Origin of the sequence: Pseudomonas sp. LLC-1 (assembly GCF_002992185.1) — a bacterium.
Lineage (GTDB): Bacteria > Pseudomonadota > Gammaproteobacteria > Pseudomonadales > Pseudomonadaceae > Aquipseudomonas > Aquipseudomonas monteilii.
Map to the genome: position 1 here is coordinate 225,332 of NZ_LUVY01000015.1, position 168,532 is coordinate 393,863.

General features: G+C 63.1%; 154 protein-coding genes, 1 other RNA gene and 1 pseudogene (1 of these 156 only partly in view). 97 read left to right on the forward strand and 59 right to left on the reverse strand.

Annotated elements, in window-relative coordinates; translation table 11 throughout:
• Positions 1-1,151, reverse strand: the 5' portion of a protein-coding gene (coaBC, locus tag A0O30_RS16185; protein ID WP_016712699.1) for a bifunctional phosphopantothenoylcysteine decarboxylase/phosphopantothenate--cysteine ligase CoaBC. The gene continues 61 nt to the left of window position 1, outside the view; the window shows 1,151 of its 1,212 coding nt (coding positions 1-1,151); the start codon lies at positions 1,149-1,151; its stop codon lies off the left edge, out of view.
• 128 nt (positions 1,152-1,279) lie between these two features.
• Between coaBC and radC the strand changes: the two genes are divergently transcribed.
• Complete coding sequence (gene radC, locus A0O30_RS16190; protein ID WP_105947161.1) at positions 1,280-1,960, forward strand: DNA repair protein RadC; 681 nt, start codon at positions 1,280-1,282, stop codon at positions 1,958-1,960.
• Between the two features lie 123 nt (positions 1,961-2,083).
• On the opposite strand, the gene A0O30_RS16200 is transcribed toward radC, so the two are convergent.
• Positions 2,084-3,691: an ABC transporter substrate-binding protein gene (locus A0O30_RS16200; RefSeq protein WP_105947162.1), complete on the reverse strand. Its 1,608-nt coding sequence runs from the start codon at positions 3,689-3,691 to the stop codon at positions 2,084-2,086.
• A 361-nt stretch (positions 3,692-4,052) separates the two neighbouring features.
• Between A0O30_RS16200 and rpmB the strand changes: the two genes are divergently transcribed.
• Together rpmB and rpmG are read left to right on the forward strand one after the other, a co-directional pair.
• Entirely contained in the window at positions 4,053-4,289 is a 237-nt protein-coding gene (rpmB, locus tag A0O30_RS16205) for a 50S ribosomal protein L28 (protein ID WP_003253504.1), read from the forward strand.
• An 11-nt stretch (positions 4,290-4,300) separates the two neighbouring features.
• Positions 4,301-4,456 carry a 50S ribosomal protein L33 gene (gene rpmG, locus A0O30_RS16210; RefSeq protein ID WP_003253507.1) on the forward strand — a complete coding sequence of 52 codons (156 nt, stop codon included), beginning with the start codon at positions 4,301-4,303 and terminating at the stop codon, positions 4,454-4,456.
• A gap of 66 nt (positions 4,457-4,522) precedes the next feature.
• Here rpmG and A0O30_RS16215 read toward each other — a convergent pair whose 3' ends face one another.
• Positions 4,523-4,726, reverse strand: coding sequence for a hypothetical protein (locus A0O30_RS16215; protein WP_105947163.1), 204 nt, complete (start codon positions 4,724-4,726; stop codon positions 4,523-4,525).
• A gap of 83 nt (positions 4,727-4,809) precedes the next feature.
• Complete coding sequence (locus tag A0O30_RS16220) at positions 4,810-5,169, reverse strand: cupin domain-containing protein (protein ID WP_105947164.1); 360 nt, start codon at positions 5,167-5,169, stop codon at positions 4,810-4,812.
• Positions 5,170-5,365: 196 nt separating this feature from the next.
• On the opposite strand from A0O30_RS16220, the gene A0O30_RS16225 reads away from it, so the two are divergent.
• Both A0O30_RS16225 and A0O30_RS16230 read left to right on the forward strand, forming a co-directional pair.
• Positions 5,366-6,859, forward strand: coding sequence for an aldehyde dehydrogenase (locus A0O30_RS16225; RefSeq protein ID WP_105947165.1), 1,494 nt, complete (start codon positions 5,366-5,368; stop codon positions 6,857-6,859).
• A gap of 201 nt (positions 6,860-7,060) precedes the next feature.
• Positions 7,061-8,200, forward strand: coding sequence for an MFS transporter (locus A0O30_RS16230; protein ID WP_105947166.1), 1,140 nt, complete (start codon positions 7,061-7,063; stop codon positions 8,198-8,200).
• A 38-nt stretch (positions 8,201-8,238) separates the two neighbouring features.
• On the opposite strand, the gene A0O30_RS16235 is transcribed toward A0O30_RS16230, so the two are convergent.
• Positions 8,239-9,795, reverse strand: coding sequence for a phospholipase D family protein (locus tag A0O30_RS16235; protein WP_105947167.1), 1,557 nt, complete (start codon positions 9,793-9,795; stop codon positions 8,239-8,241).
• Positions 9,796-9,856: 61 nt separating this feature from the next.
• Positions 9,857-11,287 (reverse strand): PLP-dependent aminotransferase family protein, encoded by a 1,431-nt coding sequence (locus tag A0O30_RS16240; RefSeq protein WP_161775521.1) that lies wholly within the window; start codon positions 11,285-11,287, stop codon positions 9,857-9,859.
• 178 nt (positions 11,288-11,465) lie between these two features.
• Here A0O30_RS16240 and A0O30_RS16245 point away from each other — a divergent pair, with 178 nt between their 5' ends.
• On the forward strand, positions 11,466-11,696 hold the full coding sequence (locus A0O30_RS16245; RefSeq protein WP_105947168.1) for a DUF1127 domain-containing protein: 231 nt from the start codon (positions 11,466-11,468) through the stop codon (positions 11,694-11,696).
• Between the two features lie 4 nt (positions 11,697-11,700).
• On the opposite strand, the gene A0O30_RS16250 is transcribed toward A0O30_RS16245, so the two are convergent.
• Positions 11,701-12,993, reverse strand: a complete 1,293-nt coding sequence (locus tag A0O30_RS16250; protein ID WP_105947169.1) for an FAD-binding oxidoreductase — start codon at positions 12,991-12,993, stop codon at positions 11,701-11,703.
• Positions 12,994-13,200: 207 nt separating this feature from the next.
• Here A0O30_RS16250 and A0O30_RS16255 point away from each other — a divergent pair, with 207 nt between their 5' ends.
• On the forward strand, positions 13,201-13,554 hold the full coding sequence (locus tag A0O30_RS16255) for a YkgJ family cysteine cluster protein (protein WP_003253518.1): 354 nt from the start codon (positions 13,201-13,203) through the stop codon (positions 13,552-13,554).
• A 2-nt stretch (positions 13,555-13,556) separates the two neighbouring features.
• On the opposite strand, the gene dadR is transcribed toward A0O30_RS16255, so the two are convergent.
• Positions 13,557-14,045: a transcriptional regulator DadR gene (dadR, locus tag A0O30_RS16260; RefSeq protein ID WP_003258963.1), complete on the reverse strand. Its 489-nt coding sequence runs from the start codon at positions 14,043-14,045 to the stop codon at positions 13,557-13,559.
• Between the two features lie 156 nt (positions 14,046-14,201).
• Here dadR and dadA point away from each other — a divergent pair, with 156 nt between their 5' ends.
• From dadA to A0O30_RS16290, 5 genes are all read left to right on the forward strand, one after another.
• A complete protein-coding gene (gene dadA / locus A0O30_RS16265; protein ID WP_016712682.1) occupies positions 14,202-15,506 on the forward strand; it encodes a D-amino acid dehydrogenase in 1,305 nt (434 codons plus the stop codon).
• Positions 15,507-15,650: 144 nt separating this feature from the next.
• Positions 15,651-16,724, forward strand: a complete 1,074-nt coding sequence (alr, locus tag A0O30_RS16275; RefSeq protein ID WP_105947171.1) for an alanine racemase — start codon at positions 15,651-15,653, stop codon at positions 16,722-16,724.
• Positions 16,725-16,833: 109 nt separating this feature from the next.
• Positions 16,834-17,382 (forward strand): cupin domain-containing protein, encoded by a 549-nt coding sequence (locus A0O30_RS16280; RefSeq protein ID WP_012274808.1) that lies wholly within the window; start codon positions 16,834-16,836, stop codon positions 17,380-17,382.
• A 154-nt stretch (positions 17,383-17,536) separates the two neighbouring features.
• Positions 17,537-17,941 carry a cytochrome c5 family protein gene (locus A0O30_RS16285; RefSeq protein ID WP_033693936.1) on the forward strand — a complete coding sequence of 135 codons (405 nt, stop codon included), beginning with the start codon at positions 17,537-17,539 and terminating at the stop codon, positions 17,939-17,941.
• A gap of 224 nt (positions 17,942-18,165) precedes the next feature.
• A complete protein-coding gene (locus tag A0O30_RS16290) occupies positions 18,166-20,022 on the forward strand; it encodes an acetyl-CoA hydrolase/transferase C-terminal domain-containing protein (RefSeq protein ID WP_105947172.1) in 1,857 nt (618 codons plus the stop codon).
• A 123-nt stretch (positions 20,023-20,145) separates the two neighbouring features.
• Here the strand turns inward: A0O30_RS16290 and A0O30_RS16295 are convergent, their stop codons facing one another.
• Together A0O30_RS16295 and rep are read right to left on the reverse strand one after the other, a co-directional pair.
• The gene (locus A0O30_RS16295) at positions 20,146-20,718 is read right to left on the reverse strand and encodes a xanthine phosphoribosyltransferase (RefSeq protein WP_003253535.1); all 573 of its coding nucleotides are present in this window, start codon (positions 20,716-20,718) and stop codon (positions 20,146-20,148) included.
• Positions 20,719-20,782: 64 nt separating this feature from the next.
• The gene (gene rep, locus A0O30_RS16300; protein ID WP_105947259.1) at positions 20,783-22,792 is read right to left on the reverse strand and encodes a DNA helicase Rep; all 2,010 of its coding nucleotides are present in this window, start codon (positions 22,790-22,792) and stop codon (positions 20,783-20,785) included.
• A 295-nt stretch (positions 22,793-23,087) separates the two neighbouring features.
• Between rep and A0O30_RS16305 the strand changes: the two genes are divergently transcribed.
• Complete coding sequence (locus tag A0O30_RS16305) at positions 23,088-24,752, forward strand: bifunctional diguanylate cyclase/phosphodiesterase (protein ID WP_105947173.1); 1,665 nt, start codon at positions 23,088-23,090, stop codon at positions 24,750-24,752.
• 121 nt (positions 24,753-24,873) lie between these two features.
• Here the strand turns inward: A0O30_RS16305 and A0O30_RS16310 are convergent, their stop codons facing one another.
• A complete protein-coding gene (locus A0O30_RS16310; protein ID WP_105947174.1) occupies positions 24,874-26,262 on the reverse strand; it encodes a NorM family multidrug efflux MATE transporter in 1,389 nt (462 codons plus the stop codon).
• Between the two features lie 157 nt (positions 26,263-26,419).
• Between A0O30_RS16310 and A0O30_RS16315 the strand changes: the two genes are divergently transcribed.
• Positions 26,420-27,349, forward strand: coding sequence for a LysR substrate-binding domain-containing protein (locus A0O30_RS16315; RefSeq protein WP_105947175.1), 930 nt, complete (start codon positions 26,420-26,422; stop codon positions 27,347-27,349).
• 39 nt (positions 27,350-27,388) lie between these two features.
• Here the strand turns inward: A0O30_RS16315 and A0O30_RS16320 are convergent, their stop codons facing one another.
• Positions 27,389-28,783: a VOC family protein gene (locus A0O30_RS16320; RefSeq protein WP_105947176.1), complete on the reverse strand. Its 1,395-nt coding sequence runs from the start codon at positions 28,781-28,783 to the stop codon at positions 27,389-27,391.
• Between the two features lie 140 nt (positions 28,784-28,923).
• Complete coding sequence (locus A0O30_RS16325) at positions 28,924-29,814, reverse strand: LysR family transcriptional regulator (RefSeq protein ID WP_105947177.1); 891 nt, start codon at positions 29,812-29,814, stop codon at positions 28,924-28,926.
• Positions 29,815-29,950: 136 nt separating this feature from the next.
• Here A0O30_RS16325 and A0O30_RS16330 point away from each other — a divergent pair, with 136 nt between their 5' ends.
• Positions 29,951-31,441 (forward strand): aldehyde dehydrogenase family protein, encoded by a 1,491-nt coding sequence (locus A0O30_RS16330; protein ID WP_016712672.1) that lies wholly within the window; start codon positions 29,951-29,953, stop codon positions 31,439-31,441.
• Between the two features lie 166 nt (positions 31,442-31,607).
• Complete coding sequence (locus A0O30_RS16335) at positions 31,608-32,894, forward strand: FAD-binding oxidoreductase (RefSeq protein WP_105947178.1); 1,287 nt, start codon at positions 31,608-31,610, stop codon at positions 32,892-32,894.
• A gap of 46 nt (positions 32,895-32,940) precedes the next feature.
• On the opposite strand, the gene A0O30_RS16340 is transcribed toward A0O30_RS16335, so the two are convergent.
• Entirely contained in the window at positions 32,941-34,368 is a 1,428-nt protein-coding gene (locus tag A0O30_RS16340; RefSeq protein ID WP_105947260.1) for a mechanosensitive ion channel family protein, read from the reverse strand.
• Positions 34,369-34,570: 202 nt separating this feature from the next.
• Between A0O30_RS16340 and ycaC (A0O30_RS16345) the strand changes: the two genes are divergently transcribed.
• The 4 genes from ycaC (A0O30_RS16345) (at position 34,571) to A0O30_RS16360 (ending at position 38,906) form a co-directional block, all read left to right on the forward strand.
• Positions 34,571-35,200 carry an isochorismate family cysteine hydrolase YcaC gene (ycaC, locus tag A0O30_RS16345; RefSeq protein WP_105947179.1) on the forward strand — a complete coding sequence of 210 codons (630 nt, stop codon included), beginning with the start codon at positions 34,571-34,573 and terminating at the stop codon, positions 35,198-35,200.
• Positions 35,201-35,317: 117 nt separating this feature from the next.
• The gene (locus A0O30_RS16350) at positions 35,318-35,884 is read left to right on the forward strand and encodes an antibiotic biosynthesis monooxygenase (RefSeq protein WP_105947180.1); all 567 of its coding nucleotides are present in this window, start codon (positions 35,318-35,320) and stop codon (positions 35,882-35,884) included.
• Between the two features lie 39 nt (positions 35,885-35,923).
• The gene (locus A0O30_RS16355) at positions 35,924-36,742 is read left to right on the forward strand and encodes an alpha/beta fold hydrolase (RefSeq protein ID WP_105947181.1); all 819 of its coding nucleotides are present in this window, start codon (positions 35,924-35,926) and stop codon (positions 36,740-36,742) included.
• A 322-nt stretch (positions 36,743-37,064) separates the two neighbouring features.
• The gene (locus tag A0O30_RS16360) at positions 37,065-38,906 is read left to right on the forward strand and encodes an amidohydrolase (protein ID WP_177410287.1); all 1,842 of its coding nucleotides are present in this window, start codon (positions 37,065-37,067) and stop codon (positions 38,904-38,906) included.
• Between the two features lie 164 nt (positions 38,907-39,070).
• Here the strand turns inward: A0O30_RS16360 and A0O30_RS16365 are convergent, their stop codons facing one another.
• The 3 genes from A0O30_RS16365 to A0O30_RS16375 all read right to left on the reverse strand — a co-directional run bounded on the left by A0O30_RS16365 (position 39,071) and on the right by A0O30_RS16375 (position 43,048).
• Positions 39,071-40,669, reverse strand: coding sequence for an MFS transporter (locus A0O30_RS16365; protein WP_105947183.1), 1,599 nt, complete (start codon positions 40,667-40,669; stop codon positions 39,071-39,073).
• A 1-nt stretch (position 40,670) separates the two neighbouring features.
• A complete protein-coding gene (locus A0O30_RS16370) occupies positions 40,671-41,933 on the reverse strand; it encodes an OprD family porin (protein ID WP_105947184.1) in 1,263 nt (420 codons plus the stop codon).
• A 203-nt stretch (positions 41,934-42,136) separates the two neighbouring features.
• Positions 42,137-43,048 carry a LysR substrate-binding domain-containing protein gene (locus A0O30_RS16375; RefSeq protein ID WP_105947185.1) on the reverse strand — a complete coding sequence of 304 codons (912 nt, stop codon included), beginning with the start codon at positions 43,046-43,048 and terminating at the stop codon, positions 42,137-42,139.
• A gap of 135 nt (positions 43,049-43,183) precedes the next feature.
• Here A0O30_RS16375 and ycaC (A0O30_RS16380) point away from each other — a divergent pair, with 135 nt between their 5' ends.
• The 3 genes from ycaC (A0O30_RS16380) (at position 43,184) to A0O30_RS16390 (ending at position 44,882) form a co-directional block, all read left to right on the forward strand.
• Positions 43,184-43,813 carry an isochorismate family cysteine hydrolase YcaC gene (gene ycaC / locus A0O30_RS16380; protein WP_019096456.1) on the forward strand — a complete coding sequence of 210 codons (630 nt, stop codon included), beginning with the start codon at positions 43,184-43,186 and terminating at the stop codon, positions 43,811-43,813.
• A 493-nt stretch (positions 43,814-44,306) separates the two neighbouring features.
• On the forward strand, positions 44,307-44,585 hold the full coding sequence (locus tag A0O30_RS16385; RefSeq protein WP_105947186.1) for a type II toxin-antitoxin system RelE/ParE family toxin: 279 nt from the start codon (positions 44,307-44,309) through the stop codon (positions 44,583-44,585).
• Between the two features lie 12 nt (positions 44,586-44,597).
• The gene (locus A0O30_RS16390) at positions 44,598-44,882 is read left to right on the forward strand and encodes a HigA family addiction module antitoxin (protein ID WP_105947187.1); all 285 of its coding nucleotides are present in this window, start codon (positions 44,598-44,600) and stop codon (positions 44,880-44,882) included.
• 4 nt (positions 44,883-44,886) lie between these two features.
• Here the strand turns inward: A0O30_RS16390 and A0O30_RS16395 are convergent, their stop codons facing one another.
• Both A0O30_RS16395 and A0O30_RS16400 read right to left on the reverse strand, forming a co-directional pair.
• Positions 44,887-46,674 (reverse strand): monovalent cation:proton antiporter-2 (CPA2) family protein, encoded by a 1,788-nt coding sequence (locus A0O30_RS16395; RefSeq protein WP_105947188.1) that lies wholly within the window; start codon positions 46,672-46,674, stop codon positions 44,887-44,889.
• A gap of 269 nt (positions 46,675-46,943) precedes the next feature.
• Entirely contained in the window at positions 46,944-47,915 is a 972-nt protein-coding gene (locus A0O30_RS16400) for a GlxA family transcriptional regulator (RefSeq protein ID WP_105947189.1), read from the reverse strand.
• Between the two features lie 137 nt (positions 47,916-48,052).
• Here A0O30_RS16400 and A0O30_RS16405 point away from each other — a divergent pair, with 137 nt between their 5' ends.
• Together A0O30_RS16405 and ycaC (A0O30_RS16410) are read left to right on the forward strand one after the other, a co-directional pair.
• Positions 48,053-48,415, forward strand: coding sequence for an AraC family transcriptional regulator (locus A0O30_RS16405; RefSeq protein WP_105947190.1), 363 nt, complete (start codon positions 48,053-48,055; stop codon positions 48,413-48,415).
• A gap of 72 nt (positions 48,416-48,487) precedes the next feature.
• The gene (ycaC, locus tag A0O30_RS16410; RefSeq protein WP_060498171.1) at positions 48,488-49,114 is read left to right on the forward strand and encodes an isochorismate family cysteine hydrolase YcaC; all 627 of its coding nucleotides are present in this window, start codon (positions 48,488-48,490) and stop codon (positions 49,112-49,114) included.
• 54 nt (positions 49,115-49,168) lie between these two features.
• On the opposite strand, the gene A0O30_RS16415 is transcribed toward ycaC (A0O30_RS16410), so the two are convergent.
• Positions 49,169-54,217, reverse strand: coding sequence for an ATP-binding sensor histidine kinase (locus A0O30_RS16415; RefSeq protein ID WP_105947191.1), 5,049 nt, complete (start codon positions 54,215-54,217; stop codon positions 49,169-49,171).
• A gap of 240 nt (positions 54,218-54,457) precedes the next feature.
• On the opposite strand from A0O30_RS16415, the gene A0O30_RS16420 reads away from it, so the two are divergent.
• The 3 genes from A0O30_RS16420 to A0O30_RS16430 all read left to right on the forward strand — a co-directional run bounded on the left by A0O30_RS16420 (position 54,458) and on the right by A0O30_RS16430 (position 56,395).
• Positions 54,458-55,450, forward strand: coding sequence for a response regulator (locus A0O30_RS16420; RefSeq protein ID WP_105947192.1), 993 nt, complete (start codon positions 54,458-54,460; stop codon positions 55,448-55,450).
• Positions 55,447-55,815, forward strand: coding sequence for a response regulator transcription factor (locus A0O30_RS16425; RefSeq protein WP_177410282.1), 369 nt, complete (start codon positions 55,447-55,449; stop codon positions 55,813-55,815). Before A0O30_RS16420 ends, A0O30_RS16425 begins: the two co-directional genes overlap by 4 nt.
• Before the next feature lie 142 nt (positions 55,816-55,957).
• Positions 55,958-56,395 carry a DoxX family protein gene (locus A0O30_RS16430; protein WP_105947194.1) on the forward strand — a complete coding sequence of 146 codons (438 nt, stop codon included), beginning with the start codon at positions 55,958-55,960 and terminating at the stop codon, positions 56,393-56,395.
• Here the strand turns inward: A0O30_RS16430 and A0O30_RS16435 are convergent.
• The gene (locus tag A0O30_RS16435) at positions 56,392-57,882 is read right to left on the reverse strand and encodes a YifB family Mg chelatase-like AAA ATPase (RefSeq protein ID WP_105947195.1); all 1,491 of its coding nucleotides are present in this window, start codon (positions 57,880-57,882) and stop codon (positions 56,392-56,394) included. The two genes, A0O30_RS16430 and A0O30_RS16435, sit on opposite strands and share 4 nt — an antisense overlap.
• A gap of 257 nt (positions 57,883-58,139) precedes the next feature.
• On the opposite strand from A0O30_RS16435, the gene A0O30_RS16440 reads away from it, so the two are divergent.
• Positions 58,140-60,134: a DUF4034 domain-containing protein gene (locus tag A0O30_RS16440; RefSeq protein WP_105947196.1), complete on the forward strand. Its 1,995-nt coding sequence runs from the start codon at positions 58,140-58,142 to the stop codon at positions 60,132-60,134.
• A gap of 120 nt (positions 60,135-60,254) precedes the next feature.
• On the opposite strand, the gene A0O30_RS16445 is transcribed toward A0O30_RS16440, so the two are convergent.
• From A0O30_RS16445 to A0O30_RS16455, 3 genes are read right to left on the reverse strand one after another with little or no spacing between them, the layout of a single operon-like run.
• Positions 60,255-60,683, reverse strand: a complete 429-nt coding sequence (locus A0O30_RS16445) for a molybdopterin-binding protein (RefSeq protein WP_105947197.1) — start codon at positions 60,681-60,683, stop codon at positions 60,255-60,257.
• A gap of 38 nt (positions 60,684-60,721) precedes the next feature.
• A complete protein-coding gene (locus A0O30_RS16450; protein ID WP_060498165.1) occupies positions 60,722-61,075 on the reverse strand; it encodes a gamma-glutamylcyclotransferase family protein in 354 nt (117 codons plus the stop codon).
• A complete protein-coding gene (locus A0O30_RS16455; RefSeq protein ID WP_105947198.1) occupies positions 61,076-61,342 on the reverse strand; it encodes an accessory factor UbiK family protein in 267 nt (88 codons plus the stop codon). It abuts the gene before it with no gap.
• Positions 61,343-61,713: 371 nt separating this feature from the next.
• Here A0O30_RS16455 and glnK point away from each other — a divergent pair, with 371 nt between their 5' ends.
• From glnK to sutA, 3 genes are all read left to right on the forward strand, one after another.
• Positions 61,714-62,052 (forward strand): P-II family nitrogen regulator, encoded by a 339-nt coding sequence (gene glnK, locus A0O30_RS16460; RefSeq protein WP_002555808.1) that lies wholly within the window; start codon positions 61,714-61,716, stop codon positions 62,050-62,052.
• Positions 62,053-62,098: 46 nt separating this feature from the next.
• Positions 62,099-63,430 carry an ammonium transporter gene (locus A0O30_RS16465; RefSeq protein ID WP_019096449.1) on the forward strand — a complete coding sequence of 444 codons (1,332 nt, stop codon included), beginning with the start codon at positions 62,099-62,101 and terminating at the stop codon, positions 63,428-63,430.
• A 429-nt stretch (positions 63,431-63,859) separates the two neighbouring features.
• The gene (sutA, locus tag A0O30_RS16470) at positions 63,860-64,189 is read left to right on the forward strand and encodes a transcriptional regulator SutA (RefSeq protein ID WP_105947199.1); all 330 of its coding nucleotides are present in this window, start codon (positions 63,860-63,862) and stop codon (positions 64,187-64,189) included.
• Between the two features lie 99 nt (positions 64,190-64,288).
• On the opposite strand, the gene A0O30_RS16475 is transcribed toward sutA, so the two are convergent.
• From A0O30_RS16475 to A0O30_RS16500, 6 genes are read right to left on the reverse strand one after another with little or no spacing between them, the layout of a single operon-like run.
• A complete protein-coding gene (locus A0O30_RS16475) occupies positions 64,289-64,984 on the reverse strand; it encodes an HAD family hydrolase (RefSeq protein WP_105947200.1) in 696 nt (231 codons plus the stop codon).
• Positions 64,981-65,880 carry a tyrosine recombinase XerC gene (xerC, locus tag A0O30_RS16480; RefSeq protein WP_105947201.1) on the reverse strand — a complete coding sequence of 300 codons (900 nt, stop codon included), beginning with the start codon at positions 65,878-65,880 and terminating at the stop codon, positions 64,981-64,983. Before xerC ends, A0O30_RS16475 begins: the two co-directional genes overlap by 4 nt.
• On the reverse strand, positions 65,880-66,590 hold the full coding sequence (locus A0O30_RS16485) for a DUF484 family protein (protein ID WP_016712636.1): 711 nt from the start codon (positions 66,588-66,590) through the stop codon (positions 65,880-65,882). The genes xerC and A0O30_RS16485 overlap by 1 nt, the downstream gene beginning before the upstream one ends.
• Positions 66,591-66,603: 13 nt before the next feature.
• A complete protein-coding gene (gene dapF / locus A0O30_RS16490) occupies positions 66,604-67,434 on the reverse strand; it encodes a diaminopimelate epimerase (protein ID WP_105947202.1) in 831 nt (276 codons plus the stop codon).
• A gap of 4 nt (positions 67,435-67,438) precedes the next feature.
• The gene (lysA, locus tag A0O30_RS16495) at positions 67,439-68,686 is read right to left on the reverse strand and encodes a diaminopimelate decarboxylase (protein WP_105947203.1); all 1,248 of its coding nucleotides are present in this window, start codon (positions 68,684-68,686) and stop codon (positions 67,439-67,441) included.
• Positions 68,687-68,695: 9 nt separating this feature from the next.
• Positions 68,696-68,908: a lipoprotein gene (locus A0O30_RS16500; RefSeq protein WP_016712633.1), complete on the reverse strand. Its 213-nt coding sequence runs from the start codon at positions 68,906-68,908 to the stop codon at positions 68,696-68,698.
• A gap of 190 nt (positions 68,909-69,098) precedes the next feature.
• Between A0O30_RS16500 and cyaY the strand changes: the two genes are divergently transcribed.
• The 3 genes from cyaY to rnk all read left to right on the forward strand — a co-directional run bounded on the left by cyaY (position 69,099) and on the right by rnk (position 70,214).
• On the forward strand, positions 69,099-69,431 hold the full coding sequence (gene cyaY, locus A0O30_RS16510; RefSeq protein WP_016712632.1) for an iron donor protein CyaY: 333 nt from the start codon (positions 69,099-69,101) through the stop codon (positions 69,429-69,431).
• Position 69,432: 1 nt separating this feature from the next.
• Positions 69,433-69,657, forward strand: a complete 225-nt coding sequence (locus A0O30_RS16515; protein ID WP_003253651.1) for a DUF1289 domain-containing protein — start codon at positions 69,433-69,435, stop codon at positions 69,655-69,657.
• A gap of 146 nt (positions 69,658-69,803) precedes the next feature.
• Positions 69,804-70,214 carry a nucleoside diphosphate kinase regulator gene (rnk, locus tag A0O30_RS16520; RefSeq protein WP_016712630.1) on the forward strand — a complete coding sequence of 137 codons (411 nt, stop codon included), beginning with the start codon at positions 69,804-69,806 and terminating at the stop codon, positions 70,212-70,214.
• A 32-nt stretch (positions 70,215-70,246) separates the two neighbouring features.
• Here rnk and A0O30_RS16525 read toward each other — a convergent pair whose 3' ends face one another.
• A complete protein-coding gene (locus A0O30_RS16525; protein ID WP_105947204.1) occupies positions 70,247-73,102 on the reverse strand; it encodes a class I adenylate cyclase in 2,856 nt (951 codons plus the stop codon).
• A 169-nt stretch (positions 73,103-73,271) separates the two neighbouring features.
• Between A0O30_RS16525 and A0O30_RS16530 the strand changes: the two genes are divergently transcribed.
• The gene (locus tag A0O30_RS16530; RefSeq protein ID WP_105947205.1) at positions 73,272-73,724 is read left to right on the forward strand and encodes a YaiI/YqxD family protein; all 453 of its coding nucleotides are present in this window, start codon (positions 73,272-73,274) and stop codon (positions 73,722-73,724) included.
• Between the two features lie 173 nt (positions 73,725-73,897).
• Here the strand turns inward: A0O30_RS16530 and elbB are convergent, their stop codons facing one another.
• Positions 73,898-74,557, reverse strand: a complete 660-nt coding sequence (gene elbB, locus A0O30_RS16535) for an isoprenoid biosynthesis glyoxalase ElbB (RefSeq protein ID WP_105947206.1) — start codon at positions 74,555-74,557, stop codon at positions 73,898-73,900.
• A 112-nt stretch (positions 74,558-74,669) separates the two neighbouring features.
• On the opposite strand from elbB, the pseudogene A0O30_RS28020 reads away from it, so the two are divergent.
• A pseudogene (locus A0O30_RS28020) lies at positions 74,670-75,296 on the forward strand (sterol desaturase family protein); the annotation flags it as partial.
• A 501-nt stretch (positions 75,297-75,797) separates the two neighbouring features.
• Here the strand turns inward: A0O30_RS28020 and A0O30_RS16545 are convergent.
• Entirely contained in the window at positions 75,798-76,442 is a 645-nt protein-coding gene (locus tag A0O30_RS16545; RefSeq protein WP_177410283.1) for a DedA family protein, read from the reverse strand.
• A 213-nt stretch (positions 76,443-76,655) separates the two neighbouring features.
• Between A0O30_RS16545 and ppk1 the strand changes: the two genes are divergently transcribed.
• Positions 76,656-78,905, forward strand: coding sequence for a polyphosphate kinase 1 (gene ppk1, locus A0O30_RS16550; RefSeq protein ID WP_105947208.1), 2,250 nt, complete (start codon positions 76,656-76,658; stop codon positions 78,903-78,905).
• On the opposite strand, the gene ppx is transcribed toward ppk1, so the two are convergent.
• A complete protein-coding gene (gene ppx, locus A0O30_RS16555; RefSeq protein ID WP_105947209.1) occupies positions 78,892-80,394 on the reverse strand; it encodes an exopolyphosphatase in 1,503 nt (500 codons plus the stop codon). The two genes, ppk1 and ppx, sit on opposite strands and share 14 nt — an antisense overlap.
• Before the next feature lie 256 nt (positions 80,395-80,650).
• On the opposite strand from ppx, the gene trxA reads away from it, so the two are divergent.
• The 7 genes from trxA (at position 80,651) to A0O30_RS16590 (ending at position 86,743) form a co-directional block, all read left to right on the forward strand.
• Positions 80,651-80,977, forward strand: coding sequence for a thioredoxin TrxA (gene trxA / locus A0O30_RS16560; protein ID WP_016712622.1), 327 nt, complete (start codon positions 80,651-80,653; stop codon positions 80,975-80,977).
• Between the two features lie 227 nt (positions 80,978-81,204).
• Positions 81,205-82,464, forward strand: coding sequence for a transcription termination factor Rho (gene rho, locus A0O30_RS16565; protein WP_003253661.1), 1,260 nt, complete (start codon positions 81,205-81,207; stop codon positions 82,462-82,464).
• Positions 82,465-82,669: 205 nt separating this feature from the next.
• Complete coding sequence (locus A0O30_RS16570; RefSeq protein WP_105947210.1) at positions 82,670-82,990, forward strand: type II toxin-antitoxin system RelE/ParE family toxin; 321 nt, start codon at positions 82,670-82,672, stop codon at positions 82,988-82,990.
• Complete coding sequence (locus A0O30_RS16575) at positions 82,987-83,301, forward strand: addiction module antidote protein (RefSeq protein ID WP_105947211.1); 315 nt, start codon at positions 82,987-82,989, stop codon at positions 83,299-83,301. Before A0O30_RS16570 ends, A0O30_RS16575 begins: the two co-directional genes overlap by 4 nt.
• Before the next feature lie 110 nt (positions 83,302-83,411).
• The gene (gene ubiD / locus A0O30_RS16580) at positions 83,412-84,878 is read left to right on the forward strand and encodes a 4-hydroxy-3-polyprenylbenzoate decarboxylase (protein WP_016489755.1); all 1,467 of its coding nucleotides are present in this window, start codon (positions 83,412-83,414) and stop codon (positions 84,876-84,878) included.
• Entirely contained in the window at positions 84,878-85,846 is a 969-nt protein-coding gene (locus A0O30_RS16585; protein ID WP_060498152.1) for a CDP-6-deoxy-delta-3,4-glucoseen reductase, read from the forward strand. Before ubiD ends, A0O30_RS16585 begins: the two co-directional genes overlap by 1 nt.
• Before the next feature lie 246 nt (positions 85,847-86,092).
• A complete protein-coding gene (locus A0O30_RS16590; protein WP_016712620.1) occupies positions 86,093-86,743 on the forward strand; it encodes a gamma-glutamylcyclotransferase in 651 nt (216 codons plus the stop codon).
• A 52-nt stretch (positions 86,744-86,795) separates the two neighbouring features.
• On the opposite strand, the gene A0O30_RS16595 is transcribed toward A0O30_RS16590, so the two are convergent.
• Complete coding sequence (locus tag A0O30_RS16595; RefSeq protein WP_105947212.1) at positions 86,796-87,773, reverse strand: NADPH:quinone oxidoreductase family protein; 978 nt, start codon at positions 87,771-87,773, stop codon at positions 86,796-86,798.
• A 169-nt stretch (positions 87,774-87,942) separates the two neighbouring features.
• Here A0O30_RS16595 and A0O30_RS16600 point away from each other — a divergent pair, with 169 nt between their 5' ends.
• Positions 87,943-88,347 carry a flagellar basal body-associated protein FliL gene (locus tag A0O30_RS16600; protein WP_016712618.1) on the forward strand — a complete coding sequence of 135 codons (405 nt, stop codon included), beginning with the start codon at positions 87,943-87,945 and terminating at the stop codon, positions 88,345-88,347.
• A gap of 57 nt (positions 88,348-88,404) precedes the next feature.
• Here the strand turns inward: A0O30_RS16600 and A0O30_RS16605 are convergent, their stop codons facing one another.
• From A0O30_RS16605 to A0O30_RS16620, 4 genes are all read right to left on the reverse strand, one after another.
• Positions 88,405-89,517 (reverse strand): ABC transporter permease, encoded by a 1,113-nt coding sequence (locus A0O30_RS16605; RefSeq protein ID WP_105947213.1) that lies wholly within the window; start codon positions 89,515-89,517, stop codon positions 88,405-88,407.
• 1 nt (position 89,518) lies between these two features.
• Positions 89,519-92,239: a ribosome-associated ATPase/putative transporter RbbA gene (gene rbbA / locus A0O30_RS16610; RefSeq protein WP_105947214.1), complete on the reverse strand. Its 2,721-nt coding sequence runs from the start codon at positions 92,237-92,239 to the stop codon at positions 89,519-89,521.
• Complete coding sequence (locus A0O30_RS16615; RefSeq protein WP_060498148.1) at positions 92,236-93,195, reverse strand: HlyD family secretion protein; 960 nt, start codon at positions 93,193-93,195, stop codon at positions 92,236-92,238. Before A0O30_RS16615 ends, rbbA begins: the two co-directional genes overlap by 4 nt.
• Positions 93,196-93,290: 95 nt before the next feature.
• Positions 93,291-93,740 (reverse strand): EVE domain-containing protein, encoded by a 450-nt coding sequence (locus tag A0O30_RS16620; RefSeq protein WP_025752145.1) that lies wholly within the window; start codon positions 93,738-93,740, stop codon positions 93,291-93,293.
• Between the two features lie 179 nt (positions 93,741-93,919).
• Here A0O30_RS16620 and A0O30_RS27865 point away from each other — a divergent pair, with 179 nt between their 5' ends.
• Positions 93,920-94,075, forward strand: a complete 156-nt coding sequence (locus A0O30_RS27865; protein ID WP_164525190.1) for a hypothetical protein — start codon at positions 93,920-93,922, stop codon at positions 94,073-94,075.
• Positions 94,076-94,093: 18 nt separating this feature from the next.
• On the opposite strand, the gene A0O30_RS16625 is transcribed toward A0O30_RS27865, so the two are convergent.
• The 4 genes from A0O30_RS16625 to A0O30_RS16640 all read right to left on the reverse strand — a co-directional run bounded on the left by A0O30_RS16625 (position 94,094) and on the right by A0O30_RS16640 (position 95,480).
• The gene (locus A0O30_RS16625) at positions 94,094-94,702 is read right to left on the reverse strand and encodes a 5-formyltetrahydrofolate cyclo-ligase (RefSeq protein ID WP_016712613.1); all 609 of its coding nucleotides are present in this window, start codon (positions 94,700-94,702) and stop codon (positions 94,094-94,096) included.
• Between the two features lie 81 nt (positions 94,703-94,783).
• Positions 94,784-94,963, reverse strand: a non-coding RNA gene (gene ssrS / locus A0O30_RS16630) — 6S RNA.
• Positions 94,964-94,980: 17 nt separating this feature from the next.
• Positions 94,981-95,301, reverse strand: coding sequence for a cell division protein ZapA (locus tag A0O30_RS16635; RefSeq protein ID WP_019098106.1), 321 nt, complete (start codon positions 95,299-95,301; stop codon positions 94,981-94,983).
• Complete coding sequence (locus A0O30_RS16640) at positions 95,298-95,480, reverse strand: TIGR02449 family protein (protein ID WP_029886233.1); 183 nt, start codon at positions 95,478-95,480, stop codon at positions 95,298-95,300. Before A0O30_RS16640 ends, A0O30_RS16635 begins: the two co-directional genes overlap by 4 nt.
• Before the next feature lie 181 nt (positions 95,481-95,661).
• On the opposite strand from A0O30_RS16640, the gene A0O30_RS16645 reads away from it, so the two are divergent.
• The 10 genes from A0O30_RS16645 to gcvP all read left to right on the forward strand — a co-directional run bounded on the left by A0O30_RS16645 (position 95,662) and on the right by gcvP (position 108,089).
• Positions 95,662-96,216 (forward strand): YecA family protein, encoded by a 555-nt coding sequence (locus A0O30_RS16645; protein ID WP_060498147.1) that lies wholly within the window; start codon positions 95,662-95,664, stop codon positions 96,214-96,216.
• A 22-nt stretch (positions 96,217-96,238) separates the two neighbouring features.
• On the forward strand, positions 96,239-97,573 hold the full coding sequence (pepP, locus tag A0O30_RS16650; RefSeq protein ID WP_105947215.1) for a Xaa-Pro aminopeptidase: 1,335 nt from the start codon (positions 96,239-96,241) through the stop codon (positions 97,571-97,573).
• On the forward strand, positions 97,570-98,769 hold the full coding sequence (ubiH, locus tag A0O30_RS16655) for a 2-octaprenyl-6-methoxyphenyl hydroxylase (protein WP_105947216.1): 1,200 nt from the start codon (positions 97,570-97,572) through the stop codon (positions 98,767-98,769). The genes pepP and ubiH overlap by 4 nt, the downstream gene beginning before the upstream one ends.
• Complete coding sequence (locus tag A0O30_RS16660) at positions 98,766-99,248, forward strand: DUF4442 domain-containing protein (protein ID WP_060498144.1); 483 nt, start codon at positions 98,766-98,768, stop codon at positions 99,246-99,248. Before ubiH ends, A0O30_RS16660 begins: the two co-directional genes overlap by 4 nt.
• Positions 99,249-99,257: 9 nt before the next feature.
• The gene (locus A0O30_RS16665) at positions 99,258-100,475 is read left to right on the forward strand and encodes a 2-octaprenyl-3-methyl-6-methoxy-1,4-benzoquinol hydroxylase (protein ID WP_177410284.1); all 1,218 of its coding nucleotides are present in this window, start codon (positions 99,258-99,260) and stop codon (positions 100,473-100,475) included.
• Between the two features lie 118 nt (positions 100,476-100,593).
• Positions 100,594-101,595, forward strand: coding sequence for an extracellular solute-binding protein (locus A0O30_RS16670; RefSeq protein ID WP_016712606.1), 1,002 nt, complete (start codon positions 100,594-100,596; stop codon positions 101,593-101,595).
• 162 nt (positions 101,596-101,757) lie between these two features.
• A complete protein-coding gene (locus A0O30_RS16675; protein ID WP_105947261.1) occupies positions 101,758-103,380 on the forward strand; it encodes an iron ABC transporter permease in 1,623 nt (540 codons plus the stop codon).
• A 123-nt stretch (positions 103,381-103,503) separates the two neighbouring features.
• A complete protein-coding gene (gene gcvT, locus A0O30_RS16680) occupies positions 103,504-104,586 on the forward strand; it encodes a glycine cleavage system aminomethyltransferase GcvT (protein ID WP_105947218.1) in 1,083 nt (360 codons plus the stop codon).
• A 51-nt stretch (positions 104,587-104,637) separates the two neighbouring features.
• Complete coding sequence (gene gcvH, locus A0O30_RS16685; protein ID WP_105947219.1) at positions 104,638-105,021, forward strand: glycine cleavage system protein GcvH; 384 nt, start codon at positions 104,638-104,640, stop codon at positions 105,019-105,021.
• 194 nt (positions 105,022-105,215) lie between these two features.
• Positions 105,216-108,089: an aminomethyl-transferring glycine dehydrogenase gene (gene gcvP, locus A0O30_RS16690; RefSeq protein WP_105947220.1), complete on the forward strand. Its 2,874-nt coding sequence runs from the start codon at positions 105,216-105,218 to the stop codon at positions 108,087-108,089.
• Between the two features lie 94 nt (positions 108,090-108,183).
• On the opposite strand, the gene A0O30_RS16695 is transcribed toward gcvP, so the two are convergent.
• The 3 genes from A0O30_RS16695 to A0O30_RS16705 all read right to left on the reverse strand — a co-directional run bounded on the left by A0O30_RS16695 (position 108,184) and on the right by A0O30_RS16705 (position 110,769).
• Positions 108,184-108,498 (reverse strand): DUF2388 domain-containing protein, encoded by a 315-nt coding sequence (locus A0O30_RS16695; protein WP_019098663.1) that lies wholly within the window; start codon positions 108,496-108,498, stop codon positions 108,184-108,186.
• Between the two features lie 88 nt (positions 108,499-108,586).
• The gene (locus A0O30_RS16700) at positions 108,587-110,260 is read right to left on the reverse strand and encodes a GspE/PulE family protein (protein ID WP_105947221.1); all 1,674 of its coding nucleotides are present in this window, start codon (positions 110,258-110,260) and stop codon (positions 108,587-108,589) included.
• 203 nt (positions 110,261-110,463) lie between these two features.
• Positions 110,464-110,769: a hypothetical protein gene (locus tag A0O30_RS16705; RefSeq protein ID WP_060498136.1), complete on the reverse strand. Its 306-nt coding sequence runs from the start codon at positions 110,767-110,769 to the stop codon at positions 110,464-110,466.
• A gap of 126 nt (positions 110,770-110,895) precedes the next feature.
• Here A0O30_RS16705 and A0O30_RS16710 point away from each other — a divergent pair, with 126 nt between their 5' ends.
• Positions 110,896-111,366, forward strand: a complete 471-nt coding sequence (locus A0O30_RS16710; RefSeq protein ID WP_043198918.1) for an Lrp/AsnC family transcriptional regulator — start codon at positions 110,896-110,898, stop codon at positions 111,364-111,366.
• A 39-nt stretch (positions 111,367-111,405) separates the two neighbouring features.
• Here the strand turns inward: A0O30_RS16710 and A0O30_RS16715 are convergent, their stop codons facing one another.
• Positions 111,406-112,773, reverse strand: coding sequence for a CYTH domain-containing protein (locus A0O30_RS16715; protein WP_105947222.1), 1,368 nt, complete (start codon positions 112,771-112,773; stop codon positions 111,406-111,408).
• Between the two features lie 115 nt (positions 112,774-112,888).
• On the opposite strand from A0O30_RS16715, the gene argE reads away from it, so the two are divergent.
• Positions 112,889-114,031, forward strand: coding sequence for an acetylornithine deacetylase (gene argE / locus A0O30_RS16720; protein ID WP_105947223.1), 1,143 nt, complete (start codon positions 112,889-112,891; stop codon positions 114,029-114,031).
• 123 nt (positions 114,032-114,154) lie between these two features.
• Positions 114,155-115,453 carry an amino-acid N-acetyltransferase gene (gene argA / locus A0O30_RS16725; RefSeq protein WP_105947224.1) on the forward strand — a complete coding sequence of 433 codons (1,299 nt, stop codon included), beginning with the start codon at positions 114,155-114,157 and terminating at the stop codon, positions 115,451-115,453.
• Between the two features lie 151 nt (positions 115,454-115,604).
• On the opposite strand, the gene A0O30_RS16730 is transcribed toward argA, so the two are convergent.
• A complete protein-coding gene (locus A0O30_RS16730) occupies positions 115,605-116,981 on the reverse strand; it encodes a glutamine synthetase family protein (protein ID WP_016712594.1) in 1,377 nt (458 codons plus the stop codon).
• A gap of 574 nt (positions 116,982-117,555) precedes the next feature.
• On the opposite strand from A0O30_RS16730, the gene A0O30_RS16740 reads away from it, so the two are divergent.
• The 7 genes from A0O30_RS16740 to A0O30_RS16770 all read left to right on the forward strand — a co-directional run bounded on the left by A0O30_RS16740 (position 117,556) and on the right by A0O30_RS16770 (position 125,865).
• Entirely contained in the window at positions 117,556-118,914 is a 1,359-nt protein-coding gene (locus A0O30_RS16740) for a glutamine synthetase family protein (RefSeq protein ID WP_105947226.1), read from the forward strand.
• A 48-nt stretch (positions 118,915-118,962) separates the two neighbouring features.
• Complete coding sequence (locus tag A0O30_RS16745; RefSeq protein WP_105947227.1) at positions 118,963-120,324, forward strand: aspartate aminotransferase family protein; 1,362 nt, start codon at positions 118,963-118,965, stop codon at positions 120,322-120,324.
• Between the two features lie 170 nt (positions 120,325-120,494).
• Entirely contained in the window at positions 120,495-121,592 is a 1,098-nt protein-coding gene (locus A0O30_RS16750) for a polyamine ABC transporter substrate-binding protein (protein WP_105947228.1), read from the forward strand.
• Between the two features lie 158 nt (positions 121,593-121,750).
• Positions 121,751-122,845, forward strand: coding sequence for a polyamine ABC transporter substrate-binding protein (locus A0O30_RS16755; RefSeq protein WP_105947229.1), 1,095 nt, complete (start codon positions 121,751-121,753; stop codon positions 122,843-122,845).
• Between the two features lie 70 nt (positions 122,846-122,915).
• Positions 122,916-124,058: a polyamine ABC transporter ATP-binding protein gene (gene potA / locus A0O30_RS16760; RefSeq protein WP_016712588.1), complete on the forward strand. Its 1,143-nt coding sequence runs from the start codon at positions 122,916-122,918 to the stop codon at positions 124,056-124,058.
• A 35-nt stretch (positions 124,059-124,093) separates the two neighbouring features.
• A complete protein-coding gene (locus A0O30_RS16765; protein WP_177410288.1) occupies positions 124,094-124,975 on the forward strand; it encodes an ABC transporter permease subunit in 882 nt (293 codons plus the stop codon).
• Positions 124,972-125,865 carry an ABC transporter permease subunit gene (locus A0O30_RS16770; RefSeq protein WP_003258560.1) on the forward strand — a complete coding sequence of 298 codons (894 nt, stop codon included), beginning with the start codon at positions 124,972-124,974 and terminating at the stop codon, positions 125,863-125,865. Before A0O30_RS16765 ends, A0O30_RS16770 begins: the two co-directional genes overlap by 4 nt.
• Positions 125,866-125,961: 96 nt before the next feature.
• On the opposite strand, the gene A0O30_RS16775 is transcribed toward A0O30_RS16770, so the two are convergent.
• Positions 125,962-126,858: an RHS repeat-associated core domain-containing protein gene (locus tag A0O30_RS16775; protein ID WP_256589694.1), complete on the reverse strand. Its 897-nt coding sequence runs from the start codon at positions 126,856-126,858 to the stop codon at positions 125,962-125,964.
• Between the two features lie 272 nt (positions 126,859-127,130).
• Here A0O30_RS16775 and A0O30_RS16780 point away from each other — a divergent pair, with 272 nt between their 5' ends.
• The 14 genes from A0O30_RS16780 to A0O30_RS16845 all read left to right on the forward strand — a co-directional run bounded on the left by A0O30_RS16780 (position 127,131) and on the right by A0O30_RS16845 (position 141,822).
• Positions 127,131-128,219 (forward strand): efflux RND transporter periplasmic adaptor subunit, encoded by a 1,089-nt coding sequence (locus A0O30_RS16780; protein ID WP_105947231.1) that lies wholly within the window; start codon positions 127,131-127,133, stop codon positions 128,217-128,219.
• Positions 128,216-129,283 (forward strand): efflux RND transporter periplasmic adaptor subunit, encoded by a 1,068-nt coding sequence (locus A0O30_RS16785; RefSeq protein ID WP_105947232.1) that lies wholly within the window; start codon positions 128,216-128,218, stop codon positions 129,281-129,283. Before A0O30_RS16780 ends, A0O30_RS16785 begins: the two co-directional genes overlap by 4 nt.
• Positions 129,280-132,342, forward strand: a complete 3,063-nt coding sequence (locus A0O30_RS16790) for an efflux RND transporter permease subunit (RefSeq protein WP_105947233.1) — start codon at positions 129,280-129,282, stop codon at positions 132,340-132,342. Before A0O30_RS16785 ends, A0O30_RS16790 begins: the two co-directional genes overlap by 4 nt.
• A 237-nt stretch (positions 132,343-132,579) precedes the next feature.
• A complete protein-coding gene (gene oscA, locus A0O30_RS16795; RefSeq protein ID WP_016712582.1) occupies positions 132,580-132,762 on the forward strand; it encodes a sulfur starvation response protein OscA in 183 nt (60 codons plus the stop codon).
• Between the two features lie 48 nt (positions 132,763-132,810).
• A complete protein-coding gene (locus tag A0O30_RS16800; protein ID WP_105947234.1) occupies positions 132,811-133,818 on the forward strand; it encodes a sulfate ABC transporter substrate-binding protein in 1,008 nt (335 codons plus the stop codon).
• Between the two features lie 186 nt (positions 133,819-134,004).
• Complete coding sequence (cysT, locus tag A0O30_RS16805) at positions 134,005-134,823, forward strand: sulfate ABC transporter permease subunit CysT (RefSeq protein WP_012274724.1); 819 nt, start codon at positions 134,005-134,007, stop codon at positions 134,821-134,823.
• An 11-nt stretch (positions 134,824-134,834) separates the two neighbouring features.
• Complete coding sequence (gene cysW / locus A0O30_RS16810) at positions 134,835-135,707, forward strand: sulfate ABC transporter permease subunit CysW (RefSeq protein ID WP_004575843.1); 873 nt, start codon at positions 134,835-134,837, stop codon at positions 135,705-135,707.
• 3 nt (positions 135,708-135,710) lie between these two features.
• Positions 135,711-136,700: a sulfate/molybdate ABC transporter ATP-binding protein gene (locus A0O30_RS16815; RefSeq protein WP_019098644.1), complete on the forward strand. Its 990-nt coding sequence runs from the start codon at positions 135,711-135,713 to the stop codon at positions 136,698-136,700.
• Between the two features lie 526 nt (positions 136,701-137,226).
• Positions 137,227-138,027 (forward strand): energy transducer TonB, encoded by an 801-nt coding sequence (locus tag A0O30_RS16820; RefSeq protein ID WP_105947235.1) that lies wholly within the window; start codon positions 137,227-137,229, stop codon positions 138,025-138,027.
• Between the two features lie 30 nt (positions 138,028-138,057).
• A complete protein-coding gene (locus A0O30_RS16825) occupies positions 138,058-138,777 on the forward strand; it encodes a MotA/TolQ/ExbB proton channel family protein (RefSeq protein ID WP_016712577.1) in 720 nt (239 codons plus the stop codon).
• Between the two features lies 1 nt (position 138,778).
• On the forward strand, positions 138,779-139,180 hold the full coding sequence (locus tag A0O30_RS16830) for a biopolymer transporter ExbD (protein ID WP_016712576.1): 402 nt from the start codon (positions 138,779-138,781) through the stop codon (positions 139,178-139,180).
• A 205-nt stretch (positions 139,181-139,385) separates the two neighbouring features.
• Positions 139,386-139,967: an alpha/beta hydrolase gene (locus A0O30_RS16835; protein WP_105947236.1), complete on the forward strand. Its 582-nt coding sequence runs from the start codon at positions 139,386-139,388 to the stop codon at positions 139,965-139,967.
• Positions 139,968-140,031: 64 nt separating this feature from the next.
• Complete coding sequence (locus tag A0O30_RS16840) at positions 140,032-140,862, forward strand: sigma 54-interacting transcriptional regulator (RefSeq protein ID WP_105947237.1); 831 nt, start codon at positions 140,032-140,034, stop codon at positions 140,860-140,862.
• Positions 140,863-141,036: 174 nt separating this feature from the next.
• Positions 141,037-141,822, forward strand: a complete 786-nt coding sequence (locus A0O30_RS16845; protein WP_003248974.1) for a MetQ/NlpA family ABC transporter substrate-binding protein — start codon at positions 141,037-141,039, stop codon at positions 141,820-141,822.
• A gap of 112 nt (positions 141,823-141,934) precedes the next feature.
• Here A0O30_RS16845 and A0O30_RS16855 read toward each other — a convergent pair whose 3' ends face one another.
• Positions 141,935-144,361 carry a penicillin acylase family protein gene (locus tag A0O30_RS16855; RefSeq protein ID WP_256589695.1) on the reverse strand — a complete coding sequence of 809 codons (2,427 nt, stop codon included), beginning with the start codon at positions 144,359-144,361 and terminating at the stop codon, positions 141,935-141,937.
• Between the two features lie 86 nt (positions 144,362-144,447).
• On the opposite strand from A0O30_RS16855, the gene A0O30_RS16860 reads away from it, so the two are divergent.
• On the forward strand, positions 144,448-144,999 hold the full coding sequence (locus A0O30_RS16860) for a sugar O-acetyltransferase (protein WP_105947238.1): 552 nt from the start codon (positions 144,448-144,450) through the stop codon (positions 144,997-144,999).
• Between the two features lie 38 nt (positions 145,000-145,037).
• On the opposite strand, the gene A0O30_RS16865 is transcribed toward A0O30_RS16860, so the two are convergent.
• From A0O30_RS16865 to A0O30_RS16875, 3 genes are all read right to left on the reverse strand, one after another.
• Positions 145,038-145,313 carry a bacteriocin immunity protein gene (locus tag A0O30_RS16865; protein WP_105947239.1) on the reverse strand — a complete coding sequence of 92 codons (276 nt, stop codon included), beginning with the start codon at positions 145,311-145,313 and terminating at the stop codon, positions 145,038-145,040.
• Positions 145,310-147,487 carry an S-type pyocin domain-containing protein gene (locus A0O30_RS16870; RefSeq protein WP_105947240.1) on the reverse strand — a complete coding sequence of 726 codons (2,178 nt, stop codon included), beginning with the start codon at positions 147,485-147,487 and terminating at the stop codon, positions 145,310-145,312. Before A0O30_RS16870 ends, A0O30_RS16865 begins: the two co-directional genes overlap by 4 nt.
• A gap of 85 nt (positions 147,488-147,572) precedes the next feature.
• Positions 147,573-148,136: a DUF6436 domain-containing protein gene (locus A0O30_RS16875; protein WP_105947241.1), complete on the reverse strand. Its 564-nt coding sequence runs from the start codon at positions 148,134-148,136 to the stop codon at positions 147,573-147,575.
• A 235-nt stretch (positions 148,137-148,371) separates the two neighbouring features.
• Here A0O30_RS16875 and A0O30_RS16885 point away from each other — a divergent pair, with 235 nt between their 5' ends.
• A complete protein-coding gene (locus tag A0O30_RS16885) occupies positions 148,372-149,298 on the forward strand; it encodes an alpha/beta hydrolase (RefSeq protein WP_105947243.1) in 927 nt (308 codons plus the stop codon).
• On the opposite strand, the gene A0O30_RS16890 is transcribed toward A0O30_RS16885, so the two are convergent.
• Positions 149,299-150,051 (reverse strand): DUF2059 domain-containing protein, encoded by a 753-nt coding sequence (locus A0O30_RS16890; protein ID WP_105947244.1) that lies wholly within the window; start codon positions 150,049-150,051, stop codon positions 149,299-149,301. It lies immediately after the preceding gene.
• A gap of 113 nt (positions 150,052-150,164) precedes the next feature.
• On the opposite strand from A0O30_RS16890, the gene A0O30_RS16895 reads away from it, so the two are divergent.
• On the forward strand, positions 150,165-150,797 hold the full coding sequence (locus A0O30_RS16895) for a 2OG-Fe(II) oxygenase (RefSeq protein ID WP_105947263.1): 633 nt from the start codon (positions 150,165-150,167) through the stop codon (positions 150,795-150,797).
• A complete protein-coding gene (locus A0O30_RS16900; protein ID WP_105947245.1) occupies positions 150,784-151,287 on the forward strand; it encodes a DUF523 domain-containing protein in 504 nt (167 codons plus the stop codon). Before A0O30_RS16895 ends, A0O30_RS16900 begins: the two co-directional genes overlap by 14 nt.
• 122 nt (positions 151,288-151,409) lie before the next feature.
• On the opposite strand, the gene A0O30_RS16905 is transcribed toward A0O30_RS16900, so the two are convergent.
• The gene (locus A0O30_RS16905; protein ID WP_105947246.1) at positions 151,410-151,898 is read right to left on the reverse strand and encodes an ABC transporter substrate-binding protein; all 489 of its coding nucleotides are present in this window, start codon (positions 151,896-151,898) and stop codon (positions 151,410-151,412) included.
• 223 nt (positions 151,899-152,121) lie between these two features.
• Between A0O30_RS16905 and A0O30_RS16910 the strand changes: the two genes are divergently transcribed.
• A complete protein-coding gene (locus tag A0O30_RS16910; RefSeq protein ID WP_016712565.1) occupies positions 152,122-152,598 on the forward strand; it encodes a DUF4399 domain-containing protein in 477 nt (158 codons plus the stop codon).
• A gap of 46 nt (positions 152,599-152,644) precedes the next feature.
• Here the strand turns inward: A0O30_RS16910 and serA are convergent, their stop codons facing one another.
• Positions 152,645-153,874 (reverse strand): phosphoglycerate dehydrogenase, encoded by a 1,230-nt coding sequence (gene serA, locus A0O30_RS16915; protein WP_016712564.1) that lies wholly within the window; start codon positions 153,872-153,874, stop codon positions 152,645-152,647.
• Positions 153,875-154,045: 171 nt separating this feature from the next.
• Between serA and A0O30_RS16920 the strand changes: the two genes are divergently transcribed.
• The 4 genes from A0O30_RS16920 to A0O30_RS16935 all read left to right on the forward strand — a co-directional run bounded on the left by A0O30_RS16920 (position 154,046) and on the right by A0O30_RS16935 (position 158,226).
• Positions 154,046-155,443 (forward strand): FAD-binding oxidoreductase, encoded by a 1,398-nt coding sequence (locus A0O30_RS16920; protein WP_105947247.1) that lies wholly within the window; start codon positions 154,046-154,048, stop codon positions 155,441-155,443.
• Between the two features lie 25 nt (positions 155,444-155,468).
• Positions 155,469-156,134, forward strand: coding sequence for a fumarylacetoacetate hydrolase family protein (locus A0O30_RS16925; protein WP_105947248.1), 666 nt, complete (start codon positions 155,469-155,471; stop codon positions 156,132-156,134).
• Positions 156,135-156,316: 182 nt separating this feature from the next.
• Positions 156,317-157,234: an SdiA-regulated domain-containing protein gene (locus tag A0O30_RS16930; RefSeq protein ID WP_105947249.1), complete on the forward strand. Its 918-nt coding sequence runs from the start codon at positions 156,317-156,319 to the stop codon at positions 157,232-157,234.
• 89 nt (positions 157,235-157,323) lie between these two features.
• The gene (locus tag A0O30_RS16935; RefSeq protein WP_105947250.1) at positions 157,324-158,226 is read left to right on the forward strand and encodes an SdiA-regulated domain-containing protein; all 903 of its coding nucleotides are present in this window, start codon (positions 157,324-157,326) and stop codon (positions 158,224-158,226) included.
• A 104-nt stretch (positions 158,227-158,330) separates the two neighbouring features.
• On the opposite strand, the gene rpiA is transcribed toward A0O30_RS16935, so the two are convergent.
• Positions 158,331-159,005, reverse strand: coding sequence for a ribose-5-phosphate isomerase RpiA (gene rpiA / locus A0O30_RS16945; RefSeq protein WP_016502110.1), 675 nt, complete (start codon positions 159,003-159,005; stop codon positions 158,331-158,333).
• Positions 159,006-159,140: 135 nt separating this feature from the next.
• On the opposite strand from rpiA, the gene ilvA reads away from it, so the two are divergent.
• Positions 159,141-160,655 carry a threonine ammonia-lyase, biosynthetic gene (gene ilvA, locus A0O30_RS16950; RefSeq protein ID WP_105947251.1) on the forward strand — a complete coding sequence of 505 codons (1,515 nt, stop codon included), beginning with the start codon at positions 159,141-159,143 and terminating at the stop codon, positions 160,653-160,655.
• Between the two features lie 38 nt (positions 160,656-160,693).
• Positions 160,694-161,119, forward strand: coding sequence for a DUF2269 domain-containing protein (locus A0O30_RS16955; protein WP_105947252.1), 426 nt, complete (start codon positions 160,694-160,696; stop codon positions 161,117-161,119).
• 121 nt (positions 161,120-161,240) lie between these two features.
• On the opposite strand, the gene A0O30_RS16960 is transcribed toward A0O30_RS16955, so the two are convergent.
• On the reverse strand, positions 161,241-161,897 hold the full coding sequence (locus A0O30_RS16960; protein WP_105947253.1) for an HAD family phosphatase: 657 nt from the start codon (positions 161,895-161,897) through the stop codon (positions 161,241-161,243).
• 141 nt (positions 161,898-162,038) lie between these two features.
• On the opposite strand from A0O30_RS16960, the gene A0O30_RS16965 reads away from it, so the two are divergent.
• Both A0O30_RS16965 and ptsP read left to right on the forward strand, forming a co-directional pair.
• Positions 162,039-162,518 carry an RNA pyrophosphohydrolase gene (locus A0O30_RS16965; protein ID WP_003249017.1) on the forward strand — a complete coding sequence of 160 codons (480 nt, stop codon included), beginning with the start codon at positions 162,039-162,041 and terminating at the stop codon, positions 162,516-162,518.
• A gap of 22 nt (positions 162,519-162,540) precedes the next feature.
• The gene (ptsP, locus tag A0O30_RS16970; protein ID WP_105947254.1) at positions 162,541-164,820 is read left to right on the forward strand and encodes a phosphoenolpyruvate--protein phosphotransferase; all 2,280 of its coding nucleotides are present in this window, start codon (positions 162,541-162,543) and stop codon (positions 164,818-164,820) included.
• A 117-nt stretch (positions 164,821-164,937) separates the two neighbouring features.
• On the opposite strand, the gene A0O30_RS16975 is transcribed toward ptsP, so the two are convergent.
• Positions 164,938-165,684, reverse strand: a complete 747-nt coding sequence (locus tag A0O30_RS16975; protein WP_105947255.1) for an NRDE family protein — start codon at positions 165,682-165,684, stop codon at positions 164,938-164,940.
• A 129-nt stretch (positions 165,685-165,813) separates the two neighbouring features.
• Here A0O30_RS16975 and A0O30_RS16980 point away from each other — a divergent pair, with 129 nt between their 5' ends.
• The 3 genes from A0O30_RS16980 to A0O30_RS16990 are packed head-to-tail and all read left to right on the forward strand — an operon-like array spanning position 165,814 to position 168,442.
• Entirely contained in the window at positions 165,814-166,596 is a 783-nt protein-coding gene (locus A0O30_RS16980) for a sulfite exporter TauE/SafE family protein (RefSeq protein WP_104833779.1), read from the forward strand.
• 16 nt (positions 166,597-166,612) lie between these two features.
• Entirely contained in the window at positions 166,613-167,419 is an 807-nt protein-coding gene (gene lgt, locus A0O30_RS16985) for a prolipoprotein diacylglyceryl transferase (RefSeq protein ID WP_060498094.1), read from the forward strand.
• 51 nt (positions 167,420-167,470) lie between these two features.
• The gene (locus A0O30_RS16990) at positions 167,471-168,442 is read left to right on the forward strand and encodes a thymidylate synthase (RefSeq protein ID WP_105947256.1); all 972 of its coding nucleotides are present in this window, start codon (positions 167,471-167,473) and stop codon (positions 168,440-168,442) included.
• Positions 168,443-168,532: the final 90 nt, after the last annotated feature.

A 168,532-nucleotide genomic window follows, 5' to 3' on the forward strand; every position in this document is an offset into this window, starting at 1 on the left:
TTGCTGGTCTGCGCGAAGAGGGTCTGGTGCTGCTGGCGGTCGATCACGGTCAAGGCGTTTTCTTCGCTGTTGAAGCCGATGCTGGGGTTGGCCACATCATTGGCGACGATCAGGTCGAGGTTCTTGTCCTTGAGCTTGCGCGTGGCGTAATCGAGCAGGTGTTCGGTTTCGGCGGCGAAGCCGACGCTGAACGGGCGGTCGCTGCGGCCAGCAATGGTGGCAAGGATATCGGGATTGCGCACCATCTGCAGCAGCATGCCGTCGCCGGTCGTAGGATCTTTCTTCAGTTTTTGTGTGGCAACCACTTCCGGGCGGTAGTCCGCGACCGCTGCCGAGGCGATGAACAGGTCGCACGGCATGGCCGCTTCACAGGCCGCGAGCATGTCCCGCGCGCTGACCACGTCGATACGGCTGACCCGGTCGGGGGTTGGCAGGTGCACCGGGCCAGTGACGAGGGTCACCCGAGCCCCGGCTTCGGCAGCCGCTTCGGCCAGGGCGAAGCCCATCTTGCCGGAGCTATGATTGGTGATGTAGCGCACCGGGTCGATGTTTTCCTGGGTCGGCCCGGCGGTGATCAATACGTGTTTGCCGGTGAGTGCCTGGCGCTTGAAGCTTTCTGCGGCGCACCAGGCCAGGTCGGTGGCTTCGAGCATGCGGCCCAGGCCCACGTCACCACAGGCCTGGCTACCGGAGGCCGGGCCGAACACCTGGATGCCACGGCTCTTGAGCAGTTCAAGGTTGGCCTGGGTGGCCGGGTCGCGCCACATGGCCTGGTTCATGGCCGGGGCCACGGCGACGGTGGCATCGGTGGCCAGCACCAGGGTGGTCAGCAGGTCGTCGGCCATGCCTTGGGCCATGCGCGCCATGAGGTCGGCGGTGGCCGGGGCGATCAGCACCAGGTCGGCCCACTTGGCCAGTTCGATATGGCCCATGGCTGCTTCGGCGGCCGGGTCGAGCAGGTCCATGTGCACCGGGTGGCCCGACAGCGCCTGCAGGGTCAGCGGGGTGATGAACTCGGCACCACCGCGGGTCATGACGACGCGCACCTGCGCGCCGTGCTCCAGGAGTCGGCGAATCAGCTCGGCGCTTTTGTAGGCGGCAATGCCGCCACCTACGCCGAGAACGATGCGCTTGCGATACAGCCGCTGCATAGGCTTGCCTTTTTCCAGTGAGAGCGGGCGGCGACGTTCGAAAATGCCTGCGGCAGAACGTCGCATGTACGAGGCGAAATAGATTAACACAGGGTCGAAATGGGCCGCAGCAAGGGCAGGGGGCGGGGATGAATATCAGGGAGTGGCCGGCTGAAGAGCGGCCGAGGGAGAAGTTGTTGCAGCGTGGGGCCGGGAGCCTGACCGATGCAGAATTGCTGGCTGTATTTCTTGGTTCAGGTGTGCGCGGACGCAATGTCGTGGAGTTGTCGCGAGGCCTGCTGGTGAAGTTCGGAAGCTTGCGTCAGCTGCTGGAGGCCGACCGTGAGGCCTTCATGAGCGAGCTTGGGTTGGGCCCGGTGAGGTATGGCCAGTTGCAGGCATTGCTGGAGATCGGACGCAGGCACCTTGCAACTTCGATTGAGCGTGAGTCTGCCATGGACAGCCCGGAAACGGTGCGGCGCTATTTGAAAGCGATGCTGCGGCATGAGGCCAGTGAGGTGTTCGGATGCCTGTTTCTAGACACCAAGCACCGACCATTGGCGTTTGAAATCCTGTTCAGGGGCACGATAGACCGGGCCAGCGTTTACCCGCGGGAAGTGGTGCGGCGGGCATTGCTGCATAACGCTGCGGCGTTGATCCTGTGTCACAACCACCCTTCGGGGAGCAGTGAGCCGAGCCAGGATGACGTGCATTTGACCCTGTCGCTGAAGCGGGGGCTGGGGCTGATCGATGTGCGGGTGCTGGATCACATCATCATCGGTGACGGGGAGCCGTTGTCGATGGTTGAGCAGGGATGGATTGTGGCTTAGGCCATTGTGCTGTCTGTGCTGGCCTCTTCGCGGGCTTGCCCGCTCCCACAGGTATCGCACCCACCTTAAGCGTTGTGCAGTTCCTGTGGGAGCGGGCGAGCCCGCGAAGAGGCCAGTGCAGGCTTATTTGGTCACCGACACCTTGCTGAAATCCAGCCGGCCGAACGGGTTCACCTGGTACCCCTTAACCCCTTGGCGCAGCAGGGTAGCCGCCGTCGGATGCGCCAGTGGCACCCACAACGCCTGCTGCTGGATCAGCGCTTGCGCCTGCTGGTACAGCCGGCTGCGTACGCTCTGATCGTTGGTGGTGCGTCCGGCGCTGATCAACTGGTCCAGGCGGTTGTCGCAGAAACGCGCGAAGTTGGTCCCCGACTCGACCGCCGCACAGGAAAACTGCGGGCTGAGGAAGTTGTCCGGGTCGCCGTTGTCACCCGCCCAGCCCATGAACAGCAGGTCATGCTCACCGGCCTTGGCACGGCGAATCAGCTCGCCCCACTCGATCACGCGGATTTCAGCCTTGATGCCGATTTTGGCCAGGTCAGCCTGCAGCATCTGCGCGCCGAGGCTGGGGTTGGGGTTGAGCAGGCTGCCCGACGGGCGGGTCCAGATCGTGGTGCTGAAGCCTTCACCCAAGCCGGCCTTGGTCAGCAACGCCTTGGCTTTCTTCAGGTCCAGCGGGTAGCCGGGCAGGTCCTTGGCGTAGCTCCAGGTGTTGGGCGGGTAGGGGCCGTTGGCGGCCACCGCGGAATCTTCGAACACGGCCTTGAGATAGGCCTGCTTGTCGAAAGCCAGGTTGATGGCCTGGCGCACTTCCGGTTTGTCCAGCGGCGGGTGCTGGCTGTTGATGGCGACGAAGGCGGTCATGAACGCCGGAGTGCTGGCCACCTTGAGGTTGCTGTCCTTGCCCGCTTCGGCAATGTCCAGTGGCTTGGGTGACAGGGCGACCTGGCACTCGCCGCGCTTGAGCTTCTGCAGGCGCACGTTGGCGTCGGTGGTGATGGCGAAGATCAACGGGTCGACCGCCGGCTTGCCGGCGAAGTAGTCCGGGTTGGCGCGGTAACGTACCACGGCGTCCTTCTGGAAACGCTGGAACACGAAAGGCCCGGTGCCGATCGGCTGGCTGTTGAGCTTCTCCGGCGTGCCGGCCTTCAGCAGCTTGTCGGCATATTCGGCGGAATAGATCGAGGCGAAGCCCATGCTCAGGGTGGCCAGGAAGGTGGCGTCCGGGTGGCTGAGGGTGAAGCGCACGGTGTTCGGCGTCGGTGCCTCGATCGCCTTGATCAGGCTGCCCAGTTGCAGCGACTGGGCATGCGGGTAGCCGCCCGGTGCAGTCTTGTGCCACGCATGGGCCGGGTAGAGCATGCGCTGGAAGCTGAACAGCACGTCGTCGGCATTCAGTTCGCGGCTTGGCTTGAAGTAGGCCGTGCTGTGGAACTTCACGTCATCGCGCAGGGTGAAGTCATACACCAGGCCGTCGGCCGATACCGTCCAGCTGGCCGCCAGGCTCGGCACCACCTTGCCTTGCGCCGCGTCGAACTCCACCAGGCGGTTCATCAGCACGTCAGCCGTGGCGTTGGTGGTGGTCAGCGAGTTGTACTGCACCACGTCGAAGCCTTCGGGGCTGGCCTCGCTGCAAACGCTCAGCGGGGCGGCCTGGGCAGCGCCGGCAGTGAACAGGGCGCCGGCGGCGAACAGAGAGTTGAACAATAAGGAAAGGGCGGCTACACGCATGGTGGCTCCTTGGCTGTCAGTGGCCCATCTGCCAGTGCAGTCTGGAAAAGGCTTACCCTAGTGCGCCCGCCGGCAAATGACCACACCCTTTTTTACAAATCTGGCGACGAGCGGTCGACGGCTGGCGGGGCCTGCCGCTATGCTGGCCCGGCGCGTTCTGGCTTGCGGTAATGTGCATCTACTGTTGTTGCAGCCAAGTCTTTCTGGTATAAAGCAGCGCTCTTTTCTAGGGGCTCGGCCTGTCGCATCAGCGGATCCGGTCGATAAGACCTCCAGAATCACGGCGCCCAGGCGCCAAAGACTGAGAGATTAAGCGGCCAACCCATGCCGGGTTGGGCATGTGGTTTTAGAGGGCTGAGTCATGTCGAGAGTCTGTCAAGTTACTGGTAAGGGTCCAGTAACCGGGAACAACATTTCCCACGCAAACAACAAAACCCGTCGTCGTTTCCTGCCGAACCTGCAGCACCACCGTTTCTGGGTTGAATCCGAGAAGCGTTTCGTGCGTCTGCGCGTTTCCGCCAAAGGCATGCGTATCATCGACAAGCGCGGCATCGACGCCGTTCTGGTTGACATCCGTAAAGCTGGCGCCAAGGTTTAAGGGAGAACATCATGCGTGAATTGATCCGTCTGGTTTCGAGTGCCGGTACCGGCCACTTCTACACCACCGACAAGAACAAGCGCACCACCCCGGACAAAATCGAGATCAAGAAATATGATCCGGTTGTTCGCAAGCACGTGGTGTACAAGGAAGCCAAGATCAAGTAATTGATCGGCGACCTGAAAAAAACCCGCATCCGAAAGGACGCGGGTTTTTTTATGCCTGCATTACGCTCAGTTGAAGTCGAAACCCTGGATCAGCAGGTCGGTGCCGGCCTTGATCTGGATGCGCTCGACGTCGTACTCGCGGGTGCACATCTCGTCGGGGCCGACTACCCGGGTGCGGCCGGTGAGGGAGCAGATGGTGTCTTTGATTGCCGGCGCGTAGGGGGTGCCGACCAGGTGGGCGAGGGTTTTCAGAACGTCTTCATTGGTCATGGTGATCTTCCTGTTGAAGTTGGATGGCCCGACATGGGCAGGACCATCCTCACGCACGCCAGCAGGCTGCCTGCACTACATAGTTACTTCTGTTCGAACATCACATAGATCTTGCGGCACGGTTCCAGCACCTCCCAGGTACCTTTGAAACCGGCCGGAATCACGAACCGATCGCCGGCACGCAGGGTTTTCGCCCCGCCGTCCTGGTCGCGCAGCACCGAAACGCCCTGGACGATTTCGCAGTATTCGTGTTCGGTGTAGTTCACCGTCCACTGGCCCACCTCACCTTCCCACACGCCTGCGGCAAACTGCCCGCACGGGCTGGAATGGTGGTTGTAGACAGCCTGGTCCGGCTCGCCCTTGAGGATTTTTTCCGCCGCCGGGCGGTAGCGTTCGGCCTCGGTGATGACCTGCGCGAAGTCGATGATGCTGTCTATTCTCATGGTGCGGCTCCTGTTGTTGTTTAATAAAATGAACATCAGTAGGCTTTTGAGCCTTGTGTGTCAAATATATTGATAGTTTACACCGGCTGGTTTAGGGTATCGCTTGCCCGTGTGCGCGCGTCGCCCGGCCAGAATTCTGACAACGCCTGCGAGTCCTCAGTGCGGCGTTGCACCTAAACAAGAGGAGGAGTTTCGTATGACCACCCTGACCCGTGCGGACTGGGAACAACGTGCCCAGCAACTGAAGATCGAAGGCCGCGCCTTCATCAACGGCGAATACACCGATGCCGCATCCGGTGAAACCTTCGAGTGCCTGAGCCCGGTCGACGGACGCTTCCTGGCCAAGGTTGCCAGCTGCGACCTGGCCGATGCCAACCGCGCTGTGGAAAACGCCCGCGCCACGTTCAACGCTGGCGTGTGGTCGCAGCTGGCCCCGGCCAAGCGCAAGGCCAAGCTGATCCGCTTCGCCGACCTGCTGCGCAAGAACGTTGAAGAGCTGGCGCTGCTGGAAACCCTGGACATGGGCAAGCCGATCGGCGACTCCTCCAGCATCGACATCCCGGGTGCGGCGCAAGCCATTCACTGGACCGCCGAAGCCATCGACAAGGTCTACGACGAAGTCGCCCCGACCCCGCACGACCAGCTTGGCCTGGTTACCCGTGAGCCAGTGGGTGTGGTCGGTGCCATCGTACCGTGGAACTTCCCGCTGCTGATGGCCTGCTGGAAACTCGGCCCGGCGCTGGCTACCGGTAACTCGGTGGTGCTCAAGCCGTCCGAAAAATCGCCGCTGACCGCCATCCGTATCGCCCAGCTGGCGATCGAAGCCGGTATCCCGGCAGGTGTGCTGAACGTGCTGCCAGGCTACGGCCACACCGTGGGCAAGGCCCTGGCCCTGCACATGGACGTCGACACCCTGGTGTTCACTGGTTCGACCAAGATCGCCAAGCAGCTGATGGTGTACGCGGGCGAATCGAACATGAAGCGCATCTGGCTGGAAGCCGGCGGCAAGAGCCCGAACATCGTCTTCGCCGATGCGCCAGACCTGCAAGCAGCTGCCGAAGCGGCTGCCAGCGCTATCGCCTTCAACCAGGGCGAAGTGTGCACCGCAGGTTCGCGCCTGCTGGTCGAGCGTTCGATCAAGGACAAGTTCCTGCCGATGGTGGTCGAGGCCCTGAAAGGCTGGAAACCAGGCAACCCGCTGGACCCGGCGACCACCGTTGGTGCTCTGGTCGATACCCAGCAGATGAACACCGTGCTGTCGTACATCGAAGCCGGCCACCAGGACGGCGCCAAGCTGCTGGCTGGCGGCAAGCGCACCCTGGAAGAGACGGGCGGCACCTACGTGGAGCCGACCATCTTCGACGGCGTGACCAATGCCATGAAGATTGCCCAGGAAGAAATCTTCGGCCCGGTGCTGTCGGTAATCGCCTTCGACACCGCCGAAGAAGCCATCGCCATTGCCAACGACACGCCATATGGCCTGGCGGCGGGCATCTGGACCTCGGACATTTCCAAAGCCCACAAGACCGCCCGTGCCGTGCGCGCAGGTAGCGTCTGGGTCAACCAGTACGACGGCGGCGACATGACCGCGCCGTTCGGTGGTTTCAAGCAGTCGGGCAACGGCCGTGACAAGTCGCTGCATGCACTGGAGAAATACACCGAACTGAAGGCGACCTGGATCAAGCTGTAATCGCCGGGGCCGCTATGCGGCCCGATCGCCGGCAAGCCAGGCTCCCACAAGTTACTCGCAGCCCTTGAGGCCTGTGCTGTACCTGTGGGAGCTGGCTTGCCGGCGATGGGCTGCACAGCAGCCCCAACAATAGCCGGGTCGGCTCACGCTGCCCCGGCTTCGTCGTTTCTGTTGTTCAAGAATTTTGCCCGGGAGGCTGTAATGCGTTGGGGTACCTACTTCGCCGTACTGGCATCGGTGCTGAGCGTCGGGCTGGCGCTCGGTGTGAGCATGCCGCTGGTATCCCTGCGCCTGGAAGCCTGGGGCTACGGCAGCTTCGCCATCGGCGTGATGGCCGCAATGCCAGCGCTGGGTGTTCTGGCCGGCGCCAGTATCGCCAGCCGCTTGGCCGGCTGGGTCGGCGTGCCTTCGGCCATGCGTTTGTGCCTGTGGGGCGGGGCGCTGTCGATCGGGTTGGTCGCGCTGCTGCCCAGCTACCCGCTGTGGCTGTTGCTGCGGCTGATGATCGGTATGTCCCTCACCGTGGTGTTCATCCTCGGCGAAAGCTGGATCAACCAGTTGGTAGTCGAGCAGTGGCGTGGCCGGCTGGTGGCCTTGTACGGCAGCAGCTATGCCCTGAGCCAGTTGGCCGGGCCGTTGGTGTTGGGTTTCCTCGGCTCGGATGACGACTTCGGCTTCTGGGCCGCGACCGGCCTGCTGCTGGCGGCACCGCTGGTGCTGTTGGGGCGTGGCGGAGCGCCGAGCACGGAGGCCTGCAGCGTTACCTTCCGCGACTTGTTCGCATTCTGCCGGCGCTTGCCTGTGATTGCCTGGGCCATCGCCCTGTTCGCCTCGTTCGAGGCGATGATCCTTACCTTGCTGCCGGTGTATTGCCTGCAGCAAGGCTTTACCACTGAAATCGCCCTGTTCATGGTCAGTACCGTGGTGGTTGGTGATGCAGTGCTGCAGCTGCCTATCGGCGCGCTGGCCGACCATATGTCGCGACGTGCATTGTTCACGGGGTGTGCGGTGACGCTGCTGGTGTCCAGCCTGGCGATTCCACTGCTGCTGCATACCCCGGTTGTGTGGCCGTTGTGGGTGCTGTTCGGGGCCAGTGCTGGTGGCTTGTTCACCCTGTCGCTGGTGCTGATCGGTGAGCGCTACCGCGATGATGAGCTGGTAAGGGCCAATGCCCATGTGGCGCAGCTCTGGGGTATCGGCTGCCTGCTCGGGCCGTTGCTGGCGGGGGCCGGCAGCCAGTGGATCAGCGGGCATGCATTGCTGCTGTTGATGGCGGCCGGGGCTGCCGGGCTGGTGGTGTTGACCCAGCGGCGTGGGGCTTTCGAGGCAGTGTCTGCCTGATGGAATTTGGGGCTGCAAAGCAGCCCCAAAAATTACCGCTACAACATCTTCTCCAAGCCAACGGCCTTGCTGATCCAGGCATTGAACCGCCGCCACATCCCGCCCGGCTCAGAAGTCAGCATATGCCGCTGGCCATTGTCCTCGGTCGCCCATACCAATTTGTCACCCACCAGTTTCACCTGGTAACTCAACGCAGGTGCCATACCTTGCTGGGCCAGTTCGCGGGTGTATTCGGCCAGCTCCGGGCTGTCCACCAGCACGCCTACCTCGGTGTTCCACAGCACTGAACGCGGGTCGAAGTTGAACGAGCCGATGAAGGTCTTGCGCCGGTCGAACACGATCGCCTTGGTGTGCAGGCTCGAATCCGAGCTGCTGCCATGCAGGCTTAGGCGTGTGTGCACCGGCGCTCCCGGCTGGCGGCGCAGCTCGAACAGCTGCACGCCATGCTCAAGCAAGGCCCGCCGATAGGGCGCATAGCCACCATGCACCGCCGGCACGTCGGTGGCTTCCAGCGAGTTGGTCAGCAGCCTCACCGAAGCACCGGCGTCGGCGCGGCCGGTGAGGTAGAGCAGGCCCGGTTCGCCCGGCACGAAGTAGGCCGACATCAGGATCAACTCGCGGTGCACGTTGGCCAGGTCCGGCGCCAGTTGCTGGCTCAGCAACAGCTGTGGGTCGGGTTCGTCATCGGCCAGCACCTTGCTCGGTGCATCCCACAACGCCTGGGCGTGGGCCCAGATCAGCTCGTTGCGCCATACATCCAGGCGCGGCTGCGACTGGTAGGCCATCAGGCGGTCGTACAAGGCCTTGCGCCGGGTTCTGGCTTCGGCCAGCGACACCTCCAGGCGATGGCGGCTGGCGTGCAGGTCATTGGCATCCGGAGCACGCCAGAGGAAGTCGGTAATCGGCCGGCTCAGGGCGCTGTTCCAGTACTGGTCGAAACTGTGCCCAAGCTGTTCAGCCACCGGGCCTACACCCAGCAGGTCTATGTCGGTGAAGTTGAGGTTGGGCTCGGCATCGAAATACTCGTCACCCAGGTTGCGGCCGCCCACGATGGCCATGCTGTTGTCCACCAGGAACAGTTTGTTGTGCATGCGCCGGTGCTGGCGCGACAGGTTGAACAGCCGGCCCACGGCGCGCGTCACGCCCGTACTGCGGCCCAGGTGCAGCGGGTTGAACACGCGAATCTGGATGTTCGGGTGGGCATCCAGGGTGCCCATGATGGTGTCCAGGCCATCGCTGGTGGTGTCGTCCAGCAGGATGCGCACACGCACGCCACGGTCGGCGGCGCGTAGCAGTTCATGCACCAGTGCGCGGGTGCTGAGGCCGTCGTGGACGATGTAGTACTGCAGGTCGATGCTTGCCTGGGCGTTGCGGATCAGTTCGGCACGGGCGCGGAATGCCTCGTTGCTGTTGGGCAGCAGGCGAAAGCCCGAGCGCCCCCCGTAGGGCGCGGCCTGGCGCAGCACCGAGCGGCCGAAGGCCGAGTCGTTGGCGGGTAACGCCTGGCTGGTTTCGCGGGGCACACTGACGCTGGCGCAGCCGGTAAGGCCAAGCGACAGTACCAGCAGCAGAGGCAAGGCTCGCTGGAGTCTCAAGGGTGGATCGTCCTGTGCAGCAAGGGCTTTAGGGGGTTGGACCGTGGCGGGCGGCGCAAAGTTACGCGTCAGCGCTTTCTTCATCCAGTAGACGAAGGGCGGTTTCACCTACCTTGCGCACGGCAGCTTCGATCTGCGGCGTTGGCCGCGCGGCGAAGTTCATGCGCAGGCAGTGGCGGAACTTGCCCGAGGCCGAGAAGATACTGCCGACGGCAACCTGCACGCCCTGCTCCAGTAAAGCCCGGTTCAGGCGCAGCGTATCGAAATGTTCGGGCAATTCTACCCAGAGCATGAAGCCGCCCTGGGGCCGGCTGACCCGGGTGCCTGCCGGGAAGTAGCGGGTCACCCAGTCGCTCATCAGGTCGCGGCCTCGTTGGTACTGGCTGCGCATACGCCGGACGTGGGGTTGATAGTGCCCGGCGGCGATGAAGTCGGCGATGGCCAGTTGGGGCTGGCAGGCGGTGCTGCCGGTGCTGATGTATTTCATGTGCAGCACGCGCTCCAGATAGCGCCCAGGGGCCACCCAACCGACTCGCAGGCCAGGGGCGAGGGTTTTGGAGAACGAACTGCACAGCAGCACGCGGCCATCGTCGTCGAACGACTTGAGGGTGCGCGGGCGCGGGTAGGTGTAGGCCAGGTCGCCGTATACATCATCCTCCAGAATTGCCACGTCGTAGCGTTGGGCCAGGCTCAGCAAGGCCTTCTTGCGTGCCTCGGGCATGATGTAGCCAAGCGGGTTGTTACAGCTGGGGGTGATCTGGATGAGCTTGATCGGCCACTGCTCCAGAGCCAGCTCCAGCGCCTCCAGGCTGATGCCGGTGACCGGGTCGGTGGGGATTTCCAGCGCTTTCATGCCCAGGCCCTTCAGGGTTTGCATGGCGCCGTGGAAGCTGGGGGAGTCGACGGCAACGATGTCGCCAGGCTCGCACACGGCGCGGATGCTGCACGACAGCGCCTCGTGGCAGCCGGTGGTGATCACCAGGTCGGCCGGGCCCAGGCGGCAACCGGAATCGAGCACCAGCCGGGCAACCTGCTCACGCAGGGCCAGGTTGCCGTGGATGTTGTCGTAGTACAGGCCTGGCATGTCCTGCCGTCGGCTCAACTGCGCCAGGCTGCGCAGCAGCGGCTTGAGGGTGGGGCTGTCGATGTCGGGCATGCCGCGGCCGAGCTGGACCACATCCTTGCGTGGGGTGCTGCGCACCAGTTCCAGCACCTGTTCCCACTGCGAGATATCCACCGGGCGTTGGGCCGGGCGGCTGACGGCTGGCAGGGCTGGCAGCAGGCGGTGGTCACTGACGAAGTAGCCGGACTTGGGCCGTGGCGAGACCATGCCGCTGTCTTCGAGCATGCGGTAGGCCTGCTGCACGGTGCTCAGGCTGACGCCATGCTCCACGCTCAGGGCGCGCACCGATGGCAGGCGCTGGCCGGGGCGGTACAGGCCCTGTTCGATGCGGGCGCCGAGCAGTTCGGCGAGGTTCAGGTAGAGGGTCACGGCATACTCCTGCGCTGCATTGGCATAGCGACCGGTACAGTTGGGTTGAAAATACAGCATTCAGTCGATCTTCAGCCAATTCTGTATGGGAATAATAAGGCTGTATTGGATCTGTATTGCCGGTGCTGCCGACGTGCATGCTTTCTCCACGGTATCAACTGAACGGGAGAATGCAGCGATGGGTGGCATGAGCGATGTGCGCTTGCAACTGTTGGCCAAGGAGCTGGAAGTCGGGCAGCAGGCCAAGGTATTCAACGCGCCGGAGGGTTTGGGGCGTTGGGGGCTGATGCTGCATCGCTGGCACACCCGCAGGGCGCTGCTGCAGTTGACGGATGAAGAGCTGCGCGATGTCGGGCTGAGCTGGGAGCAGGCGCGGACAGAAGGGCGTAAGCCCTTCTGGAAAGATTGAGGCCCTAGACCAGTTCTTTAAGCCGGTGCCACAGCATCCCCAACGCCAGCAGCGGCGAGCGCAGGTGCTTGCCGCCAGGGAAGGTGATGTGTGGCACCTTGGCAAACAGGTCGAAACGCCCGCTCTCCTGGCCGCTGATGGCCTCGCCCAGCAGGCGTGCGGCCAGGTGGGTGGCGTTGAGCCCATGGCCTGAATAGGCCTGGGCGTAATACACGTTCGGCTGGCTGGCCAGGCGGCCAACTTGTGGCAGGCGGTTGGCGCCGATGCCGATCATGCCACCCCACTGGTAGTCGATGCGCACGTCAGCCAGTTGCGGGAACACCTTGAGCATCTTGGGTCGCATGTAGGCGGCGATGTCCTTCGGGTCCCGGCCTGAATAGTGACAGGCACCGCCAAACAACAAGCGGTTGTCGGCGGACAGGCGGTAGTAGTCCAGGGCCACGCGCTGGTCACACACCGCCATGTTCTGTGGCAGCAGCGTGCGTGCGCGTTCTTCGCCCAGCGGCTCGGTAGCGATGATGTAGCTGCCCGCAGGCAGTACCTTGCCGCCCAATTCGCGGTTGAGGTCGTTGTGATAGGCATTGCAGCACAGCACCAAGGTCTTGGCGCGCACCCGGCCCTGGGCGGTATGCACCTGCACTTCGGGGCCGTAGTCGATGTGGGTAACCTCGGACTGTTCGAACAGCTTCACGCCCAGGCGGCTGGCCACGGCCGCTTCGCCCAGGGCCAGGTTCAGCGGGTGCAGGTGTCCGGAGCCCATGTCGACAAGCCCGCCCACATAGCAGTCGGCACCGACCACGCTGTGGATATCGTCCTTGCCGACCAGCCGCAGTTCATGCGCGTAGCCCAGGCTGCGCAGTTCTTCGGCGTCCTCGGCAAAGCCCAGCAATTCGGCGGGTTTGTTGGCCAGGTCGCAGTAGCCCCAGGTCAGGTCACAGGCGATGGCATGCTTTTCCACCCGCTCGCGTACGATCTGCACGGCCTCCAGGCCCATCAGCTTCATGCTGCGCACGCCGTCCTCGCCAATTACCGGCAGGAACTGTTCCAGGCCATGACCAACGCCACGGATCAACTGCCCGCCATTGCGCCCACTGGCGCCCCAGCCCAGTTTGCGCGACTCTAGCAGGATGACCGAGAAGCCGCGTTCGGCCAGTTCGATGGCAGTGTTCAGGCCCGAATAGCCCCCGCCGACGATGCACACATCGGCGCTGTGATCGCCTTGCAGGAAGGAGTGGTCAGTGTGCGGCGCGCTGCTGGCGGCGTAGTAGGAGGCGGCGTGCTGCGCGCTGTGGATCATTAGGCAGGTCCTGAGCATTTGGGCTGAAGGGGGAGGATAAGCTGGGGTAGGGTGGTGGGCAACAAGGCGAGGGCTGCGCCCTCGTTCGCGGGTAAACCCGCTCCTACAGGGAAAGCGCAATGCCTGAGGCACGCAAAATCCTGTAGGAGCGGGTTTACCCGCGAATGGGCCTATAATCCAACCTGTCTATCAGCTTTGTATCTGGCCATGTCCTGCAACCGCCACAAGATCCACTTCCTGCGCGAACTCATCCCCTCATTCGAGTGCGAACCCGGCTGCCATGACTGCTGCGGCCCGGTCACCACTTCGGCAGAAGAAATGGCACGCCTCCCGCGCAAGTCCCAGGCTGAACAGGACGCCGCCCTGGAGCGCCTGGATTGTGTGCACCTCGGCCCCAACGGCTGCACGGTGTATGAAGAACGGCCCATGATCTGCCGCCTGTTCGGCACCACGCCGCGCATGGCCTGCCCGCGTGGCCGTGGCCCTGAACCGATGATCGACCCTGCCGCCGAGCAACTGGTCCACCAGTTCATTGCCACCACCCGCCAGGTGCTGGTCTAGCCTCAGTCCGGAATCGGCAGGCAGAGGCTCTCCTTCACCTCTTCCATCACGATGTAGCTCTTCGATTCGCGCACATGCGGCAGTTTCAGCAGGATGTCGCCAAGCAGCTTGCGGTACGACGCCATCTCCGAAATACGCGCTTTCACCAGGTAGTCGAAGTCACCCGACACCAGGTGGCACTCCAATACATGGGGCAGCTTTAACACCGCGCGGCGGAACTCCTCGAAGGTGTCGCCCGACTTGTAGTCCAGGCTGATCTCCACGAATACCAGCAGGCTGCCCTTTAGGTGCTGCGGGTTCAGGCGGGCGTTGTAGCCCATGATGATGCCCTCGCGCTCCAGGCGGCGAACCCGCTCGGTGCAAGGGGTGGTGGAAAGCCCAACTTTCTCGCCCAGTTCGGTGAAGGAAATACGCCCGTCATTCTGCAGGATGCGCAGGATGTTACGGTCGATCTTGTCCAGTTCACGCTTGCTCTGGTGCTGGGTTCTCATAGGGGATGCCCCTCCGTGAAAGGCGATTTTGCCGAGAATTCTCGCCAATAATAGGCTTTTATATAGTGAATTGCACTGGTCTCAAATTCCTATACTGCGCCCATTCATGCCATTTCAATAAAAGTCTGCGGCGTGCCGCGTGTGAGGGATATAACGATGCGAGTTCTGGTACTTGGTAGCGGCGTAATCGGAACCGCCAGTGCCTACTACCTGGCCCGGCAAGGTTTCGAAGTGACGGTGGTCGACCGCCAGCCGGCGGTGGCCATGGAAACCAGTTTTGCCAACGCCGGTCAGATCTCGCCCGGCTATGCCTCGCCCTGGGCCGCACCTGGCGTGCCGCTGAAGGCCATCAAGTGGCTGCTGGAGCGCCACGCCCCCCTGGCCATCAAGCTCACCGGCGATGTCGACCAGTACCTGTGGATGGCACAGATGCTGCGCAACTGCACCGCCAGCCGTTACGCGGTGAACAAAGAGCGCATGGTGCGTCTGTCCGAGTACAGCCGTGACTGCCTCGACGAGCTGCGCGCTGAAACCGGCATCAATTACGAAAACCGCAGCCTGGGCACTACCCAGCTGTTCCGTACCCAGGCCCAGGTAGATGCTGCGGCCAAGGACATTGCCGTGCTCGAACAGTCTGGCGTACCTTACGAATTGCTCGACCGCGACGGCATTGCCCGCGTGGAACCTGCCCTGGCGGGTGTGAAAGACATCCTGGCCGGCGCCCTGCGCCTGCCTAACGACCAGACGGGTGACTGCCAGCTGTTCACCACCAAGCTCGCCGACATGGCGCTGAAGCTGGGCGTGGAGTTCCGCTTCGGCCAGGACATCCAGCGCCTGGACTTCGCTGGCGACCGCATCAACGGTGTGTGGATCGACGGCAAGCTGGAAACCGCCGACCGCTACGTGCTGGCGCTGGGCAGCTACTCGCCGCAGATGCTCAAGCCGCTGGGCATCAAAGCCCCGGTTTATCCGCTGAAAGGCTACTCGCTGACCGTGCCGATCACCAACGGTGACATGGCCCCGACCTCGACCATTCTCGACGAAACCTACAAGGTTGCGATCACCCGTTTCGACAACCGCATCCGCGTGGGTGGCATGGCTGAAATCGCCGGTTTTGACCTGTCGCTGAACCCGCGTCGGCGTGAAACGCTGGAGATGATCGTCAACGACCTTTATCCTCGCGGCGGTGACCTGAGCCAGGCCAGCTTCTGGACCGGCCTGCGCCCGGCGACCCCGGACGGTACGCCGATTGTGGGTGCGACCGCGTTCCGCAACCTGTTCCTGAACACCGGTCACGGTACTTTGGGCTGGACCATGGCGTGCGGCTCCGGTCGTCTGCTGGCCGACCTGATTGCGCGCAAGAAGCCGCAGATCAGTGCCGAAGGCCTGGACATTTCTCGTTATGGCAACAGCCCGGAAGTGGCCAAGCACGGGCAGACTGCGCCGGCTCACCAGCAGTAATTGCCTGCACCGGCCCTTTCGCGGGCTCGCCCGCTCCCACAGGTATTTCACAGGTTTTGAAAGCTGTGCAGTACTTGTGGGAGCGGGCGAGCCCGCGAAGAATCCAACACCGATTTCAACCCGAACCACCATAAGGCAGCCGCCATGCGTCCCGCCCGCGCCCTGATCGACCTCCAGGCCCTGCGCCACAACTACCGTCTGGCCCGTGAACTGACCGGTGCCAAAGCCCTCGCCGTGATCAAGGCCGACGCCTATGGCCATGGCGCCGTGCGTTGCGCCCTGGCCCTGGAGGCCGAAGCCGACGGTTTTGCCGTGGCCTGCATTGAAGAGGCGCTGGAACTGCGCGCCGCCGGTATCAAGGCCCCGGTATTGCTGCTGGAAGGCTTTTTCGAAGCCAGCGAACTGGCGCTGATCGCCGAGCACGACCTGTGGTGTGTGGTGCACTCGCTGTGGCAGCTGGAAGCCATCGAAAAGACCCAGGTCCACAAGCCGCTTACTGTCTGGTTGAAGCTCGACAGTGGCATGCATCGTGTCGGTCTGCACCCCAAGGATTACCACGAGGCTTACCAGCGCCTGCTGGCCAGTGGCAAGGTCTCTCGTATCGTGCTGATGAGCCACTTCGCCCGCGCCGACGAGCTGGATGCCGACGCCACCGCCCAGCAGATTGCCGTGTTCGAGGCTGCCCGCCAGGGCCTGGCCGCCGAATGCAGCCTGCGCAACTCCCCCGGCGTGCTGGGCTGGCCTCAAGCGCCCAGCGACTGGGTACGCCCAGGCCTGATGCTGTACGGCGCCACCCCGTTCGAAGTGGCCCAGGCCCAGGCCGAACGCCTGCAACCGGTCATGACCTTGCAATCGCGGGTCATCAGCGTGCGTGAGCTGCCTGCCGGCGAGCCGGTGGGCTATGGCGCCAAGTTCGTCAGCCCCCGGCCAACCCGGGTTGGCGTGGTTGCCATGGGCTATGCCGACGGCTACCCGCGCCAGGCGCCCAACGGCACCCCGGTACTGGTCGCCGGCCAGCGCACTCAGCTGATTGGCCGTGTATCGATGGACATGCTCAGCATCGACCTGACCGACGTGCCGCAAGCCACTGTCGGTAGCCCGGTCGAACTGTGGGGCAAGCAGGTGCTGGCCAGTGAAGTGGCCGCACACGCGGGCACCATTCCGTACCAGATCTTCTGCAACCTGAAGCGCGTGCCGCGGGACTACATCGGCGAATGACACGCTGAAGCGGACAGGTTGAGGGGCGGTGTGTTGTAAATACTGAACGGCATTGCCATGATATCGTTCACATTCACCCCCCTTTCCACCGTTTCAGGAGGCTCCAGCTTTGGACGTCGGCGAACGACTGCAAGCCATCCGCAAGCTCAAGGGCCTGTCCCAGCGTGAACTCGCCAAGCGTGCCGGCGTGACTAACAGCACCATCTCGATGATCGAGAAGAACAGTGTGAGCCCCTCGATCAGCTCGCTGCGCAAGGTCCTGAGCGGCATCCCCATGTCCATGGTCGAGTTCTTTTCGGTCGAGCTGGAACCTGAAAGCCCCACGCAGATTGTTTACAAGGCCCACGAGCTGATCGACATCTCGGACGGTGCGGTGACCATGAAGCTGGTCGGTAAATCGCACCCCAACCGCGCCATCGCCTTTCTCACCGAGGTGTACCCGCCGGGTGCCGACACCGGTGCCGAAATGCTCACCCACGACGGCGAGGAAACCGGCATCTTGCTGGAAGGCCGCCTGGAACTGGTGGTTGGCAACGAGATCTTCATCCTCGAAGAAGGCGACAGCTATTACTTCGAAAGCACCCGCCCGCACCGTTTTCGCAACCCCTTCGACCAGCCAGCGCGGTTGATCAGTGCAGCGACGCCTTCAAACTTTTGATCCAGCGCAGTGCATTGATTCGGCAATACCCCTTTCCTGTGTAGGGTCGTTTCACGGCCTCTGGGTTCCCGCTATACTTTTCAACGCTCGCCGTTCCGTGGCCGCGAGCGTGATTAGCCACCATGAGGGTGTTCGCGTGAACCAAATCAAGAAGATGCTGGCCGTACCAGCAGCCGTATTCGCCCTCTGGGCAATGAGCGCAACCGCTGCGACCAACGACGACATTGCCAAGCGCCTGGAGCCGGTAGGCCAGGTGTGTGTCCAGGGCCAGGAATGCAAAGGCATGGAAGTGGCTGCAGCGGCGGGGGGCGGGGGCGCCAAAACGCCGGATGACATCATCGCCAAGCACTGCAATGCCTGCCATGGCACCGGTCTGCTCGGCGCGCCGAAAATTGGCGACACCGCCGCGTGGAAAGAACGCGCCGACCACCAGGGCGGGCTGGATGGCATCCTGGCCAAGGCCATTACCGGCATCAACGCCATGCCGCCGAAAGGCACCTGCGCGGATTGCTCGGATGATGACCTGAAAGGGGCGATCAAGAAAATGTCTGGGCTGTAACACAGCTGAATTGCACGAGGCCCGCCGTTTATGGCGGGCTTTGTTTTTGTGGTGGCTGTACCGGCCCTTTCGCGGGCACGCCCGCTCCCACAAGTCCCCCACAGAACCTGAGGATTGTGGTTATCCTGTGGGAGCGGGCGCGTCCGCGAAAGGGCCAGCACAGGCAACCAACCCGCCAGTGCCATGTCCAACCCCTGAACCCATGGATGTCTCAGGAGGCCCCGATGCACCTCTGCGCTATCGACCAGGCTGTCGAGCAGGTCCTGTCCCGGCTGCCAGCCCATATCCATATGGGCCTGCCCTTGGGCCTGGGTAAACCCAACGCTTTCGTGAACGCCCTCTACGCCCGGGTGCGCGAACTGCCCGAGCGACAGCTGACCATTTACACCGCGTTGTCCCTCGGCCGCCCGCCACTGGGTGATGGCCTGCAACGGCGCTTTCTCGAACCCTTCGTCGAGCGCGTTTTCGCCGACTACGAAGACCTCACCTACCTCGCTGACCTGCGCAACGACAACCTGCCGCCGAACATCCGCGTGGAGCAGTTCTTCATGCAGCCCGGCAGCCTGCTGCACAGCGAGGCTGCCCAACAGGACTACATCAGCAGCAACTACAGCCACGCCGCCCGTGACATCAATGCCAAGGGCCTGAACCTGATTGCGCAACTGGTTGCCGCTACCCCGGAAAAGCCTGTCCACTTGAGCCTGGCCTGCAACCCCGACATCACCCTCGACCTGCTGCCGATGATCGCCAAGCGCCGTGCGGCCGGCGAAACCATCCTGATGCTTGGCCAGGTACATACCGAACTGCCGTACATGCCCGGCGATGCGGAACTGCCCAACGATGCGTTCGACCTGCTGATCGATGAAGCCGAGCAGCGCCGGTTGTTCTCCACGCCGAACATGCCGGTCAACACCCAGGACCACTGCATTGGTTTGCACGCCAGCACGCTGGTGCGTGACGGCGGCACCTTGCAGATCGGCATCGGTGCCATGGGCGATGCAGTCGCTGCAGCGTTGCTGGCGCGCCAGGGCGACAACGCGGGCTACCGGGCCTTGCTCGACGAGCTGGACATCGGCCCGTGGCAGGCGCTGATTGAGCGGGAAGGGGGGCTAAAGACTTTTGCCGAAGGCCTGTACGGCTGCAGCGAAATGTTCGTTAACGGCCTGTTGGTGCTGGCCGAAGCGGGCTTGCTACGGCGCTCTGCCAATGAGCAGGGGCCGGTGTTGCATGGTGGCTTTTTCCTCGGGCCTCATGCGTTTTACCAGCGGCTGAGGGAGATGCCGCTTGAGCAGCGCGCACGGTTTGCCATGACCCGTATCAGCTTTATCAACGAGCTGTACGGGCAGGAAGAACTCAAGCGCTACCAGCGGCGCGATGCCCGCTTTATCAACACGGCGTTCGGCATGACGTTGCTCGGCGCCGGGGTGGCCGATCAGCTGGAAGATGGCCGTGTGCTCAGCGGCGTGGGTGGGCAGTACAACTTCGTCGCCCAGGCCCATGCACTGGAAGGCGGGCGCTCGATTTTGCTGCTGCGCAGCTGGCGTGAGTCGGGCGGGGAGGTGACCTCGAACCTGTTCTGGACCTATGGCCACTGCACCATCCCCCGACACCTGCGCGATATCGTGGTGACCGAGTACGGCATTGCCGACCTGCGTGGGCAGACCGACAGCGAGGTGATTGCGCGGTTGTTGGCGGTGTGTGATTCACGGTTCCAGCAGGGGCTGATCGAGCAGGCGAAAGAGGCCGGCAAGTTGCCCGGGGATTTTCAGCTGGATGCACGGTTTACCGACAATACGCCACAGCGGCTGGAGGCGATCCGGGTGCGGCATGCGCGGTTGTTCCCGGAGTACCCGATGGGGACGGATTTTACGGCCGAAGAGCGGGACCTGCTGCGGGCGCTGACCTGGTTGAAGAGCAAGTTCAAGCTGAGCGAGGTACTGGAGCTGGGCAAGGCAGCGCTGGATGCGCCGGCGCCGGAGGGGTATGAAGGGCACCTGAAGCGGATGCAACTGGATCAGCCGCAAGGGCTGAAGGAAGAGCTTTATCAGCGGTTGTTGCTGGCGGGGCTGGCGGCTACCTGAAGATAGCCGGGGCTGCTTCGCAGCCCATCGCCGGCAAGCCAGCTCCCACAGGGATCTCACACAGGCCGAGCCTTGTATAGTCCCTGTGGGAGCTGGCTTGCCGGCGATGGGGCCGGTACAGGCTTACTCGATGAAGCTGACCACACCACCTTCCAGCGACTTCACCCGGGCCAGCGATTCAACGCGGTAGCCCTGGCTGTCCAGCTCGGCACGGCCGCCCTGGAACGACTTCTCGATCACGATACCCAGGCCAGCCACGGTGGCGCCGGCCTGCTTGATGATCGAGATCAGCGCCTGCGACGCCTTGCCGTTGGCCAGGAAGTCGTCAATCACCAGCACGCGGTCGCTGCTGTTGAGGTGGCGCGGCGAGATGGCCACGGTGTTTTCGGTCTGCTTGGTGAAGGAATACACCGAGGCGGTCAGCAGGTTCTCGGTCAGGGTCAGCGACTGGTGCTTGCGGGCAAAAATCACCGGCACGCCCAGCTTCAGGCCCGTCATCACCGCCGGGGCAATGCCCGAGGCTTCGATGGTGACGATCTTGGTCACGCCCGCGTCAGCGAACAGGCGGGCGAACTCGTCACCGATCAGCTGCATCAGCGCCGGATCGATCTGGTGGTTGAGAAACGCGTCGACTTTAAGAACCTGGTCGGAAAGCACGATGCCTTCTTCGCGAATCTTCTGATGCAGTGCTTCCACTTTGTTTTCCTCGATGTAGCAAAGGTGGCCGCAAATAGCGGCAAAGTTTAAGAGTAATGGTTGATCAGCGTTTGAGCATTGCCCGGATATCGGCCAGGGCGTTGTTGCCGCGTGCGGCCTTCACCTCGACCGGCGCATCGTCCAGGCCCTCCCAGGCCAGGTCGTCCGGTGGCAGTTCGTCGAGGAACCGGCTGGGCGTGCAGTCGATGATTTCACCGTACTGCTTGCGCTTGGCAGCGAAGGTGAAGGCCAGGGTCTGGCGTGCGCGGGTGATGCCCACGTAGGCCAGGCGGCGTTCTTCTTCGATGGTGTCGGCCTCGATGCTGGAGCGGTGCGGGAGGATTTCCTCTTCCATGCCCATGATGAACACGTAGGGGAACTCCAGGCCCTTGGAGGCGTGCAGGGTCATCATCTGTACACCTTCGGCGTTTTCTTCCTCTTCCTGCTGGCGCTCAAGCATGTCGCGCAGCACCAGCTTGCCGATGGCGTCCTCGATGGTCATGTCACCCTCTTCATCCTTCTCGAGGGTGTTCTTCAGCGCTTCGACCAGGAACCAGACGTTGCTGATGCGGAACTCGGCAGCCTTGTCACTGGCGGTCTGCTGGCGAATCCAGTTCTCGTAGTCGATGTCGCGGATCATCTCGTGCAGCGCGGCAATCGGGTCTTCCAGGGCAACCTTGTGGCGTACCCCGTCCAGCCAGTGCTTGAAGCGCTGCAAACGCTCGGTGTAGCGGGCATCCAGGTGCTCGCCCAGGCCCAGCTCCTCGCTGGCGGCGTACATCGAAATGCCGCGTTCGGTGGAATAGTTGCCGAGCTTTTCCAGGGTGGTGGAACCGATTTCGCGCCGTGGCACGTTGATGACGCGCAGGTAGGCGTTGTCATCGTCCGGGTTCACCAGCAGGCGCAGGTAAGCCATCAGGTCCTTGACCTCCTGGCGACCGAAGAAGCTGTTGCCGCCCGACAGGCGATACGGCACCTGGTGGTGCTGCAGCTTCAGCTCGATCAGCTTGGCCTGGTAGTTACCGCGGTAGAGGATGGCGAAGTCGCTGTACGGGCGGTTGGTGCGCAGGTGCAAGGTGAGGATTTCCATGGCCACGCGCTCGGCCTCGGCTTCCTCGTTCTTGCAGCGGATCACGCGGATCTCGTCGCCCACGCCCATCTCGCTCCACAGCTGCTTCTCGAACGCGTGCGGGTTGTTGGCGATCAGCACGTTGGCGCAGCGCAGGATGCGGCTGGTGGAGCGGTAGTTCTGCTCCAGCATGACAATTTTCAGGGAGGGGTAGTCCTCCTTGAGCAGCATCAGGTTCTCGGGCCGTGCACCCCGCCAGGCGTAGATCGACTGGTCGTCGTCGCCCACCACGGTGAACTGGTTGCGCATGCCGATCAGCATCTTCACCAGCAGGTACTGGCTGGCGTTGGTGTCCTGATATTCGTCCACCAGCAGGTAGCGCACGCGGTTCTGCCAGCGCTCCAGCACCTCGGGGTGCTCCTGGAACAGCTTGACCGGCTGCAGGATCAGGTCGTCGAAGTCCACCGCGTTGAACGCCTTGAGCGTGCGCTGGTAGTGGGTGTAGACGATGGCGGCGGTCTGCTCGCGCGGGTTGCGCGCCTTTTCCAGGGCTTCGGGCGGCAGGATCAGGTCGTTCTTCCAGGCACCGATCATGTTCTTGATCTCGTCGATGCCGTCGTCGCCGGAGTATTCCTTCTGCATGATGTCCGACAGCAACGCTTTGATGTCGGACTCGTCGAAGATCGAGAAGCCCGGCTTGTAGCCCAGGCGCTCGTGCTCCTTGCGGATGATGTTCAGGCCCAGGTTGTGGAAGGTACACACCGTAAGGCCGCGGCCTTCCCCCGGACGCAGCAAGGTGCCGACACGTTCCTTCATCTCGCGCGCGGCCTTGTTGGTAAAGGTCATCGCCACGATGTACTGGGCACGGATGCCGCAGTTCTGGATTAGGTGGGCAATCTTGCGCGTGATCACGCTGGTCTTGCCCGAACCTGCACCGGCGAGCACCAAAAGAGGGCCGCCGACGTAGTCACGGGCTTCCTGCTGCCGGGGATTGAGTCGGGACATGCTAAAAACCGGGGTCGCCAGAAAATAGCCGCGCATTCTAACAGGCATGGGGCCGTTATGGCGCGACCGTCTGACGTCTGAGTCAGACTTTTGTCCGCCCTACTATTAGCGGGACTAATCCTAGCACCTGAAAAAATCATATTTGCCGGTTTGGCTCGTTTCGAGCAGGATGCACGACAAAATACGTCGGGATGCTACGCCCGTAAAAACATGTATAAAAGTGAAAATCATTTTCATTAAATGCAGTAGCATACCCGCCAGTTATCGTTGCACCGTGAAGCCCTAAGGAGTCCGCTTGTCCACGCCTGTCGAACCTTTGCGTTTGCTGCTGTTGGCTGATGAGCCGGAATGGGCCGCCTTGTTGCACGCTTGCATGCCTGCCCTGAGCGGCAGCGCCGTGCTGCTCACCGCCCCGAACTGGGAATCCGTCGACAGCCTGTTCAGCAATGATCGCCAGGCTGTGGTGCTGGCAACCCCGGCCCTGCAGCCCGTGCCCGGGCGCTGCGACCTGCCGACCATCCTGCTGCTCGACCACGAGCCCGAGGTGGCGCCCACGGCCGTCAGCGACTGGCTGGTACGCGGCCAGCTCAATGCCGATACCTTGCGTCGCTCGCTGCGTCATGTACGTGAGCGTGGAGTGCTGGTGGCCACCTTGCAGCGCCTGGCTGAGCAGGACCCCCTGACCGGCATCGCCAACCGCCAAGGTTTCCAGGCCTTGCTGACTGCACGCCTGGCCGAAAACGAAGGCCGTGGCGTTGCCTTGGGCCACCTGGACCTGGACAACTTCCGCCACGTCAACGATGCCCTCGGCCACCAGAGCGGCGACCGGCTGATTTTGCAGGTGGTGGCGCGGCTGCAAAACCAGCTGGAGGCGGGTGACCAGCTGGCCCGCCTGGGCAGCGACGAGTTTGCCCTGCTGATCGACACCCGCCGCGACGCCAATCGCGCCGAATGGATTGCCGAACGTATCGTCGAAGCCTTGGCCGAACCCTACTTCATCGACGGCGAAAGCCTGCTGCTGGGCTGCAGCCTGGGCCTGGCCCATGCCCGCGCCCAAGCGGGGGCCGACCCTTTGATGTGGCACGCCCACATCGCCATGCGCCAGGCCAAGGGCAGCCAAGGCTGCACCTTCCATGTGTTCAACGAGCGCATCAACCGCAACGCCCGTAGCCTGGCCGACCTGGAAAGCGAGCTACGCCGCGCCCTGCGCCGTGATGAGCTGGAGCTGCACTATCAGCCGAGGCTAGACCTGGCCGATGGCCGAATTGTCGGCCTGGAAGCGCTGGTGCGCTGGCGCCATGCCGAGCGGGGGCTGCTGCCGCCCAGCGAGTTCGTGCCCCTGGCCGAGCAGAGCGGCCTGATCGTGCCGCTGGGCTACTGGGTCATCTCCCGGGCGCTGCGCGACATGCAGGCGCTGTGCGAGCGCGGCCTGGAGCCGCTGCACATGGCAGTCAACCTGAGCTTCCGCCAGTTCCAGGACAGCCAGCTGCTGGCCACCCTGAGCCGCCTGATTATCGAGCATGGTGTGGATGCCCGTTGGCTGGAGTTCGAACTGACCGAAACGGCAGTCATGCGCCGCAACGAGCTGGTGCGCCAGACCATGGACGCCCTTGGCCGCCTGGGTGTGCGCTTCTCGCTCGACGATTTTGGCACCGGGTTCTCTTCGTTCGTGCACCTCAACAGCTTGCCGATCACCTTGCTCAAGGTAGACCGCAGCTTTGTGGCCGAAATGGAAATGCGCGAGGAAAACCGCAAGCTGGTGCATGCCATGATCAACCTGGCGCACAACCTCAACCTGGAGGTGGTGGCCGAGGGGGTGGAGAGTGAAGAGCAGCTGGCATTGTTGCGTGGGTTTGGTTGTGATCAGGTGCAGGGTTTCCTGGTCAGCAAACCACTGCCGGTGGATGAGTTGATCGAATTCTTGCTGGGCTGCACCAAGCCGAAGCTGGTTAGCCTTTGAGATTGTAGGGGAGGGCTTTGCCCTCCATCGCGACACAAGGCCGCTCCCACATTAACGGCGTATACAGGACCATGTGGGAGCGGCCTTGTGTCGCGAAAGGGCTGCAGAGCAGCCCCGGCAATCACACAGACACTGCCGACCTGTCAGCTAAACCAGCCTTCCCCAACAGCCGCTTCATCCGCCACTCAAACCCAAACGTCAGCGCCACCGCCGCACACGCCAGCCCCAGCGCCAGCCCCCACCAGATCCCGACCGCCCCGGCGCCCAGGTTGAACGCAAACAACCAGGCACTCGGCGCCCCCACCAGCCAGTAGCACACCAGCCCGATCAGGAAGGTGGTCTTGGCATCCTTCAGCCCGCGGATCGAGCCCATGGCAATCGTCTGCATGCCATCGAACAGCTCGAACCACGCCGCCACCATCAGCAACTGTACGGCCACCAGGAAGATCGCAGCAAAGGCCGGGTCGTTACGGTCGATAAACAGCCCCACCAGCGCCTCGGGCAGCAGCAGGAACAGCGCGGCGAAGGCAAACATGATCATCGCCCCGAAGCCAATGCCCACGCGCCCGGCGCTGCGCGCCGCCAGCAGGTTGCCAGCGCCGTAATACAAGCCCACCCGCATGGTCACCGCATACGACAGCCCCGTCGGCACCATGAACGCCGTGGACACGATCTGCAGGGCAATCTGGTGCGCGGCCAGTTCGGTACTGCCCAGCACGCCCATGCACAGCGCGGCGAAGGCGAACAGGCCCACTTCCACCATGTAGGTACCGCCAATTGGCAGCCCCAGCCGCCACAGCTCGCGCAGTGCTGGCAGCGACGGGCGCGACAGGCCCTTGCGCAGCGGGTAGGCGGCATAGGCCGAGTGCCAGCGGATATACAGCGCCAGCGCGATAGCCATGCCCATCGACACCACTGCGGTGACCAGGCCGATGCCCATCAGGCCCAGCTTGGGCAGGCCGAACATACCCTCGATCAGCGCCACGTTGAACAGGTAGTTGAGTACCGTGCCGACCAGGCTGATGACCATCACCGGGGTCGAGCGCCCCAGCGCACTGGTGAAACCGCGCAACGCCATGAACGTCAGGTAGCCGGGCAGGGCCAGTGGCAGCAGCGTGAGGAATTCGGCCGCCGAGGCCACGTTCTCGGGCTTTTGCCCGAACAGTAGCAGCACCGGCTCCAGGTTCCACAGCACCAGCGCGGCGAACAGTGCCAGGCCCCAGGCCAGCCACAGGCCGTTCTGCGCCAGTCGGGTTGCACCTTCGATATCGTTGGCGCCCTTGCGAATCGCCACCAGGGTGCCGACTGCGGCGATCACACCCAGGCAGAAGATCGACACGAACGAGTAGCTGGCCGCACCCAGACCGCCACCGGCCAGTGCCTGCGGGCTGATGCGGGCCATCATCAGGGTGTCGGTCAGCACCATGAGCATGTGCGCCAACTGCGAGGCAATCAGCGGCCCGGCCAGGCGCAGCAAAGCCTTGAGTTCTGTGGTGGGCGCGACGTGCATGAGGGCTGTCCTTCTTCCTGAGGTGATGAACGAAGGGCGATTCTGAGGCTTTGGTCAACTTTGCACAAAAGGATAAAAGCGATCATTGGCATGAGTCTGACTCATGTATATATGCTTCTTGGTGATCCGCTCCACAGCCCCGTATGGCAGGTGCCTCATGTCCCGTCAGCTTCCTCCGTTGTATGCCCTTCGCGCATTCGAAGCCGCCGCACGGCTAAGTTCCTTCACCCGTGCCGGTGAGGAACTGTCGATCACTCAGAGCGCGGTCAGCCGGCATATCCGCACGCTGGAGGATCACTTCGCCTGCCGCCTGTTCGTGCGCAGTGGCCGCAACCTGCAACTGACCGAGGCCGCACGGGTATTGCTGCCAGGCGTTCGCGAAGGCTTCGCGGCGCTGGAGCGGGCCTGCGATACCTTGCGCGGTGAAGACGACATCCTGCGCATGAAGGCTCCCTCGACCCTGACCATGCGCTGGTTGCTGGCGTGCTTGAGCCGTTTCCGTCACCTGCAGCCAGGCAATGAAGTACAGCTGACCAGTGCCTGGATGGACGTTGACCATGTGGACTTCAACCAGGAACCGTTCGATTGCGCGGTGTTGCTCAGCGACGGGGTGTTCCCGCCGGACTGGGAAGTGCGCAAGCTGTTCCCGGAGTTGCTGATTCCGGTCGGTGCGCCGGACCTGCTGGATGAAGAGCCGTGGAACGAGCGTCGGCTGGCGTCTATCGAGTTGCTGCACCCAACGGTGGACAAGCGCGACTGGCGTGAATGGCTGGAGCGAATGGGGCTTAGCGATAAGGTTTCGCTCAAGGGCGGGCAGGTGTTTGACACCCTGGAGCTGGGCATGATCGCCGCTGCGCGTGGCTACGGGATTTCCATGGGCGATTTGCTGATGGTGGCCGAAGATGTGGCGCAGGGGCGGTTGAGCCTGCCCTGGCCGACAGCAGTGCCCAGCGGGATGGACTACTACTTGGTATGGCCACGTACCCGGCCGGGTGGCGAGCGGTTGCGGCGGTTGAGTGATTTTCTGGCAGACGAGGTGGCGGCGATGGATTTACCGGATGTGGAAATCCTGCCGCCTATAGTTTGAACCTCTGGGGCTGCGCAGCAGCCCCGGCAATCTAAAGCCTTACATCGAACCCAGGTTCAACGCTTGCGCACAGGCCTGCAGCGAGCGGCGCTCGCTTTGTGCATACAGTGCCAGCTCATCCTGCACCTGCAACCCCAACGCCGTCTCAAAGGCATCGCGGTTGGCATTGCTGCCATATTCGGCCTGCGCATCGTCGCCCAGGTTGGACTGGAAGATGCCCGCCGCGCTCACCGGCAGGAAGTCCTCGTACACCAGCGCCTCGAAGTGCACATGGCCTGCGTCGATCAGCCCTTGCAGGGTAGTCGGGCGGCCTTCCTGGTCACGCGCAGCCAGGCCTTTCTCGGTCGCGAAGTAGCGGAAGTATGCCAGGCCCTGTTCACGCATCTGCGCCAGGTCGTCCGGGAACTCGGCAAAGGTGTCTTTCAGTAGCGCCATGTAGCGCTCGGCATTGGCCTCGGCCGGTGCGCCACCCAGGGCCGCGCGGGTGGCATCGAGCAGCTTGTCGTACAGCTGGCGACCCTTCGGCGTCAGCGCCGCGCCGCGTTGTTCGATCTCGCCGAAACGAGCGGTGTGGCTGCCTTCGCTGCCCTGCTGGTCGCTGAACGCGACCTTTTCCTGCAAGGCCTTGAAGCTGGTCTGGCGCAGCAGGATCGGGTGACGACGGGTAGGCGGGCCTTCGACCACGGCCTTCGGCGGGATGCCTTTGGCCGGCATGCCGACCTGGATCGCATCGATGTCCAGGGTACGTGGGGTCAGGTGGTTGATATGCGGGCCCTTGAAGGCCACCACATCGGCGATCAGGCGGTGCTGGTCGTGCAACTGCTGGTACTGCTCGGCGGTGACGGTGGCGTCATGGTGCCAGCGGAAGGTGTGCAACGCTTCCTGCACGAACGCTTCGGCATCTGCGGCGTTCAGCCCGCCATCGCGCTCGCTCTGGGCGATCAGTTCGAGGGCGCGGTTGGTGAAGATCTGGCGCTTGGCCAGGATGCCCTGTGCCAGCTCGCGCAGTTGCGGGTTGTCGATCAGCTCCAGGCGCAGCAGCGAGGTGAACACACGGAACGGGCTGACATGCAGCGACTGTTCATGCACGGCGCGGAAGGCGGTGGAGTGCACCGGCACGCCAGCAGAGCTCAGGTCGTAGTAGCCGACCGGCTCCATACCCATGACGGCAAACAGGCGGGCGATGGTGGCCAGCTCTTCGGCGGTGCCAACGCGGATGGCGCCATGGCGTTCCTGGTCCAGTCGCTCGATTTCCCCGGTCCAGCGCAGGGCCTCGGCAACCTTGGGCTGCTGGGCCATGACCTGCTGGTTGATTTCGCTCACCAGCTCCAGCAGCGTGCCGTACAGGGGCACTTCCTGTTTGTACATGAGCGACATGGCGGCAGAGAACTGCGCGCGAATGCTGTCTGGGCTGACGAAATCGTGGGCGGGCATCGCTAGCTTCCTGGTTGGGTTCGGACGCTTACATGAAAGCTGGGAATGCACTTGGCTCACAAGCGAAAAAAAGTGAGTGTGTCATTCCTTTTTTGATCGACCTTCAGGGCCCTTTCGCGGGTTCACCCGCGAAGAGGCCCTCAAGCCTGAAGCTGCTCGTGAATCCATTCCACCAATGCCCTGACCTTGGGCACCTCCGCCGCATGCTCGGCATACGCCAGATAATGCGCTCCGGCACTGCGCATCGCATGGTTCCAAGGCACCACCAAACTTCCGTCGGCCAGCTCCTTCGCCGCCAGGTAGCGTGGCACCAGTGCCACCCCGCACCCGGCCTGCGCCGCGCTCAAGGCCATATAGAACGTATCGAAGCGTGGCCCGTGGTAAGCGCTGACGCTCTGCAGGTCCAGCTCAAGGAACCACTCATGCCACGCCTCCGGCCGCGACGTGCTCTGCAACAGCACCAGGTCGGCCAGCTCTGCGGCATCGCCCAATGTGCGCCCGGCCAGTAGCTCCGGCGCGCACACCGGCACCACCTCTTCGCGGAACAGCTCCACGCAGGTGGCCCCCGGCCAAGTGCCCTGGCCGTAGAAAAACACCACGTCCGCCGAGCCCTGCAACAGGGCAAACGGCTCCATCTCGTTGCGGATATCGAGGTGAATATTGCTGTGCCGCTTACCAAAACCCTTCAGGTGCGGGATCAGCCAGCGCACGCCAAAACTCGGTTGAGTGGCTACCTTCAATATCTCGGTCTGCTCGCCGTAGGTGAGTACGTAGCGGCTGGACATGTCCACCTGGGTGAGGATCTTGTTGACCTCGGCCAGGTACAGGCTGCCGGCCGGCGTCAGCTGCAGGCGCCGGCGAATGCGCAGGAACAGGTGGTGGCGCAGCATGTCTTCTAGCTGCGCCACCTGCTTGCTGACCGCGCTTTGGGTCAGGTGCAGCTCTTCGGCGGCACGGGTAAAGCTCAAATGGCGGGCTGCAGCTTCAAAGCACTGCAGGGCGGTCATGGAGGGCACCAGGCGTTTGGACATAGCGGTCTCTGCGGCTCAAATCATTACCTGACGGAATGATATGCGGAATAAAGGTCGTTTGTTGTACCTATGTGATCGGATTAATACTGATCCACATCATTTTTCCACCCCATCACCCGATGTAGGAGAAGCACAAATGGTTGCTGGATTGCTCGAGCGCCTTGGCGTTGCCGCCGAGGCTTACACCCAGGGCGACTACCCTGTTCACACGCCGATCGACGGCAGCCAGATCGCCTCGGTGAAACTGCTCGGCAAGGCCGAGACCATCGCCCGCATCGACCAGGCCCAAAGCGCCTTCGAAGCCTGGCGCACCGTGCCGGCCCCGCGCCGTGGCGAACTGGTGCGCCTGTTCGGCGAAGTGCTGCGTGAGCACAAGGCCGACCTGGGCGAGCTGGTATCGATCGAAGCCGGCAAGATCACCCAGGAAGGCCTGGGCGAAGTGCAGGAAATGATCGACATCTGCGACTTCGCCGTTGGCCTGTCGCGCCAGCTGTACGGCCTGACCATCGCCTCCGAGCGCCCAGGCCACCACATGCGTGAAACCTGGCACCCGCTGGGCGTGGTCGGCGTGATCAGCGCCTTCAACTTCCCGGTTGCCGTCTGGGCCTGGAACACCGCCCTGGCCCTGGTGGCCGGTAACTCGGTGGTGTGGAAGCCTTCTGAGAAAACCCCGCTCACCGCCCTGGCTTGCCAGGCACTGTTCGAAAAAGCCCTGAAAGCCTTCGGCGATGCTCCGGCTGGCCTGGCCCAACTGGTCATCGGCGGCCGTGAAGCCGGCGAAGCCATGGTCGACGACCCGCGCGTGCCGCTGGTCAGCGCCACCGGCAGCACCCGCATGGGCCGTGAAGTGGGCCCACGTGTTGCTGCCCGTTTCGGCCGCAGCATCCTCGAACTGGGCGGCAACAACGCCATGATCCTGGCCCCGAGCGCCGACCTGGACCTGGCCGTGCGCGGCATCCTGTTCTCGGCTGTCGGCACCGCCGGCCAGCGTTGCACCACCCTGCGCCGCCTGATCGTGCACCGCTCGATCAAGGACGAAGTGGTTGCCCGTGTCAAAGCCGCTTACGGCAAAGTGCGCATCGGCGACCCACGCAAGGACAACCTGGTCGGCCCGCTGATCGACAAGCTGTCGTTTGATGCCATGCAGGGCGCGCTGGCCAAGGCCCGCGACGAAGGCGGCCAGGTGTTTGGCGGCGAGCGTCAGCTGGCCGACCAGTACCCGAACGCCTACTACGTGTCGCCTGCCATTGCCGAAATGCCGGCGCAGAGCGACGTGGTGCGCCACGAAACCTTCGCACCGATCCTGTACGTGCTGGCCTACGACGACTTCGAAGAGGCCCTGCGCCTGAACAACGAAGTGCCACAAGGCCTGTCGTCGTGCATCTTCACCACCGACATTCGTGAGGCCGAGCGCTTCCAGAGTGCCTCGGGCAGCGACTGCGGCATCGCCAACGTCAACATCGGCACCAGCGGCGCCGAGATCGGCGGTGCGTTTGGTGGCGAGAAGGAAACCGGCGGTGGTCGTGAGTCGGGTTCGGATGCCTGGAAAGGCTACATGCGTCGTCAGACCAACACCGTGAACTACTCGCGCGAGCTGCCGCTGGCGCAGGGTATCGTGTTTGACTGATCGGTAGGTGCTGCATGGCCGGGGGCATAGCCCCCGGTTCGCGGGTAAACCCGCTCCTACAGGGACTGCACAGATTCTGGAGCCTGTGCGGTCCCTGTAGGAGCGGGTTTACCCGCGAATGGGCCGCCACGCGGCCCCAACAAGAACAAATTGCTGGAGCCGGGCCATGTCCGAACTGCGTCAAGAATGCTTGTGGGAATTCGTCAGCAAACCGACCGTAGCCGCCCAGGCCCTGGCCGGTGAGCACAAGGCCGATGTTTGCGTGATCGGTGGCGGCATTACCGGCCTGTCGGCGGCCATCCACCTGCTCGAACAGGGCAAGTCGGTGATCCTGCTGGAGGCCTGGAAGATCGGCCACGGCGGCTCCGGGCGCAACGTGGGCCTGGTCAACGCCGGCACCTGGATCCGCCCTGACGACGTCGAGGCCACCCTCGGCCAGAAGCAGGGCAGCCGCCTGAACAAGGTGCTGGGCGAAGCCCCAGGCGAAGTGTTCGCCATGATCGAGCGCCTGGGCATCGACTGCCAGGCCCAGCACAAAGGCACGCTGCACATGGCGCACAACGCCACCGGCATCGCCGACCTTGAGGCCCGTCACGAACAATGGCGCCGCCGTGGTGCCGACGTGGAGCTGCTGACCGGCGCTCAGTGCCAGGAAAACTGCGGCACCGACAAAATTTCCGCCGCGCTGCTCGACCGTCGCGCCGGCACCATCAACCCCATGGGTTACACCCAGGGCCTGGCGGCTGCCGTGGCGCGTCTGGGCGGCAAGCTGTTCCAGCAGTCTTCGGTCGAAGGCCTGGAGCGTGACGGCGATGCCTGGCGGGTGAAGACCGCACGTGGCTCGGTGCGCGCCGACAAGGTGGTGATTTCCACCGGTGCCTACACCGAAGGCGACTGGAGCAACCTGCAGAAGCAGTTCTTCCGTGGGTACTACTACCAGGTGGCGTCCAAGCCGTTGCAGGGCGCAGCAGCCGACAAGGTGCTGCCGCATGGTCAAGGCTCGTGGGACACCCGCACTGTGCTCAGCAGCATCCGCCGCGACGACCAGGGCCGTCTGCTGCTCGGCAGCCTGGGCCGGGTCGACAACAAGCCGTCGTGGTTCGTCCGCAGTTGGGCAGACCGGATCCAGAGCCACTACTACCCTGAGCTGGGCAAGGTCGAGTGGGAAATGCACTGGACGGGCTGCATCGACTTCACCCCCGATCACCTGATGCGCCTGTTTGAGCCGGCGCCGGGGCTGGTGGCGGTGACCGGGTATAACGGGCGGGGTAACACCACCGGCACCGTGATTGGCCGGGCGTTTGCCGAGTTCCTGCTGAAGGGGGAGGCGGATAGCCTGCCGATTCCGTTCTCGCCGATGACCGGCGTGAGTGCGCCTGCGCTGCGCACCGCGTTCTATGAGTCCGGGTTCTCGCTGTACCACGCGGGGCAATGCTTGAGAGTTGTGTTGTAAGTTCAGGCCTCTTCGCGGGCGAGCCCGCGAAGAGGCCGACACAGGCTTACTTGTGCAACCAGCTGAGGAAGCCACCTTTCTTGATCAACGCCGGCTTCTGCAGCAACAACGACTCCCGGCTCTGGCGCCGGAATCGCTGCAACTTGCTCAATGCCGTCTGCACCTCGCCACGCTGCTGCAAGCAGCTCTTCACCTGTTCCTTGTCGATCCGGTACAGCACGCAGCTGGTCAGCGTGCGGAACTCGGCCAGCGAATCCTCTTCATCGATGATGCCCTCGATCCCCAGCACCTCACCCGGCCCCATGCGCCCGGCTTCGACCAACTTGTCGCCATCGCGCACCGATGCCGAGATGACCCCGCTGCCAATCACCAACAGGTGATCGGAATGCTCGCCAACGCCCAGGATCACCTGATCCGCCAGGTACTCCACCGCCGTCATGCGCTGGCTCAGCGCATCACGCTCTTCATCGCTTAGCGAGCGGAACACCCTCACCTCGTCCAGTACCTCGCGCTGGCGGCTGCGCGGCGGCAGGGCCAGGTCCACGTTCCACATCACGCCGCTGGCCTCTAGGTGGCGGTGCGCAAGGTCGAACAGCTGGTTGCGTGCGTCGCCCTTGGCGCCTGCGTCGGCTACGAAACCGCTGGCCTCGTACTCCACGGATTCCAGTGTCGAGGCCTTCACCGTCACCTTCGGCTTTGGGGTATCAAGAATGGCACTGACGCCCTGCAGGGCCTTTTCCAGTGCATCGAACACCCGCTTGGGCCGCACCTTGGCCGGCACCACCACGCTGATCGATACCCCATGCACATCGGCCGGGCGGCTGTGGTTGAGCAGCCGGGCCTTGGCCGCCACCGAGTTGGGAATCACCGCCAGGCTGCCGGTGCCGGTCAGCAGGCGCGTGGCGCGCCAGTCGATGTCCAGCACCTTGCCTTCGGTGCCGTCGATGGAAATCGAGTCGCCAATCTGGTAGGGCCGCGTGGTGTTCAGCACGATGCCGCTGAATACGTCGGCCAGGGTGCTTTGCAGCGCCAGGCCGATGACGATGGCCATCACCCCGGAGGTGGCCAGCAGACCTTTCACCGGCAGTTGCATCACATAGCCAGCGGCAGCCACCACGGCGGCCAGGAAGATCAACGCCCCCAGCACATCCTGCAACAACCGCCCGCCATGGCTGCCACGGGCGACCAGCAGCAGGCCGAACACCACCGTGACCGTGCGCGCACCAAACAGCCACCAGCCAATGGCCAATACCGTGGCCATGAGGTTGCGCGAGACATCGTCGGGCCAGGGTGGTGGTTGCAGCGGGCTCATGCCGGCGGCCACCAGCACCGAGCTGAACAGCAGGAATATCACCAAGCGCGTGCCGATGCGCCAGGCGCGGCGCTGGATGGGGATGAGTTGCCAGAGCACGAGATCCAGCAGGAGCAGGGCAGTACCGAGCAACAACGGGGACGACTGGATGAACGCCAGCATGGTGGTCTCAGGGTGGGGGAAGGGCTGTGGGTAGTAATAGAGCAGGTAGCCCAGCAAATCCACTGCCAATTTGTCGTTCCTTAAATAGAACGCTAAAGCCAAAATCAGCTATCTACCGCTCCAAAGGTGATGGTTTTAATCTTCTCCCATCAACGCGAAACACCCCACTTACTGAACATCAAAACCCTTAGGAGCAACGACCATGACCAACTTCAAATACAACCGCCTGAACAAAGACGACGCCGCTGTCCTGCTGGTCGACCACCAGGCTGGCCTGCTGTCCCTGGTCCGCGACATCGAGCCGGACGCGTTCAAGAACAACGTGCTGGCCCTGGCCGACCTGGCCAAGTTCTTCAACCTGCCGACCATCCTCACCACCAGCTTCGAACAAGGCCCCAACGGCCCGCTGGTTCCCGAGCTGAAAGCCCTGTTCCCGGACGCCCCGTACATCGCCCGCCCAGGCCAGATCAACGCCTGGGACAACGAAGACTTCGTCAAGGCCGTGAAGGCCGCCGGCAAGAAGCAACTGATCATCGCCGGCGTGGTGACTGAAGTGTGCGTAGCCTTCCCGGCCCTGTCGGCCCTGGAAGAAGAGTTCGACGTGTTCGTGGTTACCGATGCCTCCGGCACCTTCAACGCCATGACCCGTGACGCCGCCCACGACCGCATGAGCCAGGCCGGTGCCCAGCTGATGACCTGGTTCGGCGTGGCCTGTGAGCTGCACCGCGACTGGCGCAACGACATCGAAGGCCTGGCCGCGCTGTGCTCCAACCACATCCCGGACTACCGCAACCTGATGACCAGCTACAACGCCTTCAACGCCGGCAAGTAAGCCAAACCGCCCCGGGCACCGCCAGTCGGTGCCCGCCAAGGGCAGCACACCCATCCAATCCTCCGCCCGTTCACCGTTGCACAGTGGATGCGGGCAAGCTCATCCCAAGGAACGCCGATGAACACCGCACTCCAAGACAACCGCAACGTGGTGACCCTGGTTATCCAGCACAAGGTCCGCGCCGCCTCACTGGCAGATTACGAAGCGTGGCTCAAGCGCACGGTCAGCACCGCGCGCCGCCAGCCGGGGCACCTGGACGTCAACGTCATCCGTCCCGATGACGGTGGGTTGCACTTCACTACCGTGGTGCGCTTTGCCGATGCCAGCCTGCTGCAGGCCTGGGTCAATTCGGGTGAGCGCCAGGCGTTGGTCAATGAAGTACTGCCACTGCTCGAAGGTGGTGACCACACCCAGGTGCACGACGATCCAGAGTTCTGGTTCACCCCGCCGAGCACTACGGCGGCGCAACCGCCGCGCTGGAAGCAGGCGCTGCTGACCTACCTGGTGATCTGCCCGATGACCATGGTCATTCCGCAACTACTGGCGCCGCTGTTCGCACGCTTCCCGCAGCTGGGCGGCCCGATTACCGGCAACCTCATCGTCAACCTGTTCGTCATCCTGCCCGTGGTGTTCTACATCATGCCTTGGGTAACCCGCCGCTGCGCCAACTGGCTGCGCGGCTGAGCCACGCCTTCACCTCGACACTTTCAAGGAGATACCGTTATGAGCACCTTCGTTACCCGCGATGGCACTTCGATCTATTTCAAGGACTGGGGCAGCGGCAAGCCCGTGCTGTTCAGCCACGGCTGGCCGCTGGATGCCGACATGTGGGATTCGCAGATGGAGTTCCTGGCCAGTCGCGGCTACCGCGCCATCGCCTTCGACCGCCGTGGCTTCGGCCGTTCGAGCCAGCCGTGGAACGGTTACGACTACGACACCTTTGCCGATGACATTGCCCAGCTGATCGAACACCTCGACCTGCGCGACGTCACCCTGGTGGGCTTCTCGATGGGTGGCGGTGATGTCAGCCGCTACATCGCCCGCCACGGCAGCGAGCGGTTGGCCGGGCTGGTGTTGCTGGGGGCTGTGACGCCAGTATTCGGCAAGCGCGACGACAACCCTGAGGGTGTCGACCTGTCGGTGTTCGAGGGTATCCGTGCCGGCCTGCGTGCCGACCGTGCCCAGTTCATCGCCGACTTTGCCACGCCGTTCTATGGCCTGAATCATGGGCAGCAGGTGTCCCAGGGCGTGCAAGCGCAAACCCTGAACATCGCGCTGATGGCCTCGATCAAGGGCACCCTGGATTGCGTGACGGCGTTCTCCGAAACCGACTTCCGCCCGGACATGGCCAAGGTCGATGTGCCGACGCTGGTGATTCATGGTGACGACGACCAGATCGTGCCGTTCGAAACCACCGGCAAGCAGGCGGCAGAGCTGATTCGCGGGGCTGAGCTGAAGGTGTATGCCGGTGCGCCGCACGGGTTTGCGGTGACCCATGCACAGCAGCTGAATGAGGATTTGCTGGCGTTCCTTCAGCAGTAACTGTGGGAGGCATTCGCGGCGGTGCGGCGACCCGACGAGCCCGCGAAGTGGCCAGCCCAGGCAGCACAACGGTTGAACAGGGCTAACCTTCTTCAACCCACCGCACATCCATCCAAGCCCTGACCTTGCACTAACCGGCATGCTTCGCAGTCGCCCCTGCCGGCCCCAGTCGGAGAAGCCCATGTCCCAGGACCGCAACGACAAGACCCGTCGCCAGTTCCTCGCCACCAGCACCGTGCTCGGTGCCGCCGGCGCGCTCTGGTCCGCATTGCCCTTCACCGGCCAAGCCGGTTCCGCTCACGCATCCACCCAAGGAGGTTCCATGACCGCCGACCTGATTCTGTTCAACGGCAAACTGCACACCGTTGACCGCGAAAAGCCTACTGCGACCGCCGTCGCCATCAAGGATGGCCGCTTCATCGCCGTGGGTAACGACGCCGAGGCCATGGCCCACAAGGGCGCCACCACGCAAATCGTCGACCTAAAGCAACGCACGGTCATCCCCGGCCTGAACGACTCGCACCTGCACCTGATCCGCGGTGGCCTGAACTACAACCTGGAACTGCGCTGGGAAGGCGTGCCGTCGGTGGCTGATGCCCTGCGCATGCTCAAGGACCAGGCTGCGCGCACGCCAACCCCGCAGTGGGTGCGTGTGGTGGGTGGCTGGAACGAATTCCAGTTCGCCGAAAAACGCATGCCCACCCTGGAAGAAATCAACCAGGCAGCACCCGATACCCCGGTGTTCCTGCTGCACCTCTACGACCGCGCCTTGCTCAACCGCGCAGCGCTGAAGGCAGTCGGCTACGACAAGAGCACCCCGAACCCGCCGGGTGGCGAGATCCAGCGTGACAAGTTCGGCAACCCGACCGGCATGCTCATCGCCCGCCCCAACGCGATGATCCTCTACGCCACCCTGGCCAAAGGGCCGAAGCTGCCGCTGGAATACCAGGTCAACTCCACCCGCCAGTTCATGCGTGAACTCAACCGCCTGGGCCTGACCAGCGCCATCGACGCTGGCGGCGGCTACCAGAATTTCCCCGACGACTACTCGGTGATCCAGGAGCTGGCCGACAACAACCAGCTGACCGTGCGCATCGCCTACAACCTGTTCACCCAGAAGCCCAAGGAAGAGCTGGACGACTTCAAGAAGTGGACCTCCAGCGTCAAGCTGCACAGCGGCACCGACTTCCTGCGCCATAACGGCGCCGGCGAAATGCTGGTGTTCTCCGCCGCCGACTTCGAGGACTTCCTCGAACCGCGCCCGGACCTGCCGCAAACCATGGAAGAAGAACTGGAACCGGTGGTGCGCCACCTGGTCGAGCAGCGCTGGCCGTTCCGCCTGCACGCCACCTATAACGAATCGATCACGCGCATGCTCGACGTGTTCGAGAAGGTCAACCGCGACATCCCGTTCAACGGCCTGCCGTGGTTCTTCGACCACGCCGAAACCATCACCCCACAGAACATCGAGCGCGTGCGTGCCCTGGGCGGTGGTATCGCCATTCAGGACCGCATGGCCTTCCAGGGTGAATACTTCGTCGACCGTTACGGCGCCAAGGCGGCAGAACAGACCCCGCCGATCAAACGCATGCTCGACATGGGCGTACCGGTAGGTGCCGGTACCGACGCCACCCGCGTGTCCAGCTACAACCCATGGACATCGCTGTACTGGCTGGTCAGCGGCAAGACCGTTGGCGGCATGGAGCTTTACCCGGAAGGCCTGAGCCGCGACACCGCGCTGCAACTGTTCACCCAGGGCAGCGCCTGGTTCTCCAGCGAGCAGGGCAAGAAAGGCCAGATCAAGGTGGGCCAGCTGGCTGACCTGGCGGCGTTGTCGCTGGACTTCTTCAGCGTTGATGAAGAGGCGATCAAGGGCATCGAGTCGGTACTGACCATTGTCGATGGCAAGGTTGTGTACGCTGCCGGCGAATTTGATCGCCTTGGCCCACCGCAGGTGCCAGTGCTGCCAGAGTGGTCGCCAGTAGCCAAGGTGCCAGGGCACTGGCGCGTGGGTACGCCGTCGCTGGCGGCTGCCGTGCATCAGTGCTCGGGGCCGTGCGGGGTACATGCGCACAGTCATGACAAAGCGCGTAAATCGAGTGTGCCGGTCAATGACTTCCAGGGCTTCTGGGGGGCGCTGGGTTGCTCGTGCTTTGCTTTCTAAGCTGAGCTGATGTGAAGAAGGGGCCAGTTTGTGGCCCCTTTTTTATGTTGCCTGTTCTGGCCCTATCGCCGGCAAGCCAGCTCCCACAGGACTGCACAACCCTCAAGGCCTGTGGAGGTCCTGTGGGAGCTGGCTTGCCGGCGATAGGGCCAGGGAGGCTAGCATCAATGGTGAGCCTTGTGCTCAGCCCCCGCCAGCAGATGCCGAATCTTCACTTCAACCCCATCCGTCTGCAGCATCCGCACCCGCGCCTCGATCTTCAGCTCCCCCCGGGTCACCCGATGGTGATGCCGCAAATGCTCCAGCCACGACTCTTCGAAGAAAAACTCCAGCCAAAGCGCCGGGTCTGCACTGTCGCGCATCAATCCCCAGGACAGTGCCCCATTGCGCTTGCGCATGGCTTCCAACTCCCGCGCCGCCAGCTGGAAGGCTTCGGCCTTGGCCGGGTCGATGTGATACTCCACCGTCACCATCACCGGCCCGCTTTCCTTGTCCATGTCATCGTTCAGCACCGGCACTGGCCAGTGCAACGACGGTGTCAGCTCTTCGGCTTCGGTTTCCGGCAGGGTCACCTTGCAGGTCAGCAACGTACCCAGGGCCAGACCACCCGCCGCCAGCAGCAGGCTCAAGGTGATCGACGCATGGCTGGCCAGCGTGCCCCACAGCAACCCGCCACACGCCATGGCACCAAAGAAGATCAGGATGTACACCGACAACGCCCGCGCCCGCACCCAGGCTGGCACCGAGGTTTGCGCCGCCACCTGCAGGTTGGACAGCACCGCGATCCACGCCGCCCCGCTGAGCAGCATCGCCGGCAGCAGCACATAGAAGTTGCGCACAAGCGCCAGCGCCAGCAGGAACAGCGCATACAGCAGGCTGGCGAACAGCACCAGGCGGTCGCGGCTGATGCGTTCGCGCAGGCGCGGCAGCAGGGTGGCGCCGGCCACCGCGCCAATGCCGATGGCCGCCAGCAGCAAGCCGAAGTCGGCAGCAGTGCCTTGCATTTCGCCGCGCACGATCAGCGGCAGCAGCGAGGTGCCGGCGCTGGCGCAGAAGAAGAACGCTACAGCCCGCAACAGCACGGCCTGCAAGGGTTTGGCACTGCGCGCGAAGCGCAGGCCGGTGCGCATGGCGCCCACGAAGCGCTCGGCTGGCAGCAGCGGCTCCTTCACCTCGCGTTTCCACAGGAACAACACCAGGATCACCCCGGCAAACGAAATGGCGTTGAAGGCAAAGGTCAGCCATGGGCCGACCATGCTCACCACCACGCCGGCCAGGGCCGGGCCAATGGCGCGGGACACATTGATGCCCACACTGGAGATGGCCACCGCGTTGGCCAGGTCTTCCTTGCCCACCAGTTCCGGCGTCAGTGCACTCCACGCCGGCATCATCAGTGCCGTGCCGATGCCCAGTGCCAGGGTCAGCACCAGCAGCAAGGTCACGTTCATCAGCCCGAGCAGGGTAAGGGTTGCCAGCACCACGGCCACGGCAGACATCCACAGCTGCACCAGCAACAGGTAGCGGCGCTTGTCGACGATATCCGCCGCCGCGCCCGCTGGCAGGGCCAGGAAGAACATCGGCAGCGAGCCCGCCACCTGGATCAGCGCCACGTGCAGCGGGCTGGCCGACAGCGTGGTCATCAACCAGCCGGCGCCCACCTCGTGCATCCAGGTGCCGATATTGGAGGCGATGGTGGCGATCCACAGCATGCGGAAGGTGGTGTTGCGCAACGGGCTCCAGGCGCCTGAAGGGGATGTGCTCATGTCAGAAGCTGCCTTTGAGTGGGTATTCGATGATCAGGTAGATACGGTCGATGTCATCGCCGGCCTGGGCCTGATTGGCGCGGTGGCTTACATGGGAGAACGACAGGCTCAAGTCTTTGGCGGCGCCCGACTGCACCACGTATTTCAGGTCGATGTCGCGCTCCCAGTGCCTGCCGCCGTCGCCGTACTGGCCAACGTAGGCGCCGCTGGCCGGTGCATGGCTGCCGTCGATGCCACGGCCGCTGACGTAGCGGCCCATCAGGCTCAGGCCGGGGAGGCCGAGGGTGGCGAAGTTGAGGTCGTAGCGCAGTTGCCACGAACGCTCGCCCGGGCCGTTGAAGTCGGCGTACTTGATCGAGTTGGCCAGGTAGATGGAATCGCCGCCGACGAAGTCGAACGGGGTGTCGCCCTCGACCTTCTGGTAGGCCAGGCTCAGCGCCTGGGCGCCGAAGCTGTACTTGGCCAGCAGGCTGTAGGCGAGGGTGTCGATTGCCCCGGCACTGGCATTGCCCGTATCGCGGGTTTTGTAGAGATTGCCGTCCACGCGCCAGTTGCCTTCGGCCAGGTTCAGGTTGAGGTAGGCCTGGCGCCAGGTGTCCTCCAGCTGCCCGGCATACAATGCCGCGCCGAACGGCCCGTCGGGTGCGAAGGCGGCACCGGCCAGGCTGATGGCCCGGTTGTGCGTGGTGGCGCCGTAGCCGCTGAAGTCGTCGTGGGTGGAGCTGTTGTCCTGGTTGTTGAAGGCGGTGAAACGCCCGGCTTGCAGACGCCAGTCGGGCAGGTCGGTGTTCTCCACGAACCAGCCGGTGGCGTACTCCGGGTGCAGGCGCTTGTCGCCGGTGTCGAACACCGGGGTTTCCACGTTCATTTCGCCGTAGCGCAACTGGGTGTTGCCCAGGCGCAGCTTGAGTGCGGCGCCGGCGCTGGAGTAGTCGGATTCGGCGCGGCCATCGCTGTCGCGTGGCAGCAGACCGGTACCGGCATGCCCGCGGCCGCCGTCGAGCTTCAGGCCAAGAAAACCGTGGGCGTCGATGCCCACGCCAACCGTGCCTTCAGTGAAGCCCGAGCGGACCTCGCCGATGAAGCCTTGAGCCCATTCCTGGCGGTAGTTCTGGCCGCTGGCAGAGGGCGAGCGGAAGTCGCTGTGCAGGAAGTAGTTGCGGCTGAGCAACGACCAGCCGGGTTCGTCGGCCTGGCTGAGTGCGGGGCAGAGGGCGAGGGTGGCGAGCAGGGCGCGGCCTGGTCCGTGTGTGGCGCGGATCATGGGGAGCTCCGGGGGATGATCCGGGACTGTGGAGCAAGGATAGGCCGGGGGTCTTGTAAGGGTGTGCTGGGGTTACCTTTCACCTGCTCCGGCCCTATCGCCGGCAAGCCAGCTCCCACAAGTACTCCACAGCTTTCAAGGACTGTGCCGTACCTGTGGGAGCTGGCTTGCCGGCGATAGGGCCAGTGCAGGCAGTAGAAGGCTCAAGCCATGTCGCTAATGGCGAATTCCTCAGCCAGATGGTCGATCAGCGCCCGCACCGAAGGCAGCAACCCGCGCCGCGAAGGGAAGATCGCATGCACGATGCCGCAACGCGGATGCCAGTCGGGTATCAACTCCACCAACCGCCCCGCAGCCAGGTCTTCGCGCACCGCCACTCGCGGCAAGTGCGCAATCCCCACCCCAGCCACCACGAAATGGCGCAGGGCAAACAAATCGTCAGTCACCATGCGCGGCGTATGCGGGATGACAATGCTGCGGCTGCTGTCCTCACCCTGGAACAGCTCCCACTGGTACTCACGTTGTGCGCTGCCCCAATGCAGGCTCGGCAGCGTGCCAAGCAACTGCGGATCGAAGCCCTTGGGCAATTGCTCCAGGTACTGCGGCTGGCCCACCAGGCACTGGGTACTGTTGCTCAGCACCTTCATCACCATGTCGGTGTTCTCCAGCGGTGGAAAGCGCACCCGCAGGGCAATGTCGAAGCCCTCGTGCAGCAGGTCGACGCGGCGGTTGGTGCTTTCGATGAACAGCTCCACCTGCGGGTACTTGAGCATGTAACGGGTCAGCATCGGCCCGACCCAGGAGTTGAGCAGGGTGGTGGGGCAGCTGATACGCACCAGCCCGCGCGGCTCGCTGCGGTTGCGCTCGATGATCTCCGCCGCGCCCTCGGCCTCCACGCGCATGGCCAGGCAGCGGTTGTAGTAGGCCTGGCCGATTTCGGTGAGCGAGCAGTGGCGGCTGGTGCGGTGCAGCAGGCGCACGCCCAGGCGGTCCTCAAGGTCGGCGATGCGCCGGCTGAGCTTTGACTTGGGCATGTCCAGCGCTCGGCCTGCCGGGGCGAAACCACCGTGCTCGACTACCTGGGTGAAGTAGTAGAGGGAATTGAGGTCTTCCAATGATCGTTCTCCAAACGGAACGCTAAGGGCGGTTTTCGCAGTCTAGTGCAGCAAAGGTGATGATTTTAATCTGTGCCCATCAACGCGAAACACCCCGAATAGCTGAAAAATTCATAAACCTTAGGAGCACAGACCATGAGCAAATTCACCTACAACCGCCTGAACAAAGACGACGCTGCCGTACTGCTGGTAGACCACCAGGCGGGCCTGCTGTCGCTGGTGCGCGACATCGAGCCGGACAAGTTCAAGAACAACGTGCTGGCCCTGGCTGACCTGGCCAAGTTCTTCAACCTGCCGACCATCCTCACCACCAGCTTCGAGCAAGGCCCCAACGGCCCGCTGGTGCCAGAGCTGAAAGCACTGTTCCCGGATGCGCCGTACATCGCTCGCCCTGGCCAGATCAATGCCTGGGATAACGAAGACTTCGTGAAGGCGGTGAAGGCCACTGGCAAGAAGCAGCTGATCATTGCCGGTGTGGTGACTGAGGTTTGTGTAGCCTTCCCGGCGCTGGCTGCCCTGGAAGAAGAGTTCGATGTGTTTGTGGTGACCGATGCGTCCGGCACTTTCAACGAAATGACCCGCGATGCTGCCCATGACCGCATGAGCCGGGCGGGTGCACAGCTGATGACCTGGTTTGGCGTGGCCTGTGAGCTGCACCGCGACTGGCGCAACGACATCGAAGGGCTGGCGGCGCTGTGCTCCAACCACATTCCGGATTATCGCAACCTGATGACCAGCTACAACGCGCTGACTGCGGGTAAGTAATTAATCAGTAGCAGTACGCACACAGGCCGGCTCCCTCTGTAGGGAGCCGGCCTTTTTTGTTGCTGTTTGTTCCAGCCATTGACCTGTATTGGCCGTGTTGTTAGCGTTTCACCCGAGCGCGAAGCCAGTTGTCATTCAGCGACAGTAACTGGATCAGGAACCCCATCGATGGCTGAATCATCAGTGTAGGGTGAGACCTCCACACCCTGGCTTGAGGTGTGCGTGTGAATATCAAGCATCTGATAGGGCCACTGGAAACAGTGGCTCTTTTCTGTGGTTGGTACAGACATCCGTATCAGCACGGCCTCCGTGGAAGCCATGGGCTGTAACCCTTTTTGGGAAGTCTCCTACATGAAGGTGCGGACGGCATAACTGCGCCAAATAGGCAGGCCAAGCGCAAACTGAGCACCCGGAAATTCTTCAGGAGTGTCTCAATGTGCCACGCCAATGCTAGCTTGAAAAGTGTAAGGCATGACCTTACACTCAATCACCAATGATCAGAAGTTTCAGGCACAAAGGCCTGAGGCTTCTCCATCAGCAGCGAGACTCGTCTGGAGTGCGTGCAGACCATGTAAATCGCTTGCGGCGTTTACTTGCTTCCCTTGAGGTCGCGCAAACGGCAGCAGACATGAACCGTCCCGGCTACCGCCTTCATCCTCTGCATGGAAAGCTGGATAGCTTTTGGGCAGTGAATGTCTCGGGTAACTGGCGCTTGGTATTTCGCTTCGTTGGTACCGATGTGGAGCTTGTTGACTATCTGGATTACCACTAGGGGGCTTCAGTCATGCCTATGTTCGATCCTCCCCACCCTGGGGAGTCTTTGCGAGAAGATGTGTTGCCCGCAATTGGCATGAACGTCTCTGAATTAGCTCGCCACCTTGGCTATTCACGTGGGCAGTTATCCACTGTGCTCAACGGGCGCGCCGCCATTTCAGCCGATCTTGCTTATCGACTTGAGCTGGCTGGCCTCGGTCCTGCCCGGCAGTACCTTGCCGAACAGGCAGCTTACGATCTTTGGCAAGCCGCCCACCGTGAGCATCCTCAGATAGAGCGATTGGTTTTCGTCTGACTATTCAATCCGCATCCGAATCAAACAACCGCTCCAACTCCACCCGCGCCTCCTTGGCCGTCTGCATCACCTTGGCCCGGTCATCGCGCACCTGCCCCTGGGCCACCAGCACTTCCTCGTCATGCTGGGTAAACCGCGCAATCCGGTCCGCCGCCTGTTCATCGCTCAAGCCCAACCCTACCAATGCCCGGCGGGTCATCTCCAGGCTGGAGTAGAACGTCTCGCGAATCGGCTCTGCACCCACATCCACCAACTTGTGCACATGCTGGCGGTTACGTGCCCGGGCCAGCACTTTCAGGTGCGGGTACAGGCGCTTCACGCGTTCAGCCGTATGAATGGCAGCTTCCGGGTCATCGATGGTGATGATGAAGTACTCCGCCTCACCCACCTTGGCCGCATGCAGCACTTCGGAGCGCAGCGGGTCGCCGTAGAACACCGGCACCTGTTCGAACATGCGGGTCATCTCGATGGTGTCCACCGAGGTTTCCAGGGCAATGAACGGAACTTTCTGCGCCCGCAGGATGCGCGCAACGATCTGGCCCATGCGGCCCATGCCGACGATCACCACCCGTGGCGTATCAGTCTGGATCTGCTTGTACTGCTCAGGCACTTCTCGCACAGGCTGCGGGCGTTTGAGGGCGCGTGCGCAGCCCAGCATCAGCAGCGGGGTGATGGCCATCGACAGGGTGATGGTCATCAACAACAGGTCGTAAGTCTGGGTGTCGAACAGCCCCTGGTCCTTGCCCAGCTTGAACACCACGAAGGCAAACTCGCCGCCGGCAGCCAGCACCATGCCCAAACGCAGGGCGCTGGCGCTGTTCAGGCCACCGGCCAGGCGGCCGACGCCAATCAGCAGCACCAGCTTCACCGCCACCAGCAGCAGGGTCAAACCCAGCAGCACCAGCGGCATTTCCAGCAACAGACGCAGGTTGGCGCCCATGCCGACGCTGATGAAGAACAGCCCCAGCAGCAGGCCCTTGAACGGTTCGATCTGCGATTCCAGCTCGTGGCGGTATTCCGAGTCGGCCAGCAGCAAGCCGGCGAGGAACGCACCCAAAGCCATCGAAACACCGGCTTCCTCCATCAGCCAGGCAGTGCCGATCACCACCAGCAGCGCGGTGGCGGTGGACACTTCCGGCAGGCCGGTGCGGGCCACGGTGCGGAACACCGGGCGCAGCAGGTAGCGGCCGCCGATGATGACCACGGCGATGCTGGCGAATACCTTCAGACCGTGTTGCAGGCTGTCGCCGTGGCTGGTGTCCGGGCCACTGGCGGCCAGCAACGGAACCAGGGCAATCAGCGGGATGGCGGCGATGTCCTGGAACAGCAGGATGGCGAAGGCCAGGCGGCCGTGCGGGGCGTTCAATTGCTTGCTCTCGGCCAGGCTCTGCAGGCCAAGGGCGGTGGACGACAGCGCCAGGCCCAGGCCGAGCACGATGGCCGCCGGCAGCGTCTGGCTGAAGCCGAACAGGGCGATGGCACCGATCAGCGCGCCGGTCAGCAGCACTTGGGCTGTGCCGACGCCGAACACCGATTTGCGCATCAGCCACAGGCGCTTGGGCGACAGTTCAAGGCCGATGATGAACAGCAGCAGCACCACACCCAGTTCGGAAATATGCGCCACGCTTTCGGTGTCGCGGATCAGGCCCAGTGCCTGCGGGCCAATGATAACGCCTGCGAGCAGGTAGCCGAGTACGGCGCCTAGCTGCAGGCGTTTGGCCAGGGGGACGGCGAGGACTGCGGCGAGCAGGAAGATGACGGCGGTTTGCAGCAGGCTGCCTTCGTGTGGCATTGGCTCGTACTCCATGAGCTGCCGGGGCAGCGTTTGAACAGTTTGGCCGACAATTCTGGGGAATGAGGGGGTGGTAGACAATCTGCTTTCAGGGAGAAAGATTGTCCTGGAAAAAATGACAGTTGCTGCAAGCTGCGATCAATTGTGGGAGCGGCCTTGTGTCGCGAAAGGGCTGCGCAGCAGTCCCGGGATTTTGAGGTGGGGCAGAAATTTCTGGGGCTGCTTTGCAGCCCTTTCGCGACACAAGGCCGCTCCCACAGGGCCCGCGCTCATACGCCACCAAACTGCGCCCGATACTGCGCCGGCGTCATCCCGATGCGCTCACAGAACACCTTGCGCATATGCCGGTCACTGCCAAATCCGCACTGCGCCGCCACCACCTTCAATGGCAGGTCGCTGCCTTCGAGCAGTTTGCGCGCCCGGTCGATCCGCGCATTCTGCAGGTACTGCAACGGCGTCACCCCCACCTCGCGCTGGAACGTGCGGGCGAAGTTGCGGCTGCTCATGGCCACCAGGTCGGCCATCTTCTGCACGGTAAACGTCTGCTCGATATGGTCGACGATGTGCGCCTGTACCCGGGCAATCGGCGAATCATCACGCGGCACCGCCGCCAGCAACGGCCCGTACGGGGTCTGCCCGCCTTGGCGATGACGGGCGACCAGCAGCACCTTGGCCACTTCCAGGGCCAGCGCCTTGCCGTGGTCCTCGGCCACCACCGCCAGCGCCAGGTCGATACCCGCAGTGATCCCGCCCGAGGTAATCAGGCAGCGGTCGATCACGTAGATCTGCTCAGTCTCGACCTTGGCCTGAGGAAACGCCCGCGCCAGGCGCTCCACGTAATTCCAGTGGGTGGTGCAGCGGTAGCCGTCCAGCAGCCCCGCCCGGCCCAGCAGGAACACCCCGGTACAAATGGCACCAAAGCGCTTGGCGCTGCGCACCGCCCCTGGCAACCAGCGCTCCAGCGCTGGCACGGCAATGTCATACGCGCCAGGGCCGCCGGGCACCAGCAACAGGTCGACGGCGTCCGGCAAGTCTTCCAGGCGCAGGTCGGCCACCACTTTCAGCCCACAGGAGCCGCGCACCGCTGCTTGCCCTTCGGCCAGGGTGAGCAGCCGGTATTGCCGCTCTGCCGGCAAAAAACGGTTGGCGATGGCGAACGCATCCATGGGCCCGGTCACATCCAGCAAGAGCACATCGTTGAACAGCACCATGGCCACGGTGCGGTGAGCGGTTACCTGCATGCTTCTTCGCTCGATAGCTGAATACAACGTGCATCTTACGGTATACCGCTGCGCACAATTAAGAACAATTCAGGTTTGGCTCAGGACTTTGTCATGTGCCGGGGGCGAGACTTTCTGCATTCAACAGGAGAGTCGCCATGCACCCCGGCACGCCCCAAGAGCCGCTGCAAACCCCCGGCGCACTGACGCCCGCGCGGTTACGCCAGGCCAAGGAACTGATGCTGCGCAGCTCGCTGTCGATCATCGAGATCGCCAGCGTGTGCAACCTCACCCGCAGCCACTTCTCCCGCGCCTTCAAGGTCAACACCGGCCTTTCGCCCCAGGCCTGGCGCCTGCTGGCACGCATGGAAAAGGCCAAGCGCCTGCTCGCCACCGAAGCACCGATAACCCATGTGAGCCTGGAATGCGGCTTTTGCGACCAGGCCCATTTCACCCGCGCCTTCAGCCGCCTGGTTGGCCAGCCGCCCAAGGCCTGGCGGCAGGCGCAGGCCATTTCTTAAGCCGTATCTATCCACCGGTATAGCCCCTTGCGGACAGTACCGGCCCGTATTCCCAACCCAAGGAGTCACCCCATGAGCCAACCCGATTACAAGCGCTTGAACAAAGACGACGCCGTGGTCCTGCTGGTAGACCACCAGACCGGCCTGATCTCGCTGGTGCAGGACTTCTCGCCCAACGAGTTCAAGAACAACGTGCTGGCCCTGGGTGACCTGGCCAAGTTCTTCGGCCTGCCGACCATCCTCACCACCAGCTTCGAGCAAGGCCCGAACGGCCCGCTGGTGCCCGAGCTGAAAGAGATGTTCCCGGATGCGCCGTACATTGCCCGCCCCGGCCAGATCAACGCCTGGGACAACGAAGACTTCGTCAAGGCGATCAAGGCCACTGGCCGCAAGCAGCTGATCATCGCCGGCGTGGTAACCGATGTATGCGTGGCGTTCCCGACCCTGTCGGCGCTGGCCGAAGGCTTTGAGGTGTTTGTGGTGACCGATGCTTCGGGTACCTTCAACGAAACCGTGCAACAGGCAGCGTGGGTACGCATGACCCAGGCGGGCGCGCAGATGATGAACTGGTTCTCGGTGGCGTGTGAGCTGCACCGTGACTGGCGCAACGATATCGAAGGGCTGGGTAACCTGCTGTCGCAGCGTATTCCTAACTACCGAAATCTGATGAACAGCTATGCAGCGTTGACTTCGCGTTGATGTAAACCTGTACCGGCCTCTTCGCGGGTTTACCCGCGAAGAGGCCGGTACAGGCTACAAAGGATTCACAGGCAGGGTGAAGCGAATCCGACACCCACCCAACTCCGACACCAAGGCCTGCAACTGCCCACCATGGGCCTGCACCACCGAACTGCAAATGGCCAACCCCATCCCCATCCCGCTGCGCTTGGTGGTGTAGAACGCCCCGAACACCTGCTCCCGCTCCTCAGGTGCAATCCCCGGCCCATTGTCGTCCACGCAAATCTCCACCGCATCCCCGACGACCGCCGAAGCAATACGCAGCACCCCGTCACCGCGATACCCCGCCAGCGCCTCCAGCCCGTTGTTGATCAGGTTGTACACCAATTGCTGCAACTGCACCGGGTCGGCCATCACACTCACCCCTGCCTGCAAGCGTGTCTGCACGTCCACCGTGCCCTTGGCGGCATCGGCCGAGGTCAGGCGCACGACCTCACGGATCAGCTCATCCAGCTTCACGGCCTTGAGCTGCACCGGCGATTGTTTGGCCAGCGAACGCAGTGCGCGCACGATGTTGGCTGCACGCTCGCTGTCGTTGCGGATGTCCTCCAGGCCGGCAATCGCTTCTTCCAGGTCGGGCTTGGCGCGCTTGAGCCAGCGCAGGCTGGCGGCGGCGTTGGAGGCAATCCCCAGCAACGGCTGGCTGATCTCGTGGGCGATGGACGCCGACAGCTCGTTCATCACCTGCAGGTGCGCACTGCGGGCCAGCTCTGCACGAGAGCGGCGCAGCTCGGCCTCCATCTGCGCGCGGCTCTGGTTGTCTTCGGCCAGGCGGGTATAGAACTTGGCAGTTTGCAGCGACACCGCCGCCTGCGACGCGAGGATTTCCAGCATGGCCAGGCGCTGGCTGCCAAACAGGTTGGGCACCAGGCGGTTTTCCAGGTACACCAGGCCGATCAGCACGCCCTGGATCACCAGCGGCAGGCACAGCACCGAACGGGCGTTGCGTGCCTGCAGCTCGTGGCGGAAGGCTTCGGGGCAATCGCTTTGGGCATCGTTGAGCACCAGTGGCTTGCGGGTGCGCATGGTGGCGTTGATGACTGAAAGCGGTGCCTGGGTCATGAACTTCTGGCAGTTGTCCATGCTCACGTGCAGCCCGGCATCGTCGATGTAGGCGAGGGCAGCCATCTGGAATTCGGCACCGCTAACGATCAGCAGTGCGCCATGGTCGGCACCTGAATGCTGGGTCAGGTGGCCCATCAGGGTTTCGATCAGGCCTTCGAGCAGTACTTCTTCGGACAACGCGCGCGCCGCTTCTATGCCCGCTTCCAGGTCCAGCTTGGCCTGGTGGTCGGTGTGGCAGGCTTCCTGGATCGGCTGGGTGCGCAAGAAGGGGTGCAGTGCCTCCAGCTGATGCACCTTGCCGGTCGCCCCCCAGATATGGAAACAGTCGCGGGCAACGCGCAGGTGCAGGTTGGCACCGGAAATCAGGCCGCTGGGGATACACACCTCGGCCAGCTGTTCATGGGCCAGGGCCTGTTCTTGGATGAAACCGGCAGCGGCGGCGGCGATCTGCGCCTGGTCGAAGCAGCGGATGGCGCTCAGGCCGTCGCCTTCGAGCTTGGCGATCACGCCTTCGATCAGCAACAGCTTGTTGCGGAAGGTGGCCGGGTTGAAACCGGCCCAGCGGCCGAAGCGCTCGCGCAGGGCCTGCAGCTCGCGCAGCTTGTCGGCAATGCTGCCAGCGGCCTCGGGGCTGCCCAGGGCCAGGCCGCGAAACAGGTGAAAGTCGGCCAGGTTGATGTGCGCCGGTACTGCCCAGGTGTTGTCTGCGGCCAGTGCCAGGTTGCGCATGGCCTGCGGGATATTGCCCAGGTAGAAGTCGCACATGCCGGCGAACAGGTACTGGAAGAACCGCGTCGTGGGCGATTTCGAGGCTGTGGCCGAGGCTGGGCAGGGCGTGCCGCTCAAGCGGGTGACGAACGCTTGCTGGGCTAGCAGGATCTGCTCGACGTCGCGGTAACCGTAGCGACGTACGGTGGTCAGGCCTTGCGCTAATTCCTCGACCACGTCTGGCAGGTAACGGCCCATGAACAGCGAGTCGGAAACCAGGTGGTTGCAGGCGTAGCAGCTCATCGCCAAGTCGCCGCTCAGGCGCCCTGAATCGACCGCATCCAGCGCGGTACGGCGGGCGAACTCCATGGGCGAGGTCCAGGCGCTGACCTGGTCCAGGGCCAGCAGCGCGCTGGTCAGGTCCGCGTCGAAGCCGTGCCGTTCAATCAGCTTGAGTGCGGCCAGGCAGCAGGCGTGGCCATCATGGTAAGCGCCGAAACGCTCGGCAATCATCACCCCGTACCAGGCCATGCCATAAGTGCTGCCCGGGGCAGCACCGTGCAGCAGCGACAGCTCCATGAGCTTGGCCAGGTGCAGAAAGCAGATGTCGTCCTTGACGAAAAATGATGACGACAGGGTGGCCAGCAGGCTGATGGCAACCGTCACTTCTTCCGAATCGGTGCGCTGCAGCGACTCCAGACAGTGCCGCCCTTTCTGTTCGATCAAGGCCTGCACATGGGCATGACTCGCCTCGACCTGTTGCCAGTCGATGCCCCGTACCGGGCTTATACCCAACAAGTCCAGGCCGGATATGGCGCTGTCGATGGCTGCCTGATAGTCGCCGCGCAAGGTATGCAGCAGTGCCTGCAGGCGGCACACCCGCGCCTGGTCCAGCGTCGAACGTGCGCGCTGGCGGCATTCGGTGATCCGGGCTTCGGCTGCGATCATTCGCGACAGTTGCATGTCGCACTCCGTCGCCATGCAGGCGATGGCAAAGCCATGTGTGGCGCGGCTTTCCAGCGTGGCACCGTGCTGCAGAAGCTGCTCGGCGGTGTGCAGGTAGCCTGCGCTCTGCTCGAAAGCGCCACCGTCGCGTGCGCGCGTTGCTGCTTCGCGCAAAAGCTGCAGGAACGCTTCGCAGTCATCTGCTGCAAACCCGCATGGGCTGGCGCGTTGCAGCTGGCTGGCGAGCTCGAACAGTGCATCGTGCAGGTGGTGTGGCCAGGCCTGTCGCATGGCCAGGGCAATACGTGCATGCAGTTGGGTACGTTCGCGTATGGGCGTGAGCGCGTACGCGGCTTCCATCACCCGCTCATGGGCAAAGCCCAGGCCGTTCTGGCCCTGTTGCAGGAAACCCGCGCCAATCAAGGCTTTCAACGGTTCGCCAGGCGCCTGGGCAAGAACCTGCTGAAGCAAGCGCTCATCGCAGCGGCTGCCCGCCGCGCTGGCCACCCGCAGCAGGTCGCGTTGCGGCATCGGCAGGCGGGCCAGGCGGTGGATCATCAGGTCGGCGACATTGTCGGAATAGCGGTGGCGGGCCACGGCCTGCAGGCACCATGACCAGCGCATGGCCTGGGTGTCGAAGGTGAACAGCTGGTCCTCGACCATGGCCCGGAGGATCTGATTGATGAAGAACGGGTTGCCCGCCGTCTTGTCGTGCACCAACACGGCCACCGGCAATGCGTCCTCGGGGCCGATGTGGTAGCGCTCGCCGATCAGCTCGGACACCGCGTCCACAGCCAGAGGCCGCAGGTTCAGCGTGGTGCTGCGTACCGTTGCGGGTAGGCTAAGGGGGGCACTGCTGGCTGGCGCATCATTGCGCCGGGCGACGATCAACAGCAGGTTGCCGGGTGCGTGAGCCAGCAGCTGCGTCAACAGTTGCTGGCTGGCGTCGTCGGCCCACTGCAGGTCATCGAAGAACAGCACCAGCGGCTGACCGGGGCGGCTGAACACCTGCAAGAACTCGACGATCGCCCGTAGCTCCTTCTGCAGTGCCAGGCGCGTGGGCTTGGCCGGCAACTCGGGCAAGGGGCCAAGGATCAGTTGCAGGTCTGGGGCCAGCTTGCCGAGCAGCCGGCCATGGCCTTTGATGCGGCGCAGGATCTCGCGGCGCAGGCTGTCGAGGGCCTGGCTGTTCTTGGCCAGCAACTGGGTGGTCAGCGCACCGAGAATGTCGACCCAGGGTGCGTAGGGCACGGTTTGGGCAACGCCGTTGCACTTGCCGATGGCCCAGTAACCCTGGGCGTTGGCTTTGAGTGCTGCCTCGACCAGAGTCGACTTGCCCATGCCGGTGGCGCCGTTGATGAACAGGGCTTGCGGCTTGCTGTCGCGGCGCAGGGCCTTGAGCAGCAGGGCGATGGCCTTCTGTTCGGCGCAGCGGCCATACAGGCGTTCGCGGCCAGGCGTGGCGGGGTCGGCGCAGCCTGGCTCGAAGCCCTGAATGGTCTTGCTGGCGGCCCATTGCCGCTGGCAGTGGGCCAGGTCTACCGCCAGGGCGCGCGCACTCTGATAGCGGGCGTCGGGCTCCTTGGCCAGCGCCTTGGCCAGCACCCGGCTGAGCGGCTGTGGCACGTTGCTGTCCACTTCGCAGGCCGCCCTTGGCTGCACGCCGGCATGCAGCTGGCGCCAGTGCTGAGTGTCGCGCCCTGCCAGCGGCAGTTCACCCAGCAGCAACTGGTACAGGATCGCACCCAGGGCATAGATGTCACTGCGCTGATCGCTGCTGCTGCCGTGCGGGCAGACCTGTTCCGGTGCCAGGTACGACCAGTTGCCGAGCGGGGCGCCTTGTTCGCCAATCAGTTCCGCCAGGTCGGCGCGAAAACAGCCTAGGCGCACTCGCTGGTTGGCGTACAGGCACACGTACTCGGGCTGTAGCGCGCCATGCAGCACATTGCGTGCGTGAGCCTGTGCCAAGGCATTGGCCGCATTTACCGCGATGTCGAGAAATGGCGCCAGGGCTGCGGGGCCTTCGGCGATCAGGTCGGCGATTGAGTAGCCAGCCGGGTACACCAGCAGCGGGCCTTCGGCCGAACGCACGAACGCAGACGGGATCACCGCCCACTGCGGGTCCAGTTGCAGGCGGTAGTCTCTTTCCAGGCGCTGACAGGCGGCCGGGGCCTCGAGCGGCGCGCGTACGGCGATCCAGGCCTGATGGGTGGCCGGGTCGCGCAGGCGAAAGTAGCTGAGCTCGCCTTCCTGTCCCAGCGCGCTGATGTCGCACCGGTTCAGCCAGCCCTCGTCAACCGACTGGTCGTATTCGATGGGCCTGTGGGCAAGGCGTTCATCGAGCATAAAGCACCCCCTGCTAGCGACATCCTGAGGCGCGAGTATACGCAGCGGGCCCAGTAAGGATGCGGCTTGTAGCCTGCCTGGCAGGAACGGGCACGCTGTTGTCCGTTATCGCACCCTGCGGGCAGACGGGCTTTTGTATAGTCCTGAGGGCAACCTATCCCTCGGGATAATTGTGTGAACGCGTACGCTGTCCTAGCCTGCCCGGGGCTGCGTAAACGCCCATGCCCGCGTGAGGACGCCATGATCCGAATAGGCAATGCCCAAGTGTCGCTGGAGCGGCGAGAAGTGTTTCTCGACGGCAAGCCGATCCTGTTGGGTGGCCGCGCATTCGAGGTGTTGGCCACGTTGATCAAGGCCAAGGGCCGGGTGGTCGGCAAGGACGAACTGTTCAGCCAGGTGTGGGCCGGCACGGTGGTCGAGGACAACAACCTGCAGGTGCAGGTGTCTTTGCTGCGCAAGGCCTTTGGCGACCGTGGGCTGATTCAGACCGTACCCCGCCGGGGCTACCGCCTTGCTGCCGAGATAAGCCTTGATGTCCCTTGCCAGGCACCGGGCCACTTGCCGCTGGGTGCCGGTGCCGACATGTTTGAACCCTTGGAAGACAGTGCGAACGTACCGGTGCTGGTGGTGGACGATGACCCCTCGGTGCGTACGGCACTGGGCCGCCTGCTGCGCTCGCAGGATATTCCGCATCATTTGTTCGCCAGTGCCGAGGCGTTGTTCGAAGCCCGTCTGGAAACCCCCTGCGCCTGCCTGCTGCTCGATATGCACCTGCCCGATACCACTGGCCTTGAGGTGCAGCACGCCCTCCGCCAGCTGGGGCTGCCTTGGCCGATCGTGTTCATGACCGGTTTCGGCACCATCCCGATGACGGTGCAGGCCATGCGTGCGGGGGCAGTGGAGTTCCTGACCAAGCCTTTTGATGAAGACCAGTTGCTGACGCTGCTGCAGGCCGTGCGCACCCGGGCTGTGGTCGATGGGCGCAAATGGCACCATGCGCGGCAGGTCGAGGCAAAGTACCAACGCCTGACCCAGCGTGAGCGCCAGGTGTTCTCGCTGGTGGTCGATGGCCTGTCGCACAAGCAGATCGCCAGGCAGATCGGCACCAGCGAAGTGACGACCAAGGTGCACAAGAAAAACATCATGAACAAGATGCAGTCCCGCTCGCTGGTGGAACTGGTGGCCATGCACAACGTCATTGGGGCGCGGGTAGAGGGCCTGGCCGGCGCATGAGCAGATGGGTGTGCATCGTCGACGACGATGCTTCGGTGCGCAAAAGCCTGGCCAACCTGCTGCGTTCGGCCGGATTCGAGAGCCTGGCGTTTGCTGCCGGGGATGTATTCCTGGGTTCGGAGCTGGCGCGGCAGGCGGGCTGTGTGCTGCTCGACCTGAAAATGCCCGGAATGAGCGGGTTGGCCGTGCAGCGCGAGCTGGCCCGGCAGCAGTGGCGGTTGCCAGTGATCTGCATGTCGGCGCATTGGGATGATGACGCGGTGCATGCGGCAATGAGCCTTGGTGCGCTGGCCTGCCTGGGCAAGCCCTTTTCTGAAGAGGTGCTGCTGAGGGTGGTTGAAGAGGCATTGGCTGGCAGGCAGTGATGTGCAGTTAGTACCGGCCTCTTTGCTGGCGTGCTCGCTAAGAGGCCGGTAGCGTTAACATCCATCTCAGCACACCTGCGCAATCAATCTGTTTGCTGCTGGGCAATGCTCGCCGGGTTGACCGATTAGCGAGCCTCTTGCCATGCCCCGCCTGAAAACCTTCCTCGCCCCCCAATCCCCAATCCTGACCGCCGCCGGCCTGCTGTTCATGCGGGTAATGGCCGCCTTGCTACTGCTGTTTATCCATGGGTTACCCAAGCTGCTGAACTGGAGCGGGGAATTGCAGCGTATCGAGGACCCATTCGGGTTGGGCGCACCGCTAACCTTGGGGCTGGCGGTTTTTGCCGAGGTGGTCTGCCCGCTGTTGCTGCTTTTGGGTATTGCCGCGCGCCTGGCTTGCCTGCCTGTGCTGGCAGTGCTGCTGGTGGCGCTGGTGGTGGTGCACCCGGACTGGACGCTGGAGCAGGGGCAATTTGCCTGGTTGCTGGTGGTGCTTTACGGCGGGTTGGCGTTGACTGGGCCTGGAGCGTATTCGGTTTCCGGGTATTTCTGGCGGGGCAAAGCAGCCCCGGTAATCTAACTGCTCCCCGGCCGGTACTGCAGGGCCTCGGCCAGATGAGCCCGGCCAATCGCTTCGCAACCCTCCAGGTCTGCCAATGTTCGTGCCACCTTCAACAAGCGGTGTGCCGCCCGCAGCGATAAGGTCAATCGCTCACAGGCACCCTCCAGCCAGGCCTGGTCTGCTGCCGTCAACTCACAGTGGCGGCGCAACCCCTCAAGGTTGAGAAACGCATTCGCGCACCCTTGGCGCCGGTGCTGCAGTTCTCGTGCTTCAGCCACCCTGACGGCCACATCGGCACTGGTCTCTCCGCAGGGCTGGTTGTTCAGCGTGGTGCTTTCGCGGGCCACGGTCAGGTGCAGGTCGATACGGTCCAGCAGCGGCCCGGACAGCTTGTTGCGATACCGTGCGATCTGCTCGGTGCTGCACCGGCAGCGGCCTGTGGGGTCGCCCAGGTAGCCGCAAGGGCAGGGGTTCATGGCAGCCACCAGCTGAAAGCGTGCCGGGAAGCGCACCTTGTCGCGGGCCCGGGCAATCACGATTTCGCCCGATTCCAGCGGCTCGCGCAGCACTTCCAGCACACGCCGTTCGAACTCTGGCAGCTCATCCAGAAACAGCACGCCATGGTGGGCCAGGGTGATTTCGCCCGGTTGCGGCCGGCTGCTGCCTCCGACCAGTGCCGGGCCGGAGGCGGAGTGATGAGGGTGGCGAAACGGCCGTTGTGGCCAGCTATTCAGCGGTGCATGCCCGCTGACCGACTGAATGGCCGCTACTTCCAGCGCCTCGTGCTCGTCCAGCGGCGGCAGCAGCCCGGGCAGGCGGCTGGCGAGCAAGGTCTTGCCGGTGCCCGGGGGGCCTGTGAACAACAGGTTATGTGCCCCGGCCGCTGCCAGTAGTAAAGCCCGTTTGGCTGCCAGTTGGCCCTGCACTTCGCTCAGGTCCGGGTAGGGGCGTTGATGCAGGATCAGGCCATTGGCAGCGTACGGTGGTAGCGGCACCTGGCCATTCAGGTGGGCGACCAGCTCCAGCAGGTGCCCCACTGCATACACCACCAGTCCACCCGCCAGGCTGGCTTCCTCGGCATTTTCCCGTGGTACCACCAGCGCCCGGCCTGCCTCTCGCGCCGCCAGTGCCGCAGGTAGCACGCCCTGCACCGGGCGCAGCTTGCCCGACAGCGCCAGTTCGCCCAGGCATTCGACCTCGGCGAGGGTGGCAACCGGCACCTGGCCGTCGGCAGCCAGGATGCCCAGGGCAATGGCCAGGTCGTAACGCCCGCCATCCTTGGGCAGGTCGGCAGGGGCGAGGTTCTGGGTAATGCGCCGCTGCGGGTAGTTCAGCCCGGAGTTGACGATGGCGCTGCGCACCCGGTCCTTGCTTTCCTTAACGGTGGTTTCCGGCAAACCGACCAGGGTGAGATGGGGCAGGCCATTGGCCAAGTGGGTTTCGACGCTGACTGCCGGTGCCTGCACACCCACCTGGGCGCGGCTATGGACGAGGGCTAGGGACATGGACGCTCCGTTGTCGCTGGAAAGGGCCGCTTCCTGCGGCTGGGCCAAGGATAGCCAGCGCCGTGCCTGGGCGGCGCAAGAAGTGTGCGTCATGGTTTTTCAGGGCAGGGACTTTCCCTGTATTTTCAGGCAGATTGGCAAGAATGGATCCAATTACCTTTGCGCAGGTGCCCGCGATGGCTTAGTGTTGTTGGGCAACTGCCGTTGCCATGGGATGGCACTGCGGCTTCTTTCAAATGGACTTGAGGTATTGCTCCGTGCAAACGCTCGCCCGCACGCGCCAGGTTATCCGCGAACTGGTGCAGGCCAATTCATTCATAGAGCTCACCCGCTTTTTCGACAGCCTCGAGGCGCAATGGCACCAAGCCCCGCCCGGCGAGTTTCCCGCCTACATGGCGGCCCTCGAGGGGCACATGCTGGTCGACCTGAGTAGCCAGGGCGACAGGGCGCTGAGCCAGGTGCTCAAAGCCTGGATCGATGCCTGCCCCAAGGCCTATCACCCGCAGGTGGTAATGGGCCTGCATTGTTTCCACCGCGCCTGTCAGGTGCAGGGCGGCGGCCAAAGCAACGCGGCGCGCGTGCTGGCCGTGGAGCAGATTTGTGAACGCGCGACGGCGCACTTGCTACGCGCCATGGACCGTTCTGCCCAGCCTGTGGCAGCGGCCATTGGTATGCTGCGCATCTGTGCGCAATTGCGCGAGCCCGGCTGGTTGGTCGAACTGTTCCAGGGGCAGCCCGCCCGCTACAGGCCCAGTACCCATACCGATGTGGAAGTGCAGGAGGCTGCGGCGCCACTGCTGGTGAAGCATGGGCTGCTGCCCCTGGCCGAATTGCCACTGGCATTGCCGGCATGCCTGAGCAGGCGGGTCGATCACGAGAACGAAGCCCCCCGCTATTACTGGCTGCGCCATGCGTTGGTTGCCCGCCCGGGTTGCTTCGAAGCGATCCAGGCCCTTGCCGAATACTTGCTGCCCCGTTGGGGCGCCAGCTTCGATGCGCTGGAGCTATTGGCCAATGGGCCGTTGTGCGAGGCGTGGGGCGAAGCGTTACGTAATGCGTTGCGCTGGATGGCCGTTGAAGACCGGCTGAAACTGCCCCATGGCGACCAGTTGCAGGCCGTCGCGGATTGGCAGGAGCTGTTTGATGCCTGGTTGCAACGCCCGCTAAGGCCCAGGGAGCGCGCTGTGGTGTTGGCTTGGCGAGCCGCGCTGCGCAGCAGTGCCTTGCAGGACCTTGTCGGTGGTATGCGCGACTTTACCGCGAGCTTTGCGTGCAACGCCGATCACGGCGCAATCCGCGCCATGGGCGTGCCGTTTCGCTGTCTGGTCGAGCTGATACTGCGCGATGGCATGGCAGATGAACAACAGCTGTTGCGCACCGCCATCGAGCGCCTGTGTGACGGTCGCTTGCATGCTGGCGCCAGTGCACTGCGCGCTGTCGGGCATCGCTTCGGTCTCTGGGGGATGCCGCGCTCGGCCGAGCAGGCAAGGGTATGGTCGCAGGTGGCAGTGAAACTCCAGCGCGCGGGCCAGGTATCGGGCCTCGAGGTGCTTGGCGCGGCGCGGCTGCTGTGGGCTGCCAACCGGCATGAGCTGGCCTGTTACCTGTATGAGCGCTGTGCCGAGCTGAACCTGCCGGGGGCTGCCCTGGGACTGTACGAACTGCACAGCGGCGGCCTGAGCAACACTCCGGCGCACTATCTGGATGACGAGGCGGCAGAGCACTGGCTGCTGCGTGCGGTGGAAACAGGCAGCCGGCAAGCCAAGTACAACCTGGCCTGCTTGCGCATGGAGGGTGATGAGGACCTCAACGAGCGCAGTGCCATGCTGGCCGTCAGGCGCCTGCTGGTCGACGCGCTGGGCAATGCACAAACCAATGCACGCGCGCGCTTGCACCTGGGGATTCTGTTGCGCCAGTTTGGCGAAACGCAGGAACGGGCCGAAGCGGTCGCCTACCTGTCGAGCCTGGTCGAGCACCCGGACCCGTGGATTGCCGGGCGTGCCAGCGCCGAACTGGGGCTGGCCTGGATGCAGGGGCGCGGCACCCGCAAGCAGAGCCGTTTTGCCGCCATCGAATGGGCCAACCGTGCGGCCGCTTTGCAGCCAGGGGATTCGGCCATCGAGGATATCCAGGCCGAGATACTCAATTCACACAACCGGGTGAAAACCTTGGTTACCCAGTGTGGTGCGGCCCTGTTTCGCGGCACCTTGCATGCCAGCGAGTTGCCGCCGAAACAGCTCTGCGCGAGCTAGCACAGGCTTGCTCGAATCCTTGTGGGAGCGGGCAAGCCCGCGAAGCAGGCGACGCGGTGGATGGCGCCGGCTGTGCCGGTGTTCGCGGGCATGCCCGCGCCCACAGGTTAATCTTCAAGCTCAGGGTTTGGCGCCAAGAATGATGTGCGAAGCCTTGATCAGCGCAGTGGCCTTCACGCCCGGTGCCAAACCCAGTTCCTGCACGGCTTCGCGGGTCACGATGGCATACACCTCGGTACCGCCGGCCAGTTTCAGCACCACCTCGGCATTCACCGCACCATCGCCAACCCGCACCACTTCACCTTCCAGGGCGTTACGGGCCGACAGCTTGTAGCCGCCAGCGTCGGTCAGTAGCACCACCCAAGGCGCCTTGACCAGCGCTACGGCGTCTTTGCCGACGTTGATGCTGAGGTTATGCAGGCTGGCCATGGTGACCACTGCCACCAGCTTTTCACCGCCACCCAGGGTCAGTTCGACTTCGGCATTGACCGCACCGGGCTGAACGTTGGTGACTTTGCCTTCGAAAACATTGCGTGCGCTGACTTTCATGGGGAAACGCTCCGTGTAACAACCCGCGCCCGAGGGATTCAGGCGCGCACATAAACCCAGGCAGTCAGGCCCGAGGCAAGGGTGACGGCGACACGCTTGTAGTCGGCGACTTCATAGCGGTCTGCCGCCGCCAGCTCTTCTTCGCTGATCTGGAAGACCATGCCGGCCACGCTGTCATCGGCCTGGCTGCTGGGGGAAACGATGGGGTGACGGGATTTGCCGCTGGCCGCCAGTACGGCCGGGTCGGTGATCTCGACCCAGTCCTGGCGGTAGCCCGGCATGCGGTCGGCCTGGCCGTTCAGCTCACGGCCGAAGTTGGCCAGTTGCACGGCCTTGTCCTGCAAGGTGCCGTAGGAAAACAGCAATACCGGGTAGGCGCTGGAGGGCTGCATTCACTCATCCTGTGGGGTCGGGTTCAGCCGTGCTTCCAGCTCGGCTACTTGTTTTTCCAGGGCCTCGAGGCGTGCGCGGGTGCGCGCCAGCACGACCATCTGGCTGTCGAATTCATCGCGGCTGACCAGGTCCAGCTTGCTGAAGGCACCTTGCATCAGCACCTTGAACTGGCTTTCCAGCTCTGCGCGGGGCTGGGCGGTATCGCCGCTGAACAGGCGCGCGGCCTGGTCGCTCAGGGCATCGAGAAGGGCTTTTGGCGCGAGCATGGGGCTGTCCACTGAAACTGAGAATGGCCGGCAGTGTAGCACGGGCCATTACGCGGCTTGAGGCCACACGCCTGCACGTTTTTCGCGCAACGCGCCCTGCCGGTGCGCACCGAAATTGTGCATGTTTTCCATGCTGGCGACTGGCCAATCCCGACTGATTTGCATAACCCACTGTTTTCCGGTGCTTTGCCGGAACTGGCAAGGTTTCTGCAAAGACCTGTACGAGCCATGCACTGATGCAGTTCCTTGTGACCAGGCAGTGCGCACGCGGAGCCGGATGCCGACGACGCGTTACAAAGCCAACCGCTGCGCTTAGACTTGAGACGGGTTTGTTTTCCTGGGGCAAGTCCACCAAATCGGGAGAGAGTTTCATGAAGCTAGTCACAGCCATCATCAAGCCGTTCAAGCTGGACGACGTGCGCGAGTCGCTGTCGGAAATCGGCGTGCAGGGCATCACCGTTACCGAAGTCAAAGGTTTCGGTCGCCAGAAGGGCCACACCGAGCTGTATCGCGGTGCTGAATATGTGGTCGATTTCCTGCCCAAGGTGAAGATCGATGTCGCCATCGATGACAAGGACCTTGATCGGGTAATCGAAGCCATCACCAAGGCAGCCAACACCGGCAAGATTGGTGACGGCAAGATTTTCGTGGTGAATCTGGAGCAGGCGATCCGTATCCGTACCGGCGAAACCGATACCGACGCGATCTAAGCAGCAACAAAGCCTCACCAAACCCAAAGCCCCAGGAGAAAACAACATGACTCTGCGTAAGATCGCAGGGCTAGGAGCCCTATTGTCCCTCGTAATGCCCGGGCTTGCCCTGGCAGAGGAAGCTGCCCCAGCGCTGAACTCCGGCGACACCGCCTGGATGCTGACCGCAACGGCGCTGGTGCTGTTCATGACCATTCCGGGCCTGGCCCTGTTCTATGGCGGTATGGTGCGTTCCAAGAACGTGCTGTCGGTGATGATGCAGTGTTTTGCAATCACCGGCCTGATGAGCATTCTCTGGGTCGTCTACGGCTACAGCATGGCCTTCGATACCACCGGTATGGAAAAGGGCGTGCTCAACTTCAACTCCTTCGTCGGCGGCTTCTCCAAGGCCTTCCTCAGTGGAGTCACGCCCGAGAACCTGACGTCGGCCACCGCGCTGTTCCCTGAGGCGGTGTTCATCACCTTCCAGATGACCTTCGCCATCATCACCCCGGCGCTGATCGTGGGTGCCTTCGCCGAGCGCATGAAGTTCTCCGCGATGCTGGTGTTCATGGGCATCTGGTTCACCTTGGTGTACGCGCCGATCGCGCACATGGTGTGGAGCGGTGACGGTGCACTGATGTGGGACTGGGGCGTACTGGACTTCGCGGGCGGCACCGTGGTGCACATCAACGCCGGTATCGCAGGCCTGGTCTGCTGCCTGGTGCTGGGCAAGCGCAAGGGCTACCCGACCACCCCGATGGCCCCGCACAACCTGGGCTACACCCTGATGGGCGCGGCCATGCTGTGGATCGGCTGGTTCGGCTTCAACGCAGGCTCCGCCGCTGCCGCCAACGGCACCGCCGGCATGGCCATGCTGGTCACCCAGATCGCCACTGCCGCTGCTGCACTGGGCTGGATGTTCGCCGAGTGGATCGGCCACGGTAAGCCAAGCGCCCTGGGCATTGCCTCGGGTGTGGTTGCCGGCCTGGTCGCCATCACCCCGGCTGCAGGCACCGTGGGCCCGATGGGCGCCCTGGTGATCGGCCTGGCTTCGGGTGTGATCTGCTACTTCTGCGCCACCACCCTCAAGCGCAAGCTGGGTTATGACGACTCGCTGGACGCCTTCGGCGTGCACGGTATCGGCGGCATCATCGGTGCCATTCTCACCGGCGTATTCGCAGCTCCGGCGCTGGGCGGCTTCGGCGCCGTCACCGACATCGGCATGCAGGTCTGGATCCAGGCCAAGGGCGTGATCTTCACCGTGGTCTACACCGCCATCGTCACCTACGTGATCCTCAAGGTGCTGGATGTGGTGATGGGCCTGCGGGTCAACGAAGAAGAAGAGTCGGTCGGTCTCGACCTGGCTCAACACAACGAACGCGGCTACAACCTGTAACTGCGACGCGGTAAAAACTTGCCCGGCTTGCCGGGCATTTTTTTGCCAGATTTTTAGCATTTCCCGCACGGCAAACGGTTTATCCATCACGTTCGCGACGTAGGTAGAAAACTTACAAGTCGTAGGGCATTTATGGTGCTTTGCTTTTTCCACGGGCGCGCTAGAATGCGCGCCGAAGGGTGTTTTACGAGTAGTCCACACACTTCTCCAGCCTTTGCTAGGCTTGCCAATAGCGTGTGGCCAGCAGGGGCTAATGGATTTGTCAGGTCCTGCCAGGAGCAGGGCCTGCTGGGTGCCGCCTCCCATCAGGAGCGCCGACCCAAGGGCAGTGGCCTAACCCACGGCCAGTTGAATTTTCACTGGTGGCTGCCGGTCTACGGCTGCACTGGTCTATAACTAACCTGCTTTTCGCAAGTCATGAGGTAGAACATGAGCGACGACGATCTGGAAAACGACGACCTCGAAGTAGGCGACGAAGACGAGGGTGATGAAGGCCTCGAAGCGGCAGCTGACGACGGCGCCGAAGACGCTGGCGATGACGACAGCAGCCCGGCACCCACTGCCAAGGGCAAATCCAAGGCGGCGGTCTCGGTAGACGAGATGCCGAGCATGGAAGCCAAGCAGAAAGAGCGTGATGCCCTGGCCAAGGCGATGGAAGAATTCCTTTCTCGCGGTGGCAAAGTGCAGGAAGTCGAGGCCAACGTGGTCGCCGACCCGCCCAAGAAGCCGGACAACAAGTACGGCAGCCGCCCTATCTGAGTGGCTGATCGCAAAAAAGCCCGCCGTCGCTGCGGGCTTTTTTGTGTCTGCGGGTTATGGGTTGCCTGTGCCCGCGAATGGGCCGCGTAGCGGCCCCTGTCAGCGCCAGCGCGCAAGCACGTCGGGCAGCTGCGACAGGCGCTGGATCTCGGCATCCGGCGCCTGCTCGCCCGCCCAGGCCTTGCCCTGTGGGTTGAACCACACCGCTCGCAGCCCGGCGCGTTGGGCGCCGGCAATGTCATCGCCAGGGTGGTCGCCGATGTGCACAGCCGCGCTGGCGTCCACTTCGCCACGGCGAAGGGCTTCCAGGAACGGGGCCGGGTCTGGCTTGCCGATGCCAAGGTCCTCGGCGCACAGGGCAAAGCGGAAGTAGTCCGCCAGCCCCAGCCGGCTTACGTCGGCGTTGCCGTTGGTAACCACACCCAGGGTGTACTGATGGCGCAAGATCTCCAGCACCGGCTGCACCTCGGGGAAGATCTCCACCTGGTGGCGGGCATGCAGGAACACTTCAAAGCCTTCATTGGCCAGCTCCTGCGCATGTTTTTCGCTGTAGCCGACCTCTTCCAGGGCATGGAACAGCACCCGTCGGCGCAGGGCGCTGATGCGGTGCTTGAGGCCGGGCTCGGCCTGCACCAGGCGCTCGCGGATAGCAAACAGGTGCTCTACCGGCACACCGCCCAGGATCGGGGCGTTGGCTTCCAGCCAGTCGCGCAGCACGACTTCTGCACTGGCGATGACCGGCGCGGTGTCCCACAGGGTGTCGTCAAGGTCGAAGGTGATCAGCTTGATGCTCATGAGTCTGTGCCTTTGCTGCGTTTGGCCCGAGGGTGGGCGCTGTCGTACACCGCGGCCAAGTGCTGGAAGTCCAGGTGGGTGTAGATCTGGGTGGTGCTGATGTCGGCATGGCCGAGCAGCTCTTGCACCGCGCGCAGGTCCTGAGACGACTCCAGTATATGGCTGGCGAAGGAATGGCGAAGCATGTGAGGGTGCAGGTGCTGGCCCAGCTCGCGTTCGCCGGCTGCCTTCACCCTTCGCCGAACGTCCCGGGGGCTGATGCGGTTGCCGTTGCGGGTGATGAACACCGCGCGATCGTGCGGGTTACCGATGCCGCGCAGGCGATACCAGGCCTGCAACGCCTCGCGGGCCTTGCGGCCCACCGGCAGCACGCGTGCCTTGCCGCCTTTGCCCAGCACCTGTACCAGGCCGGCGGCCAGGTCGAGGTGATCGAGATCGAGGTTGGTCAGCTCGGACAGGCGCAGGCCCGACGAGTAGAGCAGTTCCAGGATGGCGTGGTCACGGCGGGCGAAGAAGTCGTCGTCGACGCCGCCATCGAGCAGCTGCTGGGCACGGTCGGTGTCCAGCACTTTGGGTAGCCGTCGCTCACCTTTGGGCGCGCTCAGGCCGGAAGCCGGATCGTGCTGGCACAGGCCTTCGCGGATGAGGTAGCGGTACAGGCCGCGTACTGCCGAAAGTAGCCGTGCCAGGCTGCGCGAAGACTGGCCGTGGTGGTGCAGGCGGGCGATCAGCTGGCGCAACGGCTGGATCTGCAGCGTTTGCCAGTCGGCAATGCCGTGCTCCTCGCAGTAGGCCATGACCTTGTTCAGGTCGCGACGGTAGCCCAGCAGGGTGTGCTCCGACACCTGGCGCTCGTTGCGCAGGTGTGCGCAATAAGCCTCCAGTTGGCGCTCCATCAGCGTACCGGGCGCAGGGTTTGGGTCACGCGTGGCACAACGCGGCCGAGCACCTCGGCAATGTAGCCGAGGAACAGGGTACCGACGCTGCTCTTGTAGTGTTGCGGGTCGCGGCTGCCGATTGCCAGCACCCCATGCAGCCCTTGGTACTCAAGGGTAGCGACGGCGCTGGAGCCCACTTCCCGGCGCTGTTCCTCACCGAACAGGAAGGCCAGCTCGTGCTCGCGCAGGTTGCCACTGACCGTCTTGCCGCCGCCCAGCAGGGCACCGATGGCTTGTTGCGCCTCGGTGTTGCTGACCCAGCGCCCGACCGGCGCGACGTTGTCGCCGAACAGGATCAGGCTGACGAAGGGTACCTGGAACTCCTGGCGCAGGCTGTCCTCGACGGCCATCACCACTTCTTCCAGGCTGCCGGCATCGAGCAGGTCCAGGATCAGCCGGCGGGTCTTGTCGAACAGCCGGTCGTTGTCGCGGGCCACGTCCATCAGTTGCGACAGGCGATGGCGCATCTCGATGTTGCGGTCACGCAGCAGCTTCAGTTGGCGCTCCACCAGCGAAACGCTGTCGCCACGCTGGTGCGGGATGCGCTGCTCGATCAGCAGCTCGTCGTGCTCGGCGAAGAAGGTGGGGTGGGCGCGCAGGTAGGCGACCACCGCTTCTGCATCGAGCTCGACGGACTGCGTGGGTACAACCTTGGGCTGATCGGTCATGGCGTTTACTCGCTTAGAGACGAACCTGTCCTTCGTAGACGCGTACGGCCGGGCCGGTCATCAGCACGGGCTTGCCGGGGCCGGCCCATTCGATGTGCAGGCGGCCGCCGGGCAGGTCGAGGGACACCGGGGAGTCCATCCAGCCTTGGCTGATTGCGGCCACGGCTGCGGCGCAGGCGCCGGTGCCGCAGGCCTGGGTTTCGCCCGCGCCGCGCTCCCACACGCGCAGGTTGGCGCGGTGGCGGTCGATGACCTGGATGAAGCCGGCATTCACCCGCTGCGGGAAGCGTGGGTGGTTTTCGATCTTCGGGCCCAGCTCATGCACGGGGGCAGTCTGCACATCGTCGACGCGCAGCACCGCATGCGGGTTACCCATGGACACGGCGGCAATCGAATGCAGCTGGCCATCGACTTCCAGTGGGTAGTTCAGCGCCTGCTCGTCAGCGATGAAGGGGATTTCGGCAGGGATGAAGCGCGGAGGGCCCATGTCGACACTCACCTGGCCGTCGTTCTGCACGTCCAGCACGATGATGCCGCTCTTGGTTTCCACCCGAATGCGCTTTTTCGCGGTCAGGCGCTTGTCCAGCACGAAGCGGGCGAAGCAACGCGCACCATTGCCGCACTGCTCGACCTCGGAGCCGTCGGCGTTGAAGATGCGGTAGCGGAAGTCCACTTCCGGGTTGTTCGGCGCCTCGACGATCAGCAACTGATCGAAGCCGATGCCGGTGTGGCGGTCACCCCATTGCTTGGCGTGCTTGGGCTGGATGTGCGCGTGCTGGCTGACCAGGTCGAGGACCATGAAGTCGTTGCCCAGCCCATGCATCTTGGTAAAACGCAGCAGCATGGGCTTACTCCGGCAGCAGGCTTTCGCCAGCGTACAGTTCGGCGATGGTCTCGCGGCGGCGTACTTCGAACGCCTGGTCGCCGTCGACCAGGATTTCAGCGCAACGGCCACGGGTGTTGTAGTTGGAGCTCATGACAAAACCATAGGCGCCCGCGGACTGTACGGCCAGCAGGTCACCTTCTGCCAGGTTCAGTACACGGTCCTTGCCCAGGAAGTCGCCGGTCTCGCAGATCGGGCCGACCAGGTCGTAGGCACGGCCTTCACCGGCGCGTGGTTTGACCGCACTGACATCCATCCAGGCCTGGTACAGGGCCGGGCGGATCAGGTCGTTCATGGCCGCATCGATGATGGCGAAATCTTTGTGCTCGGTGTGCTTGAGGTATTCCACGCGGGTCAGCAGCACGCCAGCATTGGCCACGATGTAGCGGCCTGGCTCGAACACCAGGGCCAGGTCGCGCGTGCCTACGCGTTCGCGGATGGCCTTGATGTAGTCGGCCACCAGCGGCGGTTGTTCATCGCGGTAGCGCACGCCCACACCGCCGCCCAGGTCCAGGTGGCGCAGGTGGATGCCGCATTCGGCCAGGCGGTCGACCAGCACCAGCAGGCGGTCGAGGGCGTCGAGGAACGGCTCTACGGTGGTCAGCTGCGAGCCGATGTGGCAGTCGACACCGACCACTTCCAGGTTCGGCAACTGCGCGGCGCGCACGTAGATGGCCTCGGCGTCGGCAATGGCGATGCCGAACTTGTTTTCTTTAAGGCCGGTGGAAATGTACGGGTGGGTACCGGCGTCGACGTCCGGGTTGACCCGCAGCGACACCGGGGCCACCTTGCCCATCTCGGCGGCCACCACTTGCAGGCGCTCCAGCTCGTCGGTGGATTCGACGTTGAAGCAGTGCACGCCCACTTCCAGGGCGCGGCGCATGTCTTCGCGGGTTTTGCCAACGCCGGAAAACACCACGCGGTCAGCGCGCCCGCCAGCGGCCAGCACGCGCTCCAGCTCACCGCCGGAGACGATGTCGAAGCCTGCGCCCAGGCGCGCCAGTACGTTCAGCACGCCCAGGTTGGAGTTGGCCTTGACCGCGAAGCACACCAGGTGCTCGGCGCCTTGCAGGGCGTCGGTGTAGCTGCGGTACTGGGCCTCGATGTGGGCGCGCGAGTACACGTAGGTCGGGGTGCCGAACTGTTCGGCGATGGCCGACAGGGCCACCCCCTCCGCGAACAGCTCACCGTCGCGGTAGTTGAAAGCGTTCATCTGGTTTCCTTACTGCGCAGGCGACTGCTCGGGCTCGGACTGCAGCTCGGGCTGCTGTTCTTGTACCGGGGCCGGCTTGGCTTTTGGCTGGTGCTGATGTGCCTTGTGCGCTTTGCCGTTATCGCCGTCTTCAGGCAGATACAGCGGGCCCTTCTGGCCGCAGGCAGAAACGAGGCAGGCAACAGCGACCAGCGCCGCGAAGGAGGAAATCAGGCGCTTCATGGGTGAAATCCTTAGAAAAATGCAGTATTGCGCCCGAGTATACCGAGCGACCGGCGGCTTGCCTATGCAAGGGCCGGTCCGCCGGGCGGGCTATTCTTGGCGCCTTCAATGGCTAAACTTTGCATTCGGCGCCAAGCGCCCGTATCTTGCCCGGCTTGCCTGTAACGCAGCCAATTTCGAGGTTCCTGCAATGAGTTTGAGTGAAGCGCGTTTCCATGATCTGGTCGACGCGACCCAACAGGCCCTGGAAGACCTGTTCGACGAGAGCGGCCTGGACCTGGACATGGAGAACTCCGCCGGTGTCCTCACCGTCAAGTTCGAAGGCGGCGCCCAGCTGATCTTCAGCCGCCAGGAGCCACTGCGTCAGCTGTGGCTGGCCGACCGTTCCGGTGGCTTCCACTTCGACTACGACGAAGAGAGCAAGAAGTGGGTGTGCGAGAAGAGCGAAGAGCTGTTGGGCGAAATGCTCGAGCGCATTGTCTGGGAGCGGGCCGGCGAGAAGCTGGACTTCGACGAGATCTGACATGAGCAGTGCCCAGGCCCGGCCGCCCAAGCCGCTCTATAGCAACGTCAGCCCGGCGGTGCCATCGCCGTGCATCAGCGTATGCCGGCTGGATGAACAGCGGGTGTGCACCGGTTGCCACCGGCATGTCGAGCACATCCGCGAATGGCGCTCGGCCGATGATGAACGGCGCCGGCAGATCTGCCGCGAAGCCCAGGTCTTGCGCGAGCAGGCTAAGGCACACTGAACGCAGGGGCTTGAGTATTTACCCGGCTGTGGTAGTGTCGGGTTCTGCGTCGGTGACGCCAAAGCCTTCTCAAACCCCGCCCTTGGGCGGGGTTTTGCTTTATCTGCACATTGAAAACTGCCTGTTCAAAGGAGTCTGACTGGATCATGAGCACCAAACCTTCCCTCATCCTCACCCGATTGGACGTACAGCGTCTGGAGCGTCTGATCGACAGCCTCGACGAGAGTACGCCGGGTGTGCTCGCCCTGCAGGACGAGCTGGACCGCGCCGAGCAGGTGGTCGGTCACGAGGAAGTGCCGGCAGGCGTGGTGACCATGAATTCCCGCGTGCACTGCCGTGAGGAAGCCAGTGGCAAGGACTACCACCTGACCCTGGTGTACCCGAAGGATGCAGGGCCGGAAGGCAAGGTTTCGATCCTGGCGCCGATTGGCTGTGCGCTGCTGGGGCTGTCGGTGGGCGAGCAGATCGACTGGCCGGCACCGGGCGGCAAAACCCTCAAGCTGAAGCTGCTGGAAGTGGAATACCAGCCGGAAGCGGCGGGCGATTTCGACCTGTAAGGGTCAAGGGGCCGCAAAGCGGCCCCGGCATTTCAGGCGCCTTCCGCCAACACCTGCTCCAACCCCTCATTCAACGCCTGCTCCAGCACCCGCTTGTAGCTCAGGTACACCTGCGTCGCCCCCAGCCGGTCATCCAGCAGCTCGGACAAATCCAGGTCGGTGATGTAGCACCGGTACCGCCCCGCGCCACGCCGCTGCCCGATGATCTGCCGGGCCACCACCGCATACAGCTGGTCACCATGCTCCAGCTCGGAAAACTCTTGCTGGTCGCAGTACAGCGTCACATGTGCCGTACCCGCCACACCGGCCTGGATGATGGCCTGCACCTCGTAGTAAGGCTGAGCGCTACCCTCGACCGGGGCCGGGCATGGCTCGATGCTGCGCGCCTTGCCAGGGCCGGCAGGCAACAGTTGTGCGTAGTGGATGTCCAGCGAAGCCGCGCGCTGGCTGTCCAGCGGCAAGCGGGCATCGCGGCGCATCACCACCGAACGCAGGAAGCGCTGTAGCGGTAGCAGCAGGTGCGCTTCGTCATGCAAGGGCAGGCGTTGCTGCCACAGGGCATTGTATTCATCCAGCACATACAGGTCGGCCCAGCCATCTAGCAGACGGTAGAACACCTGGATGCACGCCGGCCGGCCTTGTTCCAGCACCAGGCGCAGATCGTGGTCCAGCAGGGCGTTGGCATCCAGGTACAGCGGGCTGTAGGCACTGCGCTCTTCGCCCAGGTGGCCGAGCAGCGCATCGTGCCCGGCCAGGGTGGCCAGGCTGACATGCCCGGGTAACAGCTCCAGTACATGGGTGTGCTGGGCTACCTGAAGCAGATAGCGGTGGTTCAGGCCTTGGTCCAGCAATAGCTGCACGGTGTCGAATATTTCCTCCACGCGCTGGCCGATGGCCTGGGCGCGGCTCTGGCAGAAGCAACGCACCCGCACCCGTGGCCGGTGGCCGCGCAGCACCGGGCTGTTGAGGAAGTCGCGCAGGCAGCGTACCAGCGCGTGTTCGCCTTCGTAGCGCTGCACCAGCACTTCGTTCCAGCTGTTCAGGGTGACCTGGTCCAGGGTCAGCACCAGGTTCTCGCGCACGCCGGCATAGCTCAAGGCGTCGGTACGCTCGGTGGTCATCAGGATGTTCAGGTCGCGGTGGTGGCGCAGCGGGTCGACGGCGACGTTGACCAGCAATAGCACCTCGTCGGCAACACTGGGTTGCAGCAGGCGCACTTCGCTGACGATCGGCAAGGGCAGAGGGATACTCTGCTGCAGGCAGCCCACCAGGTTGAACAGCTCGTACTCGGTGAGGTCGCTGATGCCCGGGTGCAGTGCCAGGCGCGTGCTGCTGTCGATCACGCCGTTGCGGTGTGCCCAGGCCAGCAGTTCAAGCAGCTCACGGCAGCGTTTGATCGGGCTGAAGTGTTCAACTTCATGGGTATTCAGGTTGCCGGTGTACAGCTCCCAGTGGTAGCTGCCGGGCTCCCTGCGGTTGGGTGCCTGGACCAGGGTCAGGGTGCCTTCGGCAAGGTCCGGGGCGATGCCGGGGTTGATCACTTCGACCTTGCCCGCACGGCGTTCGAAGGCCGCATACAAACGCCGGCCCAGCACGTTGAGGTCGCGCTGGTCGGCGCGGCTGCTTGCGTTCTGGGTGCGCGCAAACTCGCTGAGGAAGCGATAGCTATGGTTCAGCTCGGCCACCAGTTCGCGGCGTTCGGCTGCCACCTGCTGCACTTTCCATTGGCTGCGGCTGTCCAGCAGGGCCAACTGACGTTCGTCCCAACCCCATTCGTCGGCCAGCCGCTGCAACAGGCGGCGCTGCCAGCCCTGATTACGGCCTTGGTCACTGAGTTTCTTGTTCACCTTCAGGTACAGGCTGCGCCGTACCAGTTCCAGGCGCGCAGGCTCGCCACGTTGCAGCAGGTAGCGCTCGATGCGCCGATAGACCATCACATACGGGTCCAGCTCGTCGAGGTCGAGCTGGTTGGCGAATACGGCTTGTTTGTAGTCCAGGCTCAGGCAGCGCACAGCGGGGTGTTCGCTGGCGTAGGTTTCGGTCAGCAGCAGCTTGAGCAGCGACTTGTAGGGTGAATCGATACCCTTGAACAACTGCCACAGGCCGGCGCCGACGAACTCGCCTGGCGGTATGTGTGCCAGGTTGCCGAGGTCGAGTGCGTCCTGGCTGCGGATGAAACGCTTGGTCAGCAGGGTCTGGGTGTACGCGTGGTAGTTGTGTTCCTGGTAGACGGGTACCAGCCACCACAGCGGTGTGCGCCCGGCCAGCCAGAGGGTGGTGCGGTAGAACTCGTCCAGCAGCAGGTAGTGCTGGGTGGTGCCGCAGTCGTCGGAGCCTAGCTGGCCCTCGCGCTGGCCCTGGGCAAAGCCTTGCGTGTCGATCAGGAAAAAGTGCGCCTCGGCGCCCAGGCTTGCGGCCCAGTCCTCCAGCAATTGGCACTTGCGGCGCAGTTCTTCCAGCAACGGCTCGGGTAAGCCGGGCGCGTGGCATACCCACAGGTCCATGTCGCTTTGCTCGGCCTGGGCCAGCGAGCCCAGGCTGCCCATCAGGAACAGGCCGTGGATCGGGCGTGGCGGGTTGCCATGGCGGGCCTTGTAGGTGAACGAGCGAGCCAGGCGCTGGGCCTCGACCACCAGGTCGGCGCCTGGCTCGTAGCCCGATACGCCGGCTGGAGTGCTGCCCGAGACGTAACCCGGCAATAGCGGGTGGTTCACATGGAACAGCAGCGGCAGCAGCGTCAGTACCTGTTGCTGGCGTGTCGACAGGCCTTCCATGGCCCGTTGCAGCCGCCCTTGGTTCAGCCGCAGGAAGCGCGCACGCAACGTCGCCAGAACCTTGCGGTCGATGCCTTCGTCCAGGTCTGGGCGGATTTCGTGAGGGTGGTTCATTGCGCACTCGGGCAGGCCAGTGGAGCTGTGGCGAGTTTAGCCTGAGTGGCGGGGTCGGATAAGCGGCAATTGAAATATTGGCGCCATTTTTACAGCGCATGCCGGGCGGCTGCAGTTTTCACCGGGCTTGAGGCATGATGGGGGCCTTGAATTCATGAAGAGTAGTCCGATGCGTGTATGGATCGATGCCGACGCCTGTCCCAAGGCGGCCAAGGATCTGATCGTCAAGTTCGCCCTCAAGCGCAAGTTCGAAGTGGTGATGGTGGCGGGCCAGGCCGTCGCCAAGCCGGCGTTCTCGATCGTGCGGTTGATCGTGGTGCCCAGCGGCATGGATGCAGCCGATGATTACCTGGTCGAGCACGCTGTGCCGGGTGAGTTGGTGATCTGCAGTGATGTGCCGTTGGCTGACCGCCTGGTGAAAAAGGGCGTGGCGGCGCTGGACCCGCGCGGGCGCGAATTCGACGAACGCAACATGGGCGACCGCCTGGCGGCGCGCAACCTGTTTACCGAGCTGCGTGAGCAGGGCCAGGTGGGGGGAGGGCAGGCGGCCTATGGCGAGCGCGACAAGCAGGCGTTTGCCAATGCGCTGGACCGGATCATTGCTCGGCTGTCCAAATCCTGAAGTGCAATGCGGTTCTCTGTGGGAGCGGCCTTGTGTCGCGAAAGGGCCGCGAAGCGGCCCCGGCAATCAATGCGGCGAAGCTGACATCCTGGGGCCGCGTTGCGGCCCTTTCGCGACACAAGGCCGCTCCCACAGAAGGCCGCGCCGCATTCTGGACTTTGCGCCGGCGGGACTTACTCGTGCGTGAGTTCCAAGATCCGGTCCACCAGCTTGTAGATCCCGCCAGCCGCTTCGCTGATCGACTTGGCCTCCATGTACGCCGGTGTCGTCACCAGTTTGCGCTGGGTATCTTCGACAATATCGTGCACATCGCACTCTTCATGGGTGCCGCCCATTTTCGTCACGGCTGCCGCAGTGCCTGCGTCGGTACCGATGGTGCAGACCACGCCCGGCCCGTAGATTTTCGCCGCCAGTGCCGGCGAGATGCAGATCAGGCCGACCGGCTTGCAGGCGCCGGCGAAGGCTTCGGCCAGGGCCAGTACGTCCGGGTTGACGGTGCAGTTGGCGCCTTCCACGGCAAAGTTGGACAGGTTTTTCGCTGCACCAAAACCGCCAGGCACGATCAGCGCATCGAAGTCTTCGGCCTTGGCTTCGCGGATGTCCTTGACCTCACCGCGGGCAATGCGCGCCGATTCCACCAGCACATTGCGTGATTCGGGCATTTCTTCGCCGGTCAGGTGGTTGATCACATGCATCTGCGCAATGTTCGGCGCGAAGCACTGCACCTGAGCACCGCGCTGGTCGAGGCGCAGCAGGGTGATCACGCTTTCGTGGATCTCGGCGCCGTCATACACGCCACAGCCGGAAAGAATCACCGCTACTTTTTTTGTCATGTTCACTACTCCTGAGTCGAGGCGCTAAATGTCCTCTAGTTTGGCAGATGTCGCCATAGGGTTTCCTGCGGGTGCGGCCTAATCTTGTGGGATAACGCTTGAGACCGCGCCCATGGACCTGATACTGCTGGCCGTGCCGTTCTTCTTCGTGCTGATCGCCGTGGAGCTGGTGGCCGACCGTGTGCGTGGCCAGCGCAACTTCACCCTGGCCGATTCGATCAACAGCCTGAGCACCGGCGCGCTGTCGACCAGCACCGGGTTGCTGACCAAGGGCGTGGGGTTGGTGACCTATGCCCTGGCCTTCGAGCACCTGGCACTGCTGCGCTTGCCGCCCGATGCCTGGTGGGTGTGGTTGCTGGCCTTCGTCCTGTACGACTTCTGCTACTACTGGCTGCATCGCCTGGGTCACGAACGCAATGTGCTGTGGGCGGCGCACTCGGTGCATCACCAGAGCGAGGAGTACAACCTGACCACTGCACTGCGCCAGACCAGTAGCGGGTTCATCTTCTCGTGGATCTTCTACCTGCCGCTGGCGCTGCTGGGGGGGCCACCGCTGGTGTTCGTCACTGTGGCCTCGCTCAACCTGCTGTACCAGTTCTGGGTACATACCCGGCACATTCCCAAGCTCGGTTGGCTCGAGTGGGTGCTGATTACGCCATCCAACCATCGCGTCCACCATGCGCAAAACCCTGCTTACTTGGATCGCAACTACGGCGGTGTGTTCATTCTCTGGGACCGTCTGTTCGGCACCTTCAAGGAGGAAGACCCGGCTGAGCCGGTGGTGTTCGGGGTGACCACGCCGCTGGCCAGCTGGAACCCGCTGTGGGCCAATCTGCAGTTCTACGCCCAGCTCTGGCATGACGCCAGGCGCACCACAAGCCTGTGGGACAAGCTGCGCATCTGGTTCATGCCCACTGGCTGGCGCCCAGCCGATGTGGCCGCGCGCTACCCGCAGGCCAAGCAGGACCTGGCGTTGTTTCGCAAGTTCGAGATTGCCTTGGGCCGTGCGCAACAAGCCTACGTGGCGGCGCAGTTTGTGGTTTATGTGGCCTTGGGCAGCTACTTGATGGACGTGGCCGAACGCGTGCCGGCCGCCGCGCTGGTGCTCGGCTGGTCGCTGATGGCGTTTGGTCTGTTCGTATTGGGAGCGTTGCTGGAAAACCGGCGCTGGGCTGCGCGCCTGGAGCTGGCGCGGCTGCTGTTGAATGCGCCGGCATTGTACCTGGCCGGCGCTTTGGGCTTAACGGTGGTCGTGCCGCTGGCCTGGTTCCTGCTCGTGGCTTACAGCCTGCTCAGCCTCTGGGGCCTGGGCCTGGCCCGCCGCCTTGCGCTCCGCACGCAGGGTGCGGAAGCGCCGGCGCAGCCACAGCAGGCCACCCAGCGCCAGCAGGCCACCGAGCACCCATAGCTCGTAACGCTTCACGTTGCCCAGCAGGCCTTCGAGGATGGCGCCAAAGTGGTAGGCAGCGGCGCCCAAGGCTATTGCCCAGATGGCCGCTCCAATGCCGTTCAGCAGCAGGTAGCGGCGCGGCGGGTAGCCCGACAGGCCAATGGCCACCGGCATGACCGTGCGCAGGCCATAAACGAAGCGGAAACTCAGCACCCAGATATCGGGGTGGCGGCGGATGTGGTCCAGCGCCCGGTCACCCATGGCCTGCCAACGCGGCTTGCGCGCCAGGATCCTGCGCCCGTGGCGGCGGCCCATGAAATACCACAGCTGGTCGCCGGCGTAGCTGCCGAAGAAGGCCACCAGGCACACCAGGTTGATGTCCATGTAACCGCGGAACGCAAGGAATCCCGCAAGCACCAGGATGGTCTCGCCTTCGAAGAAGGTGCCTAGAAAAAGGGCGAAGTAGCCGAAATCCTGCAGGAATTGTTGAAGCATTTTCTGAGGTGCTGGCGAAATGAACGCGCAGCCTACCCCTTCGCGCGCGTTCGTGAAAGTGTCCAAATGTGTCTCGACATGAACAATCCCTACTCAGACAATGCCGGAAGGCACGCGCCATGGCTTGCCCTGGTGTGTAACACAGGCGTCATAATGGGCGCTTATCTTGCCGCTCAATTGATGATAGGGCGTTAACGTCCTCAGGAACGCCAGATGAATAACGAAGTGCTCACCCCTGTCGTGATCAAGGAAGCTCATGAGCTCCCGGAAGAGATGGTCCAGACCCCACCAGACCTGCCGCCGGCACCCGAGCCGGAGCCCGCAGCGGAACTGGTGGCGGAGCCTGTGGCCCCGGCGCCCGCGCCTGCCCCGGCAATCGCCGTCCCTGGCCTGGACGACAGCAGCCTGTACATTCATCGCGAGCTCTCGCAGCTGCAGTTCAACATTCGCGTGCTGGAACAGGCACTGGACGAGAACTACCCGCTGCTCGAACGCCTCAAGTTCCTGTTGATCTTCTCCAGCAACCTCGACGAGTTCTTCGAGATCCGCGTCGCCGGCCTGAAGAAACAGATCAATTTCGCCCGTGAACAGGCTGGCGCCGACGGCCTGCAGCCGCACCAGGCGCTGGCGCGCATCAGCGAGCTGGTGCACATCGAGGTAGAGCGCCAGTACGCGATCCTCAACGACGTGCTGTTGCCTGAGCTGGAAAAACACCAGATCCGCTTCATTCGCCGCCGTTACTGGACGCCCAAGCTCAAGACCTGGGTGCGCCGCTATTTCCGCGACGAAATCGCCCCGATCATCACCCCGATCGGCCTCGACCCGACCCACCCGTTCCCGCTGCTGGTGAACAAGAGCCTCAACTTCATCGTCGAGCTCGAAGGTGTCGATGCCTTCGGTCGTGATTCCGGCCTGGCGATCATCCCGGCCCCGCGCCTGCTGCCGCGGGTGATCCGCGTGCCGGAAGAGGTCGGTGGCCCAGGCGCCAACTACGTGTTCCTGTCGTCGATGATCCATGCGCATGCCGACGACCTGTTCCAGGGCATGAAGGTGAAGGGCTGCTACCAGTTCCGCCTGACCCGTAACGCCGACCTGGCGCTGGACTCCGAAGAAGTCGACGACCTGGCGCGCGCCCTGCGCGGCGAGCTGTTCTCGCGCCGATACGGCGACGCCGTGCGCCTGGAGGTGGCCGACACCTGCCCGAAACACCTGTCGGACTACCTGCTCAAGCAGTTCAGCCTCAGCGAAAGCGAGCTGTACCAGGTCAATGGCCCGGTCAACCTCACCCGCCTGTTCAGCATCACCGGCCTGGACAGCCACCCGGAGCTGCAATACACGCCATTCACCCCGGCGATTCCCAAACTGCTGCAGAACGCCGACAACATCTTCAGCGTGATCGGCAAGCAGGACATCCTGCTGATGCACCCGTTCGAGTCCTTCACCCCGGTGATCGACCTGCTGCGCCAGGCCGCCAAGGATCCACACGTATTGGCCGTGCGCCAGACCCTGTACCGCTCCGGGGCCAACTCGGAAATCGTCGATGCCCTGGTGGACGCGGCGCGTAACGGCAAGGAGGTCACGGCGGTGATCGAATTGCGTGCGCGCTTCGACGAAGAGTCCAACCTGCAGATGGCCAGCCGCCTGCAAGCGGCCGGTGCGGTGGTGATCTACGGCGTGGTCGGCTTCAAGACCCACGCCAAGATGATGCTGATCCTGCGCCGCGAACAGGGTGAGATCGTGCGGTATGCGCACCTGGGTACCGGTAACTACCACGCCGGCAACGCCCGCCTGTACACCGACTACAGCCTGCTCACCTCTGACGACGCCCTCACCGAAGACGTCGGCAAGCTGTTCAGCCAGCTGATCGGCATGGGCAAGACCCTTCGCATGAAAAAGCTGCTGCACGCGCCGTTCACCCTGAAGAAGGGCATGCTCGACATGATCGCGCGGGAAACCCAGTTCGCCCTCGAAGGCAAGCCGGCGCACATCATTGCCAAGTTCAACTCACTGACCGACGCCAAGGTCATCAAGGCGCTGTACAAGGCCAGCCAGTCGGGCGTGAAGATCGACCTGATAGTGCGTGGCATGTGCTGCCTGCGCCCAGGCATTCCGGGGGTTTCGCACAACATCCAGGTGCGCTCGATCATCGGCCGCTTCCTGGAGCACACGCGGGTGTTCTACTTCCTCAATGGCGGCGAAGAGCAGATCTACCTGTCCAGCGCCGACTGGATGGAGCGCAACCTCGACAAGCGTGTGGAGACCTGCTTCCCGGTGGAAGGCAAGAAGCTGTTGCTGCGGGTGAAGAAGGAGCTGGAAGGCTACCTGACCGACAACACCCACGCCTGGACCTTGCAGCCAGACGGGCGTTACGTGCGCAGCACGCCAACCGGCAACCAGAACCCGCGCAGTGCCCAGGCGACCCTGCTGGAGCGCCTGAGCAACCCGCTCCTCAACGTACGCTGAGGACGAAGCCGACCCGGGCCAGCCACTCCGCCTCGTTGGCGAAGTCGGCCTGGGTCAGCTGGTTCTGTTCCAGCCATCCTTCCGGGAAGGCGACATCGAGGCTGTCATCGGCAGCCTTGAGTTCTACTTTCGGCATCTGCTGGTTACCACGGATGTGGTGGAACAGGATGGCGAAGCGCAACAGCACGCACAGGCGCAGTAGCTTGATACCTTCTTCACCCAGCTCGGCGAACTTGTCCTTGGGGATGTTGCGGCGGTGGCCACGCACCAGCAAGGCCATCATCTGCTGGTCCTCGCGGGAGAAGCCCGACAGGTCGGAGTGCTCGATCAGGTAGGCGCCGTGCTTGTGGTAGTGGTAGTGGGCGATATCCAGGCCGATTTCGTGCACTTTCGCCGCCCAGCCAAGCAGATCGCGCCAGTTTCCGTCTTTCAGGTCCCACGCTTCGGCCACTTGGTCGAAGGCGTGCAGCGCCTTGCGCTCGACGCGCGCGGCCTGGCCTTGGTCCACATGGTAGCGCTCCATCAGCGAATTCAACGTGCGTTCGCGCACGTCTTCATGGTGGTGACGGCCGAGCAGGTCGAACAGCACACCTTCGCGCAGTGCGCCGTCGCAGTGGTCCATGCGCTGCAGTTCCAGGGCGTCGAAGATCGCCTCCAGAATCGCCAGGCCTGCCGGGAAGATGGTGCGGCGGTCCGGTTTGACGCCGTCGAAGTCGATCTTGTCGACCTCGCCCAGTTTGAACACCTTGCGTTTGACCCAGGCCAGGCCTTCAGCGTTGACCTCGCCATTGCCCAGGCCGCCGGCCTTGATGGCGGCGCCGATGGCGCGGATGGTGCCGGACGAGCCAATGGCCTCGTCCCAGGTCAGGCGGTGCAGGGCGTGCTCGATGCTCATCAGCTCCAGGCGCGCGGCGGTGTAGGCCTGGGCGTAGCGGGCCGGGGTGATCTTGCCGTCGCGGAAGTAGCGCTGGGTGAAGCTGACGCAACCCATTTGCAGGCTTTCGCGCAGCAGCGGCTCGAAGCGCTGGCCGATGATGAATTCGGTACTGCCGCCGCCAATGTCGGCCACCAGGCGCTTGCCTGGGGTGTCGGCCAAGGTGTGCGACACACCCAGGTAGATCAGGCGCGCTTCTTCACGGCCGGAGATCACCTCCACCGGATGGCCGAGAATGGCCTCGGCGCGCTGGATGAATACGTTGCGGTTGCGCGCTTCGCGCAGGGCGTTGGTACCGACGATACGCACGGCGCCGGCCGGCATGCCGTTGATCAGCTGTGCGAAGCGCTTGAGGCATTCGAGGCCCCGCTCCATGGCTTCTTCGCTAAGCAGGCGGTCCTCGCCGATGCCGGCGGCCAGTTGAACCTTCTCGCCCAGCCGCTCGAGAATGCGGATTTCGGTATGGTGGGCCTTGGCCACGACCATATGGAAACTGTTGGAGCCAAGGTCGATGGCAGCGATCAGGGACAGGTTCTTCGCGATGGTATGCGGCATGATCTGGTTGTTCTCGGTCGTTAACCCGGCAATCGTGCCACGATAGCAGGCTGTCGCCAACGCGTGACACGCAGCCGGTGTGCTGGCCTTGATGCAAGGCAATGTGCCATTCGATTCTATGACGGCTGTATGACAGTTTCGATTCGCGGCGTCTTGCACAACTATAGTTACACTCAATCGTCCGCAGCTTCCTGTAGACGGCAGGGGCGGCTATGATGGGCAACGTTTTTTATTGCTTACGACCTTGGAGATTTCCATGAGCGACAAAATCAAACACGTCACCGACGCCAGCTTCGACGCCGACGTACTGCAGGCTCAAGGCCCGGTGCTGGTCGACTACTGGGCTGAATGGTGCGGCCCATGCAAGATGATCGCTCCGGTTCTGGACGACATCGCTGCCACCTACGAGGGCAAACTGACCGTCGCCAAGCTGAACATCGACGAGAACCAGGAAACCCCGGCCAAGCACGGCGTGCGTGGTATCCCGACGCTGATGCTGTTCAAGAACGGCAACGTCGAAGCCACCAAGGTTGGCGCTCTGTCCAAATCGCAGCTGGCCGCGTTCCTCGACGCTCACCTGTGATGTGAAAAGGCCCCGCAAATGCGGGGCTTTTCTTTTTCAGAGCACTAGACGCAGAAAAAAGCAAGTGTTACATTCGGCCTCGCACTGCTTTTCCAGTGCCCTCTACACGCCGTCGCCGAAGCATCCCTAATTCGAATCAGTACGCGATCCTGTCGCCATCTAGCGGCGCGGCCTCATTAAGCCAGAAGCTTAATTCTCCCTTCTTACATGATTACGTCACTCCCCTTATGAACCTGACTGAACTCAAGCAAAAGCCGATTACCGATCTTTTGGAAATGGCCGAACAGATGGGCATCGAAAACATGGCCCGTTCGCGCAAACAGGACGTGATTTTCGCCCTGCTGAAGAAGCACGCGAAAAGCGGCGAAGAGATCTCGGGTGACGGCGTGCTGGAGATTCTCCAGGATGGTTTCGGTTTCCTGCGTTCGGCTGATGCGTCCTACCTGGCCGGCCCAGACGATATCTACGTCTCGCCCAGCCAGATCCGCCGTTTCAACCTGCGTACCGGCGACACCATCGTCGGCAAGATCCGCCCACCGAAGGAAGGGGAGCGTTACTTCGCCCTGCTGAAGGTCGACACCATCAACTTCGACCGCCCGGAAAACGCGAAGAACAAGATCCTGTTCGAAAACCTGACGCCGCTGTTCCCGAACAAGCGCCTGAAGATGGAGGCCGGTAACGGCTCCACCGAGGACTTGACCGGTCGCGTCATCGACCTGTGCGCCCCGATCGGCAAAGGCCAGCGTGGCCTGATCGTTGCTCCGCCAAAAGCGGGCAAGACGATCATGCTGCAGAACATCGCGGCGAACATCACCCGTAACAACCCCGAGTGCCACCTGATCGTCCTGCTGATCGACGAGCGCCCGGAAGAAGTGACCGAAATGCAGCGCACCGTGCGCGGCGAAGTGGTTGCCTCCACGTTCGACGAGCCGCCAACCCGCCACGTGCAGGTTGCCGAAATGGTGATCGAAAAGGCCAAGCGCCTGGTCGAACACAAGAAGGACGTGGTCATCCTGCTGGACTCCATCACCCGTCTGGCGCGGGCCTACAACACCGTGATCCCGAGCTCCGGCAAGGTGCTGACCGGTGGTGTCGACGCCCACGCCCTGGAGAAGCCGAAGCGCTTCTTTGGTGCTGCGCGTAACATCGAGGAAGGCGGCTCGCTGACCATCATCGCCACCGCGCTGGTCGAAACCGGCTCGAAGATGGACGAAGTGATCTACGAAGAGTTCAAGGGCACCGGCAACATGGAGCTGCCACTGGACCGCCGCATCGCCGAGAAGCGTGTGTTCCCGGCCATCAACATCAACCGTTCCGGTACCCGCCGCGAAGAGCTGCTGACCGCCGACGACGAACTGCAGCGTATGTGGATCCTGCGCAAGCTGCTGCACCCAATGGACGAAATCGCCGCCATCGAGTTCCTGGTCGACAAGCTCAAGCAGACCAAGACCAACGACGAGTTCTTCTTGTCGATGAAGCGCAAGTAAGCTTCGTCTGAGCACACAAAAAGCCGGGGAAACCCGGCTTTTTGCTGTTTGTCACAAAAGTCCGTTCGCCAGAATCCTGAATGCAGGCCACCCTGCTGCCTGCGGGCTGCCTTGTCCTTCCCTCAATCTCCCGCCCAAAACCAGCGTGCTTAGCAAGCTGGCCAAAATATCGACACGGAATTGTCTCTTTTAAGGTACATTATGGATGTACGCAGTTCATCACGTTCTATCCACCAATGGCCTGGATATCTACCAGGCATGGTTGGACACCATTCGCGACACAAGGGTGAAAGCGCGAATCACTACGAGGGTCGACCGGGCAGCGCAGGGCCACTTTGGCGTGACCGAGCCAGTGGGTGATGGCGTGTTCGAGATGAAACTGGATTTCGGGCCAGGCTATCGCATCTATTACGCCACCATTGGGCGTAGGATAATTTTCCTGCTCGGGGGAGGGTCGAAAGACCGGCAGCAGGCTGATATTGAACAAGCCAGATCTCTTTGGCGCAGGCACAAGGTAACGCTATGACCGGCACACGTTCTCATGAAGAGAGTGTTCTCGAAATGCTCCGCAACGACGAGTCCTTTGCCATCGATTATGTCGCCGTGGCGCTTGAGGAAATCGATGAGCCTGGCGGGGCTGCAGGATTTCTGACAGCAGTCCGGCGCGTGGCTGAAGCGCGCGGCGGTATGGGTAACCTTTCTCAGGCTACCGGTCTTGCGCGCCCCAACCTCTATCGGGCGTTGGCAGTGGACGGCGACCCAAAGTTGTCGACCGTGCTGAAGGTGCTGCAAGCACTTGGCATTGGGCTGTCGAAGGTGGTCTCGCACAATCGATGAGGCGTAAGTAAGCTGCCTGATCCTGCCCCAATGCATTTTGCCCCCAAACCAAGCCCGAACGGCGCTACACTCTGCACCCCCGACCGATACGGCCAACACGAGGCTCATGCATGCAGTATCGCGACTTGCGCGACTTCATCCGTGGCCTGGAGCAGCGCGGCGAACTCAAGCGCATCCAGGTTCCGATTTCCCCCGTCCTGGAAATGACCGAGGTCTGCGACCGCACCTTACGTGCCAAGGGCCCGGCGTTGCTGTTCGAAAAGCCCACCGGCTTCGACATCCCGGTACTCGGTAACCTGTTCGGTACGCCAGAGCGCGTGGCCATGGGCATGGGCGCCGAATCGGTCGACGAACTGCGCGAGATCGGCAAGTTGCTGGCGTTCCTCAAGGAGCCCGAGCCGCCGAAGGGCCTGAAGGATGCCTGGTCCAAGCTGCCGATCTTCAAGAAGGTCGTGTCGATGGCGCCGAAGGTGGTCAAGGACGCGGTGTGCCAGGAAGTGGTGGTCGAGGGTGACGATGTCGACCTCGGTGCACTGCCGATCCAGCACTGCTGGCCCGGCGATGTGGCGCCGCTGATCACCTGGGGCCTTACGGTTACCCGTGGCCCGAACAAGGACCGCCAGAACCTGGGCATCTACCGCCAGCAGGTCATCGGCCGCAACAAGGTCATCATGCGCTGGCTCAGCCACCGTGGTGGCGCCCTCGACTACCGCGAGTGGTGCGAGAAAAACCCCGGCCAGCCGTTCCCGGTTGCCGTGGCGCTGGGCGCTGACCCGGCGACCATCCTTGGTGCCGTGACCCCGGTGCCGGACACCCTCTCCGAGTACGCCTTCGCTGGCCTGCTGCGCGGTAACCGCACCGAGCTGGTCAAGTGCCGTGGCAGCAACCTGCAGGTGCCGGCCACCGCCGAAATCATCCTGGAAGGTGTGATTCACCCGGGCGAAATGGCCCCGGAAGGCCCGTACGGCGACCACACCGGCTACTACAACGAAGTGGACAGCTTCCCGGTGTTCACCGTCGAGCGCATCACTCACCGGCAAAAGCCGATCTACCACAGCACCTACACCGGCCGGCCGCCAGATGAGCCGGCAATCCTCGGTGTGGCGTTGAACGAAGTGTTCGTGCCGATCCTGCAGAAGCAGTTCCCGGAAATTACCGACTTCTACCTGCCGCCGGAAGGCTGCTCGTACCGTATGGCGGTGGTGACCATGAAGAAGCAGTACCCGGGCCACGCCAAGCGCGTGATGCTGGGTGTGTGGTCGTTCCTGCGACAGTTCATGTACACCAAGTTCGTTATTGTGACCGATGACGATATCAACGCCCGTGACTGGAACGATGTGATCTGGGCCATTACCACGCGCATGGACCCCAAGCGTGATACGGTGATGATCGACAACACGCCGATCGACTACCTGGACTTCGCGTCGCCGGTATCGGGGCTGGGGTCGAAGATGGGCCTGGACGCCACGCACAAGTGGCCGGGCGAGACTACACGCGAATGGGGACGTGTCATCGTCAAGGACGAAGCCGTCACCCGCCGTATCGATGAGCTGTGGGATCAGTTGGGAATAGATTGATGCAGGTAACGTTGCAGCCGTCCGGGGCGGTGCTGGCGCTCGAACCCGGGGAACGGATCCTGGATGGAGCGCGGCGGTTGGGCTATGACTGCCCGAACAGCTGCCGCAATGGCAATTGCCATGTTTGCGCCGCGTTGTTGGTCGAAGGCCGGGTACGCCAGGATGGCGAAGTCCGCGACCATGGCGAGTTGTTCACCTGCATTGCCGAACCGCTGGAGGACTGTGTGTTGCTCTGGGACGGTGTGCTCGCCCTGGGCGAGCTGCCAGTGCGCAAGCTGGCGTGCAGCGTCAGCGAGTGCGTCGACGTCGGTGGCGACGTGTGGCGGGTGCGTTTGCGCGCGCCAGCTGGCAAGCCGCCGCGTTACCACGCCGGGCAATACCTGATGATCGAGCGCGAGGGCGGCAAGCAGGCGGCCTTCTCGCTGGCCTCCGCGCCCCACGGCGGTCGTGAGCTGGAGCTGCATGTGCTGGCGCGTGAGCCCAGTGCGCTGCAACTGATCGAGCAACTCAAGCGTGACGGTTTGGCGCGCATCGAAATGCCATTCGGCGACACTCATCTGGCCGAGCTGCCGGATGGGCCGCTGGTGCTGATCGCCGCGGGTACCGGCATGGGCCAGATGCACAGCCTGGTCGAGCATTGCCGGGCCAAGGGCTTCAAGCACCCGGTGCACCTGTACTGGGGCGTGCGCAGGCCCGAAGACTTCTACCAGATCGAGCACTGGGATGAATGGCAGCGCCTGCCCAACCTGTTCCTGCATCAGGTTGTCAGCGACCTGTGCGGCTGGGAAGGCCGTTGCGGCATGTTGCACGAAGCGGTTTGCGAGGACATTGCCGACCTCAACACCGTACATGTGTATGCCAGTGGTTCACCAAACATGATCTACGCCACCCTCGACGCCCTGGTCGAAGCCGGCATGGATGCACACCGCATGCGTGCGGATGTGTTTGCCTACGCACCGCGCGGTTAATAACCGAAGTTTGAAAGTGTGGGTATAAGGCGGTAATTGTTACCGCCTTGGCTAATAACTTTCACAGCTGTTGAAACAGTACTTCCCAGTCGTCGGAACCGTGCATGAAACACTGACGCGAGGGCTTGAGTATTCCTGCCGTTCTGGCCTATGGTTACTGCAAGCGCCCTTGGTATAGAGGCCTTGGGCCGCAGCGTAATCGAATCTCGCTACATCCGTAGTTCACAGGGATAATGGCGGCAGCTTATGTCGGCACTTGAAAGTATGTCCTGGGAAGTTTCATATCCTCCGGCACTCGACTTCGGTCAGCAACATACTCACGACCAGTTGTTCAACTCGATGAAGACGACCATGTCGCGCCATCAGGGTGGGCCGGTGTGGTTGTTTGCCTATGGTTCGTTGATCTGGCGGCCGGAGTGCAATTCGGTAGAACGCCAGCGCGCGCGGGTACATGGCTATCACCGGGGCTTGTACCTGTGGTCGCACGAACACCGCGGTACCCCGGAAACGCCCGGGCTGGTGTTTGGCCTGGACCGTGGCGGTTCCTGCAGCGGCTTTGCCTACCGGCTGGATGAAAGCAACCTGGATGACTCGCTGATGGCCCTGTGGCAGCGCGAGATGCCGTACCCGGCATACCGACCGCACTGGCTCACCTGCCGGCTGGGCGATGGTAGCAAGGTGCAGGCTTTAGGCTTTGTGCTGGAGCGGCATTTGCCGTGCTATGCGGGGAACTTGCCAGATACCTTGCTCAGCCAGATTCTGGCCAGTGCCAAGGGGCGTTATGGCACCACGCGGGACTACGTGGAACAGACGTTGAATGCCTTGCGCAGCCACCAGATGCCCGATCGCAACCTGGAGGCGCGGTTCCGGCGCTGCCATAACCTGCGGGAAGTGTGAAAACCTGTGCCGGCCTCTTCGCGGGCAAGCCCGCGAAAGGGCCGGAACTATCTTACTTGGCCAACACCACCAACTTACCCACAGCCTGCCGCTGCCCCAACTTCTCGATGGCAGCTCCAGCCTCAGCCAGTGGATAAATCTGCGACACCAGCGGTTTCAACTTGCCTTCGGCATGCCATGCAAACAGCTGCTTGAAGTTGGCCGCGTTATCTTCCGGCTGGCGCTGTGCAAACGCCCCCCAGAACACCCCAAGCACTGCCGCGCCCTTGAGCAATACCAAGTTGGCCGCCAACTGCGGGATGGTCCCGCTGGCAAAGCCCACCACCAGCAGTCGGCCATTCCAGGCCAGCCCGCGCACCGCCTGCTCGAACAACTCGCCACCGACCGGGTCGTAGATGACATCCACACCCTGGCCGCCGGTCAGGCGCTTGATCTCGTCGCGCAGGCTGGCCTGGCTATAGTCGATCAGCTCATCCGCCCCGGCCGCCTTGGCCACGGCCAGTTTCTCGGCACTGCTGGCCGCCGCGATCACCCGTGCACCCATGGCCTTGCCGATTTCCACTGCCGCCAGCCCAACACCGCCGGAAGCGCCCAACACCAGCAGGGTTTCACCTGCTTGCAGTTGGCCACGCTGGCGCAGGGCGTGCATCGAGGTGCCGTAGGTCATGCCGAATGCCGCAGCGGTAGTGAAATCCATGCTCGCCGGGATCGGCAGTACGTTGTAGAACGGCACCGCCACCTGCTCGGCAAACGCGCCCCAGCCGGTCAGCGCCATGACCCGGTCACCCACCTTGAACGCTCCGGCCTTTTCCCCGACCGCAGCCACCACGCCCGCCGCTTCGCCACCCGGCGAGAATGGCAGCGGCGGCTGGAACTGGTACTTGCCTTCGATGATCAGGGTGTCGGGGAAGTTGACCCCGGCGGCCTGCACATCCAGCAGGATCTCGTTCTTCTTCGGCAGCGGGCTGGCCACGTCTTCCAGCACCAGGTTGCGCGCCGGGCCCAGGGTTTTGCACAACACAGCTTTCATCGGGGCTATTCCTTTGCGGGTAGTGGCCGATAAGTGTAGGAGGGCCACCTGCCGGGTCAACGAGCATGGCCCGCCCTGATGTGCAGGCATAAGTGCCGGCACAAGCCCGGGCTTGGGTTTGAGCGGTGTGCTGGGTAAGCTGGCGCCAACTGTATTGAGGAGCGAATTCGTGAAAGCGTGGATCTTGATGGTATTGGCGCTGCTGCTGCCGGCTGCGGCCATGGCCGAAGAAGCCAAGGAAGGGGCGCCCAAGGTCGCCTACATCAGCCTGAGCCCGCCCTTTGTCGGCAACTATGCCCTCGACGGCGGCCCACGGCTGCGTGTGTACAAGGCCGATGTGGCCCTGCGCGTGACAGGCGATGAAGCCGCCAAGGCGGTGCAGCACCATGAACCGCTGATCCGCAACCAGCTGGTGGCACTGTTCACCCAGCAGACGGTGGACAGCATGAGCAACGTCGAGGCCAAGGAACACCTGCGCCAGGAGGCGCTGAAGCAGGTACAGCAGGTGCTGGAAGCGGAAGAGGGCAAGCCGATCGTAGAAGACTTGCTGTTCAACAACCTGATCGTGCAGTAATCAATTGTGGGAGCGGGCGTGTCCGCTCCCACAGATGCCTCCACGGTGCCTGCGTTATCAGGACGCCAGGCTCCGACGAAACCGCGCCAGCGCCACGCTGAAGAACACCAGGCCGATCAGGCCCAGCGCCAGGATATCCGGCCAAACCACCGCCCACCCTGCATCCCGGAACAGGATCGCAGCCCCCAGGCTGACGAAGTGCGTCGACGGCGAGCCCTGCATCACCCACTGCAACCACTGCGGCATGCTGTCCAGCGGTGTGCTGCCGCCTGACAGCAACAGCATCGGGATGATCACCGGGATCGCCAGCAGGCCGAACTGCGGTGTCGAGCGCGCCAGGGTGGCGAGGAAGATACCCAGCGCGGTACTGGCGAACAGGTACAGCGCCGTCACGCCCAGGAACAGCCCCATCGAGCCGGACAACGGCACGCCCAGCGCGCCTTTCACCACCACCACCAGCGAAATCCACGTGCAGATCACCACCACCAGCGCGTTGCTGCCAATCTTCGCCAGCATGATTTCCAGTGCCGTCAGCGGCAGCACCAGCAGGTGGTCGAGGGTGCCGTGCTCACGCTCACGCAGCAGCGCGGTGCCGGTGAGGATGATCGCCAGAATGGTGATGTTGTTGACGATCTGGATCACCGCCAGGAACCAACCACCCTCCAGGTTGGGGTTGAACAGCGCTTTGGGGTTGATCAGCACTGGGCTTTGCACATTGCCGCGTTGGCTGTAGTCGAGCAGTTCACGCTCGAAGATGCGGCCGATATAGCCAGCGCCCATGAACGCCTGGCTCATGGCCGTGGCATCGACATTGATCTGCAATTCCGGCGAGCGCCCGGCCAACAGGTCGCTCTGGAAATTCACCGGCACATTGATCACGAAGGTGTACTGGCCACTGTCCATGGCCTGGTCCAGGTGCTCCGGTGCCAGCGGCACGGCGGGCTGGAACTCGGGCGGTTGCAGGGCTTCGCTGAGCTTGCGTGAGAGCAGGCTGTGGTCTTCGTCCACCACCGCGACGCTGGCGTTGTGCACGCCGATCACCGAGCCGGCTGCCGGCATGTAGATCGCCACGCTGAAGGCATACAGCAGGAACAGCAGCAGGACGCTGTCGTGGCGCAGGCTGGTCAGTTCTTTCAGGCCCAGGCGCAGGGTGTGGTTCAGGCGCGACATGTCAGGCCTCCTGCTTCTTCAGCATGGCCAGGCTCAGGCCGGTGAACGCGGCAAAGAAGCCCAGCAGGATCAGGCACTGCGGCCACAGTTCGCGCAGGCCCAGTGCCTTGGTGAAGGTGCCGACCGCGATATCGAGGAAATAGCCCGCCGGGAACAGCTGGCCCATCACCGCCGCTGCGCCGTCCAGCGACGAGCGTGGCACGATCAGCCCGGAAAACTGGATGGTTGGCAGGCTGGTGATGATCATGGTGCCCAGGATGGCCGCGATCTGGGTGCGGGTGAACGCCGAGATCAGCAGGCCCAGGCTGGTGGTGGCCAGCAGGTAGGCCACACCCCCGCAGGCCAGCGCCAGCACACTGCCCTTGAGCGGCACGGCGAACAGCCAGCGGTTCATCGCCACCAGCAGCGCCAGGTTGACCAGGCTTACGGCCAGGTAGGGCATCTGCTTGCCCAGCAGGAACTCCAGGCGCGTGAGGGGGGTGGCATAGAAGTTGGTGATGGAGCCCAGCTCTTTCTCGCGGACGATGCCCAACGCAGTGAGCATGGCCGGGATGAAGGCCAGGATCAGTGCCATCACGCCTGGGCCGATGGCATTCACGCTGACCACGTCCTGGTTGTAGCGAAAACGCGTTTCCAGGCGCACCAGCTCCTGCCGCGCCTGCGGCTGTGGGCTGGCCCTTGCCAATTGCTCCAGGTTGGCCTGGTGCACGGCTTCCACGTAGTTGCGGCTGGTTTCCGCCCGGAACGGCATGCCGCCGTCGAGCCAGGCGGCCACCACCGGCTGGCGCCCGGCATACAGGTCACGCCCAAAACCGGGAGGAATCTCCAGCGCCAGTTTGATTTCCGAGCGTTGCAGGCGCTGGTGCATTTCGCGGCTGTCGCGGATCGGCGCCTGCTCGGCGAAATACCGTGAGCCACGGAAGGCCTCAAGGTACGCCCGGCTTTGCGGGCTCTGGTCCTGGTCGTGCACAGCAAAGGCAAGGTTTTCCACATCCAGCGAAATGCCGTAGCCGAAGATCACCATCATGAACAGCGCACCCAGCAGGGCGAAGGCCAGGCGTACCTTGTCGCGCAGCAGCTCCTTGCCCTCGCGGCTGGCCACCGCCAGCAGGCGGCGCAGGCTGAAGCCCTGGCGCAGCGGCGGCGCGGCCGTGGCGGCCTGCTCCAGCACAGCGTTGTCCGTGGCTTGTGGTGCCAGCTCCTGGGCTTGCTCCAGGCAGCGCACGAATGCGTCTTCCAGGGTGTCGCCGTGGTACTGGCGCTGCAAGGCATCCGGTGTGTCGCAGGCCAGTACCCGCCCGGCATGCATCAGCGAGATGCGGTCGCAGCGCTGGGCTTCGTTCATGAAGTGAGTGGAAAGGAAAATGGTCACGCCCTGCTCGCGGGACAGCTCTACCAGCAGGCGCCAGAAGTCGTCGCGGGCGGCCGGGTCGACGCCAGAGGTCGGCTCGTCGAGGATCAACACTTCCGGGCGGTGCAGCACCGCCACCGCCAACGACAGGCGCTGACGCAGGCCAAGGGGCAGGGCGCCGGACGGTTGGTCGGCGATAGCGGCAAGGTCGAAGCGCTCTATCAATTCGTCGATGCGCTGGGCGCTTTCGGCTTTGGGCAGGTCGAACAGGCGGGCATGCAAGGCCAGGTTTTGCCGGGTGCTGAGCTCGCCATACAGCGAGAAGCTCTGCGACATGAAACCGACCCGCTTGCGCGTGGCCAGGTCGCTGGCGTCCACCGGGCGCCCCAGCAGGCTGGCGCTGCCCTCGCTGGCCGGCATCAGGCCGGTCAGCACTTTCATGGTGGTGGTCTTGCCGCAGCCGTTGGAGCCGAGAAAGCCGAAGATCTCCCCACGGCCGATGGCGAAGCTGACCTTGTTCACGGCTGTGAAGTCGCCAAAACGCAGGGTCAGGTCGTGGGCCTCGATGGCGATCTGGCCGTCCTTGGCCTCACGCGGCGGGATGGTCAGGGGTTGATGCTGCGCCTTGCCTGCGCCCTGGTAGTGGGTGAAGGCATCGTCCAGCTTGCCACTGGGAGTGGCGGCGGCCAGCTCATGGCTGGGGCCTGCGGCCAGTAGGCGGCCGCCATCGAGCATCAGGCAATGTTCGAATTGTTCGGCCTCTTCCATGTAGGCGGTGGCCACCAACAGTGTCAGTTGGGGGCGTTGTGCGCGCACCTGTTCGACCAGCTCCCAGAAGCGCCGCCGCGACAACGGGTCGACGCCAGTGGTCGGCTCGTCGAGGATCAGCAGGTCCGGTTCGTGGATCAACGCGCAGCACAGGCCCAGCTTCTGCTTCATGCCGCCTGACAGCTTGCCGGCCGGCCGCTCGGCAAAGCGCTGCAGGTCGGTGGCTTGCAGCAGGTTGGCCATACGCTGCTCGCACTCGCGCCGACCCAGCCCGAACAGGGTGGCGAAAAAGCGGATGTTCTCGCTGATCGACAGTTCCGGGTACAGGTTGTTGCCAAGCCCCTGCGGCATGAACGCCACTTTCGGGTACAGCGCTGCCCGATGACGGCGCTGGCGGATCGAGCCGCCCAGCACCTGCAACTCGCCCTGTTGCAGGCGCTTCACGCCGGCGATCAGCCCAAGCAGGGTCGATTTGCCCGCGCCATCAGGGCCGATCAGTGCGCAGCGGGTACCGGCAGGCAGGCTGAAACCCAGTGTATGCAGGGCCGTCAGGTCGCCATAGCGGTGGCTGATACTCTCGGCCAGCAGTGCCGGGGCGTTCATTGCAGGTTGGCCGGCCAGTCCACCTCAGCCGTGCGCACGTAGCCGGCGCCAGGCATGCCCGGTTTGGCCTGCGGCACGGTGCCCGGATCGGTCAGGCGCAGTTTTACCCGGAACACCAGCTTCTGCCGCTCGTCGCGGGTTTCCACCTGTTTGGGGGTGAACTGGGCCTTGGCCGCAACGAACGCCACTTTCGCCGGCAGGGCGCGTTCGGGCAGGGCGTCGAGCACGATCCGCGCCTGGTCGCCTACCGTCAGCCGGCCGCTGGTGGAAGCCGGGAGGTACAGGTTCATGTACTGGTCGCTGGGGTCGATCAGCATCAGCACGCGGCCGCCAGCACCCAGCACTTCACCGGGCTCGGCCAGGCGCAACTGGATAATGCCGTCGATGGGCGCACGCAGGCTGCTGTCGTCGATTTCACTGGTGAGCTGGGCCACCTGGGCTTCGGCGGCGCCGATGGCGGCCTTGATTGCTGCCAGCTGGGCGCGGGCCGCGACCACGGCCGAGTTGGCCGTGTCGAAGCGCGCCTGCTGTTGGTCGAGCAATTGCTGGCTGGCGTACTTGCGCTGGAAAATTTCGCGCACGCGCTTGAGTTCCTGGCTGGCCAGCAGCAATTCGCTCTGGCGCAACTGTACGGACGCCTGGGCCGCTGCGTAGTTTTCCCGGGCGCGCAGCACTTCGGCTTCTGCCTGGGTGCGCTGGGCTTCCATGGTGCGGGTGTCGATACGTGCCAGCAACTGGCCGCGGGTGACCTTGTCGCCTTCGTCGACCAGCACTTCGGCCAGGCGACCGGGGATTTTGCTGGCGATCTGCACTTCGGTGGCCTCCAGGCGGCCATTTCCCATGCTCAGGCCTTCGGGCAACTGGTCGTGGAGCGATTTCCAGTACCCCAGCCCACCGGCTGTTGCCAGCAGGGCGATCAGTGCGGTGGCGAAGATTCTGGGGGCGTATCGGTTCATCGTTCTGCATCCTTGCGGTCATGCACACCACATCATGGCGCGCGGCCCGGTATGGCGTGTTGATATCGGTCAAACCCTTGACCTTAGCTGCACATTCAACGCAACGCGACAATCACCGCCCATTGTTCGGGTGTTACCGGCATCACCGACAGGCGGCTGCCTTTTTGCACCAGCGGCAACTCGGCCAGGCCGGCTTGTTGTTTCAGCCAGCCCAGCTCCAGCACCCGAGGCAGGGTTTGCACATGGGCCACATCCACCGCGCTCCACGGGTTTTTCTCGGGCGTGGCCTTGGCATCGTAATAGTGGCTTTGCGGGTCCAGTGCGGTCGGGTCGGGGTAGGCCGCGCGGGTGATCCTGGCAATACCGGCGATGCCCGGTTGCGGGCAGCTGGAGTGGTAGAAGAAAAATTCGTCACCCACGCTCATGGCCCGCAGGAAATTACGCGCCTGATAATTGCGCACGCCGTCCCAGCGCGCTTCGCCCAAGCGGCCGAGGGCTTCGATGGAGAGCTCGTCGGGCTCGGATTTCATCAGCCAATAGGCCATGGATGTTGCTCCTGAAAAGGTTTGAAATAACCTGTTGCACGAAACCGACAGCCGGTTGGCGTCAAGGTTTGCGTGCAGACGCAGGTTGTCGGAAAATGCGCCCCGTTTAAAGCGCTATGCGCTGGCGATTCCCAGAAAATCGCCGCGCACTGAACAGTTTGCCTGGGGGGCAATCTTCGATGAATCAACGTAAAAAGCCGGATCTGCTGTGGATCCTGGTGTTCATTTTTGGCCTGGGTGTGGTCACTACCGGTTATGCGCAAGGGTTCTGGGAGCGCAAGCTGGACAACGCCTACCAGATGCCGGTCGACGCCAGCCAGCCACAACAACGTTGATGCCCTCGCTGGCGCCGCTCAACGCGGCGCCAGGTACCAGCCACGGTCCGAGACCGTCCCCTGCAGCGGTACATCCCAACTGGCCTGCGCCAGCCGCTCGACCTTCTGGCATTCATGCGCCAGCCCCAGCAGCAAAGGCTTCTTCCAGGTTTTGCGACGCCCCTGGTAGGCCAGGCTGCGATCATAAAAGCCGCCGCCCATGCCCAGGCGCCCGCCCACTTCATCGAAACCGACCAGCGGCAGCAGGATCAGGTCCAGCGCCCAGATCGGCCGTTGGCGCTTGCGGTCGGTGACCGGTTCGGGAATACGGAAACGGTTGGGCTTGAGCTTTTCGCCCTGCTCGAAACGCTGGAACACCATGCGCGTACGTGGCCAGGCGTGCAGCACCGGCAGGTAGGTGCGCTTGCCGCGGCGCTGAGCTTCGCGCAGCAGCAGGCCGGGGTCGATTTCGCCGTCGTTGGGCAAATACAAGGCAATGTGCCGGGCGCGGCGGAACAGCGGGTGTTGCGCCAGTTGGCGGTACAGGCCGAGGGTGGCCTGGCGTTGCTGGGCAGGGGTAAGGGCGCGGCGGGCGTTGCGAAGCAGGCGACGGAGCTGGGGGCGGGTGAGCGGCGCGGTGTCGGTCATGGCACAGGCGATCCCAGAAGTGATGGCCGACATTGTCGGCCAAAACGAATTGCCCGCCAGAAGGGGCGGGCAAGAAAATTCAGGCTCCCCGATAAGACCGCTATCGGTGTAGCCCTTGAACCCGAAAGTTCAAGGTGGAGATTGCAGGGGGCGTTAAGGCTTTCCGTCGGGCGGACATGCACACCGGCCCCAGCGTGCAACCCCCGTGGTTGTGCGTATCGGCTCAGGGACATAACCGACTGGCGCATCCCCCAGGGAGTGGCGCCAGTATACCAATGTCAGCCGATTTTGGTACCCGTGTCGTCGGACAGCGCCTGATCGACCCGCTCCAGCAGGTCGCGCACCTGTTCACGGGTGGTGCCGCCGGCCGGCGCTTCATTGCGGTCTTCCTGGCGGTGCAGCATCTCGTGGGTAATGTTCAAGGCCGCCATCACCGCGATACGGTCGGCGCCAATCACCTTGCCGCTGCTGCGGATCTCGCGCATTTTGCCGTCCAGGTAGCGGGCGGCGCTGACCAGGTTGTTGCGCTCTTCCGGCGGGCAGATGATCGAGTATTCCTTGTCGAGGATCTGCACGGTGACGCTATTGCTTGAACTCATGAGTCTTGCTCCAGAGCCTTGAGGCGTAAAATCATCGACTCGACTTTGCGCTTGGCGATCTCGTTCTTTTCGATGAGGTGGGCGCGCTCTTCGCGCCAGGATTTTTCCTGCGCTACTAGGAGTGCATTTTGCCGTTTTAGTTGCTCGACGCGTTCGATCAGCAACTCGAATCGGCTCATCAGTGCCTGCAGGTCGTTCTCTTGCGTGGGTTGCACTCGATTCGCTCCGTCGTTGAGTCACCTGGCGATGATGCCTCTCCCTGGGCGGCGACGGCCAGTGCCGATGGTCTTGGCGCGCCTGCCGGTGCTAGGATACAAGGTCTCCATTCTAGTCATTGCGCCGTCTGGCGCCTAGCTGCCCATGCCCAATACCCAATCGCCCTACATCGCCTTCGCCATGCTGCTTTCGAGCAATGGCCACCCTGTTACCCCAGCCGAGCTGCACGGCCTGCTGATCGGCCGCAGCTGCGCCGGTGCCGGCTTTGACGCCGACAGCTGGCTGGCCGATGCCGCCCAGCTGCTGGAAACCGAGCCCGGTGATACCGTGCGCAACGCCCTGGTCGGCCTGCAGGAAATGGTCAAGGGCGAGCTCACCAGCGACGACATGGCCATCGTCCTGCTGTTGCCTTCCGACGACGCCGCACTGAGCGACCGCGCTACCGCGTTGGGCCAGTGGTGCCAGGGCTTCATTACAGGTTTTGGCCTGAATGCCGGTGGCAAGGACCTGTCCGACGAGGCCAAGGAAGTGCTGCAGGACCTGGTGGCCATTTCCCAGGTGCAGGAAGCGCTCGAAGAGTCCGAAGACGGCGAGAGCGACTACATGGAAGTCATGGAATACCTGCGCGTGGCACCGCTGTTGCTGTTCTCCGAGCTGGCCAAGCCGGCCGCACCCGCGCCCAAGCCATCGCTGCACTGATCAACCGGGGGGTAGTCTGCCCATGAGCCACATTCCCAAGGCCGAGTATGCCCGTCGGCGCAAGGCGCTGATGGCGCAGATGGTCCCCAACAGCATCGCCATCCTGCCCGCCGCCGCCGTTGCCATCCGCAACCGCGACGTCGAGCACGTGTACCGCCAGGACAGCGATTTCCAGTACCTCAGCGGCTTCCCGGAGCCGGAGGCAGTGATTGCGTTGATCCCCGGGCGTGAGCACGGCGAGTACGTGCTGTTTTGCCGTGAACGCAACCCCGAGCGCGAGCTGTGGGACGGCCTGCGGGCCGGCCAGGAAGGCGCCGTGCGCGATTTTGGCGCCGACGATGCCTTCCCCATCACCGACATCGACGAGATTCTGCCGGGCCTGATCGAAGGCCGCGAGCGGGTGTACAGCGCCATGGGCAGCAATGCCGAGTTCGACCGCCGGCTGATGGACTGGATCAACGTGATCCGCTCCAAGGCCCGCCTGGGCGCGCAGCCGCCGAACGAGTTCGTTGCGCTGGATCATCTGCTGCACGACATGCGCCTGTATAAATCGGCGGCGGAAGTAAAGGTGATGCGCGCAGCGGCAGACATTTCGGCACGGGCTCATGTGCGGGCCATGCAGGCCTGCCGGGCCGGGCTGCACGAATACAGCCTGGAAGCCGAGCTGGACTACGAATTCCGCAAGGGCGGGGCGAAGATGCCGGCCTACGGCTCGATCGTCGCGGCCGGGCGCAACGGCTGCATCCTGCACTATCAGCAGAACGACGCCCCGCTCAAGGATGGCGACCTGGTGCTGATCGACGCCGGCTGCGAAATCGACTGCTACGCCAGTGACATCACGCGCACCTTCCCGGTTAGCGGGCGTTTTTCGCCTGAGCAGAAGGCCATCTACGAGCTGGTGCTCAAGGCACAGGCGGCGGCCTTTGCCGAAATTGCCCCCGGCAAACACTGGAACCACGCGCACGAGGCGACCGTGCGGGTGATTACCGAAGGCCTGGTGGAGCTGGGCCTGCTCACCGGTGAGGTGCAGGCGCTGATCGACAGTGAGGCCTACCGCGCCTTCTACATGCACCGTGCCGGGCATTGGCTGGGCATGGATGTGCACGATGTGGGCGAGTACAAGGTGGGCGGCGAGTGGCGGGTGCTGGAGCCCGGCATGGCGCTGACCGTCGAGCCAGGCATCTACATTGGCGCCGACAATCAGGCCGTGGCCAAAAAATGGCGCGGCATTGGTGTAAGGATCGAGGACGACGTGGTGGTGACCAGGCAAGGTTGTGAAATCCTGACTTCGGGCGTGCCGCGCACGGTTGCCGAGATCGAGGCGCTGATGCAGGCCGCCCGCAAGGACGCGGCATGAACCGGGTAAACCTGGCGATCATCGGTGGTGGGCTGGTTGGTGCAAGCCTGGCCCTGGCCCTGCAAGCCGGGGCCAAGGCGCGTGGCTGGAAGATCCTGCTGATCGAACCGTTCGCCCCCGGCGACAGCTTCCAGCCCAGCTACGATGCGCGGTCTTCGGCGTTGTCGTTCGGCACCCAGCAGATCTACCAGCAGCTGGGCCTGTGGCAGGCCATCGGCCACCGTGCAGAGCCGATCCGTCAGATTCACGTGTCCGACCGTGGCCGCTTTGGCGCCACTCGCCTGGATGCCCTGGAAGAAGGCGTACCAGCGTTGGGCTACGTGGTGGAAAACGCCTGGCTGGGCCAATGCCTGTGGCAGGGGCTGGACAGTGAGGTGGTGAGCTGGCGCTGCCCGGCGGAAGTCACCTCCATGCAGGCGATCGAGGGCGGTTACCGCCTGCGCTTGAATGACGATACCCAGCTTGCATGCGACCTGGCGGTACTGGCCGACGGCGGCCGTTCCGGCCTGCGCGAGCAGCTGGGTATTCACGTGCGCCACACGCCTTACCAGCAGAGCGCCCTGATCGCCAACATCACCCCGGGTGAAGCCCACGGCGGCCAGGCGTTCGAGCGTTTCACCGAAGAAGGCCCCATGGCCCTGCTGCCGCTGCCGGAAAACCGCTGCGCGCTGGTGTGGACACGCCAAGGCATGGATGCACGGCGCCTGGCCGACATCGACGAGCGCAGTTTCCTGCGTGAGCTGCAGGGCGTGTTTGGCTATCGCCTGGGCGCGTTGCGCCAGGTTGGCGCACGGCACCTGTACCCGCTGTCACTGATCGAAGCCCAAGAGCAGGTGCGGCCGCACCTGGTGGTGCTGGGTAACGCCGCGCACAGCCTGCACCCCATTGCCGGCCAGGGTTTCAATCTGTCGCTGCGCGATGTGCAGTCGCTGGCCGACGCGCTGCTGGCCGGGCCGCAGCAGCCTGGCGACCTGACCACGCTGCAGGCCTATCACCAGCGTCAGCGCCTGGACCAGGCCATGACCATCGGCTTTTCCGACCAAGTCACGCGCCTGTTCGGCAGCAACCAGCCGTTGCTCGCCGCCGGGCGTAACCTCGGCCTTCTCGGGCTCGACCTGCTGCCGCCGGCCAAAAGCTGGTTCGCCCGCCAGGCCATGGGCCTGGGTACCCGCCCCGATCCGCGGGGCCAGGCATGAGCAACCCTCGTAAACTGGCGCGCCGGGCGCGCATGCTGCGCTGGCTGCTGAACCTCTATCCACCTTACCTGGGCGCCGGGATCCGTGTGCAGCACATCAGCCCGGACATGCGCAGCGTCAAGGTGGCGATGAAGCTGACCCGCTGGAACCGCAACTATGTCGGTACCCAGTTCGGCGGCAGCCTGTATTCGATGGTCGACCCGTTCTACATGTTGCTGCTGATTGAGCAGTTGGGCCGCGATTACATCGTCTGGGACAAGGCCGCCAGCATTGATTTCATCTCGCCGGGCAAAGGCCCGGTGTATGCCGAATTCCACGTCGATGACGCGCTGCTGGACGACATTCGCCAGCAGACCGCCACCGGCAAGAAGTGCCTGCCGCGTTTGCAGGTCGATATCCGCGATGGTGCCGGCGAACTGGTCGCGCGGGTCGATAAAACCCTATACGTGCGGCTCAAGCCGCAAGCGAGGCTGGCGTAAGGCATGGAAATGCGCGCAGATCTGTTGATTGTCGGTGCCGGTATGGTCGGCAGCGCCCTGGCCCTGGCATTGCGCCACAGTGGCCTGCAAATCCTCTTGCTCGATGGCGGGCCGCTCACGGTCAAGCCATTCGATGCCCAAGCCCCGTTCGAGCCGCGTGTCAGTGCGCTTTCGGCGGCCAGCCAGCGCATCCTGGAACGCCTTGGCGCCTGGGACGGCATTGCCCAACGGCGTGCCACACCGTATTCCGACATGCATGTGTGGGACGGCAGTGGCACCGGGCAGATTCATTTCTCGGCCGCCAGTGTGCATGCACAGGTGCTCGGCCATATCGTCGAGAACCGGGTGGTGCAGGACGGCCTGCTGGAGCGCCTGCACGACAGTGACATAGGCCTGTTGCCTAACGCCCGGCTGGAGCAGCTGCGTCGTTCCGGCGATGAGTGGCTGCTGACCCTGGCTGACGGCCGCCAGCTGCGTGCGCCGCTGGTGATCGCGGCCGACGGCGCCAATTCGGCCGTGCGACGCCTGGCCGGCTGCGAAACCCGCGAGTGGGATTACCTCCACCATGCCATCGTGACCAGCGTGCGTTGCAGCGCCGGGCATCAGGCTACGGCCTGGCAGCGCTTTACCGATGAGGGGCCATTGGCCTTCCTGCCGTTGAGCCGCGACGGCCAGCAGGACTGGTGCTCGATTGTGTGGTCGACCACGCCGGAGCATGCCGAGCAGTTGATGGCGCTGGATGAATTGGCCTTCTTGCAGGCCCTTGAGCGGGCGTTCGAGGGGCGGCTGGGTGATGTGTTGCAGGCCGACCCACGGGTGTGCGTGCCGCTGCGTCAGCGCCATGCCAAGCGCTATGTGGATGAGGGCCTGGCGTTGATCGGCGATGCCGCGCACACCATTCACCCGCTGGCCGGGCAGGGTGTGAACCTGGGCTTCCTGGATGCTGCGGTGCTGGCCGAGGTGCTGGTCAATGCCTGCGAGCGTGGTGAACGGCTGGCAGATGTGAAGGTGTTGAGCCGTTACGAGCGGCGGCGCATGCCGCACAACCTGGCGTTGATGGCGGCCATGGAAGGTTTTGAGCGGTTGTTCCAGGCTGATCCGCTGCCGTTGCGCTGGTTGCGTAACAGTGGGTTGAAACTGGTGGAGAAGATGCCGGAGGCCAAGGCGGTGTTTGTGCGCCAGGCGTTGGGTTTGAGTGGGGACCTGCCGGATTTGGCCAAGGCTTGAGATTGTCGGGGCCGGAAAGCGGCCCCCTCTGCAACATCCGGTAACGGCTAGGTAGATGAGCCAGAAAATGGGATTCACTACCATTTGCACCTCTCAAACGATCCGAGGAGTGCTTCACATGTTGCCACGCAAGCCCCTACTGGCCGCTCTGGCCCTGACCCTGTTCGGCGGCACCGCCCAAGCGGCGGACGAAGTGGTGGTGTACTCCTCGCGCATCGACGAGCTGATCAAGCCGGTGTTCGATGCCTATACCGCCAAGACCGGGGTCAAGATCAAGTTCATCACCGACAAGGAAGCCCCGCTGATGCAGCGCATCAAGGCCGAGGGCGACAACGGCGTGGCCGACCTGTTGCTGACCGTCGACGCCGGCAACCTGTGGCAGGCCGAGCAGATGGGCATTCTGCAGCCGATCAAGTCCGACATCATCGACCAGAACATCCCGTCGCAGTACCGCGCCTCGTCCCATGACTGGACCGGCCTGAGCCTGCGCGCGCGCACCATCATCTACTCCACCGAGCGGGTCAAACCCGAAGAGCTGAGCACCTACGAAGCCCTGGCCGACAAACAGTGGGAAGGCCGCCTGTGCCTGCGCACGGCGAAGAAGGTGTACAACCAGTCGCTCACCGCCACCCTGATCGAAACCCATGGCGAGGCCAAGACCGAGCAAATCGTCAAAGGCTGGGTCAACAACCTGTCCACCGACGTGTTCTCCGACGATAACGCGGTGATCCAGGCCATCGAGGCCGGCCAGTGCGACGTGGGCGTGGTCAACACCTACTACTACGGCCGCCTGCACAAGCAGAACCCGAAGCTGCCGGTGAAGATCTTCTGGCCCAACCAGGGCGACCGTGGCGTGCATGTGAACCTGTCGGGTATCGGCCTGACCAAGCACGCACCGCACCCGGAAGCCGCGAAAAAGCTGGTGGAATGGATGACCGGCGAAGAAGCGCAGAAACTGTTCGCCGACATCAATCAGGAATTCCCGGCCAACCCGAAGGTGAAGCCATCGGAGGAAGTGGCCGCCTGGGGCAGCTTCAAGGCCGATACCATTCCGGTGGAAATTGCCGGCAAGCGCCAGGCTGAAGCCATTCGCCTGATGGACCGGGCTGGCTACAACTAAGCGCCAGGCCTTATCCTTTCGGGGCCCGCAAGGGCCCTTTCGCGGGCAAGCCCGCTCCCACAGGAACTGCACAGAGTCCAAACCTTGTGCGGTCCCTGTGGGAGCGGGCTTGCCCGCGAACGACCGCAAAGCGGTCGCAAATCAGCCACAGAGACATTGAACTTGCCCCACACCCCCCAACGCCGCTGGTACCTCCCGGTCTCCCTGATCGCCGCCCTGGTGCTGTTGCCCCTGAGCGTCCTGCTACTGTCCTGGCAGTCGATCGATACGCAGATCTGGTCGCACCTGCTCGACACCCAGATGACCCGCCTGCTCAGCAATACCCTTACGTTGGTGGTGGGTGTCGGTATCGGCGTCACCGTGCTGGGCGTCAGCCTCGCCTGGCTCACCAGCCTCTGCGAGTTCCCCGGCCGGCGCTGGCTGGACTGGGCGTTGATGCTGCCATTCGCCATCCCTGCCTATGTGCTGGCGTTCGTCTTCGTCGGCCTGCTGGATTTCGCCGGCCCGGTGCAAAGCGCCTTGCGCGAGGTATTCGGGCCCATGCGCCTGCCACGGGTGCGCTCCACTGGCGGGGTGATCATCGTCCTGGTGCTGGTGTTCTACCCCTATGTCTACCTGCTGGCGCGGACAGCCTTCCTGGCCCAGGGCAAGGGCCTGATGGAAGCGGCACGGGTATTGGGGCTGTCACCGGTGCAAGCGTTCTGGCGCGTGGCCCTGCCCATGGCGCGGCCAGCCATCGGTGCCGGCATCGCCCTGGCCCTGATGGAAACGTTGGCCGACTTCGGCGCGGTGGCGGTGTTCAACTTCGACACCTTCACCACCGCTATCTACAAGACCTGGTACGGCTTCTTCAGCCTGTCCAGTGCTGCCCAGTTGGCCAGCCTGCTGTTGCTGGCCGTTATGTTGGTGCTGTACGGCGAGCGGCGTGCCCGGGGGGCCAGCCGCAGCGGCAACGAACGGCCACGGGGGCAGGCGTTGTACCACCTGCGCGGGGTCAAGGCACTGTTGGCCAGCGGCTGGTGCCTGCTGGTGTTCGCCTGCGCCTTCGTCATCCCGCTGCTGCAGCTGCTGGCGTGGTTCTGGCAACGTGGCCGACACGACCTGGACGAGCGTTATGTCGGCCTGGTGCTGCACACCCTGTACCTGGGTGGCATGGCGGCGCTGGTCACGGTGTGCGTGGCGCTAGTGCTGGCCTTTGCCCGGCGCCAGGCGCCGACCGGTGGCATTCGCGCCGGGGTAGGCCTGGCTAACCTGGGCTATGCCTTGCCGGGCTCGGTGCTGGCGGTGTCGATCATGTTGGCCTTCAGCTACCTCGATAACCACCTGGTGATCCCGCTGTCCAGCTGGTTGGGCGGGGCCGGCAAGCCGCTGTTGCTGGGCAGCCTCTCGGCGCTGCTGCTGGCCTACCTGGTGCGTTTCATCGCAGTGGCCTACGGGCCGCTGGAGAGCAGCCTGGAGCGCATACGCCCGTCGCTGCCCGAGGCGTCCCGCAGCCTGGGCGTCGGTGGCGCGAGATTGTTTTTCAAGGTGTATCTACCGTTGCTGGTACCGGGCGCGCTCAGTGCTGCGCTGTTGGTGTTCGTCGATGTGCTCAAGGAAATGCCGGCCACCTTGCTGATGCGACCGTTCGGCTGGGACACCCTTGCCGTTCGGGTGTTCGAGATGACCAGCGAGGGCGAGTGGGCGCGTGCCTCGCTGCCAGCATTGACGCTGGTGCTGGTGGGCCTGCTGCCGGTCATCGGCCTGATCCGCCGTTCGGCGCGTCGACCCGGTCACAGTCACTGAGGGTGCCAGCTTGCGACCTTGCGGCTACAATGCGCGGCATTCGCGCGGCGGGTCCTTACAACAAGAGCTGACGACCAACGTCATCGACCGCCGCCGCTTCGCCACGCCCGGAAGGAGAAACCCATGGGACAGCGCACGCTTTTGTATGACCTGCACCTGGCGCTAGGCGCCAAAACGGTCGATTTCGGTGGCTGGGACATGCCCCTGCACTATGGCTCGCAGGTCGAGGAGCACCACCAGGTGCGCAGTGACTGCGGCGTTTTCGATGTTTCCCACATGACCGTGATCGACGTCGATGGCACCGATGCCTGCGTTTGGCTGCAGCGTTTGCTGGCCAACGACGTGGCCCGCCTCGACGACGTCGGCAAGGCACTGTACAGCCCGCTGCTCCACGAGCAGGGTGGGGTAATCGACGACTTGCTCGTCTACCGCATGGAAAACGGCTACCGCCTGGTCACCAATGCCGCCACCCGAGCCAAAGTGCTCGACTGGCTAGAGCAGCAGCGGGCCGGTTTCGCCGTGAACTTCCAGCCCCGTCCCGACCTTGCCATCCTCGCCATCCAGGGGCCGCATGCCCGCGAAAAGGTCGCCGCTTTGCTCAGCCCTGCACGCGCGGCCCTTATTCGTGAACTGCGCCCGTTTGAAGGCGTTGCCGAAGGCGACTGGTTCATTGCCCGCACCGGCTATACCGGTGAAGACGGCCTGGAGATCATCTTCCCGGGTGAGCAGGCCGTGGCTTTCTTCAACGACCTGGTCGGCGCCGGCATCGCGCCCAGCGGCCTTGGCGCCCGCGATACCCTGCGCCTGGAGGCCGGCATGAACCTGTACGGCCAGGATATCGATGAAACCCACACCCCGCTGACCTCCAACCTGGGCTGGAGCATCGCCTGGGAGCCGGCCGAGCGCGACTTCATCGGCCGCACCGGTCTCCTGGCGGAAATCGAGCACGGCGTGCAGGAAAAACTGGTCGGCCTGGTGCTGGAAGAGCGTGGCGTGCTGCGTGCCCACCAGGTGGTGCGTGTATCAGGCATTGGCGAAGGGGAGATCACCAGTGGTAGTTTCTCGCCTACGCTGAGCAAGTCCATTGCTCTGGCGCGCGTACCCATGGCCACCGGCGACCGGGCCGAGGTGGAAATTCGCGGCAAGTGGTACCCGGTGCGGGTCGTCAAACCGACCTTTGTGCGCCACGGCAAGATCCTGATCTGAACCATTTTTAACCGGCGGGCGTACCGCTGAGCCAATCGAGGAATTCAAGACATGAGCAATATCCCCGCCGACCTGCGTTTTGCCGAAAGCCACGAGTGGGCTCGCCTGGAAGCCGACGGCACTGTGACCGTGGGCATCAGCGACCACGCCCAGCAAGCCCTGGGTGACGTGGTGTTCGTCGAGCTGGCCGAAGTTGGCAAGGTGTTCGCCGCAGGCGACGCTGCTGGTGTGGTCGAGTCGGTGAAGGCCGCTTCGGACATTTACGCACCGATCGGTGGCGAAGTGATTGCGGTCAACGAAGAACTGGCCGACAGCCCGGAGCAGCTCAACGAAGAGCCTTACGGTGCGTGGATCTTCAAACTGAAGCCAAGCAACCCGGCCGAGCTGGACAAGCTACTGGATGCTGCCGGTTACGCCGCCGCCATCGGTGAGTAAGACCGCGTCGCCTGCTTCGCGGCTAAAGCCGCTCCCACAGGTGCTGCACTGCTGCTGATGCCGGTGCGATCCCTTTAGGAGCGGCTTTAGCCGCGAAGAGGCCGGGCCTGCAAACAAGTTTCCCCGCAGGATCGGCAATCCCTTCCTAGACTTGTAAGTCTCCATGAGACCCGGTCTAGGAAGAGAGCGTCGTCATGTCACAGTCGCCATCCCTGCATCAACTGCAAGAGCTCAACCCTTTCCTGCGTCGCCACCTGGGCCCCGATGCCGCAGAGCAGCAGGCCATGCTCAACGCGCTGGGTATTGCCACCCGCCGTGAGCTGATCGAGCAGACCGTTCCCCCCGACATCCGCCTCAACCGCCCCCTCGACCTGCCTCCGGCGTTGGACGAACAGGCCGCCCTGGCCAAACTCGCCGCCTACGCCGAACAGAACCAGGTGTGGACCAGTCTGATCGGCATGGGCTACCACGGCACCATCACCCCCACGGTCATCCTGCGCAACGTGCTGGAAAACCCCGGCTGGTACACCGCCTACACGCCGTACCAACCCGAAATCGCCCAAGGCCGCCTGGAGGCGCTGCTGAACTTCCAGCAAATGGTCATCGACCTGACCGGGCTGGCGCTGGCCAATGCCTCGCTGCTCGACGAAGCCACCGCTGCCGCCGAAGCCATGGCGTTGGCCAAGCGGGTGGCGCGCAACAAGAGCAACGCCTTCTTTGCCGACGAGCACTGCCACCCGCAAACCTTGTCGGTGCTGAAGACCCGCGCCGAAGGCTTTGGCTTCGAGCTGATCGTCGACGCTGTGGATAACCTTGGCAAACACGCGGTGTTTGGTGCTTTGTTGCAGTACCCCGACACCCACGGCGAGGTGCGCGACCTGCGCCCGCTGATCGACCAGTTGCACGGCCAGCAAGCGCTGGCCTGCGTGGCCGCTGACCTGCTCAGCCTGGTAGTACTGGCACCGCCCGGCGAGCTGGGTGCCGATGTAGTACTGGGCTCGACCCAGCGCTTTGGCGTGCCGATGGGCTACGGAGGCCCCCACGCGGCCTACTTCGCCTGCCGCGACGACTACAAGCGGGCCATGCCGGGGCGCATCATCGGCGTGTCGCGCGATGCCCGTGGCAACACCGCGCTGCGCATGGCCCTGCAAACCCGCGAGCAGCATATCCGCCGCGAGAAGGCCAACTCCAACATCTGCACGGCCCAGGTTCTGCTGGCCAACATTGCCGGCTTCTATGCGGTGTACCACGGCCCGGAGGGCCTGCAACGCATCGCCCAGCGTGTGCATCGACTGACCTTTATCCTGGCGGCAGGGCTTGAGGCCAAAGGCATCAAGCGCCTCAACCAGCACTTTTTCGACACACTTACCCTGGATGTTGGCGGGGCCCAGGCGGCCATCATCGAAAGCGCTGAAGCTGCGCAAATCAACCTGCGGATCCTCGGCCGTGGGCACTTGGGCGTGAGCCTGGACGAAACCTGCAACGAACAGACGGTGCTGCGCTTGCTCGACATTTTCGCGGGGGTGGATCACGGCCTGGAAATTGCCGCCCTCGACCAGTTGGCCCTGCCTGAAGGCATCCCTGCCAACCTGGTGCGGCGTACACCGTTCCTCGTGCACCCGGTGTTCAATCAGCACCACAGCGAAACCGAGATGCTGCGCTACCTCAAACAGCTGGAGAACAAGGACCTGGCGCTGAACCAGTCGATGATCCCGCTGGGTTCCTGCACCATGAAGCTCAATGCCACCAGCGAGATGATCCCCATCACCTGGCCCGGTTTTGCCCAACTGCACCCGTTTGCCCCGGCAGGCCAGGCCACGGGCTACAAGGCGATGATCGACGAGCTGGAAAGCTGGTTGTGCGCGATTACCGGTTTCGATGCCATCTGCATGCAGCCCAACTCCGGTGCCCAAGGTGAATACGCCGGCCTGATGGCCATTACCCGCTATCACCGCAGCCGACATCAACCACAGCGCACGCTGTGCCTGATCCCGTCATCGGCCCACGGCACCAACCCGGCTTCGGCGCAGATGGCCGGCATGGAGGTGGTGATCGTTGATTGCGACGACCATGGCAACGTCGACCTGGCCGACCTCAAAGCCAAGGCCCACGCAGCTGGCGAGCGCTTGTCGTGCCTGATGATCACTTACCCATCCACCCACGGCGTGTACGAAGAAGGCATTCGCGAAATCTGCGAGGTGGTGCATCAGCACGGCGGCCAGGTGTACATGGACGGCGCCAACCTCAATGCCCAGGTGGGCCTGGCGCGCCCGGCGGACATTGGGGCTGATGTTTCGCACATGAACCTGCACAAGACCTTCTGCATCCCCCACGGCGGTGGAGGCCCGGGCATGGGGCCGATCGGCATTCGCGCGCACCTCAAGCCGTTTGTCGCCAGCCACCCGGTGGTGCCGGTGCCTGGCCTGGACCCGAACAACAGTGCGGTCAGCGCCGCCCCCTGGGGCAGTGCGAGCATCCTGCCGATCAGCTGGATGTACATCGCCATGATGGGGCCGCAGTTGGCTGATGCCAGCGAGGTGGCCATTCTCTCGGCCAATTACCTGGTCAGCCAGCTGGGGGGCGCCTTCCCGGTGCTGTACCGCGGGCGCAACCAGCGCGTGGCACACGAGTGCATCCTCGACCTGCGGCCGCTGAAAGCGCAGACCGGCATCAGTGAAGAGGATGTGGCCAAGCGCCTGATGGACTATGGCTTCCATGCCCCGACCATGTCATTCCCGGTGCCGGGCACGCTGATGGTGGAGCCGACCGAGAGTGAATCGAAGGCCGAGCTGGACCGGTTTGTCGAGGCGATGCTGGCGATTCGTGCAGAGATTGCCGAAGTGCAGGAGGGCAACTGGCCGGCGGAGGACAACCCACTCAAGCATGCGCCGCATACCCTGGAAGATGTGTTGGGGGTGTGGGATCGGCCCTATAGTCTGGCGCAGGCAGTGGCGCCTAGTGCTCATGTGCGTCAGCACAAATACTGGCCAGCGGTGAATCGGGTCGACAACGTGTATGGGGACAGGAACCTGTTCTGTGCGTGTGTGCCGGTGGAGGCGTATCGCTAAAATAGGTGTTGGATTCTTCGCGGGCATGCCCGCTCCCACAGGAGTTGCACAGGGCTCAAACCTCGCGCGATCCCTGTGGGAGTGGGCGACGCGGTTATTCGGCTACCGCATTCTTGGCCAGAATGGCATTCGCCAGCTCCATATCAGAAGCCTGCATGCCTGGATTCTCCGCCCGCACCTGCTTCAACGCCGCCTCCAGGAACGGCCCACGAATGGCGCCTTCGCTGGCCACGAAGCTGCCGGCATCATCCTGTGCGGCTACTACCAGCTTGTGATCGTGCGAGGTCAGGTAGCTCGATGCCGTGGTTGCACCGGAAGTCATCACGTTACGCCAAAAGGTATCGGCCATGGCCGAGCCAATAGGCAGAGAAAGCAAGGCAGCGGCGGCGATGGCGGTTTTGAGACGCATGTTGAAACACCTCGAAGGGTGAGGGTTGAAGATGCGCCGTTGGATCTTTTCCGGTGAGGCAAGTTCCTTGAATACAAAGGACTTTTCGTCAGTTGCAGACGCGCAGCACTTCCTCTGTGCGGGTCTGCCCGCAAGCCACTTTGGCCTCCCCACAACGGCGCAGGTCAATCAGTCCATCGACCAGCGCCTGGCGCCGTAGATGGGTCAGGTCGGCGTTCGGGCCAATCAGGGCGCGCAGTTTTTCGCTGGGTTGCAGCAGTTCGAACAACCCTGTGCGCCCGTGGAACCCAGTGCCACGGCAGGTTCGGCAGGTTGCTGATGCATGGGCCTGGCAGTCTGTGCACACCGTACGCACCAGGCGCTGGGCCATGACCCCGACCAGGGTCGCCTTGATCAGGTAATCGGCTACACCCAGCTCCTGCAGGCGGGTGATTGCAGAACAGGCATCGTTGGTATGCAGGGTCGACAACACAAGGTGCCCGGTCAATGCCGCCTGCACTGCCACCAAGGCAGTTTCGCGGTCGCGGATTTCGCCGATCATGATGATGTCCGGGTCCTGGCGCAGCATGGCCCGCACCCCGTTGGCAAAACCCAGGTCCAGCGCCGGCTGCACCTGCAGCTGGTTGAAGGCGGGTTCCAGGCGTTCGATCGGGTCTTCGATGGTGCACAGGTTGACCTGTGGCGTGGCCAGCAGCTTGAGGCTGGCGTACAGCGTGCTGGTCTTGCCGGAGCCGGTCGGGCCAGTGACCAGGATGATGCCCTGGCGCTGGCGCAGCAGGCTTTGCCACTGGGCCAGTTGCGGCCCTTCCAGGCCGAGGCGGTCGAAGCCCTCGTGCAGCTGATGCGGGTCGAACAGGCGCAGTACCAGTTTTTCGCCGAACGGGGTCGGTAGGGTAGACAGCCGCAGCTCCACCTCGCCGCCGCCCGGCAGTCGGCTTTGCAGGCGACCGTCCTGTGGCCGGCGCTTTTCTGCGACATCCATGCGGCTCAGGTGCTTCAGGCGGCTGACCAGCGCCAGGGTGACATTGGCGGGAAAGGTATAAACGGTATGCAGCAGGCCATCGATGCGGTAGCGCAATTGGCCCTGTTCGCGGCGTGGCTCCAGGTGGATATCGCTGGCGCGTTGCTCGATGGCGTACTGCAGCAGCCAGTCGACGATATGCACGATGTGCGCGTCGTCCGCGCTGGCCTCGGCTTGACGCTTGCCCAGCTCCAGTAGCTGTTCGAGCTCGCCCAGGCTGGCCGACTGCTGGTGTTGCGCGCCTTTCACCGACTGGGCCAGGCGCTGGAACGACTGCCCTGACTGGCGGATCTGCACCGGGCTGGCCAGCACGCGGCGGATCGGCCGGCCCAGGCTGCGGGCCAGGTCTGCCTGCCAGTCATCCTGGTAGGGCTGGGCGCTGGCGACGGTGATGCTGGACGCGTCGGCGGCGACAATGAGGATGCCGTGGCGCTGGGCGAAGGCGGGGGAGATCAGGCCGGCGACCTGGGGCAGGTCGAGCTGCATCGGGTCGATGCGCAGGTAGGGCTGGCCGACCTTGTTCGCCAGCCATTGGCAGAGGCGGTCCAGGTCCAGAAGCTGGCCGGGGTGTTGGCGGTTTTCCAGGCTGCAGGCGGCTATCTGCTCAAGCGGGTGGCCGACCGGGTGGGCGGCTGCGTATTCGAGGACTTGCAAGGTGTCGTTGGCGTGCAGGTGCTGGTTGGCGATCAGGGCTTCGAGCACGCGCTTGAGGTCGAGTGCCGGGTTGTCGGGAGTGTGCATGGTTGGCGTCCGTGCCTGATGAGTGAGTGCTGATCAAGGCTAGCCGGGAGGCGGAAGGTTACTTGAGGTGAAGCGTTTCGGGATTTTGCTGTGCCTGTACTGGCCCTATCGCCGGCAAGCCAGCTCCCACAAGTACAGCGCAATGTTCGAACCTGTGGTGATCCTGTGGGAGCTGGCTTGCCGGCGATAGGGCCGGTAAAAGCTCATACAACCGCCAGTTCCACCCGTTGCTGGTTGGTCAGGCTCACTTCACCCACACACACCAGGTTACGCAGTTTCTGCGCAATCACCTCGGCCCGGTGCCAGCTAAGCCCGCCAATGCCGACTTCAATATTCAGCCAATCATCCTGCTGGCTGACCTGCACGCTGTGCGGGGTCAGGAACTGCAGGGCAAACAGGTTGAGCACCCGGCACAGGCTGTCAGGCTCGGCTTCCGCTTGCAGGCGATAGTGCACGGTGCTGTGGGCGTTGCTGGCGGCCCAGGCGTCTGTACGGGGCTGTGCGTTCATGCTGGTCTCCGCGAGTGTTGGAGAAATTCTTGCACGTTGGGGGCGGTATTTTTTCGCTATGATTTGGCTGTTTTGCGGACTGGTCGAATAGATCTATTCGAAATTTGCCTATTTGGAGAATCATCAATGCATAGCGAGCTGGATGCCTACGACCGTCGCATTCTTGAGCTGCTACAGGAAGACGCTTCGCTGTCCAGCGCGCAGATCGCCGAGCGTGTGGGGCTGTCGCAATCGCCGTGCTGGCGGCGCATTCAGCGGTTGAAGGAGGAGGGGGTGATTCGTGGGCAGGTAACCTTGCTGGACCGCAAGAAGGTTGGCCTGAACACGCAGATTTTCGCCGAGGTGAAGCTCAATGCGCACGGGCGCTCCAACTTCACCGAATTCACCGAGGCGATTCGCGGGTTTCCGGAGGTGCTGGAGTGTTATGTGCTGATGGGGTCGGTGGACTTTCTGCTGCGGATCGTCACATCGGACATCGAGGCCTATGAGCGCTTCTTCTTCGAAAAGCTGTCGAACGTGCCGGGTATTCAGGAAGTGAATTCGATTGTGGCGTTGTCGGAGATCAAATCCACCACCAGCCTGCCACTGTCGCGGTGAATCGTTCGCGGGCATGCCCGCGAACAATCCGACGCGGTCTTAAGCCTTGAGCAAGTGCTTCCAGCCACGGCTCTGGTCTACCGCCCGAGCCTGCTCGATACGCGCCTCCAGCACTTCATCGCTGATCGGCAACTCAGCCAGCTCATGCAGCTTCTTCAGGTCGCCATACAGGCGGTCCATCTGCGGCGCTTCGAGTACCTGGCGGGAATGGTGCAGCCAGGCCAGCAACTGTTCGATACGTGGCAATTGCTCGGCCAGGTCTTCCGGGCGCTGGGTGTACAGCGGCAGCTTCAACGCGCGGCCTTCTTCGCCCAGCAGGTGCCCCAGCCAGCTGGCCAGTTGCGCCTTGCCCTGACGCTCGCCACGGCCCTTGCGCTCGGCGGTCCAGGCGCGGGCCAGCAGCCAGCGCGAAGTTTCCAGCGAGAACTGGCCCCAGCGCACGTCTTCCAGCTCTTCGGCGAACTGCTCGGGCGCGGCGCGGCGAATGTCTTCGTCATCGTTGCCGGCCTGCACCAGCGGGCGCCAGTCTTCCAGCAGGGCGTCCAGGCTGCTGCGCAGGTCGCGGGTAGTGGCACGCGGCGCGGCCTGGCCCAGGCTGGCGGTGATGGCGCGCAGCTCGCTCAGGCACTCGACCCAGTCCTGCAGCAGGCGCCAGTGGCCGTTGTGGCGGTATTGCTCGGCCAGGCGCTGGCTGCTGCCCAGCAGTTGCCAGGCCAGGGCGGCGTAGGCATCGTCCACAGCCATTTCGGCGTCCAGCTCGGTGTGCGGCAGGCCCAGCTCGTAGCTGTCCGGCTCCAGCAGGCGGTAGCCACGCTCGGCCTTGCTGATGTCGCAAGGCATCAGGGGCAGGCTGGCGGCCAGCTCGGCGGCCAGTTCCAGCAGGGCTTGCGGTTCACCTTCGCGCAGTTCCAGCTCCAGTTCGCAGATTTCTTCCTTGCGCTTGCCGGCGATCACGAAGCCTTGGTCCAACGCAGCCTCGATCACGACTTTGCTCTTGCCACGGCCCCAGGCGATTTCGGCGTATTCACGGCTGAAGTCGGTGGTGAACAGTGGCTTGATGGTTTTCTTGTCCAGGTTGGCCAGTTGCTCGGGCCAGCAGGTGGCGTCCAGCTTTTTCAGGTCGAGCTTGACCTTGTCCAGGTTCCACTCGTACTCGTTGCGCTCGGACAGGCCGGCCACGCTGGTGCCGCGGCACTTGAGGGTCTGGATGACGGCGTCGCCGTCGCGGCGCAGGCGCAGGGCGACACGGGCGGCGGACAGCTCACGCTCGGGGGTGTCGAAGTACTGGTTGAGCAGTTCGCGGGTCTGCCAGCCGGACTTGTTGCGCTTTTTCAGCAGAGGGTGCTCGCGCAGGGCGGCAAGGGTCTCGCGACTGGCGCGGAGCTTCAGTTCGGTTTCTTTGTGCATCACAGACTCGAAGGGGGGGCGTGGTTGACGCAGAGTCTACAGCAGTCCGCCGCCAACGGTTTATTCCAGACAGCGGATAGTCCTATGATGGGCAACGCTTCCGAGGAGTATGCGCATGCCGTTGCCGACGCTGAAAGACCAGTTTGCCGCCTTGATCGCTGCGCCTTCGGTCAGTTGCACCCAGCCCGCGCTGGACCAGTCCAACCGCCAGGTCATCGACCTGTTGGCCGGCTGGCTGGGCGACCTGGGTTTCAAGTGCGACATCCAGCAGGTCAGCCCCGGCAAGTTCAACCTGCTGGCCAGCCGTGGCAGCGGCCCGGGCGGCCTGGTGCTGGCCGGGCACAGCGACACCGTACCTTACGACGAACAACTGTGGACCAGTGACCCGCTGAAGCTGACCGAGGTCGATGGCCGCTGGGTCGGCCTGGGCAGCTGCGACATGAAGGGCTTCTTTGCCCTGGTCATCGAAGCCGTCATCCCGCTGCTGGAGCACGACTTCAAGCAGCCATTGCTGATTCTGGCCACGTGCGACGAAGAAAGCTCCATGTCCGGCGCCCGCGCCCTGGCCGAAGCCGGCCAGCCGCTGGGGCGTGCGGCGGTAATCGGTGAGCCGACCGGGCTGCGGCCGATCCGCATGCACAAGGGCATCCTCATGGACCGCATCGACATCCTCGGGCGCAGCGGCCATTCGTCGGACCCAAACCTGGGCCGCAGCGCCATGGAGGCCATGCACGCGGTAATGGGCGAGCTGATGGGCCTGCGCCAGCAATGGCAGCAAACCTACCGCAACCCGCAGTTCACCGTGCCGACGCCGACCATGAACTTCGGTTGTATCCACGGGGGTGACAACCCCAACCGCATCTGTGGCCAGTGCGCCCTGGAGTTCGACCTGCGGCCATTGCCGGGCATGGACGTGGAGCAACTGCGCGCCGCCATCCGCGAGAAGCTGGTGCCGGTGGCCGAGCGCCATGATGTGCGCATCGACTACGCACCGCTGTTCCCGGAGGTGCCGCCGTTCGAGCAGGCCGCCGATGCCGAGCTGGTGCAAGTGGCGGAGCGCCTGACCGGCCACCGCGCCGAAGCGGTGGCGTTCGGCACCGAAGCGCCTTATCTTCAGCAACTGGGCTGCCAGACCATCGTGCTGGGCCCTGGCGACATCGCCTGTGCCCACCAGCCCGGCGAATACCTTGAAATGTCACGAATCGAGCCTACCGTGCGTCTATTGCGTGACCTGATCCGGCACTATTGCCTGAACTAAACGTCCATTGACCTGATTCGTTCCTGCCTAGAGGAGACCGCGCGTGACCGCAAGCCTGTTCCGACGATGATCCTGAACGCCCCTGTACCGCCGTTCTCCGTCCACTTATCCACAGGCCCTGTCATGCCCGACTACGTCAACTGGCTGCGTCATGCCTCCCCGTACATCAATGCCCATCGCGACTGCACCTTCGTGGTCATGCTCCCTGGCGATGGGGTGGAACACCCTAATTTTGGCAACATTGTCCACGACCTGGTGCTGCTGCACAGTCTTGGCGTGCGGCTGGTGCTGGTGCATGGCTCGCGCCCGCAGATCGAAAGCCGCTTGGCCGATCGTGGGCTGACCCCGCATTACCACCGTGGCCTGCGCATTACCGATGCCGCCACCCTGGACTGCGTGATCGATGCTGTCGGCGCCCTGCGCCTGGCCATCGAAGCACGCCTGTCGATGGACATTGCTGCTTCGCCGATGCAGGGCTCGCGCCTGCGCGTGGCGTCCGGCAACCTGGTCACTGCCCGGCCGATCGGCGTGCTCGAAGGGGTGGACTACCACCACACCGGTGAAGTGCGCCGGGTCGACCGCAAGGGCATCAGCCGCCTGCTCGACGAGCGCTCCATCGTGCTGCTGTCGCCGCTCGGCTACTCGCCCACCGGCGAGATCTTCAACCTGGCCTGCGAAGACGTGGCTACCCGCGCTGCCATCGAGCTGGGCGCCGACAAGCTGCTGCTGTTCGGCGCAGAGCCAGGGCTGCTGGATGCAGATGGCAAGCTGGTGCGCGAGCTGCGCCCGCAGCAGGTTGCCCCGCATCTTCAGCGTTTGGGCAGCGATTATCAGGGCGAGCTGCTGGATGCTGCTGCCGAGGCCTGCAAAGGCGGTGTGGCGCGCAGCCATATCGTCAGCTATGCCGAAGACGGCGCCTTGCTGACCGAGCTGTTCACCCGTGGCGGTGGCGGTACGCTGGTGTCGCAGGAGCAGTTCGAAGTGGTGCGCGAGGCGACCATCGAGGACGTGGGTGGCTTGTTGGAGCTGATCAGCCCGCTGGAAGAGCAGGGCATCCTGGTGCGCCGTTCGCGCGAGGTACTGGAGCGGGAAATCGAGCAGTTCAGCGTGGTGGAGCGCGAGGGCATGATCATCGCCTGTGCGGCGCTGTACCCGATTGCCGACTCCGAAGCAGGGGAGCTGGCGTGTCTGGCGGTGAACCCGGAGTACCGCCATGGCGGGCGTGGGGATGAATTGCTGGAGCGCATCGAGAGCCGTGCGCGGCAGATGGGGTTGAGCACCCTGTTCGTGCTGACGACGCGTACGGCGCACTGGTTCCGCGAGCGTGGTTTTGCGCCCAGTGGGGTTGAGCGGCTGCCGGCTGCCCGGGCTTCGCTGTACAACTACCAGCGTAATTCGAAGATTTTCGAGAAGTCCTTGTAAGCTGTATCGCAGCTCTTGTGGGAGCGGCCTTGTGTCGCGAAAGGGCCGCAAAGCGGCCCCAGCAATTCAAGCGTGATGCATAGGTCTCTGGGGGCGCTTCGCACCCCTTTCGCGACACAAGGCCGCTGCCACAATGGGGCGGCGTTTTTATTTACACGGTATGCAGGTACCAGTTGTACTCGAGGTCGGAGATGGAGTGCTCGAACTCCTCCAGCTCGCTCTCCTTGCACGCGACAAAGATGTCGATGTACTTCGGATCGATGTACTTGTTCAGGATCTCGCTGTCGTCCAGCTCGCGCAGGGCATCGCGCAGGTTGTTCGGCAGGCTCTGCTCCAGCTGCTCGTACGAGTTGCCTTCAATCGGCTCACCCGGCTCGATCTTGTTGGTCAGGCCATGGTGCACACCGGCCAGCACGGCAGCCATCATCAGGTACGGGTTGGCGTCGGCACCGGCCACGCGGTGCTCGATGCGCACGGCGTCCGGCGAGCCGGTCGGCACGCGCAGGGCCACGGTGCGGTTGTCCAGGCCCCAGCTCGGCGCGTTCGGTACGTAGAACTGCGCGCCAAAGCGGCGGTACGAGTTCACGTTCGGGCAGAGGAACGCCATGGACGCTGGCAGGGTCTCGAGCACACCGCCGACAGCGTGACGTAGCGCGGCGTTCTGCTCGGGATCCTCGCTGGTGAAGATGTTGTTGCCATCTTTGTCCAGCACGGAAATGTGTACATGCAAGCCGTTGCCTGCCTGGCCCGGATAGGGCTTGGCCATGAAGGTGGTGTCCATTTCATGGTCGTAGGCGATGTTCTTGATCAACCGCTTGAGCAGTACCGCGTAGTCGCAGGCCTTGAGCGGGTCGGCCACGTGGTGCAGGTTGACTTCGAACTGCGCCGGGGCGCTTTCCTTGACGATGGCGTCGGCCGGGATGCCTTGCTCTTTCGCGCCTTCGAGGATGTCCTGCAGGCAGTCGGCATATTCGTCGAGGTCGTCGATCAGGTACACCTGGGTCGACTGTGGGCGTTTGCCCGAAATTGGCGAGCGCGGCGGCTGTGGGCGGCCGTTCACGTTCTCCTGGTCGATCAGGTAGAACTCCAGCTCGAACGCGGCACAGATGGTCAGGCCCATCTCGGTGAACTTGCTCACCACCTGGCGCAGCACTTCACGCGGGTCGGCGAAGAACGGCTCGCCTTCCAGCTCGTGCATGGTCATCAGCAGCTGGGCGGTCGGGCGTTTTTGCCAGGGTTCGTTGGAGAGGGTGCCAGGGATCGGGTAGCAGATGCGGTCAGCATCGCCGATGTCCAGGCCCAGCCCGGTGCTTTCGACGGTGGAACCGTTGATGTCCAGGGCGAAGAGGGAGGCAGGCAGGTTGATGCCTTTCTCGTAAACCTTGTGGAGGCTGGTGCGCTCGATGCGCTTGCCACGCACCACACCATTCATATCTGCAATCAGAAGGTCAACGTAGAGAACCTCAGGATGTTCCTTAAGGAACGCGTTCGCTTCGTTAAGCTGAACGGCACGCGGGGGTACCGACATGATGCAACACCTTTGTTGTTAAAAATATCAATCAAGGGGGGCTTGCAGGACCAGTCAATCGAAAAGCCATACTGATGTCAAGCCAACCCCATGATGCCCTGAAATGGCACATCTACGGCAGATTTGCTGCATATCGGGGCAAGCCATTATCCGCTATTTCCCGCGTAAAGGGCTATCTCCGACACGCCGTGTTTTATTTTTTACGGAGGTGTTGTGTAAAAAAATGAACAAGGCTAAGCTCGGTCTCAACCCAAAACACAATAATACGAGGGTCACATGGTCCGCTTGCCGCGACCTGAAAGCACTGCCTGCGCAGTGCCGTCGGGTACCTCCGCCGTTTTTGCAAGCTTCGTCAATGGCGTGGCCGCCCTGGCCGCAATAATTGACGTTTGGCGCTCCCGGGCCCGCCCTCGTAGCGGCTTGCCGCCCTTCGCTTCGTCTTCCTGCCTTTCGAACTCATTACGGACACAGCTGTTTTCAGTGTATCCACTGTGGCTCTGCGCGGGGGTTTTTGCTTTAGCAATGTACTCCATCCAGAATCAGAGCGTGGACCACCTTACCTCCTGAGGTATTTATGAGTAACAACCTCGACCAGCTCACCGATTGGTTGAAAGAGCACAAGATCACCGAAGTCGAATGCATGATCAGTGACCTGACCGGCATCACGCGCGGCAAGATTTCGCCTACCAACAAATTCATCGCCGAAAAAGGCATGCGCCTGCCCGAGAGCGTGCTGCTGCAGACCGTGACCGGCGACTACGTCGACGACGACATCTATTACGAACTGCTCGACCCGGCAGACATCGACATGATCTGCCGCCCTGACGAGAAGGCCGTGTTCCTGGTGCCGTGGGCCATCGAGCCGACCGCGCAGGTGATCCACGACACTTACGACAAGAAGGGCAACCCGGTCGAACTGTCGCCGCGCAACGTGCTGAAGAAAGTGCTCAAGCTCTACGCCGACAAGGGCTGGCAGCCGATCGTCGCGCCCGAGATGGAGTTCTACCTGACCAAGCGCAGTGAAGACCCGGACTTCCCGCTGCAGCCGCCGGTTGGCCGTTCGGGCCGCCCGGAAACCGGTCGTCAGTCGTTCTCGATCGAAGCCGCCAACGAATTCGACCCGCTGTTCGAAGACGTCTACGACTGGTGCGAACTGCAACAGCTGGACCTGGACACGCTGATTCACGAAGACGGCACGGCGCAGATGGAAATCAACTTCCGTCACGGCGACGCGCTGCACCTGGCCGACCAGATCCTGGTGTTCAAGCGCACCATGCGCGAAGCGGCGCTCAAGCACAACGTGGCCGCCACCTTCATGGCCAAGCCGATGACCGGCGAGCCGGGCAGTGCCATGCACCTGCACCAGAGCGTGATCGACGTGGCCACCGGCAAGAACATCTTCAGCAACGAAGACGGCAGCATGAGCGCGCTGTTCCTCAACCACATCGGTGGCCTGCAGAAGTTCATCCCCGAGGCGCTGCCGCTGTTCGCCCCCAACGTCAACTCGTTCCGCCGCTTCCTGCCTGACACCTCGGCGCCGGTAAACGTGGAGTGGGGCGAAGAAAACCGCACCGTCGGCCTGCGCGTACCGGATGCCGGCCCGCAAAGCCGTCGGGTCGAGAACCGCTTGCCGGGCGCCGACGCCAACCCGTACCTGGCCATCGCCGCCAGCCTGTTGTGTGGCTACATCGGCATGGTCGAAGGCATCGAAGCCAGCGCGCCAGTACAGGGCCGTGGCTACGAGCGCCGCAACCTGCGCCTGCCGCTGACCATCGAAGACGCCCTGGAACGCATGGAAAACAGCCGCGCGCTGGTGCAGTACCTGGGCAAGAAGTTCATCACCGGCTACGTCGCCACCAAGCGCGCCGAGCACGAGAACTTCAAGCGTGTCATCAGTTCCTGGGAGCGTGAGTTCCTGCTGTTCGCTGTCTGATAAACCCTGGTGCCGCTGGAGCGCGGCGGTCGAATTACGGAGAAGCACATGAGCGTCAACAACCCGCAAACCCGTGAATGGCAAACCCTGAGCGGGGAGCATCATCTCGCACCTTTCAGTGACTACAAGCAGCTGAAAGCCAAGGGGCCGCGCATCATCACCAAGGCCCAGGGTGTGCATTTGTGGGACAGCGAGGGGCACAAGATCCTCGACGGCATGGCCGGCCTGTGGTGCGTGGCGGTCGGTTACGGCCGTGAAGAACTGGTGCAGGCGGCAGAAAAGCAGATGCGCGAACTGCCGTACTACAACCTGTTCTTCCAGACCGCTCACCCGCCTGCGCTGGAGCTGGCCAAGGCGATCACCGACGTGGCGCCAGAGGGCATGACCCATGTGTTCTTCACCGGCTCCGGCTCAGAAGGCAACGACACCGTGCTGCGTATGGTGCGCCACTACTGGGCGCTGAAGGGCAAGCCGCACAAGCAGACCATCATCGGCCGCATCAATGGTTACCACGGCTCCACCGTGGCCGGTGCCAGCCTGGGCGGCATGAGCGGCATGCACGAACAGGGCGGCCTGCCGATCCCGGGCATCGTGCACATCCCGCAGCCTTACTGGTTCGGTGAAGGTGGCGACATGACCCCGGACCAGTTCGGTGTGTGGGCAGCCGAGCAGCTGGAAAAGAAAATCCTCGAAGTCGGCGAAGACAACGTTGCCGCCTTCATTGCCGAGCCGATCCAGGGCGCCGGCGGCGTGATCATCCCACCGGAAACCTACTGGCCGAAGGTGAAGGAGATCCTTGCCAAGTACGACATCCTGTTCGTCGCCGACGAAGTCATCTGCGGTTTCGGCCGCACCGGCGAGTGGTTCGGCTCTGACTACTACGGCCTCAAGCCCGACCTGATGACCATCGCCAAGGGCCTGACCTCCGGTTACATCCCCATGGGCGGTGTGATCGTGCGTGACAAAGTTGCCCAGGTACTCAGCGAAGGGGGTGACTTCAACCACGGCTTCACCTACTCGGGCCACCCGGTAGCGGCTGCAGTGGGCCTGGAAAACCTGCGCATCCTGCGCGACGAGCACATTATCGAGAAGGCGCGCACCGAAGCGGCACCGTATTTGCAAAAGCGTTTGCGTGAGCTGCAGGACCACCCGCTGGTGGGCGAAGTACGCGGCCTGGGCCTGCTCGGCGCGATCGAGCTGGTCAAGGACAAGGCCACGCGCAGCCGTTACGAAGGCAAGGGCGTGGGCATGATCTGCCGTAACTTCTGCTTCGAGAACGGCCTGATCATGCGCGCAGTGGGCGACACCATGATCATCGCCCCGCCGCTGGTGATCAGCCACGCGGAGATCGACGAGCTGGTGGAAAAGGCCCGCAAGTGCCTCGACTTGACGCTCGAAGCGATCCGTTGACAGTTTGCTAGGCTAGCGATGTGACATTAAGTCGTTACAAGGCCCTGCTTTCCTTGAAACAGAGCCTTGTAACTTGCCAGACTAGCGACTGCTTCAGTCGCCCAAACGCGTGTACTGCGGGACCTGGCTGCTGAACGGATGGCTAATCAAAAAAATCTGGAGCATGACGCATGAATAAAATGGGCAAGACGTTGCTGGCCGCAGCCCTGATGGGTGCCATGGCTACTGCTGCACAGGCTGAAGACAAGGTGTTGAACGTCTACAACTGGTCGGACTACATCGCACCAGACACCATCGCCAAGTTCGAGAAGCAGACCGGTATCAAGGTCAAGTACGACGTCTTCGACAGCAACGAAACCCTCGAAGCCAAGCTGCTGGCCGGCAAGTCAGGCTACGACATCGTGGTGCCGTCCAACAACTTCCTGGCCAAGCAGATCAAGGCCGGTGTGTACGAAGAACTGGACCGCTCCAAGCTGCCGAACTGGAAGAACCTCGACACCGACCTGCTCAAAGCCGTTGGCGACGCCAGCGACAAGGACAACAAGCACGCCTTCCCGTACATGTGGGGTTCGATCGGCATCGGCTACAACCCGGAGAAGGTCAAGGCCGCGCTGGGCGTGGACAAGATCGACTCGTGGGACGTGGTGTTCAAGCCTGAGAACATCGCCAAGCTCAAGAGCTGTGGCGTGAGCTTCCTGGATGCCCCGACCGAGATGATCCCAGCCGCACTGCACTACCTGGGCAAGAAGACCGACAGCACCAGCAAGGAAGATCTGAAGGCCGCCGAGGACCTGTTCCTCAAGATCCGTCCTTCGATCACCTACTTCCACTCGTCCAAGTACATCGGCGATATGGCCAACGGCAACATCTGCGTGGCCGTCGGTTACTCGGGTGACCTGGAGCAGTCCAAGGCCCGCGCCCACGAAGCTGGCGACAAGGTCAAAGTGGACTACGTGATTCCGAAAGAAGGTGCCGGTACCTTCTACGACATGGTCGCCATCCCGAAAGATGCCGAGCATAAAGACGCTGCCTACCAGTTCATGGACTTCCTGATGCAGCCAGAAATCATGGCTGAAATCACCAACGCCGTGCGCTTCCCGAATGGCAACGCTGCTGCCACTCCGTTCGTGGACAAAGACATCACCAGCGATCCGAGCATCTACCCGCCAGCCGAAGTGAAGAAGCAGCTGTACGCAATCGCTGCGCCTGAAGCTTCTGCCCAGCGTGTGATCACCCGCAGCTGGACCAAGATCAAGTCGGGCAAATAAGCCCGATGCGGCACCTCTGGGCCGGGGTTTCCCGGCCCAGAGCCAGTGAAAGGCAATTGATGATTGCGGCATCGAAGCTGCGAAGGTAAGTTGCGCGCCGGTTTTGCGTGTGCGGCAGCATTGTCGCTACCCAGGCACTGATTGTGAGGAGCACCCACTTGTCTATTTCTGTATTCCGCAAGGCCTTGATGGCTGGTGCGGGCCTGACGCTGGCATGCAGCGTCCAAGCGGCGCCTACGGTGCACTTCTACAACTGGTCCGACTACATCGGCCCAACCACACTCGCGGACTTCGAGAAAGCCACGGGCATCAAGCCCGTGCAGGACGTGTTCGACTCCAACGAAACCCTGGAAGGCAAGCTGCTGGCCGGTAATACCGGCTATGACGTGGTGGTGCCGTCCAACCATTTCCTCGGCAAGCAGATCAAGGCGGGCGCGTTCCAGAAGCTCGACAAGAGCCTGCTGCCCAACTATTCCAACCTCGACCCGGCGTTGATGAAGCGCCTGGAAAAGAACGACCCGGGCAACCAGTACGCCGTGCCTTACCTGTGGGGCACCAACGGTATCGGTTACAACGTCGACAAGGTGAAGGCCGCGCTGGGCGTGGACACCATCGACTCCTGGGCCGTCTTGTTCGAACCCGAGAACATGAAGAAGCTCTCCAAGTGCGGTGTGGCCTTCCTCGACTCGGCGGATGAAATGCTCCCGGCGGTGCTCAACTACATGGGGCTCAACCCCAACAGCACCGACCCCAAGGATTACGCAAAAGCCGAGCAGAAGCTGCTGGCCGTACGCCCGTACGTGACCTACTTCCACTCGTCCAAGTACATCACCGACCTGGCCAACGGCGACATCTGCGTCGCGGCAGGCTTCTCGGGTGATGTGTTCCAGGCCAAGGCCCGCGCTGAAGAAGCGAAGAAGGGCGTGAACCTGGCCTACGCCATTCCCAAGGAAGGCGGCAACCTCTGGTTCGACGTGCTGGCGATTCCCAAGGACGCCAAGAACGTCAAAGAGGCCCATGCCTTCATCAACTATTTGCTGAAACCTGAGGTTATCGCCCAGGTCAGTGATTACGTCGGTTACGCCAACCCGAACCCCAAGGCTGGCGACCTGATGGACCAGGCCGTGAGGACTGACGCCGCGGTTTACCCACCGCAGGAAGTGCTGGACAAGATGTTCGTGAACTCAGAGTTGCCACCCAAGGTGCAACGGCTGATGACCCGTAGCTGGACCAAGGTCAAGTCGGGCAAGTAATTATCCAGACCCGCAGCGCACCTGCAGACCAGGCCGCGCGGGCACAAAAATCTTGTTGGGAGTTTCACTCATGGCAGTTGCCTCCGGTGCCTATAAAAAAGCCCTCGAGGGTGGCCAGCAACCCAAGCAGGTGCTGGTCAAGATCGACCGGGTTACGAAAAAATTCGACGAAACCGTAGCCGTGGACGATGTGTCCCTGGAAATCCGCAAGGGCGAGATCTTCGCCCTGCTGGGCGGCTCCGGCTCGGGCAAGTCCACCTTGCTGCGCATGCTGGCCGGCTTCGAGCGCCCGACTGAAGGGCGGATTTTCCTCGATGGCGTCGACATCACCGACATGCCGCCCTACGAGCGGCCGATCAACATGATGTTCCAGTCCTACGCGCTGTTCCCGCACATGACCGTGGCGCAGAACATCGCCTTCGGCCTGCAGCAGGACAAGATGCCCAAGGCCGAGATCGACGCCCGTGTGGCCGAGATGCTCAAGCTGGTGCACATGACCCAGTACGCCAAGCGCAAGCCGCACCAGCTGTCCGGTGGCCAGCGCCAGCGCGTGGCCCTGGCCCGCTCCCTGGCCAAGCGCCCCAAGCTGCTGCTGCTCGACGAGCCGATGGGCGCACTGGACAAGAAACTGCGTTCGCAGATGCAGCTGGAACTGGTAGAGATCATCGAGCGCGTGGGCGTGACCTGCGTGATGGTGACCCACGACCAGGAAGAGGCCATGACCATGGCCCAGCGCATCGCCATCATGCACCTGGGCTGGATTGCCCAGATCGGCTCGCCGGTGGACATCTACGAGACCCCCACCAGCCGCCTGGTGTGCGAGTTCATCGGTAACGTCAACCTGTTCGAAGGTGAAGTGGTCGACGATGCCGAAGGCCACGCGATCATTGCCAGCCCTGAGCTGGAGCGCAAGATCTACGTCGGCCACGGCATCACCACCTCGGTGGAAGACAAGCACATCACCTACGCCTTGCGCCCGGAAAAAATGCTGGTCACTACCCAGCAGCCGACCTGCGAGCACAACTGGTCGCGCGGCAAGGTGCACGACATCGCCTACCTGGGTGGCCATTCGGTGTTCTACGTAGAGCTGCCGAGCGGCAAGATCGTCCAGTCGTTCGTTGCCAACGCCGAGCGCCAGGGCACCCGCCCGACCTGGGGCGATGAAGTGTACGTGTGGTGGGAAGACGACAGCGGCGTGGTACTGCGGTCATGAAACCTCGCAAGCTCAAGCGAGCACTCCAGCGCATCATTCCGGAGGGGCGGCACCTGGTGATCGGCGTGCCGTTCATCTGGCTGTTCCTGTTCTTCATGCTGCCGTTCTTCATCGTGCTGAAGATCAGTTTTGCCGAAGCCGACGTGGCGATCCCACCGTATACCGAGATCTACAGCTACGTCGAAGACAAGATCCAGCTGGTGCTCAACCTGGCCAACTACGGCTTGTTGACCGAGGATGAACTGTACCTTTCGGCCTATCTGGGCTCGCTGAAGATGGCTTTCTTCAGCACCCTGTTGTGCCTGCTGATCGGTTTCCCGATGGCCTACGCCATCGCCAATGCCAAGAAGGAAACCCAGACAGTCCTGCTGCTGCTGATCATGATGCCGACCTGGACCGCGATCCTGATCCGCGTCTATGCCTGGATGGGCATCCTCAGCAACAACGGCCTGCTCAACGGCTTCCTGCTGTGGACCGGGTTGATCGACCAGCCGCTGCAAATCCTCAACACCAACCTGGCGGTGTACATCGGCGTGGTCTATTCGTACCTGCCGTTCATGATCCTGCCGCTGTTCGCCAACCTGGTGAAACACGACCCTTCGTTGCTGGAGGCCGCTTCGGACCTGGGTTCGAGCACCTTCAACAGCTTCTGGAAAATCACCGTACCGCTGTCGAAAAACGGCATCATCGCCGGTTGCATGCTGGTGTTCATCCCGGTGGTGGGCGAGTTCGTGATCCCTGAACTGCTCGGCGGCCCGGAAACCCTGATGATCGGTAAGGTGCTGTGGCAAGAGTTCTTCAACAACCGTGACTGGCCGGTGGCTTCTGCCCTGGCGGTAGTGATGCTGGCGATCCTGATCGTGCCGATCCTGCTGTTCAACCGCAGCCAGGCCAAAGAAATGGAGGGCCGCGCATGAAACGCTTCAGTTTCTCCAAGCTGATGCTGGTGCTGGGCTTGCTGTTCATCTACCTGCCGATGCTGATCCTGGTGATCTACTCGTTCAACGCCTCCAAGCTGGTGACGGTGTGGGGTGGCTGGTCGGTGAAGTGGTACGTCGGCCTGCTCGACAACACCCAGCTGATGGGTTCGGTGATGCGCTCGCTGGAAATCGCCTGCTACACGGCGGTGGCCGCAGTGGCGCTGGGTACCCTGGCGGCCTTTGTGCTGACCCGCGTCACCCGCTTCAAGGGCCGTACGCTGTTCGGTGGCCTGGTCACCGCGCCGCTGGTAATGCCCGAGGTGATCACCGGTCTGTCGCTGTTGCTGCTGTTCGTGGCCATGGCGCAGATGATCGGCTGGCCGCAGGAGCGCGGCATCGTCACCATCTGGATCGCCCACACCACGTTCTGTGCGGCGTATGTGGCGGTGGTGGTGTCGGCGCGTCTGCGTGAGCTGGACCTGTCGATCGAAGAAGCGGCGATGGACCTGGGTGCCAAGCCGTGGAAGGTGTTCTTCCTGATCACCATCCCGATGATCGCGCCATCGCTGGCGGCGGGCGGCATGATGTCGTTCGCCCTGTCGCTGGATGACCTGGTACTGGCCAGCTTCGTGTCCGGCCCGGGCTCGACCACCTTGCCGATGGAAGTGTTCTCGGCCGTGCGTCTGGGCGTGAAGCCCGAGATCAACGCCGTGGCCAGCCTGATCCTGCTGTCGGTGTCGCTGGTGACCTTCTTTGTCTGGTACTTCAGCCGCCAGGCCGAAGAGCGTCGTCGCAAGGCGATTCAGCAGGCGATCGAAGAGGGTGCGGCGGCCAATGCCTCGCAGCCACAGGTCAAGCGCCCGGCGCAGGTGGCTGCTTCTGCCTGACCCGGCCTCTTCGCGGGCACACTCGCTCCCACAGGTACAGCACAGGTCATCTGGGCTATTCCTGTGGGAGTGCTGAACATGCCGAACTGATCGCAGTCAGTGCCGGTTGCCCAGCCCTGAATGTGCTCTTATGCCGCGAACATTCGCGACCACCTCGGCATAAGTAGGTGGAGGTTCGGAAAGGCTAGTAACCGAACGGCGTCCACTACGATTGATTGAGGTCATCCCTATTGCCTCTGTCCTCGGTAGTGGCGTATTGGCCATAACTGTGTTGTAGGAGGGAGGAGGCGAGTCAGCAAAGGCAGCTGAGGCAGCTGAGGCAGCTGAGGCACGCCTTGATGTTGGCGGCGAGGGCTCAAAGTACTGGCGTCTATATGAAGTCGCAGCAGTCATGCCTGCCCCTAAAAAAATACCAGCAGTTGCAATGGCTGAGATGATTTGGGCTGTTTCGGACTTCGTAACGATCCCTGCAATGCCTGCTACTACCGATGTTGCCAGCGAGATTGCTGACAAAGCGATCCAGATCGTTCGATGGGGAAAGTGCCCAGTGGGATCAGTATTGTTTACCGGATCCCCCGCACAGTACGCATACGCGTTCAGGCCACCCTGCTCGAACGGGCTTAAACTATCTACGCTACAGAACCTCCTGAGCGTAGGGCTAAACAGGCGATAACCATTGCCTGGCAAGTAACAGCCTGTTGCCGTGTCCAGCGGCTCACCGTTAAACGCTAAAGGGTTATTCGATACGCTCTTGCCTGTGCGTCGGCCATAGGGGGTATAAGCGAACTGCGCCTGACCGACATGTCCAAGTTCGCTCATGACTGTGTTGGTATTGTTTACCGCCATGATTGAACGCGAGTCCTCAGCACCTGATGTGCATTGCGCCAAGAGGCTACCCTGATGACGGAAAATGGAGCGTGTTACAGACCCGCCGAGCTCGGTGGAAAGACGGCCATTCTGGTAGAACCGGCGTGAGCTTTTTGCAGTGGCCATGGGCCCTCCTTGTACTCAAGGGTGCGCATAAAAAAGTGCCTCTTCATTGATGCAATGCTCGAGGCTCTCTGGATGGGCACACTATGTAGTGTTCTGGTAACACGCGACCACTGGCAGAAATACCAGGTTTCAACGAATAAATTGTGCCGAACCTGCACTGTGTCGCCGGCGCAGAATGCCTCTCTCACGCACGGCCAGTGATGTTTATCGAACCCTGAACTACGCTGACAGTCGCATCCCACAAATCATTTGTGCGCAAGCAAGGAGCCAGCATGGCGTTGGTACGTCCGCTGTCGGTCGTTTGCCTGGGGCTGCTGTACATGCTCACCGGCTGTAGCAAGGAAGAGGTCCCCGAGACGCTGCCTCGGGTCGGTGTGCAACAGGTTCAACCCACAGATTTCGCTGCCAGGGTCACCCTGACGGGCGATGTGCAAGCGCGGGTGCAGACTGACCTGTCGTTCCGTGTGGGCGGAAAGATCATTTCGCGCAGCGTCGATGTGGGCGACCACGTCAAGGCCAACCAGGTGCTGGCCCGGCTGGACCCGAAAGACCTGCAAAACAACGTCGACTCGGCCAAGGCCGAGGTGTTCGCCGCCCAGGCGCGGGTCACCCAGACCAGCGCAGCCTTTGTGCGCCAGCAAAAGCTGCTGCCCAAGGGCTACACCAGCCAGAGTGAATACGACTCCGCCGAAGCCGCGTTGCGCAGCAACCAGAGCGCGCTCAAGGCCGCCCAGGCGCAACTGGCCAACGCCAACGAACAGCTCAGCTACACCGCACTGGTCTCCGAGGCCGCCGGGGTCATCACCGAGCGCCAGGCCGAAGTCGGCCAGGTGGTGCAGGCCACCATGCCCATCTTCAGCCTGGCCACCGATGGCGACCGCGATGCGGTGTTCAACGTGTACGAATCACTGCTTGTAGCGCCGCCCAGCGATGCCGGGGTGATCGTCAGCCTGCTGGACAACCCCAAGGTCCAGGCACATGGCTTCGTGCGTGAAATCACTCCCACGGTATCGGCGCAAAGCGGCACGGTGCAGGTGAAGGTAGGCCTGAAAGATGTGCCAGCGGGCATGCAGTTGGGCGCACCGGTCACTGCCACCACCAATGCCCAGGGCCGGCCCAGCATCGAGCTACCGTGGTCGGCACTGACTAAAGCCCTGCATGAGCCTGCCGTGTGGGTGGTGGGCGAGGGTGATAAGGTTGAACTGCGCAAGGTCGAGGTCAGCCGTTACCTCACCGGCAAGATCGTGGTCGCCAGCGGCCTGAAAGGCGGCGAGACCGTGGTGGTCAATGGCGGCCAGTTGCTGCACCCCGGCATGCAGGTGCAGAAGATCGACGCCAAGGCCCAAGGGGGTGAGCTATGAAGCGCCTGCTGCTTATGTTGTCGGCTGGCGTGCTGCTGGTGGGTTGCAGCAGCGAAGACGAGGCGCCAGAGCCGATTCGGCCCGTGCTGTCGGTGAAGGTCGAACCCCAGGTGCAGTCGCAACTGGGGCGCTTTGCCGGCAGTATTCAGGCGCGCTTTGAAAGCACCTTGGGCTTTCGGGTTTCAGGGCGTATCGCCCGGCGTTGGCTGGATGTGGGCGCCCAGGTGAAACCGGGCGACACATTGGCCACGCTCGACCCGACCGACCAGCAGAATCAGCTGCGCGCCGCCGAAGGCGACCTGGCCAAGGTGCAGGCCCAGTGGATCAACGCCCAGGCTGATGCCCGCCGCCAGCAGCAGCTGTACGACCGCGGCGTGGGTGCCCAGGCCCAGCTGGATATCGCCCAGACCAACCTGAAAACCACCAGTGCTGCGCTGGAACAGGCGCGCTCTGCGCTCAGCCAGGCCCGTGACCAGCTCGACTACAGCACCTTGCGCACCGACCACGCTGCCGTGATCACCGCCTGGCAGGCCGAAGCCGGGCAAACCGTCACCGCAGGCCAGGCCGTGGTAACCCTGGCCCGGCCGGATGTGAAAGAGGCGGTGATCGACCTGCCGATCGGCCTGGCCGAGCAGTTGAGCCAGGGCCTGACCTTTACCGTTGCCTCGCAACTGGACCCGACCATCAACACAACGGCCAGCCTGCGCGAGCTGGAACCCCAGGCCGACGCCACCACCCGCACCCGGCGCGCCCGCCTGACCCTCGCCAGCACACCGGCGGCGTTCCACCTGGGCACCGCCATCAGCGTGACCTTGAGCTCGGAAGTGACGCCACGCAGCGAGTTGCCCGCGAGTGCCTTGCTGGAACGTGACGGCAAAACCCAGGTATGGGTGATCGACACGCAGCAGAAGACAGTGGCCACCCGTGACGTGGCGTTGATCGACCGCACCGCCGACAGCATCGTACTGACCTCGGGCGTGCAACCCGGCGAGCGCGTCGTGACCGCAGGTGTGAACAGTCTCAAGCCTGGCCAGAAGGTCACCTTCGACGAGGATGCGCAATGAAAGGAAGCTTCAACCTGTCCGACTGGGCACTCAAGCATCAATCCTTCGTCTGGTACCTGATGTTCGTTGGCCTGCTGATGGGGATTTTTTCCTATTTCAACCTGGGCCGTGAGGAAGACCCGTCGTTCACCATCAAGACCATGGTGATCCAGACCCGTTGGCCAGGCGCAACCCAGGACGAGACGCTGTACCAGGTCACCGACCGCATCGAAAAGAAGCTCGAAGAACTCGATTCCCTCGATTACACCAAAAGCTATACCCGGCCGGGTGAATCCACGGTCTACGTGTACCTGCGCGACACCACCAAGGCCAAGGACATCCCGGACATCTGGTACCAGGTGCGCAAGAAGATCCAGGACATTCGCGGCCAGTTCCCTCAGGGCATCCAGGGGCCTGCGTTCAACGACGAATTCGGTGATGTATTCGGCTCGATCTACGCGTTTACCTCCGATGGACTCACCCTGCGCCAGTTGCGCGATTACGTGGAGCAAGCCAGGGCAGAGGTTCGCGATGTGCCCAACATCGGCAAGATCGAGTTGGTCGGTACCCAGGATGAAGTGCTGTACCTGAACTTCTCCACCCGCAAGCTGGCCGCACTGGGCATTGACCAGCGCCAGGTCATGCAGGCCTTGCAATCGCAGAACGCCGTAACCCCGGCCGGCGTGATCGAGGCGGGCCCCGAGCGCATTTCGGTGCGCACCACCGGGCAGTTCGCCTCGGAAAAAGACCTGGAAACGGTCAACCTGCGCATCAATGACCGCTTCTTCCGCCTGGCGGATATTGCGGATATCGAACGCGGCTATGTCGACCCGCCGTCACCCATGTTCCGCTACAACGGCCAGACTGCGCTTGGGCTGGCCATCGGCATGAAGGCCGGGGGCAATATCCAGGTGTTCGGTGCGGCGCTGAAAAAGCGCATGGACAAAGTGGTCGAGGACTTGCCGGTGGGCGTTGGGGTACACACCGTGTCGGACCAGGCGGTGGTGGTGAAGCAGGCCGTCGGCGGCTTCACCAGCGCGCTGTTCGAGGCGGTAGTGATCGTACTGGGGGTGAGTTTCATCAGCCTGGGCGTGCGCGCAGGCCTGGTGGTGGCGTGTTCGATCCCGCTGGTGCTGGCCATGGTGTTCGTATTCATGGAGTACAGCGGCATCACCATGCAGCGGATTTCGCTGGGGGCGCTGATCATTGCGCTTGGCCTGCTGGTGGATGATGCAATGATCACCGTGGAGGTGATGGTCACGCGGCTGGAAATGGGCGAGAGCAAGGAACAAGCGGCAACCTTCGCTTACACCTCCACAGCCTTCCCCATGCTGACCGGCACCCTGGTAACCGTGGCCGGCTTTGTGCCGATCGGCCTGAACGCCAGTTCGGCCGGTGAATATACCTACACCCTGTTTGCCGTGATTGCCGTGGCGCTGATCGTGTCGTGGGTGGTGGCGGTGTTCTTCGCGCCCGTGCTGGGCGTACACATCCTTAGCAGCAAGGTCAAACCCCATGAAGCCGAGCCTGGCCGCTTGGGCAAGGCTTTCGAACATGGCCTGCTGTGGTGCATGCGCAACCGCTGGCTGACCATCATCGGCACAATGCTGTTGTTTGTGCTGGCCATTTTCTGCGAGCGCTTTGTGCAGAACCAGTTCTTCCCGTCCTCGGACCGCCCGGAAATCCTGGTCGACCTGAACCTGCCGCAGAACGCTTCGATCGAGGAGACGCGCAAGGTGGTCGACCGCTTCGAGGCACGGATCAAGGATGACCCGGACCTGGTGCACTGGAGCACCTACATCGGCCAGGGTGCCATTCGTTTCTATCTGCCCCTCGACCAGCAATTGCAGAACCCGTACTACGCGCAGTTGGTGATCGTCAGCAAAGGCTTCGAAGAGCGTCAGGCCATGATGGATCGTTTGCAGAAGATCCTGCATGAAGAGTTCGTCGGCATCGGTACCAACGTACAGTCGCTGGAAATGGGCCCGCCGGTAGGGCGGCCGATCCAGTATCGGGTCAGTGGTGCCAACATCGACGAGGTGCGCAAGCATGCCATCGAACTGGCCACCTTGCTCGACCAGAACGAGCACATCGGCGAGATGATCTACGACTGGAACGAGCCGGGTAAGGTGCTGCGCGTGGAAATCGCCCAGGACAAGGCACGCCAGCTAGGGTTGTCGTCGGAAGACGTGGCCAATGTGATGAACAGCATCGTCAGCGGCGTGCAGATCACCCAGGTCAACGACAACATCTACCTGGTCAACGTGGTGGCCCGTGCCGAAGACAGCGAGCGCGGCTCGCCGGATACCCTGCAAAACCTGCAGATCCTCACGCCTAACGGCACCTCGATCCCGTTGCTGTCGTTCGCCACGGTGCGTTACGAGCTGGAGCAGCCGCTGGTGTGGCGCCGGGACCGCAAGCCGACCATCACCATCAAGGCGTCGGTCAATGGCGACATCCAGCCCACCGACCTGGTGGCCCAGCTGAAGCCGAAGATCGACGAATTCGCCGGCAAGTTGCCGGTGGGCTTCGAGGTGGCGACCGGCGGTACGGTGGAGGAGAGCGCCAAGGCGCAAGGGCCGATCCGCAAGGTGATCCCGCTGATGCTGTTCCTCATGGCCACGTTCCTGATGATCCAGCTGCACAGCCTGCAGAAGCTGTTCCTGGTGGTGAGTGTGGCGCCGCTGGGGCTGATTGGCGTGATCATTGCGCTGGTGCCGACGGGCACGCCCATGGGCTTTGTGGCGATTCTCGGCATCCTGGCGTTGGCGGGTATCATCATCCGTAACTCGGTGATCCTGGTGACCCAGATCGACGAGTTCGAGGCCCAGGGCTTCTCGCCGTGGGACGCGGTGGTGGAGGCTACCAACCACCGGCGCCGGCCGATTCTGCTGACGGCGGCGGCGGCGAGCCTGGGCATGATCCCGATTGCCCGCGAAGTGTTCTGGGGGCCGATGGCGTACGCCATGATTGGCGGGATCATCGTGGCCACCTTGCTGACGCTGCTGTTCCTGCCGGCGTTGTATGTGGCCTGGTACAAGATCCGCGAGCCTGAAAACAGCACTAAAACCCGACACTGAACCCTGTGGGAGCGGGCGTGCCCGCGAATGCGATGGTGGATTCACTGCCGCATTCGCGGGCACGCCCGCTCCCACAGAGGCATTTGAGCGCTTGTAAAATCGCGATTTGAATTTGGTTATATAAACATTCTTAAACAGTATTTTTAAGAATAACTCCGCCTCACTACTATTGCCCTCAAGCCAGGCGCAAATCCCCTTCAAACCTCTGCCCGGCACCTCACTCCAAGGAGAACGAGCATGAGTGCATCTCTGCGTAGCATCGACGGTCAGGACGAAGCCACCATTCTGCGTGAAATCCAGAGCGCCTTGCGCGACCTGCGTTTCGGTGCGGTGGAGATCACTGTGCACAACGCTCAGGTCGTACAGATCGAGCGCAAGGAGAAGTTCCGCCTGCAACAGCCCGGCAACAAGGCCGGCTGATCGCGCCTCACATTCAAAACTAGAAAAATGCCAATCGGGAGCTTCACCATGTCCATCCGCCGTTATGCGCTCGCCGCTTTGGCCAGTGCTGTTTTTGCCGGTTCCGCCATCGCCAAGGACTACGAACTGCTGAACGTGTCCTACGACCCGACCCGCGAGCTGTACCAGCAGTACAACGCCGAGTTCATCAAGCACTGGCAGCAGGCCCACCCGGGCGACAAGGTGAAGATCCAGCAGTCCCACGGTGGCTCGGGCAAGCAGGCCCGTGCGGTGATCGACGGCCTGCGCGCCGACGTGGTGACCCTGGCCCTGGCCGGTGACATCGACGAAGTCGCCAAGCTCGGCAAGACCCTGCCGGACAACTGGCAGACCCGCCTGCCGGACGCCAGCACCCCGTACACCTCGACCATCGTGTTCCTGGTGCGCAAGGGCAACCCGAAAGGCATCAAGGACTGGGGCGACCTGATCAAGAAAGACGTGTCGGTCATCACCCCCAACCCGAAAACCTCCGGCGGTGCGCGCTGGAACTTCCTGGCCGCCTGGGCCTACGGCCTGAAGGCCGGCGGTAGCGAAGAGAAGGCCAAGGAATACGTGCAGGAGCTGTTCAAGCACGTACCGGTGCTGGATACCGGCGCCCGTGGCTCGACCATCACCTTCGTGAACAACGGCCAGGGCGACGTGTTGCTGGCCTGGGAAAACGAAGCCTTCCTGGCGCTGAAGGAAGACGGTGGTGCAGACAAATTCGACATCGTCGTGCCGTCGCTGTCGATCCTGGCCGAACCGCCAGTGGCCGTGGTGGACAAGAACGCCGAGAAAAAGGGCAATACCGACATTGCCACCGAATACCTGAAGCACCTTTACAGCCCGGCCGGGCAGAAGATTGCTGCAGAGAACTTCTACCGCCCGCGTGACGAGAAAGTTGCTGCCGAATTCGGCAAGCAATTCCCGAAACTGGACCTGGTAACCATCGACAAGGACTTCGGTGGCTGGAAAACTGCACAACCGAAATTCTTCAATGATGGCGGTGTGTTCGACCAGATCTATCAGGCACAGTAACTGGCCAAGGAAAAGCGGGGCCGCTTTGCGGCCCTCTCGCGACACAAGGCCGCTCCCACAAGGAATTGCGGTCCCCTGTGGGAGCGGCCTTGTGTCGCGAAAGGGCTGCAAAGCAGCCCCAGGATTCACAAGCTTGCACCAGCCCGGGAGTGATTCCGGGCTTCGTGCGTTCAACCAGGGATACTTATGTCACGTCGTATTTCCCCCGTCATACCCGGCTTCGGGCTGACGCTGGGCTACACCTTGGTGTACCTCAGCCTGATCGTGCTGATACCGCTGGCAGCCATGTTCATTCATGCCTCGCAGCTGACCTGGGAGCAGTTCTGGAACATCATCAGCGCGCCGCGGGTAATCGCCGCGCTCAAGCTGAGTTTCGGTACCGCCCTGTTCGCCGCCATCATCAACGGGGTGATCGGCACCCTGCTCGCGTGGGTGCTGGTGCGCTACACCTTCCCTGGGCGCAAGATCATCGACGCGATGATCGACCTGCCGTTCGCCCTGCCTACCGCCGTTGCCGGTATCGCCCTGACCGCCCTGTACGCGCCTGCGGGCTGGGTCGGCCAGTTCGCCACCGACCTTGGTTTCAAGATCGCCTACACCCCGCTGGGCATCACCCTGGCGCTGACCTTCGTCACCTTGCCGTTCGTGGTGCGCACGGTGCAGCCGGTACTGGCCGACATCCCGCGTGAAGTGGAAGAGGCCGCCGCCTGCCTGGGCGCCAAGCCGCTGCAGGTGTTCCGTCATATTCTGGCGCCGGCCCTGCTACCGGCCTGGCTCACCGGTTTTGCCCTGGCCTTCGCCCGCGGCGTGGGTGAGTATGGTTCGGTGATCTTCATTGCCGGCAACATGCCGATGAAGACCGAGATTTTGCCGCTGCTGATCATGGTCAAGCTCGACCAGTACGACTACACCGGCGCGACCGCCATCGGCGTGCTGATGCTGGTGGTTTCCTTCATCCTGCTGCTGCTGATCAACCTGCTGCAGCGCCGCATCGAAACCCCTTGAAGGAGGCCGGCATGTCCAGTTCATCCCTGAGTGCAAGCGCGGCCGCCAACGCCGCACGCCGTGGCAGCGCCACTTCGCGGCGCATCCTGATCGGCCTTGGCTGGCTGGTGTTCGCGCTGTTTCTGCTGCTGCCGCTGGTGATCGTGGTATCACAGGCGCTGAAGAACGGTTTTGGCACCTTCTTCGAGGCGATTTTCGAGCCCGACGCGCTGTCGGCATTGAAGCTCACCCTGCTCGCCGTGGTCATTTCGGTGCCGCTGAACCTGGTGTTCGGTGTCAGCGCCGCCTGGTGCGTCAGCAAGTACACCTTCCGTGGCAAGAGCATTCTGGTCACCCTGATCGACTTGCCGTTCTCGGTGTCGCCGGTGATCGCCGGCCTGGTCTACGTGCTGATGTTCGGCGCGCAAGGCCTGTTCGGCCCCTGGCTGCAGGACCACGACATCCAGATCGTCTTCGCCCTGCCGGGCATCGTCCTGGCGACCATCTTCGTTACCGTGCCGTTCGTGGCCCGTGAACTGATCCCGCTGATGCAGGAGCAGGGCACGCAAGAAGAGGAGGCTGCGCGCCTGCTCGGCGCCAACGGCTGGCAGATGTTCTGGCACGTGACCTTGCCCAACATCAAATGGGGCCTGATCTATGGTGTGGTGCTGTGTACCGCTCGGGCCATGGGCGAGTTTGGCGCGGTGTCGGTGGTGTCGGGCCACATTCGTGGCGTGACCAACACCTTGCCGCTGCACGTGGAGATCCTCTACAACGAGTACAACCACGTCGCGGCCTTCAGCGTGGCCAGCCTGTTGCTGATCCTGGCGCTCTTCATCCTGCTGCTCAAGCAGTGGAGCGAGAACCGTATTAACCGCCTGCGCCACAGCGCCGCGGAGGAATGATTCATGTCGATCGAAGTTCGTAACGTCAGCAAGCGCTTCAACAGCTTCCAGGCCCTGGACAACATCAACCTGGACATCAACAGCGGCGAGCTGGTGGCTTTGCTCGGCCCGTCCGGCTGCGGCAAGACCACGCTGCTGCGCATCATCGCCGGCCTGGAAACCCCGGACCAGGGCAATATCGTGTTCCATGGCGAAGACGTGTCCGGCCATGACGTGCGTGACCGCAACGTCGGTTTCGTGTTCCAGCACTACGCGCTGTTCCGTCACATGAGTGTGTTCGACAACGTCGCCTTCGGCCTGCGCATGAAGCCCAAGGGCGAGCGCCCGAGCGAGAGCAAGATCGCCGAAAAGGTGCATGAGCTGCTGAACATGGTGCAGCTGGACTGGTTGTCCGACCGCTACCCCGAGCAGCTGTCTGGCGGTCAGCGTCAGCGTATCGCCCTGGCTCGCGCGCTGGCGGTGGAGCCCAAGGTGCTGCTGCTGGACGAGCCGTTCGGTGCGCTGGATGCCAAGGTGCGCAAGGAACTGCGTCGCTGGCTGGCGCGGTTGCACGAGGACATCAACCTGACCTCGGTGTTCGTGACCCACGACCAGGAAGAAGCCATGGAAGTGGCCGACCGTATCGTGGTGATGAACAAGGGTGTGATCGAGCAGATCGGTTCGCCGGGCGAGGTGTACGAGCAGCCGGCCAACGACTTTGTCTACCACTTCCTGGGTGACTCCAACCGCCTGGCCCTGAGCGAAGGGCACCATGTGCTGTTCCGCCCGCATGAAGTGTCGCTGTCGCGGCATGAGACCGAGGGGCACCATGCGGCCGAGGTGCGGGATATTCGACCGTTGGGGGCTACAACGCGGGTGACCTTGAAAGTGGAAGGGCAGAGCGAGCTGATCGAGGCTGAGGTGGTGAAGGACCATGACAGCCTGACCGGTCTGGCGCGGGGGGAGACATTGTTCTTCCGGCCGAAGGTTTGGCAGAAGGTGGCGGATATCTGAGCCGCCCTTGATGATGAAACGCCCGGGTTTGGTCCCGGGCTTTTTTTGCCTGTGAGATTGCCGGGGCTGCTTCGCAGCCCATCGCCGGCAAGCCAGCTCCCACATTGACCGAGTTGGCACAGCAATTTATTGAGGCTGGCAAGCCAGCCCCTATCGATCAGGTCGACACAGAACCTTGTGGGAGCCAGCTCCCACATTGACCGAGTTGGCACAGCGATTTATTGAGGCTGGTAAGCCAGCCCCTATCGATCAGGCCGACACAGAACCTTGTGGGAGCTGGCTTGCCGGCGATCGAGGGCGCAGCCCTCGCGGCAATATCATGCCTTGCGCGAATATTTTGCATGCCCCCAATGCATCGCATTTACGCCGATCACCCACAGCCCACGTAATCCGCGGCTTTCACGCTACCTCTTAAAAACAATATTCACTTAAGTTCTAACCATAATTTTAAACATTACTTTAAGAGATAAGCCTCTGGCCCCGATGATTCAGCCATACCTGAATCGAGACCCCAGGAGTTTGATCAATGGGTAATGTCCAGTCGGCCGTCAGGGCCTACGACCAGCCATGGCGCCCGGCCCCGGGCGACCTGGTCGAGCTTGGACGCACGCTTCGCCTCCCGCTGGGCCAGCTGCGCCTGCAACGCACGCCCGTCAGCGGGCTCAAGCGCCGCGACAAGCTGGTGTTGGGCCTGCTGGTGCTGGCCCTGCACGGCGCTGCGGCGTACTGGGTAAGCCAGGCACCCACGCCAGAGCTGCCCGTGGTGCCACCGCAAGTGCCGCCCATGACCATCGAGTTCGCAGCGCCAGCGCCGCCTGTGGTCGAACCGCCACCGCCAGCCCCCGCACCGCCCGTGGTCGAGCCTCCGCCAGCGCCGCCGGTCGTCGACGAACTGGCCGCCAAGCCCAAACCCAAGCCAAAGCCCGTGCCCAAGCCTGTGGTCAAGCAAGCACCCAAACCACAGCCCAAACCGGTCGAAGCACCGCCGCCAGCCCCAGTGGCCGCTCCGGCACCACCTGCGCCCGCACCACCCGCGCCGGCCCCGGTTACGCCCGCTTCGGCCAACGCCGCGTACCTGAAAAACCCGGCGCCGGAGTATCCGCAGATGGCCCAGCGCCGTGGTTGGGAAGGCACCGTGCTGCTGCGGGTAGAGGTGCTGCCCAGCGGTAAACCCGGGCAGATCCAGGTCCAGAAGAGCAGTGGCCGTGATGCCCTCGACGCCGCCGCGCTGGCTGCGGTGAAACGCTGGAGCTTCGTCCCGGCCAAGCAGGGCGATGTGGCCCAGACCGGCTGGGTCAGCGTGCCGATCGATTTCAAGCTTCGCTAACTTTTTCGCAGAACACAGGAAGACATCATCATGAGCCTGCTGGCATCCCCCCTCGAATCCGTTGAAAGCGCAGTCATCTGGCTGCTGGTTGGTTTCTCTGTCGTCACCTGGGGCCTGGCCCTGGTCAAGGTCGCGCAGTTCGTGCGGCTGAAAAACCAGGACAAACGCTTCCACCAGCAGTTCTGGGCGGCCTCCAGCCTGGACTCGGCCGCCGAGCTCAGCCACGAGCTGCCCGGCCCGGCTGCCCGCGTCGCTCAGTCTGGCTATGCCGCCATTGCCGTCGGCGACACCCAGGCCAACGACCTGAGCCACGCCATCAACCACCAGGACCGCCTGGAGCGCGCCTTGCGTCAGCAGATCGTGCGTGAGCGCCGCTCGCTGGAAACCGGCCTGGCGGTGGTCGCCAGTATCGGCAGCACCTCGCCCTTCATCGGCCTGTTCGGCACTGTGTGGGGCATCATGGAAGCGCTCAAAGGCATCAGCGCGGCCGGCTCTGCCAGCCTGGAAACCGTGGCGGGCCCAATCGGTGCGGCCTTGGTGGCAACCGGTGTCGGTATTGCCGTCGCCGTACCGGCGGTGCTGGTTTACAACTACTTCCTGCGCCGCCTCAAGCTCACCGCTGCCGACCTCGACGACTTTGCCCACGACTTCTACAGCCTGGCGCAGAAGAGTGCCTTCCGCGTGCTGGTGCACCCCGCCGTGCACAAGCCACAGGCCGGTTTCACCCAGCCCGTGAAGGAGGCGTCCTGACATGGCTTTTTCGACCCAGGACAGCGACGAAGTCCTCAGTGAAATCAACGTCACGCCGCTGGTGGACGTCATGCTGGTGCTGCTGGTGGTGTTCATCGTCACCGCGCCGCTGCTGACCAACGCCATCCCCATCAACCTGCCCAAGACCGAGGCCGTGGCCCCGGTAGAGCAGAAGGACCCGCTGGTGGTCAGCATCGACGGTGAAGGCAAGTTGTTCATCAACAAGGACCAGATCCAGCCCGACCTGCTGGAAACCAGCCTCAAGGCCGCCAAGGACAAGGACGCAGACGTGCGCGTGCAGTTGCAGGCCGATGACGGCGTGAACTACGGCGAAGTGGCGCGGGCCATGGCAGCCATCGAACGTGCGGGGATCAGCAAGCTGGCGGTGATTACTGCGCGCTGACCCTCATCAAACCTCTTCAGGCAAGTGCTTATGGGCCATATCTCTTGGCAGGGGTTGGCCCTTTTTTTTTCCGGGCATTTCTCCTACAGGGATCGCGCATAGCCAAATATTTTTGGTTATTAATAAATAGCTTCTTATTCCTTTACGAATATAACTCCCTCCCTATACTGGTCTCCAAGCACGCAAACTTACTGGAGGCGTCCCCATGCGCAATGAGTCGATTCGTTACCTGATTGTGCCGGGCTGGCAAGGATCGCCAGACAACCATTGGCAAAGTCACTGGCAGCGCACCCTGCCCAACAGTGCACGGGTGGAGCAGCACGACTGGCTGACCCCGCAACGAGAGGACTGGGTACAAGCGCTGGAACAGGCGATCGTCGCCGAAGACTCGCCAGTGATCCTGATTGCCCACAGCCTGGGCTGCATCACCGTCGCCCATTGGGCTGCGCAGGCCAGCCCGGCCTTGCTGCGGCGCGTGCGTGGCGCCCTGTTGGTGGCCCCAGCGGACGTCGAGCGGCCCACCTGCGCGCCAGCCTTGCGCAACTTTGCGCCGATCCCGACCGAAGCGCTGCCGTTCCCCAGCCAGGTGGTCAGTTCGGACAACGATCCGGCCGTGAACGTGCCTCGGGCGCTGTACCTGGCCCAGGCCTGGGGCGCAGAGGCGGGTTTGCTGAGCAACGCCGGGCACATCAACGTCAAGTCCGGCCACGAGCGCTGGGAACAAGGCTTCGCCTACTTGTACCGCTTGCAGAGCCGGGTTGAGCAGCGCGCACTGCGCCGCGCCTGATCGCCTTTACTGTTTACCGCTTACCTGACGCCCGGCCAATGAAGGCCAGGGGCGGGAGTTCGTCATGACGTTTCAAAACCCGTTTGGCCAGCCGCTGCTGACCTTCCCCGAGCTGGACAAGAGCCCGCTGAGCATCCGCGCCAAGGCCCTGGTGTTCATCGACCCGCGTTCGCAGCAACTGCGCGAAGACCTTGAGCGCCTGGCGCCGCAACCCTTGCCCGTGCTGATCCGTGGCGAGACCGGCACCGGCAAGGAGTTGCTGGCCCGGCAAATCCACCGTGCCAGTGACCGTGGCGGGCTGTTCGTGTCGGTCAACTGCGCGGCCATCAGCCCCACCTACGCCGATGCCGAACTGTTCGGCTACAGCGCCGGCAGCCAGGGTGGCACGGCCAGCAGCCGCGCCGGCTGGTTCGGCTCGGCCAATGGCGGCACGTTGTACCTGGACGAGATTGCCGACTTGCCGCTGGCCATCCAGGGCAAGCTGCTGGCTGCCCTGGAAAACCGCGAAGTCACCCGAGTGGGCGCGCAGCAGCCGCAGCCGGTGGATGTGCGGCTGGTGGCCGCGACCAGCATCGACCTGGCGCGGGTGGTACGGGCAGGGCGCTTTAACGAGCGCTTGTACCAGTACCTGCGCGAAGGCGCGCTGGAGCTGCCACCGCTGCGTGAGCGGCCCGGCGATATCCTGCCGCTGGCCGAGTACTTCGTGGGCATCTACAGCGTGCGCTTGCAACGGCCTGTACCGCTGGTGAGCGAGGCGGCGCAGCAGGTGCTGGAAGCCCATCCATGGCCCGGAAATACCCGTGAACTGGAGAATGTCATCCACTTCGCCTTGCTGGTGAATGACGGCGAAGAGCTGCAGCCAGAGGACCTGGACCTGGCCAACCCCGCGCGCTAGACATCGCTCATAAGCAAAGTGACTGATAGCAGTTTGTTTTTGGAATAAGCAGCTAAGTAAAAGATATTGTTACGGAATAAAAATTCTAGGTATTGTCCGCCTACGCCCGCTGGTGAACCGGTTGGGCACCCGATTCGCCATCGCTGATGGCCCAGATTCAGAATAAGGACCACCATGAAGAAGACCCTGCTGACCACTGCCCTGGCCGCTGCCCTGTCGTTCTCCGGCCTGGCCGCCGCTGCCGAGAAACTGGTGGTTGCCGCTACTCCGGTACCGCACGCCGAAATCCTTGAGCTGATCAAGCCGACCCTGGCCAAAGAAGGTGTGGACCTGCAGATCAAGGTCTTCACCGATTATGTGCAGCCAAACGTGCAAGTTGACCAGAAGCGCCTGGACGCCAACTACTTCCAGACCCTGCCGTACCTGAAGAGCTTCAACGAAGGCAAGGGCACCCACCTGGAAACCGTGATTGGCGTGCACGTCGAACCCTTCGGTGGTTACTCGAAGAAGATCAAGAACCTGTCGGAGCTGAAGGAAGGCGCCACCGTTGCCATCCCTAACGAAGGCAGCAACAGCGGTCGCGCCCTGATCCTGCTGCAGAAGGCTGGCCTGATCACCCTGAAAGACCCGAAAAACGCCCTGGCCACACCGAAAGACATCGCCGAGAACCCGAAGAAGCTGAAGTTCCGCGAGCTTGAGTCGGCCATGCTGCCGCGTGTGCTGGACCAGGTCGACCTGGACATGATCAACACCAACTACGCCCTGGAAGCCGGCCTGAATCCGGCCAAGGATGCGCTGGTGATCGAAGGCGCCGACTCGCCGTACGTGAACTTCCTGGTTGCCCGCCCGGACAACAAGGACAGCGAGGCCATCCAGAAACTGGCCAAGGCCCTGACCAGCCCTGAGGTGAAGGCATTCATCGCCAAGAAGTATCAAGGTGCTGTGCTGCCGGCGTTCTGATGCACTCGTAGTGATAGAAAATGCCGACGCACTTGCGTCGGCATTTTTGTTTCTGGGCACGGTTACCTGTGGGAGCGGGCGTGCCCGCGAACACCGGCGTAGCCGGTGCCATCTACCGTGTCGCCTGCTTCGCGGGCACGCCCGCTCCCACATGTGGCTGTGCAGCTGCGCCACTTGAGTCTCCGGGCACTAATCGCAAGGTGCTCTGCGCCGGGATTACCCCCATCTGTGCCTTTTGGTACTGCCCCTCCACATAACCTTTAGCCTGGTCCGCATAGTGTTGGTCAAACGGCACTCCACTCTGCCCGACCGGGTTGCTGGTCAGCGCCTGCCCGGCATCGGCAAAGTCGATCAGCCGCCGCGTCGAAGGCCCGTAGGTCACCGGCCATGGCGCCGGGCCGATTTTCGCAGAAAGGTTGTTCGGTACCTCATGGGTACCCGGCGCGGCGAACGGCCCAACGTTGAACAGCAGGTTCAGCGGCTTTTTCACGCCAAGCGGGTGGCTGTGGGTCAGGGTATGGGCCTTGCCCCATTGCCAGCTGGCTGGGTCGCTACCCAAGGTATCGCGCAGGTGCTTCAGGCTGTGCTGCCAGGCCAGGCGTACGATGGCGGTACGGTCGGTACGCTGGTTGCCACCTCGGGTGTTCCACCAAGGGGAGTCGGCGTCCGCCGCCAGGCGTGGCAAGGCAGCGTCGATGGCGCGGGTGCTGATCAGTACCGGGAACCAGGTGTCGCCCAGTTCGTCGTGCAGGGCCGCGAAGGCCAGTTCGTAGAGGAACTGGTTGAACAGCGTGGCGCTGGTCGAATCCAGCGGGTAGTCGCCACGCCAGGCGGCCAGCTGTTCGACCAGTTCCTTCTCCTCGTCACCTTCGGCCACTGCGCGCAGGGTTGCCAGCAGCGGTGCAAGGGTGCGCGGGCCGTGGTCGCTTGCGGTGTCCAGTTGCAGGGCCTGGCTGTTCTGGGTGTCCCATTTCACCTCAGGGTTGGCCAGGTGGCGGTCGAGCTGGCGGCCCCGGTCGGGCAGGTTGTAGTAACCCGGTATCGGCACCCCTGCTGGCGGCTGGTAGTTGGCCGAGACGATATAGCCGCGCGCCGGGTTCTCTTGCTGCGGGTTGACGCTAAAGGGGTAGAACCCGAGCTTGTCGGCCTGCGCGCTGGCGCCATCGAGGATGAACGCCGGGTCGACGCCATTGGGGCGGATGGGTAGCTGCGCAGCGGCCCACCAGCCGATATCGCCACGGGCATTGGCCCAGATAAAGTTCAGCCCTGGCGCATGAACCTTGGCCGCAGCTTCGCGCATCTTGCCCAGCGTGTCGGCACGGTTGAGCTGGTAGAAACCTTCGAGGATCGGGTTTTCGGTTTCCAGAAACGCCCACCACATGGCGATGGGCGTAGGCCCGGCAGTAGCGCCCAGCACGTCGTTGACGATCGGGCCATGGGGCGAGCGGCGCAGGCTGAGTGTGACCGGAGCTTCGCCTTTGACCGCGATCTGCTGCTCGGTCTTTTCCAGCGCCTGCCATTTGCCATCGACCATCACCTGGTTGGCGTCGGCCGGGTTGGTGCGCTCCGCGATCAGGTCGACGTCATCGTTCTGGAACATGGTCAGGCTCCAGCCGAAGTCGCGGTTGTGGCCAAGCAGGGCAAAGGGGTTGAGCGCCTGGAAGTAGCCATACAGGTTGAAACCGGGTGCCGACAGTTCGGCCTCGTACCACACCGCCGGCACTGCAAAACCGATGTGCGGGTCGCCTGCCAGCAGCGGCTTGCCGCTGCGGGTATGGCTGCCGGCCACCGCCCAGGCGTTGCTGCCTTCAAACTGCGGGATGCCCGCGTCACCCAGCGCCTGGTGGCTGAGGCGGGCGAGGGCTTCCAGGCTTTGCCAGTCCGCCGCGGCCAGTGGCGTGCCCAGCGCCCCCTCGGGTTTCCAGCCGAGGTCGAAGATGTTCAGGTAATCGGGGCCAAGCTGGTCGCGGATGTAGGTCAGTGCGGGCTCGGTGCGAAACGCAGCGGCGAAGCTGTAAGCGAGGTAACCGGCAATGCTCAGGGTATCTTCGGCGGTAAACGGGCGAGGGGTGATACCCAGCAGGTCGAACTCCACGGGCTTGGGATGGCTGGCTTGCCAGCCGTTGACCCCGTCGAGGTAGGCTTGCAGGGCCTGCCAGGCAGGTGACTGGCGGTCCTGACGCTTGGCCATCCGTGCGGCTTGTTCGCGAATGCGCAGGCTGCGGAACAAGGTATCGGTGGGCAGCAGCTTGTCGCCCAGCACCTCGGCCAGTTCGCCTCGGGCCAGGCGACGCAGGATTTCCATCTGGAACAGCCGGTCCTGGGCATGCACGTAGCCCAGGGCGCGGTACAGGTCTGCCTCGTTTTGCGCCTGCAGGTGCGGCACGCCGCGGGCGTCGTAGCGCACGCTGACCGGCGCCTGCAAGCCAGCCAGGGCCAACTCGCCCTCGCGCTGCGGCAGCTTGCCCTGCACGTACCAGTAACCGGTGCCGGCGGCCACGGCAACCACCACGGCCAACAGGGTCAGGCTGCGCTTCATGCAAGCTCCTTGTGCGTCAAAGCAGAAAGTGTGGTCCGATCATCGGCGGATTCGCGAACAGAGCATAGCCCCGGGAAGGAGATTCCATGTCACTCAGCGAAAAACAGAAGATGCTTACAGGCCAGCTCTACCACGCTGGCTGCCCCGAACTGCAGGCCGAGCAGATCGCCAACAAGCACTGGATGCACCGCTACAACAGCAGTGTCGAATTGCTCAATGACGCACGCCACAGCCTGTTGGTCGAGCACTTTGGCCAGGTCGGCGAAGACGCGGTGATCCGCCCGCCGTTCTATTGCGACTACGGCTACAACATCAGCGTTGGCCGCAATACCTTCATGAACTTCAACTGCGTGATCCTCGACGTGATGCCGGTGCGCATCGGTGATGACTGCCAGATCGGCCCCAACGTGCAGATCTACACCGCCGACCACCCGCTGGACCCAGATCTGCGACGCAGCGGGCTGGAGAGTGGGCGGGCGGTGACCATCGGCAACAACGTGTGGATTGGTGGCGCGGCGATCATCCTGCCGGGGGTGAGTATTGGCGATAACGCCGTTGTGGGCGCGGGTAGCGTGGTGACCCGTGATGTGCCGGCGGGGGCGACGGTGGTGGGTAACCCGGCGGGGGTGCGTGGGTGATATGAAAAGCCCTGCGGTGTTGGCCGCAGGGCTTTGGATCAGGCGGGTTTGAAGCCGGGTTTGCCGTTGGCGGCGCGCCAGGCTTTTACGCGGTTGACGACGCCTTGAGGACTGGCATCCGCTCCTTGAGGCGGGTAATAAATTACGTCGGACCCGTCAGGATGCTCGGTGAGCTTCTCGAAAAGGAGGACGGATTCAATTCGGTGGTTTTCCAGAGCTACGCCACTGAGGCCCGTTCGGTCTTCATACAAATCCGACACCAATTCGAGAAATTCAAGCTCTGTGTAGTCTGACAAACTCTGTTTCAACTTCATTGCTTGTTCCCTCTATGGTGGTTTATGTGGACCTTCGGTGTCATGAGGACCAGGTTATCCAGGTCATAAACGGCACCTCCTTTCGAGATTTCGTGCTTGTGATGAATCTCCAGCTTGACTCGCTTCCCTACGCGCTGGTCACGGTTGGCGAATGGCGCTAGGCCTTTCCTCATATCGTCGAGCATGGCTGGCGCGATCTGTTGGCTAAAGACCTCGTCCGCAGCAATTTCTATCCATATTGCCTCTTTTAGTCTATCGAACCGGCTAAACCTCCGCCCCCTCAGCCTTTCCGCAATGCGTGTAGGAATTGGCGCCCCCACCGCAGTGGTGGCTGCATCCAGCACCCTGTCCGGTGTGATAACGCCGTTGCCGCTGGCAACCCCCGGCAAATTCCGTGGGTTGCGCAGCATCACATAGATCGGCGCCAGCCCTGAGTCTGCGGGGAAGATGATGACGTAGTCATCGATATGCAGGTCGGGCAGTTCAGGAAAGGTACGAATATCAGGCTGCGGGGGAACGATGATGTTGCCCGGCAAGTGCTTTTGCAGGTCCTCTACGATGGGAACGCCCGGGGTGAAGCTAGCGTCATCGGGGTTGAAGGTGCTCAGTGTCGATGGCGGCGTTGCTGGGTGCCACAGCAGTGTTGCGCCACCCGGCCCTTCGGCGGTGAAGCGCCAGGCGCCCTGATTCGTATCCCACTGCGCCTGGCGCACGCGCACGTCCCGCAGGATGCCGCTGCCGTCCGTGGCGGCCAGGTACACCTCGGTCTGAGTGCCCTCGGGTACGGCATTCATCCGCAGCGGCAACTCAAGGGTCTGGCCAACCTTGCGGTTCGCCTCCTGGGTGAGGTCTGCGCCAGGCGTCATCAGGGCAAGCGGAACAGTGACCCCCATGCGTTCGCCATCACCCAGTCGGGCGGCATAGAGCATCAGCGGCAGATGCCCTGCCGCACGGGCCAGCAACCGAGCCGCCGCGCTGTTGATGGCCGTGCCCAGCGCACGCCAGATTGGCTCGAAATGCGCCGTGCCGCCGCGTGAAGTAGCCAAAATCAGCGGGTGTAGGGTGGTGGCGACCCAGGCGTTGAAGGTGACGGGGGTGTTGCTTGGCGTACGGCCTGACAGAGCGCTGAGCAGACACTGCTCATCGAAGGCTGCTTCGACGGCACGGTTTGCCTGTAGATGCAGTTGTTCCCCTGCGGCCTCTTCAAGTGCCGAAGTGCTTGCATGCTCGGCGGCGTGGGCAGATGCCTGAGCTTTCAAGTCAGCGGCTTGCGCCCTGTGAGCTTCAGTGGCTGTGGGGCCATGAAACTTCCGGTCGAAGTCGAGCAAGCCAATCTCCGATGCCAATCGGCGATACTGCACGCGCTTGTTGGAGACTGTGGCGCGCAGATGTTCGCGCATCTTGAGCAGGTCGGATGTTTCTCGCTCAAGCTCGTGGCTATGCTCCAGCGCCGTTTCTTCGGCAATGTCCTCATGCTGGTGCCGTTCGAAGGCCGTGAGCACGCGCTGTATCGTGCTGGTGGCCATTTGTAGCTCGTGATGGGCGGTGAGTGTGCGGACTACCGCTTGCTCTACCTTGTCCAGCGCTCTGGCAATCGCTTCGTTACTCTTTTCCCTGGTTTTGGCACTGGACAACTGGCTGCGCAGAAGATGCTGGCGCTTGATCAGCAGGCTGTGTTGCTGTTCAAGGTACTTGACCTCGAACGCTGCCCGGTAGGACTCAAGCCAGGCCTGGCGAGGCTCAGCCTGGGTGCGCGAAGCGTTCAGGAACTCGTGAAAAGTGCGATGCTCCGGGTCGGTGCCAAAGAAACGGTTGGCTTGCTGGCGCACAGCGTCCAGGCGTGGGCCAAGCTGTGCCTGAAGCTGGTTGACCGCTGCAATTGTCAGTTCGAGCGCCTGGACTTCTCCAAGGCCGGCCAGTGAGCCCACCTCACTGGCAATAGCGTGTTCGAGGTCTTGATCAAGTGTGGCCTCGCGCTGAGCATGTGCCTGCTTGACCTGGCGCTTGTCGTTTTCGATTTGCGGTATCAGTTCGATGACCAGGCTGCCTGGCCGAAAGGTCGATGCCAGTTGATACGGTATGCGGTTGTGGCCCCAGAAAACGCCAGGGATAAAGATAGGGCGAGTGCCGTGTACATAGCTGTGGGGAAGCTCGGTGAATCCGTGCTGCGACATACAGTTTCTCCATTGGTCTGTATGTCGTGACGGTAAAAATCTTCCTTTGGGCCGAAGCTGTAGATAAGTATCGGGTGTTCGCTAACTACCAGGGGCAATAGCACCCTACGGCTAACGTATTGCTGGCCTGCACGGGCCGATCAGCAAGCAAGGCCTGGGTGATGGGTTCGATGAAACTGTTGCTGGCATTGCACACCGCGCCTTCGCTGTACGGGCCGAAGTAGGCCAGGTGGCCTTGTCGGTCCCAGATGGCCACGGCCGGGGAGGCGGGCAGGTGTTCGCTGCCGGGCAGGTTGGCGATGGGTTTGAGGGCGGTGAGGTTGGCGGGTAGTTGGCCGTGGCTGCCGGGCTTTTGCAGCACGTGGAAGGTCACGCCCTGGGCTGCGAACTGGCTGACCAGGTCGCCCAGGTGTTGCTGGTTGCCGACGTTGCAGGGGCAGGCCGGGTCCCAGAAGTGCACCACGCGGATCGGGCCAGGGCCGGCCAGCTCGGCAGGTAGTTGCAGTTGGCTGCCGTCGAACAGCGTGGTCTGGTTGTCGAACGGGCGCAGGTAGCGGGCCTGGAAGGTGGTGTAGGCCTGCCAGAGGATGGCGGCGCCAGCTAACAAGGCGACTACCATGCACAGCGGTTTTATGATTTGGCTATTCATGAAGAGTAGGTGGCCCTTTGTGGGAGCGGCCTTGTGTCGCGAAAGGACCGCGCAGCGGTCCCGGCAACTTCTGCCGTAGCGCTGGAAACCGGGGGCCGCTTTGCGGCCCTTTCGCGACACAAGGCCGCTCCCACAATTAGATCGGTGCTGGTTGTTCGAGGTGAGCAAGCTTGCCACGACGCCGGCCAGAGCTGAATATCCCAGATCAATACTTGCTTCGCCGTGGATGTACCCGATGCCTGTTGCTTTTCACCCCGATCACTTGCGCTCCAGCCTTGCGCCGTTGAGCGCTCGCCAGCCGTTGTCCGTGCAGGCCCAGGACTACCAGCGCTTCTATGGCCTGAACTTGTCAGCCCAGAGCTGGCTGGGCGGCTTTCAGGCGGCGGGGTTCGACCTGGTCGGGCAGGTGTGGCTACCCGAACAGCCGACCGCGACACTGTTCCTGCTGCACGGCTATTACGACCACATGGGCCTCTATCGGCATGTGATCGGCTGGGCGCTCAAGCAGGGTTTCGCCGTGGTCAGCTGCGACCTGCCCGGCCACGGCCTGTCCAGTGGCGAACGGGCCAGCATCAGTGATTTCGCGGTGTATCAACAGGTGCTGGAAGCCTTGTTCGATCAGGCGCGCACGCTGCAACTGCCGCGCCCTTGGCATTTGTGCGGGCAGAGCACGGGCGGCGCTATCGCCGTGGATCATCTGCTGCATCAGGGCGCTAACAGCCCCATCGATGGCCAGGTGATCCTGTTGGCGCCGCTGGTACGGCCCTGTTCCTGGCGCTGGTCGAAGTTGAGCTATCGCGTGCTGCGTCACTTCGTAAACGGCATCGAACGGCGCTTCAGCGAAAACACCAATGACCCGGCCTTCCTGCCGTTCCTTGAGGCCGACCCGCTACAACCGCGTCGCCTGCCGACCGCCTGGGTGGGCGCACTGATCGCCTGGGTCAAACGCATCGAAGCGGCGCCGCACAGTCCGCGGCGGCCGTTGATCGTGCAGGGGGAGGCTGATGGCACGGTGGATTGGCCCTACAACCTCGAAGTGCTCAAGGCCAAGTTTGCCGACCCTCAGATATTGATGCTGCCCGAGGCCCGTCACCACCTGGCAAACGAGCTGCCGGGCATTCGCCAGCGCTACTTCGACTTCATCGACCAGCGCCTGGGCTGATCACTTCAGGTCGTTGCTGCTCTGGCCAACCGCCAGGCCCGCACGCACAGCCGCCAGCGCTGCCTGGTAGTAGGCTTTGCCGTCGGGTGATTCGGCAAAGGTGGCGAACTCTTCCAGCTCGGCGTCGGACAGGTCGCGGTACACATACAGCAGGGTGTTGTTGAGGTCTTCGCCGATCTGGTTCATCAGGCGCTGGCGCTGGCCGTCGAGCAGGCCTTGGGCCTGGCCGCCGCCGAACAGGCCGGGGATCATCGAACTGAGGCTGTCGGCCGCCACGCCAGCAATGGCCAGGCTGACTTCGGCACCGGCTTCACGCGCAGGCAGGGCCTGGGCCAAGTGGCCGATGACCAGCAGGCGGTCGTCGCTGGCCTGGATCTTGGGCAGGCCTTTGGCATTCTTGGCCAGTTCGTCCTTGCGGGTGGCCTTCAGCTCGGCTGCCACCACCTTGCGCCCCAGCGGCGACTGGAAAAAGGCCAGGGCCGGTGCCGGATTGGCCAGGGTGGCGCGCAGCTGCGCCTGGGCGCGACGGTCCACCGCCTGGGCCTGGAAGCGCTGGTTGCTGTTGTTGACCAGCGCCTGGTACACGGCGGGGGGCAAGCTGTTGCGGTAGCGCGCCTGGGCGGCGGTGAGGGCATCGTTGAAGTGGGCGCGCTGGTCGGGCCAGCCGGCGGCCTTGTACAGTTGATCCAGGTTGTCTGCCCAGACAGGCATGGTGCAGATCATCAGCAGAATCAGGGAAAACAGACGGCGCATTCAGGACTCCTGTCGGCAGGTGGCTATTGTCCTTGGCCCGGCGGCGGTTTGTCGAGATATCCGCGTGTTTCTCGGCCAAGTGGCGCTGTGCGCCGGCATGGCGAATGGATATGATGCGCGCCATGCACAACTCCCCCGAACACCCGATGCTTGCGGCCGTCGTCGACGATCTGGCCACCCATGGCTGGTCCCAGCAGGCGCTGTTTTTGCCTGCCGACCTGGTGCGCGCGCTGGCGGCCGAATGCCGGCGCCGTGATGCCGAAGGCGAGCTTAACCCCGCAGGGGTTGGACGCGGGGTTGCCCAGGAGGTGCGCGAGGCCATCCGTGGCGACCAGATCCAGTGGATCGACCCTGGGCAGGCCGAGGCCTGCGACCAGTACCTGGCGGCCATGGACCAGTTGCGCCTGGTCATCAACCAGGGCCTGTTCCTGGGCCTGGAGGATTTCGAGTGCCATTTTGCCTTGTATCCGCCGGGGGCCTTCTATCGCCGGCACCTGGACCGCTTCCGCGACGATGACCGGCGCATGGTGTCGGCCGTGCTGTACCTGAATGAAGGCTGGCAGCCTGAGGACGGCGGCCAGTTGCGCATGTTCCTGACCGATGGCGTCGAGCACGACGTTGAGCCGGTTGCGGGTTGCCTGGTGGTGTTCCTGTCGGGCGAGGTGCCCCACGAAGTGCTGCCGGCCGGGCGCGAGCGGCTGTCGTTGACGGGCTGGTTCCGGCGCCGTGGCAATGATCCGTTCTGATTTGCCCAAGGTTCTGGTCAGCGCTTGCCTGCTGGGGCAACCGGTGCGCTATGACGGCCGGGCCAGTGGGCACCCAAACCTGTTGCAGCAGTGGCAGGCCGAAGGGCGCGTGGTGCCGTTGTGCCCGGAGGTGGCAGGTGGCTTGCCGACGCCGCGCCCGCCAGCGGAGATTCCGGGCGGGCAGGGTGGTGCAGTGCTTGATGGCAGCGCGCAGGTGCTGACGGTGACGGGCGAAGATGTCAGTGGCGAGTTTCTGGCTGGTGCGCAGTTGGCGCTGGAGCTGGTGCGGCGGCATGGCATCCGCGTGGCGGTGCTCAAGTCTGGTAGCCCTTCGTGTGGCAACCGGTTGACCTATGACGGCACGTTCAGCGGTGTGAAGGTGGCGGGGGAAGGGGTGACCACCGCGTTGCTGCGGCGGGAGGGGGTGCGGGTGTTCAGTGAGCTGGAGCTGGAAGAGGCACAGCAGGCGCTGGCTGGGCTTTCAGTGTAAGCCTGTACCGGCCTCATCGCCGGCAAGCCAGCTCCCACAGGTACACCACAGGTCTTGAGGCCAGTGATACTCCTGTGGGAGCTGGCTTGCCGGCGATGAGGCCAGTGCAGGCGACAAAGGGGTTACTGCCCGGCCGCAGTCTCCTGCACACCCTTGAACCACTTCTGCTCAAGCTCGGCAGTGCGGCCACTGTCCTTCAAGCGTTGCAGTGCATTGTTTACGGCACTTTCGAAAGCCGGGTTGTCCTTCTGGAACGGAATCACCAGCTTCTTTTCGCCAATCGGCAGGCTCACATCGAGTGGGCCGTCGCCCTTTGGCGCAACGGTCGACGGGGTGAGTGCAATGTCATATTTGCCACTCTCGACACCGCTCAGCACTTCGGCGGCCGGGGCTTCGACGAATTCGGCGCGCAAGTCCAGCTCCCGGGCCAGGTCCTGGCCAAATTCGATGTCGAACCCCGTCAGGTGGTCGTCTTGCTTGAAGGCGTACGGTGAATTGTCAGCCTGTACCGCAATCCGCAGTTCGCCCCGGTCGGCGACTTCGTCTATCAGCTCCGCCTGGGCCAATGGACTGATCAGTACTGCCAGCAGTACCCCTATGGTCGAACGCATGAATGCCCCTTTTCTTTTAGCAGATGAATAACTTTCGCCACGGCTTTCTTCCTCGCCGTGATCGAGCGCAGCCTATGACCTTGAAGCCTCGGCATTGTTTAACCCTGACGGAAATATTTCTGTCAGGCAATGTGAACACCTTGGCGAATATTTCAACTAAGGTGAACTACCGCTGCCGTTGGATCCCAGGCTGCGGTCAATAAGTGAATCACAGGAGAAGTGAATGAACAGCCTATTTTCGCGTGCTGCCGTTGCCGGTCTGCTGATGGGAGCGTCGGTGTTCGCCAGTGCCGCAGACGCCCTGAAGAGCCAGGAGCCGCCCAAGGAGGCCAAGGTCTTCATCGTTTCCCCCGCCGATGGTGCCACGGTCGACAAGACCTTCACCGTCAAGTTCGGCATCGAGGGCATGGCTCTCAAGCCAGCGGGTGACCAGACCCCGCACACCGGGCACCACCACTTGCTGGTGGATGTGGATAAAGAACCCGTGGCTGACATGCCGCTGCCAACCAGCCTGATGCCGGAAGCCGGCACCGCGCTGCCGGCGGGCCCGCAGGTGCTGCATTTCGGCAAGGCGCAGACCGAAACCAGCATTACCCTGACGCCGGGCAAGCACACCCTGCAATTGATTCTGGGTGACCAGTATCACGTGCCGTTCAAGCCGAGCGTCGAGTCGAAGAAGATCACGGTTGAAGTGAAATAAAAAAAGGGAGGCCACCAGGCCTCCCTTTTTCATGCAGCAAGCAAACTTAGAACAGGACGCGGGAGCGGATGGTGCCCTTGACCTGTTGCAGTTTCTCTTGCGCCAGGTCGGAGTACTCGGCGTCAACGTCGATTACCACGTAACCGACTTTCTCGTTGGTCTGCAGGAACTGACCGGAGATGTTGATACCGTTCTCGGCGAACACCTTGTTGATCTCGCTGAGCACGCCCGGGATGTTTTCGTGGATGTGCAGCAGGCGGTGCTTGCCTGGGTGCGCCGGCAGGGCTACTTCCGGGAAGTTGACCGAGGACACCGAGGTACCGTTGTCGCTGTACTTGACCAGCTTCTCGGCCACTTCCAGGCCGATGTTGGCCTGGGCTTCGGCGGTGGAACCGCCGATGTGCGGGGTCAGGATCACATTGTCCAGGCCGCGCAGCGGGCTTTCGAACTCTTCGTCGTTGGAGCGTGGCTCGACCGGGAACACGTCGATGGCGGCGCCGATCAGGTGCTTGTCCTTGATGGCGGCGGCCAGATGGTCCAGTTCAACCACGGTGCCACGGGCGGCGTTGATCAGGATCGCGCCCTTCTTCATCGAGCGGATTTCTTTCTCGCCGATCATCCACTGGGTGGATGGCAGCTCAGGCACGTGCAGCGAAACGATGTCGGCCAGGCCCAGCAGCTCGTTCAGGCTGGTGACCTGCACGGCGTTGCCCAGTGGCAGCTTGGTCAGCGGGTCGAAGAAGTACACCTGCATACCCAGGTTCTCGGCCAGGACCGACAGCTGGGTACCGATCGAACCGTAACCGACGATGCCCAGCTTCTTGCCACGGATTTCGAACGAGTTGGCTGCGCTCTTGATCCAGCCGCCACGGTGGCAGGAGGCGTTTTTCTCAGGGATGCCGCGCAGCAGCAGGATGGCTTCGGCCAGCACCAGCTCGGCCACCGAACGGGTGTTGGAGTACGGCGCGTTGAACACGGCGATACCGCGCTCGCGGGCCGCTTCCAGGTCGACCTGGTTGGTGCCGATGCAGAAGCAGCCAACAGCGACCAGTTTCTTGGCGCAGTCGAAGATCTCTTCGGTGAGCTGGGTGCGCGAACGGATGCCGATGAAGTGGGCGTCGGCGATCTTTTCCTTCAGCTCGGCTTCCGGCAACGAACCAGTGAGGTATTCGATGTTGGTGTAGCCGGCAGCCTTGAGGGTATCGACTGCGTTCTGGTGCACACCTTCAAGAAGAAGGAACCGGATCTTGCTCTTGTCGAGAGAAGTCTTGCTCATCTGCGTAAACCTGTATCCCGGAGAAAAAATGGCGAGGGGTGATGCCAGGCGCGAGGGCAGCCTTAGCATGAACAGCGGGAGGGCTATGCTAGCATACGCGACACAATCTGAGCTTATCCCGACAGGTGAAGAGTGCTCAGGGTGACTATGAATAAGTCGAGAGTTCCAGCGATGACCCACCCCGCTGTAATTGAAGAACTGATGACCCTTGTCGACCCTGGCAAGGTCCTGACCGACGCGGCTTCCCTCGAAGCCTATGGCAAGGACTGGACCAAGCATTACCCGCCGGCGCCCAGCGCCATCGTCTTCCCCAAGACGGTCGAGCAGGTGCAGGCGATTGTGCGCTGGGCCAATGCGCACAAGGTGGCGCTGGTGCCTTCTGGCGGGCGTACCGGGCTTTCGGCCGGCGCCGTGGCGGCCAATGGCGAGGTTGTCGTTTCTTTCGACTACATGAACCAGATTCTCGACTTCAATGCCTTCGACCGCACCGTGGTCTGCCAGCCGGGCGTGATCACGCGGCAGTTGCAGGCCTACGCCGAAGAACAGGGCCTTTATTACCCAGTGGACTTCGCTTCCAGCGGGTCCAGCCAGGTTGGCGGCAATATCGGTACCAATGCCGGCGGCATCAAAGTGATTCGCTATGGCATGACCCGCAACTGGGTGGCCGGGTTGAAAGTGGTCACCGGCAAGGGCGAGCTGCTGGAGTTGAACAAGGACCTTATCAAGAACGCCACCGGCTACGATCTGCGCCAGTTGTTCATTGGTGCCGAAGGCACGCTGGGCTTCGTGGTCGAGGCCACCATGCGGCTGGACCGGGCACCGCGCAACCTGACCGCGATGGTGCTGGGCACGCCGGACTTCGACTCGATCATGCCGGTGCTGCATGCCTTCCAGGGCAAGCTGGACCTGACCGCCTTCGAGTTCTTCTCCGACAAGGGGCTGGCCAAGATCCTGGCACGCGGCGATGTGCCGGCGCCGTTTGAGACCGATTGCCCGTTCTATGCGTTGCTGGAGTTCGAGGCCAGCACCGAGGAGGTGGCCAACGAGGCCCTGGCCACCTTTGAGCACTGCGTGGAGCAGGGCTGGGTGCTGGACGGGGTGATGAGCCAGAGTGAAACCCAGCTTAAAAACCTGTGGAAGCTGCGTGAGTACCTGTCGGAAACCATCTCGCACTGGACCCCGTACAAAAACGACATTTCCGTCACCGTCTCAAAAGTGCCTGCATTCTTGCGCGATATCGACGCTATCGTCGCAGAGCATTACCCCGACTACGAAGTGGTGTGGTACGGCCACATCGGCGATGGCAACCTGCACCTGAACATCCTCAAGCCCGAGCACATGAGCAAGGATGACTTCTTTGCCTCCTGCGCCAAGGTCAACAAGTGGGTGTTCGACATCGTCAAGCACTACAACGGCTCGATCTCGGCCGAGCACGGCGTGGGCATGACCAAGCGCGACTACCTGGGCTACAGCCGCTCGCCCGAAGAAATCGCCTGCATGAAGGCAATAAAGGCCGTCTTCGACCCTAACGGCATCATGAATCCGGGTAAGATCTTCGCACCTGAATAAAAAGCAGTATCCAGAGGAGTCGGCCATGAGTTACCAGCACCAGTACGTAGACGGCACGCGCATTCACTTCCCGCTGGGCAAGGTGGTGTGCATCGGCCGTAACTATGCCGAGCATGCCAAGGAACTGGACAACCCGATCCCTACCGAGCCGCTGCTGTTCATCAAGCCGGGTAGCTGCGTGGTGCCGGCCGAAGGTGGCTTCAAGATCCCGGTCGAGCGTGGCTCGGTGCACTATGAGGCGGAGATTGCCGTGCTGCTGGGCAAGCCACTGTCGACTCACCCGAGCGAGGAAGAGGTGCTGGACGCCATTTCCGGTTACGCCCCGGCGCTGGACCTGACCCTGCGCGATGTGCAGGCCAAGCTGAAAGAGAAGGGCCTGCCGTGGGAGCTGGCCAAGTGCTTCGACGGCGCCTGTGTGCTGCCGCCGTTCGTCTCGACTGGCAGCTTCGAGGACGTGACCGACATCCCGGTACGCCTGACCGTCAACGGCGAAGTACGCCAGGACGGCAACAGCGCGATGATGCTGAACCCGATCGTGCCGATGATCCAGTACATGGCGGCGCATTTTTCGTTGCAGGCGGGGGATGTGATTCTCACCGGAACCCCGGCGGGCGTGGGGCCGTTCAATGTGGGTGATGAGCTGGTGCTGGAGTTGCCGGGTGTAAGCCGCTTCGAAAGTCGGGTGCTCTGAGCCCAATCCGCGTTGCCTTCTTCACGGGCTCGCCCGCTCCCACAGGAATGTCACAAGCTTCAAGTCTGTGTATAACCCTGTGGGAGCGGGCGTGCCCGCGAAGAGGCCGGACCTGTTTACTGATTTTTCACACCCTATCCGGATAATGCGCGGACCTACGCCCATTTCCCCAGGACCCGCGCATGCCATCATCCTCCGCCCCGGCAACCCCCAAGCGTCGCTTCTACCTGCGCTGGCCCTTCGGCCTGGCCGTGGCAGCGGTGATCGGTTATGGCGTGGCCGTGGCCATGCACTGGGATGACCGCGGTGCGTTGTGGGTAAAAGAAAGCTTCGAAAGCACCGCCGAGCGCAGCGAAAGCGTGTGGTTGCCGGACTACCAGGTAGACATCGATGCCAAGCCGCTGCCAGGCATGGACGATGACGAAGCCTCGGACCTGGCCTTCAACCCACATACCCGTACCTTGTTCGCGGTCATGGGCAAGAACCCGATCCTGGTCGAGCTGAGCCTGGATGGCGATGTACTGCGCAAGATCCCGCTCAATGGCTGGAACAACCCGGAAGGCGTTGCCGTGCTGGAAGACGGCTACCTGGCCATCACCGACGAGCGCCTGCATGACCTGACCGTGGTCAAGGTGGATGCACAGACCACGGCGTTGAACCATGACGACTTCCAGAGCCACGACCTGGGCCCGTCGGTGAAAAGCAACAAGGGCTTCGAGGCCGTGGCCTGGGACCCGATGCGCCAGCGCCTGATCATCGGCGAAGAGCGCCCGCCCAAGCTGTACACCTGGAACACCGATGGCCGCAGCCCGCTCAAGGGTGAGAAGCAGCCTTTGCCCAGCGATGAACTCGACCTGCGCAACCTCTCGGCGCTGGGTGTCGACCCGCGTACTGGCCACCTGCTGGTGCTCTCGGCCGACTCCAACATGCTGCTGGAGCTGGACGAACAGGGCCAGCAGGTCAGTTTCATGACCTTGCTTGGCGGTTTCAACGGGCTTGAAGACACCATCCCGCGTGCTGAGGGCGTGGCCATGGACGACAAGGGCAACCTGTATATGGTCAGTGAGCCAGCGCTGTTCTATCGCTTCAAGAAAAACTGACAGCATCTTCGGACTTGCCTGACGCTGGCATTAAGCTTTGCTTCAGCCGTTAATGGTTAGATTCGCCACCCCTGTGTCGAGTCTGCCCTATGCGCCGTTTTGTTCGCCTGTTTCTGATTCTTGTCGCCCTCGGCCTACTCCTGCTTGGCTGGGCCGGGCAGGAGTTTCGCCTGTTCGAGCGTGGCTGGTTCAACCTGAAAACCTGGTGGCAGCCCGCCGAGCAGAGCATTGGTTTGGACCGCTACCGGGTGGTGGTGGAGGCCAAGCCGGTCGAAGGCCTGGATGATGACATCTCGGCGCTGACCTACGACCCCGACCGCAAAACCCTGTTCACCGTCACCAATGCCCGTTCGGAGCTGATCGAGCTGTCGCTGGATGGCCGCATCCTGCGCCGCGTGCCATTGACCGGGTTTGGCGACCCGGAAGCCGTGGAGTACGTGGGGCCCAACAGCTATGTAATCACCGACGAGCGCCAGCAGCGGCTGATTCGCGTACGGCTGGAAGACGACACGATGTTCCTCGATGCCGGTGACGCCGAGCAACTCAGCCTGGGCATTGGCCTGAACGGCAACAAGGGTTTCGAAGGGCTGGCCTACGATTCGGTGGGTAAGCGCCTGTTCGTGGCCAAGGAGCGTGACCCGATGCTGATCTACGAGGTGCACGGTTTCCCGCATGACAACCCGGAAAAGCCTTACGCGGTGCATGTGGTGCAAGACCGCAAACGCGATGCGCGGCTATTTGTGCGGGATTTGTCGAGCTTGCAGTTCGATGAGCGCAGCGGGCATTTGCTGGCGCTTTCGGACGAGTCGCGGCTGGTGCTGGAGCTGGATGTAGAAGGCAGGCCGCTGAGCACCTTGTCGTTGCGCAAGGGCTTCCAGGGGTTGCAGGCAACGGTGCCGCAGGCGGAGGGGATTGCAATGGATGACGCGGGGACCATTTATCTGGTCAGTGAGCCGAACCTGTTCTATGTGTTCAAGCAGCCGGCTGATTGATCGCCTGTGAGGGCCTATTCGCGGGCTCGCCCGCTCCCACAGGTATGTCGCAGGTTTCAGACCCTGTGCAGTACCTGTGGGAGCGGGCGAGCCCGCGAAGACGATTACTCGGCTTTCAGGCTCTTCACACCTTCAGCGGTACCCAGCAGCAACAAATCCGCCGGCCGCGCCGCGAACAGGCCGTTGGTCACCACGCCAACGATGGCGTTGATCTGCGCTTCAAGCTCCACCGGGTTGGTGATCTGCAGGTTGTGCACGTCGAGGATCACGTTGCCGTTGTCGGTCACCACACCCTCGCGGTACACCGGGTCGCCGCCCAGCTTCACCAGCTGGCGAGCCACATGGCTGCGGGCCATCGGGATCACTTCGACCGGCAGCGGGAAGGCGCCCAGCACCGGTACCAGCTTGCTGCCGTCGGCGATGCAGATGAAGGTCTTGGCCACGGCCGCGACGATCTTCTCACGGGTCAGGGCCGCGCCACCGCCTTTGATCAGGTTCAGGTGCGCGTCGCTTTCGTCGGCGCCGTCCACGTAGAACTCCAGCTCGCTGACGCTGTTCAGCTCGTAGACCGGGATGCCATGGCCTTTCAGGCGCTGCGCGGTGGCTTCGGAGCTGGCGACTGCGCCGTCGAAGGCGGTCTTGTGCTGAGCCAGGGCGTCGATGAAGAAGTTGGCGGTCGAACCGGTACCGACGCCGACAACGCTCTTTTCATCCAGCTTCGGCAGAATGAAGTCGACAGCGGCCTGGGCGACGGCCTGTTTGAGTTGGTCCTGGGTCATGCGGGCTCCGAAAAGGGGCAGGGCGGTTTTCAAAGTTGCCTAGTATAACGGCTTGGGCGGCTTTGCTGTGGTCGCCCGACGTAGCGCTGGGGTAGACTCCCAGCCCTTGTCCCGCGGCCCAGTGATGCTTTCCCGATGCTCGAACAGTACGTCAAGAAGATCCTCACCTCGCGCGTCTATGACGTTGCCGTCGAAACCCCGTTGCAGAGCGCCGGGCAGCTGAGCAAGCGCCTGGGCAACCAGATTCTGCTCAAGCGTGAAGACCTGCAGCCGGTGTTCTCGTTCAAGATCCGTGGGGCGTACAACAAGCTGGCCCAGCTGAGCCAGGAAGAGCTGGCCCGGGGCGTGGTTACCGCCTCGGCGGGCAACCACGCCCAAGGCCTGGCCCTGGCCGCGCGCGAGATGGGCATCAAGGCCACCATCGTGATGCCCAAGACGACTCCGGAGATCAAGGTCGAAGGCGTGCGCTCGCGCGGTGGCAAGGTGGTGCTGCATGGCGACTCGTTCCCCGAGGCGCTGGCCTATTCGCTGAAGCTGGTGGATGAAAAGGGCTTTGTCTACGTCCACCCCTACGATGACCCGCACACCATCGCTGGGCAGGGCACCGTGGCCATGGAAATCCTGCGCCAGCACCCTGGCCAGCTGGACGCGATCTTCGTGCCTGTGGGAGGCGGTGGCTTGATCGCCGGCATTGCTGCCTACGTGAAGTACCTGCGCCCCGAAATCAAGGTGATCGGCGTTGAGCCGGATGACTCCAACTGCCTGCAGGCGGCCATGGCGGCCGGCGAGCGCGTGGTGTTGCCACAGGTCGGGTTGTTCGCTGACGGCGTGGCGGTGGCCCAGATCGGCCAGCACACCTTCGATATCTGCCGTCACCATGTGGATGAGGTGGTGACGGTCAGCACTGATGAAATCTGTGCGGCAATCAAGGATATCTACGACGATACCCGCTCGATTACCGAACCTGCCGGCGCTCTGGGCGTGGCGGGCATCAAGAAGTATGTCGAGCTGTACGGCGTGACCGGGCAGACCCTGGTGGCTATCGATTCCGGCGCCAACGTCAACTTCGACCGCCTGCGCCATGTGGCCGAGCGTGCCGAGCTGGGTGAAAAGCGCGAGGCGATCATCGCCGTGACCATCCCCGAGCGCCCGGGCAGCTTCAAGGCGTTTTGTGAGGCCATCGGCAAGCGCCAGATCACCGAGTTCAACTACCGCAAGCACACCTCTGACGAGGCGCACATTTTCGTCGGCGTGCAGACCCACCCGGAAAACGACCCGCGAGCGGCGCTGGTGCAGCACCTGACCGAGCAGGGCTTCCCGGTTACCGACTTGACCGACAACGAACTGGCCAAGCTGCACATTCGCCACATGGTCGGTGGCCATTCGGCCGGTGCCAGCGATGAGATGGTACTGCGCTTCGAGTTCCCCGAGCGGCCGGGGGCGCTGTTCAACTTCCTCAACAAGCTGGGCGGGCGCTGGAACATCTCGATGTTCCATTACCGCAACCATGGTGCGGCTGACGGGCGCGTGGTGGCGGGGTTGCAGGTGCCGGAGGACGAGCGCCACCTGGTGCCGGCAGCGTTGGCCAAGATCGGCTATCCCTACTGGGATGAGACCGAGAACCCGGCGTACAAGCTGTTCCTGGGTTGAGCGGCTAAGCTTGGCTTATTGCTCAAGGATGTGAAGACATGGAACACCTGACCACCCTCAAGACCTTGCACATGATTGCCACCGCCCTGCTGCTTCTGGGGGCTCTGGGTCTGGCAATCTGGACCGTGCGTGCCCGCAGGCAAGGCGATGCCGAGGCCTATGCCAAGCTGCTGCGTCGACCTTTGGTGTTCGTCTGGCTGGTCATGGGCCTTTGCCTGGTGAGCATGCCATTTACCGGCTGGTGGCTGGTGCACCTCGTGGGGTGGCCGCTTGGGCAGACCTGGGTGCTGGCGTCCAGCGTCATCTATACCGTTGGCGCGTTTGCCGTATGGTGGCTGCTGGTGCGGCTGAACCGGCTGCGCAAGGCTGAGGTGGTGGGGTTGCGGTTTACCCTGGCGCTGGCGGTGTTCAGCGGTGTTTGCTTCCTGTCCATTGCCGGGCTGATGGGTGCCAAACCGGTCTGATTGAATTTGGGGCTGCTTTGCAGCCCATCGCCGGCAAGCCAGCTCCCACAAAGAGCGGGCTTGCGCTGTTCCTGTGGGAGCTGGCTTGCCGGCGATGGGCCGCAGAGCGGCCCCGGCAATCTCAAGCCCTGAGCGAAACCACCGGCCACCCACGCTTCTCGGCTTCGGCCCGCAGGTTTGGGTCCGGGTCCACCGCCACCGCGTGCGTCACCCGCTCCAGTAACGGCAAATCATTCATCGAGTCGCTATAGAAATAGCTGTCCTCAAGATCAAAGCCGTTCTCCAGCATCCAGCGCTCCAGCCGCGTCACCTTCCCTTCACGGAAACACGGTATATCGGTACTGCGCCCGGTATGGCGACCGTCCCGCATTTCGCATTCAGTCGCCAACAACACCTTCACCCCAAGGCGGCGGGCAATCGGTGCGGTAACGAAGCGGTTGGTAGCGGTAATGATCACCAACTGGTCGCCGGCTTCACGGTGTTGCTGCAGCAAGGCCAGGGCCTTGGGCAGGATGATCGGCTCGATGCAGTCGCGCATGAAGTCGCGGTGCCATTCGTCCAGCTGGGCTGCAGGCGTTGCCGCCAGGATCTCCATGGAGAAGGCCAGGTAGGCCTGCAGGTCCAGGGTGCCGTTGAGGTAGTCCTGGTAGAAGCCATCGTTGCGCTGCTTGTAGGCAACCGGGTCAAGGATGCCGCGCTGGCACAGGTAGTCACCCCAGGCATGGTCGCTGTCGCCATCGAGGAGGGTATTGTCCAGGTCGAATAAAGCCAGGCGCATCGCGGTCACTCGTATCAGCCTCAGGGTAGGCCCGCAGAATACGGAGTTTTCACGCTGCTGCACATAAGCTTGGCGGGCGCGTTGCTGCGCTCGCAAGCTTTGTGGAACAATGCGGTGACATGCGTTTGCGAGGTTGCTGCCGTGATCGACCCGGATGGTTTTCGCCCCAATGTCGGGATCATTCTCACGAATGATGCCGGGCAGGTGCTATGGGCTCGACGGATCAACCAGGATGCCTGGCAGTTCCCCCAGGGTGGTATAAACCCTGACGAGACGCCGGAAGATGCCCTGTACCGCGAGCTGAACGAAGAAGTTGGCCTTGAACGCGATGATGTGGAAATTCTTGCCTGCACCCGCGGCTGGTTGCGTTATCGTTTACCCCAGCGACTGGTCCGTACCCACAGCCAGCCGCTGTGCATCGGCCAGAAGCAGAAGTGGTTCCTGCTGCGTCTGGTCAGCAACGAACAGCGGGTGCGGATGGACCTGACCGGAAAGCCGGAATTCGACGGCTGGCGCTGGGTGAGCTATTGGTACCCGCTGGGCCAGGTTGTGACATTCAAGCGCGAGGTGTACCGGCGCGCCCTGAAAGAGCTAGCACCGCGTCTGCTGACGCGCGACTGACGACGGAGTTCGACCCCGAGCCATGCTCAATACGCTGCGCAAGATCGTCCAGGAAGTAAACTCCGCCAAAGATCTCAAGTCGGCGTTGGGGATCATTGTCTTGCGCGTCAAGGAGGCCATGGGCAGCCAGGTCTGCTCGGTCTACCTGCTCGACCCGGAAACCAACCGTTTCGTGCTGATGGCCACCGAAGGCCTGAACAAGCGCTCTATCGGCAAGGTCAGCATGGCCCCCAACGAAGGCCTGGTCGGCCTGGTCGGTACCCGGGAAGAGCCGCTGAACCTGGAAAACGCCGCCGACCACCCGCGTTACCGCTACTTTGCCGAAACCGGTGAAGAAAAATTCGCCTCCTTCCTCGGTGCGCCGATCATCCACCACCGCCGCGTGGTCGGGGTGTTGGTCATCCAGCAGAAGGAGCGCCGCCAGTTCGACGAGGGCGAAGAAGCCTTCCTGGTCACCATGAGTGCCCAGCTTGCCGGGGTTATCGCCCACGCCGAGGCCACCGGTTCGATCCGTGGCCTGGGCCGCCAGGGCAAAGGCATCCAGGAAGCCCGCTTCGTTGGTGTGCCAGGCTCGCCTGGTGCAGCCGTGGGCCGCGCGGTGGTGATGCTGCCACCCGCCGACCTGGAAGTGGTGCCGGACAAGACCGTCGATGACATCGACGCCGAACTCAAGCTGTTCCAGAACGCCCTTGAAGGCGTGCGCGACGACATGCGCAAGCTGTCGGCCAAGCTGGCCACCCAGCTGCGCCCGGAAGAACGCGCATTGTTCGATGTGTACCTGATGATGCTCGAAGACGCGGCCCTGGGTGGTGAGGTGACCGAAGTCATCAAGACCGGCCAGTGGGCCCAGGGCGCGCTACGCCAGGTGGTCGGCGAGCACGTCAACCGCTTCGAGCTGATGGACGATGACTACCTGCGCGAGCGCGCTTCCGACGTCAAGGACTTGGGCCGGCGCCTGTTGGCCTACCTGCAGGAAGCCCGTTCGCAGTCGCTGGTGTACGCCGACAACACCATCCTGGTCAGTGAAGAGCTGACCCCGGCCATGCTCGGCGAAGTGCCGGAAGGCAAGCTGGCTGGCCTGGTCTCGGTGTTGGGCTCGGGCAACTCCCACGTTGCCATCCTGGCTCGCGCCATGGGCATCCCCACGGTGATGGGCCTGGTTGACCTGCCGTATTCCAAGGTCGACGGCATCGAGCTGATCGTCGATGGCTACAAGGGTGAAGTCTTTACCAACCCGAGCGAAGTGCTGCGTAAGCAGTACAGCGACGTGGTCGAGGAAGAACGCCAGCTGGCCCAGGGCCTGGACGCCCTGCGCGAACTGCCCTGCGTCACCCCGGACGGCCACCGCATGCCGCTGTGGGTCAACACCGGCTTGCTGGCCGACGTGGCCCGTGCCCAGCAGCGTGGCGCCGAAGGGGTTGGTTTGTACCGCACCGAAGTGCCGTTCATGATCAACCAGCGCTTCCCCAGCGAGAAGGAGCAGCTGGCCATCTACCGCGAGCAGCTGGCCGCCTTCCACCCGTTGCCGGTGACCATGCGCACCCTGGACATTGGCGGTGACAAGGCGCTCTCGTACTTCCCGATCAAGGAAGAAAACCCCTTCCTCGGCTGGCGCGGCATCCGCGTCACCCTCGACCACCCGGAAATCTTCCTGGTGCAGACCCGTGCCATGCTCAAGGCCAGCGAGGGCCTGAACAACCTGCGCATCCTGCTGCCGATGATTTCCGGCATCCACGAGCTGGAAGAAGCCCTGCACCTGATCCACCGCGCTTGGGGTGAGGTGCGTGACGAAGGCACCGACGTGCCAATGCCGCCAGTGGGCGTGATGGTGGAAATTCCAGCGGCGGTGTACCAGACCAAGGAACTGGCGCGGCAGGTGGACTTCCTGTCAGTGGGGTCCAACGACCTGACCCAGTACCTGCTGGCGGTGGACCGCAACAACCCACGGGTTGCCGACCTTTACGACTACCTGCACCCGGCGGTGCTGCAAGCGTTGAACACGGTAGTGCGCGACGCCCATGGCGAAGGCAAGCCGGTGAGCATCTGCGGTGAGATGGCCGGTGACCCGGCGGCGGCGATCCTGTTGATGGCCATGGGTTTCGACAGCTTGTCGATGAACGCCACCAACTTGCCGAAAGTGAAGTGGATGCTGCGCCAGGTGAACATGGGCAAGGCCAAGGAGTTGTTGGCTGAAGCCTTGAGCCATGACAACCCGCAGGTTATCCACAGCTCGCTGCAGCTGGCGCTGAAGAACCTTGGGTTGGCGCGGATGATTGGGCCTGGGGCCAATAAATCTCTTTGACACCTGCACTGGCCCTATCGCCGGCAAGCCAGCTCCCACAGGTACTGCACATGACTTCAAGTCGGCGCGGTCGAGGTGGGAGCTGGCTTGCCGGCGATAGGGCAGGTAAATGCAGCATCAAACTTCCAGACTGACCTCCCCCAAGTTCCCGCCAAATGGCCCAAAACTGCGCTCAATCAGCCGCCTTCTCCCTTGATCATCCACAATCAGCACCGTGCTCGCCCGCGTCCCGTAGTTCTGGCTGGCAATAAACACACTCGACAGCAGTTTCTCGGTCGCCACCCCAACGCCCGTCTCTGGTAAGTCTCCATCCGCCGCAGGCTCGTTATCTGCCAGCAACGCCAGCAGCCACTGCGGTTCCGGCGTTTCCAGTAACCCTTCCAGCCCACGGCGCGCCTTCACCAACTTCGGCCATGGCGTGTCCAGCCCGGCATTGGAAAGCCCGTAAACCCCCGCCTCCAGCAGGCGCGGCGCGGCTTCCCGTGCATGCAGATACCCCAGCTGCCGCCCATCACCCACCAACAGGTTGAACCCCGAATACTGCCCACTGTGGCTGGCCACCTGGTCCAGGTAAGCCTCGACCCCCAACTCACCTTTCAGATACGCCGCCACCAGCTCGCCCCGTGAGCGCGGCCCCAACGTCTGACCCGGGTCACGGATATTGGTCAACGCGGCAAAGCGCCCCTGCGGGCCCACGCCCAGCCAGGTGCCACCGGCCTCCAGGTCGCGGCCGGCATGCACTCCGGGGGCATCCTCCCAGGCCGCCAGGGCCTGGGTGGGGCGGGCATAGAACTCGTCGCGGTTGGCTGCGACGATCAGCGGCAGGGCATGCCCCGGCCGCCAAGCGAATACGATCAGGCACATCGGTCGGGCCTCTGTGTTTTATGCCACTGTACCCACAGCGGCGGGGCGGATCCATCCTGTCACAGAGTTCACTAGAGCCCCGAGCCCGGCTTCCGTTACCATGCCGGATTGTTTTGCTGGGGAAGCCGAATGGAATTCGTGCTCTATCTGCTGTTGGGCGCCTGTGCCGGTGTGCTGGCCGGGCTGTTTGGCGTGGGCGGTGGCATCATCATCGTGCCGGTGCTGGTGTTCAGCTTCACCTTGCAGGGCTTCGATGCCTCGGTGCTGACCCACCTGGCCGTCGGCACGTCGCTGGCCACCATCGTCTTTACCTCGATCAACGCCGTGCTCGAGCACCAGCGCAAAGGTGCCGTGCAATGGCCGATCTTCGCCTGGATGACCCTCGGCATCCTCATCGGCGCCGGCATCGGTGCCAAGACGGCCTCGCTGATCCAGGGCCCGCTGCTGCAGAAGATCATCGGCGTGTTCGCCCTGGTCATCGCCGCGCAGATGGCCCTGGACCTCAAGCCCAAGGCCAGCCGTGGCATCCCCGGCAAACCCGCGTTGATCGGGGCGGGCGGGGTGATTGGCTGGGCCTCGGCCATTTTCGGCATTGGCGGCGGTTCGCTGACCGTGCCGTTCCTGACCTGGCGCAGCCTGCCCATGCAGCAGGCAGTGGCCACGTCCTCGGCCTGTGGCCTGCCGATTGCCGTGGCCAGTGCCCTGAGCTTCATGCTGCTGGGCTGGCACGAAGAGCACCTGCCACCCCATAGCCTGGGCTACGTGTACCTGCCGGCGCTGGTCGGCATTGCCGTGACCAGCATGTTTTTCGCCCGCTTTGGCGCGCGCCTGGCGCACAAGCTGTCGCCCCGTTTGTTGAAACGCCTGTTCGCAGCACTGCTGTTCTGTGTAGGCCTCAGCTTTTTGATTTGAATCGAGAGGAAGTTCCATGCTGCCTTACCCGCAGATAGACCCCGTGGCCGTGGCCCTCGGGCCGCTGAAAATCCACTGGTACGGCCTGATGTACCTGATCGGCATCGGCGGCGCCTGGCTGCTGGCCTCGCGCCGGCTGAACCGCTTTGACCCTACCTGGTCGCGTGAGAAGCTGTCCGACCTGGTGTTCTGGCTGTCGATGGGGGTAATTGTCGGTGGGCGGTTGGGCTATGTGCTGTTCTATGACCTGCACCAGTACCTGGCCAACCCGACACTGATCTTCGAGGTGTGGAAGGGCGGCATGTCGTTCCATGGCGGCTTCATTGGCGTGATGTTGGCGGCCTTGTGGTTTGGCAAGCGCAACAACAAGTCGTTCTTCGAACTGATGGATTTCGTCGCCCCGCTGGTGCCGATCGGCCTGGGCGCCGGGCGTATCGGCAACTTCATCAACGCCGAACTGTGGGGCAAGCCTACCGACGTGCCATGGGCGATGATCTTCCCGCCGTTCAGCGACCCGGCGCAGTTGCCGCGCCACCCGTCACAGCTCTACCAGTTCGCCCTTGAGGGCGTGGCGCTGTTCGTCATCCTCTGGCTGTTCTCGCGCAAGCCACGGCCGACCATGGCGGTATCGGGCATGTTCGCGTTGTTCTACGGCATCTTCCGCTTCATCGTCGAATTCGTCCGCGTACCGGATGCCCAGCTGGGTTACATTGCCTGGGGCTGGCTGACCATGGGTCAGATTCTGTGCGTGCCGATGATCCTGGCTGGCCTTGGCCTGATCTGGTGGGCTTATAATCGCAAGCCTACGGCGAAACCCGCCTGACTAATCCCACGGCAGGGGCGATCCCCCTGCCGTTTTTGCTACAGGTAAGCCATGAAACAGTATCTGGACCTGGTCCGCGACGTTATCGACAACGGCACGCTGCAGGAAAACCGCACCGGCATCCGCACCATCAGCCTGCCGGGCGCGATGCTGCGCTTCGACCTGCAGAAGGGCTTTCCGGCCATCACCACGCGCAAGCTGGCGTTCAAGTCGGCGATCGGCGAAATGGTCGGCTTTCTGCGTGGCGTGAAGAACGCCGGTGAATTCCGCGAGCTGGGCTGCAAGGTGTGGGACCAGAACGCCAACGAGAACGCCCAGTGGCTGGCCAACCCGTTCCGCCAGGGCCATGACGACCTGGGCGAGATCTACGGCGTGCAATGGCGCCAGTGGCCGGGCTACAAACGCATCCCGCTGAGCAACCCGGCGGCCATCGAAATGGCCGAAAAGGCAGGCTTCCGTCGCATCGCTCAGGACGAAGAGGACGGCGTCGCGTTCGTCATCCTGTACAAGGCCATCGACCAGGTGCGCCAGTGCCTGGACACCATCGCCAACGACCCGGGCAGCCGCCGCATCCTGTTCCACGGCTGGAACTGCGCGCAGCTGGACGAAATGGCCCTGCCGCCGTGCCACCTGCTGTACCAGTTCCACCCGAATGTAGAGACCAAGGAAATCTCCCTGACCCTTTACATCCGCTCCAACGACTTGGGCCTGGGTACACCGTTCAACCTCACCGAAGGCGCGGCGCTGCTGTCGCTGTTCGGCCGCCTGACCGGGTATACCCCGCGCTGGTTCACCTACTTCATCGGCGATGCCCATGTGTATGAAAACCACCTGGACATGCTGAACGAGCAGCTCAAGCGCGAGCCGCTGGAGGCGCCGAAGCTGGTAATCAGTGACCGCGTGCCGGCGTTCGCCGAGACCGGCAAGTATGAGCCGGAGTGGTTGGAGAAGATCGAGCCGAGTGATTTCTGGCTGGAAGGGTATGAGCACCATGCGCCGATGACGGCGCCGATGGCGGTGTGACCCTTTAGACTGCCGGGGCTGCTTTGCAGCCCTTTCGCCGGCAAGCCAGCTCCCACAGGATGGCGCTGCCTGTAGGGGCTATGCAAAACC

Excerpts from the sequence above, each read along its gene's own strand:
- A0O30_RS16815 (WP_019098644.1), top strand. The coding sequence starts at position 135,711 with ATGTCGATCGAAGTTCGTAACGTCAGCAAGCGCTTCAACAGCTTCCAG.
- A0O30_RS16310 (WP_105947174.1), bottom strand. The coding sequence starts at position 26,262 with ATGCACGTCGCGCCCACCACAGAACTCAAGGCTTTGCTGCGCCTGGCC.
- ptsP (WP_105947254.1), top strand. The coding sequence starts at position 162,541 with ATGCTCAATACGCTGCGCAAGATCGTCCAGGAAGTAAACTCCGCCAAA.
- A0O30_RS16370 (WP_105947184.1), bottom strand. The coding sequence starts at position 41,933 with ATGATCCGCGCCACACACGGACCAGGCCGCGCCCTGCTCGCCACCCTC.
- A0O30_RS16465 (WP_019096449.1), top strand. The coding sequence starts at position 62,099 with ATGACTCTGCGTAAGATCGCAGGGCTAGGAGCCCTATTGTCCCTCGTA.
- A0O30_RS16545 (WP_177410283.1), bottom strand. The coding sequence starts at position 76,442 with ATGCTTCAACAATTCCTGCAGGATTTCGGCTACTTCGCCCTTTTTCTA.
- ubiD (WP_016489755.1), top strand. The coding sequence starts at position 83,412 with ATGCAGTATCGCGACTTGCGCGACTTCATCCGTGGCCTGGAGCAGCGC.
- serA (WP_016712564.1), bottom strand. The coding sequence starts at position 153,874 with ATGAGCAAGACTTCTCTCGACAAGAGCAAGATCCGGTTCCTTCTTCTT.
- A0O30_RS16355 (WP_105947181.1), top strand. The coding sequence starts at position 35,924 with ATGAGCACCTTCGTTACCCGCGATGGCACTTCGATCTATTTCAAGGAC.
- A0O30_RS16745 (WP_105947227.1), top strand. The coding sequence starts at position 118,963 with ATGAGCGTCAACAACCCGCAAACCCGTGAATGGCAAACCCTGAGCGGG.
- A0O30_RS16365 (WP_105947183.1), bottom strand. The coding sequence starts at position 40,669 with ATGAGCACATCCCCTTCAGGCGCCTGGAGCCCGTTGCGCAACACCACC.
- A0O30_RS16425 (WP_177410282.1), top strand. The coding sequence starts at position 55,447 with ATGAGCAGATGGGTGTGCATCGTCGACGACGATGCTTCGGTGCGCAAA.
- A0O30_RS16515 (WP_003253651.1), top strand. The coding sequence starts at position 69,433 with ATGAGCAGTGCCCAGGCCCGGCCGCCCAAGCCGCTCTATAGCAACGTC.
- rbbA (WP_105947214.1), bottom strand. The coding sequence starts at position 92,239 with ATGAACGCCCCGGCACTGCTGGCCGAGAGTATCAGCCACCGCTATGGC.
- A0O30_RS16220 (WP_105947164.1), bottom strand. The coding sequence starts at position 5,169 with ATGAGAATAGACAGCATCATCGACTTCGCGCAGGTCATCACCGAGGCC.
- A0O30_RS16400 (WP_105947189.1), bottom strand. The coding sequence starts at position 47,915 with ATGCAGGTAACCGCTCACCGCACCGTGGCCATGGTGCTGTTCAACGAT.
- A0O30_RS16605 (WP_105947213.1), bottom strand. The coding sequence starts at position 89,517 with ATGTCGCGCCTGAACCACACCCTGCGCCTGGGCCTGAAAGAACTGACC.
- rpmB (WP_003253504.1), top strand. The coding sequence starts at position 4,053 with ATGTCGAGAGTCTGTCAAGTTACTGGTAAGGGTCCAGTAACCGGGAAC.
- A0O30_RS16800 (WP_105947234.1), top strand. The coding sequence starts at position 132,811 with ATGTCCATCCGCCGTTATGCGCTCGCCGCTTTGGCCAGTGCTGTTTTT.
- A0O30_RS16885 (WP_105947243.1), top strand. The coding sequence starts at position 148,372 with ATGCCTGTTGCTTTTCACCCCGATCACTTGCGCTCCAGCCTTGCGCCG.
- A0O30_RS16895 (WP_105947263.1), top strand. The coding sequence starts at position 150,165 with ATGCGCGCCATGCACAACTCCCCCGAACACCCGATGCTTGCGGCCGTC.
- A0O30_RS16665 (WP_177410284.1), top strand. The coding sequence starts at position 99,258 with ATGCGCGCAGATCTGTTGATTGTCGGTGCCGGTATGGTCGGCAGCGCC.
- A0O30_RS16225 (WP_105947165.1), top strand. The coding sequence starts at position 5,366 with ATGACCACCCTGACCCGTGCGGACTGGGAACAACGTGCCCAGCAACTG.
- A0O30_RS16435 (WP_105947195.1), bottom strand. The coding sequence starts at position 57,882 with ATGTCCCTAGCCCTCGTCCATAGCCGCGCCCAGGTGGGTGTGCAGGCA.
- A0O30_RS16640 (WP_029886233.1), bottom strand. The coding sequence starts at position 95,480 with ATGAGCCGATTCGAGTTGCTGATCGAACGCGTCGAGCAACTAAAACGG.
- alr (WP_105947171.1), top strand. The coding sequence starts at position 15,651 with ATGCGTCCCGCCCGCGCCCTGATCGACCTCCAGGCCCTGCGCCACAAC.
- A0O30_RS16875 (WP_105947241.1), bottom strand. The coding sequence starts at position 148,136 with ATGAATAGCCAAATCATAAAACCGCTGTGCATGGTAGTCGCCTTGTTA.
- dadR (WP_003258963.1), bottom strand. The coding sequence starts at position 14,045 with ATGAGAACCCAGCACCAGAGCAAGCGTGAACTGGACAAGATCGACCGT.
- A0O30_RS16255 (WP_003253518.1), top strand. The coding sequence starts at position 13,201 with ATGTCCTGCAACCGCCACAAGATCCACTTCCTGCGCGAACTCATCCCC.
- ppx (WP_105947209.1), bottom strand. The coding sequence starts at position 80,394 with ATGCCGCATACCATCGCGAAGAACCTGTCCCTGATCGCTGCCATCGAC.
- rpmG (WP_003253507.1), top strand. The coding sequence starts at position 4,301 with ATGCGTGAATTGATCCGTCTGGTTTCGAGTGCCGGTACCGGCCACTTC.
- A0O30_RS16790 (WP_105947233.1), top strand. The coding sequence starts at position 129,280 with ATGAAAGGAAGCTTCAACCTGTCCGACTGGGCACTCAAGCATCAATCC.
- A0O30_RS16215 (WP_105947163.1), bottom strand. The coding sequence starts at position 4,726 with ATGACCAATGAAGACGTTCTGAAAACCCTCGCCCACCTGGTCGGCACC.
- A0O30_RS16855 (WP_256589695.1), bottom strand. The coding sequence starts at position 144,361 with ATGAAGCGCAGCCTGACCCTGTTGGCCGTGGTGGTTGCCGTGGCCGCC.
- potA (WP_016712588.1), top strand. The coding sequence starts at position 122,916 with ATGGCAGTTGCCTCCGGTGCCTATAAAAAAGCCCTCGAGGGTGGCCAG.
- A0O30_RS16890 (WP_105947244.1), bottom strand. The coding sequence starts at position 150,051 with ATGCGCCGTCTGTTTTCCCTGATTCTGCTGATGATCTGCACCATGCCT.
- rpiA (WP_016502110.1), bottom strand. The coding sequence starts at position 159,005 with ATGACCCAGGACCAACTCAAACAGGCCGTCGCCCAGGCCGCTGTCGAC.
- sutA (WP_105947199.1), top strand. The coding sequence starts at position 63,860 with ATGAGCGACGACGATCTGGAAAACGACGACCTCGAAGTAGGCGACGAA.
- cysW (WP_004575843.1), top strand. The coding sequence starts at position 134,835 with ATGTCCAGTTCATCCCTGAGTGCAAGCGCGGCCGCCAACGCCGCACGC.
- A0O30_RS16320 (WP_105947176.1), bottom strand. The coding sequence starts at position 28,783 with ATGCCCGCCCACGATTTCGTCAGCCCAGACAGCATTCGCGCGCAGTTC.
- A0O30_RS16340 (WP_105947260.1), bottom strand. The coding sequence starts at position 34,368 with ATGCTGGCGTTCATCCAGTCGTCCCCGTTGTTGCTCGGTACTGCCCTG.
- A0O30_RS16615 (WP_060498148.1), bottom strand. The coding sequence starts at position 93,195 with ATGAACCGATACGCCCCCAGAATCTTCGCCACCGCACTGATCGCCCTG.
- A0O30_RS16245 (WP_105947168.1), top strand. The coding sequence starts at position 11,466 with ATGGGTGGCATGAGCGATGTGCGCTTGCAACTGTTGGCCAAGGAGCTG.
- glnK (WP_002555808.1), top strand. The coding sequence starts at position 61,714 with ATGAAGCTAGTCACAGCCATCATCAAGCCGTTCAAGCTGGACGACGTG.
- A0O30_RS16960 (WP_105947253.1), bottom strand. The coding sequence starts at position 161,897 with ATGCGCCTGGCTTTATTCGACCTGGACAATACCCTCCTCGATGGCGAC.
- A0O30_RS16385 (WP_105947186.1), top strand. The coding sequence starts at position 44,307 with ATGATCAGAAGTTTCAGGCACAAAGGCCTGAGGCTTCTCCATCAGCAG.
- dapF (WP_105947202.1), bottom strand. The coding sequence starts at position 67,434 with ATGCTGCTGCGTTTTACCAAGATGCATGGGCTGGGCAACGACTTCATG.
- A0O30_RS16445 (WP_105947197.1), bottom strand. The coding sequence starts at position 60,683 with ATGAAAGTCAGCGCACGCAATGTTTTCGAAGGCAAAGTCACCAACGTT.
- A0O30_RS16700 (WP_105947221.1), bottom strand. The coding sequence starts at position 110,260 with ATGCACACTCCCGACAACCCGGCACTCGACCTCAAGCGCGTGCTCGAA.
- argA (WP_105947224.1), top strand. The coding sequence starts at position 114,155 with ATGCCCGACTACGTCAACTGGCTGCGTCATGCCTCCCCGTACATCAAT.
- A0O30_RS16910 (WP_016712565.1), top strand. The coding sequence starts at position 152,122 with ATGAACAGCCTATTTTCGCGTGCTGCCGTTGCCGGTCTGCTGATGGGA.
- gcvT (WP_105947218.1), top strand. The coding sequence starts at position 103,504 with ATGGGACAGCGCACGCTTTTGTATGACCTGCACCTGGCGCTAGGCGCC.
- A0O30_RS16830 (WP_016712576.1), top strand. The coding sequence starts at position 138,779 with ATGGCTTTTTCGACCCAGGACAGCGACGAAGTCCTCAGTGAAATCAAC.
- A0O30_RS16860 (WP_105947238.1), top strand. The coding sequence starts at position 144,448 with ATGTCACTCAGCGAAAAACAGAAGATGCTTACAGGCCAGCTCTACCAC.
- A0O30_RS16840 (WP_105947237.1), top strand. The coding sequence starts at position 140,032 with ATGACGTTTCAAAACCCGTTTGGCCAGCCGCTGCTGACCTTCCCCGAG.
- rnk (WP_016712630.1), top strand. The coding sequence starts at position 69,804 with ATGAGCACCAAACCTTCCCTCATCCTCACCCGATTGGACGTACAGCGT.
- ycaC (WP_019096456.1), top strand. The coding sequence starts at position 43,184 with ATGAGCAAATTCACCTACAACCGCCTGAACAAAGACGACGCTGCCGTA.
- lgt (WP_060498094.1), top strand. The coding sequence starts at position 166,613 with ATGCTGCCTTACCCGCAGATAGACCCCGTGGCCGTGGCCCTCGGGCCG.
- ubiH (WP_105947216.1), top strand. The coding sequence starts at position 97,570 with ATGAACCGGGTAAACCTGGCGATCATCGGTGGTGGGCTGGTTGGTGCA.
- A0O30_RS16250 (WP_105947169.1), bottom strand. The coding sequence starts at position 12,993 with ATGATCCACAGCGCGCAGCACGCCGCCTCCTACTACGCCGCCAGCAGC.
- A0O30_RS16575 (WP_105947211.1), top strand. The coding sequence starts at position 82,987 with ATGACCGGCACACGTTCTCATGAAGAGAGTGTTCTCGAAATGCTCCGC.
- A0O30_RS16420 (WP_105947192.1), top strand. The coding sequence starts at position 54,458 with ATGATCCGAATAGGCAATGCCCAAGTGTCGCTGGAGCGGCGAGAAGTG.
- A0O30_RS16660 (WP_060498144.1), top strand. The coding sequence starts at position 98,766 with ATGAGCAACCCTCGTAAACTGGCGCGCCGGGCGCGCATGCTGCGCTGG.
- A0O30_RS16825 (WP_016712577.1), top strand. The coding sequence starts at position 138,058 with ATGAGCCTGCTGGCATCCCCCCTCGAATCCGTTGAAAGCGCAGTCATC.
- A0O30_RS16975 (WP_105947255.1), bottom strand. The coding sequence starts at position 165,684 with ATGTGCCTGATCGTATTCGCTTGGCGGCCGGGGCATGCCCTGCCGCTG.
- cyaY (WP_016712632.1), top strand. The coding sequence starts at position 69,099 with ATGAGTTTGAGTGAAGCGCGTTTCCATGATCTGGTCGACGCGACCCAA.
- A0O30_RS16750 (WP_105947228.1), top strand. The coding sequence starts at position 120,495 with ATGAATAAAATGGGCAAGACGTTGCTGGCCGCAGCCCTGATGGGTGCC.
- A0O30_RS16390 (WP_105947187.1), top strand. The coding sequence starts at position 44,598 with ATGCCTATGTTCGATCCTCCCCACCCTGGGGAGTCTTTGCGAGAAGAT.
- A0O30_RS27865 (WP_164525190.1), top strand. The coding sequence starts at position 93,920 with ATGAATCAACGTAAAAAGCCGGATCTGCTGTGGATCCTGGTGTTCATT.
- A0O30_RS16335 (WP_105947178.1), top strand. The coding sequence starts at position 31,608 with ATGTCCGAACTGCGTCAAGAATGCTTGTGGGAATTCGTCAGCAAACCG.
- A0O30_RS16585 (WP_060498152.1), top strand. The coding sequence starts at position 84,878 with ATGCAGGTAACGTTGCAGCCGTCCGGGGCGGTGCTGGCGCTCGAACCC.
- A0O30_RS16500 (WP_016712633.1), bottom strand. The coding sequence starts at position 68,908 with ATGAAGCGCCTGATTTCCTCCTTCGCGGCGCTGGTCGCTGTTGCCTGC.
- A0O30_RS16415 (WP_105947191.1), bottom strand. The coding sequence starts at position 54,217 with ATGCTCGATGAACGCCTTGCCCACAGGCCCATCGAATACGACCAGTCG.
- A0O30_RS16395 (WP_105947188.1), bottom strand. The coding sequence starts at position 46,674 with ATGCCACACGAAGGCAGCCTGCTGCAAACCGCCGTCATCTTCCTGCTC.
- ilvA (WP_105947251.1), top strand. The coding sequence starts at position 159,141 with ATGCTCGAACAGTACGTCAAGAAGATCCTCACCTCGCGCGTCTATGAC.
- A0O30_RS16645 (WP_060498147.1), top strand. The coding sequence starts at position 95,662 with ATGCCCAATACCCAATCGCCCTACATCGCCTTCGCCATGCTGCTTTCG.
- A0O30_RS16525 (WP_105947204.1), bottom strand. The coding sequence starts at position 73,102 with ATGAACCACCCTCACGAAATCCGCCCAGACCTGGACGAAGGCATCGAC.
- xerC (WP_105947201.1), bottom strand. The coding sequence starts at position 65,880 with ATGGAGCGCCAACTGGAGGCTTATTGCGCACACCTGCGCAACGAGCGC.
- A0O30_RS16785 (WP_105947232.1), top strand. The coding sequence starts at position 128,216 with ATGAAGCGCCTGCTGCTTATGTTGTCGGCTGGCGTGCTGCTGGTGGGT.
- A0O30_RS16475 (WP_105947200.1), bottom strand. The coding sequence starts at position 64,984 with ATGAGCATCAAGCTGATCACCTTCGACCTTGACGACACCCTGTGGGAC.
- A0O30_RS16635 (WP_019098106.1), bottom strand. The coding sequence starts at position 95,301 with ATGAGTTCAAGCAATAGCGTCACCGTGCAGATCCTCGACAAGGAATAC.
- rep (WP_105947259.1), bottom strand. The coding sequence starts at position 22,792 with ATGTCCCGACTCAATCCCCGGCAGCAGGAAGCCCGTGACTACGTCGGC.
- A0O30_RS16900 (WP_105947245.1), top strand. The coding sequence starts at position 150,784 with ATGATCCGTTCTGATTTGCCCAAGGTTCTGGTCAGCGCTTGCCTGCTG.
- A0O30_RS16330 (WP_016712672.1), top strand. The coding sequence starts at position 29,951 with ATGGTTGCTGGATTGCTCGAGCGCCTTGGCGTTGCCGCCGAGGCTTAC.
- dadA (WP_016712682.1), top strand. The coding sequence starts at position 14,202 with ATGCGAGTTCTGGTACTTGGTAGCGGCGTAATCGGAACCGCCAGTGCC.
- ycaC (WP_105947179.1), top strand. The coding sequence starts at position 34,571 with ATGACCAACTTCAAATACAACCGCCTGAACAAAGACGACGCCGCTGTC.
- A0O30_RS16570 (WP_105947210.1), top strand. The coding sequence starts at position 82,670 with ATGTACGCAGTTCATCACGTTCTATCCACCAATGGCCTGGATATCTAC.
- oscA (WP_016712582.1), top strand. The coding sequence starts at position 132,580 with ATGAGTGCATCTCTGCGTAGCATCGACGGTCAGGACGAAGCCACCATT.
- A0O30_RS16870 (WP_105947240.1), bottom strand. The coding sequence starts at position 147,487 with ATGTCGCAGCACGGATTCACCGAGCTTCCCCACAGCTATGTACACGGC.
- A0O30_RS16590 (WP_016712620.1), top strand. The coding sequence starts at position 86,093 with ATGTCGGCACTTGAAAGTATGTCCTGGGAAGTTTCATATCCTCCGGCA.
- A0O30_RS16620 (WP_025752145.1), bottom strand. The coding sequence starts at position 93,740 with ATGGCCTATTGGCTGATGAAATCCGAGCCCGACGAGCTCTCCATCGAA.
- A0O30_RS16315 (WP_105947175.1), top strand. The coding sequence starts at position 26,420 with ATGTCCCGTCAGCTTCCTCCGTTGTATGCCCTTCGCGCATTCGAAGCC.
- A0O30_RS16455 (WP_105947198.1), bottom strand. The coding sequence starts at position 61,342 with ATGCTCGCGCCAAAAGCCCTTCTCGATGCCCTGAGCGACCAGGCCGCG.
- A0O30_RS16705 (WP_060498136.1), bottom strand. The coding sequence starts at position 110,769 with ATGAACGCACAGCCCCGTACAGACGCCTGGGCCGCCAGCAACGCCCAC.
- A0O30_RS16935 (WP_105947250.1), top strand. The coding sequence starts at position 157,324 with ATGCGCCGTTTTGTTCGCCTGTTTCTGATTCTTGTCGCCCTCGGCCTA.
- A0O30_RS16865 (WP_105947239.1), bottom strand. The coding sequence starts at position 145,313 with ATGAAGTTGAAACAGAGTTTGTCAGACTACACAGAGCTTGAATTTCTC.
- argE (WP_105947223.1), top strand. The coding sequence starts at position 112,889 with ATGCCGTTGCCGACGCTGAAAGACCAGTTTGCCGCCTTGATCGCTGCG.
- A0O30_RS16930 (WP_105947249.1), top strand. The coding sequence starts at position 156,317 with ATGCCATCATCCTCCGCCCCGGCAACCCCCAAGCGTCGCTTCTACCTG.
- trxA (WP_016712622.1), top strand. The coding sequence starts at position 80,651 with ATGAGCGACAAAATCAAACACGTCACCGACGCCAGCTTCGACGCCGAC.
- A0O30_RS16835 (WP_105947236.1), top strand. The coding sequence starts at position 139,386 with ATGCGCAATGAGTCGATTCGTTACCTGATTGTGCCGGGCTGGCAAGGA.
- A0O30_RS16980 (WP_104833779.1), top strand. The coding sequence starts at position 165,814 with ATGGAATTCGTGCTCTATCTGCTGTTGGGCGCCTGTGCCGGTGTGCTG.
- A0O30_RS16695 (WP_019098663.1), bottom strand. The coding sequence starts at position 108,498 with ATGCGTCTCAAAACCGCCATCGCCGCCGCTGCCTTGCTTTCTCTGCCT.
- A0O30_RS16710 (WP_043198918.1), top strand. The coding sequence starts at position 110,896 with ATGCATAGCGAGCTGGATGCCTACGACCGTCGCATTCTTGAGCTGCTA.
- A0O30_RS16925 (WP_105947248.1), top strand. The coding sequence starts at position 155,469 with ATGAGTTACCAGCACCAGTACGTAGACGGCACGCGCATTCACTTCCCG.
- pepP (WP_105947215.1), top strand. The coding sequence starts at position 96,239 with ATGAGCCACATTCCCAAGGCCGAGTATGCCCGTCGGCGCAAGGCGCTG.
- radC (WP_105947161.1), top strand. The coding sequence starts at position 1,280 with ATGAATATCAGGGAGTGGCCGGCTGAAGAGCGGCCGAGGGAGAAGTTG.
- A0O30_RS16820 (WP_105947235.1), top strand. The coding sequence starts at position 137,227 with ATGGGTAATGTCCAGTCGGCCGTCAGGGCCTACGACCAGCCATGGCGC.
- A0O30_RS16955 (WP_105947252.1), top strand. The coding sequence starts at position 160,694 with ATGGAACACCTGACCACCCTCAAGACCTTGCACATGATTGCCACCGCC.
- A0O30_RS16920 (WP_105947247.1), top strand. The coding sequence starts at position 154,046 with ATGACCCACCCCGCTGTAATTGAAGAACTGATGACCCTTGTCGACCCT.
- A0O30_RS16290 (WP_105947172.1), top strand. The coding sequence starts at position 18,166 with ATGCACCTCTGCGCTATCGACCAGGCTGTCGAGCAGGTCCTGTCCCGG.
- gcvH (WP_105947219.1), top strand. The coding sequence starts at position 104,638 with ATGAGCAATATCCCCGCCGACCTGCGTTTTGCCGAAAGCCACGAGTGG.
- A0O30_RS16450 (WP_060498165.1), bottom strand. The coding sequence starts at position 61,075 with ATGCAGCCCTCCAGCGCCTACCCGGTATTGCTGTTTTCCTACGGCACC.
- A0O30_RS16770 (WP_003258560.1), top strand. The coding sequence starts at position 124,972 with ATGAAACGCTTCAGTTTCTCCAAGCTGATGCTGGTGCTGGGCTTGCTG.
- A0O30_RS16625 (WP_016712613.1), bottom strand. The coding sequence starts at position 94,702 with ATGACCGACACCGCGCCGCTCACCCGCCCCCAGCTCCGTCGCCTGCTT.
- A0O30_RS16360 (WP_177410287.1), top strand. The coding sequence starts at position 37,065 with ATGACCGCCGACCTGATTCTGTTCAACGGCAAACTGCACACCGTTGAC.
- lysA (WP_105947203.1), bottom strand. The coding sequence starts at position 68,686 with ATGAACGCTTTCAACTACCGCGACGGTGAGCTGTTCGCGGAGGGGGTG.
- A0O30_RS16325 (WP_105947177.1), bottom strand. The coding sequence starts at position 29,814 with ATGTCCAAACGCCTGGTGCCCTCCATGACCGCCCTGCAGTGCTTTGAA.
- A0O30_RS16715 (WP_105947222.1), bottom strand. The coding sequence starts at position 112,773 with ATGCACAAAGAAACCGAACTGAAGCTCCGCGCCAGTCGCGAGACCCTT.
- ppk1 (WP_105947208.1), top strand. The coding sequence starts at position 76,656 with ATGAATAACGAAGTGCTCACCCCTGTCGTGATCAAGGAAGCTCATGAG.
- A0O30_RS16200 (WP_105947162.1), bottom strand. The coding sequence starts at position 3,691 with ATGCGTGTAGCCGCCCTTTCCTTATTGTTCAACTCTCTGTTCGCCGCC.
- ycaC (WP_060498171.1), top strand. The coding sequence starts at position 48,488 with ATGAGCCAACCCGATTACAAGCGCTTGAACAAAGACGACGCCGTGGTC.
- A0O30_RS16405 (WP_105947190.1), top strand. The coding sequence starts at position 48,053 with ATGCACCCCGGCACGCCCCAAGAGCCGCTGCAAACCCCCGGCGCACTG.
- gcvP (WP_105947220.1), top strand. The coding sequence starts at position 105,216 with ATGTCACAGTCGCCATCCCTGCATCAACTGCAAGAGCTCAACCCTTTC.
- A0O30_RS16740 (WP_105947226.1), top strand. The coding sequence starts at position 117,556 with ATGAGTAACAACCTCGACCAGCTCACCGATTGGTTGAAAGAGCACAAG.
- A0O30_RS16670 (WP_016712606.1), top strand. The coding sequence starts at position 100,594 with ATGTTGCCACGCAAGCCCCTACTGGCCGCTCTGGCCCTGACCCTGTTC.
- A0O30_RS16990 (WP_105947256.1), top strand. The coding sequence starts at position 167,471 with ATGAAACAGTATCTGGACCTGGTCCGCGACGTTATCGACAACGGCACG.
- elbB (WP_105947206.1), bottom strand. The coding sequence starts at position 74,557 with ATGACAAAAAAAGTAGCGGTGATTCTTTCCGGCTGTGGCGTGTATGAC.
- A0O30_RS16530 (WP_105947205.1), top strand. The coding sequence starts at position 73,272 with ATGCGTGTATGGATCGATGCCGACGCCTGTCCCAAGGCGGCCAAGGAT.
- A0O30_RS16350 (WP_105947180.1), top strand. The coding sequence starts at position 35,318 with ATGAACACCGCACTCCAAGACAACCGCAACGTGGTGACCCTGGTTATC.
- cysT (WP_012274724.1), top strand. The coding sequence starts at position 134,005 with ATGTCACGTCGTATTTCCCCCGTCATACCCGGCTTCGGGCTGACGCTG.
- A0O30_RS16845 (WP_003248974.1), top strand. The coding sequence starts at position 141,037 with ATGAAGAAGACCCTGCTGACCACTGCCCTGGCCGCTGCCCTGTCGTTC.
- rho (WP_003253661.1), top strand. The coding sequence starts at position 81,205 with ATGAACCTGACTGAACTCAAGCAAAAGCCGATTACCGATCTTTTGGAA.
- A0O30_RS16595 (WP_105947212.1), bottom strand. The coding sequence starts at position 87,773 with ATGAAAGCTGTGTTGTGCAAAACCCTGGGCCCGGCGCGCAACCTGGTG.
- A0O30_RS16730 (WP_016712594.1), bottom strand. The coding sequence starts at position 116,981 with ATGTCGGTACCCCCGCGTGCCGTTCAGCTTAACGAAGCGAACGCGTTC.
- A0O30_RS16230 (WP_105947166.1), top strand. The coding sequence starts at position 7,061 with ATGCGTTGGGGTACCTACTTCGCCGTACTGGCATCGGTGCTGAGCGTC.
- A0O30_RS16285 (WP_033693936.1), top strand. The coding sequence starts at position 17,537 with ATGCTGGCCGTACCAGCAGCCGTATTCGCCCTCTGGGCAATGAGCGCA.
- A0O30_RS16775 (WP_256589694.1), bottom strand. The coding sequence starts at position 126,858 with ATGGCCACTGCAAAAAGCTCACGCCGGTTCTACCAGAATGGCCGTCTT.
- A0O30_RS16905 (WP_105947246.1), bottom strand. The coding sequence starts at position 151,898 with ATGCGTTCGACCATAGGGGTACTGCTGGCAGTACTGATCAGTCCATTG.
- A0O30_RS16430 (WP_105947194.1), top strand. The coding sequence starts at position 55,958 with ATGCCCCGCCTGAAAACCTTCCTCGCCCCCCAATCCCCAATCCTGACC.
- A0O30_RS16780 (WP_105947231.1), top strand. The coding sequence starts at position 127,131 with ATGGCGTTGGTACGTCCGCTGTCGGTCGTTTGCCTGGGGCTGCTGTAC.
- A0O30_RS16485 (WP_016712636.1), bottom strand. The coding sequence starts at position 66,590 with ATGACCGATCAGCCCAAGGTTGTACCCACGCAGTCCGTCGAGCTCGAT.